We start from the raw sequence: 230,686 nt of genomic DNA, 5'->3' as shown, positions 1-230,686 counted from the left end.
CAAAGGGATTTTCCTCTGCCTTTCTCATGACTTTTAAAAGAAGTTAAATTTTCCTTTTTTAAGCAAGAGTCCTGGCCCTCCTTCAAGGAATAGCGCTCTATTATCAACGACTTTTTTCATTGCTGAAGCACTTGTTCCAAATAACTTACGCCCAAACACAACTCCAATAGCATCATCGTGACCTAAAGAGCATACTGTACCTTTTAAGTCAGGCTTAAAAGGTTGAAGGTCTGTACCCCCTTTGATAAGAGTCGTAATATTTTTCGCAGCAACAGGTCCTTGCTGCATAGCAACTTGAGCTGTTGGTGGGTACGGTTTGTCTGTTTCATCATTAATAACAAGTGAGCAATCTCCAACAATAAATACACCCTCAGCTCCTGGAGCACGTAAATCTGGACCAACTTTCACACGACATCGATTATTTTCAATGCCTGTTTTTTCAATAACATGGCTGCCACGTACCCCAGCTGCCCATACAACTGTTTGTGATTTGATTTCTTCTGTTTGATCATCTTTAGAAACAATGATTCCCTCTGGTGTACATTCTTTAATCATCGTTCCAATCTTAAACTCAACACCTTTACGCTCTAGCTGTGTTACGGCATATTCGACAAGCTGTGGATCAAAACCTGGAAGAGCAGTTGGAGCTGCTTCTACGCAGATAATGCGAACAGTATCACGAGGAATGTCAAACTCTTTACAGAGCTTTGGCACCCTATTTACTATCTCTGCTACAAACTCAATGCCTGTGAATCCTGCTCCTCCTACAATGATAGTCATCATACCTTCTGGTCTTTCTTCCAAATTATTGTATGTTGCAAAAGTATAGTCAAGATGCTCACGGATTTGACGAGCAGTATTAATATTAGAAATAGAAAAGGCATGTTCTTTTAACCCTTTAATACCAAATGTTTCAGACTCATATCCAAGCGCAATTACAAGATAGTCATATTCTATTTCTTGATTGTTTTTGAGCATAACCTTCTTTTGTTCGATATTAATATCTGTAACCGTATTTTTCATAAATGTTACTTTGTTTTTATTAATTAAGTCTGTCACGCTAACACGAGCACGATCGTGATGAAGCGTCCCAGCTGAAACTTCGTGTAGCCATGTTGTTTCATAATGATAGTCATTTTTATTAATTAAAGTGATTTCAGCTTCATTGACGCCTAGCTGTTTTTGTAAGTGAATCGTCGTCATAATGCCGCCATATCCAGCACCTAGAACAACAACTTTAGGCTTCTTCATTTTAATCACATCCACCTTTTTGTTAGAATTTTATTCATGTATTTATGCTTCACACATGTATTTTCCCTTATTGTAAGCATTTGAATATATTCCTATCCCTGTCAAAACGTTAAGGTAAATAATTGTTGTGAATTTATTCACGAACCTAACTATAAAAGAATGAGCTACCATTAAATATTTTCAAAAATTAGATAATAATGTTTGTAAAACATGATATGATGTTTCTTAAACTTTTTCAAGGACATTTTAGTATGGACAGAGCATTTTAGACTACTCTATGCTTGCTCTCTTGCTATCCATCTTAGGATAGCACTACCGTTGCATAAGGCTTTCATTCTGTAAGCATTTTCAATTTACCTAGCTTTAAAAAATTTATGTTTTTTTAAAATCCTTGTATAGTATGATAATGAATCATTTAATGATAATTATTATCATTTCTATTATGATTGCTAAACTTCTTTCTAACCTATGCTATGGTGAGGAAAGGTTTAACTAATTTTATAAATTTAATACATGTTTTTTCACATGTGTATCTACATATTTTCACTTTTAGTAAAGGAGAACTCATCTTGAAAGAAGATCAACAAGTCTTTGATATTACGGTTATTGGCCCAATTAAAGACTGGGGATTAGAAATTGAAAAGAACTCTATTGTTGTAAATACAAAACAAGAAACAAATATTGAAGGCATCTATGAATCAGGAGATGTTTGTACATATGAAGGAAAAGTTAAGCTTATTGCTTCAGGTTTTGGTGAAGCTCCAACAGCTGTAAGCAATGCTAAAGCTTACATGGATCCAAAAGCGCGCGTACAACCTGCACATAGTACATCTCTTTTTTAGCATTCTTCAGGCGTTCCCGTATTTGTTGCCGTACGGAATGAAGAACCACAGCCACATGAAGCAATAGCATTTGGATTTTCAATCGTAAATCCTCCGCCAAGCATGGACTCTTTAAAATCTATTGTTGTGCCGTTTAAGATAGCTGCATCTTCTTTTGCGACAATCACTTTAATTCCATGTTGCTCTAGCTGTTCATCTGCTTCTGTTGGAGCTTCTTCAAACCCCATTCCATAAGACAAACCGCTACAGCCTCCGCCTTTTACACCAACGCGCAAGTAAGAGCCTTCTTCACCATGCTCTTTCATCATATCTTTAATTTGATGACTTGCTGCTTCGGTAATGATTACAACGTCTTTCATTTCTAGCCCTCCTTTTTACACATAAAAGGTGTTCTCTTTATAGTATACTATTCCTTCGATAGTGGAACAAACGATACCTCTTAATAATAGTACTCACCTTTGCAAATGGTTTTCGCTTCACCTTTCATGAAAACGTCTCCATCACTTTTCCACTCAATTGTTAAATCGCCCCCAGCTAGATGAACAACAACAGGAACATCCCGCTCTACTTTATCATTTAAAACAGATGACACAACAGCGGCACATGCTCCAGTACCACACGCTTGCGTAATACCTGATCCTCTTTCCCATACGCGGAAATGAACTTCCTTCTCGTTTACAACTTCTACAAATTCTACATTTACTCCCTCTGGAAAGCGTTCATCTTTTTCAACGATAGGTCCAAGTGTTGTAAGTGGTGCTTCTTCAATATGATCCACATAGAAAATAACATGAGGGTTTCCCATTGAAACAGCCGTAATATTGTACTCTTGCCCGGCAAAGGTAGCCTTTTCATTCACAATGCTTTCTGCTCTTTCACCTTTCATCGGGATTTGTTCTCTTGATAAACGTGGTTGCCCCATATTTATCGTTACTTCTTCAACTATCCCTCTATCAATGTGAACATACGCTTGAACAATTCCTGACAACGTCTCTATTGCAAATTGTTCAGCCTCTACAATTCCATTTTCATAGGCATATTTAGCAACACAGCGCAGACCGTTCCCACAGTTTTTTCCTTCTGAACCATCGTTATTAAAAATACGCATTTTTACAGGAGCTACCTCTGAAGGACAAATTAAAATCATTCCATCAGATCCAATGCCTTTATAAATATCAGATACGCTTACTGCAAGTGATGCTAATCTTTCTTCTTCAATTTGTTCTTTGAACATATCAACATAAATATAGTTATTTCCTAGTGCATGCATTTTTGTGAAGTTAAACTTTTTCATCATTTCCTCCAAGTTTTCCGTTTTTTCTAGTATAAAAAAAACCAGTTCGGAGCACAATAAGGATATCCCCCGTTTTTAGCTCCTTGGATTTGATCAGGGAGTTTTTTTTATGAAAAAAAGCAAAAGACCTAAAAAGCCTTTTGCCTTAAAACATTGGATTTTCTTCTATAAACGTATACACATTTTTCACAAGTTCCTCTGGAGATTCAGCTTCAACTACTTCTCCATTCACCATCGCATATAAAGAATGTGCACATTGTCCACAGTACCCTAAACAGCCATATTCAATAACATCGAAGTCTGGATCTTTTTCAAGTTCTTCTAATGCCTTTTGAGAACCGTTTGCTAAATTACTAATGCAAAATTCTACAATTGGTTTAATCATTTTTTCACCTCTTCTCATTATACCCGCTTCTCATTCATACTATAGTAAAAAAATAAAATTTCATCTATACGTTAAAATCCTAACACTTCTTTAAGTAGGTGTTAATTGTTCACTCATTTTAGTTTGTTCTCTCTTTCACGTCAAATATTATCTACTAAATCATATCAATATACAAATCTATTAACAAAGCTTGTGATTTTTTTTCAATTTGGCTATACTTTTAATGTGTTTTTGATTTAAAATGTTATCAAGAAACCTTTTTACACCGAATTATGTTACTCCATTTACAATATACATAAAACTTTAAAGGGGAAATTTCTATGAAAAAGTTTGTTATTCTCGGTGGCGGTTACGGTGGTATGCGCATGCTTCAGCGCCTTCTTCCAAACGCATTGCCAAATGATGTTGAAATTACGCTTGTTGATCGAGCGCCTTATCATTCTTTAAAAACTGAGTTTTACGCGCTTGCAGCAGGGACAATTTCAGACCAGCATGTTCGCGTTTCCTTTCCTGATGAACCTCGTTTAAACATTAAATATGGAACAATTGTAAGCATTGATCTTCAGAACAATCTCGTCCATTTTGAAGATGGAAGTACCCTTTCTTATGATGATCTTGTAATTGGCTTAGGCTGTGAAGACAAGTATCATAACGTGCCTGGAGCACCGGAACACACATATAGTATCCAATCCATTGATCAATCTCGAGCAACATATCAAACACTAAACAACCTTCCTCCACATGGCGTTGTATCTATTGTTGGTGCTGGTTTAAGCGGAGTTGAGCTTGCAAGTGAGCTAAGTGAAAGCAGACCAGATTTAACAATTAAACTTTTCGACCGTGGTGCCCTTATTTTATCCGCATTTCCTGAGCGTTTAAGTAACTATGTACAAAAATGGTTTGTAGAAAACGGAGTCGAAATTGTAAGTAAGGCAAATATTACAAGAGTAGAAGAAAACAAACTTTACAATCATGATGAAGAGATTTATAGTGATGCAATCGTCTGGACTGCAGGAATTCAGCCAAGTAAAGTTGTTCGTAACTTGGATGTAGAAAAAGACCCTCAAGGTCGTGTTATCCTCACTCCTCATCATAATATTCCAAACAATGAACATGTATATGTATTAGGTGACTGTGCAAGCCTTCCGCATGCCCCAAGTGCACAGCTTGCGGAAGGCCAAGCCGAACAGATTGTTCAAGTTCTTCTTTCTCGCTGGAAAGGTGAACAGCCTCCTGAACTTTCAACAATTAAGCTTAAAGGAGTGCTCGGCTCTCTTGGAAAGAAACACGGCTTTGGCTTACTTGCAGAGCGTCCTATTACAGGTCGTGTTGCTCGGCTCTTAAAGTCTGGTCTTCTTTGGATGTACAAACACCATAATGGATAAAAAAAGGCGGTTAGCTTATACTAGCCGCCTCTTATACTAACTGCTGAAGCTTTTGATGCAAATGCGAAAGCTGAATATGTCCTTCTCCAGCAATTTCTCCGTTTATTGTAACAAGCGGATAAAAAAACTCTTCTTCTAGAATTCTCTTGCACATATCCGTTTTCTCTCTATCTGATTGTTGTTCATTTATGTCAACATATATAAAATCAAAACAATGCTGACCATATTTACGCGATAGAGCTGCTTTTAGCCATTCAAATGTATCTTTTGAAGAGGGAGCATTTACACAACTTGCACAAATCACTTCTGCCCCATACACACAAATATTAACGACCGCTTTTTGAGACATTTCTCAATTCCCCTCTCTTTTTCTCTTTTACTTTATATATTCTCTTCGTTTGCAGATTTTCTTTCTTTTTTATTCCTAATAAAAAAACTTGATACTATGCGCTTCTGGAAGCTAAAAACAAATTTTCCTTTCTTAAGTTCTGTTCCTCAGATAGATTTTTTTCTTTATAACCTTTATAATGTAGTTAGGTTAGCAAAACCGTTAAGCTTCACATATAAAATTATAAGTATTCATGAGTTCCAAAGTCTTTTTTAGACAAGACTATAAACTCTTTTTAATATTGAAACAGAAAGGGGTTTTCAGGAATGGAAACTGTAGAAATGAAAGGCCAAGTACAAGAGGTTCTTGATAAACTTCGTCCGTTTTTACTACGTGACGGTGGAGACTGTGAGCTTGTTGATGTAGAAGATGGTATTGTAAAACTTCGTCTTCTTGGAGCTTGTGGAAGCTGCCCAAGTTCAACAATCACTTTAAAAGCTGGTATTGAGCGTGCACTTCTTGAGGAAGTACCTGGCGTTATAGAAGTAGAACAAGTATTTTAATAATAATAACAGCCCTTTTGCCTCAGGCAGAAGGGCTGTTTTTTTATGCATGTTCATTTGTAACAGTTTCTACTGAAACACCTTTTACATCAATTTGAATTGCTTCTACAAGGCAATGAGTGAGCAATGGAGCTAAAGCAGCCGCAAGCTCTTCTCCACGACCTTTTTCAACTAAACAAAGCACTGTTGGCCCTGCACCACTTAAAGCTGTACCAAAGGCTCCAAATTCTTTTGCTTTACGACGAACAAAAGAGAGCTCTGGAACAAACTGTTCTCGATATGGCTCATGAAAAGAATCTTGCTCCATCATCTCTCCAACTGTTTTCCAGTCTTCAATAAGCAATGCTCCTGTTAATACATTACTTACAGCGCTTGCTTCGACAGCTCCCTTAAATGAAAACTGAGAAGGAAGCGCATTTCTAGCATCATCTGTTTTAAGCTCATAATTCGGGATGACCACAACAACATCCACATCTTTTGGCACAATAGAAACAGTATATGTCTTAGCTTCCGTATGGCAGCCTACGACAATTCCTCCATTAACTGTTGGCGCCACATTGTCAGGATGTCCTTCCAAAAGGCTTGCAATCCGGATTTTTTCTTCATTAGATAAATTCAGCTCGCACAGCTGATTAGCAAGTTCAATCCCTGCAATAATAGCTGAAGCACTACTTCCAAGGCCTCGTGCAAGGGGAATATTGCTTTTCACCTCAACACGTGCACTCGGAAGCGAGACATCAAATTTGTCTGCTACATGCTTAGCTACTTCATACATCATGTTATCTGTTCCTTGAGGAATAAGCGCTACCTCTTGAGTAAGAGGAACAAATGACCATCTTTCAGCAGGCTCAACTGTTAGCTCAAGGTATTTTCCAAGGGCCATTCCAACTGAATCAAACCCTGGACCAAGGTTTGCCGTGCTTGCTGGAACGGTAATATGAAACCGTTCCATGGCTAGCATGAAGCGACAACTCCTTGGATATATTGAAATACCTCTTCTTCATCATTTGGAAGAACAGTTGGTGTAAAGTTGTTAGACTCAATGGCAACGTTAGGATCTTTCAAACCGTTACCTGTCAGCACTGCAACAACTGTCTCACCTTTTTTAATTTTACCTGCTTTTAAATCTTTAATAACACCTGCTACAGAAGCTGCTGAAGCTGGCTCTGCAAACACACCTTCTCTTTTAGCAATAAGATGATAAGCTTCTAAAATCTCTTCATCTGTTACATAGTCAATTTTTCCATTCGAGTTTTCTGCCGCTTCCACTGCAAAATTCCAGCTTGCTGGATTTCCAATTCGAATAGCTGTTGCAACTGTTTCAGGTTGTTCAATTACTTTATTCTGAACAATAGCTGCTGCTCCCTCTGCTTCAAAACCGTGCATACGAGGTAACCCTGTATTTTTCTTATCGTTATACTCGTTGAAACCTTTCCAATATGCTGTAATATTACCTGCATTCCCAACTGGGATAGCTAGTACATCAGGCGCTACTCCTAAAGCGTCACAAACCTCAAAAGCAGCTGTTTTTTGTCCTTCAATACGATATGGATTTACAGAGTTTACGAGCGTTAATGGAGTTGTTTCGCTAAGTTTACGCACCATTTTAAGCGCTTCGTCAAAGTTTCCATCAATTGCGATAATCTCTGCTCCATACATTACAGCTTGCGCAAGTTTCCCCATAGCAATCTTGCCATTTGGAATAACAACAATACAACGGAGTCCAGCGCGAGCTGCATATGCAGCTGCAGCTGCTGATGTGTTCCCTGTTGAAGCACACACAACTGTTTTACTTCCTTCTTCTTTCGCCTTCGCAACAGCCATAACCATTCCACGATCTTTAAAAGAACCTGTTGGGTTAGCTCCGTCAAATTTCACATGTAAATTAATGCCAAGTTCTTCTGAAAGAGAAGCTAGATGAACAAGTGGCGTATTTCCTTCATGAAGTGTTAATAATGGCGTATTCTCATTTACGGGTAGAAACTCTCTATACTCACTTAACAAACCTTTCCATGTCATAGCGATCCATCTCCTTCAACTCTATAGCTGCTTTTGATTTCTTGAACAATTGGCAGTGCTTCAATAGCATGTAATACTTTTTCATATTTTCCTAGCGATGCTTCATGCGTAACAAGAACAATTTCAGCTAGATCACTGTCTTTAACAGGAAGCTGAATAATTCTTTCAAGACTTACTCCTTGATCTGAAAACAAGTTTGTCAGCTCTGAAAATGCTCCAACTTGATCATGGACATGAAGACGAAGGAAATATTTCGAAAGTACTTTTTCGTCTGCTTTAAGCTGTTTCGGGAATTGCGGAGCAACTGCACTGCTTCCGTTCACACCAAGTCTCATGTTCTTCATTACTCCAACAAGATCTGATACAACTGCTGTTGCTGTTGGCAAACTACCTGCTCCGGGTCCATAAAACATTGTTTCCCCGACAGCTTCCCCATACACATAGACAGCGTTATACTCATCATTTACTCCTGCTAATGGATGATTGTTCGCAATTAATGTTGGTTGAACACTAACTTCAATTTCTTCTTCATCTCGATGAGCATAACCAATGAGCTTCATTGTATAACCTAGTTGTTTACTATACTGTAAATCTTCCTCTGTAACTCTAGTAATTCCTTCTACCTTTACATCATCAAGATCGACTTTCATAGAAAAACCAAGCGTTGCCAAAATAGTCATTTTACGGGCTGCATCTAGTCCTTCTACATCTGCAGTTGGGTCTGCTTCTGCATAGCCAAGCTTTTGGGCTTCAGCTAGAACGTCATCATATGCTTTTCCTTCATTGCTCATTTTCGTTAGAATGAAGTTTGTTGTACCGTTCACAATTCCCATCATCTTCGTAATTCTATCCGAAGAAAGACCATCAACTAATCCTCTTAAAATTGGGATTCCTCCTGCAACACTTGCTTCGTAAAATAAATCACATTTGTTATCAGCTGCTACTGTCAACAATTCTGAACCGTATAAAGCCATTAAATCTTTATTTGCTGTTACAACATGCTTTTTATTTTGAAGTGCTGTTAGTAGATAATCACGCGTTTCTTCGACTCCGCCCATTACTTCAATTACAACATCGATTTCTGGGTCATGTAAAATATCGCTTACGTTCTCTGTGAATTTTTCCTTCGTTAAATTCGTATCACGGCTTTTATCAAGGTCACGTACTAATGCCTTTTTTATCTCAACGGGACATCCAATTTGATGCTGCAGCTTATCCTGATGTTCTTCAACAATTTTCACAACACCTGATCCAACTGTTCCAAGTCCTAGTAAACCGACCGATATTTTTTTTGTCATAGCTGTGCCACGCTCCTTCGAATGTTTATCTTGAAAATACATATGTACTCGTATAAAAGACATTATAAAGCTTTTTAAGGATTTTACAACCCATTTTGCTAACAAATATAAATTTTCTAATTATTTTAAAGGAAAGAATGATCTTTCACAATAGCTTTTCATGATTAAAAAGAAAAAGTCGCAACGTTCTTTTATTTTAAAGAATATTGCGACTTCTTTTATTATATCATATCCTACTTCTATATATTAAGAAGATAGCCAAGGAATTTCCGGTATATAATAGCGCTTTGTAGAAATTCCTAGTAAGCGATAAAATTCTCCCAAAAAAGATTCATAGTTTCCTGATGTATGAAGCATATCTTCTAGTTCTTTTCTGTACTGTTCTTTTAAATCTTCGTTATTCGTGCTATAAAAGCCTTCAACTATCTCAAAATAATGCAGTGGACATAGAAGTCTCGCGTAAAGAAGACGCCAAGCAAAGGATGAGAGAGGTGTTTTACGCTCATACTTTTCTAAAAAAGCGTACATGCTGGCTTGGAACGTTTCTGGTTCTTGAAAATAAATAGTGCGAATGTATTCACTGAGATCTCTACTTGGATGGTCATAAACCCAGTCCATTGGGAATTTCACAAATTTCTCTGCGCTCCATATCTCTTTTGTAAAACGATGATGACAAACAGTTGCTGTGTCAAATGCTCGTGGAAGATCATCGATCTCTGTATCCACTAAATATTGAATTGCATTTTCAGTAAGACCTGAATAATAAGGAAAAGATTCAATTAATCTTTTATCCATTTCATCATTTGGATGATCGCGCACCTTTAAAATCCAAAATTTCTCCATCTGATCGTGTCTTGTTGCCCAGAGCTCTTTCCAATTTCCAAACCTGCTGCGATGAATTTTTTCTTGTCCACCATACATCATCTTTCCTCGCTCATGAAACAAAGCAAGTTCTTCTCCTAAAGTGGAAAAGGCTTTGTTTGAATGAGCCATATGACGGCAAAGCATAAATTTTTCATCTTGCCATTCAGAAATAAGCTTTCCTTCTTTATTCTGAAGAAATAAGCCTGCTTCTTTGTCTCCTTTAGCAATTAAATGCTGACCCATTTCAAAAAGTTCCCTTGCTTCTTCTTCACTAAATGAGGAAGCCTGAATAATTGTATATAAAAGATGTCCTTGCGAAAAACCGTCATATCCAAATATATCCGAGAAAGAAGTTGGTTGAATTCCATACATTTCATAAATTGCTTGTTGCAATGCTATCGCTCCTTCTCTATTCATTTCTCTTTATAATTATATGAAGAGATTCCTGTAAAATGGTTACTTTTCTCTTCATCAAAAAAGAGTAGCTGTTAGCTACTCTTTTCTTTTTAAATGATTGGATAGTACTCCATATAACTTGCAGTACAATATTATGGCAATCTTGCCCGTATTTTGTGTTTTTAAAAGGATACGGGTTATCTCATTCTTTTTAGTTGACTCTCTTTCTATATAGAAGGCTGCTGAGAAAAGAAAGGGGATTGAGGGTTGTATTGCATAACATCCCCCCTAGATGCTCTTCTGTTTTCTATCTTACTTCAAACAAATACTGTCTTATACAGCGTTTCATCAGGTTGCTTACTCAACAGACATTACACTAGATTAATTTGCATAGTGTATAAAGAATTTGATCTTTTTTAGAAAAGGAAAATGAAACCAAAGTATCCATTAATTCCCTACTATGAAAAGGTCACAAAAAATATGAGGATGTCCCAAGTAGCTTTCCATCTCAATGAGAAACAAAACACCCGGGTCTTGAAAAACTTATGAACCTAAGATCAATTATTGAGAAGTTGGAAGTGGAAAACTAACTGGAAGGGGAGCCTTAATTACTTGTGACGATAGCGGGATTGGAGCAGATGTTGCTATCTCCTACATTGACAAACATGAAGACGCCAAATGAACGAAAACATGCGTTGAGGAACTTAGAAGACGCTGCTTGCTTCTTCCTATTGACTTGCGTGACAAACATCGTTTTCAAGGCATTGTAGAGGCTACAATAGACACATTCGGACATCTTGAAAACATTCGCAACCACGTAGGCATACAGGTTCAACAACTAAGCTTGTTAGATATCACAGATAAACAGTTTGATGATATCTTCAAAGTAAACATCTATTTTCCTTTCTATACAACAAGAGCTTTAGCAAATAGCATGATTGATATTGGAATAAGAGTAAATACTATCACTCCTATCCCTGTGTACCCCCGCTCATTCCAGCTAGTTTCTCAGCTGATTCTGTAAGTATGCATGGTTCAGATGTACCAATTAGACGGTCAGAACAGACGCTTCATGTTAACGGTATGATGATTATACCGTAACCTTTAGAGCGCTTTATCTTCCTTAGCATATTGTTTAATAAGAGTTGGCACTTGAGTAAGGGAGTTTAAAGTAATAAGCTCACCTGTTGGATCGATATCAAGCTTAATTTGGTTATAACTCCATTCAAGTTCAGAAGGAATATGAATAGCGTGAATTCCAAGCTCAACAGCTGGCTTAATATCTGTTTTTAGGGAATTGCCTATCATCCACGTTTGTTTAGGGTTAGAGCGGATAGTTTGTAAAACAGTTTGAAGAGCCTCTGTATTTTTGTGTTCAAAAATAAAAACACGATTCCCAAAATACGTTTCAAGCTCAAGCTGCACAACTTTCCTGCTCTGGTTCTCTTCATCACCGCCTGTAAAAAGATAAAGCTCGTGTCCTTCATTTTGCAGTGTTGACAACACTTCATACATATATGGAAAAGGCTGTACTTCAATTTCAAAAACGCTCACACCAATTTTTCTTATTTCTTCTATCTCTGTTTCTTTTATCTCTTTCTTTTGCTTCTCACAAAAAAATCTATAAGTTGAAACAAGAGATTCAGGGAACCTTGAGGAATGAAGTCCATGTTGTTCAATGCTTTCTAAATCAATCTCGAGCTGCTTTTCTTTAATTTCATCAGCAGTAAGAATAGAAAACCATTGTTGCATTGTTGATACAAAAGTATTAATTGTTGCTCGAAAGTATTTATTACAATGAATAAGTGTGTCATCTAAATCAAAAATCAATGTTTGTTTTTCCATCTGTTCAATCCCCTTTTTTTAGTGTGTATAAATAGTATATGTAGAAGAAGCATATCAGTGTTCACAGAATTGTCAAATTATATCTTTGTAATATAAGTGAACTGTTAGTTTTTATTAAAGAAAAGTCTTTTATTCGATAAAAAAAGAGAGGAACAAAAGTTCCTCTCTTCATTAAATAGATTCCATCCATTCTAAAAGTGAGTGTGCAACATGGGTAGGCTGCTGTTCAAATGTTGTTAAATGTTCTGGAGTTGTAACTCCTGTATGAACAAGAAGCGTGTCAATTCCTGCATTCATCCCAGCCATAATATCTGTGTGATAATTATCACCAATCATAAGCGTTTCAGATCTTGGTGTCCCAATTACTTCAAGCGCTTGTTCCATAATAATTTTTTCTGGTTTTCCTATAAAAATTGGCTGTGTTTCTGTTGACACTGTAACAACAGATGTAAGAGAACCATTTCCAGGTAAAAGTCCTCTCTCAGTCGGAATCGCAATGTCACCATTAGTAGATACGAACGTTGCTCCATTTCTTACTCCTAAGCAAGCCTTCGTAAGTTTCTCATAACTTATGCTTCTGTCAATCCCAACAACAACAAAGTCTGGATTCTCGTCTTGAAGCGTAAATCCTTTTTCAATCAGTGCTTGTTGAATTCCTTCTTCACCAATAACATATGCTGTTGCATTCTCTTTTTTCTCCGCTAAAAAGTTTGCTGTTGCTTGGCTTGTTGTAAAAACTTGTGGTCCCTCTGCTGGGATACCAAAATCTCTTAATTTTGCAGCTACTTGCTCAGGTGTTCTTGAAGAATTGTTCGTTACAAAAAGATATGGGAGATTCTTTTCTTTAAGCTTTACAACAAAGTCTCTTGCTTCTGCGATAAGCTCTGTTCCTTTATACATTGTTCCATCTAAATCAAATAAATAGCCTTTATACTTTTTCAAACCGTAAATCCTCCTTATGTCACTCGTTCTTGTTAGTTTTTAAATGCTGAAACAGGACCAAGTTCATTTTCCAAATATGTACGGATTCGTGTTGGGAATGCTTCAAGCACCGGTGCATTTCTTTTTAAAGCCTCAATAAGTTCTTCATGGTTAATATCTATATACTGCTGCACAAGCTCTTTACGATAGCGAATAAAGTCTTTTAGTAACCCTTCGTCTTCGCTTGTAATAACTTTCTCATCATGCAAAATATCTACAATATCATCATAGCTTCCCGGATCTCTCATAATAAAGCCGTCAATCATATCGTTCCCAACATCTAGAATGCCTTCGATGAGAATGTGACCAATTCGCTCAAGAGCTCGTAGCTCCAGTTCGCTTTCCCATTTTTCATGATGTAAAAAAAGCGCATACTGCTCCTCAAAGTGAACCAATATCTTTTCAATACGACCTCGATCAACAAAATACATGCTTACTCATCCCCTTATGTTGCATAAGCTAATTTTTGTTTTAGTATTTTCCATCTATAGTTTACCATACAAGGGCAAGCTCTTATACTAAATAACCTAGGAGAAAGCTCAGTAAAACTTCATCAAAAAAATAAAAGCCAAAGCCTTTAATAAAGTGCCTTGGCTTTTATTTTTTTATCTTACGAAGCACAAAATAAGCGCATCCAAAGTTACAGTATTCAAATAAATACTCCTGCAGCGTGCTAATTTTCGTGTCATATGTTGAACGATTGTTTTGATCTTCGAAAAATCCTTTTAGGCGAAGCTGATTATATCCCCAGTCACCTACAATATAATCATATTTATTTAAAATTTCACTGTAGCGTGCTTTGAAAGCCTCCTCTTGAAATCCCTCTTTAACATCTTCAATTAATTCATACGTATTATTTTGAACTTGTACCAAAAACTTCACCTCATTTCTCTCATTTTAACATACCATAACAACACCCATGAAACCATCATTTGACAGAAAAAAACGCTCGTATTTGTCGCATTCTAATAGGAAAGGAGGTGCTTAAATGAAACGTCTTATTTTCCCTTTTTCTTGTTTGCTTCTCTTCACAGCAGCATGCCAGCAAAACGCCGCTGAAAATGATTCTTTAACAGATGAAGGAACGACTCCCATTACCGTTTCAGATCGAGATACTGAAAATGATACAAACTCTAACTATGGCTATGTTAGACGTCAAAGAAATGATGGAGAAAATCAAGAACAACGACAAGAAGGTGTTCCATACTTAGACCGAGAAGCATTAGCTGACTCTATTAGCCGAATGGCCTCATCGCTTCCAAATGTAGAAGATACGGCAACGCTTGTTACAGATAAAGAAGTGCTCATTTCATACAAGACTAGTGCACAAAATCGCTCTGCTACAGCAGATAGCGTTAAGCGAACAGCTTTATCTGTTGTGCCTCGTTACTACCACGTATACGTTTCTGATAACGAGGAACATCTAGACCTTATTGAACGTTTAAGCAACGGAAACTCTGCTACAGCTTCAGACGAGTTTCGAGACACGTTGAATAAGACGATAGAAAAGATGAAAACTTCACCACAAGGGAAAGAAGTTAACAATAATGAAAACGCAAATGGCGAATAAAAAACAACACGCGTTTTATTAACGCGTGTTGTTTTTATTTATGCTTTTTCTTGACGTGCTTTTGAAGCTGCATTTACTTGCTCATCAGCATGATAAGAAGAACGAACAAGAGGACCTGCTTCAACGTGGCTGAAGCCTTTTGTTAAAGCAATATTTTTTAACTCTTCAAACTCATCTGGATGATAATATTTCTGTACTTTAAGATGTTTTTTAGATGGTTGTAGATATTGACCAATTGTCATGATATCTACGTTATTTGCACGTAAGTCATCCATTGTTTCAATAATCTCTTCTTTTGTTTCTCCAAGACCAACCATAAGACTTGATTTCGTTGGAATATCAGGCTGCATCTCTTTTGCACGGCGTAAAAACTCTAATGAGCGGTCATATGTAGCACGAGCACGAACTCTCTTAGTAAGATTTCGAACAGTTTCAATGTTGTGATTTAAGATGTCGGGACGAGCGTCCATTAACATTTTTAAGTTTTCTTCCACTCCACCCATATCTGAAGGAAGAACCTCAATTGTTGTAAATGGATTTTTTCTACGTACAGCGCGAACTGTTTCCGCAAATACTTGGGCGCCGCCGTCTTTTAAATCATCACGAGCTACAGCTGTGATAACTGCGTGTTTTAGGTTCATAAGTTGAACGGAATCTGCTACGCGTTCCGGCTCTTGTAAATCTAGCTCTGTCGGTAAACCTGTTTTTACCGCACAGAAACGACAGGCACGTGTACATACAGCACCTAGAATCATGAACGTAGCTGTACGACGTACTGCCCAGCATTCATGAATATTCGGACATTTTGCTTCCTCACACACTGTATGAAGATTGTTTTCTCTCATCATCTTCTTTAAGCCTGTATAGTTCTCATTTGTGTTTAGCTTAATTTTTAACCAATCTGGTTTACGAATATGATCTTCTTTCGTTGCCATATCCCATCATCTCCATCATATAAAAGTTGTTATTTTTTAAAAAATTTTTAAGTAAATAATAAGTCAATCCTATGCCACTTTATCATATTTACCATTAAATAGACAAGCTTGCTTGCTTATTCTTCCATGAGTTCTGTGCCCCATAAAAAGGCTTTTCCATAATTTTAAGTTTATGAAAAAAAAACTTTTTCACACACTAATGAATAGCAGTTTGAAGAAAGGAGGACTTTTCGTTGCGAACCTTATTTATTGGTTTATTTATAGTTAGTTTTTTCTTTAGTAATGTGCAAGCTGCTTTTAGCGCGGAGAATGAAAAAGATGAAAAAACGCTTCGTGAAGAACGTATGAGCTTGTATAAAAAAGCAGAAGCAACAACACATATTCCTTGGTATTACTTTGCTGGAATTGATCAATATGAGCGCCAAGTCCGACGCACTCATAAAGATATTCCGCATGAAAAAGGAGCACTTGGGATTTATATCGAGCCAAGCCGTTGGGTTGGACTAATGAATCCTCATAAAGAGGCTCAGAATGAAACAGTTATCTCCTTGTTTGGAGGAATAGGGAAAGATGGAAATGGTGATGGAAAAGCGGATCAGTATGACGACGAAGACATTTTATATACAATTGGTTCGTATTTGCAGTCATATGGAATTACCCCTTCTCAAATTAAGATTGGCCTTTGGCAATATTATCATCGTGACCGAACTGTAAGTATCATTCTAGGACATGCAAAGCTCTTTAAAACTTTTGGCACTCTAGATTTAGATCATCATGCTTTCCCGCTCCCGCTCAACGCTAATTTCAGCTACAAAAACACATGGGGAGATGCACGTGGATGGGGCGGACGTCGCATCCATGAAGGAACAGACATCTTTGCCAACTACAGCGTTCCTGTGCGTTCTACTTGCTATGGAATTATTGAAATGAAAGGTTGGAATAGATATGGCGGATGGCGGCTTGGCATACGCGATGTAAATAATACTTATCACTACTTTGCTCACTTAAGCGGATTTACGAAAGATCTTGAAGTTGGGCAGGTTGTGGAGCCAGGAATGGTTGTCGGCGGTGTTGGAAGCACTGGTTATGGCCCGCCTGGAACATCAGGAAAATTCCCACCTCATCTTCATTATGGGATGTATAAAGACAATGGGCGAACTGAGTGGTCTTTTGACCCTTACTCACATTTAAAAATGTGGGAACGAGCAGATCGTCAAAAAGCAGCCAAAAAATAAATTAAAAGAGAGTCTTTAAAAAAGGCTCTCTTTTTTTACTGTTGTTTTTTCGCTTTAATGATAACATTAGAAATACTTGCGATTAGCCCACCCCAAATAATTGTCATTCCAAGAACCATCATTACAACTGCACTTGTTCCCATTACTTTGAAACCTCCTTCTTGTCGGTCGGAACTGATAAAGATATTTTACTCCATCCTTTTAAAGAGAATAAGATACCTAGCAGGATGACTCCTCCAGCTACAATCCATCCGTATGAAACAACGAATGATGTAGCATAACCTTCATAATTTTCTAGTAAATTTTGACGAATATTCTCAAACATCATATATCCTAGAACAAGAGGTGTAATAAATAGTAAACATAGCTTCCACCACCCACCAAGCATGATATCTGATACACCGTTTGCATGGTTCTGAAGAGAGTGAAGCTGACGGAATATCCATCCAATAGCAATTACTTCTACAAGACCTGCTAATGCTACCCCTAAGTTATTAATGAAATAATCTATAACATCAAGGAAGTAAAGACCACCTTTTGTTGCATATAAAAGAGAAAAAACAGCTGCTAATCCCCCACCAACAGCTACAGCTTTTGTACGTGAAACATGAAACTTATCCTGAATTCCAGCTACAAATGTCTCCACAATAGAGATGAGAGATGTTAAGCCCGCAAGTACAAGTGATAAGAAGAAAAGAACACCAAAGAATTGATTAAAAGCAGGAAATTCATTAATAATTTGCGGAAAAACTACAAATGCAAGTCCAACTCCACCTTTTACTACCTCACTAATGTCCACTCCTTGTTGCATAGCCATAAATCCAAGTACCGAGAATACTCCAATACCTGCTAAAAGTTCAAATCCTGAATTAAAAAATGCTGTAATAAACGCATTGTTTGTTATATCAGACTTCTTTGGAAGATAGCTTGAATAAGTAACCATGATTGCAAAACCAATTGATAAACTAAAGAAGATTTGTCCGTATGCAGCTACCCATACTTTTCCACTTGTGATTGTTTCCCAGTTTGGTGTAAAAAAGGCATTAAGACCTTCGATTGCCCCATCAAGTGTTAGAGCTCGAATAACAATAATTAAAAACAAAACAACTAATGTAGGAAGGAATATCTTATTAGCTATTTCAATGCCCTTTTTAATTCCCTTAATTAAAATACCTAATACAACAATCCAAACGATGGCTAACGGAATAAGTACACTATAGTTCATCCCTCCGAACTGTCCCTCTTGCTCAGTCAGCTGTAAATGAGTTCCATAAAGAAACGATTCGGGATCAGAACCCCAGCTTAAGTCAAATGAGAACACTGTATAAGACATAGCCCATGCAATGATAATGGCATAATATGTTGCAATAACAAATGAAATCCCAACTTGCCACCATCCAAGCCATTCGACTTTCTTATTCAACCTAGCAAAAGAAAGTGGTGATGAACCACGATATTTGTGACCAATAGTAAACTCCATTACGAGTAATGGAATACCAGCTGTTAATAATGCAAAAAGATAAGGAATAAGAAAAGCTCCACCCCCATTTTCATATGCTACAGCTGGAAACCTCCAAATATTCCCTAACCCTACTGCTGAGCCAGCTGCAGCTAAAATGAAACCTGTTCTTGTTCCCCACTGAGGACGATTGTCCATTTTTCTCTCTCCTTTGTGTAAATTTCTAATTTTTCTGACTATTTAGGACATTAGATGTATTTTTCTTAAAACATTATAACCATACTATTCTCTTTTGTCAAAATAGTTTTTCTTTTCAGAATAAAAAAGAGAAAGATTACTTCTTTCCCTTTTTTATTCTTTCTTATTAGGAAGCTCTATAGCTGCTCCATTCCCGTCTCCGCCTCTATTGTAATAGTCTGGTACACTTCCTTCATGAATTCTCATTGCAACAGGAACTTTCGTTGTTACCCTAGCTACGTCTGTTGCAAACGGAAGCACTACTTGCACATCAACTTGAACTTTCACATAAACAGTAATCATAGCATTATTAATACCGTACTCCTCAATACTTGTGTCTACATCTGTATGGGCCGCTCCAATTGTGCTAAACTCTACTGGAATGTTTGGACCTAGATTTGCAAGCAACGCATTATCTGTAGCACGCCCAAGTGGAATATGATACAAAATTCCCTCTTCACGGAGTTTTTTATTTTCTTCTATTTCTACTCCACTAGGGGGATCTGTAATTTGTCCTTCTCCTTTTTCAATATCGCGCAGGCTTTTTTGTACAAGTGTTGTTGTCTCTTTTAAAACATTTGTTACAACAGCTGTATTAAGATTTACTGCTGTGCCATCTCCTGCTTCTCCAGTTGTACTAAATACTGATTCAGGATCAAGCTGGTTTGTAATTTCTTTATCAATTGCTTCATTAATGACATACTGAGCAATTTTTTTCGTTTGCATATTTGCATAAGCCATAAGTGTCGGTTCTACCGCTTTGTTAATAAGCCAAATTCCAAGCGACGTCGAGAAAATAAAGAAAACAAAGCTTAACAATAATACATACCGAAATGGCAAAGGACCTTTGCGATGGGGTCTTCTTCTTAATCTATACACGGCTTATCCCCCCTACAAACTATATATATGCAAGAAAAGATAAGCTCATTTCTAAATTCACAAAAAAGAAGACGGCATCTTCCGTCTTCCTACACCATTTTCAATAAAGCATCTTTTCCCTTCATGCCAGCCACAATCCCTTTTTGTTCTGCATAAAGTGTCACAGATTCAAGAGGAGCCTCTAAGAGTTGGTCAATCGTTTTAACCCCTGTTGCCCGTCCTGCTAGAATATTGCGATCTTTTAACTTATCGTTTAATAATCCAACATCAAGGGCACCACACATAATGTATCCTTTATCGTTAGAGACAACAAGCAACGTTGTTTTTGGCAAAGCAACTGTTGTAGCATTGAATGTTTTTCCTTCAATTACAATCGGTTCTAACGTTATCATTTTGACTACACACCCCTTCTATAGTCAATGTATGATAGCCATTTAGAAAGGTGATTAACGGCAGTTATAAATCAAAGAAATCTAGCTGCTTTGGAGCAAGCCCTTCATACTCTAGATCAAGAAGGTCAATCATCTGCTTAGCATTATCTGCAGCATCTCCTGCTGAATTGTTGTTAAAAAGAAGACAAATTTCTTTTGTTTCCTTTTTCATCTCTTCAAGTCGATTTTTCCACTCTACTAATTCCTTTTCATTATAGCGATACAAGCAGCGTACTTTTCGCCACTCTGCATTTGAGCGATTCCCTCTCGTCCATCCTGCACTATTACGACCGTGAAAACGAATAATTGTTAACTCTTTGGATGTTGCCTTTGGCACAATTGGAACGTATCCTTCTCCACTTTGAAGCTGTGGTTCATCACATACAGTGTGAATCCATCCGTTTTCTTTCAGATAAGATATTGTACGCTCTCTCATATCTCCTTCAAACCATGTTTTATTGCGAAATTCAATTGCAATAGGAATAGGTCCCATCATTTTCTTTGTATAGTTCAGTAAGTTGACTGAAGCTTTTTCACATCTGAACCAAGGCGGATATTGAAAGAGAACAGCCTTTAGCTTACCTGATTTTATGAGAGGAGAAATGGATAGCTTAAACTTCTCAAACATTTCCTCTTTCGATTCAAAAGGAATTTCTTCTTTCAAATGCCCTGTCATTCCTTGATATGCCTTTACAATAAATCCAAATGATTTTGGTGTTTGTGCTACCCATTTCTCAAATGTTGAAGAATGTTGAACAGCATAAAATGAGGAATCCACTTCAACAATCGGAAAATGGCCGCTGTATACTTCTAATTTTTCATTACTTCTTGTTCCAGCTGGATAAAGGGAATCATGATCACCCCAGCCTGTTACACCTATTTGAATCATATCAAAACCCCACACCATTTTATTTTCTTCTATTATATCCTATTCTTTTCGATTTCTCGATTGAGCAGTGTTAATAATAAAAAAAAGCCGGAAATCGGCTTTTTTTTAGCTTGAAATGTAGGCTCCTCCATTAATGTGGATGAACTGACCTGTCATATATGATGATTCATCACTTGCAAGCAGTACATAACTTCCTACGTGCTCTACAGGCTGTCCTGGTCTATTCATTAAAGTGTCTAAGCCAAACTCTTCTACTTGTTCTTTTGGGAATGTCGCCGGAATAAGCGGTGTCCAAATTGGACCGGGTGCTACACCATTCACTCGAATCCCTTTATCTGCAAGAGACTGTGCCATTGAACGTGTGAAGGCCACAATTGCTCCTTTTGTTGAAGAGTAATCAATAAGAGTTGCATGCCCTCTATATGCATTAATAGAAGCTGTATTGATAATTGTGCTTCCTTCTTTCATATACGGAAGAGTACCTTTTGTTAGATAAAACATAGAGAAGAAGTTTGTTTGGAACGTTTTATGCAATTGTTCTGTTGAAATGTTTTCAATTCCGTCTTGCGGGTGCTGTTCACCTGCATTGTTTACTAGAATATCAATACGGCCATGCTCAGCTACAACATCTTTAATAAGACGTTTACAGAAGTCTTCATCTCCTACGTCACCTGCATGAAGCGTACACTTTACTCCTTCTTTCTCTACTGCTTCTTTAACAAGTTCTGCATCTCCTTCTTCATCTAAGTAAGAAACAGCAACATGTGCACCTTCTTTTGCATAAGCAATTGCTACAGCTCTACCGATTCCGCTATCTCCACCTGTAATAAGAGCTACTTTGTTTTTTAATTTGTCCGCACCTTTATATTTATAGTCCTTCTCTTCATATACAGGTCTAGGATCCATTTCACTTTCAATTCCTGGCTGACGATCTTGAGTTTGTCCTTTTGTTCCGCCAACTTGTCGATTTGTGTCCTTCATTCTCAATTCCTCCTTGCTATTATCTTTAATTATTTTTTATTGTTGTATTTATCAGTACCACGTTTAATTTTTCTTTAAACAGGGCGATAGGTTACGATTCCAATAATATTTATTCTAAAAAAAATGGGGAAAAGGATAGATGAATGCTTTTTAAGAGGAGGAAGATATGGTAGAAGCTTAATTTCTAGAACAATCTAATGGACAGTACGTAAGCTGCTTTGATTACAAATTTTAAAAAAGGAATGATCAACAAGTGGAAATCCCTCATTCTAACAATGAGACAGAAAAGATTGAAGAAAAAGCGAAAAGAGACCATATTGAAGACCAAAAAGCAAAAAAAATGGTAGAAGAAACCAAACAAAAAAGCCTTAACGCTCTACGATAAAGAAAAAGGGTGAACCTCTTTGAAAGAGGTTCACCCTTTTTTCTGTTTATTAACCAATAGAACCTTCCATTTCGAACTTGATAAGACGGTTCATTTCAACCGCATATTCCATTGGAAGTTCTTTTGTAAACGGCTCGATGAAGCCCATTACGATCATTTCTGTTGCTTCTTCTTCTGAGATACCACGGCTCATTAGATAGAAAAGCTGTTCTTCAGATACTTTTGAAACTTTTGCTTCGTGTTCAAGCGAGATGTTATCGTTTAAAATCTCGTTGTACGGAATTGTATCTGATGTTGATTTGTTATCCATGATAAGCGTATCGCACTCAATATTAGAACGAGCACCTTCTGCACGACGACCAAAGTGAACAATACCACGGTATGTTACCTTTCCGCCATGTTTAGAAATCGATTTAGAAACGATTGTAGAAGACGTATTTGGTGCTAAGTGAATCATTTTAGCTCCTGCATCTTGGTGCTGACCTTTACCAGCTAGAGCGATAGAAAGTGTCATACCACGAGCACCTTCACCCTTTAAGATAACTGCTGGATATTTCATTGTAAGTTTTGAACCAATGTTACCATCAATCCATTCCATTGTCGCGTTTTCTTCACAAACTGCGCGTTTTGTTACAAGGTTGTATACGTTGTTCGCCCAGTTTTGAATTGTTGTATAACGACAATAAGCATCTTTTTTGATGATGATTTCTACAACAGCACTATGAAGTGAGTTTGTTGTATAAACAGGTGCTGTACAGCCTTCAACATAGTGTACATGTGCGCCTTCATCAACAATGATAAGCGTACGTTCAAACTGTCCCATATTTTCTGAGTTAATACGGAAATAAGCTTGAAGAGGTGTTTCTACTTTTACACCTTTTGGTACGTAAATGAATGATCCACCAGACCAAACTGCTGAGTTTAGCGCTGCAAACTTATTGTCTGTTGGCGGGATTACTTTCGCCCAGTGTTCACGGAAAAGCTCTTCGTTTTCTTTTAGTGCTGAATCTGTATCCTTGAAGACAATCCCTTTTGCTTCAAGATCTTCTTGCATGTTATGGTAAACAACTTCTGACTCATACTGAGCAGACACTCCTGCAAGATATTTTTGTTCAGCTTCTGGAATTCCTAATTTATCAAACGTTTGTTTAATTTCTTCAGGTACTTCATCCCAAGAACGCTCTGAACGCTCTGATGGTTTTACATAATACGTAATCTCATCAAAGTTTAAGCTATTTAAGTCTCCGCCCCATTGAGGCATTGGCATGTTATAAAAATGTTCAAGCGACTTTAAACGGAAATCAAGCATCCATTGTGGCTCTTCCTTCATACGTGAAATTTCTTCTACGATTTCTTTCGTTAAACCACGTTCTGAACGGAAAATGGATACGTCTTTATCAGAAAAACCGTACTTGTAATCGCCGATTTCTGGCATCTTCTTCGCCATTTTTTACTACCCCCTACATATTGGTTTGAAACGATCATAAAGCTACTTATGCGTCGCTATCCTTCTCGTGCAAACCTTTTTCCATTGCTTTCCAAGCTAATGTTGCACATTTAATGCGGGCTGGAAACTGGGATACACCTTGTAATGCTTCGATATCTTCTAATTCAAGGCTACTATCTTCATATTCTTTTCCCTGCATCATATCTGAAAAAACTTTTGACATTTTAAGAGCATCTTCAACTTTTAAGCCTTTAATAGCTTGTGTCATCATAGAAGCACTTGATAATGAAATTGAACAACCTTCACCATCAAACTTCGCATCGACGACTTTATCATCCTCAACTTTTAAAGAAAGTTGAATTCGATCACCACAAGTTGGGTTGTTCATATTAATTGTCACTGTTTCGTCATCAAGGTTACCCTTGTTACGAGGATTTTTATAATGATCCATAATCACTTGACGGTACAGTGTATCAAGGTTACTAAAAGACATTTGTGAAATACTCCTTCGTTTTAATTAATGAAGAAACAAAACGGTCAATTTCTTCTTCTGTATTGTATAGATAGAAACTTGCACGAGCTGTTGCAGATACGTTCAAGTACTTCATAAGAGGCTGTGCACAGTGATGACCAGCACGAACAGCAATTCCATCTGCATCAAGTACTGTTGCTACATCGTGTGGATGTACCTCATCTAGATTGAACGTTACAACTCCTGCGCGTTCTTTCGGTCCATAAATCGTAATGCCTTCAACTGTTGACAACTTTTCTAACGCATATTGTGCAAGCTTATGCTCATGTGCAGCGATGTTATCAAGACCTACATCTTCTAGAAAATCAATTGCAGCGCCTAATCCAATAGCTCCTGCAATGATTGGTGTTCCACCTTCAAATTTCCAAGGAAGCTCTTTCCACGTTGAATCATAAAGGTTAACAAAATCAATCATTTCTCCTCCAAATTCAACAGGCTCCATTTTTTCTAGAAGTGCTTTCTTTCCATAAAGAACACCGATACCAGTCGGACCACCCATTTTGTGTCCTGAAAAAGCATAAAAATCACAGTCAAGATCTTGTACGTCCACTTTCATATGTGGCGCACTTTGTGCTCCGTCTACAACCATAACTGCTTCATTTTCATGAGCAATGCGAGCAATTTCTTTAACAGGGTTGATTGTTCCAAGAACGTTAGAAACGTGCATAACAGCTACAATCTTTGTGTTTGATGTAACTGTATTGCGCACTTCTTCTAAATCTAAAGAACCATCATCTGTTAATGGTATATATTTTAACGTAGCTCCTGTTGCTTTGGCAACTTGCTGCCATGGAATGATGTTACTATGGTGCTCCATATAAGTGATAACAATTTCATCGCCTTCCCCTACATTTGCACGCCCATAGCTTGCAGCAATCGTATTAAGAGCCGTTGTTGTACCTCTTGTAAAAATAACTTCCTCTGTTGATGAAGCATTAATAAATTTACGTACTTTTTCACGAGCCCCTTCATATCCATCTGTTGCTCTTGTACCAAGTGTATGAACACCGCGGTGCACGTTTGAGTTATACTCACGGTAATATTTATCAACTGCTTCAATCACTTTTAGAGGTTTCTGTGATGTTGCAGCACTATCTAGATAAACAAGCAGATTTCCATTGACCTCTTGATGTAGAATTGGAAACTGTTCACGAATATCGTGGATATTCATTACTTAACTTTCCTTTCGATTACCTCAACAAGCTGTTTTTTAACTTCTTCAATTGGTAATTCGCGAACAACTGGGTCAAGGAAACCATAAACAATTAGACGTTCTGCTTCAGCTTTTGAAATACCGCGGCTCATTAGATAGTAAAGTTGAATCGGATCAACGCGACCAACAGAAGCTGCGTGTCCTGCTGTTACATCATCTTCATCAATAAGAAGAATTGGATTTGCATCTCCACGTGCTTTTTCACTTAACATAAGAACGCGAGATTCTTGTTCAGCATTTGATTTTGATGCACCATGCTCAATTTTACCGATACCGTTAAAAATTGAAGATGCACTATCCTTCATAACGCCGTGCTTTAAGATATATCCTTCAGAGTTTTTACCGAAGTGTGTAATGTTCGTTGTTAAGTTTTGTGTTTGATGACCACGGCCAACTGTTACTGTTTTAATATCGCCATATGAACCATCGCCGATTAGATGTGTAATGTTTTCAGCAACCGTATTGCCTTCATTCATTAATCCAAGTGCCCATTCAATACGGCCATCGCGTTCTGCAATACCACGACGGTTCACATATGTTGTTGTACCTTCTTCAAGGTAGTCTACAGCACCAAATGTTACTTTCGCATTATTGTTTGCGAAAACTTCCGTCACGATGTTTGCGATACTTTCATCTGCATTTGTTGTTGAAACGTAGTTCTCAACATATGTTACAGAACTATTATCATCAGCAACAACAATAACATGGTTGAATAACGGTGTTTTAGCATTTTCATGAACAAAAACAGCTTGCAATGGTTCTTTTACTTCAACGTTCTTTGGAACATAAACGAACACGCCGCCATTCATTAGAGCTGCGTGAAGAGCTGTCAGACGGTTTTCGTCTACTTTTGCTCCTTGCATGAAGTATTTCTGTACAAGGTCACTATGCTCTTTTGCTGCTTTTTGAATGTCTGTAAAAATAACACCTTGCTCTTTAAGCTCTGCTGTTAACTCTGAGTAAACAGCCGTTTGATTTTGCTGAACGTATAGGTTATTTGCATTCTCTTTATTAATTAAAGACTGTACAACTTCAGGTAGCTCATCAATAGAAGAAATTGCAGAACCTTCTACTGTATGCTCCTTAAAGCTTGTAAAATTCCAATTTGTAATCTTTGTTTTTTCTGCTTTTGGCAGTGGAAGAGATTCCGCTTGTTCAAGAGCTTGTAAGCGGATGTCTGTTAGCCATGTTGGCTCTTCTGACTGCTGTGAGTAATTACGGACGTACTCTTTATCAAATGGTAATGTTGTCTCAATCGTCATGACATTTCCTCCTAACGCTTACTTTATGCTTCTTGTCCTACTGTTTCATCTTCAATGCCAAGTTCTTTTTTAATCCAGTCGTAGCCTTCTGATTCTAGACGTTGTGCTAGTTCTGGACCACCAGATTTAACAACGCGTCCTTGCATCATAACGTGAACATGATCAGGTGTGATGTAGTTAAGTAAACGTTGATAGTGAGTAATCATTAAGCAGCCGAAGTCTTCTCCGCGCATTTCATTGATTCCTTTAGAAACAACCTTTAATGCATCAATATCAAGACCAGAGTCAATTTCATCAAGGATTGCTAGTTTTGGTTCAAGCATCATAAGTTGAAGAATTTCATTACGTTTCTTCTCCCCACCAGAGAAACCTTCGTTTAGGTAACGCTGTGCCATGTCTTGATCCATTTCAAGTAATTCCATTTTTGAATCTAATTTACGGATGAATTTCATTAGAGAAATTTCATCACCTTCTTCACGACGAGCATTAATTGCTGAACGTAGGAAATCTGCGTTTGTTACACCGCTGATTTCACTTGGGTATTGCATCGCAAGGAAAAGACCTGCTTGTGCACGTTCGTCAACTTCCATCTCAAGAACATCTTTTCCATCAAGCGTGATGCTACCTTTTGTTACCTCATACTTAGGGTGTCCCATAATTGCAGATGATAACGTTGATTTACCAGTACCGTTCGGTCCCATAACAGCGTGGATTTCGCCGCCTTTAATTTCTAAGTTAACACCTTTTAAAATCTCTTTTCCTTCAATCTCAACATGAAGGTCTGTAATCTTTAATGTTGAACCTGCCATTCGTAAACCCTCCAATTATTAGCTTATATATGCCAATATTTATTATTAATTTTATTACTAATCATTCTCATTTTATTCTCATTATAATTTTATAACAAATAAAATCCTATGGCAACCCAGAAAGGCTAATCTCCCTATTAGGCTTAGCTCTTAATCTCTTCTCATTCTATCCTATTTTCTACTATAGAAACAGGGAAAAGCTTTAACTAAATTTAAGGAATAGGCTGTTATTGGTTTCTTTCCCTACTTATGTAAAAGACCCCTTTTAAAAAAGGGGCATTGTAAAGCTTGAACACTAATCTCGAAACCTTAATCAAACGTTTGTTTAATGTGTTCGCTGATCTAGTTCTCCAATGCATTCTTGCACGAGCGTAACAGCTTGACTCATTGCTGCTCCTCCGCCAAATGCTGCGCCAACACCACATGCTTCAAGAATTTCCTTCTCACTTGCGCCTTCATCTAAACATCCTTTTGTATGGTAAATAATACAGTATTCGTCTTGTGCTACAAGACTGATTCCAAGAGCAATCAGCTGTTTCTGTTTTGCTGAAAGTTCTCCTTCTTTAAAACATGTTTCTGTAAATGCGTTAAATGCTTCAGCAACATCTGGAAGCCTCTGTGTAAATTCACCGATACCTACTTTATACGCATGCAACGCCTGGTCTGTTGAATTTTGACCTGTATCCATCCCTATCAACTCCACTTCTTTAAACTTTTCAACATTAGTATGGTCTTCTAGAAAAAAATGTATGCTTTCTGCACCTTTCATAAAAATAAAAAAGGGAGCGCAAATGCGCCCCCTTTCCAAATTATTTTGAAACTGGAATGATAGAACCTTTATATTTCTCTTTAATAAAGTCTTGAATCTCTTTTGAATGAAGAACTTTCATAAGTTCTTTAATTTCTTCACGATCTTCGTCACCTTTTTTAACTGCAACGATATTCACGTATGGTGAATCTTCTCCTTCTAACTCAATCGCATCTTTTGTTGGCGTTAAGTCAGCTCCGATTGCATAGTTAGTGTTAATAATAACTGCGGCTGCTTCTTCATTTTCATATGCTTTTGGCATTAAAGCAGCATCTCCACCAACTTTAATGTTGATATTTTTCTTATTTTCTACAATATCTTTCTTCGTTGCTGAAACAGGGTCAACGCCTTCTTTTAGTTTAATAAGACCGCCTTGTTGTAAAAGAGAAAGCATGCGTCCTTCTTCTGCTACGTTATTACTAATCATAATTGTTCCGTTTTTAGGAATTTCATCAAGGTTTTTATATTTTTTAGAGTATACACCCATTGGCTCAAGGTGTACGCCACCTGCACTTACAAGATCAAAGCTTTTGTCTTCCTTCATTGCATTTTTAAGGTATGGTGTATGTTGGAAAAAGTTTGCATCAACTTCACCACTAGCTAGCATTTTGTTTTGTAAACTGTAATCATCGTTCACTTCAACATCAAGCTTGATGTCTTTCTTCTCTAAAATTGAGGCTGCTTCTTCTAAAATCTCAGCGTGTGGAGTACTTGTTGCTACAATTTTAATTTCTTTTTCTTTAGAGCTGTCGCTACCACCGCTTGAACCACAAGCTGCAAGGCTTGTCACAGATAAAGCTAGGACAGCTGATGCAAATAACTTTTTCATGTAATGACTCTCCTTTTATTTCAAAATTAGTTTATAGCACATTAGCGTTTGTCGATTTTCTTTGTCGCTAAGTCGCCAATAAATTGAAGAATAAATACAATAACTAAAATTAATGCTGTTGCTAAAAATGTTACATCATTCTCATTACGTTTAAATCCTTGGTCATATGCTAGAGCGCCAAGTCCTCCTGCCCCAATTGCTGCCGCTACTGCTGTGTATCCAATAAGAGCAATAGCTGTTACAGTAATACCTGAAATAAGGGCTGGCAATGACTCTGGTAACAATACTTTGAAAATGATAGTTCTTGTTTTCGCTCCCATTGCTTGAGCTGCTTCAATAACGCCACGATCAATTTCACGAAGCGCAATTTCTACAAGTCGCGCATAGAAAGGGGCTGCTCCAATAATTAATGCTGGAAGAGCTGCTTTTGGACCAAACATAGAACCAATTATAAAGTTTGTAAAAGGAAGCAATAGAATGATTAAAATGATAAAGGGAATGGAACGAAATACGTTCACAATAACAGCAATAATCGTGTTAAAGAACTTGTTTTCCCATAGACTTCCCTTAGATGTTAAAAATAATAAGAGTCCAAGTAAAATCCCTAAAATAAACGTTGCAATAACTGAGATAGATGTCATATAGAGCGTCTCAACTGTTGCTTGTTGAAAAGACTCTAAGTCAACGTTTGGAAACCATTCACTAAACATGATTGATCACCTCTACTTCGATGTTCTCTTGTTGTAAAAAGGCTAATGCCTTGTTTAGTTCTTCTTCATTTCCATCAAGATGAATAAATAATGTACCGTACGCACCATCTTGGAGCTGAGACACTTTCCCTTGTACAATGTTTACCGCAATATCAAACTTTCGGATAAGTTGAGTAATAAGCGGCTGCTCTGCATCATCTCCGATAAATGTGAGCTGTACAATCCGTCCGCTCTTATAGCGTTCTACTAAAGTAGAGATTGTTTCAGAAGCATCTTCTGCTTCTGCTATTTGCTTCACGAAACGTTTTGTTACGTTCTGCTGTGGATTGCGGAAGACTTCTAATACTTCCCCATGCTCCACAATATTCCCGCTCTCCATCACTGCTACACGATGGCAAATTTTGCGAATAACATGCATTTCATGCGTAATAAGGACAATTGTTAGTCCTAATTTTTTATTAATGTCTACAAGTAAATCTAAAATCGAATCTGTTGTTTGAGGATCAAGTGCTGAAGTTGCTTCATCACAAAGAAGGACTTTTGGATTGTTAGCAAGTGCTCTCGCAATTCCAACCCTTTGTTTTTGCCCTCCACTTAATTGAGAAGGGTAAGCTTTCTCGCGCCCTTCAAGCCCAACAAGCTTAATAAGCTCCTCTGCTCTTTTTTGTCTCTCTTTCTTTGGTACTCCAGCAATTTCAAGAGGAAACGAAATATTATCACGTACAGTTCGAGACCATAATAAATTGAAATGTTGAAAGATCATTCCTATTTCTTGACGAGCTTTTCGAAGCTGTTCGCCCTTTATATGACCAATGTTGTTATCTGCTACTACGACATCCCCACTTGTAGGTTTCTCAAGGCCGTTAAAAAGCCGAACCATCGTACTTTTCCCGGCTCCGCTGTAACCAATAATCCCAAAGATTTCTCCCTTCCCAACTTCGAGATTGACGTCTTTGACTGCTACAACTTCACCTGATTTTGTTTTGTATGTCTTGTTGACGTTCTTCAATGTAATCATTGCGTATTCACCTTCTTCGATCTGTCAGTTATTCTTGTTTATCGTTTAAAAAGTCAGTTTTTTCCGATAAAGAGGCCTAGTAATGAAGAATAGTATCCCCAAACAAAATCTTTTCAGCATAATAAAAAAACCTTTCTGCACGACGAGCAGAAAGGTTGTGTATGTTCAAGCCTCTCTCTCATCTCTCAAAGTCGTATTACACAACTTTGCAGGAATTGGCACCTTTTCAGATTATCTGACGGTTGCCGGGCTTCATCGGGCACAGTCCCTCCACCTCTCTTGATAAGAGTTGCAATATTTAATTAAACGATTAGAAGTTACGAGAGTGATTGTAGCACCTATCATAAACAATGTCAAATAATTTTCAACAGTGATAACATTTCTATTTTTTGCTATGAGGCTAACTGTACAACTTTTCCTTTTTGCTCTTTCGTAGCCAGTTTAATCAACATTTCAGCTTTCAGAACGTCTGCAAAACTACCTTCTATAACCACTTGGTGCTGTTTACTTAGCTTCTGCAGAGCTTCTAAACTTAGTAGTAAATCATAATAACTTTTATTATCACCCTGAATCCGAACGTTCGCTTGTTGAACTAATCCAGACACAACAATTTGCTCGTCTTTTGAAATAAGCAAGGAATAGGAATCTGTTTCATCTTGAAGAGAAATAACAAAATATTCTTCTCCCATTAACGGCAGTAAGTGAGCGCTTTTAGTAAGGCGTTTCATAAAACTGTGAACTAATGTTTTTAGTTTCATCCGCTTACACTCCTTTTTTCTCGTATTGTTAAAGTTCTCTCTTTTTTTTCCTGTTCCTTGTTCTTTTTCTCGACAATCTCTTTTCTTAAACTTCAAACAATGTCGTAACACCTTTATTTCCTAAGAAATATGTCAAAAAGTGCTTTACATTAGCGTAAAGCACTTTCATAAGCACCTAATTTTCCAATAATGTTTTCAACTGAATGAAAAGCATATACTTTTTCTTCTAATTTCCCATCTTTCAAAATGAGCAAACACGGCACACTTTCTATCTTAAATTCACTTGCCTTATCTGGCATATAGTTTAAATTAGCTGCTCCAATATTTACATCTGGTAGCACTTTCTCACTTACTTCAAGCATCTTCTTTGCAAGCTGACATGTTCCACAAAGTGGTGTGTAAAAATAGAGAAAGCGATATCCGTCTTTGTTTATATTTTCATTTACAATCTCTTCTGTCCATTCCTGCATCATTAACCAAATCCTTTAAACTAAAAATTCTGTGTTGATATCAATATTAGCACTCAACAACACGGTTGCAATATGGTTTCTTGGTGCAGCAGCTACTTCTCGATAAGCTCGATCAATATAAAGATGTTCTGCTTCAGGAAATTCACGACGAAATTGTTTTCTAAGTTTATCACCAGCATCGTCTGAATCGACTAATATATAGACGTCTCTGTCGAATGTGGCATCAATAATTTCATCAAGTTTGGCAACGCTAAGCGTGCCATTTGTACAAATGATCTCAATCGGTTCTCTAATAATGTTTTCAATTCTTTTTTTATCCGATCTTCCCTCAACAATAATTACCTTATCCATACCTTCTACCATTGTCATCACCTGTTTGTTAGAATGTACACCAATATCCATTTATCCTTTAGTATACAGTATTCGCTTTCTCACGTCTTTTCCCCTGTTTCTTCATATTTAATTTTGTAAAATGCTTTCTTTAAGAGAAAAAGCAGCGGAATCCCGCTGCTTTTTAGCACCAACCTTCTTCATTGTCACAATCGGTGTACTTCATGTCTTTACCTGTTGTAACATCTGTATGTTGGTAAAATTTATTATCGCGATATTGATATCCGTTATTTAACTGATACTCTGATTTTCCTTGCTCGTTAACAGTCATCTTCCCAATCGGTTCATTTTCAACGTATAAATTCAATTCATCATTTACATACTTTCCGACAACTCGGTCCGTTACATCAATATGACGCTTTTCTAACATTAAGCTTCACTCCTTCTAGACGAATCTAACTATAGATTCTCCTGAAAGCAAAGGGTTCATAAATGAAATTTTTCCCTTTCCAAAAGAAAAAAGGAATGTTTCCCATTTGGAAACATTCCTTTTTTTTATTCTGAAATCATTTTTTGATATTCTTCTGCTGTCATTAATTTCTCAATATCTCCCTTATTATCAGGCTCCAAAACAATCATCCATGCATTTTCGTATGGAGATTCATTAACAAACTCTGGGCTGTCATCTAGGTTTTCGTTGATTTCAACTACTTTTCCACTAATTGGTGCGTACAACTCAGATACTGTTTTAACAGACTCAACGCTTCCAAAAGGCTCGTCCGCTTCAATTGTTGCTCCTACTTCAGGAAGCTCAACAAATACGATATCGCCTAGTTCTGATTGCGCAAAGTCAGTAATTCCGATTGTTACTTTGTCACCCTCAACTTTTACCCACTCGTGTTCTTCTGAATAACGTAAATCTTTTGGTAAATTCATTCTAGTTCCCTCCATACATCGTTCATTTTCTTATCATTTTTATTCGTTATCAAAGGGAGCACATAAACGCTCGCATATTATCTTAATTGTAACGTAAAAATAGAATATTTTCTATTTGAAAGCATTCTAAAATAAGAAAAACTTTTAATAAGCATTATCCTTCTATTTCCATTCTTTCTGAAACATCTCATCTTTAAACCCAACCGTTACTTTCTCCCCATCTGTCACAATCGGTCGTTTTAAAAGCATGCCATCTGAAGCTAAAATTTCAAAAAGTTCTTCATTTGAAGCAGAAGCTACTTTATCTTTTAATCCAAGCTCACGATACTTTTTACCACTTGTATTAAAGAATTTCTTTAGCTCTAAACCGCTCTTTTCATAAAGTTCCTTAATTTCTTCTTTTGAAGGAGGATTTTCTACAATATGTATTGCGTTATATTCCACATTATGTTCATCAAGCCATTTCTTTGCATTTCGACATGTACTACATTTTGGATATTCATATATTGTTATACTCATTTATTACACCACCATAATTCCATATATTTTCTTTCTCATTTTATCGTGAATCTTCATTAAAAAACAAGGAAAGCTCGAACGCTCTCCCTGTTTTTTATAGTCATTACACAGCAAACTCCTCTTGTTCGATTAGCACTTCAGCTACTTCTCTTTTCTTAGTAATTATATTTTTTGGGATGTATTTCGTAAATTTACGCAAAGCAGAAAGCATCATTCGGAGGCTATCCCCATCTTCAACATATGAAAGAGTTTCTTTTGCATGATGCTCAATTTTTTGAAATGCTTCTTGGCAAAAGATTTCGGTATAACGTACTTTTAATTGATTTTTCTCTTCCCCAGTAGCGCTCACTGCCTTTTGCGTTCGAAGTAAAACAGATTCCATTGCATATACTTCGCTAATAATATCAGCAGCATTTGCCAAAATTTCCTGTTCTTCCGCTGCTTTTTTTCCATACTTTTGAGCAATAAGACCAAGAATTAATAAAGCCATTTTTTTACCGTTCTTCACTAAGTTCTCTTCCTGGTCAAGAAGCCCTTCCCCTGCTTCTACAGCTCTTGTCATCATCATTTCTTCTTGAAGAGCTTGCGCTTTCTCAAATAGAGGTAGCTCTCCTTTTACTCCTTTACGCAAATAAGTTGCCGGGACAAGCAATCGATTAATTTCATTCGTGCCTTCAAATATCCGATTAATGCGTGAATCTTGATAAAGCCGTGAAATTTCATATTCTTCCATAAATCCGTAGCCGCCATGAAGCTGCACCCCTTCATCAACAACATAATCAAGCACTTCTGTACCAAAGAATTTATTTAGTGAACATTCAATAGCGTATTCAGCAATTGAAGCCGCTACTTTTCCACCATCTTTTCTTTCCGCTTCGTTTAAGGATCCCATTCTCTCTTCAAAAAGCCCCACTGTTCGATAAACAGAGCTTTCTGTTGCATAAATCTTAGCTGCCATTGTTGCTAACTTTTCTTTTGTTAAAGAGAACTGTGAAATCTTTGTTTTAAATTGCTTTCGCTCATTTGTATATTTTACAGCAAGTTCAAAGGCATGTTTTGAAGCTCCAATTGCTCCAACTCCCAATTTATAACGGCCAATATTTAAAATATTAAAAGCAATGATATGCCCTCTGCCAATTTCCCCTAACACATTTTCTTTAGGAACTCTAGCATCTTCTAAAATAAGGGTTCTTGTTGATGAACTTTTAATTCCCATTTTCTTTTCTTCTGGGCCTGTTGAAACTCCCTCTGCTGTTCGTTCCACAATAAATGCGCTAAAATGCTCTCCATCTACTTTCGCATATACAATAAAGAGATCCGCAAATCCTGCATTTGTAATCCACTGCTTTTCACCATTTAAAAGATAATGTGTTCCTTCTTCATTTAGACGTGCCGTTGTTTTAGCACCAAGGGCATCAGAACCAGATCCAGGTTCTGTTAAAGCATATGCTGCAATCTTATCCCCGCTTGCAAGCTCAGGTAAGTATGTTTGCTTTTGCTGTTCTGTACCGAAAAGAACAATTGGCAAAGAACCAATTCCAACGTGCGCTCCGTGAGTAATAGAGAATCCGCCTGCTTTTGAAAACTTTTCCGCTACAAGGGCTGAGCTGATTTTATCAAGATCAAGTCCCCCATACTCCTCTGGAATATCTCCGCCAAGCAATCCAAGATCCCCTGCTTTTTTCAACAGCTTCACAGATCGGTCAAACTCATGATTCTCAAGATGCTCTACTTCTTTTAATACTTCTTTGTCAATATAGTCAGCTGCTGTTTTAGCAATCATTTTGTGTTCATCTGTAAAGTCTTCTGGGGTGTATACCATAGCAGGATCAATATCTTCCAAAATGAAGCTTCCACCTTTTACCACTTTCTCCCCTTTGCTTTTCATAACTCTTCCTCCCTTTTATGCTAAAAGTTCGAAAACCCCAGCTGCTCCCATGCCGCCGCCAACGCACATTGTCACAATGCCAAATTGTTCTCCTCTTCGCTTCATCTCATGCAAAAGCGATAGAGTTAGTTTGGTTCCTGTACATCCAAGTGGATGACCAAGCGCAATTGCTCCTCCATTTACGTTTACTTTTTCCTCGTCTATCCCTAGCTCTCTAATAATCTGGATGGCTTGTGATGCAAATGCTTCATTTAATTCAAACAGCCCAATATCACTCAACGACAGGCCAGCTTGCTTCAAAGCCTTTGGAATAGCAACAACAGGACCGACTCCCATTATTTCAGGCGGAACTCCCCCAACAGCAAATGAACGGAATTTGGCCATTGGTTTAAGACCTTCTGCTTTCGCCTTTTCATGATCCATCAAAAAGACAGCTGCTCCTCCGTCACTTGTTTGAGAAGCATTTCCTGCTGTCACTGAACCATTCAGAGCGAAAGCTGGGCGAAGATGCCTAAGAGCTTCCATTGTTGTGCCAGGACGTACTCCCTCATCTTTGCTAAACAACACTTTCTTCTCTTGCCATTTATGATGTTCATCCACCGTTCTTATCGGTACTTCAACAGGTACTATTTCATCTTTAAATTTACCTTCCTGTATTGCTTTTGCTGCTTTTTGGTGACTTCTTACAGCAAAGGCATCTTGATCTTCCCTGCTAATGCCATACTTATCGGCAACTCGTTCAGCTGTATGCCCCATTGCCATATAATACTCCGGTTTTTCTTCCGCCAGGCGAACATTTAATCGTGTCACATGCCCTATCATCGGCACAAGGCTCATTGATTCTACGCCTCCTGCTAATACTGCATTTGCTTTTCCAAGCATAATACTCTCTGCACCATACGCAATCGTTTGTAATCCAGATGAGCAGTACCGATTGATCGTAACCGCTGGAACTGTGTACGGTAACCCTACTAAAGCCCCAATGTTTCGCGCTAAGTTTAACCCTTGCTCTGCTTCTGGAATCGAACATCCGATAATGAGATCATCAATTTCACCACTATACCCGCCTGCTCTTTTCAACGTTTCTTGCACAGCAAGGGCCCCTAAGTCATCAGGTCTTACGTTTGCTAATGATCCTTTTTTCGCTTTTCCAACAGGTGTTCTTGCTCCGGCTACAATAACTGCTTCTCTCACAGTCCTACTCCCCCTTCTAATTACGCAATGGTTTGCCTTTCAAAAGCATATGCTGCATTCTCTCCTGTGACTTTAGCTCCCCAATCAGGCTTAAAAAAGCTTCACGCTCTAAATCTAATAAGTATTGTTCATCAACTTTTGTACCAAAAGGTAGTCTCCCACCAGCGATCACAAAAGCAAGCTTTTTAGCAATTTTCAAATCATGATCAGAAATATATCCAGAGTATTTCATGCTTTGCGCTCCAAGCAAAAGCGTCGCATAACCGCTCTCTCCAACAACCGGAATCTTTTGCTGTACAGGCGCACGATAATCAGAAGAAAGATGAATGACTGCTTGCTTTGCATCATAGAGTAGGAATTCTTCATTTTGCGTGATTTTATCTTGTGGATTTAAAAAACCAAGCTCCCCTGCTTCACGAGCAGAAGTCGAAACTTTTGCCATCGCAATCGTTTCGAAAACGTGTGAAGCTACTTTTAAAAGATCTGTCCCGCTCCCACTTTGAGAAAGAACTTTTTGATAAAGGTTTTGACTTCCTCCTCCGCCAGGAATAAGACCAACTCCGCCTTCTACAAGTCCCATATATGTTTCACTTGCAGCTTGAATATGGGCAGAAGGCAAACAAACTTCCGCTCCTCCACCAAGTGTCATGGAAAATGGAGCAGTTACAACAGGTACAAGGCTATATTTGATATGCTGCATTGCTCCTTGAAATTTGGAGATAACAAAATCAATTTCTTCATAGTTATCGTCCTGTGCTTCCATTAGCATCATGGCAAGATTGGCGCCAACACAGAAGTTTTTCCCTTGATTTCCAATAATGAGCCCTTTATAATTTCGCTCTGCTTCATTAATACCTTTGTGGATCATGTCGATAATATCAAGACCAATTGCATTGTTCGGTGATGTAAATTGTAAACAAAGCACATCGTCCCCCATATCGAGTAAAGAAGCACCGCTATTTTTTTGAAGTACGTTTGTTTTTTCAAGACTCGCTAGATGAATCCTTTTTTCCTCTCTTTCTTTTACTTTGTACTCACTCTCTTTAAAATAGAATAGAGCTTCAGGGGTTTGCTTATAGAAGGTAGTGAATCCACTTTCAAGCATTTCTTCAACCCAGCTTGGAACCGTTTTTTCTTCGTTTTTCATTTTGGTGACGGTCTCTTCTACACCAAGCTCATCCCATAGCTCAAATGGTCCTTTCTTCCATCCAAACCCAGCTCGCATTGCTTCATCAATATCAATAATATTGTCAGCAATCTGTGACACAAGATGGGCAGAGTAAAGTAATACAGGGCTAATGATGTTCCATAGAAATTGATCTTCTCTGTTCGACGAGTATAAAAGCGCTTTCATATCTTTCTTCTTGCCTTTACTTTTATCTGTCAGCAGGAACTTTTGACGTGGTTCATATTGAAGTGTATCAGTATTTAATTGAAGAATTTCTTTTCCTTCCTTTTTATAAAAACCCTTTCCTGCTTTGCTTCCATACAAGCCCTTTTCTAACATCGCTTCCATAAAAGGTGGAATGGTAAAAAGCTCTCTTTCTTCTCCCTCTACATGCTGAAATACATTATGTGCAACGTGAGCAAATGTATCTAATCCAACAACATCGAGCGTTCGAAATGTTGCGCTTTTTGGTCTTCCAATAAGAGGCCCTGTTAGAGAATCGACTTCTCCAACATTTAACTGACTTTTGTTCATCTCTCTTACTGTTACAAGCAATCCATATGTGCCAATTCTATTGGCAATAAAGTTTGGCGTGTCTTTGGCAAACACTACTTTCTTACCTAATACTTCTTCACCAAAGTTTTTCATATATTGAGCAATAGCTGATTTTGTCTCTTTTGTTGGGATAATTTCTAGTAGTTTGAGGTAGCGAGGTGGGTTAAAAAAATGAGTGCCTAGAAAATGCTCTTTAAAATCTTGTGAGCATTCCTCCGACATGGCATGAACAGAGATTCCTGATGTGTTAGAACTTACAATGCTTCCTTTCTTTCTCACTCTATCAATGTTTTGAAGCACTTGTTTCTTCACTTGTAAATTCTCTACGACAACTTCAACAATCCAATCACATGTTTTTAATTCATTCCAATGGTCTTCAGTATTTCCAATCGTTATAAAGTCGATGTTTTTCTTTGACGTAAGAGGAGCTGGCTTTCTTTTTAAAGATTGCTCTAACGATGTTTTCGCTAGTCTGTTTCGCACTTCATCATCATCTTTAGATAATCCTTTCTTCTTTTCAGCTTCTGTGAGCTCGTTTGGCACGACGTCTAAGAGGAGTGTTTGAATACCTACGTTTGCAAGTAAAGCAGCAATCCCTGAACCCATTACACCTGAACCAATGACAGCTGCTTTTCGGATCGTTTTCACCATATAAATTCCCTCCAAACTCTATTGAATGAATAACCATTCATTTTATGGCTAAAAAACGCCTTATTTACCCTTCTTTTAATATATATTATTTTTAGAATTTTCTCAATACTAATCATTTGGTTATTTTGCTTTTTTCAGGTTATGTTAAAAAAGGGAGGTGGTTATGCGATGGCACGTTTGCAAAAAAATCCGTCTCGAAATGGCGTAAGCGCTGCAAGTGTGAAAGGAAATGCAGGTCCTCATGGAAGAGATAATACGGGAAAACAAAAATCACAAAATCAACAGTACAAACAAGAAAATACCCAAGGACATTAACGATAAAAAGACTTGCTAAAATAGTAGCAAGTCTTTTTCTACTTTTTGCTCATTCCTTTTAAAACAAAAGCTACGTTTGCAGGACGCTCTGCTAGTCTTCTCATAAAATAGCCATACCAATCTGTCCCATAAGGAACATACACCCTCATTCTGTACCCATCTTTCACAAGCTCTTCCTGCTTTTCAGTTCGAATCCCATACAGCATTTGAAACTCAAACTGTTCCTTTGGGATGTTATGTTTTAAAACTAGATTTTTTGTGTATTCGATGATCTTGTCATCATGTGTTGCAACAGCTGTATAATGACCATTAAGCATATGCATTTCAATAATCTTCTTAAAATTCTCATCAACATCCTGCTTTTTTGGGAAAACTACTTCTTTTGGTTCCTTGTATGCCCCTTTAACAAGACGCAAATTTGGCTCGTATGCATCAAGTTCTTTCATATCATTTTCTGTCCGGCGCAAATATGCTTGAATCACTGTTCCAATATTATCATACTTTGTTTTAAGTTCTTTGAAGATTCTAAGCGTTTTCTCACAGCGTGAATAATCTTCCATATCAATTGTTACAAACACACCGTTTGCCTCTGCTTCATCTAAAATACGCTTCATATTTTGTATTGCTATATCTGAAGACAAATCAAGTCCAAGTGATGTGAGCTTAAGAGAGAGCTGTGACTCTATACTTTCACGTCCGATTGCTTGTATTGCTTCAATGCACTGATTTGTCATTTCCATTGCTTCTTCTTCACTTTCGATAAACTCACCAAGATAATCAATCGTAACGTCCAATCCTTTATTATTTAACCCTCTAATAACATCCACTGCTAAATTAATTGTATCCCCTGCTACAAATCGTTTAGCTCCAAATTGTAAACCATACTTTTTAGCTACTTTTGTAAGCGTTTTATTCCTGGATAAATATAGAAAAAAACCTCGCATTGCTTGTTCCATTTCTTTCTCCCCCTTGATTAAATAACATTTAATGCTACTTAAATGATTTCATTCCTTTAAAACAGCAGTAGACCATCAGAGCTAGATTGAATATCTTTAAATGTTTCTATGTGTAAAGGGTAACGTACTGGAAATTTACCCTCCCTAAAAAAAAAGACAAACATTTTTTCAAAAAGTAGGCTCATTTACTCAGGTCTTTTTTCCTTTTCATTCAAACATATATTTATGCTATATAATATGAAATTTCCGGTGAATAGGAACATCCTAAAGAAGCCAAAATAAAGGAGAATTTTTTGGTCTTAAGGAGGGGTTTTTATGCAAAATGAAATGAATGAACAAAGTACAAATCAATCACAACCAATGTTTATGGAACCACCAAAAGTCATTTCTACAAAAGACGCTCTTTATATTGCAGATATGTTAACGTGGAACTTAGTAGCAATGAAAAAAGCACATTTCTTTGCTTCTCAATGTCAAGATGCAGAGATTGCACAAGAAATAGAAAAAGTATGTAAAATGCATCAGCGCCATTATGAAAGAATCTTACCTCATCTCGAAAATACACAATCACAGCAAACTTTACAGTAAAGGAGAAATAAACGATGGTTGATCAGAAAATCAAAAATCCAGAATTACCAATTAACAAAACGTCTGCAATGAATGATCTTGATTTTATTACAGACATCCTTTCAACTGAGAAATATATGACAGTTTCATATTGCACGGCTCTTAATGAATTTAGTCATGATGAACTATATCAAGAGATTTCAGCAATCTTTAACGAATCACAAGACTGTCAGCGTGAGATTTATAATCTTATGTTTAAAAAGGGATTTTACGGTATTGAGGCTCAGGATTCAAATAAACTTCAGCAAAGCTATGAACAATTCCAAGGATATATGAATCAATTTCCAACTCATTAAAAAAAGCTTGATACTAAAGTATCAAGCCTTTTTTTGATTTTCCCGATATCTCTCGTTCAGTTCTTTAATATCTCGCACAAGATCAATCATTTCTTTCTTTGCGTCTGGATACTGACTGTTCCAATGTTTAGCAAGAGGTGGCATCGTTTTAGAGATATGGGTATACAGAGCCCACATTTTGATTTTTTCTTGAAGTTCTTCTGATGTATCTCCAAGCATAAGCTCTGTATATTTTTCAATTAATGCTGAAAATTGACCTTGGAACTCTTCTTTCATTATTATCCCTCCAAGCTTTTAAAGGTTTCCCTTTACCGCTTGCTTGTTATCCAACGTCTGCATTTTGATTTTTTGTTACTTGCTGAACAATACATCTTCCTTTTCCATGTGGAATACAAAGAGGCGTTCCAAAGAGCGGGTCAACCGTTACTTGACAGCTCATTTCAAAAACGTTCTTTACAAGTTCACAGCTTACAATATCTTCTGGACGCCCTTGTGCGTATACTTTTTTATCACGAATAGCTACAATATGGTGTGCATAACGACAGGCAAGGTTCAGATCATGAAGTACCATTACAATCGTGCGCTGTTCTTTCTCATTTAAATCAAATAGCAAATCTAAAATTTCAATTTGGTGTGTCATATCTAGATATGTTGTTGGTTCATCAAGCAAAATAATTTCTGTATCTTGAGCAAGCGTCATAGCAATCCATGCTCTTTGACGTTGACCACCTGAAAGGGAATCAACGTGGCGATCCGCAAGAGCGCTCATCCCTGTTGATTCAAGCGCATTCTGAACTTTTCTCTCATCTTCTTCAGACCACTGTTTCAACCAGTTTTGGTAAGGATAACGACCTTGTTTTACAAGTTGTAACACAGTAAGTCCTTCTGGAGCTACAGGGCCCTGTGGTAAAATCGCAAGCTTTTTAGCTACTTCTTTTGTAGCAATTTTGCTCATCATTTCTCCCTCAAGTACAACAGAGCCTTGCTGCGGTTTTAGCAAACGTGCCATTGAACGAAGCAACGTTGATTTTCCACAACCATTTCCCCCAATAAAAACGGTTATCTCTCCTTTAGGAATTTCCAAGTTCAGTTCGTCAATAATAACCGTTTCTCCATATCCTAATGTTAAATCTTTTGTTTCCATTGCCTTCATATGTGCTAACGCTCCTTCAACAGAAATTTTCTTTTCTCATTTATACACTCCATAAACTTCTGTTTCCCTATCCTACATTGCGCTGTTTGTAGAGTAAAAAAATAAAATAAGGAGCTCCGACAGCTGCCGTAAAGACTCCGGCTGGTATCTCTAATGGAAGAAATACAACTCTTCCAATCGTATCTGAAATCAAAACTAAAATTGCTCCAATAAAAGCACTTAGTGGAAGTAATGCCCCAAATGATGATCCTACAAGTCTTCTTGCAATATGTGGAGCTAATAAACCGACAAAACTAATCCCCCCACCAAAAGCAACGGCGCTTCCTGTTAACGCTGTGCTTACAAGCAGTAGGAAAAAGCGGGAGAGTTGAACACGATTTCCAACTGAAGTTGCTACGTCTTCTCCAAACTCTTGAATATTAATCATTCTAATCATCACTATTGTAACAAAAAATAAAATAAGCGTAATAGGAAAAAGAATCCGAACTCCTTCCCATGAAGCTCCATATACTGATCCTGTAATCCAAATATTTGCCTGACTTTGTTGATGGATCGGTCCCATAATAAGAAGAAGTGTTGTTGCAGCTTTCGTAAAAGCCCACATTCCAATACCTACAAGAACCATTCGAACGGGTGAGACTCCACCTTGCCATGCAAAAAGGTAAAGAAGAATAGAAATGATACAGGCCCCAGTAAATGCTGCAAGCGGAAGCCACTCAATACTCACAGTTAGTGTCCCACTATCTGTACTAAAAAGATTCAAAAATAGCACAACGGCAGCAGCAGCTCCTCCTGTAATCCCAATGATATCAGGAGATGCTATAGGGTTTTTTACCACTCCTTGTAAAATTGCCCCTGCGATTGCTAAACAAATGCCAACAAGCATCGCAATAATAATTCGAGGTAGACGAAAGGAGTTCACAATAAGCGTTGAAAAAGGATCGCCATTCCCGAACAAGACAGCAACAACTTTTAAAGGGGAAATAAACTGCTCTCCAAGCCCTATTACAACAATCGAGCTCCCCAACAATAAGACAAAAAAGACAATATTAATATTTAATGATTTCCGATCTATTAAGAATGAAAAGCTATTACGCATTCGAAAAGGTGTATATTTGTTCATAAAATCTCTCCTTTTCTACGCGCAATGTATATGAAAAAAGGAGTTCCCAAAATAGCTGTCATAATTCCCACAGGCACTTCTTCTGGCATGATTACATATCGTGCTCCAATATCTGCTAGAAGTAGTAGCACAGCTCCTAGCACTCCGCTGTAAGGAATGAGCCATCGATAATCATTTCCAATCACAAAACGAGCAAGCTGTGGAATAATAATGCCAACAAAGCCAATTGGCCCTGCTACAGCAACTGCTCCTCCCGCTAACAGAATGGTCACAACTGCTGTTATTAGTTTGACAGTTCCTGTTCGTTGACCAAGTCCAAGAGCTACCTCTTCACCCATTGCTAGTGTATTTAATTTTCCTCCTAGAAATAAGGAGACAGCTGTTGCTCCTACAAGATAAGGTAAAACAGCTTGTAAAAGTGATACATCACGGCCTTGTACAGAACCAGCCAACCAGAAGAGCATCTGTTCAAGAGCCTGTTCATCCAAAACAAGTAAACCTTGTGTTAATGAAGCAAACATTGCTGCGATTGCTGCCCCTGCTAATGTAAGCTTCATTGGCGTAAGACCATCTCGCCCAGCTGAAGCAAGCAAGTAAACGACAACGCCTGAAAAAGCAGCTCCTAAAAAAGCAAGCCAAGTAAATCCTTGTAAGGAATTGATAGAAAAAAGCATAAGTCCTATCACAATGAAAAAACTTGCTCCTGCATTAAAACCAATAATATCTGGAGAAGCGAGCGGGTTTTTAGTTAAGGCTTGCAAGAGCAAACCAGAGATAGCTAAGCTGCTCCCTATTGCCGTTGCAATTAAAGCTCTTGGGATTCGCACAGTCCTTACGACAATTTGCTCATTAGAACCGTTAAAATGCGATACGGCATTTATAACAGTATGTATTCCTGTATTCGTATAACCCATTAAAACACTTAAACACATACAAAGTATTAACAAGAGAATGAGCAAAAAAAGGCCAAGACTTCTTTGAAGAGGTGTGCTCAGATTCATGACGGTGACCCCTATTCTATCTTAAGTATAAAATTTTCTGTTTTTTTTCTCTCTTTAGTGTATGAGATGATAAAAATACTGTCAATGACTTTGAAAATCATTTTCAATTATTATTGACTTTCCATTTTCTTTCTCCTATTATCTAATTGATAATAAGTTTCATATGTTGAGGGGGATGAAGATATGCTTAGGGGTACAAAAAATCGTTTTCTTGCTCTTTTTACTGTCCTAACATTGCTATTTGTATTAGCAGGATGCGGAAACAGTGAAAGTTCAGGAAAGGAAACAAGCAATGAAAAAGAAACAATAACAATTAAACATGCAATGGGAGAATCCAAAGTTCCACAGAATCCGAAACGGGTTGTTGTGCTAACAAATGAGGGAACAGAAGCCCTTCTTGCACTTGGTATTAAACCTGTTGGTGCTGTTCAATCATGGACAGGCAACCCATGGTATAACCATATTAAAGATGATATGAAAGACGTTGAAGTTGTCGGAACAGAAATGGAACCAAGTCTTGAAACAATTGCGTCTCTTAAACCGGATTTAATCATCGGAAATAAAGTACGACAAGAGAAAGTATATGATAAGTTAAATGCTATTGCTCCAACTGTTTTCACTGAAGAACTTCGCGGAGATTGGAAGGAAAACTTCAAGGTATACGCAAAAACGGTTAATAAAGAAAAAGAAGGAAATAAAGTATTAAGTGATTTTGATAATCGTGTTGCCGGACTAAAAGAAGAGCTTGGGGATGAAACAAATAAAAAAGTCTCACTTGTTCGCTTTATGGCTGGTGAAACAAGAATTTATCATAAAGATACATTTGCAGGAATTATTTTAGATCAACTAGGTTTTAAGCGTCCTGAAGAACAGAATAAAGCAGACTTTGCTGAGATGGGTGTAACGGACGAGCGCATTCCTGCAATGGATGGAGATGTTCTCTTCTATTTCACGTATGATACAGGCGATAAAAAAGGAAATGAAGTAGAAAAAGAGTGGACAAACAAAGAGCTTTTCAAAAACCTTTCCGTTTCTAAAAACGGGCAAGTTTATAAAGTTGATGATGCCATTTGGAACACTGCAGGTGGTGTAATTGCAGCAGATAAAATGCTTGATGATATTGAAAAATACTTTTTGAATAAGAAATAACATGAAGGAGGCTAATAATAGCCTCCTTTTTATACTGTTCTCCGTTCAATTAATTTTAAAGGAAGTTGAGATTGAGAAGGAGCTTCTGATTCATGCAGAACTGAATGAATTTTTGCAAGAGCTCTTGAACCAAGCTCTACAATCGGATGTTCAATTGTCGTAATATGAAGTGCTTCTGCTAATGGGTGATTATCAAAACCTATGAATGCTAAATCTGTTGGAACTTTTACCCCGTATTCATCACAGCTCGTCATGATGCCTGCTGCAACATAATCACTTGCAACAAGCAAAGCAGTTGGAGACTCAGGCATCTTCTTTAATTGCTCTATCACTCTTCTCCCGTCTTCAATAAATAAACATCCCTTAAAAATCCACTGTTCTCTAACATCCATTTCAAACTTTTCCCCGAAGTCATAGTAAGCTTGTATCCTCTTTTTACTATTTGATCCTTCTAAACGATTAAGACAGCAGCCAACTCTCTTGTGTCCCTTTTCTCTCAAATAGTTCATTCCAATGGCAAAGCCTTCGTAATGGTTAATTGAGATCGTAGAGATTTTTTTACTTTCTCGGTCTTCACAAATAAGGATAGGACCGTACTCACTATAAGATTCGATAAGACTCCATTCTACTTTCCGAGAAATAATAATAAGGCCATCAACTTGCTTTTTCTTTAACATTTCTAGGGCTTCAATTTCCTTTTCTCTTTCATATTTTGTTTGATAGATCATTAATTTATAATCATGTTCCATCGCTTTATTTGAAATTCCATCTACAACAGCGCTGAAATAAGGAAGAGTCATATTAGGAATGACAACACCAACAATACCTGTGTGGCCTTTTGCAAGATGAATCGCATTAATATTAGGAGTATAATTTAATTGTTTGATGATATCTAATACTGCTTTTCGTTTTTCTTCAGCCACATATGGATGATTATTTAACACTCTAGAAACTGTTGTAATGGAAACATTTGCAAGCTCTGCAATCTTACGAATGTTACTCATCTCTTCCCTCCTTCTTTTATAAAGCAAAAAAGCATAGGAGAATACTCTTATGCATAAATCCAACTAGTCCACAAGTTTGTTTCGGTGAGCATAAATGGCTGCTTGTGTCCGATCTTCTACTTCTAGTTTTGAAAATATATTTGTTGTATGAGTTTTAACTGTCTTCACAGCAATAAAGAGAGCTTCTGCAATCTCTCCATTTGTTTTTCCTTCTGCAATAAGACGAAGAATTTCAAGCTCGCGCGCTGTTAAAAGATCATGTGGAAAAGACTGTGAAGGCGTTCGCATTCTTGATAGCACTTTTCCGGTTACCTTTGCTTCAAGGACAGACTCACCTTTAGCAGCAGCTCTAATTGCAGAAGCAATTTCATGAGCTTTCGAAGTTTTAAGCAAATAGCTTAATGCTCCAGCTTCAATAACTGGATACACTTTATCATCATCAATAAAGCTTGTTAGAACGATAACTTTAGCATCTGACATAGATGAACAGATTCGTTTTGTTGCTTCAACACCATCCATGCCTTCCATCACAAGATCCATTAAGATAACGTCTGGTTTATGCTCTAAAGCAAGTTTAATTCCTTCCTCCCCGTTTGATGCTTCCCCAACAACTTCAATATCAGGCTGTGCTTCTAAATAAGCAGCCATTCCAAGTCTAACCATTTCATGGTCGTCTACTAGCAGTACCCGAATCATTATTCTCTCTCCTTACTCTCATCTACAATCGGTATTTTTACTGTTATTTGTGTTCCTTTATCAGGAAGCGATATAATCTCGGCTACTCCTCCAACCTCACTTGCTCGCTCTGTAATAGACTGCAAACCGTATGAAGAAGCTTTTGTATCTCCCTGATCAAACCCTACACCATTATCAATAATCTTTAAATATACTCCATTATGTACTTTATGAAGCTTCACAACGACAGCACTTGCCTTTGAATGTCTAAAGACGTTTGAAAGTGCTTCTTGTACAATACGAAACAAGTGATCTTCAATGCCTTTTGAAAGGAGAATATCTTCAAAATCCCAATGAATGTCCATTGTTTGTTTGCTATTTAATTCTTGCAAAAGTTCCTGTAGTCCTTCATTGAGCGATTTATTTTCAAGCGTTGCTGGACGCAAATGTAATAAAAGGGCTCTCATTTCATTCTGAGCATCTCCTGCCATTTTCTCGATTAATGTAAGTTGTTTTAAATGCTTGCTGTCCTGCTGCGTCATTTCCTTTACAGCAGAAGACATCATCGAGATAGCAAAAAGTTGCTGACTTACTGCGTCATGAAGCTCTCGTGCCAAACGCTGACGCTCTTCAACAACAGCTGAACGTCTTAGCTGATCACGCCACTCTACTTTCTCTGCTGAAAGTTTTTGAAGAGAAGCTACTTGCTTTTCAATTTGACTAGCCATCTGATTAAGCTGTTCTCCAATTAAACCAACCTCATCTTCCCCAAGGTTAGATAATCTATAAGAAAAGTTTCCTTTTTCATACCGTAAAATAGATTCAAATAAGACTTCCAGCCGTTCTTTAAGAGGATTTCCATATGAGTAGCCTGCTACAACACCAATTCCGATCACAGCAAAGAGAAGAAAGAAAATAAAGGGGATATTAAACCAATTCAAGCTCAAAAAATCGAGGGGATTAAGTTTGAAATAAGACATTACAATTGTTAAAACAAAAAGAAGGGTAATAATGTTCATGACTACGAAAATATTAATAAAGCGCCACTGAATATTTAATCGTTTCCTTTTCATAAATGCCTCACATCAATATCCCCAACAAGTGTTGTAATAGCAATCTTCACTTTCGCATCAGCCCCTTCATATCCGTTTGTAGCAATAGAGGCTTGTCGATTGAATCCGCTTTGTTCATAGTGGAAAACTTTTGTTTTCCCAAATAGATTTGTTGTTGTTACCGAAACTTCCAAGTCATATGGTACATAAATATCAACATCTCCAATAAGTCCACTAATAACAATGGCATTTTCACCGACTGGAACAATTGCTTTAGATAGATCAATTTTCACATCTCCAATAAGATGAGAAAGATTTAAATCTTTTAAATCAAACTGATGATTAATCAAACGAAAATCACCAAGAAGCGAATTTTGGTATGGTATTCCTCGCACATTGATATCTTCTTTGTATACTTGTTCCTCTTTTTGAAATGAAATAGGTTCCTTGCCTTTCTTAGAAAAGAACCCTTTCTTTTTACGATTCTCTTGCTTTTCTCGTGTTTTCCACATCTTTTTCCCTGAAAGAAGACGATAGCCAACATATATAAAAGCTGCTGCAACTGCTAAGCCTGCTAGATTTATATTGAAAATATTTTGAAAAGCAACAACTGCTGAAAGACCTAAAAACCCTATGCCAATCATTCGATTGCTGTATCGTAAAAAGAAGGCGCCAACCATAAATAAAAAGAGAGGACCTGCTAATATACCAGCTAAATGAATAATGTTTAGTAAAATACTAATTCCGATAAAAACAATTAGAAGTCCGAGTAGTTTGTTTTTAGGCAGGCGCACATCCTCCCCTCCTTTTCCCATTATTGAATATCAATATCACCGCTTGTAGCCTTGATGTTGAAAGCATATTTTCCATTTCCTTCTTTAGCCTCTAAATCTTCTTCCATTTGTGTTTTCACTTTAAACCTTTGATCTACGTTAATATCACCTGAGGAAACATGGGCTTTGAGGTGCGTATTGCTCTTATGTGGAAGTTTGACGTCAATATCGCCTGACGTTGCTTTCACATTTCCGTTACCTTTAACCTCATCCATTACAATAGAGATATTACCTGATGCTGCTTTTGCATCAATTTCTCCTTCAAATCCGTTAAGCGTCAAATTTCCTGATGTTAAATGAGCAAATGTGGTCTCTGTACTAAGATTTTCACCCTTCACATTTCCAGAAGACTTTTCAATGTGAAGCTGTTTGGCACCTATATCAAAAAGCTGCGTATCTCCTGAGGTAGCTTGAACGATAAGACGATCTAATTCCAATGGTTTCTCTCCATTATTCTTAATGGAAACATTACCAGAGCTTGATGCAATATTTACATCTCTTTCATAGCTACTTGGTACCTCTATTGTAACCTTTGTAGATTGAAACATATTAAACGTAGCACCTTTTTGTTTAATATTTAACACATCTCCAACTTGATTCATGCTTATACTCTTTTTAAATGCCCGCTTATCTTCTACGATTACTTTAATATCTCGGCGGTCTTTTGCAATAAAGTTAACATCAGCACTTTTAATGTTTAACTTAATATTATGAATCTCATCTTCTGCAAACGTCTCACTTTTCGTTCTCTTGTCTCCAAATGCAAAAGAACTTTGATTAATAAGAAAACTAGACAGCACGGTTATTCCTATAATAACAAATAAAAGCCCTATTAATTTTTTCATATTCGTTTCTCCTTAGCCTAAAGTAAAATTCCCATCGGTGCAGAAAAAACACCGATGGTTTGTTTACTTTTCATAGTTAAGCCTTTTGTACTTCTTTCAATTTTTGAAGCTCTTTTTCTACATCTTCCTCATGCTCAAGCTTTGTAAATGATGTTTGTTCTCCACCAAAGTTGTAGGAAGTATATACATTTGCTTTTGTTTCCATGTCCATAATACGCGCTTCAAGACGCTGAAATTCTCTGTATGAACTATTCGAATCAATTCGATTAATAGATGCATTCATATGTTCTTTTGCTTTTACAACATTTGCACGTGCAACAAGCGTATGTCTCTTATCTCTTAAAGCTTGAATTCTTTCTTCTAGTTTTCCTAATTGTTCTTTTAATTCAACAAGCTGGGCTACAGATTGCTCATATATCTCTTCGTATTGTAACACTTTTTCTTCATATTGTTTCATCTCCATGAGTGCTTTTCGAGCTAAATCTTCCTCACCAGAATTAACAGCAATCTGAGCTTGATCATAGCGTTTCTTTTTCATTTTTTGAGAGTATGTTAAACGACGTTCAAAATCTGCTTTAATAGCTTCTTGCTGAGCGACAGCATGCCTTGCTTTTGAAAGCTCTTCTTCCATATCGCGTAAATATTGATTAATCATCACTAGCGGATTTTCCATCTTGTCTAAGTTATCGTTTACTGTTGCAACAACCATATTTCTAATTCTTCTTAATACCATTTTTATTTCCTCCTCAGGGGTTTTAAATTATTTATCTTTTTTCAAGAAATCTTCCCATTCTGTATCAAATGAACTTTTTGTTACAGGGTCTGAAACAACTGGGCTACTGTAATGATATTCTTCTGATGAAGTTTCTTTTTGGCTTGTTAGCATCTTCCAGCCAACATAGATAAAGAAAGCAGCGAAAGCAACTCCCGCTAGAAACGGTACTGCGTTTGCAATTAAGATGATTCCAAAGAAAATAGCAATGATGCCTAATACTTTTTTTCCTTTTGAATCCCCTTTATTTACCGTTAGCCATCCATAGTATAAAAGGACGCATGCTACAAGGAATGATAGAATCCCTCCTAAAAAGCCGTGTCCTAGCAAAATGCTTCCTCCAATAAGTACGAAGACAATTCCAAGCAATGCTTTTACATTCAATGTTTTGTCCCCTCCTTTCGTTTCGTTACTTTTACTATAGGTAATTTTTATTGTTCTCATAACGTCTTAGCGGTGCATTTTGCGCTAAGACTCTAGTCTTATTTTTATGTCAGTCCACCAAAAAAAGAGGATTCCCCTTAGCGGAGAACCCTCTTTTTCAGGCTAATCAAACGTTTGTTTAAACGTCATTCGCCTACTCTTACAAATAGTTCTTAACAAGTGAACGATTCTTTTCATTAAAGTGATAAAGATAAACAGGTCTTCCTACTGTACCATATGTCATCTTTTCCTCTAATACATGAATGTCTGTTAAAAAACGTAAATATTTTCGAACAGAAACCCTTGAAATTCCTACATCTTCAGCAACATCGTCTGTTGAAAATGGATCTTTGTCCATATTCTCGATTGCTGCTAGTAAAATTTTAAGAGTGCTTTTAGTTAATCCTTTTGGCAATGATTCTGTAACTGTTTTTTGTGTTCTATTTAGAATATTTTGATCCAAATCTTCTTGCTTAACATTTGTTTGCATGTCAAAAAATGCTCGTTTCTCTCGATATGATACAAGTGCACGATTAAAACGATCAAATTCAAATGGTTTAATTAAATAATCTACAGCTCCATAACGCAATGCTGTTTGGACCTTGTCCACTTCAGAAGCTGCCGTAATTAAGATAACATCAATTTTCTTGTGCTGTTTACGAATTTCATCTAACAGCTCTAGGCCTGTACGTTCAGGCATAAAAACGTCTAAAAGTATCAAATCAACAACTGTGTCTTGCAACTTCCCGAGTGCCTCATCGACAGAATAAGCTACCCCAGCAAGCTCAAATCCTTCTATTTCTTCAAGGTAGCGTTTATTAAATTCAGCTACCATTGGATCGTCTTCAACAATTAAGACTCTAATCACGCTTCTTCACCTCTAGGTTCATAAAATAGTTCTACAACAAACGTTGTTCCTTCGCTAGGCATTGACTCTACGTCAATATAGCCACCAAGCTCTCTTACACTTCTCTCTACCAAATAAAGTCCTATTCCTCTATTGTCTCCTTTTGTGGAGAAGCCTTTAACAAATAAATTTTTCTGGACTTCTTCTGAAATGCCAGCCCCTGTATCATTTACTTCAATCGTTAGACGATTGTTTTTATAGTGTAAATTAACCGTAACTTCTTTTCTTTCCCCTTTTGCTACAGCATCAATTGCATTATCAATTAAGTTTCCGATGATTGTAATAAGCTCGTGAGTTACTTCTGGTGATTTAGGTTCAGGGATAGGTGTTTCACTATCAATTTGCAAGCTTGTTCTTTCTTCTCTCGCATAGCTTAATTTCCCGATAATAAAACCAGCAAGCGCAGGGCTCTTAATATGTTTCATCACAAGCCCAACTTCTTGATTTTGATGATTTACAAGCTGGTTAATGTAATCAGATAGCTCATCATAATATCCCATTTGGGTCATCCCTAAAATTACGTGAAGTTTATTTTTAAACTCATGTGATTGTGCTCTCAACGCTTCTGCATAAAGTCGTACTCCTGTTAACTGCTCTGCTAGCTGGTTCACTTCTGTCTTATCGCGAAGTGTTGAGATAGCTCCAACAACTTTATCTTCCAAAATAAGCGGAACTCTGTTCACAAGCATTGAAACCCCATTAATATTAATCTCTTCATCTAACTGAACCTGTCTTTTTTTCAAAATAGTGCTTAGTTTTGATACGGGCAGATATTCGTCTACAGCCTTCCCAATTGGCTCATTTGATAAGCCTGCTCTTTGAAAAAGACGCAGAGCAGAGCGGTTAACAAGCGTAATCTTACCATCTCGGTCAACAGCAACAATACCTTCATGAGCAGACTGAAGCATTGTATTTCGCTCTTCTAATATTTTAGCAATTGCATATGGTTCAAGCCCAAAAAGAGTCTTTTTAATATAACGAGCAAGCAAAATGGCTCCAAGAACTCCAATGATAAGACCAACAATAGACCCGACTAAAATGCTATCATGAGCTTTTTGCAAAGCTTGTTCAATCTTATTCAGAGAAGTTCCTACAGCAACAGCCCCAATTTGTTTTCCGTTCTCATCCATTACAGGTGTGAAAGAGCGGGAAGACATGCCAAGTGTTCCTTCTGAAATAGAGATAGTTTCTTTTCCTTCTAGAACTTCTTTTTCATCTCCCCCTGAAAACTTCTTGCCAATATTTTTTGGATTTGGATGTGATTTACGAATGCCTTTCATATCAATAACAACGACAAATTCCACTTTTGTGGCTTTTTGAATATCTTTTGTATACTCCTGAATCTCCTTGCTTTCTTCTTTATGTAAGAGCTCTTCTCGAATAACAGGAGAAAGCGCAACAGTTCGGGCTACGTTCATTGCTTTTTCTTCTTGATCTGTTCGAATCGTTTTAGTAATGGTTCGACTAATTAAAGTGTCTGTTAAAAATAGAGACAAAATAACAACAACACAAACAAAGATGATAATACTAGAGCTTAACTTTAGGCGATGCTTGAACATCGACCTTCACCCCCGCCTCTTGTCAATTGGGCTGTTTTAATCACACTATATTCTATCACTATTTTGATCTTAAAAGAAAACGTTTAGCGGGAATTTCTATTCTCCTCCGTAAGAAAGCGCATCGTTTTAATATATAAAAAAGACTGCCAAATAAGGCAGCCTTTCTTTCTTAGTTTTTCATTCCTGTATTTGCTTTAATCAGAATTTCGTCAAATTTTTTCTGATCTGCTTTTTTACTAGAGAAGATTGTGCCAAGGTAGGCACCTAAGAACCCGAGTGGAATAGACACAATCCCAGGGTTTGCTAATGAAAAGAGTGGATCTCCTACAAGAATAGCTCCCCCAACCTCAGGAGACCAAACATTAGGTCCTACAACGACGAGAACAAGAGAACTAATTAATCCAACAAGCATACCTGTGACAGCACCTGTTGTATTGAAACGTTTCCAAAAAATCGTAAATAAAATAATAGGTAAGTTAGCACTTGCTGCAACCGCAAAAGCAAGCGCTACAAGAAATGCCACATTAAGCTTTTGAGCGAATAGAGCTAATATGATGGAAAGGACAGCAACTCCAATTGACGCCCAGCGTGCAGCAACAATTTGTTCACCTTCTGTTGCTTTTCCTTTTCTTACAATATGACTATAAAAATCATGTGCAAAAGCGGAAGCTGCTGAAAGAACGAGCCCTGCAACAACTGCTAAAATCGTCGCAAAAGCTACAGCAGAAACGAAAGCAAATAAAAAGTCTCCTCCTAATACTTGAGCTAGAAGTGGAGCAGCCATATTTCCAGCTGCATCTGCTGCTGTAATATTATCAAATCCTACAAATGCCGCAGCTCCAAACCCTAAGAAAATCGTCAAAATATAGAAAATACCAATAATCCAAGTTGCATAAACAACTGATTTTCGAGCTGTAATAGCATCCTTTACAGTAAAGAAGCGAATTAGAATATGTGGAAGTCCTGCTGTACCAAGTACTAAAGCTAAGTTAAGAGAAATCATATCAAGAGGATTTGTAAACTTATTACCTGGATGAAGAAAACTTTCTCCGAGCGGTGTAGCACTTTTCATCTCACTGAACATCTTAGCAATGCTAAAATCAAATCTTGAAAATACAATAATAGAAATGACAAACGTTCCAATCATAAGTAAAACAGCTTTTGTAATTTGAACCCAGCTTGTAGCAGTCATTCCGCCAAATACAACATAAATAGTCATTAGAACCCCTACGATAAGAACAGAATATACATAATCAATTCCGAGAAGAAGTTTAATGAGACCACCAGCTCCTACAAGCTGAGCAATCATATAAAAAATAGAGATTGTAATTGTGTTTAAAGCAGCAACTCCACGTACCTTTTTTTCGTTAAAACGGGCAGCAATCATATCTGCCATTGTATATTTCCCAAGGTTTCTTAGAGGTTCTGCTACAATGTATAGAACAACAAGGTAAGCAACAAGAAAGCCAATGCTGTAGAAAAAACCATCAAAACCTGAAATCGCTATCATTCCAGCAATTCCTAAGAACGAAGCTGCCGACATATAGTCTCCTGCAATAGCTAATCCATTTTGCCATCCTGTTAAACTTCCATCTGCTGTATAAAAGTCGCTGGTTGTTTTTGTTCGTTTTGAGGCATAATACGTAATAATAAGTGTAAGAGCTACAATTGCTAGAAATAATGAAAAAGCAAGTACGTTCATCCTAAACTTCCCCCTTTAACGGCCAGCTTCTTTTTTTAGGTCTTCTACAAGCACATCAAACTTTTGAGCTCGCTTTGTGTAAATCATACAGAGGGCCCAAGTCATAACGAATTGCGCAAATGCAAAAAACCATGCCCATGTTAAAGACCAAAAAGCCGTCTCATTTAAGAATGTAAAATAGGCAGTTAAAACAGGTAGTGTGAAATAAAAAGCTAAAAAGAATAGTGAAAAAGGTAAAATAAAACGACGTTTTTCACGCATAAGCCGTTGAAATGTTGGAGATTGGACAAGCTCCGTGTAATCTAATTCTTGTTCTTCCCTCTCTAACTTCACTTTTTTCCCTTCCACAACAACTCCCCCTTATTGTTCATTCCTCCTCCAAATTTCCCTCCTTCCACAGAGATACATCTATTATATATTTTTCTAAATAATTAGTAAATTCTGTTTTTTATTATTTTCGAACTATCTAGTGACAAAGTGTAAAGACACATGTAAACTATTAATCAGCATATGTATCTACATTAATCTATACAGGAGATGAAAAGAATATGAAGGCACAAAAATCCCTATCTGAGCGAAAACTGCTTGGAGTTGCTGGGCTTGGGTGGATGTTCGATGCCCTAGACGTCGGAATTCTTTCCTTTATTATTGCTGCTTTACAAATTGAATGGAAACTTACACCTGAAGAGATGAGCTGGATTGGAAGCGTTAATTCAATTGGTATGGCTGTTGGGGCCCTGCTTTTTGGACTTTTAGCTGATCGAATTGGTCGAAAACCTGTCTTTATTATAACGCTCTTACTTTTTTCAATTGGAAGTGGCTTATCAGCACTTGCTCCAACATTGTTTGTATTTTTATTATTACGCTTCTTTATCGGTATGGGGCTTGGCGGGGAACTTCCTGTTGCTTCTACACTTGTTTCTGAAACCGTTGCTCCAGAAAAAAGAGGGAAAACAGTTGTGTTGCTTGAAAGCTTCTGGGCTTTCGGCTGGTTGCTTGCTGCTCTTATCTCCTACTTTATTATTCCAAAGTATGGCTGGCAAATTGCACTTTTAATTACAGCTCTTCCTGCTTTTTATGCGTTGTATCTACGCATTGGTTTACCAGATTCACCACGCTATTTGGCACTTGAGAAGAAACCTTCATTTTCTCAAAACATTGCAAAGGTATGGTCGAAAGAGGTTCGCAAACAAACGATTGTCCTTTGGGTGCTTTGGTTTACAGTTGTATTCTCTTATTATGGTATGTTTTTATGGCTGCCAAGCGTTATGGTGTTGAAAGGTTTTAGCCTTATTAAAAGCTTTGAATATGTGCTTATTATGACCCTTGCCCAGCTTCCAGGTTACTTTACAGCTGCATGGCTCATTGAACGAGCTGGACGCAAGTTTGTACTTGTAACATTTCTACTCGGAACTGCCGCAAGTGCTCTTTTATTCGGTACAGCCGAAACATTACCGCTTTTACTCGCATCAGGTATGTTTCTTTCATTTTTTAATCTCGGAGCATGGGGAGCTCTTTATGCTTATACGCCTGAGCAATATCCGACTGAAGTTCGTGGAACAGGCGCAGGAATGGCCGCTTCATTCGGTAGAGTTGGTGGGATTTTAGGTCCACTTGCTGTTGGCTATTTAATGAGCAGCGGATCTTCTGTTGCCACGATCTTCACCGTCTTCTGTCTGTCTATTATCGTTGGGGTTGTTGCTGTTGCCTTTTTTGGAACAGAAACCAAACAACGTAAACTTGCTTAATAAGCAAAAGCTCATCTTCCTAGAAGATGAGCTTTTGCTCTTAAATCAGATTTATTGTAAAGAATTCTTATAATAAAATTCAAAAGTTGTGCCATTTTTATTTGAGTCTACTTTCCACTTAATATTCATCGCTTCAGCCATAAGAGCAATAATCGACATCCCAATTCCTCGACCATGTTTGCTTCCACTTGTGTTCGCAAATCCTGGACCGTGATCTACAACTGATATTTTATACTCTTCACCTTTTCCTTCCATATAAAATCCAATAAACTGACCGTCTTTTGCATGACGAATCACATTTTGAATGACATTATCAATCATACGCTGGAACCAGTTCACATCAATATTGCTTTTAATGTCATCTCCTTGAATCTCTATGTCCACTTCAAAGCCTTCCTCTTCCAAGCGGTCATACCAGCAGGCAACTGTTGTACGAACAAGCCTCACCATATCTGTTTTCTCCGGCTTATATGGATATTTGTTTGAGGTGAGCAATGAATAAGAAAGAAGATTTTCAATAAGCTCTCCTAAATAATGAATTTTTTCATCAGCAAGAGCAATTGTTTCTTCACCTTTCTGAGAGTGTACTTCCTTCTTTAAAGAGTAAATTTGCGCTTTTAGGGCGGTGAGCGGTGTGCGCAAATCGTGAGAAAGGTCGGCAATAAGCTTGCGGCGTGCACTTTCTTCTTCACGCTCATTTTGCTGACTTTCTTCTAATGCCGTAAGCATATTATTAAACGATTGCTCAAGAGCTCCAATTTCATCTTTTCTTGATATTTGTATTTTAGGAGGAACATTTCGAGCATTTGGCATTTCCATTGCATCTTGAAGGCGTAGAAGCCTTTTACGAATGCTTCGGAAGAAAAACCATGAAATCACTAAAAAGACAAGGAAAATACATAAAGCAACCGCCCCTGTTACGCTTTCATAATTACTTCTAAATTCATCTTTGATAAGCGTAATATAACTTCGAGGAATTTGAAAAATAACAAGTCCATTTTCCTTGTTCCCACCAATATATGAAACAACTGTAAATGGATCTCCATCAATACTTGTTTTCATAAATTCTACTGTGTTCAGCATATTCCATTCAGAAGGGATGTTTTCTAGTTTCCCTTCTCGTACTACTTCTTGTCCTTTTCCGTCTACATATAATAAAGCTGAATCTTTATATTTACTTTTCATTTTATTAAAAGATTCACGAATTCCTTCAATATCATTTGCATTTAACTTTTTTGCTACCTTATTCCACTCACTAACGATTTTATGACTATCATAATATGGTCTCTTCTTCTCGTCATACCATGGCCCAAAATAGATACTAGAACTTACAATGGAAGCAAGAGGTAGCATAATTAATGCAATAAAAATAATGAGCACATACCGTACTGTTAACGAATTTAACTTTCTCATGCTTTCATCCGATACCCAATACCACGAATAGTTTCAATCACCTTTGGTTTGCTTGGATCTTCCTCTATTTTTTCACGAAGATGACGGATATGAACGGTAAGTGTCTTGTCTCCTTCAATATAAGGATCCTTCCACACGCTTTCAAAAATTTGCTCCTTTGTTAAAGTTTGATTAAAATGACGCGTAAAAAAGAAGAAGAGCTGATGTTGTTTTCCTGTAAGAATAATCTCTTCTCCATCAATTCTACGAATGACGCGCTGTTGCTTGGTATAAACGTCTAAGTGCCCAACTGTTCTACGATCTTCTTCCTGACGATTATAACGCCTGAGCAACACTTCCATACGAGCCATTAGCTCTTTTGGATGAAAAGGTTTTGTTAAATAATCATCTGCAAATGTTAGCCCTTGCACTTTGTCATCAAGAGCCGTTCTTGCGGTCAGCATAATGATTGGCACATCATTGTAGTTGTTTTTAAAGCGCTGACCGAGCGTAAACCCATCAAGCCCTGGAAGCATCACGTCTAGAATGACTAAGTCAGCATTTTTCATTCCCTCTTCACTGCCCTCGTCTGAAAGATACCATGACACATGATACCCGTTGTCTTCAAGCTCTTCCTTTAGCCAACTCCCAATTGTTTCATCATCTTCTATATAAACGATGTTTTTCATAAAACCACCCTTAACCTAATAGTTTCTAATCTTATGATAGAACTAAAAAAGGAAGTTGGAAACTATTTTTCTACATTTAACCAAAACTTAACCTTCCCCTTCTCTGTTATTAACCTTTGCTGTCTACACTGATTTATGAGGTGATGAAAATGGAAAATATTTTAACGGCAAATGATTTAACGAAAAAATATAAAAGTGACGCGGTTGTAAATCGTATTAATTTACAAATTCCACGTGGAGCAGTTTATGGATTTTTGGGACCTAATGGAGCTGGAAAAACAACAACAATCCGAATGCTCCTAGGTTTAATCAAACCTTCTCATGGTTCTATTTCAGTTTTTGGCAAAGATTTGCGCCAAAATCGTATTGAAGCATTAAAAGAAATTGGTGCACTTGTTGAAAATCCATCCTACTATGGACATTTAAATGCTATTGAGAATTTAGAAGTTTACCGTGTTCTCCGTAAAGCACCAAAATCTAAAATTAAAGAAGTTTTAGAGATTGTAGGACTTGAAAAAGCAGCCAAAAAGAAAGTTAAAGAATATTCATTAGGAATGAAACAGCGACTGGGAATTGCGATTGCGCTTCTTGGAGATCCTAAATTACTTATTTTAGATGAACCAACAAACGGACTTGACCCACAAGGCATTTTAGAGATTCGTACACTCATTAAATCTCTTGCAAAAGAACGCGGTATTACGATTATTGTTTCAAGTCACCTTTTAAGTGAGATTGACCAAATGGCTACATATGTTGGAATCATTTCAAAAGGACGACTCATCTTCCAAGACCGGATTGAAGAACTGCGACGATTCTCTTCTACCTCTGTTTCTTTTACAACAAGTTCTCCTGAAGAAACGTTTAAACATATTGTTTCATATGGAATTCAAGCTTATCGAGAGGAAGAAAAAATTATGGTAGAAGCGGAGGATGAATCCATTGCGCAAGTTATTAGTCTCCTTGTTCGTCACGGCATTAGCATTTATCGGGTGGAAGAAAATAAAAAATCGCTAGAAGATATTTTCCTTGACCTTATAAAGGAGGAAGGCACAAATGTACAAAGCACTTTTAAAAGCCGAATTTCTTAAAATTAAGCGAAAGTGGATATGGGGGTTAGTTTTTCTTGGACCTTTTGGGGTAATCGCTCTTGAAGCTTTAAACTTTGGGCTGAGATATGACTATTTAACAGATGTCTATAAAGATGATTTATGGAAAGGGTTAATCGGTGAAGCCAATATGCTCTCTGTGTTTGCTTTAATGCTTGGCACTACGCTTGTTGCTTCACTAATTTCATCTCTCGAACATCAATCAACATCGTGGAAGCATTTATTGTCACTTCCTCTTTCAAAAACAAAAATTTTTATGGGGAAGTTCTCTCTGGCTTTTATTTTATTAACAACATCGTGCGTTCTACTCACAATGGGCATTGTTATTCTTGGAATTAGCTTAGGGTTTGGAACTGATATTCCGATTGCCTTGTTATTAAAAACATGCTTTTACCCTTTCTTAGCCTCACTTCCGGTTGTAGCACTACAATTATGGCTTTCAGTTGTGCTAAATAACCAAGCTCTTCCACTTGCTATTGGAATTGTTGGCTCTATTTTTGGAGGAGCTTTACCGCGATGGACCATTTGGAGCTGGCCTTCTTTAAGTAATCAGTGGGATAAACCCATTATTAACGTTTGCCTTGGCATTGTTGTTGGTCTAATTTTATTATGGATTAGCACCATTCATTTCACAAAAAAGGATGTGAATAGTTAATGATACCTCTTATGCGAGCAGAATTATTGAAGTTAAAACGGACAAAAATTTGGCTATTATTGCTTATTAGTCCTCTTATCATTCTTACTGATGGTTTGGCATTTCCTGATGAGCTAAAAGCAGAGGGTGGAAAAATTATACTTGCGCACCTATATCAATTTGGAGCTGTCTCACATACCATTTTACTTTTCCCCCTTCTTATTGGGATATTTGCGGCTTTTCTTTGTCGTTATGAACATCTTAATGACGGATGGAAACAACTGCTTGTCCAGCCCGTTCGCAAAGGGAATGTGTTTCTTGCCAAACTCCTTTTCACTGTTATGATTTGTGCTCTCATTCAGCTACTTTTTCTAGGAAGCTTATTGCTTGCTTCAGCCATTAATGGAGGATCTGTTGTACCCGAGGACTATATGCTTAAAGGTGTTTTAAGTGGGTTTATTGCTTCTATCCCGCTTGCAACGTTACAAATTTGGGCTTCTTCTCTTTGGGCAAGCTTTGGTGCATCGCTTGCTTTAAACGTGATTTTTACAGTACCAAATATACTTATTGTAAATTCAGAAACGTACGGTCCTTTTTATCCATGGGTTCAGCCAGCTCTTGCGATGATTTCAGAAGATGCTAATAATATATATTCACTTTCTATTTCAACTGAAACGCTCATTTTCGTTATCGGCGGAAGCTTTCTCGTCTTCTTTATTTGCGGCTTCTTCTCTTTCAAACGTAAAGCCTACTAACAACGCTTGTTGGTCTCTGCTGTTCTTAGTGATATAATGAACCGAACGAAAAATATCTTTTCTTGGAGGCCACATGCTAACTTTTGAACAAAAACTAGCTATTATTGAATCTTTTCCGCAGCTTCAGCGTAAAAATGTCTCGCTTAAGCGCGTTAATTTCCACTATGAAGAAAGTGTGACAGATAAAAAGAACGTTGTATATCATCTTCACCCGAACGGAAATGGGTTTGTTTACGGTGAATATCTTGACGAATACGAGATTGATGAAAGAGGTATGGTCAATATTCGCGATTTTACAGAAGAAGAGCTTCGCACAATCGTTAAGAAAGCCATTGCATCTCTTGCTCCACCATCACATGAGGAACAAGCTATTGCTGGAGATGAAGAAGTAGAACATTGGATTGATGATGACGGTCATTCTCTTATTCTTATGTATGAGCACGATATGTGGAACACATACGCAGGATTAAACCTTGACGGATCATTTCTAACATATGATGAAGCATTGGAATATTTAGATGAAGAAGGATTTAAGCCAAAAGCATAACAAAAAAGCGAGATGAGCACTCATCTCGCTTTTTTTATTTAAACCAGCCTTTTTCTTTAAAACGTGTAATGGCTTCAATTCTATTTTTCACTTCAAGTTTGTCTAGGATTGTTGAAATATAGTTTCGAACCGTTCCATTTTTAATAGAAAGAGCGTCTGCGATTTCTCTTGTGTTCTTTCCATCTGCAATAAGACTTAACACTTCTTTTTCACGGTCTGTAAGCGGATTTTCTTCTGCATATGCATCATCAATAAGCTCTGGAGCATAAATGCGTCGCCCACTCATAATACTTCGAATAGAGCTTGCGAGCTCTTCACTTGGACTATCTTTTAATAAATAGCCGCTTACTCCTGCTTTTAATGCCCGCTGAAAATAGCCCGAACGTGCAAAGGTAGTTAAAATAATCACTTTACAGTTTGACTCTTTTAATTCTTCAGCTGCTTCAAGACCTGTTTTTATAGGCATTTCAATATCCATAATACAAACATCTGGCTGCTGCTCGTGAGCTAAGGAAACGGCTTCTTCTCCGTTTGAGGCTTTCCCGACTATTTCCATATCATCTTCTAAACTAAGAAGTGAACCTAATGCTCCTAAAAGCATACGTTGATCTTCGGCAATGACTATACGAATCATTTCACTCGTCCCTTCTCTTCTTGTTTTACAATATTCGGCACTTTAATTCTAATGGTTGCTCCACTCTCCACATCCATTTCAAGCTGACCATTCACAAACTCTAACCGCTCTTCCATCCCAATAAGCCCGTGTCCTTTTACAGCCCTTTTGTGCGTATCAAAGCCTTTTCCATTATCTCTTATTGTAATGCCGCTCTCATCAATAGTTTTCCATGTCTCAATAATACAAAGCGATGCACCGCTATGTTTTACAACGTTCGTTACCGCTTCTTTCAAACACATACTTAAGATATTTTCAAGAAGCGGAGAAATCGTAGTCACATCAAGGCGCTCCTCTACAACAAGATCAATGTCTGCTGCCGTTAAAATCTGTTCAACACGAACAAGCTCTTCTTTCAGCTTAATCCCTCTCATTTGGGACACCATCTTCCGGACTTCATTAAGAGCTGTTCTTGCCGTCTGCTGAACATCTTTTATTTCTGTTTTAGCTTGCTCTGGGTCTTTTTGAATTAATTTTCGTGCTAAATCACTTTTCAGTCCAATAAGTGAAAGTTTTTGGCCAAGCGTATCATGAAGATCTCTTGCAATCCGCTGCCTTTCTTCTTGTTTGCTTAGTTCTGCAATTCGTTTGTTAGCATCTTCAAGTTTTTCTTCAAGACGATCACGCTGTCTTCTGTTATAAATGCTAAATGGAAGCACCACAACGCTTAATGTAATGATAAAGATAAAAGGAAGCTGTCTTAAGTACACTTCTTCGGTCATGATTGTGTTGTAATTAACAGATATAAATGTACTGATGAGATGAACACCATAAAGAGTAAAAAAGATTAGCCTATTTTGAACATGACCAATAAAATAAGCAAGGAAAAAGGCAAAGTAAAAAGCAAAATAAATGTAGGTGAAAATGCTTGTTAGTGCAATCGAAATGCTAATAAGTAAAAATGCCCACAAGTAAACAGGCCATCCTTTTGAAATAAAAGCAAAACGATAAAATAAAAAAAACAAAATGTTGAGCACTACCCCTGCTATCACTTCATTAGTAGAGGAAGATTGAAATACAAAGTAAAAAGGTAAAATAGCAAAAACACTCCAAATATACGGAGATAAACCCGTGACCTTTTGGAATATTCTATATCGTCTTTTCATTAATACCCCTCTTTAAACGTAGTATTCTTTTATTATACCCCATAAAAAAGGGGCTCGTTTAACACAGTGGAAAACCTGTATTAAACGAGCCTTCTTATAGCTCTACTTTAGATTGAGCCACAATCTTTCTTTTTTTCTCTTTTACTGAACGTCTTTTCAGCTCATGAAAACTAATAAATGTTTTCTGTTCCTCGTCCCATAGTCGAAACTTAAGGGACTGTAAACTTGTTTTTAACGTAATTGTTGGGACGTTTTGAAGAGGAACTGTTTTGTTATGCACTTCTTCTAATTTATAGTTCGGCACTCGTGGACTTAAGTGATGAACATGGTGAAAGCCAATATTTCCTGTTAACCACTGCAAAGGCTTTGGAAGCTTATAAAACGAGCTCCCTTCAACAGCAGCTTGAACATAGTTCCAATGCTCATCTTCTTCAAAATAAGAATCTTCAAATTGATGCTGCACGTAAAAAAGCCAAACACCAATTGTTCCTGAAATCAAGAAAATGGGGCCTTGCACTAGCAAGAAGTTCTGCCATCCGAGTGTAACACAACAAAGTGTCACAATAAGGGCAATCGCAACGTTTGTAATATATGTGTTCCATCTTTCTTTCTTCTTTGCTCCTTTTTTATTGAAGCGGTTTGTTAAAAGGAACACGTATGTTGGTCCAAGTCCAAACATGATAAGTGGATTTCGATATAAACGATACGCTACTTTTGTCCAAAAAGAAGCTTCCTTATATTCATTCACTGTAAGCACCCACATATCCCCAACGCCACGTTTATCTAAATTTCCGCTTGTAGCATGGTGAATAGCGTGGCTATGTGCCCACTGGTTGTAAGGAAAAAGCGTCATAATTCCAGTTATAGTTCCTACAATTTTATTGTAACGTCGATTTTTAAAGAACGAATGGTGACAACAGTCATGGAAAATAATAAAAATTCGTGTAAGAAACCCCGCCGCAATAACAGTGAAAGCAAGCGTAAGTAGATAAGAAACGTCTAAAGATTGATAAGCAAGAAACCATAAAGCAAAAAACGGAACAAGTGTATTTACTAATTGTCTAACACTCGCCTTTGTGTCCGCTTTCTCATAAGGAGATACATCTTTTCTTAATTGCTTTTGTTTATTCATATTTTTAATTCCTTCCCTCATCGTTATCTTTCATTATAGAGAAGAAAAAAATTAGCTTGTAGTAGCACATGTCATATATAGAGTATGACAAATGTCATATTCCCTATATTTCTTGTATATAGAACGCCCTTTCTTCACAAAATAACGTTACTACTTAGATAGCAAGGAGGTAAAAACATGAACATAAGGGGCGTTTTACAAGACATAGAGTTTTTAAATCAACCTCAAATCCCTCATTTAGAGATTCACTCTATTTCTTTTAATTCAAAGAAGGTACAAAACGACTCTCTTTTCGTAGCCATCTCAGGCGGACAGTTTGATGGTCATCATTACATTGAGGATGCAATCAATAGAGGAGCAGTGGCTATTGTTGGGGAAAAAGAGATGAAGTCCCCCCTTCCCGTTCCTTATTTTCGTGTTAGAAATAGCCGTGAATCACTTGCTAAACTTTCTTCGAATTTTTATCATAACCCTTCCAAAAAACATATGATGATTGGTGTAACAGGTACAAATGGAAAAACGACAACAACATTTATATTAAAGCACCTTTTTGAAGAACAAGGGTTAAGCTGTACAATGATTGGCTCTGTTATGAACATCATTAATGGGGAAAATCGCCCTTCAATAGCAACAACACCAGATAGTTTAGAACTAAACCGTATTCTTTCTGAAAGTAATGATGATGTCGTGATTATGGAAGTTTCATCACACGCCCTAGCGCAAGCCCGCGTAGAAGGACTTGCATTTGATGCTTGCTTGTTTACGAACTTAAGTCATGATCATCTTGATTATCATGGTAGTCTTGAAGAATACTTTTTAACAAAAGCACGCCTTTTTCAACAGCTTAAAGAAAGTGGAAAAGCCATTATAAATATTGATACTGAATGGGGCGAAAGGCTTTTTTCAATGCTACAGCAAAAAAAAGTAAACTCGCTCTCTCTCAGTCGTCTTCATGATGCAGATTATAAGATTCTTCATGTGCTTTCTAATCAATGCTCTTCAGCGTTGCTTGTTCATCAACATCATAAGGAAGTGTATATTCATCTTAATATGCCTGGTGAACATAACATTTACAATGCTGCAATGGCTTATATTACAGGGATTGAACTTGGTTTGGATAATCAGAAACTGCTCTCTAGCTTAAAAACGTTTAAAGGGGTACCAGGACGTTTTGAGATGTTTGATTATCGTGGAGCAACAATTGTTGTAGACTATGCCCATACAGCAGACTCTTTTTCTTATTGTCTAAATGCAGCGAAAACATGTGGAGCAAAAACTATTCGCCACGTCTTTGGATTTCGGGATGGACGTGACCAATCAAAACGTGCAGAAATGGTTCAAGTATCAAGCTCACTTTCAGACGAATATACGCTAACGCTTGACGATTTAATAGCAGTCTCTCCTACAGATATGCTCCTTGAGCTAACAAAACTGCAAAAAGAGGCTGGTAATAGGAAAGGAATTGTAACAAAAGACCGTACAATCGCCATTAAAGAAGCTATTGAAAAAAGCACTAAAGGTGACTGGGTGTTTGTAACAGGCAAAGGAAATGAACAATACAAAAACACCTATGCGCTTCCGTATTCTTCAGATATTGAAACTGTTCAATACGTAATAAAGAAAAATACTCGTTGTGAAGAAACACCACAATCTTTTCACGAAGATGATCAACAGTCATTTCTATAAGAACTCCTTTGACGTTTTATAAACTAATCATCCGGGTACACCTGTTGATAGAAGGAAATGAAACGTTCAGGGAGGTTTTTGGTTTATGAGTCGATTACAATCTAAAACAGCCATTATTACTGGAGCAAGCTCTGGTATTGGAAAGGCAACAGCAGAACGATTCTCTAAAGAAGGAGCAGTCATTATTTGTGCTGATATTAAAAAAGATGCGGTAAAAGATGTTGCGGATCACATTAATGAGCAAGATGGTAAGCATATGCTTACCATCTAGATATTTCAAATCAAGATGAAGTAATGAAGTTTGCTGATGAGATAAAAGAAAAGTTTGGAACAATCGATATTTTATTCAATAATGCTGGTACAGATACAGAAGGCGGAAGACTTCATGAGTATCCTGTTGAATTGTGGGATAAATTAATGTCTGTTGACTTACGAGGTACGTTCCATGTTAGTAAATATTTTATTCCACTTATGCTTGAAGAAGGCGGTTCAATTATTAATAACTCCTCTGTCTCAGGCCTTGCAGCAGACCTTGATCGCTCAGGTTATAATGCAGCGAAAGGCGGTATTACGAACTTAACAAGAGCGATGGTCATTGACTATGCAAGAGATGGAATTCGCGTTAACGCCATTGCCCCAGGAACAATTGAAACCCCTCTTCTTGATGATTTAATGGGATCAAAAGCAGGAAAGAAATTTCGCGAAGCATATAAATGGGTGGATCCAATGGGCAGACTTGGCACCCCTGAAGAAGTTGCAGGCGTTGTTCTTTTCCTAGCTTCTGATGATAGCTCATATGTTACAGGTGAATATGTTACAGTAGACGGCGGTCATATGGCATACACTTGGCCAGGCAAAATGCTAAACGAAAAGCTCTAAAAGCGTTATAATAAAATTGAAAAGGAGATGAATATAATGACTAAAAAAGTACAAATTGGAAAAACAGATTTATATGCAAACCCAATTGGATTTGGTGCTAATGCTGTTGGAGGACATAACCTTTATCCAAACCTTGATGAAGAAGTCGGCAAAGACCTTGTTCGCACAGCATTAGACAAAGGAATTACACTGCTAGATACAGCTTTCATTTATGGTCCAAAACGTTCAGAAGAATTGATTGGCGAAGTATTACAAGAAAGAGGAAATCGTAGCGACGTTATCATCGCAACAAAAGGCGCTCATAAATTTGTTGGTGATGACACTGTTTTAGATAATTCACCAAGCTTTTTAAAACAATGTGTAGAAGATAGCTTACAACGCTTGCAAACAGACTACATTGACTTATTTTATATTCATTTTCCAGATGAAGATACGCCAAAAGATGAAGCTGTTGGCGCACTAAAAGAACTAAAAGACCAAGGTAAAATCCGCTCTATTGGTGTTTCAAACTTCTCTCTAGAACAGTTAAAAGAAGCAAACAAAGATGGCTATGTTGATGTTTACCAAGGTGAATACAACCTTTTCCAACGTGATGCAGAAAAAGAACTGCTTCCATATGCAGCAGAGAACGGCATTTCTTTCGTTCCATACTTCCCGCTTGCAGCAGGACTTTTAGCTGGTAAGTATAACAAAAACACAAAGTTTAATGACTTACGTGCAGATATGCCTTTATTCCAAGGTGAGAAGTTCCAAGAAAGCCTTGCAAAAGTAGAAAAACTTCGTGAAATCGTTGATAAAAAGCCGCAAGACATGGCAAATGTTGTGCTTGCATGGTACTTAACACGCGATGCGATTGACTTAGTTATTCCTGGTGCGAAAAAGCCAGCACAAATTGAATCAAACCTACAAACATTAGATGTTGAACTATCACCACAAGAAATTAAAGCAATTGATGAGATTTTCAGCTAATAAACAAAAACCTGCTTAGAGGACAAGCTCTAAGCAGGTTTTTTTAGTCAAAGCGGCGTTTTTTGTATGTGATAATAGTAGCCACAACGGCAACAATAGCCCATACTCCTAATACAGCTATATTTTTGGTAATATCACCTAGTTCGGCCCCTTTGCTAAGTTCAATCAACGCCGATGAAAATTGCTCACTTGGCAAGTATTCTATAATGTTTAAGATCGTTTCATTTTCCATCATTGCCTTTATTGTTGAGGCCATTCCAAAAACAATTAATATAGGCATACCAATGATAGAAGTTTCCATAACGGTTTTTGACACCAAACCAAGCATTGTCCCTATTCCAATAAACGTAATAATGTTAATAAGAGAAAGAAGAATAAAAAGTCCTAGAGAAGGAATCTCATAGTTTGATAAAAGGATACAACCGACAATAATGAATATGGTAGCAAATGCTGACAAAAGACTTTTTCCAATAAATACTTCTATTATACTCGCAGGAGAAAGCAGTAGTCCTCTTAACGTATTTTTCTCTTTTTCTTCCGCAACCATTGCCGACTGAATAAAGGCTCCAGCAATAACAAAAGCAAAGTTGATGGCAAACAAAGCCCCAACTTCTCCAGCTCCCATTCTGTCATACATGATAGCAAAAACAAGTGGAAGAGCCAATGTAACAAGAACATAGCTGTTTCGCATTAAGTCTTTCCAATCTTTCATAAAAATAGCTTGAATGCGTTTATACGATAAAATCATCACAGTTCCCTCCCCGTTAGTTTCACAAATAGGTCTCCTAGTGTTGGTTCATTTGAATGAATTGTTAATAGCTCTCCTTGTTTCATATAGTTATAAATTTCTTTTGCCCCTTCTTCATTTGTTTCCACAACAACCTTTCGCTGTCCTTTTAAAAGCAGAGAAACGGTTGAGTCACTATGTTGACTGCGCAGTTTTTCAGGAGCATCAAAAAGTCTAACTTCTCCATTATGAAGAAAAGCAACCCTGTCACAAAGCTCTTCCGCTTCAAGCATATCGTGCGTTGTTAAAAAAATTGTCGTCCCTTCTGCATTTAACCTTTTCAATCCTTTATGAATATGCTTAGTATTTACAGGGTCTAGAGCTGACGTTGGTTCGTCGAGAAACAATAATTGAGGCTTGTGCAAAATAGCCCTCGCCAATGTAACACGCTGTTTCATTCCTTTTGACAATTTTTGAATACGCGTTTTCTTTTCTTCTACTAAATTGACATCAACAAGAACTTCATGAATACGACGTTTATCTATTTCATATAAGTCACAATAAAGAGCTAGGTTATCATAGACAGTAAGACGATCATATAAACCACTGTTATCTGTTAATACACCAATTCTTTTCATATATTGAGGATCTTTTAATTTCTTAAGAGATGTACCAAACACTTTCACATCTCCACCTGTTGGTTGAAGCTGTGCTGTAAGGATTTTAATTGTCGTTGTTTTCCCTGATCCACTCGGCCCTAAAAATCCGATTGTTTCTCCTTTTTTCACACTAAATGATACGTCTTTTAAAGCTGTCTTATTTCCAAAAGACTTTACTAGGTTTTTCACTTCGATTACGTTTTCCACCAATTTCGCTCCCTTTCACCAAACCAACTTAAAATGTGGCTTGTTGCATTTGTTACTTTAAGTTTAGAGAGAGATGAGCTTACCTGCATTAAAATAAAGGTGAAAAGAGTATAGAACATCTTAAAAGGAGTCATTTTGAAGGTGAATCAACACCTTTTCAAGGTAAAACTTACATGTTGAGGAGTAAAAATTAGATTTTAAGAATTTGTTTTAGTTCTGCTAAATTTCCTTTTGAAAGAGGAATCGAACTTTTTTTGGTATCTTCTAATACAAGACTATAACTATTTCTTGTCCATGTAATAACTTCTCGTACCTTTTGTAAATTGACAATATACGAACGATGACATCTAAAAAAGCCAAATGGTTGAAGACGATTGAACAGTTCATTTAACGTATATGTACAAGGAAACGCTTCTTCCTTTACATGAAGATATGTTGTCCCTTCATTGCTTTCAACATAAGAAATTTCCGTAGGATCAAAAAGAATAATTTTATCATCCACTTTTGCTGGAATCTTCTCAAAGTTAATCGGCTGGATCTCTTCTACTGTTTTCTCTTCTTCCTTTACTTCAGAGTCAGAAGCTGTACCCATTACTTCTATTTCCTCCACAACTTTAATTTTCTTCATTCCATCTTCGTTTAGCTTGTAGACATGATTTGTAAGAAGCACAGCACTTTCAAAATTACTTGTTGTAATTAGAAAAGAGGTACCTTGTGCTGCAAGCTCTTTAATGACCTGTTGGATAATAAACTTGCTCTCAATATCTAAATTTTGATCAGGTTCCTCCATTAAGATTAACTGCGGATGATGTAAAATGGTTTTAGCAAGCTGAAGTCTTTTTTTCTCTGAATAAGAAAGTTTACCAACCTTACTTTGCCGAAGCTCCGTTAATCCTGCCTTATGTATATATTCTTCAACGTCTACTGCAACATCATACAATCGTTTAAATAGCTGCAAGTATTCTTTGACTGTTAAGCGTTCGTACATTCCTTCATTTAATGAAAAGATTCCTATCTTGTTCGCTATCTTATGAAATGGGCAAGGGTATTTTTCATCTAAAAGGGTTATTTCTCCGTTCAATACTGCTATTTCTCCACTAAGCATGCCTAATAGGTTCTTTCCCACTTCACTATTGCATTGAATAGCAACAATTTCCCCTTTATCAATATGTAGATTCATTTTTGGAATCGTAATGGTATTTCCCTTTCGTTCTTCAACATTTTTCATACTTAAGATAGCCATGTTTCATATACACCTTCCTCTCTTCTGCTTAGAAATGCGTTCTCTTTACATAACAAGGTCCACTTTAAAATAAAGTGAACCTTGTTATGATCTATTCTTCTTTTCGATGAAAGAAATTAGTTATTAATATACTTCTCGTAAATCTCTCCATAATCTTTTAAATGATATTGCTCGCGAGCAGATGTTAACCATTTGAATCCAAAGTCTGTTAAATCATGGTATGTTTTAGAAAGATTATTATCATCTGTTCTTGAATTTTGCAGTACTTGAACTGCCTTATCTAAACTTTGCGAAGCCATGTTTATATAAAGATCATTCTCATACGTAATTTCAGAAATGCGAAGAAGTGCTTTATATAAATCTTTTAATTGATCAATCTGACTCTTTTGGACATCAATATCAAATCTTTCATTTCCAAGCGTGAATTTAATTTCAACGTCCATATCAATTTTACCTGCGGTTTCTAACACCACATTGCCAATTTTATGTTGGGTATATGGATAGCGCTTCAATGTTCTCTTTGACGAAACAGCATTTGCTCCATCAACATGGATGATTGCTAAATTTGTGAAGCAATATTCATCCGCTTTTGTTTTAATTAAAAAATAGATTTTTTCATCATCTTCATGCATTACATAGTCGTCTGCATCTGTTTTATCATAGTCAGCAGGGCTGATAATCTTCCCAACGTCTGATAATCCTAATGCATCTGAAGCCATCTTTTTAAACATATTTTCGCATCCTTTCTCCTAAAGAGATTGTCGTTGCCTCCCTAATTTTAACAAGTCTCTCCCTGAATGAAAACTGATTTTTCACATATTTTATATAAAAAAAGCTACGAAGTTGTTCGCAGCCTTTTTCCTATTTCCCTTCATTTGTCCTCTTCTTTTTTCTTTCACAAGTCCAATGTCACGCATTTTCTTTAAATGTTGACTTATAGCAGGCTGACTTATGTCATATAATTCAACAAGCTCACATACGCACCGTTCCCCTCCTTCGAGAACTTTCATTATAGACAAGCGCATTTTATCGCCCAAAATTTTAAGAACTGCTGCCGCACCTTCAATGCTCAGCTCTTGATTTACCATCCTTCTCCCTCCTTTATATAAGCATTTTCTTATATAAAACATCATATAACCATATTATATAATCAACCCGATTTCATAAAAAAACGACGCAGAAAAGATTGGACTCTGCGTCGTTTTTTCGCTTATTTATACGCCTACATAAACGCGGCGTGCTACACGTTCTACTTCTTCTGCCACTTTCTCATGTACTTCCGGTTGAAGCGGATCTGGTACAAGATCTCCATGTTTTGTACAAGAAGCAATTGCTTCTGCTGCAGTAACAAGCATCTCGTGGTTCACTACTTTACTTTTAGCATTAAGAGCTCCTCTAAAAATTCCTGGGAAACCAAGCACATTATTAACAGAGCGTCCGTCTGCAGCATATGCAGCGCCAGCTTCTAATGCTACTTCAGGCTCAATTTCTGGTCTTGGGTTTGATAAAGCTAGAATAACTTGTCCACTTCTAACAAACTCTTTTTTAATAAGACCAGGAACCCCTGTTGTTGCAATAACAATATCACACGTTTCCATTAACTCTTCAATGTTTGATGAAGTTTGTCCACCATATTCTTTTAAGCGATTCGTTGCCATTTCTGATTTGTCTGTTCCATAAACAGCTTGAACCCCATATGCCATAAACATACGACAAATCGCAACGCCTGCAGCGCCAAGGCCAATTTGTCCTACTTTTGCTTCTTTCAAGTCAATGCCTGCGCTCTTACAAGCAGAAATAGCTGCTGCAAGTGTAACAACTGCTGTACCATGTTGATCATCATGCATAACAGGGATGTTTAATTCTTCTTTTAAACGATCTTCCACTTCAAAACAATGTGGTGAACCAATATCTTCAAGAAGAATTCCACCAAAACCAGGTGCGATATTTTTTACTGTACGAATAATTTCTTCCGGATCTGTTGTATCAAGTAAAATAGGCACACCACTAATTCCTGCTAGCTGATCAAAAAGAGCAGCCTTCCCTTCCATAACAGGCATTCCTGCAACAGGACCGATATTTCCAAGCCCAAGAATTGCTGTTCCATCGGTTACAATTGCTACAGAATTATTAATTGTTGTGTAGATTTCAGCTTTATCTGGTTCTCTTTCAATAAGGCTACAAACATCAGCAACGCCCGGTGTGTACACACGGCGCAGTTCTGCTAGAGACTTGATTGGCATCTTACTCTTCATCGCAATCTTCCCGCCTTCATGTGCTGAAAGAACTTCGTCTGAAACGGTATGAAGCTTAATGCCCTCTTCTAACCCTTCGATTGCTGTAATAATTTCATTTAACTGTTCTTCTGTTTCTACTTGTACAGTAATATTACGCATCGTATAAGTTGGACCAACTTTTACGGTTTCAACTTCACCGATGTCTGCTCCTACAAGACCAATGGCCGTTGCAACTTTGCCTAGATTTCCAGGAACAGTAGGTGTTTCAATCATAAGCGTGCGAATCATATGTTTAGTAATCATTTACTGCTTTCTCCCCTTTATACTCTGTCTCATCTGAAGGTAAATTTTCATCAACATACCAAATGAATTTTCCTGTATATCCATAAATAAGTGCAAGTCCTAATGCTACAAAGCTAAGCCACATAAATGGTAAATATGCAAATGTCGAAACTCCAAGGATACCTGCCATATATATACCATTATCAGACCATGGAACCATACCAGACGTCAATGTTCCGCCAACTTCTGTGTTACGTGACAGGATTCGGCGATCTAGCTTCAGCTTATCGTAACTTTTCTCCATAATTTTTGGAGTCAAGATTAACGATACATACATTGCACAACCTAATACATTTCCTAGAAATGCTACAATTAAAGTTGACAAAGTCACGTTTCCTGCAGATGTCAGTTTCTTTTCGAAAGTTGCTACAATAACTTTTAATACTCCTAGCTTTTCTAAGAGTCCACCAAATCCTAGACCAAATATAATAACAACAAGTGTATCAAGCATACCAACAATACCACCGCGATTTAGGATACCGTCCATAAACTCTACACCAGTATCAATTGAAAAACCTTTGTAAGCTGTATTGATTGCATCCGCAAAATCCATACCTTGAAATACAGATGCCCAAATAGCCCCTAATAGAGCACCAATAACAATAACAGGCATTGATGGTTTCTTTAACGCTAATAGTACAACAACAATAATAGCCGGAATAAGCATCCAAATCTCAATATCAAAATGTTTTTGTAATGAAGATTTTAAAAACTCTACTTTCTCTGTATCAATGTTTCTTCCACCATACACAAATCCAGTAATTGTAAATAAGATAGCTGTAATAATATATGCAGGAATTGACAAGACCATCATTGCTCTCACATGGCGTAAAATATCTACCTTTGAAAGAGATGAGGCAAGTACTGTACTATCAGATAGTGGTGATAACTTGTCTCCAAAATATGCACCAGACAATACAGCTCCCGCTACAAGCGGAAGTGGCATCCCTAGTCCTTCTCCAATTGCAATCATTGCGATACCTGCTGTTCCAACTGTTCCCCATGATGTTCCTGTTGCAACAGACATAATAGAACAAATGATAAGAGTTGCTAATAAGAAGATACTTGGATGAATGAATTCTAATCCATAATAAATAAGAGTTGGTACAACCCCACCTGCAATCCATGTACCAATTAAAGCTCCTACAGATACAAGAATTAAGACAGCTTCTAATCCATTTGAGATTCCATCCATAATTGATTTTTGTAAATCTTGATACTTATGACCGAGTCGAACACCTAGAATAATAACGAGAAACCACGATATGAATAATGCCATTTGAATCGGTAAATCAAGAAACACCGTAAATGACAACACAAGCGCAAGAAATGCTCCTAATATAATCACAATTTCAGGTATTGTTGGTAATCTTACTTCCTTCATGCATAATCCCCCTAGTTGAAAATAATAGTAAAACGCTTACATTTAATACTGTTATAACGTATATTACTATACTTCCTCATCCCCAAGCTTGCAACATTTAGTCCATACTTCCTGTATAGACTAAATATTACAATGTTCCTTTTATTGTTTATCAAAAAGCTCTTCCCCAGCAATTCCTGGTTTCGTCATTTCAAAAGGATTTAAAATAACATCGAGCTCTTCTTCTGTTAATACATCATTTTGCAAGCAAAGTTCTCGAACAGACTTACCTGTTAAAATGGCTTCTCTCGCAATACGTGCCGCTGGTTCATAGCCAAGATGTGGGTTTACTGCTGTAATAATACCAACGCTTTTTTCCACATACTCTGTCATACGAGCTTCGTTTGCTTGGATTCCTTTCAAGCAATGATCTGTAAATGAACGGAATCCATTGTTCATAATGCTAATGGATTGAAGTAAATTAAAGACAAGCACTGGCTCCATAACATTTAATTCAAGCTGACCTGCTTCAGAAGCTAAGCATATGGTATTGTCGTTTCCAATCACTTGGAACGCAATTTGGTTGATAAGTTCTGGCATAACAGGATTTACTTTGCCTGGCATGATTGATGAACCAGGTTGGCGGGCAGGAAGGTTAATCTCATTTAAACCTGCTCTTGGACCTGAGGCCATTAGACGAAGGTCATTCGCAATTTTAGACATGTTCATCATACATACTTTAAGAGCTGCTGATACTTCTGTATAAGCATCAGTATTCTGTGTTGCATCAACAAGATGATCTGCTGTCACAAGAGGTAAATCACTAATACGTGCTAAATGTTTCACAACAGATTTAATGTATTTCGGATTTGCGTTTAATCCTGTTCCAACGGCTGTTGCTCCCATATTTACTTCATAAAGGTGCTGACGAGATTGCTTAATTCGCTTCATATCGCGCTCTAAAACGCGGCTATATGCTTCAAACTCTTGACCAAGTCGAATTGGCACAGCATCTTGAAGGTGTGTTCGACCCATTTTAATCACAGAATCAAACTCTACCGCTTTTTTCTTAAATTCTCCTTGCATGTACTCCATCGTTTCAAGGAGCTTTTGGAGCATTTTTAATGTAGAAATATGAATAGCTGTTGGAAAAACATCATTTGTTGACTGTGACATATTCACATGAGAGTTCGGGCTTAAATGATTGTACTCTCCTTTATTGTGAGCTAAAATTTCGAGTGCTCTATTTCCAATTACTTCATTAGTATTCATATTCATAGATGTCCCTGCTCCGCCTTGAATAGGGTCAACAATAAACTGATCATGCCACTTGCCTTCTAGAATTTCATCTGCTGCTTGAACAATAGCATTGCCAAGTCCTTCATAGAGACGTTTCACATCCATGTTCGCAAGAGCTGCAGATTTTTTCACAACGGCTAATGCTTTAATCATTTCTTCATGAATGCGGTATCCTGTAATTGGAAAGTTTTCTGATGCACGAAGCGTTTGAATGCCGTAATATGCATCTTTTTTAATTCTCTTTTCACCAAGAAAGTCTTTTTCTATACGATGTTTTTCTTGAATTTCTACCATGTGTAAAACCCTCTTTCTCCCCTATTAGCTTAAAAATTTTTATAAAACAACATCATCAGCAACAGGTGTTTCCATAATCCGCTTAACTTCATGTAAATCCGGAGATTGTCCTAATGCCCACATAAGTTTTGGTACAATAGCTTCTGTATTCATATTTCGAGAACGAATGATAAGATCTTGATTAACACGTCTACCAACTTCGTAGATGCTCATATCTTCCCCTTCTTCTAAACATTGAGTTGTAATAACAACAACTATACCACTCTCAACAAGCTCATTAATTTTTTCTAAAATATTGCGTTCTTCAAACGGAATGCCACCGCTTCCATAACTTTCAATCACAATACCTTTGTAAAGGCCTTTTAAAGCATCAAACATTTCAGGTTTTAGTCCTGGATGCAGTCTTAACAGAAGAACATCTGTACAAAGAGACGTATCAACTGTAAATTTATGCTGTTCTTCCTTTATTTTTTTGTTGTATTCAATCCCATCTTCATTTATAAACGCTATATAAGGATAATTAATACTTTCAAAAGCATCATAGCTTTTTGTTCTTAACTTAATCGCTCTTGTTCCTTGAATAACGCGGCCATCAAAGACAACATAAACTCCTCCAACGCCTTCACAAGCAAAACGAATAGCATCTGTGATGTTCTTCTTGGCATCTGTTTTCTTAAATGTAATAGGAATTTGTGAACCGGTAATAACGATTGGCTTTCTTGCATGCTGAAGCATATAAGAAAGAGCTGCAGATGTATAAGCCATTGTGTCTGTTCCGTGCGTAATGACAAATCCATCATATTCATCGTAATCTTCCTTCACAGCGTTCGCCATCTTCACCCAATCTTCAGGCTGCATGTTTGTACTATCAAGATTCATGAGTGATTTTGTTTCCATTGTGTAATCATTATCAAGCTCTGATACATAACTCAACAGCTCATCTGCTTTTACAGCTGGCGAAAGTCCATTTTCTCCTTCAACTGAAGCAATGGTTCCCCCTGTTGTTAATAATAATAGCTTTTTCATTCCCCACACCTCTTCACCTGTAAATGACTTAATCTTAAGATGATTCACAAAAAGCATTCGCTTTCTGCATACTTTTAACTCAATTATAGACAAGGATTTCAGAATTAGCAAGGTAATATTATTCAATTCGCGTACACCTTAAATATCCTTTATGATATAATACTTTATAAGCAAAAGGAGCGGAAAAGAGATGAACTTAGATCGTTTAACAGAATTACGAAAAAAGAAGAAGTGGTCTCTTCAATACACAGCAGACCGCCTTGGCATCGCAAAAAGTACATATGCTGGCTATGAATCTGGCTATAGACGCCCTTCATTTGAAGCGCTTGCTTTATTAGCTGACCTTTTTGAAACAACGTGTGATGATCTACTTGGGCGCACACCCCATCATGAACAACTCTCTCTTGAAGTCACAGAACCAAATAAATTAACTGTTGATGGTAAAACGCTGACAGAAGAAGAAGCCATAGGGGTTGTGGCTTTTGTTCGGGCTAGGAGGGCCATTGAGGAGAGAAGATAATCTATCCTTTACTATGATTGATTTAGTATCACTCTAATAAAGAAAGGGATTTTCCTTTTGTGGAGCATCCCTTTCTTTTTTTATAGATACTTCCTTCTCTAAAATAAATAATATTTTATGCATAAATCCCCCTCTCTTTGGGGAATACCTTATATGTATGATTGATTATTTTTCCAAGGAGGGATTAGGATGGAAGATAAGAAAAAACCAACAGAGAATGGAACTTCTGTAAATGGTGAAGGTGATGCACTAGATAAGCGTATGACAGAAGGTGAACATGAAGATACACTCACAACTCGTCAAGGTCATCCTGTTCAAGACAATCAAAACATCCGAACAGTCGGAAATAGAGGACCTGCAACGCTAGAGAACTATCATTTCATCGAGAAAATTTCACATTTTGATCGCGAACGAATTCCAGAGCGCGTGGTGCATGCGCGTGGTGCAGGTGCACACGGATATTTTGAAACATACGGGAAAGTAGGAGATGAACCTGTTTCTAAGTATACGCGTGCTAAAGTGTTTGAAGGAGCTGGTAAACAAACGCCTGTCTTTGTGCGCTTCTCGTCTGTTATTCATGGCGGTCACTCTCCAGAAACGCTTCGGGATCCACGAGGTTTTGCGGTTAAGTTTTATACGGAAGACGGAAACTGGGATCTAGTTGGAAACAACTTGAAAATTTTCTTTATTCGGGATGCCATCAAATTCCCAGATATGATTCACGCTTTTAAACCAGATCCTGTCACAAATAGACAAGACAGCGAACGCTTTTTCGATTTCTGTAGCAATTCACCTGAAGCAACACATATGGTAACGTTTGTTTATTCTCCATGGGGAATTCCAGCAAACTACCGCCAAATGCAAGGCTCTGGCGTTAATACATACAAATGGGTAAACAAAGAAGGAAAAGCTGTTCTTGTTAAATATCATTGGGAACCAAAGCAAGGGATCAAAAATTTAACACAGCAAGAAGCAGAAGAAATCCAAGCAAAGAACTTTAATCATGCAACACAAGATTTATATGAAGCAATTGAAAGTGGCGACTATCCAGAATGGGAGCTTTTCGTTCAAATTTTAAGTGATGATGATCATCCTGAGCTTGATTTTGATCCGCTTGATGATACGAAAATTTGGCCAAAAGATCAAATCCCTTGGCTTTCTGTTGGAAAAATGGTTTTAAATAAGAACCCAGAAAACTATTTTGCAGAAGTAGAGCAAGCAGCATTTGGGACAGGCGTGTTAGTTGATGGTCTTGATTTCTCTGATGATAAAATGCTTCAAGGAAGAACATTCTCTTATTCAGATACGCAGCGCTATCGTGTTGGACCAAACTATTTACAGCTGCCGATCAATGCACCGAAAAAGCATGTTGCAACAAACCAGCGTGATGGACAAATGGCTTACTACGTTGATAAAGCACCTGGTCAAAATCCACATATCAATTATGAACCATCTTCGCTAGGAGGATTAAAAGAAGCTCCTCCTTCTGGAAAAGAGCATACGCCACACATTGAAGGAAACCTTGTTCATGAAAAGATTGATAGAACAAATGACTTCAAACAAGCTGGCGAAACATACCGTGCATTTGATGATGTTGAACGAGATGATTTAATTCGTAACCTTGTCGATGGTTTAGCTCCTTGTAAGCCTATCATTCAAGAAAAAATGATTGAGTATTTTACAAAAGCAGATGAAGATTACGGCCGCCGTGTTGCAGAAGGATTGAAAAAACGCGGAAATGCTGATCATCATGGTCCACTAGGCGCAACGGAAACAAAAGAAACAGTGGAGAAAGCAAAAAACATGGGACATGATACAGACTCTTATTAAAAAAAACGTGAGCTTTTACAGCTCACGTTTTTTACTCTCTTATTGATTATCTATCTTTATATGTACGCAGATAGCATCACATCATGATAGACAATACTTTAAAGACAAGCGCCCCTAATAATGCTGTCAATGGCAATGTAATTACCCACGTCAGCACAATACGTTTTGCTGTGCCCCACTTTACAGATTTAAACTGCTGAGCAGATCCAACTCCCATGATAGAAGAGGAAATAACATGGGTTGTACTTACAGGAAGTTTTAATGCTGTAAATCCGAAAATAATAAGTGCTGATGATATATCAGCTGCTGCTCCACTTGCTGGTGTCAGCTTCGTAATTTTCCCACCAACGGTCTTAATAATCTTCCATCCTCCAACAGATGTTCCAAGAGCCATTGCAGCTGCAACTAAAATTTTAATCCAAAAAGGCACCGCTGTTGAGCTTTGATAGCCTGATGTAATCAGTGCCATTGTCATAATGCCCATTGTCTTTTGTGCATCATTTGTTCCATGTGAAAACGACTGCAGCCCTGCCGTTACCATTTGCAGTGAGCGCATTCTTCTATTTGTTTTATACAGAGGCAAGTTTTTAAGTGTACGTTGAAAAACTTTCATAATCAGGAATCCAATAATAATTGCAATAATCGGCGAAATAATCAACCCTTGTACAATTCCAAAAAAACCTTTGTAGTTCAAAATATGAACACCGCCAGCTGCAATAGCTGCACCTGAAATAGAACCAACAAGAGCATGTGAGGAACTACTTGGGATGCCAAAATACCATGTGATTAGATTCCAAAAGATAGCGGAAATTAGCGCTCCTAAAATAACGGCTGATCCGTTTTCCAATGAAAATGGATTAACAATGTCTTTTGTAATCGTTTCAGCAACGCCTGAAAATAATAGGGCTCCGCCAAAGTTGGCACAGGCAGCAATTAGGATTGCTGTCCGAGGTGATAGAGCTCTTGTTGTCACAGACGTAGCAATGGTATTAGCCGTATCATGAAATCCATTAATAAAATCAAATACTAATCCTAATATAATAATAAGAATTAGGAATAAAGGTAGATGTTCGATAGCAAATCTACCTCCTTACTTTTTTATTGTTGTTTGTTGAGGTTGATATCTATATCTTTCCTCTTCTACCGTCAGCAATTCAATCTGGAACATTTTCTTTCTTCAATACGGAAAGAACAACTAACACTCATCGTGTGCCACTCTAATGATGTTCCAACCTTAAAATTATTTCAGCAGACGTATAAAACCCTTTAATAACTTTTTCGAAAAGATATTAACAAAGTTAAGTATAATCTCAACAAACCCTACTTCTTATTTTAACATTATTAAACCTACTATCCTATTTTACTTTTGCAATTTTTTGCTTACTATATTTACTTATTTATTTTTCATCTCGAATCATAAAAAAGAAGAGCTTTCTTACAAAAACTCTTCCCTTTCTTGACCTTATTTTGTTTTTTCAAAAATTAGTTCAAAATTGTCAGCACTTCCTACAGTTCCTGTTCCAGGGGCAAAGATTTGAATGAAACGCCATCCTTCTTCTGCATGCTGTTGAATAATCTCTCGGTAATCCTCTTTTGATGTACTTTTTAATAATCCATGTTTTAACTCTATTTGTACAAACTTGTATTCATACATTAAATTTTCCTACTCTCTCTATTTTTATAAGTATTGTACCATTTATAGATATATTTTACATTCCATAAGCATTAAAAAAGCATATGCTCTGATCAGAGCATATGCTTTACTTTTATATAATAAAAAACCACCAAAATATGTATTTGGTGGAGACGGTGGGAGTCGAACCCACGTCCAAAGATATTGATACTTAAGCATCTACGAGCGTAGTCGGCATATTCGCAATTCGCTCTCTCTTATGCCTACCGACAGGCGTCCGAGGAGCTAGTCTGATTAGTCTCTTCTTAAGACCTCAGACGGTGGCCTTAAGCGTAGCCCACTTCATAGTGAACCCTCTACACTTCCACATGGGCGATGGAAGGAAAGGGCCTCTAGCATTATGCTGCTAAAGCGAAATTGTTTTGTTTGCCAGTTATAATTAACTCGACGTTAGTAACGAGGACGATCCCCCCGGCTCGCAACTCAAGCTCAAACCATCCCTGTCGAATCCGTAACGTCCCCATATAAAAGGTTATCGAAACGGGACAACTATAAGTTTAAGCTTAGCTGTCGCTAGTTACTGGCTGTGTTACATTTCTTATTATAGCACATACGTTCTTGAAGTCAAATGTAAAATTTTAGGAAGTTACATTTTCTGACGTTCGCGGAACGCACGTTCAACATCGCGTTTTGCTTCTTTACGCTTCAAGTCTTCACGCTTGTCATATTTCTTTTTACCCCTTGCAAGCCCAATTAAAACTTTTGCGTATCCATTTTTCAAATACAGTTTTAATGGAACAAGAGAATAACCTTCTTGCTTCGTATCACCAATTAATTTATTAATTTGTTTACGATGTAAAAGTAGCTTTCGTGTGCGCAATGGTTCATGATTGTGGCGATTTCCTTGCTCATACGGACTGATGTGCATGTTATGAAGAAACACTTCTCCATTTTGCACGCGTGCGAACGAATCTTTTAAGTTAACGCGCCCACCACGAATAGCCTTAATTTCTGTTCCTTTTAATACTAAGCCCGCTTCATATGTTTCTTCAACAGCAAAATCATGACGAGCTTTTTTATTTTGGGCAATGAGTTTCCCTTCTCCTTTTGGCATAAAACACGTTCTCCCTTCAAACAACGAACATCTAGCGTATTATCTATTGTAACAGATTTTATAATCTGCTCTCAACTTATGAGAGGCTGCCAAAGGCAGCCACCCTGTTATTTACGCTTACGTCTCTTTTTCTTTAATCCTGGTGCTCCTTCATAGAAAGCTTTACGCTTTCTCTTCTTTTTGTCAGAAGGCGGATTTGTTGACCATTCTTCTTTTTTCTTACCTTTTGTAGTTGGTCTTGTGCGCTTATTATCGTTTTTAATGACTTTCGGACGATCCATGCGGGCACGCTTTTTGCTGCCTTTCATGCCAACAATTACGAAGTCAATTGAACGCTCGTCTTTGTTTACACTAGCAACTTGGACCTTCACTTCATCGCCAATGCGAAGCACATTTCCTGTTCGCTCTCCGATCATAGCAAAGTTACGCTCGTCATAATGATAGTAATCATCAGACAAGTCACTTACATGAACAAGCCCTTCAATTGTGTTAGAAAGCTCAACAAAGATACCAAATTTGGTTACTGAGCTAATAATTCCTTCGAATTCTTCTCCAACCTTGTCTGCCATGAATTCTGCTTTTTTGAGGTCATCTGTTTCACGCTCTGCATCAACTGCACGACGCTCACGATCTGATGTATGTTTCGCAATCTCTGGCAGACGCTCTTGCCACTTCTCTTGTGTTGCACTATCTACTTGATTTTGAACTAAATACGTTCGAATAAGACGATGAACAATCAAGTCTGGATAACGACGGATTGGTGACGTAAAGTGTGTATAAAATTCTGTTGAAAGTCCGAAATGGCCTAGGCTCTCATGAGAGTAGCGTGCTTGTTGCATAGAACGAAGCATTACAGTTGAAATAACCATTTCTTCTGGGCTTCCTTGTACAGCCTCTAACACTTCTTGAAGTGCGCGTGGATGGATTGAGTTTCCCGTTCCTTTAACGGCATACCCAAAGTTTGTAATAAACTCTAAGAAACGGTTGAGCTTATCTTCTTTCGGATCTTCATGAACTCGGTACATGAATGGGATATTCATCCAATGGAAGTGCTCTGCTACTGTCTCGTTTGCTAGAAGCATAAACTCTTCAATCAGTTTTTCTCCTACTGAACGCTCATACAATCGAACATCGCTTGGATGCCCTTCTTCATCTACAAGAACTTTTGCTTCTTTAAAGTCAAAATCAATTGCCCCACGGTCCATTCGTTTTTGTCGTAGGATAGCAGCCAGCTTTTCCATATCTTCAAACATCGGAACAAGTGGCTCATATTTAGTACGAAGTTCTTCATCTTTATCTACAAGAATCTTGTTCACATCTGAGTAAGTCATTCGTTCCGTTGTCTTGATCACACTTTGGAAAATTTCATGCTTTACAACTTCTCCCTTTGCGTTTACTTCCATTTCACATGAAAGCGTAAGACGATCAACTTTCGGATTTAAGGAACAAATTCCGTTTGAAAGGCGGTGTGGAATCATTGGAATTACGCGATCTACTAAATAAACGCTTGTCCCGCGGTCAGCTGCTTCCACATCAATTGGCGAACCTTCTGTAACATAGTGACTAACGTCTGCGATATGAACTCCTAACTTATAGTTTCCGTTCTCAAGTTCTGTAACGGTAACTGCATCATCTAAGTCCTTAGCATCTGCACCGTCAATTGTTACAATTGTTTCGTTACGAAGATCACGACGGTCTTTTAAATCACTTTCAGCAATTGTATCTGGAACATCATTCGCTTGGTCAATAACCTCATCAGGGAATTCAACAACAATACCATATTTATGAATAATGGAAAGAATATCAACCCCAGGGTCGTTTTTATGACCAAGAATCTCTTTGACTTCTCCTTCTGCATTCATGCGGTTATCAGGATAACTTGTCAGCTTTACGATAACTTTATGGCCGTCAATTGCTCCATTTTGAGCATTTTTTGGAATGAAAATATCACTCTTAAACTTTTTGTCATCTGGTACTACAAAACCGAATCCTTTGCTCTGTTCATATGTACCAACGATTTCTTGAACCCCTCGCTCAAGAACCTTCATAACGGCTCCTTCACGCCTTGCTCCTGATTTTTCCACAGTAATACGAACAAGAACCGTATCGCCATGTAGAGCGTTCCCTGAATCACCTGGTGGAATAAACACATCTTGTTCAATTGTGGCATCTTCAGGACGGACAAATGCAAATCCTTTTGCATGACCGATTAATTTACCTCTTACTAAATTCATTCGCTCAGGTAAACCGTAGCGGTTTGTTCTTGAACGAACGATAAGCCCCTTCTCTTCCATTTCTACAAGAGCACGGACAAATGTTTTGAATTCAGATGAATCTTCAATGCCGAATACTTCTTCAAGCTCTTTCGTTGTTAATGGTTTATAGCTTTCTTCTCGCATATAGGCAAGAAGACGATCAATATGATTTTGAATGTTTTGATCCATTGTCAACCTCCTTGTTTTCAATATTTGGTCTACCAGTCTAATGACTCCAAGAAGTTATATACATCTTCATGAAGTACATCACGTTCTTTATCTAATGTGATAACATGGCCTGACTCTTCATACCATTTAATATCTTTCTTTGTTGATTCTACTTCGTTATAAATAATATTGGCACTGTCCGTATTAATCATATGATCATGACGCGCTTGTGCAACAAACGTTGGAGCATATACCATATCCACATTATGACGAACATCTGAAATCAATTCTTGTAATGCTTTTAGGGTTTCCATTGGTGCCTTCTTAAATTCCTGCATTTCATTCTCAATTTCTTCTTCTGTTTTTCCTTGGCGTTTCTTAAATTCACGAGCATATTCTAGAACACCATTGTACATTACTTCTTCACTTTTAATATACATTGGAGCACACATGGGCACTATACCCTTTACAGGTACAGTGTAACCTAATTTCAGCGAAAATACGCCGCCAAGTGAAAGACCTGCTACTGCAATATCATCAAAGCCTTTTTCCTTTAGGAAGTTATATCCTTCCATCACGTCTTTCCACCAATCATCAGGACCTGTGTGAACTAGTTCTTCAGGAGGCACACCGTGTCCTTTATATTGAGGAGCATGGCATGTATAACCACGCTTTTCTAAGTAACGACCAAGCATCCGAACATCTGCTGAATTGCCTGTAAATCCATGCAGTAAGAGAACTGCTTTATCTCCACCTTCAAATGTAAATGGTTTTGGTAACGTAATCTTCATTATGTATCTGCTCTCCTTTTTCTTTCGATAGTGATTTTCTGCCTGTCTATTTAAAAATTCCCTTATATGGTCTTTCTTAATCATAATCTAAACAAGCGTTTATTTAAACAAAAAAGGGCCAGCTTATAATAAGCTCGCCCATTTAAAACTTACCGTACGACACTAAAAGTGTAAGAACAAAGAATAAAACAGAAAGAACAACTGTAATGCGGTGTAGAACAGCATCAATACCACGGGCTTTCTGTTTCCCAAAAAGTTGCTCTGCTCCTCCTGAAATTGCACCTGAAAGTCCAGTACTTTTACTTGACTGAAGAAGTACAACAATAATTAGCGCGATAGCTACGATAATGAGTAATGTCATAAGAACTGTATGAAGCATTTATAAAACACCTCCCGGTTAAACACACGTTTCCAATATTTTAAATTTATCATAAAAACAATAGGGTTACAAGGATAGAGAAAACATGTTAACAATACGTTAACAAAAGTGCTTATAACTATAAAAAAGCTCCGCTCAAGCACTGAGCGGAGCTTCCTATTCATTCACCTTATTTTTTAAGGTTGTAGAATGATTTAATTCCATCGTATTTCGCAACTTCACCAAGTTGGTCTTCGATGCGAAGTAATTGGTTGTATTTTGCAACACGGTCTGTACGAGATGGTGCACCAGTTTTGATTTGACCTGCGTTTAATGCAACAGCAATGTCAGCGATTGTGCTATCTTCAGTTTCACCACTGCGGTGAGAGATAACAGCTGTGTAACCAGCGCGTTTAGCCATTTCGATTGCGTCGAAAGTTTCTGTTAACGTACCGATTTGGTTAACTTTGATAAGGATTGAGTTTCCAACACCTTGTTCAATACCTTGAGCAAGTTTGTTTGTATTTGTTACGAATAGGTCGTCCCCTACTAATTGAACTTTGTTACCGATACGCTCAGTTAGTAATTTATGACCTTCCCAGTCGTTTTCGTCAAGACCATCTTCGATTGAGATGATTGGGTATTTAGAAGCTAATTCTTCATACCAGCTTACCATTTCTTCAGAAGACTTTACAACGCCCTCGCCAGAAAGATGGTATTTGCCGTCTTCTTTGTTGTAAAGCTCAGAAGATGCTACGTCCATTGCTAACATAACTTGTTCGCCTGGTTTGTAGCCAGCTTTTTCGATTGCTTCAATAATTGTTTGTAGTGCTTCTTCGTTAGAGCTTAAGTTTGGTGCGAAACCACCTTCGTCACCTACAGCTGTGTTGTAACCTTTTCCTTTAAGAACTGATTTTAAGTTATGGAAAATTTCAGCGCCCATGCGAAGAGCTTCTTTGAAGTTTTCAGCACCTACAGGCATAACCATGAATTCTTGGATATCAACGTTGTTATCCGCATGCTCTCCACCGTTTACAATGTTCATCATTGGAACTGGAAGAGTTTTTCCGTTTACTCCACCAAGGTATTGGTAAAGTGGCATATCGTAGAAGTCTGCAGCTGCACGAGCAACAGCCATAGATACACCAAGGATTGCGTTTGCACCTAGTTTACCTTTGTTATCTGTACCATCAAGCTCAATCATAGATTTATCGATTGCAACTTGGTCAAATACGTCATAACCAATGATTGCTGGAGCGATGATTTCATTTACGTTTTCTACTGCTTTAAGAACACCTTTACCAAGGTAACGTTCTTTGTCACCGTCACGTAATTCTACTGCTTCATATTCACCAGTAGATGCACCACTTGGAACTAGAGCGCGTCCCATAGCACCTGTTTCTGTGTAAACTTCTACTTCAACTGTTGGATTCCCACGAGAATCTAGTACTTCACGAGCATAAACATCAACAATAATAGACATATAAATGTCTCCTCTCTTATTTGATTAAAGTTTTTCCTGTCATTTCTTTTGGTTGTTCTACATCTAACAATGTAAGCATTGTTGGAGCTAAGTCAGCTAAAATTCCGTCTTCGCGTAACTCTACACCATCTCGTGTTACGATAACCGGTACCGGGTTAGTCGTATGTGCCGTATGCGGAGTTCCTTCTTCAGTGATAATAATGTCAGAATTACCATGATCAGCAGTAATAATGGCATCTCCACCTTTTGCAAGAATAGCATCAACAACTTTGCCTAAGCACTCATCAACAGCTTCGATTGCCTTGATTGTTGGCTCAAGTTTCCCAGAGTGACCTACCATATCTGGGTTAGCAAAGTTTAAGATAATAGCGTCTTGCTTGTCCCCTTCAATTTCTGCCAGTAACGCGTCCGTCACTTCATAAACAGACATTTCAGGTTTTAAGTCATACGTAGCTACTTTTGGTGAATCAATTAGAATACGTGTTTCACCTGGGAATTCCGCTTCACGTCCACCACTCATAAAGAACGTCACGTGCGGATATTTTTCAGTTTCGGCAATGCGAAGCTGTTTTAAGTTGTTTTGTGAAAGAACTTCACCAATTGTGTTGTCTAAGTTTACAGGCTTAAACGCCACAAATCCGTTAACTGTTTCACTAAAACGTGTTAAGCAAACAAAGTGTAAGTTTTTCGGATAATTTTCGCCACGCTCAAACGAACGGAAATCTTCGTTTGCGAACGTATTTGAAATCTGGATTGCGCGGTCAGGACGGAAGTTATAGAAGATGATTGCATCTTCGTCTTCAACTTTCCCAACAGGTGATCCATCTTCATCAACGATAACAGATGGTAAAACGAATTCATCATAGATACCGTTTTTGTAAGAGTCTTCAATCACTTCAAGCGGATCTGTGTATGTTGGGCCTTCACCGTAAGCCATAGCACGGTAAGCTTTTTCAACACGATCCCAACGCTTGTCGCGGTCCATTGAATAGTATCGACCAGAAAGAGTAGCAATCTTACCGATACCAACCTCTTTAATTTGTTCTTGAAGAGCTTCAATATACTTACGAGCTGTTTGTGGACCTACATCACGGCCATCAAGGAATCCGTGAATGTAAACTTCATCAAGGCCTTGTTTCTTCGCTAAACGTAAAATAGCGTATAAGTGTTCAATATGACTATGAACACCGCCATCAGAAAGCAAACCAAAAGCGTGAAGCTTTTTGTTGTTTTCTTTTGCATGCGCGATTGCGCCTACAATCGTTGCGTTTTCTTCAAACTCACCTTCACGAATTGCCAAGTTTACACGTGTTAAACTTTGGTAAACAATTCGTCCAGCTCCGATATTTAAGTGCCCTACTTCAGAGTTCCCCATTTGGCCCTCTGGTAGTCCTACTGCTTCACCACTCGCTGTTAGCGTTGCGTGAGCATGCTCATTCCAATAACGATCGAAGTTAGGTTTTTTCGCTTGAGCAACGGCATTTCCGTACTCTTCATTACGCAAAGCAAACCCGTCTAGGATGATTAATGCTACTGGTTTTTTAGCCATTGTTACTTCGCCTCCACTAGCTGTAAGAAAGACTGAGCTTCAAGGCTAGCTCCACCAACTAAAGCACCATCGATGTCAGATTGTGCCATGTATTCTTTAATGTTAGCTGGTTTTACACTGCCGCCATATTGAATGCGAACAGCTTCTGCAACGTCTGTTGAGAAAACATTTTCTACAACTTTACGGATTGCTGCACAAACTTCGTTAGCATCTTCTGCTGTTGAAGATTTGCCAGTTCCGATTGCCCAGATTGGTTCATAAGCAATAACAACTTGTTTTGCTTGCTCTTCTGATAAACCTTTAAGAGCTGCTTTTACTTGTGTTTCTACAACTTCTTTTGTTTTATCACTTTCGCGCTCTTCAAGTGTTTCACCACAACAAACGATTGGTGTTAAGTTATGCTTGAATGCTGCAAGCGTCTTTTTGTTTACTGTTTCGTCTGTTTCAGCAAACATTTCACGACGCTCAGAGTGACCTAGGATTACGTAATCAACGCCAAGATCTGCAAGAGCTACTGGGCTTACTTCACCTGTGTATGCTCCGTTTTCTTCAAAGTGCATATTTTGAGCGCCAACTTTAAGGTCTGTTCCTTTTGTTGCTTCAACAAGCTTGTCTAGGAATAGTGCAGGTGAACAAACTACTGCATCTACCTCGCTTGCTGCGGGAACACTATTTTTTACTTCTTCCACGAAGCTTACTGCTTCTGAAAGAGTTTTATTCATTTTCCAGTTACCAGCGATAATCGGTTTTCTCATCGTTACACCGTCCTCTTTTATTGTTTCACTAAACGTGAAGTGTTTCTTTATAAGTGCTGTGTAAACGTTGATTTTACTTGTCGTTAAGTGCTACAACGCCTGGAAGTTCTTTACCTTCCATAAATTCAAGCGAAGCTCCGCCACCTGTTGAAATATGGCTCATTTTATCTGCTAAACCAAATTTCTCAGCAGCTGCTGCAGAGTCTCCACCACCGATTACAGAGTATGTATCAGTCGCTTCTGCTAACGCTTCTGCTACAGCTTTTGTTCCGTTTGCAAATGTATCAAGCTCAAATACGCCTAGTGGACCGTTCCAAATGACAAGCTTAGAGTTTTTAATAACATCTGCATAGATTTCACGCGTTTTTGGACCAGCATCTAGGCCTTCCCAATCGCTTGGAATGCTATCGATGTCAACAACTTGTGTGTTAGCGTCATTTGAGAAATCATCTGCTACAACAACATCAACAGGCACGTAGAAGTTTACGCCTTTTTCTTTTGCTTTGTCCATGAATGTTTTTGCTAGATCAATTTTATCTTCTTCTAGAAGAGACTTACCAACATCATGGCCTAATGCTTTGATGAATGTGTAAGAAAGACCTCCACCGATGATTAAGTTATCTACTTTATCAAGAAGATGGTCAATTACACCGATTTTGTCTTTAACTTTTGCTCCGCCAATGATAGCAGTGAACGGACGCTCTGGATTTGAAAGAGCTTTACCAAGTACTTCAAGTTCTTTCTCCATTAAGAAACCTGCAACCGCAGGAATATGCTCAGCAATTCCTGCTGTTGATGCATGTGCACGGTGGGCAGCGCCAAATGCATCGTTTACATATACGTCTGCAAGCTCAGAGAATGCTTTTGCAAGCTCTGAATCGTTCTTCTCTTCTCCAGCATAGAAACGAACGTTCTCAAGAACAAGAACATCTCCTTCGTTCATGTTGCTGATCATTTGCTTTACGTTTTCTCCATAAGCTTCGTCTGCTTTTGCAACAGGCTTGCCTAATAGATCTTGAAGGCGTTCAACAACTGGCGTTAAACGAAGTTCTTCAACAACTTCTCCTTTTGGACGACCAAGATGGCTTGCAAGAATAACTTTAGCACCTTGTTCAATTAAGTAGTTAATTGTTGGTAAAGCTGCTTTGATACGTGTTTCGTCTGTAACTTTTCCGTCTTTCATTGGGACGTTGAAATCTACACGACAAAAAACGCGTTTTCCTTTAAGATCGATATCTTTAACAGTTTTTTTGTTCACCGTAAAGACCTCCTTTGCATGATGAGTTTTTGGGTGCTCTCATTGTAAAACGAACGAAGAAAACAAAAACAGGGAAAACGGGGGACAAATCCCCGCTCCCCCTGTTTCACATTTACATTATAGTTGTTATAAAGCATGTAAGCCAACTACAAATTGTTCGAAATTTGTAGTTTGAGGTGATTTATAACTTATAGACCTTGTTTTGCGATGTAAGCAGCAAGATCTACTACGCGGTTAGAGTAACCACTTTCGTTATCATACCAAGAGATAACTTTAACCATGCTGTCTTCCATAACCATTGTAGAAAGAGCATCGATTGTAGAAGAGTTTGCGTTACCGTTGTAGTCACCAGATACTAGTGGCTCTTCGCTGTAACCAAGGATACCTTTAAGATCTCCTTCAGCTGCTTCTTTGAATGCTGCGTTTACTTCTTCAACTGTTACGTCTTTGTCAAGCTCAGCTACAAGGTCAACTAAAGAAACGTTTGGAGTTGGAACACGCATTGCTCCACCGTTTAATTTACCTTTTAATTCAGGTAATACTAATGATACAGCTTTTGCAGCACCAGTAGTTGTTGGGATGATGTTTTCAGCAGCTGCACGAGCACGACGGTAATCTTTATGTGGTAAGTCTAAGATTTGTTGGTCGTTAGTGTAAGAGTGAACTGTTGTCATCATACCGCGTTTGATACCGAACTTTTCGTTAAGTACTTTAGCGAATGGTGCTAAGCAGTTAGTAGTACAAGAAGCGTTAGAAATTACATGGTGGCTTCCTGCATCATATTTATCTTCGTTAACACCCATAACGATTGTGATGTCTTCTTCAGAAGCTGGAGCAGAGATGATAACTTTTTTAGCGCCTGCTTCTAAGTGTTTAGCAGCATCTGCACGTTTTGTGAAGAATCCAGTAGATTCAACAACGATATCAACACCAAGGTCACCCCAAGTTAATTTCGCTGGGTCACGCTCAGATAATACTTTGATTTCTTGGTCACCAACAACTAGGTTGCTGCCATTTACTTTTACTTCTTGATCTAATTTACCATGTACAGAGTCATATTGAAGAAGATGAGCTAACATGTTAGCGTCTGTTAAATCGTTAACAGCAACAACTTCAACCTCTGGATTATTTAGAGCTGCACGGAATACGTTACGGCCGATACGACCAAAACCATTAATACCAACTTTTACTGCCATGAGTAAAATCCTCCTTAAGAATGGTGAAATTTAAATTTATATGAAGAAATCTAAAATATTAGATCTCTCGCTAACTCTTTTGCTGCGCCTTCATCCGTTATAAGGATAGAATTGCGCGCTTGATTAAGAAAAGCCTTAATCGCTTTTGCCTTCGTTGAACCTCCTGCGACTGCAATAACATATTTATTGTGGTTCAAATCGTCAAGCTGTATGCCTATTGTTTTTACTTTGTGTACAATTTTTCCGTTTTGGTCAAAATAGTACCCGAAAGCTTCTCCAACAGCATGTCCATTTTTGATCTTATTTAAATCACTTTCTGATGTTTGGCGTCTTTTTGCCATTGTCATTGCTTCTCCAATACCATGGAGAATAATGTTAGATGATCGAATAAGATGAAGCATGTCTTGAATTAAAGGCTCTTCAATCATCGAGCGATACGTATCATCACTAAGCTGATCTGGAACATGCAAGAGACGGTAATCTTGAGAAGAACGCTCCGCCATCTTGGCACAAATTGTATTTGCTTGGTTTTTCACATTTTCACCAAGCCCACCTCGTGCAGGAACGAAAGTGATTTTATGGTTTTTTACATGAGGCGTCATCATCTCTGCTACGGAAGCAAGAGTTGTCCCCCCTGTAACAGCGACAATGTTTTCTTCGGGTGCAAGGTATTTTTTCAAACAAGCAACGCTTGCTCTTCCCATCTCTTTTTTCACCCATGGGGAGAGATCACTATCGCCAGAAACGACAATTACTTCTGATAAAGAAAAGGCTTCTTTAATTGTTCTTTCCAATAAGGAAGCACCTGAAACTTCTTTCATACTATCTTCTAATTGCGTGAGTAACGTTTCCCCTTCATGTGTAAGCGTCATGCCTGTTGCTTGAACATGAATCAAATTTTGTTCTTTTAAAAAGGTCACTTCTCCCCGTAATACTCGCTCTGTAATGTTAAGGCTTACAGCTAGGTTACGGCGACCAATTGGTTGCATTAAACGTATGTACAACAAAATTTGGTAACGCCTTTCAAGCAAAGGTAGAAGATCTGGTATTAATTTTTTCTGTAATTGAATAATCGAATACATGAACCTTCCCCTTACAGCCAATTACATGGTCATTTTATGTCCCACGTAGACATATTATGTCCCGCATTAGCTAAAAAAAATCACCCCTGCTACAAAATTCATTTTATCAGGAGTATTGAGCTTATTCAACAAAAGAAAATCGCATATTTTATAGTAAGCGGTTCCATCGTTGAATATTCTACTTAAAAAAATTTCAAAACTCTTCTCTCTATCTAGAGAAAAAGGGCATGAGGTCGTCTTTTGTTACTTTACCATATGCCACAACATCTCCATTAATTTCTACTACTGGAATCATTAATCCATATTTTTCAACTAAAAAGTCTTCTTCATATATGTCTTTTTCTTCAAATTCATACTTAATTTTTTTCTGAAAAACCATCAAAAGATCTTTTGTCATATCACATAAGTGACATCCTTTTTTCGAATATAGAATAATTTTCATTTTTTCACCTCTAATACGTTTTCCGTAATGAGGAAGCCAAAATATTAAGCTGTTCACGATATTTTGCAACTGTACGGCGTGAAATGGAAACATCATATTGTTCTTTTAATTGTGAAACAATCTTCTTATCTGACAAAGGTTTACTTTTATCTTCATTCTGTACAATATGCTTAATAGCAGTCTTTACAGAGGTCGAAGATGTTTCTTCAAGCCCTTTTGCGATGCTTGTAGTGAAAAAATATTGCATTGGATAGGTTCCAAAAGGTGTTTGCACATATTTATTTTTTACCGCTCTGCTTACTGTTGATTCATGCACATCAATAAAATCTGCAAGTTCTCTTAATGTTAGCGGTTTCATATTTGTTGGTCCATCTAAGAAAAATGATTTTTGTAATACTAATAAACTCTCCATGATTTTACCTAATGTTTCTCTTCTTGTTTCAATTCCTTTGCTAAGCCAGCTAAATTCTTTGTAGTGCTCTTTTAAATAAGCTTGAACTTCTTTATTAGTAGACGAAGCTGCGCCTCTTTTATACATTTTATCCATTTGGATATCATAGTTATAATCATTGTTTCGCAGTACTATAAGTTTCCCACTCGCCTTCTGCTTAACAATAAAATCTGGTGTAACATATGCATCACTCACTCGTTCATACGCAGCACCTGGTCTCGGGTTTAGCTTCAACACTTTTTTTTGCAATTCCTGAATGGCAAAAAGGTTAATACTAGTCTCTTTTTCAATAGCTTTCCATTTCTTAAAAGCAAATTGATCAAAATACTCCGTAAGGATAATATAATCCTCTTCTGTTCCTTCTCCAACATAGTCAAGCTGAATCCATAAACATTGCGCTAAACTGTGTGCACCTACCCCTATTGGTTCGAACTGCTGTAGTACTCTTACCATTTCCTCTACTTTTTCAACGTCAATAGCAAGCAAACTAGCTAGCTCATCAGTAGTTTCCTGCAGATACCCATTGCTATTTAAGCTATAAATAAGGTGTTGTAGAATCCTAGCTTCTTCTCCTGTGATTTTCATGTCACGCATTTGAGCTATCAAATAATCTTCTAACGTGCCTTTGCGTTCTTTAACAGGCAATTGCTCAGAGCTTGAAGAGTAGTGTTTTCTCTTAGAAAAAGCTCCATGAAAATCATTAATTTGAATAAGGGGATTCTGCAACGCTTTCTCCTGCAGAAACTCAAAAAGATCAGCTGTTGAAAACTGAAGAAGTGAAATTGCCTGTGACAATTCTGTTGACATATGAAGTTTTAGCGTTTGTTGTTGCCATAAAGAAGGCTCCATTGTTTTCCCCTCCCTTTTTCTATACTACTATAAAGTCTGAAAAATCAAAATCCTTTTCAGAAATTTTTCTTTATGTTTTCAACAAAATACTCCTATTTTTAAAAAAAGAATCCCCCGCTTAACATCGCGAAGGATTCTCACTTACTTATTTTGCCAATGAAATTGTTTTAGCCATTGCTAAATATGGTGCTATTGCAGGGTTTCCATCTTTTTTCGTAAAGATCGATAGCTTCATTGGTGTGTTTCCTTTAACAAGAATAAATCTTGTTTCATCTTCTCCAAGTACAGCTGTATATGAAACAGCATTTGCTAATCCAATATTTTCGTCTTTTTTGAAATTATCAGGGTTAACAGCCTGAGCTAATGCCTTCACATTTTCCTCTTCCGCTGCCATATCCGCATTCTCATCTAACATTTCAATACGCATAAATGAATCTGAATTTTGCTTACTTGTAATAACATCTTTTTTAGGTTCTTCTGCTGAGAAAGTAAACCCATCTAAAAGATAAACATTATAGCCTTGATTATCGCTAGATGTTAATGTTGCTTTCTCGCTTATAGATTGGCCATTATTTTCATAAGTAAGAGTCTTTTGTGTTCCATTACTCTCTTCTTCAGCCTGTTTTTCTTCCTGTACTTCCTGAGCTTGTTTTTCATCTTGAGTTTGTTTAGCTATTTCTTCTGTATTCTCTTCCTCTACAGAACCTTTGCTTTCTTCTTCTGTATTCTCTTCCTCTACAGAACCTTTGCTTTCTTCTTCTATATTCTCTTCCTCTACAGAACCTTTGCTTTCTTCTTCTGTATTCTCTTCCTCTACAGAACCTTTGCTTTCTTCTTCTACATTTTCCTCTTCTGTTGAAGCTTTTTCTTTATCCGAAACCGTTGACTCTGCCTGCGAATCATCGTTTACTTCTTGCTTAGCACTTTCTTCATTGTTTGTGCTCTCTTCATCGCTTGTTTGTTGCTTATTCTCTTCTTTTGTTACGTCATCTTGAGCGTCTTCATTATTTTGTTTTGCTGTTTCTGTACTTTGATTTTCGTCTGTTGTGTTTTCATCTGAGCTTGATGAGTTGCTTGATGTTCCACAGCCTGCTAGTACGAGCATTAAGGCAAATACAACTGGAAGCAACTTATGTAGCATTTTCAATTTTATTCCTCCTTTGTTTTTCCTTTCATATATAGTTTTAAAGCAAATTCTCTCAATTGACAAGCTTGGCCCATCTAAAAAAAGACAATTTTCTACATTTTAGCCAATAAAAAAAGACAAGTTGGTAACCAACTTGTCTTTTTTGACACCCTCGATAGGATTCGAACCTACCCTAAGAGAACCGGAATCTCTCGTGCTATCCACTACACTACGAGGGCATGTGCATTCTTTATTATATGAAAATATGAAGATGATTTCAAGTAATTCTGAATTGAACCTCTTTCTATCGTTTCATTTTTATATAAAATATTTATTTAGATTTAGAGGATAAAATAAGACTTGCAAAAAAATTATAAAAAGGTGTCAGTATTTTTTTGTAGAAATAAACGTAGAGGGGTAGAAAATCAGTCTTTTAAAAACGGAATGACTAATTTCTTTGAGGTTTAGACGTAGAAGTTTCGGGTAAAAATATAAGTGTTAGTTTTACTTTATAAGCAAGGTCGAAATAACTCGATTGTTTTTGTTTGACCTTTATTGACCTTAGCTGTATGATATTAAGTAAGATACATATTAAAATTTAGATTAAGAGGAGGAATTTTCATGAATCTAATTCCTACAGTTATTGAACAAACGAACCGTGGTGAGCGCGCATACGATATCTACTCTCGTCTTTTAAAAGACCGTATCATTATGCTTGGTAGTGCTATCGATGATAATGTAGCAAACTCTATCGTATCACAGCTGCTTTTCTTAACAGCAGAAGATCCTGAAAAAGATATCTCTCTTTATATTAACAGTCCTGGTGGATCAATTACAGCAGGTATGGCTATTTACGATACAATGCAGTTTATTCAACCAAAAGTATCAACAATCTGCATTGGCATGGCTGCTTCTATGGGAGCGTTCTTACTTGCTGCAGGTGAAAAGGGTAAACGTTTTGCTCTTCCAAACAGTGAAGTTATGATTCACCAACCATTAGGTGGAGCTCAAGGACAAGCAACAGAAATTGAAATTGCTGCTAAACGTATTCTTTTCTTGCGTGACAAACTAAACCACATTTTAGCTGATCGCACTGGTCAACCACTTGAAGTTATCGAGCGTGACACAGACCGTGATAACTTTATGACTGCTGATCGTGCAATGGAATATGGATTAATTGATAAAGTGTTAACAAAAGATCCATCAGCTAAGTAATATAAAAAACCTGTTTTCCTTTTTAGGAAAACAGGTTTTTGTATATAGAAAGGCTAATCTTTTTTTTGAACAAAGTTTGCTAGAGCTTCAACTGCTTCTTCTTCATCATCTCCAGAAGCAATAAGATTAACAACAGCCCCTGAATTTAGGGCCAAACTCATTAACCCCATAATACTTTTAGCATTAATCTTTCTTCCCTCTTTCTCAAGAAAGACATCCGACTTGAATCGATTTGCTTCCTGAACAAAAAGTGCTGCAGGTCTTGCTTGTAAGCCCGTTTTTAAACGTATATCAATTTCTCTTTCCACCATATCTTCATCTCTCCCCTTTTAAGTTTGCACCTCTTCTAATGACTCTCCTAATCGTAACCTGTTGGCAATTTCATCAATTTTACGCAATCGATGGTTAATGCCGGATTTACTGATTTTTGAACCTGAAACCATTTCCCCTAACTCTTTTAGCGTTACATCTTGGTAAGCCACTCGTAGCTGGGCAATTTCTTTCAGTTTTTCCGGCAAAACATCAAGCCCAACTGTCTCTTCAATGTAACGAATGTTCTCTACTTGTCGAAGAGCTGCTCCAATTGTTTTATTCAAATTGGCTGTTTCACAATTTACAAGCCTATTAACAGAGTTACGCATGTCTCGGACAATTCGAACATCCTCAAATCGAAGCAGTGCATTATGAGCTCCAATTATATTCAAGAACTCAGTAATCTTCTCAGCTTCTTTCAAGTACGTAATAAATCCTTTTTTTCGCTCTAATGTTTTACTATTTAAGTCAAAAACGTTCATAAGCTCACAAAGAGAATCATTGTGTTCTTTATAAAGAGATGAAATCTCTAAATGATAGGAAGAAGTTTCTGGATTGTTAACAGAACCTCCTGCTAAAAATGCGCCTCTTAAATACGCTCGTTTGCAGCACTTTTTCTTTACTAACTCTTGTGAGATGGTCCGGACAAATGTAAATCCTTCTTCAATAATATGCAAATCTTGAAGAATGAAGCGGGCTTTCTCTTTCATTCGTACAATATAAACATTGTTCTTTTTCAATCGCATTTTTTTCCGAACAAGCAGTTCTACTGCAATGTCATAACTTTGTTTCAACAAAACATAAATTCTTCTTGCGATGGCTGCATTTTCAGTTTGAATATCTACAACAACTTTGCGATTTGCAAATGACATGGACCCATTCATTCGAATCAGTGCAGATAACTGTGCTTTTGCACAACATTCTTTTACTTCAATATTTGTTAGCTCTTTTTTAGTAACTGAAGCAAATGACATGCTCTCACCCCCTCTTTTCTATTTTCAAAGAGCATATTTCCCCGTTATTCTTGATGAAGTAGCGAGAAAATGGTTTGTGCTACTTTTCTTGTATTATGTCGAATAACGTCTCCATCATATTGAATAAAATCGTCTGCAATAACATGTAGACCTAGTTTTTCCAACATTCTTCGATCATAGTCAACGGGAATAGCTTTTTCTTCTTTATATTTAGTCTGAATTTCTTTAGGAATTTCTCCATTATGAACAATAATTGTATTTAAAAAAGGACTTGGAACATGTTTATACATAGCTAATACATGATCACTAGCTTTATAATCATGCGTTTCTCCAAGTTGTGTCATTACATTACAAACATAGATTTTTTTAGCGGCTGATTTACAAAGCTCTTCAGCAATCTGTGGAACAAGTAAATTAGGAATAATGCTTGTAAATAAACTCCCTGGACCTAATACAACAATATCTGCTTCTCGAATAGCTTCGATAGTTTCTTCAACAGGTTCTATTGTTTCTGGGGTTAAGAAAACACGATCAATCGTTTTCTCTGCTTGGGGAATCATAGATTCTCCTGAGACAACAGTACCATCTTCCATCTTTGCATGTAGCATAACGCTCTTATTAGCTGAAGGAAGCACATTTCCACTCACATTAAGTACTTTACTCATTTCTTGGATTGCGTGCACAAAATTTCCAGTTATAGATGTCATCGCTGCTAGAATCAGGTTACCTAGCGCATGACCTGTTAACTGGTCCCCACTTGAAAATCGATGTTGAAAAAGGTCTTCTACAAGAGGTTCTACGCGTGAAAGCGCTACAAGAACATTGCGAATATCACCAGGTGCGGGAATACCTAGCTCTTCCCGCAGCCTACCTGAACTTCCTCCATCATCTGCGACAGTAACGATTGCTGTAATATCAATTGGATAATATTTCAATCCTCTTAGTAAAACAGGTAGCCCTGTTCCCCCTCCAATTACAACAACCTTTGGATGTGCTGTAGTCATTTACTTCTGTTTTCTCCTCTCAATATCTCGATGCAGTGGATTTGTTTTGAAATCTCCTTCAAAAACTTTGGCAAGATACTCAGCTAAAGTAACAGAACGATGCTGACCTCCTGTACATCCGATTGCAACAATAAGCTGACTTTTTCCTTCGCGTTTATACTGTGGAAGCATAAGCTTTAAAAGATCGATAAGCTTTTCAAGAAACTTTTGAGTATCATTCCATTTTAGTACGTAAGAAGACACTTCTTCTTGAAGTCCTGTTTTAGGACGAAGCGAATCAATATAATGCGGGTTTGGTAAAAAACGAACATCAAAAACTAAGTCAGCATCAATAGGAAGACCATATTTGAAACCAAATGAAACAAAATTCACGCTAAATACTTGAGAATTATTTGTGGAGAACTGCGTTATTACTTTTTCTCGAAGCTCGCGTGGCTTTAAATCCGATGTATCTAAAATGATCTGAGCTCTTCCCTTTAGGTCATCTAATAGCTCTCGTTCAAGCTGAATACCATCAAGCGGCATGCCTGTTTTGGCAAGAGGATGAGAACGTCTTGTCTCCTTATAGCGTTGAACAAGAACATTATCTTTTGCATCTAAGAATAAAATTTGAGGCGTAATCCAAGATGTTTCATCAAGGTGATCAAGTGCCTGAAATAAACTATCAAAGAACTCGCGCCCTCTTAAGTCCATGACAACCGCTACTTTATTCATTTTTCCGTTAGACTCCTTCATAAGCTCCAAGAACTTAGGAATAAGCGTTGGCGGAAGGTTGTCAACACAAAAGAACCCTAAATCTTCAAAGCTTTGCACAACAACTGTCTTCCCCGCACCAGACATTCCTGTAATAATTACTAACTGAACTTCTTGTGAAGAATTAATGCTCATGTTTCTCCCCCTACCTAGTAAGATTATCCCTACTATTTATTGCAGACTATGAAGGATCGATTCTATAAGAAAGAAGCTCAAAGTCTTTTGTATATGTGAAATTTCCGTAGATCATGCCAGATCCTTTTGCAACATAGTCAATAATATGATGGTCTCCAGGAGCCATTGGAAGCTCATTAACTACATCAAGCTTATGCCAAGATAGCTTGCCTTCCTCAGATTCAAGGACATTTGTTCCATCAAATTCAGTTGCTAAAAAGGTAAACATCATCCATTCTGACACAACTTCATTTCCCTCTTTAATAACAAACGTAAAAATCCCTTTTACTGTTGGATTTTTTAAATAAACACCTGTTTCTTCTCTAAATTCACGAACAACAGAATCCTTTACAGATTCCCCCTGTTCCATCTTCCCTCCAGGAGCAACCCACCAGTTGCGGCGTGGTTTTTGGAGAAGAAGAATTTTATCATCTTTTAATAAGACACAGTTTGTTACACGCTGCATTTTTTCACCTCTGTTGTTTACGACTATTGTTTTTCTTATTATACAATGAAGGAGCAATAGACAACAATATATCGGCATCATTCACAAATGTTTAACAACTTCAATTCGACCTCTAAATTTACAAAAAAAGAGCACAGCTTGAACTCGCTGTGCTCAACGTAACGTATTTATAAAAGGGGGTCAATTACTTATCTACACTATAACGAACCAATGTAACATAGGTGTTACAGCACAGTTAAAAGGCAATTACGGTTCTGTTAAACTCCCCTTTTCGTCTTTTTCGCCTATTATTTAGCAGATTGTAGCTCTTCTTGTAACTCTTCTACATAATGTTGGATGCTTTGAGCAGCAATACTTCCATCACCTGTTGCTGTTACAATTTGGCGAAGTGACTTTTCACGTACGTCTCCGGCAGCAAAAATTCCCGGTACTTTCGTTTCCATACGTTCGTTTGTTTCGATATAGCCTTCTTCATTTGTAATACCTAAGTTCTCAAATGGTTTAGATAAAGGAACCATGCCGATGTAGATGAAGACACCATCAGTGTCTTTTTCAGATTCCTCACCTGTCACGGTATTAATAAGCGTAACTTTGCCTACTTTACCTTCACCTTCATGAATTTCTTTTACAGTATGGTTCCAAATAAAGTCTACTTTTTCGTTGTCAAACGCACGTTTTTGAAGAATTTTTTGAGCACGTAACTCATCACGGCGGTGAATGATTGTCACTTTAGAAGCAAAGCGTGTTAAGTATACGCCTTCCTCAACAGCAGAGTCTCCTCCACCAACAACAATAAGCTCTTTATTTTTAAAGAATGCTCCATCACAAACTGCGCAATACGAAACGCCGCGTCCGCTAAGCTCTTTTTCACCAGGAACGCCAATTTTCTTATACTCTGCCCCTGTACCAATAATGATTGCACGAGCTTTGTATTCTTTGCTTCCAGCTACAACAGTTTTGTACTCTTTTCCATCAATAACTTCTTTGATGTCGCCATAAGCATATTCTGCTCCAAACTTTTTAGCATGTTCGAACATTTTATTTGAAAGGTCTGGACCTAAAATATTTTCATATCCTGGGTAGTTTTCAACATCTTCTGTGTTTGCCATTTGACCACCAGGTACCCCGCGTTCAATCATTAAAGTTGAAAGATTAGCACGAGATGTATATACAGCAGCAGTCATACCTGCAGGACCTGCTCCAATAATAATGACATCATAAATTTTTTCTTCTGACATTTCTTCCACTCCTTCTTCACTTATGCATTTACTTATTCTTATCGTATAAGGTATTAGAAACATCGTCTATCTTTTTGCTCAAAAATTACAGTTTATTTCACAATCTTTCTCTAGACAGAAACAATGCTTACCGAACGGATTTTCTTTATATATTTTGACATTGTTGTAAGAGATATTCCATACTCTTGTGCAATTTTTTTCTGAGGTACTGGCCTTTTTAAATTTTGATAAAACATATATACAACACTTGCAGCAAAAGCAGAGATATTTTTCATTTCAATCTCAGTAAATCGCGCTTTGTTGTAAAGAGTATACCAATATACAATTCCTTTTTCCTCTTCTTCGCTTTGCAAGCTTTTTCTCATTGTTAAAGCAATTTGCAAACAGCGGGGAAGTTCCTCACCCTTTAGCATATCCTGAGAAAGAGTTTTCAAAAACGGGGAATACAGAAAGTGTTCTGTTTCTTTTGTTAGAAGTGTTTTTCTTTCTTCATTCTCCATTTGAGCTAAGAGATAAAGACCAAAGAACTGCTCTTCCTCACCTTGTTTTATATAGTGAAGCACCTCTTGTATACCATCCGTTGAGGCTGCAATGTTCCATGGTTCTTCTCCCTTTTTTTCAGGAGAAGATACAAGCAGCTTTTCCCATGCCTGTTTTGCTAGGTTTTCATGTCCAATATAATAAGCGGAATAAGACAACCAATATAAAAATGTTGTATCTCGTGCAGCTCCCTTTTTATAAAGGCTATAGAGCCAACGATATGCTCCGCTATATTCCCCAATGACAGCAAATGTTACGCCTAATTTATATCGATGATCAAATGAGATAGGATAAACAACACGTAGTTTTGTAAGCTGTCTCTCTAGTAAGTCTTGCTTTCCTGTCTTAAAGTAGAAAACTGCTTCATTACAAAGAGCATGCAGATTTCCTGGATTACTTTCAAGGACTTTGCGTACATAAATCATAGCTTGTTCATATTCGTCTGTATAAAAATGAGCAAGAGCTAAGTTATTATAGGCAGCCCAAAACTCTGGATGTTCCTCAATGATCTCATGGAGAAGCTCTTTTGCTTCTTCAAATTGAGCCATTTCAAGCAATAGTTTTGCTTTCTCTTGCTGCATAATAAGACGATCTTCATTTTCATTCTCTTCTTCGTCTATATCATCCATTTCAATTGATAAAATTTCTAATAAATCTTCAACCGCTTGAGAAAATCGACCATTTTTTTCATTATTTATATATTGAAGTGCATGTTTCTTTGCTTCTTGAAAAAAACCAAGATAAGCATAATTATTTGCCATAAAATAATGGCATTCATACACTGATTCTTGATTTGCATTCTGCAAAGCAGATTGTAGCAATTCGTTTGACTGCTGATAATCCCCTAAGTCTGTTAAAATTACAGCTAGCTGACAGAGCACAACCGTATTTTCCGGTTCAAGTTGCAATACTCTTTCTATATATCGTTTTGCTTTCTTTACGTTTCCTCTTTTGTAGGCTTTAATGCCTCTATCGAAAAAGTACTCGCTTGTTTGAACCAACGGAATAACTTTAGCCGCTTCTGAGCGTGTGTTTTTCTCCATTCCGTCCTCCATGTCCACTGTTTATTTCACCTGAACTTTTTGTGTAGTATAGTTATTTCTTCAGCATGCTGAAAAATGCTGCTCATCAAAAGCTTATAAAAAAAGCGCTTTGACAGGCAACAAAAGAAACCATATTTTCATGCCGAATGACTTTATTTATATCGTTCGTAGTATATCACACTTAATAGCTTCGAGAGTAGAGGAGACCGTTAACTTTTTACTGGGAGCGACAAAAAAGACGCTCACTATACGTGAACGTCTTTTCTTTGTTATGATCCGTGTCTTTCTTCTAAAACGCTAAGCACTTCATCAAGCGGGAGCTTCTGTTCACGAAGAAGAACGAGCAAGTGATAAAGTAGGTCAGCTGCTTCCCATTTTAACTCTTCAGGATCACGGTTCTTTGCAGCGATGATCACTTCTGAAGCTTCTTCTCCGACTTTTTTCAAAATTTTATCCACACCTTTTTCGAATAAATACGTTGTATAAGCTCCTTCTGGACGTTCCTGTTCACGAGCTGCAATAACTTGTTCAAGTTGATTAATAATAGCAAAGCGGTTGTCAGATGAGGCAAATTTCTTCTCTACAAGCTCCTTATTAAAACAAGAATATTTTCCAGTATGACAAGCAGGTCCATTAATTTCAACTTCTATAACAAGAGCATCTCCGTCACAATCATAACGCATCCCTACAATTTTTTGAGTATTACCAGATGTTTCTCCTTTATGCCAAAGCTCTTGTCTTGAGCGACTATAGAACCAAGTTTCTTTTGTCTCTAAAGATTTCTCCAATGATTCCTTGTTCATATAAGCTAATGTAAGGACTTCTTTACTTATCGCATCTTGGACAATAGCTGGAACAAGTCCTTTTTCATCAAATACAACATCTTCTAGGTTCATCGTACGTTCACTCCTCGTTGTCTTAACGCTGCTTTAATTTCCCTTACTGACGTTTCTTTATAGTGAAAAATAGAAGCTGCTAAACCAGCGTCTGCTTTTCCTTCTTCAAACCCTGTATAGAAGTGCTCTGCATTTCCAGCCCCCCCTGATGCAATCACAGGTACAGACACAGCTTCACTTACAGCCTTTGTTAGTTCTAAATTAAATCCTTGTTTCTCGCCATCACAATCCATACTTGTTAAAAGAATTTCACCTGCTCCTGCTAACACAGCCTCTTTCGCCCATGAAACTACATCCCACTTGGTCTCGTTACGTCCTCCGTGCGTATATACACGCCACGACCCTAGCCCTTCATCCCATTTGGCATCAATTGCAACGACAATGCATTGAGAACCAAAGAAGTTGGCTCCTTCTGTAATAAGTGAGGGATTTAATAAAGCAGCTGTATTTAACGATACTTTGTCAGCACCTGCTCTAAGCATTCTTTTCATATCCTCAAGCGAATTAATCCCTCCCCCAACAGTAAAGGGAATCGCTAATTGTGAGGCAACTTCTCTTACAACATCAACCATTGTTTTACGACCTTCATGAGAAGCAGAGATATCTAAAAAAACTAGTTCGTCTGCGCCTTCCTCATCATAAAACTTTGCAAGCTCAACAGGATCTCCCGCATCGCGAAGTTCTACAAATTGAACGCCTTTTACAACACGCCCATCTTTTACATCAAGGCAAGGAATAATTCGTTTTGTAATCATCTCTCCACCTCTTTAAGTGCTTCTTTTACGGTAAACTGCTCTGTATAAAGAGCCTTGCCGACAATAGCCCCTTCAATCCCACTTTCTCCATACGCGAAAAGATTCTTAAGATCAGCAAGAGAACTGACACCACCTGAAGCAATCACATTTGCTTTTGTAACTTCAGCAAGTTCTCTGACTGCCTCCACATTTGGACCAGACAGCATACCGTCTGTAGCGATATCTGTAAAAATAAAAGTTTTAGCTCCTTCAGCTGCGAGCTTCTGACCAAGCTCTGTCGCTTTAATTGTTGAAGTTTCAATCCATCCTTCTGTTGCAACATATCCGTCTCTTGCATCAATTCCAATAGCAATTTTCTCTCCATATTTGTGAAGCATATCCTTCACAAACTGAGGGTTTGAGATAGCAGCACTTCCTAAAATAACGCGGTCTATTCCATTCTCTAGATAAAACGCTACATCTTCCTCTGTTCGAATCCCACCGCCGATTTGAACAGACACGTTCAATTCCTTTTTAACACGTAAAACATGATTATCATTCACTCGAGCTCCTTTTTTAGCTCCATCAAGGTCTACCATATGAATCCACTGGGCTCCATCGTTTGCAAATACTTTTGCCATATCAAGCGGTGAATCTCCATAGACCGTTTCTTTACTGTAGTCCCCTTGGACAAGGCGGACACATTTTCCCCCACGCATATCAATAGCTGGATAAATCGTAAAATTACTCACTGCTTTCTCCTCGCTTCTCCACATAGTTTGCAAAATTTCTTAGCATCTTTACCCCGATATCGCTGCTTTTTTCTGGATGAAACTGAGTTCCAAACACATTGGCCCTGCCAACAACAGCGGGTACTTTAACATCATAATCAGCTGTTGCAATAATCGCTTCTTTATCGTCTGTATCTACATAATAAGAATGAACAAAATAAACATGCTCTTCTTCCACATTTGTTAATAGCTCTGAGTCTCGGTTAAATGTTAGCTTATTCCATCCCATATGAGGAACTTTATATAACTCACCCTCTGCTGTAGTGCCTTTAAATTTAATAACGCGCCCTTTTAAAAGACCAAGACCATCAGATATTCCATTTTCTTCGCTTTGTTCAAATAGAAGCTGCATCCCTAGACAAATACCAAGAAGAGGTTTTCCTCTATCTGCTTCCTCTTTTATAAAAGAAGCAAGGTTTTGACGGTTAAGCTCCTCCATAGCATCTCCAAATGCTCCTACGCCTGGTAGAATGTAACCTTTTGTTTTCTTAAGCTCTTTGGGATCATTTGAAACAATATAGTCATAATCCAAACGCTCAAGTGCTTTGCTGACGCTATAAAGATTTCCCATTCCATAATCAATAATGCCAATCATACTACAACATTCCTTTCGTTGAGGGAACGCCTTTAACACGAGGATCAATCATTGTTGCTTCATCTAATGCACGGCCGAGCGCTTTAAACACAGCTTCAATAATGTGGTGTGTATTGCGACCATAGTGAATAATAACGTGTAGATTCATACGAGCCTCTAGCGCAAACTTCCACAGAAACTCATCAACAAGTTCTGTATCAAATGTTCCAACTTGGCTTGCTGGAATATCTCCTTTTAATTCAAAATGAGGACGATTGCTCAGATCTACAACAACTTGAGCAAGTGCATCATCCATCGGCACCATAGCTTGGCCATAACGCTTAATTCCTTTTTTATCTCCTAACGCATCTTTAAAAACCGAACCAAGACAAATTCCGATGTCTTCTGTTGTGTGGTGGTCATCAATTTCTGTATCTCCATTTGCTTTAATATCAAGGTCAAACTGCCCGTGTTTTGTAAACAAATCAAGCATATGTTCCAGAAACGGCACGCCTGTTTTGATCGAAGACTTTCCTTCTCCATCAATGTTCATACTTAGAGCAATATCTGTTTCGTTTGTTTTACGTTCAATTGAAGCTTCTCTCACTTTAATTTTCTCCCTTCGCTTTAAACCTTGATTCAACAGCACGTGCATGTGCTTCTAACCCTTCTAAGCGGGCAAATGCAGCAATTTTGCTAGCATTTTCGATTAATGCCTTCTCACTATAAGAAATAATGCTTGATTTCTTAACAAAAGACTCCACAGAAAGCGGACTAGAAAATGCCGCTGTTCCATTTGTCGGCAAAACATGGTTTGGACCTGCAAAATAATCTCCAACAGGTTCTGAACTATATCTTCCCAAAAAGATTGCTCCTGCATGTCGAATTTGACCAAGTAGATTATGAGGATCTTTTGTGACAACTTCTAAGTGCTCTGGCGCCAATTTATTCACAACAGTAACAGACTCTTCTAATGACTCTGTTACATAAATAGCTCCATGATCTTCTATGGAAGCTAAAGCAATGTCTCTTCTAGGCAGTGTTTTTAATTGTTGCTCTACTTCCTTCTGTACACGATAGGCAAGTTCTTCTGAATGCGTAACGAGAATACTTGAAGCAAGCCGATCATGCTCTGCTTGAGAAAGAAGATCTGCTGCAACTTCATCCGGATGTGCTGACTCATCTGCTAAGATGACAATTTCACTCGGACCTGCAATAGCGTCAATATCAACAAGGCCAAAGACTTCACGTTTTGCAAGTGCAACAAAAATATTCCCAGGACCTACGATTTTATCAACAGGTGCAATTGTCTCTGTTCCATAAGCAAGAGCACCGACAGCTTGTGCTCCTCCTACTTTGTAAATTTCATCAACTCCAAGCTCGTTCGCCGCAACGAGAACACCAGCTGGAAGTTCGCCTTTTTCGTTTGGAGGAGACGTCATGACAATTCGTCCTACTCCAGCAACTTGAGCTGGAATAACATTCATTAATACTGATGAAGGATATGCTGCTGTCCCACCTGGCACATATACACCAACAGCATCAAGCGGTGTAACCTGCTGACCGAGCATTGTCCCATCCGGTTTTGTTACAATCCAAGATTGACTTTTCATTCGCTCGTGGTAATCACGGATATTTTCCGCGGCTTCTGTGATGATATTCACTATGCTATCGTCAATTTGTTCATATGCGCTTTTAATCTCTTCTTCTGAGACGCGGAAATCTTTCAACAATGCGCCATCAAACTTCTTTGTATAAGCTTGAAGAGCTTGATCTCCACGCTTCTCAATGTCTGCTAATATACTAATAACAGCTTCACGCTGTTCCCCTGTCCCATTATTAATTTTCCGTTTTAAACTTAGCTCACTCGTTACTTTCCGAATGTCCATCTTTTCTCACCCTTCTAAAACTGAAGCTAATTTTGTTACAATTTCATCAATTCGCTCGTCTTTTAAACGGTAGCTTACAGGATTTACGATTAACCGAGATGTAATATCTTCAATATGCTCGAGCTCTACGAGTCCGTTCTCTTTTAATGTTTGCCCTGTTGACACAATATCAACAATTCGATCGGCTAATCCCACAATAGGAGCAAGTTCAATTGATCCATTTAAGCGAATAATCTCCACTTGTTCTCCTTGTTCTCTAAAATATGAGGAAGCAACGTTTGGGTATTTTGTTGCTACCTTTGGTGCAACTTCATCACGAATGGCATTAGGTAAACCAGCTACAGAAAGATGACATTTGCTAATCTTTAAGTCTAGAAGTTCATAAACGTCTCGTTCTTCTTCAAGCATGACATCTTTCCCAGCAATTCCGAGGTCTGCAACTCCATATTCTACATATGTTGTGACATCCATTGGCTTAGCCAAAATAAAGCGCATGTTCTCAGCTTCTACGTCCACAATAAGCTTTCTTGAGTCATCAAATTCTGCTGGAAGAGCAAATCCAGCTGTTCGTAGCAAGTCTGCTGCTTCTTCAAAGATACGACCTTTCGGCATAGCAATTGTTAAAGGGCTGCTCATTTATTTTCACCTCGTGCTTTTCCAATTAAATATGTGACGTCGTCAAATTTTTGTGTAAAAGAGTCAACATCTTGGACTCCTGCAATGTTCTGAATAACTACTTTTTCCTGAACCTTTCTTTTCTCTTCCGCAAGAACAAAAGCTTCAGCAAGTCTTTCGGTACTATATAGGATACAATCTATTTTTTCCTCTTCTTCAGGAGCATTCAACGCTTCTAATAGCCGATTAAGCTGAATACCAAATCCTGTTGCAGGTGTGTTTTGATTAAACTTTTCCAAAAGTTCATTATATCTTCCACCATTTCCGATTTGAGATCCGACGTTTTCAGCATAAACTTCAAATAAAATGCTGCTGTAATAACTCATATGACTTACAAGATTAAAATCAATCTTAATTTCATTTGTAACACCATATACTTCAAGAAGCTTCCAAAGGTCGCGAAGCTGTCTTCCTGCCTTCTTCCCTTCTTCACTTTCAGCAAGGTCAATTGCGTCCACAATTTTCGTTTCATCTCCACGTAGCTCAAGAAGCTTCAATAAGCGATCTCGATCAATGGAAGAAAGACCTAAGTTTTGGACATGGTTACGATAGCCAACATAATTTTTTTCATAAAGATAACGACGCAGGACATTCGCTCGTTCTTCATTTCCGACAATTTCTAAGAAAAGCGAATTAATGTAGCCAACGTGCCCAATTGCAACCTTAAATGATTGTAATCCTGCTTTTTTAAGGGCACTAATCATGAGAGAAATGACTTCTGCATCACTTGTAATTGTTCCGTCCCCAATAAGTTCAATCCCTACCTGTTCAAATTCTGACGGTCTTCCTCCCTCATCCTGCTGGGTTCGATATACGTTTGCTTCATAGGCAAGACGAAGTGGAATATCATTAGCTAATTTGGATGAAGCAACCCGTGCAATTGGCGTTGTCATATCTGGTCTTAAGACAAGTGTCCGCCCTTGTCGATCAAGAAGTTTAAAAAGTTGCTGATCTAGAATAGCTGAAGCATTTCCGACCGTTTCGTAATATTCTAAAGTTGGAGTTTCCATATATTGATATCCCCAATTTTTAATCTCCCCAGCAAGCTGATCACGAACTGCTTTTTTTCGATTATAAAGCTGTGGCAATGTATCTCGCATTCCAAGTGGCTTTTCAAACATAAATAACTTCGACATCGTAACCATCCTTTGATTTATAATAAAAATACTTTATCACACTAATGAATTAGAGAAATAATGAATTAAAGTTATTAGTAGTTTACATCTTTCATTTCGCCTCGTCAACAGTTCACGTTCAAATAATATATGAAATAATCAAATTTTCTGTTTATTGATCCTATCTTTATAATACCTATTATTTCCATAATTAGCGAACAAAAAAACCTTGGCCGAAGCCAAGGTTTTTTTTAATGTTCAAGTTCAATACTTCTATTGTTATACATTGCTGTATTAATTTCTTTTGTTGCTTTACTTGTGACAACTCCTGCTGTCATACTTCCGCTTACGTTCAATGCTGTACGTCCCATATCAATAAGAGGTTCAACTGAAATAAGCAGACCTGCAAGTGCTACAGGAAGGTTCATTGTAGAAAGAACGATTAAAGCGGCAAACGTTGCTCCACCGCCGACACCAGCTACTCCAAATGAGCTAATAGCAACAACAACAATTAATGTTGCAATAAATGAAGGCGAAAATGGATTAATGCCAACTGTTGGTGCAATCATTACAGCAAGCATTGTAGGGTAAATACCCGCACATCCGTTTTGCCCAATAGACAAGCCAAATGAACCAGCAAAGTTTGCAATTGCATCAGGGACACCAAGCTTCTTCGTTTGTGTATCAATGTTAATTGGCAATGTTCCAGCGCTTGAACGTGATGTGAAAGCAAAAAGTAAAACTGGAATAATTTTCTTCACATACGTAATTGGGTTCAAGCCGAACACAGATAAAAGAATAAGGTGAACTAAGAACATTACAATTAACGCAACGTATGATGCAATTACAAAGACACCAAGATTTGCAATTGATTTTAAGTCACTTGTTGCTGCTGTTCTCGTCATGATTGCTAACACTCCAAATGGAGTAAGACGAATAACAAGCGTTACAATACGCATTACAATTGTACGGATAGATTCAATAATCTTTTCAAACATTTCTGCTTGTTCAGGCTGCTTTCGTTTTACACCTAAGAAAGCTATCCCAATAAACGCAGCAAAAATAACAACTGCAATTGTTGACGTTGGACGAGCTCCTGTGAAATCAAGGAATGGGTTAGCTGGTAGTAGTTCAACAATTTGTTGTGGTAACGTTAAGTCTTTGACACCTGTAAGCTTATCTTCAAGCTCAAGACCTCTACTTTGTTCAGCAGAACCGCCATCAATCTGATTTGCATCTAAATTAAACAAAGCTGTTGTTCCAATACTAACTGCTGATGCAATAGCCGTTGTTCCAAGTAAGATACCGATAATAAGGACACTAATTTTCCCGATATTCTTTGTCATTTTCAAACGTGTAAAAGCTGAAACGATTGAAATGAATACAAGTGGGACAACAAGCATTTGTAGAAACTTAACATAGCCGTTTCCGACAATATTAAACCAATCAGATGACGTTACAACAACGTCTGATGTTGCTCCATAAATAAACTGTAAAATAAGACCGTATACAATCCCTAAACCTAAACCTGTGAAAACACGTTTTGAAAACGAAACATGTTTTCTCTGCATATAGACAAGCAGTCCGATGAACACTGCCATAATTAAAATATTAATAATGATATACAAAGTATCCACAGCTGTTAAACCTCCTAATGTAGTAAATATGTTATTCCTTCTAGCATTATAATACAACAATCCCAATAAGGAAAGTAAGAATTACTAACAACTAAAAAGACCTTTCTTATAGAATTAAGAAAGGTCTTTACTTTTATCCCTATTTTTCATTTCTTCTTTTGAATAAATTACGTTCATGGGGTTTCCACCAACAAATGTTCCTGGGGCTACGTTACGATGTACAACAGTTCCTGCTGCTACAATGGCTCCATCACCAATTGTTACCCCAGGCAAGATTGTTGTATTTGCTCCAATCATTACTTCGCTACCAATTTCTACATCTCCAAGACGGTACTCTTTAATTAAATATTCATGAGTCAAAATCGTTGTGTTGTAGCCAATAATAGAGTTACGACCAACGGAAATTCGTTCAGGAAACATGACATCAACCATTGCCATTAATGCAAAAGATGTTTTTTCTCCAATGTTCATGCGAAGAAAAGTCCGATAAAGCCAATTTTTCACTTTTAAAAATGGCATATAGCGCGCAAGTTGAATTACGATAAAGTTTTTGACAACTTTCCAAAATGAAACTGTTTTGTACATGTTCCACAATGCATTCTCATCATTTACTTCATAACACTCTAATTTTCGCACTTTTACTTTCCTCCAAGTATGGCTTTTAAATCTCCCATCTCATCGAGAATGTAGTCTGGCTCATATGAAGCAACATGTGCTTTTCCTTTGGCACTCCAAGCTACCCCAACCGTCTTTGTGCCAGCATTTTTACCAGCCAGAATATCGTGCGAATTATCACCAATCATCATTGCTTCCTCTGGTTTAGCATTCAGCTTAGCTAATGCTTTATCAATTGGTTCACGATGTGGTTTAGCATGCTGAACATCATCAAGCGTAATGACAACATCGAAAAAAGGATCTAATCCTGTTAGCTTCAGTCCCATTTCAACTGTCTGACGAATTTTGGTTGTTACAATACCAAGCTTGTAGCCTTGCTCTTTTAACCATTTTACCGTTTCAAAAACAGTTGGAAATTCTGTCACTAAGCGGTCATGATGCTCATGGTTGTATGCTCTATAACAGTCCACCATTTCCTCTATATTTTCTGGATTTAATTGAGCAAATGAATCATAAAGAGGCGGCCCCATAAATGAAAGCACATCTTCCCTTTTATATTTGCTTGGATAATATGTGTCAAGCGTATGTAAAAAAGAAGAAATGATTAACTCATTTGTATCAATTAATGTTCCATCTAAGTCAAAAAGCAGAGTATTAACGTTCATAGGTAACTTCCTTTCTTTGAGATAATCCCTTTTGGCGACTCCAAATTTTAGCGATAACAATCGTCAAAAGAAGGGCCGTAATAACGCGAATAAGTAGCAATGGAAGAACAGGAATACCGAGTGGAATAAACACAAGAGTGTCTTCTACAACTGCATGACAAGCAACTAAGAAAATAAAGGCAAGCGTTGCATCTTTTTTAGATACTCCTTCTTCTTGAACTGCTTGAATCATTACCCCTGCTCCATACGCCAAACCAATTAATAGTCCTGTTACAAGCGTTGTAGAGGTATTTCCATTCATACCTAATAATTTTGTAAAAGGAACCATCTTATTTGAAAACTTACTTAACCATCCTAAATCTTTTAAAATTTGAAGTGCGATCATGACAGGGATAACAATAATCGCCAGCTGTAAAATCCCCATAGCAGCTGTTTCAATCCCTTTTAGTATAATGGCTCCCCATCCTGATACAACTTCATCCTTCTGAGAAATAAAGCCGTACTGAGCTTGCTCTCCTCCACCTTTCCAAACAAGATTGATAATAAAAGCAGACAAGAGAGCAAGCCCAATACGAACAGACAAAATAACAGAAAGTCTAACTCCCACTTTCAACGCTACTGTTGACTCGATAAGCAAGTTATGGCTAAATGACAGCATAACAGCTAGAATAAAAACTTCTTTTACAGACAAGTCAAGCGTTAAGATTCCTGCAATCCCAGCATACAAATTAAGCAAGTTTCCTAAAACAAGTGGAACAGCTGCATCCCCTGGAAGTCCAATGACTTTCATTACAGGTGTTAGCCACGAAGCAATAAGATCAATGACTGGCGTATACTGAAGAAGATAAACAATAAGTGTAACAGGAAAAATGATTTTCCCGAGTGTCCATGTTGTTTTTAAACCTGAGATTATTCCCCTTTGAAGCGACTTTTTCATGAAGTATATCCCCCTATCCCTAGATTATCGAACATTACTGATCAAGATAGTGCTTCTTGCTCCATCCTTTCCAGCGACGAACTATAATAAAAACAAGAGAAAGGAGAATCAATACAATAGAAATAACTTGAGCAATACGAAGTGAACTTGTCAGCATCAGACTATCTGTTCTCATTCCTTCAATAAAGAAGCGCCCAATCGAATACCAAATAACGTATGTAAAGAAAAGCTCTCCTCGACGTAAGTTTGCTCTTCTTAACAAGATTAAAACAACAACACCAACTATGCTCCACAGGGATTCATATAAAAATGTTGGGTGATAATAAGTCCCATTAATATACATTTGATCTATAATGAATTTTGGCAAATGTAAATTTTCTAAGAAGACTCTTGAAACAGGCCCGCCATGTGCTTCTTGGTTCATGAAATTTCCCCATCGACCAATCGCCTGACCTAGTAAAATACTTGGGGCCGCAATATCAGCAAGTTTCCAAAATGAGTATCCTCTTACTTTAGAATAGATAACGGCTGTTAATACAGCTCCAATGAGTCCGCCATGAATTGCAATCCCCCCATGCCAAATCTGCGGGATTTGAACTAAGTTCTCAGAATAATAGTCCCATTTAAATGCTACATAATAAACACGAGCAAAGATAATAGCAATCGGTACTGCAAATAGAACTAGATCAACAAAGACTTCTTTTGGAATACCTCGACGCTCACATTCTTTTGTCGCTAAATAAAGACCAAGAATTACGCCAATCCCGATAATCACCCCATACCAATAAACCGTTAGTGGACCAATTTCAAGGAACACACGATCAAGTGGCTGAATGTCTTCCATCTCTCTCACTTCCTTTATGGTTTAGTCTTTTCTCAATATGTTTCGTCATGGTCTTCAAGCGTTGTATCTTCAATTGCCCCTGTTAGGCGATTCGAAAATTGTTCAGCTGCGTTAATACCCATTTTCTTAAGACGATAGTTCATTGCAGCTACCTCAATGATAACGGCTAAGTTTCGACCTGGACGTACAGGAACTGTTAGTTTCGTAATCTGTGTATCAATAATTTTCATTTTTTCTTCTTCAAGACCAAGACGATCATAATGCTTTGTTTGATCCCATGTCTCCAAGTTAATAACGAGAGTGATGCGCTTAAAGTTTCTCACAGCACCTGCTCCAAAGAGTGTCATAACATTAATAATACCTAGCCCGCGAATCTCTAGAAGATGTTCAATTAATCCAGGAGCGTTTCCAATTAAAGTATCCTGGTCTTCCTGGCGAATTTCAACACAGTCATCAGCAACTAAACGATGGCCTCGTTTTACAAGCTCAAGTGCTGTTTCACTTTTCCCAACTCCGCTTTTTCCGATGATTAAAACACCAACACCGTAAATATCAACTAATACACCGTGTACCGCTGTCGTAGGAGCAAGTTTACTTTCTAAGTAGTTTGTCAATCGACTTGATAACCGTGTTGTTTTCATGTCAGAGCGCAAAACAGGCACAGACTCGCGCTCAGACGCTTCAATAAGCTCTTGTGGGACTTCCATCTCTCTTGATACAACAATAGCTGGAGTAATATCTGTACAAAGCTTTTCCATTCTAATTTGCTTTTGTTCAACATCAAGTTGATTAAAAAAAGAAATCTCTGTTTTTCCAAGAAGCTGAAGACGCTCTGCAGGATAATATGTAAAATAGCCTGCCATCTCAATGCCAGGTCGTGAAATATCACTCACTGTAATCGGGCGGTTCACCCCTTCTTCTCCACTGATTAGTTCTAGATTAAATTTCTCTATTATGTCTTTTGTTCTCACTTTTGCCAAGGGTGGTTCCTCCCTGTTTTCTCGTATTTGATGTAAAGATATTTTCTTATTCTAATTACAAATGCTGTTATCCTGTTTATTGTATCATTAAATGATTTTAGAAGAAAAATTTCTTAAAAAAACTAAAAAAAAGAGCAGGTTCCTTCACCTGCTCTTCTAACGTTGCATTGGCTCAATAAATGCTTTTTGAGCGATTAAATTTAATAGTGCCATAATAATTGCTGCAAACAAAGCTGTACTAAACCCATCAATAATAAAGGCATCTCCAATGATTCCTTGTGTAATCATCAATGTAATTGCATTGATAACAAATAGGAACAATCCCAATGTTAAGATTGTTGCTGGTAACGTAAATAAAATAAGGATTGGCTTAATGATGATGTTAATAATAGAGAGCACAATAGCAGCAATTACAGCTGCACTGACTGAACTCAAATAAAAATCGTCAAAAATGGTTGATACAATCATGAGGCTTAATGCATTCACAACAATGCTAATAACCCATCTTTTCCACATACGTTATTCTCCTTCATTTGGAACGATGAAAATCCATATTAGGTAAATCCACCCAATCGATCCTACTCCGCCAATAAATGCAACAATAAAAATAATACGAAGAAGGCTGCTGTCCATATTTAAATAGTCAGCAAGTCCACCGAGTACTCCACCTAACTTACGGTCCTTTACAGAACGATACAGCTTTGTCTTCAATTGCTACACTTCCCTTTCATACAGTCCGATAGCTCCTGTTCTAGATTCAGCCACTATTTTCGTGACGCTTTCCCCACTATTAATAGAGCGGAACTTTAAAACCTTTTGGATTTTCTCATTCTTTTCTTCTAATATATGAACATTTGGAAGGTTACATGTAAGGTTGCCAAAGTTTGAGCGAATACTTCCATCAATAAAAGCTCCAGGTGCAAAGAAAGTTTTGATGCTTCCTGCTGTTGATTTTAGAAATAAGTATTGAGAAGGCTGTATTAAATACTGTTCAATACTTCCATTGAACGTCTGCAAATCAACATGTCTTGCTTCTCCCCTTAGATTAATAGCTCCATTGATTGTCTCTCCTTCACACTTATTGAGTGAAATATTTTGTAGTGAAAGAGCTCCGTGTACTGTCTCAAACTCCCCTTTTTCTCCGCGTATATTCTCAAATGATAAGCTGCCGTTCGCCGTTTTAGCTTTTAAATTTCCTATTTTTAAATCTTTCCCAACGATAGGACCGTTAAACGTGCGCAATATGATTTCATTATACTCTACATTTGGAATGAACAGGTGCGCTTTGACTTTAATCCCTTTATTTTGAACATTGAAACGAATCTTGCCTTCTTCAGTAGAAAATATTGTTTCTTGAGAGAAAAGCTTTTTGGCTTCTTCTTGGCTATTTACTTTATAAACTTTTGCTGAACATTCAATACGGACCTCATTTTGTGACCAAGGCTCAATTGTTACATTTCCGTTTGCAATATCAAGGTCAAGGCTACGAACTTCCACATCACTATGTTGGAAAATTTGATTAACATCGTAAGAAATACCAAAATTAAAATCTAAATCTGTATCTTTAATCTTCTTTACAGTTTGATCTAAAAATGAAAACACTTTTTTCTTTAAATCACGTTCACGAGGAGGCTCTTCCTTTTGAAAAGCTTTCTCGTCTAAAAAAGGAGAAACTTCTACTGCTTTTTCTTCCTTCTGTTTTGCTTCTTTTTCTTCTCTTTCCATTGTTTCAAGTAATTTAAATGCTTCATCAGCAGAAATTCGACCTTCTTCAATCATTCTCAGAAGCTGTTTACGTTGGTTTTCCATTATATTTCCTCCTTATTAACGATCAATGATGACTTTAATTCCTTTGACAACATTCCAAATTGCAACTCCAAACGAGAGAACAAGACACAGGATAGCAACAAAAATAATCCATGCGGCTGATAAGCCATAGTGACCTGAGAAATATGGGATAAGGTAAAGGAAGAATAAAGGTATTGATAACACTGGTAATATATGAGAGAACAATGCCCATTTTGCATCATCCTTAACTCTTTTATCTTGGGTAACAAAGTAGATGATAATTGGTAAGAGAAAGGGAGCAAAGAAAAGACTAAAATAAGAAAGGGCTGACAAGACTTTATTAGACTCCATGTTTGTTTTTTCATCTCCTTTATCTGTATTACGTTTTTATGTTGAAGTAAGTTTCAACATTCGAAAAACTTTCCTTAGCTCTATAAAAAAAGGATAAGTCACTTTTTAGTAGACTTACCCTTTTCACATTATGATTTAACCGTTTCTGCTCCTTTTAAACGAGCTTCCATTCTTTTACGATCTCGCTCAAGAATAGGCGCAAGATAGCGGCCTGTATAAGATCCTTCAACATTTGCAACTTCTTCTGGTACTCCTGTTGCTACAATTTGTCCACCTTTATCCCCACCATCAGGACCAAGATCAATAATATAATCAGCAGTCTTAATAACATCTAAGTTATGTTCAATAACAAGCACAGTGTCTCCATTGCCAACTAAGCGCTGAAGAACTTTTAGTAAACGAGCAATATCATCAACATGCAACCCTGTTGTTGGTTCATCTAAAATATACATTGTACGGCCTGTTGAACGACGATGAAGTTCTGATGCAAGCTTCACACGCTGTGCTTCGCCTCCTGAGAGAGTTGTAGCAGGTTGACCAAGTGTAATGTAACCTAGGCCAACATCTTCAATTGTTTGAAGCTTACGCTTGATTTTAGGAATATTTTCAAAGAATTCAATTGCATCTTCAACAGTCATTTCTAAAACATCTGCAATGTTCTTTCCTTTATATTTCACTTCAAGTGTTTCACGATTATATCGCTTCCCATGGCAAACCTCGCATGGAACATACACATCTGGAAGGAAGTGCATTTCGATTTTGATAATTCCATCTCCTCGGCATGCTTCACAACGTCCTCCCTTTACATTAAAGCTAAAACGTCCTTTCTGATATCCGCGTGTTTTTGCTTCATTTGTTTGAGCAAATAAGTCACGAATATGATCAAACACACCTGTATATGTTGCCGGATTTGAGCGAGGCGTTCTACCAATAGGTGATTGATCAATATCAACAATTTTATCAAGGTGATTAATTCCCTTAATTTCTTTATGCTCCCCTGGTTTCTGTTTCGCATTATTCAACTTTTGTGACAGTGATTTCCTTAGCACCTCATTGATAAGCGTACTCTTCCCTGAACCTGATACGCCTGTTACAGCAAGAAATAAACCTAGTGGAAGCTTTACTTTTACATTTTTTAAGTTATTTTCTTTTGCCCCTACAATTTCAAGCATTCGCTCTTTATCAACAGCTCTTCGCTCTGTCGGAAGTGGGATAAATTTCTTTCCTGATAAATATTGACCTGTTAAAGAGTTTTCGTCATGCATTACTTCCTCAGGCGTGCCTGCTGAAACAACTTTTCCTCCATGAATCCCTGCTCCAGGTCCAATATCAATAAGATAATCAGCCGCCATCATGGTATCTTCATCATGTTCAACAACAATAAGTGTATTTCCTAAGTCGCGCATGCTCTGCATTGTTTCGATAAGACGATCGTTGTCACGTTGATGAAGTCCGATTGATGGTTCATCTAAAATATACAAAACGCCTGATAAACGAGAACCAATCTGGGTTGCCAAACGGATGCGCTGTGCCTCGCCTCCTGAAAGCGTTCCTGCAGCTCTGTTCAACGTTAAATAATCAAGACCAACGTTGTTTAAAAATCCTAGACGCTCTGTAATTTCTCTTAAAATCATTTGAGCAATTTGCATCTCTTTTTCAGAAAGACTAAGGGTTGCAAAAAACTCATATGCTTCTTGTACAGAAAAACTCGTTACCTTCCCAATATGCTTACCATCAATTAAAACAGCAAGCGTTTCTTTCTTAAGACGGTTTCCTTTACATTTTGGGCAAGGCTGTTCTCCCATATATTTTTCCATCTGCTCCCGAATGTAGTCTGAGCTTGTTTCACGATAACGACGCTCAATGTTTGGGATAACCCCTTCGAACTCAATATCGTTTTCACGAATTTGTCCAAAATCATTTTCATAGCGAAAATGAATGCGTTCTTTATCACTCCCATAGAGCACTTTGTCTAACAAATGCTTAGGAATATCGCGAACAGGAATGTCCATATCGATTCCATAATGCACACAAACAGCTTTTAAAAGCTGTGGATAATACTGTGAACTTGTTGGCTCCCAAGGTGCAATTGCATGTTCTTTGAGCGATAAATCATAGTTTGGAATCACAAGATCTAAATCAACTTCAAGCCGAACCCCTAATCCATCACAGCTTGTACAAGCTCCAAATGGGCTGTTAAATGAAAACATTCTTGGCTCAAGTTCACCGATTGAGAAACCACAATATGGACATGCGTGATGTTCACTGAAAAGAAGCTCTTCTTCTCCGATAACATCAATAACGACTTTTCCTTCCCCTAACCGAAGTGCCGTTTCAAGAGAGTCTGCTAACCTTGTTTCTACCCCTTCTTTTACAACAATACGGTCCACAACTACTTGGATAGTATGTTTTTTATTTTTTTCAAGGTTAATGTCATCGCCAAGATCATACATTTCGCCATCAATTCGAACGCGTACGAAGCCTTGCTTTTTAATATCTTCAAGCACTTTTACATGCATACCTTTACGTCCATCAACAACAGGAGCGAGCACCTGAAGCTTCGTGCGCTCTGGATATTCTAAAATGCGGTCAACCATCTGTTCAATTGTTTGAGATGTAATTTCAATACCGTGATTTGGACACGTTGGACGTCCAACGCGCGCAAACAGCAAGCGTAGATAATCATAAATTTCTGTGACTGTCCCAACTGTTGAGCGCGGATTACGGCTTGTTGTTTTTTGGTCAATTGAAATTGCTGGTGAAAGACCTTCAATAGAATCCACATCAGGCTTATCCATCTGTCCTAAAAACTGACGAGCGTACGCTGATAAAGACTCAACGTAACGACGCTGTCCTTCCGCGTAAATCGTATCAAAAGCTAATGAAGATTTCCCCGAACCAGATAAACCCGTCATTACGACGAGTTTATCTCTGGGAATTGTAACATCAAGATTATTTAAATTATTGGCTCTAGCCCCTTTTACAACAATGCGATCTGTTGCCATAAGACAATCATCCCTCCGCTTTCAACTCTAAAATAGTATCACGAAGCTGTGCGGCACGTTCGAAATCAAGCGCTTTTGCAGCTTCTTTCATTTCTCTTTCCATGTTCTCAATAACTTCTGCACGCTCTCGTTTCGTCATCTTCTTCAAGTCTGGACGATTTTCATACTGTTCTTCATCTTCTGCAACCATTGTTGCTCGAATAGAATCACGTACTTTTTTCTGAATCGTCTGCGGAGTTATACCATGTTCTTCGTTGTAAGCTATTTGTGTTTCACGACGACGTTTTGTCTCGTTAATAGCAATATCCATTGATTTTGTAATTTTGTCAGCATACATGATAACATGACCATTTTCGTTCCTTGCAGCACGACCAATCGTTTGAATAAGAGAACGTTCTGAACGTAAAAACCCTTCTTTATCCGCATCAAGGATAGCTACAAGAGAAACTTCTGGAATATCTAGCCCTTCTCTTAATAAGTTGATTCCAACAAGCACATCATATGTGCCAATGCGAAGCTCACGAATTGTTTCAATACGTTCTAATGTTTTTATTTCTGAATGAAGATAGTTGACTTTAATGCCAAGCTCTTTTAAGTAGTCTGTTAAATCTTCCGACATTTTTTTCGTTAACGTTGTTATAAGTACCCGCTCATTTCGTTCAGTACGCTGACGAATTTCGTCTACGAGATCATCAATTTGTCCTTTAATTGGACGCACGTCAATTGTTGGATCAAGCAATCCTGTCGGTCTAATAATCTGCTCAATGAATTCTGGTGCTTTTTCCATTTCATAAGGTCCTGGCGTTGCTGAAACATAAACCATTTGAGAAATATGTTTCTCGTATTCTTCAAAGCGAAGCGGACGGTTGTCAAGAGCAGAAGGCAACCGAAACCCGTGATCAACGAGAACCTGTTTACGTGCTTGGTCACCGTTGTACATGCCTCGTATTTGTGGCATTGTTACATGTGACTCATCCACAATCATTAAAAAGTCATCTGGAAAGAAATCTAAAAGCGTATACGGAGTTGATCCTGGTGGACGAAGCGTTAAATGACGAGAGTAGTTTTCAATCCCTGAACAAAATCCCATTTCGCGCATCATTTCGAGATCGTAGCGCGTACGTTGTTCTAGTCGCTGCGCTTCTAGCAGCTTGCCGTTATCCTTTAATACTTTAAGACGATCTTCCAACTCTTTTTCGATATTTTGAATAGCAACACGCATTTTTTCTTCACGAGTAACAAAGTGGGAAGCAGGATAAATTGCTACATGGTTACGGTCACCGATAATTTCCCCTGTTAAAGCATCCACTTCTCGGATACGATCAATTTCATCTCCAAAAAATTCAACGCGTATACAATGTTCATCCCTTGAAACTGGGAAAATTTCAACTACATCACCACGAACGCGAAACGTACCGCGTTTAAAATCAATATCATTTCGTTCATACTGAATATCCACGAGATTGCGCAAAAGCTCATTTCGTTCTCTTTCCATGCCTACTCTTAATGATAGAACCATTTCTTTATATTCTTCAGGCGAACCTAGACCATAAATACAAGAAACGCTGGCAATGATAATAACGTCATTTCTTTCAAACAAAGAAGACGTTGCCGAGTGACGAAGCTTATCAATTTCATCATTAATACTCGCATCTTTCTCAATAAATGTATCAGTTTGAGGAACATACGCCTCTGGTTGATAGTAATCATAATAACTAACAAAATACTCCACAGCATTGTTTGGGAAGAATTCCTTAAACTCGCTGTAGAGCTGTCCAGCTAGTGTTTTGTTATGAGCAATAACAAGCGTTGGCTTGTTAATTTCTTTAATTACATTTGAAACAGTGAACGTTTTGCCTGTGCCTGTTGCTCCAAGCAATACTTGATGCTGTTTACCTTCTTTAATCCCTTGGACAAGCTTATCAATAGCCTTAGGCTGATCACCTTGAGGTTGATAAGAAGAAACAAGTTCAAACTGATTGTCCACACTAAACACCCCGCTCTTACACAAATTATAGAAATATCTTATCACAATAAATGAAGAAAAACCAAAAATATGTTCGTATTTTCTTGTAATTTTTTACCGAACTTTTTTCTGTTTGTAGTACACACTTTTCCCTTTTTCCCTTTAAAACATGCAAAAAAACGAAGGGGCTGTTTCCCTTCGTCCTCAAAATATACAAATTTTAAAATCCATTTACTAATTTTTTGTAGAATAAGGCCTCTTCTTGCAAAAATACTTTTGTTTCTTCATGATTTTTATAGAAAGATTCCCACTCGTTCTCTTTCAGAATTTGTTGCCATTCCTCTGTCTCTACCATTTCTTTAATCTTCTCATCCCAATATTTTATCTGCTCATCTGTCATACCCTTTGGTCCCATTACTCCTCTCCAATGTGAAAAAACAACATTAAGACCTTGTTCTTTCCATGTTGGAACTTCTTTAAAGTTTTCAATCCGTTTCTCAGCTGAAATAGCAAGCATTTTTATTTTTCCTTCTCTATAATACGGCTTTGCTTCAGAAAGAGGCATAATTGTCACATCAAGCTTCCTCTTAAGTAATGCTGAGAGAAGTGACGAACGATCTTCATACACACTGAAATCAAGCTTTGCGCCATTGATTCCATACTGATTGATGCCTTGAATAAAGGATAGATGATCGTCATTTCCGATGCCAGGGGAAATACCCAATTTTAATGATGCAGGATCTTCCTGTAGCTTTTTAATAATATCTTTCATTTCTTTAATATCACTGTTTTTGCTTACAACAATAACTTCCCATTCCGTGGAAAGCATTGCAATTGGTGTAAAATCACGATAAGTTAGAGCACTTTGCCCAATAAGGTTATTTGTTAAAAGAAGACTTGAATTCATTGCGACAGAATGACCATCTTGTGATTGAAGATACTTCCATCCCTTCTCCCCGTTTCCACCTAAAAGAGAAGTAAGCACAACAGATTGATCTGTAATGCTTTCGTTTGTTAGAATGGACTGCATCCCTTTAGCTGTCTGTCCCCATCCTCCCGTAGAGGCGCCTGGTATGACAATTTCTAACTCACGCGTTGGAAAAGCTTCTTTGTCGTTTTCTTTCTCAGCACAGCCTGATATATAAACGAGCATAAACAAACTGATAAACAGCATTATTTTTCTCATTTAATACCTCCACTCATTCTTCACTCACAATCAAGTAATATTTCCGCTCCGGTCTTCCTACAATGCCGTATTCTAACTCTGCTCTTAGCCGTTGAATGGATACAAGGTATTCTAAATAACGCCGAGCTGTTGTACGAGAAGCCCCCATTGCTTCACTTACTTCTTCAATTGAAGCCCCCTTATGAAATTGATTCATAACTTTAGTGATTTTCTCTAGCGTCAGTGGATCAATTCCAGAAGGAAGCTGCTTCTCAGCTGCTGAAGCTTCGTGGATGCCTTGGAAGAAAAGTTCTACAAACGTTTGATCAATCTCTTCAGCAGATTGAAGCATTTCTTTCTTCTTTTTATATTTTTTAATTGCCTCTGTAAACTTTTCAGCACTTACAGGTTTGATTAAATAGTTCTCAACCCCTATTTTTAAAGCTCTTTCTAATAGCTCTTTTTCCCTTGCTGCTGTGATCAAGATCACATCTAAGTCTCTAAACTCCTGCTTTAAATTAGGCAGAAGATCAATTCCTGTTTGATCTGGAAGGTAGATATCAAGTAAAAGCAAATCAGCTTGATTCTCTCTCAAAAGCTCTATTGTTTGTTCTGCATTAAATGCTTTTCCTACAACCTCTGTTTCTTCTATTTTTAAAAGAAATTTCTCTTGAATATCAGCGATTCGGAAATCGTCTTCTGCAATTGCTACTCGTAACATGTTTGACTCCCCTTTTATGCCCCTTTAATTTCTTTTGGTAGATAGACTGTAAAAATAGTCCTCTTTCCTTTCTCACTTTGAACTTCAACTTCCCCATGAAGGTGAGCAACAGCTCTCTTCACATTTGTTAATCCATATCCCCTATCTTTTCCTTTCGTTGAGAAAGTTGATTGAAAAATAACTGAAATCTGTTCATCAGATATTCCTTCTCCATTATCCTCTACTTCAATAATAATGTCCTGTCCAAGGTCAGTGATAAAAAAACTCACCTTTTTTTCTCTATCCATGCTTCTAACAGCTTCAAAAGCATTATCAATTAGGTTCCCAATAATCACCGTCAGCTCAGAAGTTTCAATATGTTCTGGAATCTGATGCAATGAACTGTTTTCATCAATTGTAAAGTGAATTTTTTTCTCAGATGCCTTACCAATTTTCCCAAGTAACATACCTTGGACTTTGTGATCCACTATTTTTTGAAAAAGAGCCTCATTTTGAGATTTTTGAAACCCATATTCCTCCTCAATAAAAGCAATTGCTTCATCATAGTAGCCTAACTGAAGCAATCCGAGGAGAAGGTGAAGCTTGTTTGCAAACTCATGGGTTTGAGCTCTTAGATCTTCAGAGTACTTTTTCACTTCAGAAAGCTTATCAACTAGTTTCTTAAGCTCTGTTTTGTCTCGAAAACTAGCAACTCCTCCGATGATTTTCTCTTTTCGCATAATTGGCGTTACATTTATAATAAGAAGCTTATCATTTATTAAGCACTCTTCATTGCTTTTACTTTCTCCTGTCATAAGCACATCCTTCATCCCAATTTGAGGGTAGATATGCTCTAGTAGCTGACCTGAATCCGCTTCTTCCAGTCCAAGTAATTCTTTTGCTGATTGATTAAACGTTGTAATATAGCCCTCTCTATCGATTGACACAATTCCTTCTTTAATGGATTGAATAACAGCCTGCCTTTCTCTATATAAAGAAGAGATTTCAGCTGGTTCTAAACCTAATGTGTCTTTTCGAATGCTTTTGGTTAAGAGGATACCTCCCCAAATGCCCAATAGCACAACAACTAGAGAAGAAAATAATACAACATGAAGTTTATTCCAAATTTCTTTGTATATAGATTTCTTTGAAAACTCCGCTGTAACAACACCAATGATTTTTTCACTATCCTCATTTTCTTGTACAATTGGTGCCTTTGCGATATAAGACGGGCCATTAACGCCTTTTCCTTCTTTTAAATAGTAACCTCCAAAAGTTAGAGCTTTATAATTTATAGGATCATAAACATTAGATATCGTAGAACCTCTTGTAGGGTATGAATAAGACTTTCCTTCTTTACTTGTAATCCTCAGCGCATCTGCTCCAACTTGAGTTCTCATCTGCTGAAGAATGATTTTTGCATCTTCAGGTGAATGTTCGAATGCATGTTGAATAGGAGGTAAAAAAGAAAGCGTTTTCACAACTTGCAATGAGAGCTTTTCAACCTTATCGCGTTCATCTTGAATTTCATTGTAAATATAGATTGTTGTTAAAAGAAGAACAATCCCTAAAATAAGCCCAATAATAAGAGTTAGAATTTTAGTTTTTAGCGATATAAACGATTTCTGTTTCATTATTAACTCCTCATTCACTTCCACTTATATTCTAATCTAGACGTATTAAACCTATTTTTCAATACTAAATGTTTGGAATTGATAGAATAATGAAAAGTTAATGGCTTGTTGGAGAATGTTCACTTTTTAACTTTTACGATTGTTAATAGAAGGGTATACATATAGTAGCTGAATAAATAACCGTTCCTTTTCACTAATTATAGCTATATACGAAAGGAGAAAAAAACTTGAATTCATTATATCGATCTAAAAGAAGAAAAGTATTGCTTGGTGTTTGTGGAGGACTATCAGAAAAGTTCGGTATTAGCGCTTCACTCATCCGAATTTTAGTTGTCATTCTATGTTTTGTTACAGCTTTTCTACCTGTTGCGCTCGTATACGGTGTTTTAGGAGCTGTTCTTCCAAAGCAGTAAAAAAAAGCCCTCATATAAAATGAGGGCTTTTTTTTAGGCGACAAATTCTCTGCAAGCTGCTGCATGAACCTTCAAGCTCAATTGTTTTCATTGTTAGAGAGACAACCATTGCACATTGGCGGTCTATTTTAATACATTCTCGCATATGATTGATGTCTTCTTCTTTTAAACACTTTGTATAACAGGTATTACACGCTGCTAAACATTGCCCGAGTGCTTTTAAGCATTCTTGCTTTGTCATTTGATTCCCCTCCTAATTTATAGAGAGTTTTTCTCCAACGTCTTTAAGGTCCATGTTTATATCTCTTCTGTCAGATTAATTTTCTTAATATCACCAAGCACAAAGAGATAGAAAAGAAGCCCAATAAGCAACACAGCACCTGCTACAAGAAAACTGGAGTCAAATGAGCCTGTTAGATCAAAAAGATAACCTGTTAGAGCTGCTGCTATAATACCACCAAATAAGTTGTTCGCGAGGTTGACAATTGAACTCAACAGTGCGGTTGTACCTGGAGGAGCTATTTCAGCAGAAATGGACCAGCCAACAGGAGCTGTAGCTGATATACCTGCTAATCCAATTGAAATACACACGATAGAAACAATTGCACTGCTTGTAAAAATAGAGCCTAGAAACACAAAACCAAGCAGCATCCCGCACAAAATAATTCGACGGTACACTTTTGCTGGTTCATGCCCTTTCTTCACAAAGTAATCCACAAGCCATCCACCTACTAATATTCCCGAAACGGTTGAAATCAGCCATGGAATGGCTGTATAAAGTCCAGAAGACATCAGATCTAAATTAAACTCCTCTTTAAAAAAAGTAGGCATCCATGTTAAAAGCAAGTTGAACGTATAACCATATCCAGTGAAGCCAATCATCAGCCCCCATACTTTGCGATGACGAAACAGCTTACTTAATACCTTCCTTGTACCATAGGGCATTTTATCTTCAGTAATTGCATTGTACTTTTGAATATAGTTAAGCTCTTCCGAAGAGATTCGTTTATGGCGATTAGGCTGCTCATAGTACCACCAAAAAACTAAGGTAAATAGAACGTTAATAATTCCAATTGTAAGAAACGTTATTCGCCAATCAAATCTTGTAATCATAAAAGCTACAAAAGGAGCTCCAAGTACATTGGCGAACTTAGCTGCAGAGTCAAAAAAGGAATTGGCTAAGCTTCGCTCACTTGGTGGAAACCACATTGCCGTTGCTTTCGATGCAGCTGGAAAAGCAGAGGCTCCTGTTAGTCCGATTAGAAATCGTACTGTATACAATAAAAGTTTCCCTTGTAAGAAAGCCATCGTAATGGTTAACAAACTCCAAAGTACCATTCCAATTCTTGCCACCCAAGAGACACCGAACCGATCAAGAAGGCTTCCAACTGGAATCTGCATCATGGTATATGAATACGTATAAATAGAGAATACAAGCCCAATCTCTGTAGCGCTTAAATGGAACGACTCTTGAATAGCTGGTGCTGCAACAGAAATGGCTACACGATCAAAATAGTTTAAAATAATTAAGCTGCTTAAAAGTGAAGAAATTAGCCAGCGTGTACGACCAGGTCGTTCAATCTTATCGACTCCCATATTAACGTTCACCTCCTTCTTATTAGAATGTTCTTTTTTAAAACACATGATTCTTTAAAATAATTATGAAAACATTCACTCATGTGTAAAAAGGAGCGTAACATAAAAAAGCCTGTTCAAAAAAATTTGAACAGGCTCTCAATATGCTATATTTTATTTTCTTCTTCTTCTCGTTAATTTCATTAATGCTTCATAAACGATTGGAACAATTAGAAGAGTGATAAGTGTTGAACTTGTTAATCCTCCAATAACTGTAACAGCTAATCCTTTTGAAATAAGACCACTGCTTTCCATTCCAAATGCCATTGGAATAAGAGCTCCAATTGTGGCAATAGCCGTCATTAAAATTGGACGAAGGCGGGTTGAAGCTGCTTCTAAAAGGGCTTCTCTTGTTGTAATGCCTTCTTTCTCTTTCTCAATAACTCGGTCAATTAACACAATTGCATTTGTTACAACAATTCCAATTAGCATGAGCATTCCAATCATCGCTGATACGCTAATTGTTTCTCCTGCGATAAAGAGACCAAGCAGACCACCAATAATAGTGAAAGGTAGAGAGAATAGAATAGCAAATGGCGCTAATCCTCCTCCAAATGTTAAGACGAGCACAAAATAAACAATCCCAATTGCAGCAAGCATAGCTAGCCCTAATTGTGTAAATGAATCGTTAATTTGCTCAGTAACACCACCCATTTCAACACTTACGTTTTTCGGAAGATCTAACTTATCAACTTCTTTTTGGATAGCTGTAGACTCTGCTCCAACATCCTGACCTTTAAACTCTCCACTTACTGTTGCATACATTTTTCCGTCAAGCTTCGAAATAGTTGCTGGCGCTTTGCCTTCTTCAACTTCCACAACATCGCTTAGTGGAACTTCCTGACCTAATGGAGACGTGATAGTCTCTTCTTCAAGCTCATTTATTGAACTATAGTCTTGTTTATCTGTTTGAATATAAACATTAAGATCTTTTCCATCCTTATTAAGGGTTGTTAAGACTGGACGTTCCCCAAGCTGACTAAGCTTCATTCCAATTTGACCTGCGCTAAGTCCGCGCTTTGCTAGTTCTTCTTGGTTAGCTACAAGCGTATATTGGTCGTTCTGTTCCGAAAGACTTGATTCTACTTTATCTAAATCTTTGCGGTCATCCATAATATTTTGGACTTTTTCTGTGGCAGCTTGTAAATCTTCGGTATTGTCTCCATAAACACGAAGTTCAATTGAGTTATTTCCCATCCCTGAAATATCAAGGGAATTCCACTCACCAATCGACTGCCCTTTATTTAAGTCTTTAACAATCTGCTCTTTTTCATCATTGAAATTTGGTGTATCCTCTTTATACTCCACATAGAAAAGTGCTTGATTTTGAGCACCTGGATCAAAAGGATTTCCACCGCCAATAGAGTATTGAACAGTTTTAACATTCTTTTTATCTAAGAAATATTTCTCAGCATCTGCTGCCTCTTCTTTTACATCTTCTTCAAGCTCGCCTGGATTTGGGTTAAAGGTTACGTTAACCGTTTTAATTTCCTGCTCAGGCAAAAAGCTTGTGCCAACAAGTGGTGCTAAAAATAAGCTGGCAATGAGAATGATGATAGAAAGACCTGAAACAATCCATTTGTGGTTAAGAGACCATTGAAGAACGCTCTTATAGAATGAAGATAAGCGTCCAGCATTCTCTTCATGGTTTTTGCTTTTAACTCCTTTTTTAAATAGAGAATGAGCAAGCATCGGAACAATTGTAATCGCAATAATTAGTGAAGATAAAAGGGCGAATACAATTGTTAAAGCAAATGGTAAAAATAGCTCTCCAACAGGTCCTGTTACAGTGCCTAATGGTAAGAAAACGGCGATTGTAACAATTGTGGAAGAAAGAATTGGCTTAAACATCTCTTTTGTTGCTTCACAAATTAAATCTTTTCCTCTTAACTTCTCTTCTTTTAAAGCCATTCGTCTGTAGATATTTTCAATAACAACGATAGAATCATCCACAACACGCCCGATAGCAACAGTCATAGCCCCAAGCGTCATGATGTTAAGTGAAATATCCATCTGTTTTAAGAAAATCATGGCCATTAAAAGTGACAGCGGAATGGAGATAATTGAAATAATTGTTGAACGAATATCACGTAAAAACAGTAAGATAATGATTACAGCGAATAAGGCTCCAAATAACGCTTTCTCAATCATTGTTGAAACAGACTTATTAATCTCAACAGATTGATCAAGGGTTGTTGCAATCTTCAAACCGCTGTTATCTTCCTTAATATCTTTTAAAGCATCCATTACGGCATTTGTTACATCAACTGTATTTCCTTCAGACGTTTTTACAACTTGCACACCAATAGAACGCTCACCGTTTGTTTTAGATAATGATTCGGTAATTTCAGCTACTTTAATGTCTGCTATATCACTTAACTTAACTGTTGGAATTTCTGATGGAACTGACCCAGCAGTCATTTGACCTGAAGGAGCTGATTGAGATGGAGTAACGGGAATCTCAAGGTTCTTTAAATCTTCAACAGTTTCAATATTCCCGTCTAGTACAATTGTTTTCTCCTTCTCTTCCATATTGAAAGTGCCTAATGGATAAGAAACTTTTGCTCCTTTAATAAGGTTTTCGACAGTTTCCTTATCTAAACCATATTCCTTTAGTTTATCTTCTTTATAAGTAAACTGAACTTCTTGCTTTTGCTCTCCAGCAGTTTCAATAGAGGAGACTCCTTCAACTCCTTCGAGTACAGGAACAATCTCTTCTTCTGTTAATGTTGTTAACTCTTCTACTGATTTCTTATCATCTGAAATACTTAAACTTAAAATCGGAAAATCATCAATACTTTGCTGAGCAATTGATGGCTCTTCAATATTCTCGCCAAGATCAAGGGTGTTAACAGCTTCCTTCGCCTCATCAAGAGCTTTGTCCATATCTTTATCAAATGCATATTGAACTTGAATGATAGACATGTTTTCCCTTGAAGAAGAACTTACTGTATCAACCCCAGATAAATTTGATACTGCTTGCTCAACAGGATCTGTTACTTTCTTTGAGACTTCTTCTGGTGAGGCTCCTGGGTATGTAGTTGTAATAGACAAAACAGGATTTGTAATACTTGGTATTGTCTCAAGCTTCATACTTGTGCCCGCATATAAGCCTGCAATTGTTACAAGAATGGTTAAAATCCATAAAGCAAACTTATTTTTTAACGAAAAGTTAATAATGTGCTTCATTTAAGGCGCTCATTCCTTCCCTTTTTCATTATACAAATGATTCTCTCTCTAATGACTACATGGTCATTCCTTCAAAAGTATATAATTTACTGACCTGCGAGTCAATTATAATCCTCTTAACTCTTTCTTAATTCATAAACCTTACTTATCAAGAATAAGATGTTGTCCTCTTTACATCACTATTAACGTAACGTAATATAATAGGAAGGAAAATTGCTTGGCCATTGACTCTTTGGTCAAAACAGGGAGTTGTATACATGAACGAGAAAAAACTAAAAATTATTCAAGAAGCAAGCATGCTTTTTGCGGAAAAAGGATTTCATTCAACTTCCGTCCAGGAAATTGCAGAGAAGAGTGGAATCTCTAAAGGTGCTTTTTATTTATATTTTCAATCAAAAGAAGAACTTGTTACTTCTCTTATTGACTACTATATAAACCAGTTAGAACAGTCTTTAGAATCTCTTGAATCAGGAGATCTCTCCCCTAAGGACAAGCTTATTAGTCAAATTAAATTTCAATATGAGTTTGTCCATCAAAATAAACAACTCATTATAGGTCAATTCGATCAATTGATGATGTTTGGTGAGGGTATGAAAGACCGTATTTACTCTTTTAAAACACGCCTCTTTCACTGGGTGGAGAGCCTTTTATATGAGATTTATGGTGAGAGCATCCATCTTCTTGTTTATGACATTTATTACTTACTAGAAGGTATCCAAAGCTCCTACTATCGCTTAATTTTCATTGAAGATTTTTCAATAGACTCAGACCGGTTATCAACCTTTATATTCCATAGAATTGACGACATTGTTCAAGCTATGATGGAGAAAAACATCGACCCACTCATTGAGGAAGATACTCTTCATCAAGTTTTTGATCGTATACGTGCTCGAAAAAAGGAACGAATCTTTCCACTTTTGTCAGCAATTGAACATAAAATCAAAGCACTAGATGCCTCTCCTAAAACTAAGAGTCATCTATTAGAGATTGTGAACTACCTTACTGAAGAAGCTAAAAATGATGAAATCAAAGGAGTTATCTTCAAAGGAATGCTTGCAAACTTCACAGATTATGATTCCCTTCGCCCTTACTGTGAGAAGCTTGCGAGAGAACTTGATATTGAGCTTTTAATGTAAAAAAGACCAATCATAATTGATTGGTCTTTTATTTATCCTACAGATGTTTCGTGGTCTTCAACAAACAGGATACCTAGCTCATGATGCTCTCCATCATACAAAGCTCGCTGAACAAGGCGGATTTCATTATTGAGATCAAGCACTTCTAATTTACAGAGCGCTCGATTTTTTTGCAACGCTTGATAAAAGTCTTGTTCTCCTGCAATGACTTCTCCATTCACCCTTACAATAACCTCGCCAACTTTAATTCCCATTGCTTCTGCAGGTGATTTCGGTAGCACCCCAAGAACAATGCTTCCATTTTTCCGCTGTGTAAAAAAGAACGGAAGACGTGCATCTTCCAAGCGTTGAGAAATACTAATCCACTCTCGACCAATAATAGCAACGAGAACAATGAAAACAGTGAAGACTGGAAAGAAGCTAGCAGGAATAGCAAGGACGGTTGTCACAACTCCTAGGCCTAGTACTCGCTTTCCTGTAAACTCTACTGATTGCTTTGGATGCATTGCTTTCACTCGTTGGAAGAATCCAATGCTAAATGGAACAAAGAAAAAGTAGAATTCCTGTCCGTTAATATTAAGAAGCGGCCACCAAGAAAATGGGGCACTAAATCCTTCACTAGGGATAAGCAAAAATAAAGGCACAAGCCAAAGACGCTGGGATATATGAGACCCAACTGGAAGACCTCGTTTGCTTTTAAAAATTTCGGGCGACGTTGCCCGACTTCCATATTTCCAAATCAGATAACCTTCTGCAAGCACAAGAAGGGCAAGCAAGATTGCAAGAGAAGAAAGGTTTGTCTCTCCCGCTTCACGCATCCATCTTGTAAACGTATTATTCCCAGCTTCTTTTGGTAAAAATAAAGAAACGATAACAGCTAGTCCAATAATAGATGAAGGAGTAAGCCATCTAAACGTCCACGGTCCGCTCAGTATAAATGTTAGCACTCCGATAAGTACAATCATCCCAATAGGAACGACTACACCGACCGCTATTGTAATAATAGAAAGAAGCAATCCAATTGCAAGCCCTGGCCAAAATAAGAAACGCAGTTCATAAATAAAATCAAAAACTCGAATACGAAAATGCTTCCGTTCTCTTTTCACACGAGCTAACCCGATAAAATATGTTACTAAAATCGCAATATATGTAAGTGGATGAAGAAACAGACGACAAAGCCCAAGCAAAATCTCTTGAAGTATTTCCACGTTCTTTCCCCCCTTTTCTTTTTCTTTTTTAACTAACTAGCACACTTTCTTTTATTTTAGCAAAAATCCACTCTCCTGACATAGCAAGAGCCGTTTTTTATGTGACAAAATAAAAAAAACCTCTGTTTTATAAAACAGAGGGTTTTGCTTATTCAGCTACTTCTTTTAACGCAGCTTGAAGCTGTTTGTCACTCTGATGAGAATCAATCTTTTCAAGAAGTCTTGTTTGAATGAGAGAAGCTGTGTTTTCATCAACTTCACCTGTTTGTTTCACATCATTTTCCCCTTGAAATTCTTTGACTGCTTTCTCTGTTTGTTCACTAAAGTAACCATCTTCACGACCTGGATCAAATCCAAGTCCTTTTAACATCACTTGTGTATTTTTCACTTGAGCACCGTTAGAATCCTTTTTTAACGTTTCTTCAATTTGAATTGGATTTGCATAATAATACTCTGGTTGCTCTACTTTAATTGTTGGCTGAATTCCTTTCTCGTGAATCCAGTTACCATCTGGTGTTAGCCACTTGTGTGTTGTCATCTTTAAGTTACTTCCATCTTCAAGCGGCAATGCCTGTTGAACGGTTCCTTTACCAAAGGACTTCTCACCAACAAGTGGATATCCTCCAGCTTCTTTTAATGCCCCTGCTAAAATTTCAGAAGCTGAAGCACTTCCTCTATCAATAAGCACGGAGATTGGGTAATCTTTTTTCTCTCCATTTTTGGAGTAGACTCCTTCTTTTTCTCCATCCCGTTGTTCAATTTGAACGTATGGCTTATCTTTTGTAACAAGTCCATCTAGAATCTTTTCGACGCTTTCTAAGTAACCACCAGGGTTACCTCTTACATCAATTACAAGCCCCTCAATTCCTTTTTTCTCAAGTTTCTTTAGATTGCTATTAAATTCATCTGCTGTATTTTCAGAGAATGAGGTAATTTCCAAGTATCCAATTTTCTTTCCATTTTCTTCTTTCAATGAAGAATATACTGTTTCAATTGGAATGTCGTCACGAACTACTTTGAATGTTAGCGGCTCTTTCACACCTGGGCGCTGCACTTGAATGTTGACTGTTGAGCCTTTTTTGCCCCGAATTTTCAAAACAGCTTGTGAAAGATCAAGCCCCTCAACGCTTTTTCCGTTGATTTGCAAAATCTGATCGTTTGCTTTAATTCCAGCCTTTTCAGCTGGTGAACCTTTAAATGGAGAAATAATCGTCACTTTTTCGTTTACCATACTCACTTCTGCCCCAATTCCTTGGAAAGACGAATCAAGTGATTGTGTAAACTGCTCTGCCGTTTTTTTATCCATATAAGTAGAATATGGATCATCAAGAGACTTCACCATACCGTCGATAGCCCCTTCAAGCAGCTTGTCTTCATCAACGTCTTTATAATACTTCTCAGAAAGCGTGTTATACACTTTCTCAATCTTTTCAAATTCTGCTTTTGTTGAAGCTGATTCTTGTCCACTATCTGATATGCTAGCTACTGATAAGCTACTGTTTCCATCATTGAAAAGCTGAAGGCCTGCATAAGTACCAGCTCCTCCTGCTATCAAACACAAAATCATTAGGAAGACAATGAATATGCGATTGTTTTTCAAAACTTATTCCTCCTCAAAACATACATCTTCTTTTAGTATGCCATATTTTATGGAAACTATGTACCTTTTCATATGTAAGAAAAGACATCACACCGTCAATTCGTGTGATGTCTTTTAAAAAGTATATGAAAATAAAATAAGCTTTATACTTCTTCTTAGAAATTAATATATTTACGTGGATCAACAGCATTTGTTTTCTCTAAATTCCACGGTCCTTCATGCATTTCAAAATGCAGATGGGCTCCATAAGAGCGTCCCGTATTCCCCATATAGCCGATAACTTGTCCTTTTTTCACCGTTTCATTTCCACTAACGTTACGAGATTCCATATGAGCATAAACTGTTGTATATACTTTTCCGTTTACATTATGAGTAATGAATATAGCATTCCCATACGTAGAAGAATAGTAAGAGCGGAAAACCTGTCCATCAGCTGCTGCAACAATCGGCACGCTTGCACCTCGTTTTCCAATATCTATTCCTTTATGATCTCCTAAGCTTCTTATCCCGAACTCAGACGTTACAGGACCTGCAGCTGGTCTTGTAAATGTTCCGCTTGCTACAGGAGGTGTCTCTCCCCCACCTGTTGATGTATCTCCACCACTTGTTGACGTAGACTTCACTGGTTGTGCTGAAGATACTTGCTTCTCAGCCTCTTCTTTTTGCTTTTTCATCTGTTCTTGAATTGCTTTTTCTTGCTCTGAAAGAAGCTCATCTTCATTTTCTAATTTTGAAGATTTATCTTCTGCGGTTTGTTGGCTTTCTTTAAGTTTTGCCATAAATGCATCTTTCTCGGCTGCTTGCTTTTCTTGGTCTGCTTTCAATGTCTCTAATTCTTTTAAACTCGTTTCTAGAGAGCCTAAATCTTCTTTCACTTTATCTTCTTTTTCTTTTTTGACTTTTTTATCTTCTTCATGTGCTTCTAAAATATCACGGTCAGCACTTGAAATTGTGCTTACTGCATTAACACGATTTAATAGATCACTAAAATCTTGTGACCCTAGTAAAACTTCGATATAATCAACAGAACCTCCACTCGTTTGCATCGCACGAGCACGTTCTTTTAAAATCTCATTTCGCTTTTTAATACGCTTATCTAGCTTCTTAATATCTTTTTTCAGATTTTCAATCTGCTGACGCGTTTTGTCAATTTCATCGTTTTTATCGCGAATTTTCTCACTTGTTTTTGTTACTGCTTCATCCAATTGTTTAATTTCTTCATCTATCTTCTTCTGCTCTGCTTCTAAGCTCTCAATCTCTTTCTTGCTTTCACTAAGAGACTTAGAGACATCTGAACGCTTTTCTTTAACCGTATCCATGCGCTCTTCTAGACTCTCGGCTTCTGCAGTACCTTGTTGAAAAGAGAACCCTATAAAGGATATACCAAGCATTGCGGCAGTTGACCATGATAGTACTTTTTTCTTCACTTCCATTTCCTCCTCTATTCTCCTAAACATTTAACTTATGTAAGACAGGGAACAGGTTCTACGAGCAGTCTATTTCCCTTTTGTTCTAAAAAAAATCCAAAGAGACGTAGGAAAAAGCCCCTTTGGACGAGAAAAACTATTTTTTAAGAAACTTGCGCATTGAAATCATACTTCCCCAAACCCCAATACAAGCCCCAATCAAGACAAGTAGAAGTGAAAGTTGTAATGTGAATGGGAATACTGGTAGCAATTCAAACGTTTTATACGTTTTTGCTAAATCTGGCTGTACGGAATCAAACAGTAAAGCATACGTGCTTACAACGATAGCAATCGGGATAATAGAACCAAGTACGCCAAGGAACAATCCTTCTAAGAAGAATGGCCATCGAATAAATGAGTTGGTAGCTCCTACAAGTCTCATAATCTCTATTTCAGATCTTCGAGCGATAATTGTAATTTTAATTGTATTTGAGATAAGGAACATTGCTGTAAATACAAGCCCAACAATAAGGACAATTCCAATGTTACGTGCTACGCTCACAACATCGAACAATTTATCAACGTATTCTTGTCCATATTCTACTTTCTCAATGTAATCTAACTTTTCAACTTTTTTGGCAACAGATTCTACATCTTTAGGCGAGTTAGGCTTAATAATATAAGCGGCATTTAATGGATTTTGCTGTTCAAAAGGTTCAAAAACCTTACCTTCTTCTCCCAATCCATCAATAAGCTTTCGCAACTCTTCTTCCTTAGAAGAAAATTCGACAGTACCAACCTTCGGCACATTATTAAGCTGTTTTTCTAGGTCTTTAATGTTATCTGCTGTTGCTGTACGTTCGATATATGCGTTAATCTCCACATCGTTTTCGACTGATTTCGCAAAATGGTTAAGGTTTAACATTACAACTAAAAACACACCAACAAGCAGTAACGTAACCGTTACAGCACTTACAGATGCAAATGTCATCCACCCGTTTCGCCCAATATTGCGGAATCCTTCACGAAAATGACGGGAAAGTGTCCTACCCTTCATAACCGTATTCCCCCCGCACTTCATCACGAATAATCTTACCGTCTTCAACTGCAATTACTCGTTTTTTCCTAGTGTTTACAATGTCTCTATTATGTGTAGCCATGACAATGGTTGTTCCGTTCTTATTAATTTTCTCAAGAACGTCCATAATTCCCCAAGATGTCTCAGGGTCAAGATTTCCTGTCGGTTCATCCGCAATTAAGACTTTTGGATTGTTTATAATTGCGCGCGCAATTGAAAGTCGCTGTTGTTCTCCTCCTGATAGCTCAGCTGGAAGAGCGTCTTCACGACCTTGGATTCCTACTAATTCAAGTACTTCTTTTACACGTTGTTTAATAACATCTTTCTCTGCTTCAATTACTTCTAACGCAAATGCTACATTTTCAAATGCTGTTAGCTTGGGAAGAAGCTTAAAGTCTTGGAACACAACGCCGATATTACGTCTAAAAACAGGAACTTCCCTATTTTTTAGCTCTCCTACGTTCTGTCCATTCACCATAATGTATCCTGATGATGCTTTTTCTTCTCTATACATCATCTTAATAAAAGTGGATTTTCCTGCACCACTTGGGCCGACAACGTATACAAATTCACCTTTATTAACCTTAACTGTTAACCCATCAATAGCTTTAACACCATTAGGGTATGTTTTATATACATCCTTCATTTCGATCATATATTTATACCACCTGCATTCCGTATTTTGTCGAAAGCCTATATAAATCTACAAAATATGAGGAGTTTTGTCAAAATACAAGGGATTTCAACATAAATTCGCTCTAGACACGTGCCCCCTCATTATAACACCAAAAATTCATCTGATAAGACTCAAAAATATTACATTTTCTTTTCAAATATGTCAAAGGTACGATAAAATTATGTAAAAAATAGTAATTAAACAAATTCTTTAGACCTATTTTTTTCTCTTATTTCGACATAAAAAAACTATCTGAATTCATATCAGATAGTTTGGAAAGTATATTTATTTCATTGTCGAAAGCCATTCGACTACTTTATCTGCCTCTTCTTTCTCAAGAAGCCCTTTTGGCATCGATCCTCTACCATTCACAATAATCTCACTAAGTTCCTCTTTGGAATATTTCTTCCCTACCTGCTGTAAGTTCGGGCCATTGTTTCCTTGAAGGTTATCGCCATGACAGCCAAGACAACTTTGCTTATAAAGCTTTCCTGCTTCTCCTGCTTCATCAACGTTAATCTTCTCTTCCTTTGAAGAAGATTTCTCTTCACTGTTCCCACATCCGCTCATAATAAGAGTTGCTCCAATGATAAGTGCCCATGCTGCTTTTTTCACTGTCTTCACCTCTTCGCCTTTATATATTCTCTACTATTATACTCGTTCTGTTTGCTATTAAATCATATATTTATGACGATTTATGCAGAAACTTGTTTCTTCTCCACATAATAGCAAAAATAACCTCGAAGATAAAATGGTTCTTTCTTCAGGCTTTTACACAAGATCGTTTTGTTACAGGGTTGTTATTCCTATGTAATATTTCACCTTTCCTTTACGTTTCTATACAAAATACCCGCATTCTTCAAAAAAGAAAGCGGGCATTTTCATTTTTAATTCATAAGCGAGCGAAGATATGAATCAATAAACGGATCAAGATCTCCATCCATGACGCCTTGGACATTTCCAATTTCCGTATTTGTACGATGATCTTTTACCATTGAATATGGATGGAACACATATGAGCGAATTTGGCTTCCCCATCCAATGTCTTTTTGCTCTCCGCGAATTTCATCTAACTCTGCTTGCTGTTCTTCGATTTTACGCTGCAAAAGTTTCGATTTTAGCATTTTCATAGCACGCTCGCGGTTTTTAATTTGAGAACGTTCTGTTTGACATGTAACAACAATATTTGTTGGAATATGAGTGATCCGTATAGCTGAATCTGTTGTGTTAACGTGCTGACCACCAGCTCCACTTGCTCGATACGTATCTACTTTTAAATCTTCAGTGCGGATATCAATTTCAATATCATCACTAAGTTCCGGCATAATTTCGCATGATACAAATGAGGTATGACGACGACCTGATGAGTCGAAAGGTGAAATACGCACTAAACGATGTACACCTTTTTCTGCTCTTAAGTAACCATATGCGTTATGACCTTTAATTGAAAGTGTTACGCTTTTAATCCCAGCTTCATCCCCTGGAAGGTAGTCTAGTGTTTCTACTTTAAATCCTTTAGCTTCTGCCCAGCGTGTATACATGCGAAGAAGCATTGAGCCCCAGTCTTGTGACTCTGTTCCTCCGGCACCTGGATGAAGTTCTAAGATAGCATTGTTTTTGTCATAAGGTCCATTTAAAAGAAGCTGCAGTTCAAACTTGTTTAGAGAATCTGTCAACTCTTTCAATTCTGGTTCTACTTCGCCTGCTAAATCTTCATCAAACTCTTCTTTTAACAGTTCATAAGATACTTGTAAGTTTTCATATGATTCATTTAAGTTATTAAACGTTGTGACTGTCTCTTTTAATGAATTTGCTTCATTGATGACCGTTTGGGCACTTTGCTGATCATTCCAAAAGTCTGGGTCTGCCATGATTTCATCTAGCTCAGCAATGCGCGCTTCCTTTTGATCAAGGTCAAAGAGACCCCCTAAAGTCCGCCAAGCGATTGGCTGTTTTATCTAACTCTTGTTTCATTTCTACTAATTCCATTATTCTACACCTCATCATTTATATTGTTACATAAGAGTGCTTGGTGACAAAGCCACCAAGCACTCTTTATTTTATCTTCCACAACATTGCTTATACTTTTTACCGCTTCCGCACGGACAAGGTGCATTACGACCAATATCAACAACGTTTGTTTTTGGTTTTTTCTTTACAGCTTTCTCATCAGATTCCTCTTTTGGATGAACAGCACTTTGACCTTGAGCTACTTCTTGACGTTCAAGATTGTTACGGATTTCTGCTTTCATGATGTATTTTGTTACATCTTCTTCAATTGCAGCAATCATACTTTCAAACATTGAGAAACCTTCCATTTGATACTCACGAAGCGGATCATTCTGACCATATGCACGTAGATGAATACCTTGACGAAGCTGATCCATCGCATCAATATGGTCCATCCATTTAGAATCTACTGCACGAAGAACGATAACTTTCTCGAACTCACGCATTTGTTCTTCGGCTAATTGTGCTTCTTTTTCATTGTAAAGCATTTTTACTTTTTCAAAGATAAGGTCAATCATCTCTTCTGGGTCTTTCATTTTCAACTCTTTCACATCAAGCTGACCTTCTGATAAAACATTGCTGTTCATATAATCAACAATTGCTTTTAAGTCCCAATCTTCTTCAAGCTCTGCTTTTGGTGTATGTGTTGCTACAACTCGTTCAATTGTAGAACGAATCATACCTTCTACAATATCACGTAAACTTTCAGAGTCTAACACTTCGTTTCTTTGCTTATAAATAACTTCACGTTGCTGACGAAGAACATCATCATATTGAAGAAGTTGTTTACGTGAATCAAAGTTATTTCCTTCTACTCGTTTTTGAGCTGATTCAACTGCTCGAGTAACCATCTTACTTTGAATTGGCTGTGAGTCATCCATTCCAAGACGATCCATCATACTGCGCATTCCTTCAGAACCGAAACGACGCATAAGTTCATCTTCCATTGAAAGATAAAATTGAGTTACCCCTGGATCACCTTGACGTCCAGAACGACCACGCAGCTGGTTATCAATCCGACGTGACTCGTGACGCTCTGTTCCAATTACTGCAAGGCCACCAAGTTCTCGTACACCTTCACCAAGTTTAATATCTGTACCACGACCAGCCATGTTTGTTGCAATTGTCACAGCACCCTGTTCACCAGCATGTTTAATAATGTCTGCTTCGCGCTCATGCTGTTTTGCATTTAAGACGTTATGTGGTACATTTCGTTTTGTTAGAAGCTGACTTAAATGCTCAGATGTTTCAATGGCAACTGTTCCAACTAGAACTGGCTGTTTCTTTTTATAACGCTCTGCAATATCGTCTGCAACAGCACGGAATTTTCCTTCAATTGATTTATAAATCAAATCAGCACGGTCATCACGAGCTACCGGTTTGTTCGTTGGAATCACAACTACTTGCATGTTATAAATATTGCGGAATTCTTCTTCCTCTGTTTTCGCTGTACCTGTCATACCTGAAAGTTTTTCATACATACGGAAATAGTTTTGGAACGTAATCGTTGCAAGTGTCATGCTTTCATTTTGAATTTCAACGCCTTCTTTTGCTTCAATTGCTTGGTGAAGGCCATCACTGAAGCGGCGCCCTTTCATAAGACGTCCAGTAAATTGGTCAACAATCACAATTTTACCGTCATCTACAACATAATCCACATCATTTTGCATCGCAACATGGGCTTTTAATGCTTGATTAATATGGTGATTTAATGCTACGTGTTGAATATCAAATAAGTTTTCAATATGGAAAGCACGCTCAGCTTTGCTCATTCCTTCTTCTGTGAGCTGCACTCCTTTTGTTTTCACATCATACGTATAATCTCTTTCTTGTTCCAGCGTACGCACAAAAGCGTTTGTTTGTACATAAAGAGACGTTGATTTTTGAGCCGTCCCTGAGATGATAAGCGGTGTACGTGCTTCATCAACAAGAATGGAATCGACTTCATCGATAATGGCATAGTTAAGCGGACGCTGTACTCGTTGATTGCGATAAAGCACCATGTTATCACGCAAGTAGTCAAATCCAAGCTCATTATTTGTACTATAGGTGATATCCGCATTGTATGCTTCAATTTTCTCTTCACGAGAAAGACTATTTACGTTTAAACCAACGGTTAAGTCTAGAAATCGATAAAGTTCACCCATTTCCTCAGCATCACGACTTGCTAAGTATTCATTGACCGTTACAACATGAACACCCTTTCCAGAAAGAGAGTTAAGGTAAACAGGCATTGTTGCTGTTAATGTTTTACCTTCCCCTGTCTTCATTTCCGAAATGTTTCCCTCATGAAGTGAGATTGCCCCCATAATTTGTACTTTATAAGGGTAAAGACCAAGTACACGCTTAGCTGCTTCACGTACAACAGCAAATGCTTCTACAAGCAAATCATCAAGCGTTTCTCCCTTGCTGTAGCGTGTTCTGAATTCAGCTGTTTTAGCTCGCAATTTTTCATCACTTAAGGCAGCCATCTCGTCTGCAAGCTGCTCTACTTGATTCGCTACTTTTTCTAACTTACTAACTTGGCGCCCACTTCCATCAAATACTTTTTTAAACAGTCCAAGCATGTAAAACGCTCCTCTATATTAAAATATAATCGAATGTTAAAAGTTTTATTTCTTCTATTATAAAATCGTGCTTGTCCTTTCCATTCTAGGAAAACAAGTCCCATACTTCTTCATTATTATAAACGATTCTACCTCAAATTGTAACATTCAGTACTGAAAAGTGCCAATGAACCGCAAATAGATTGTTTTTACTCTTTATTAACGTAAAAAGACAGCTCCATACGCTAAAGCTAATATAATCACATAAGGAGCACTCACTTTAAATTTTTCTAAAAGCAAGAAACTTACAACTGCAAGGCCTATTGTTTGAAATGAACCACTTGCTTCATATGAAGAAAAGAAAAAGTCGTATGCCATCACTCCAAGAAGAACCGCAATTGTAGGACGTACATAACTTGTTAAACGTTTCACTTTTGGTGATTCCTTATATTTCATTAAAATCTTTAAAAGAATAAGCATAAGCAATAAGGAAGGTGCAACTGTTGCAAAAAGACCAACAACAGATCCCAAAACGCCTCCAACTTCATAGCCAATATATCCTGCTATTTTAGTAGCAATTGGTCCTGGAAGCGCATTTCCAAATGCTAGTGCTTCACTAAACTCTTGATTTGTAACCCATTTATAGCGATCAACAACTTCATTTTGGATGAGAGGAATTGATGCAGGACCACCACCATAACCAAGAATACCTGGAATAAAAAAAGCTAAAAAAAGCTTAACATAAATCATCTTGAACGCTCCTTCTCTTCACCTTCTTTTTTACCACCTTTCTTAGTAAAAGCAGCTATTAGTAGGATTACAATAACGATAGCCGGATGAATATGAAGAAGTTCTGTTGCAATAAAACTTGCAATAATAAGAAAACCACCGCCTAATAAACCTAGCGATTCTTTTGATTTTTTCCAAAAGCTCCATGTTAAAGTTAACATCATAACTCCTACAACAGGAAGCACCGCATTTGATAATCCTTTTACCCATGGCTGGTCTTTATAAGCATATAAAAGATTAAGAAAAAGTATCATTAAAATAATAGTTGGGACTGAAGTAGCAATTACTGCGTTCATCATCCCGAAGATGCCGCCAATTCGATATCCAATATATCCTGCCATCTTTGTATTGATCGGCCCAGGAAGCGCATTTCCAAGTGCTAATACATCTGAGAATTCTTCGTCAGACATCCATTTATATTTTTTCACTACTTCATCATGAACAAGAGGAATTGACGATGGTCCACCACCATACCCTAAAATGCTTGAGCGAAAGAAAGCGATGAAAATATCTCGCTGCTTCATAATTCTCTCTCCTTTCTGGCTAAAACCTTATGTTTATCACAGCTTATTAACGAACTTAGAAGGCTGCTTGTTTCATTTTATAAAGTAAGAAACGCTTTGAACATACACTATCCTATCAACTTTCTCAAACTCTTTTTATGTTCCCCTTCTTTTTATAATACTTTTACAAAATAAGAAGGAACTTTCCCTCTATGCTCTCGTATATAACAATAAAGAACAATTTGTCAGGAAGAAGGGATGTAATATGAATTTAAAAAAAGAAGAGGATGTTCAAGCAGAACTAGAAGAACTTAGAGGAAAAGTAAAAGAACTAGAAAATGTTACCCAAACACTTTATGAAGAAATTCAAACTCTCCAAACGTCAGTACCTGCAAATACTCCCCGCGCCTCATCTCCATTAGTTGGACAAATTGGCGGGCTTGTATTAGGAGCCATCGCGCTTATCGGACTATTTTGGTTTTAAGAACAAAAAAAGCTAGGGAAATCCTAGCTTTTTAGGCTGATGCATGTGAACTTTTTGCTTTTCTTGCATCCCAATGATTTAGAAGTCTAAAGATAGGCGGCAGCATAATACAAACAATAATGATACGAAACACTTGAACAGCTACAACAAGGGTAGAATCAGCATGGAGGACAACAGATGTTGTAGCCATTTCTGCAATTCCTCCTGGAGCAAAAGCAAGTGCAGCAGTCACAAGGGAAATGCCTGTTAGTTCAGAAACAAAAAAGGCACAAACAAGCATTGCTACAATCAGTCCAATAGTGCTTACAAAAGCAACAAATATCGTTCTTTTTAGTCCTTGGAACATTCTTTTATGAAAACGAGAGCCAATACTTCCTGCTATAGCGAGTTGAGACAAAATCATCATGCTATGCGGCCAATAAGCAACAAGATCATAGCCAGCATACATAGAGGAAAGAGCTTGAACAAGAGCTACCGTTACCATTCCACCAACGAGCCATGGAGCCGGAAATCTAAGAATTTTACCAATGTAGTATCCTCCCCACGCTGCTAAAACAAGCACTAAAGACCAAATGATATGTGGAAATGCAAAACTTCCTCCGGCTGAAGCTGTTTCGGTTAAATGTGAAACAGGCTCTGAATAAGAAGAAAACCAAGAGGAAACAATCATTGGTATAGTCAAGACAACAAGAAAAACCCGCATTGTTTGAATGATACTTACAACGCCAGTATTTGCTCCAACTTCTTCCGCAATCCCAGGCATTGCACTCAATCCACCAGGTGCCGTCCCAAAAAAGCTTGTTAACATATCTGTGCTGCTACATTTCCATAATATAAATCCAGAAAGAAGAGCAAAGAAGATTGATAAAACAAGCACAACAATAATAGTGAACCAATTCTCGGCGAAAATTTCAATGATGGATAAATTGATTTTTTGACCAAGCTCAATAGCTAAAATACATTGGCCAATTCTAAGCCAGTATGGAGCAATCCCTTTCCCTTCTTGTAATTTCAAAAATTTCGGTCGAAAGAGAGAAAGTACAGCTGCTAAAATAAGCGTACCAAGCATCCAACCGATAGAAAGACCCGTTAATGAAAGGAGCAGTCCCCCTACTCCACTTATCAGAATAAATACTATGCTATAAAAGAATCTCTCATTTCTCATAGCTACTCCTTCTTTCTACACATCACTACCCCTTATAAATTACAAGAGCACCGTACATTTAATAAGAGATGTTATATCAAACTATAGTATAATAAGAGATATAAATAAAATATTATATTTTTATACTTAACCATAACTAATATCTATGACTTATATCGAGGTGATGACATGGATGAAAGAGATTGGCTTATTTTACGTACGCTTTACATCCAAAAAAATATTACCAAAGCGGCTAAGAGTTTATACATCTCACAACCTGCACTGACAAATCGCCTCCAGCAAATTGAAAAAGAATTTGGAGTTCAGGTTGTTATAAGAGGAAGACGAGGCGTCCAATTCACGCCACAAGGGGAATATTTAGCTCATTGCAGTGAAGACATGCTGTTACGCATTCAAAGCATAAAGGAAAATGTGCTCAATATGGAAGATGACTTCACAGGAACACTTAAGCTTGGGGTTTCAAACCTTTTTGCACAGTATTTGCTTCCTGATTTACTCAAAATGTTCAAAGATCAATATCCTAAAATTGAATTTAAAGTAACAACAGATCAAAGCAGTTCTATAACAAATCTTGTTCATAATGGCAGTGTACATGTTGGATTTGTTAAAGGGGATTATAGCTGGAATGATAGAAAACATCTGTTATTTCAAGAAGAAGTATGTATTGCATCAAAAGAGAAAATAGAGTTGGAAAATTTACCAAGGATGCCTCGGATTGATTACAGAGCAGACCCATTATTAAGAACACTTGTCGAAAACTGGTGGGTTGAAAATTATCCTCAGCCTCCTAATGTAAGCATTGAAGTTGATAAGGCAGATACGGCAAAGAAAATGATTATAAATGGCCTTGGTTATGCAATTTTACCTACAATGACGCTTAACGATGTTCCAACGCTTCATAAAATCCCTCTTCAAAACAAACGAGGAGAACTTATCTTAAGAAACACGTGGATGTTTTATCATGAGGAGTCTATGCAACTTAATATGGTTAAAGCTTTCGTGAATTTTGTAGAAAAAATGACATTTAAAGCTTCATAAATTTAAAAAGGACATAGCCTACTAGGCTATGTCCTTTCTTATTTTAAGCTTGCGGCTCAATTAATCCATATCTTCCATCTTTTCTTCGATAAACTACATTTGTCGCATCTGTTTCAGCATTCGTATAAACGAAGAAACTATGTCCTAGCATATTCATTTGTAAAATGGCTTCTTCACTATCCATTGGTTTAAGATCAAAACTCTTTGTGCGGACAACTTCGAATTCATCATCATCTTCTTGTTCGTCGAGAATCGTTGTGGAAGTTGTTCCTTCCATTTCAGCGAAAGCATATTTTGCTCCGCCCTTCTCACGTGATTTTCGATTCACTCTTGTTTTATGCTTGCGAATTTGACGCTCAAGCTTACTTACAACAAGATCGATAGCTGCATACATATCATCGTTTGTTTCCTCGGCTCTTAAGACAAGAGAATGAAGCGGAATAGTAACCTCTATTCTTTGGCCATCGCTGTAAACTTTTAAGTTCACACTAGCTTCGGAATTTGGCACTTCTTCAAAATAGCGCTCAAGTTTGCTAATTTTCTTTTCCACATATTCTCGTAGTGCTGGAGTGACTTCAATGTTTTCCCCTCTAATGTTGTAAATCATGGGAATTCCTCCTTTTGATCCAAGGTATGCCTCTACTATTTCTTTTCCCGACAAATTGTTTCTTAAACCTACGAAATAGTTAGAAAATTTAATTTTCTTGTTATATAGATTATCATACCTCTTCTCCCTTTGCAAAAGAAATAAATGGGAGACACAAAAAATTCATAAAGAAAATGTACCATCATGGCTTGTTGTACCATATGGATTAACATAGCGATTCTGTCCACGTTCCCGGTTTTTCAATGCTTTAATATCCTTTGAAATATTAAAGCGAATCTCACGCAGTTTTTCATCAATAGAGTCATTAAGCTTGATCATCGCTCTTCCAAGATCCTTCTCTTCTTCTGAAAAAGGCGGTTTAATAAGCTTTATAGCAATATCTCTATCGTTTAACAGCTGTTCAATATTCTGAATATGCTTATCCCGATCATGCTCTTTTTGTGAAAGTTCTTGCTGCAGTTTTAATGTTAACTTATATGCTTCTTTTACAGCATTCATTCATGATCATATCCTTTTGATGATCTTGTCTTTTGAATAACTTCTTTCCATGTATCTCTAAATTCCATAACATAAGATTCAACTTCTTCTAAAATGTCTACACTGCTTTCAATATTAGCCTTCATTAGACGTTGATTTATATAATCATACATCGTTCTCATCTGATCTGATAATTCACTTCCTGTTCGTAATGTAACCATCAGTTCTGTAATAATATTTTGAGCTTTAATTAAGTTCTTGTTTTTTTCCTCTACTTCTCCATTTTCAATTGCTGTCTTTGCTCTACGAATAAACTTTAAGCAACCATTATAGAGCATAAGTGTCAACTCTCCAGGGGTTGCTGTATTAACAGAGCCTTGCTGATAAGCTTGATAAGCATTGTTCATGGTTATTTCTCCTTTACTGCATGAAGTATTGTGATAAATAAGAAGACTGAGAGTTCGCTTTTTGGATAGCTTGCTCCATTGCTGTAAACTGACTCCAATAGCGATTTTCAATCATTTTCAAACGGTCGTTAAAATTATTAATACGCTCATCAAGATCATTAAGGCTTTTCCCAATTGTATATTGAGTATCAGACTGTCCTGTATTTCCTGCTCGTTTTTCAATTGTTGTAATGGTATCCTTTATTGTATTACGAAGACGCACTGCAATTCCTTGTGTATCATATGTATTCCCATTTTTTGAGAAAAACTCTGAAATGGCTTGTGGGTTCTCCTCAATTTGTTTCTTGAGCTTTGCTTCATCAATTTCTAAGATACCACCAAGACGATACTGCTTTGTTGTTGTGATTCCAATCTCAGATAAGTGATCAATGCCAAAAGATCCACCTTGTACTGATGTATAAAAATCAGACCTCATACTATTTAAAGCACTCGACAATGTACTATCACTACGAAGAAGTCCACTTTTTGCTTTTTCTTCCCACAGTTCAACCTCTTTATCAGACATCTCTTTCTTTTGATCACTTGTAAGTGGTGCATAGTCACGATAACGAGTTTCTCCCACTTTTTCATTAATCTTAGTAATTGTTTCATTGTACTTCGTAACAAATTCTTTAATTTTATCACAAATACCAGCAACATCTGTAGATGTGGAAATGGTAACAGGAGTGTTAGTCACTCCTGTTAAAGTGTACTTCATTCCATTCATTTCGAAAGTATTTGTTGTTTTTTGCATTTCAAATCCATCTATGATAACGGTTGCATCCTTACCTTTTTCACTTTCTTGAAGTACTGTACCGTTTAGTTGAAACCCTAGATTATCAGACATATATGAACTTGTGGAACTATCTGCAGCCCTAATTTCCCCGCCAGTTCCTGTCTTATTGTTTACAAACACAAGTGTTTCAACGTACTGACCACTTGTTGTATCCAGAATCCGTTCATTCATAGCTCTTACGCCCAAACTTGAACTATTAATTGCTTTTACAACATCATCAGCTGTTGCTTCTGCTTTAATAGAAAGTGAAACCTCTCGGGATTCTATACTTCCTGGATCTTTTACTGTGAATTTTAATTCTTGGGCAGCTGATGAAGAAGTGAAACCACTTGATTTGAATCGACTAGAAGTCGCAAGCTGTTTAACTTCTATTTGAGTAGAGATATTTTGGCTAGTGTTTACTGCTGTTGCTGTAACCTTTCCTTCCTCAGAAGAAGTAACTATTTTCTTGTTAAATGTACTACTTAGGATCATATTATCAAAAGTATAGTTACTTAATTCATTTAATAAGGTATTAATCTCTCTGTACTGATCACGTTGCCATTCTAAAGTTTGCTTCTGACCTGTTAATTTATTAAGTGGAACACGCTCAGCCGTCATTAATTTCTCAATCATGCTCTCCGTATCAATCCCACTTGCTAATCCACTGATCCTCATTCCAGTCATCTTCTCACCGCCTAGGTATTTTTATTTATATCGGCTTTTCTTTTTTCTTTTTAATAGGAAGTTAGCTCGAATTATAATCCGTATTTTCCCAAAAAAAATAAAAACCAAGACCACTCTTATGGCCTTGGTTTTCATTCATTCACAGCATCCTGAATAAGTTCAGTTAATGCCTCTGATCCTTTTTGGGTAAGATGAACTCCATCTCCCCCAAAATACTCGGGGTGCTCTAGGGATTCTTTATGCCAATTTATTAATTTTACGTTCTTATACTCCTTGGCTTTTTTAGCTAGTGTTTTATTAACTTGATCTTCCCATGAACGTGGAACACGTGTATTTACAAGATAAACATTTGCTTCATCGAAATATGATAGTAATTTATCAATCTGTTCATCTGTAAAATAACCATTTGTTCCAAGCTCAATAACAACAACGGAATCTTTATTATTAAATGATGCATATGAAGGAGCTATTTCAATTGCCTCATAAAGCTGTCTTCCAACCTTCCCATCAATTGTGATATTTGGGTATTTTTCATGGAGATTTCCTGCAATATCAAGCATAACAGAGTCTCCAATTGCAAATATCTTCTCAGGGGGATTTGATGACTTCTCTTGTTCATCCGCTGTAGAGGATTCTGATTCCTTCTCTTTTGAATCTGTGTCTTTTGATTGCTGAGATTCTTCTTTCTCTTTTACAGCGTGTTCCTCTTCATTTTGATTTGGAGAAACCTTAACGCTCGTTTTCTCTGGAGTTTCATGTCTTACTTCTCCCTTGGCTAGACCCGTTACACCAGCTGTAAATACAAGTACAATGAGAAAAATAGCTACTGTTGATAGTTTGCGAGTAATAGAAAGCTTTTTCCACGTTAGTGTTGTTGTTGGAATATAGCGTTTAAAAAATTGTCTAAACCCGTTTTTACGAATCGGCATCTCAATCATTCGATATGACCACTCTGCTACAACAAAAGTCACGAATAGCTGCAAAGCAATACGCCAATAATCTTGTGTACCAATCTCTTCTACAGGCGTTGTAAGTACAATAACTGGATAATGCCAGAGATAGATTCCATATGAACGTGAACCAATCCATCTTAATGGCTTCCAAGATAGCAATTTACCAAGAAGGCTGCTTGGATGGCAAATACATGCAATAAGAATTGCCGTATTTAAACAAAACAGTAGCATTCCACCTTGATATACAAAAGTTTGATATTCACTAACAAAGAAGAAGCAAAGTATAATAATAAGGAAAGAAACAATACTTACTCCGTTAAATATTTTTCTTACTTTCACAGGAAGTTCTTTTGTTGAGAGCCTTTTTAATGGCCAAACAAGCGCTAACCAACAGCCAACCAAAAGCTCAAATGAACGTGTATCTGTACCATAGTAAACACGACTAGGATCCATGCCTGGTTCGTAAAGCATTCCCATTGACATTGCTGAGATCAGAATCCCAACGAGAACAACGCATGATACTACACTTCTTCTTTTAAAAATATAGAAGCCAACTGCTAACAATATTGGCCATAGTAAATAAAATTGTTCTTCAATCGCTAAAGACCATAAATTCTTTAATGGTGAAGGAGATCCAAAGCTATCAAAGTATGAAAGCTTATGGAAAATAAACCACCAGTTGCTCGTATAAAATAAAGATGATACAGCATCTCCGCGTACAGTTGCTAACAGTTCTTCTTTAAATAAGACAACCCATACAACGGTTGCAATAATCATTACATATGCTGCAGGAAGTAATCGGCGAATTCGTCTTATCCAAAAGTCCCGAAAATCAAATGTTAGTCTGCTTCCATGTGAAGGTAAAATAATAGAAGTGATCAAGTACCCGGACAGCACGAAGAAAACATCAACTCCGAGAAATCCTCCCTTGGCCCAACTAAAATTCAGATGATAAGCAATAACTGATAACACGGCAAACGCTCGAAGTCCATCTAGTCCATAGACATATCGATGATGCGTTTTGTTGCTCAATATAAATTCCTCCAATAACCCTTTCTGTTTCTCCCTGTTGTGTACAAAAATTGTTCACATTAATGTAATAAAAAAAGAATTTTCATTTTAGCGTAAGTTATTTTAAGGAACGGAGATAAGGTCTGATGTGATTTTTAAATATATTCTGACTGACAATTATGTATACCTTTTACCCTTCTTCTACAAACTATATCAACAAAAAAGAGGTCTCAAAAAGACTCCTTTTCCATTATATATTTTCTGTAATTAAACTTCATCCCATTTTCAATAATAAGTCTTAAGCCCCACTCTTATTTACCATAATATAGGTAAAATTAACATTTGTCACTAATCAATTCACATAACAAAAAGGCTTTTTTCTCCATAAAAAAAGCAGCTAGAAAATGTTCTAGCTGCTCTCTTACTGAACCTTAATTGCTTGTCTCTTCTTTATAGTAACTTTTAGATACAAGCAGGCTTACAATATATCCAATTACCCCTCCAACAATTGCTGGAACAATCCATCCTAAACCAATTGAGTATAACGGTAAAATACTTCCGAAAAGATTGTCGATAAATGTAATATGAACACCCGCATCTCCTAGCCCATCAAAAAGACTAACAATAAATGTTAAAATCAAACTACCTTGATAAATTTCTGTTCTCCCTTTGAATAAAGGATGTAAAAATGTTAAGAAAATAAGCACAATAGCTAGTGGATAAATAATCGTTAATACTGGAACTGAAATAGCAATAAGCTGAGTAAGACCAATATTAGCAATGATTGCACTGAATACAGATAAAGTAATTGCAATAGCTTTATATGAAACAGACGGAAATAACTTATGGAAGAAAGCTGAACAAGCTGTAATTAAGCCAACGCTTGTTGTTAAGCAAGCTACAGTAATCATAAGTCCTAAAAGAATAGCGCCATAAGAACCGAAATAGTAATCTGAAACACGTGCTAATACTGTTCCACCATTATCTAAGTGACCAAGCTCTGAAACGCTTGATGCCCCCATATAAGAAAGCGCGGTATAAATTACAGCTAAAATCACGGCTGCAATAACAGTCGCCTGCACGCAAATTTTCATGATTTGCCCTTTTGTTTTAGCTCCCTTTTGTTTAATTGCATTAATAATGATGATCCCAAATACAAAAGATGCTAACGTATCCATTGTTAAGTACCCTTCTTGGAATCCCTTAGAAAAAGCATGTGTCATATATTCAGGACGCGGCGCTTGGAAAGGTCCAATAGGATTAATAAAAGCTACAAGAACCAAAATTCCAATAAAGGTTAACTTCAGTGGAGTCAATATTTTTCCTACTAAATCGACAATTTTCGCAGGATTTAGTGAAAAAAAGCACGCAATGCTAAAGAAAATAATCGTAAAAACAAGAAGTGGCCAGAACCCTGCATCTTCACCTAAATATTGAAGTACAAATGGATGAACTCCAATCTCATATGACACTGTTCCTGCTCTTGGCATTGCAAATAGGGGCCCAATTGCTAAATAAAGAACAACCGTAAAAACAAGTCCAAAAACAGGATTTACGCGGCTTGCTAGTGACTGCAAATCATCCTTACCAGAAAAGCCAAGAGCAAGTACACCAAGTAACGGCAAACCGACGCCTGTTACAAGGAATCCAGCGTTTGCAGACCAAATATGTTCTCCCGCTGTTTGGCCTAACATGGCTGGGAATATTAAATTTCCTGCTCCAAAGAAAAGAGCAAAAAGCATAAGACCGATAACAACAACAAAGGAAGTCGGTACTCTAGTTGACATATTCAAAACCTCCGTGAGAATTAAAATTAACTATTGTAGAAAACAATTAAAATTTTCCGAAAATTATAATCGAACACAATTTTAAGAACTATTAACGTATTATATACGTATAATTTCGGTATTTCAATATATAATTTTAGTTTTATTTTTCCTTTTCCAAAAGAAAACGCTTTAAATCTAACAAACAAAAGGACTAAAGAACCAGAATTTTTCATATATTTCTTTACAGTTACTGAAAAAGAACCTCTCTTGTATTAAAACAAGCTCGCCTCTTTTCCCTTTCTATCTCATTTTATCATCCCCAATAATTCTTTATTTAGTAAAAAGATTCTTGGTAAAACCTATTTTTTCAACTACAAATTAATACTTGTATGATTTTTTCAATTAATTTCTGATTCATAAAATGCTTTGTGTTGGAACGTCTTTCATTCTAAGAGATATTCTGTTTTTCATGCACTGAGATGTTTATCCCAAAAGCCATTCCAGTTTGAAATATGTAATAAGAACCGAAAGTAAGCAAGGGTCTTGTGAATACATAAATTTTACTTCTTTACCTTTTTATCCTTAATTCTCCCTTCCTCTTCATGTAATATAAAAGTATAGATAAAAAGGAGGTTATTCACATTATGTTATATATATGTACAACATGTGGTGTTCAATATGACAATATTCAACAACCTAAAAAGTGTATAATCTGCAACGATGAAAGACAGTATGTGAATCCTAATGGACAATCGTGGACAACACTTGAAGAGCTAAAGGACTCTTCATACCGAAATATCTTCTCTCAAGCTGAAGAAGGCCTTTATAGTATTAAAACAAGTCCCACGTTTGCCATTGGCCAAACCGCTTATCTTCTTCAAGGAAAAGAAGTGAATATTTTGTGGGACTGTATTTCCTATCTTGATGAAAAAACTATAGAGCACGTTAAGAGCCTAGGAGGAATTCATGCTATTGCCTTGTCCCATCCTCATTATTATTCAACTCAAGTAGAGTGGGCAGAGGCATTTAATGTTCCCCTTTATATTCATGGTGATGACAAACAGTGGGTTATGAGGGATAGTGAACATATCGTTTTTTGGGAAGGTTCGATGTTAAAGATTAGTCAGGATATTACGCTTTACCGCTTAGGAGGACATTTTAAAGGAGGCGCTGTACTGCATTGGGAAAATGAAGATGGTGTCTTACTTACAGGAGATATTATTCAAGTTGTAGCAGATCAACGCTGGGTTAGCTTTATGTATAGCTACCCAAATCTAATCCCTCTACCAGCCTCTAAAGTGAGCGAAATGGTAGAACAATTAAAGCCTTTACATTTCGATCGACTTTACAATGCTTTCCACCGTAGTGTAAAGGAAGATGCCAATAGAGCTGTGCAACGATCAGCCGAGCGCTACATTAAGGCTTTAGATGGCTCACTACTAAATATATAAATAAAAAAGAGTCTCCCTTAAAGGGAAACTCTTTTTTATTATGATGCGTGTCGCATCTTTCTCATAACAAAGCTAACAATTAGAACTAGGATGACGGCACCGATAATTGCAGGGATAAGGGCAAAACCGCCAACAGTCGGGCCAAAGCTACCAAAGATAAGTGAACCTAACCAGGCTCCAATAAAACCAGCAATAATATTTCCAATAATTCCACCTGGGACATCACGACCTGTTAAAATTCCTGCAAGCCAACCGATAATGCCACCAACAATAATTGTCCATAACCACGACATGTCTTATCTCCTCCTTTATCAAGATTGTTTTCGTTGCTTAGTTAAAGTATACCCAGAAGGAAAATTTAAAAACATCATTGAGCACATAGGAATTAAACCTATAGTAAAATTGAAAGTTGTCTTTTTCTTCAACTTTAATTCTATTTAAACTTCTTTGTAATGAGAACTTTTTTTACATTCATCGTGACTCTCTTTGACATTCTTTTTACTATAAATATAATGACCAAAATGAATTTATGAACTTTTATAGAAAGATTGTTTTTATGGTTTACATTAATTACTAAAGGGCGTATGATAGCATCAAAAGGTAAACAATTTATCTTTTAAATTCAAAAAAGGGAGGAAAACAAAACGTGTGGGTAATTACTGTTTATGCAGACCAAGACGTAAAAATGTACGAGTTTGACGATGAACATGAGGCAAAGGAAGCGCTAGGAAAGTTAGAGAACTGCTCTTGCAAGATTCTCTCTCAAGTTATTTATTATAATGACGAATTCATCGTTGAAAAGGCGGCTGTTTAATTTTAGGACATGGGCCCCTTTAAAGGTATAAACTTTACATTACCCTTATGGAGTTCCATCAATTGAAACTTTTGAAAATTTAAAAATGTAATTTTGAAATGAATTGTAGAGATAGTAGATTATTAACGCTATTTACTCTTAATAATATATTTCGCTCACGCCAAAGTTTAGCACCGCTCAATGAACGGTGCCTTTTTTATTGAATATCTTCAGGCCACGTTTCTCCGCGATAAGCCATATCCCAAAAAAGAAATTCAAATCGACTTGTATTTAGAAAAATCTCCTCTAGTTTCTTTCTTTCTTCCTCTGATTTTCCTATTGCTAATTTGTTCATTAAGTCTTTTAACCAATTTGAAAGTTCACCAAATTCCTTTGAACTGTACATCTCTACCCATTCTCCATAAAACTCATGTTCAAGAGCTCCTGGAATTTTAGCCAATTCCCTTCCAATTTCGTTATAGCTCCACATGCAAGGAAGAAGAGCTGCTACAAGTTCGGCAAGTGTACCATTTTGAGCAACTTGCAGCATATAATGCGTGTAGGCAAGTGTTGAGGAAGCAGGCTGAGCATTTTCAAGCTCTTCCTCTGAAATAGCAAATTTTTTCGCATATTGCCGATGAAGATCCATTTCGACATTTAACGTAGAATGCAAAATTTCTCCAAATTTACCCATTGTTTCAACATCAGTCGCTTTCACACTTCCAAGCGCAAAAAGTTTTGCATAGTCAATGAGATAGAGATAGTCCTGAATCATATAATGACGAAAACTTTCTTTTGGAAGAGTGCCATGACCGATCCCTTGAACAAATGGATGCTTATGATTTGCGTCCCAAATGTGTTTGGCTTTTGCATAAAGTTCTTTACAGAATGTCATTTATTTTCCCCCTTTTTTGTATGACACCAGTTATAAATAAATTCAATTAATACTTTTGTGAAATCTACTAAACTCTCAATTGATACTCGCTCATTTATGGCATGTGCATACTTTGTTTCCCCTGGTCCATAAATAACGGTTGGAATTCCTGCTTCCCCTAACCATCCTCCGTCTGTGACAGAGGTAGACATTTCTATTTCAACTTGTTTTTTCAAAACCTCTTTGTGGATATGCTGAAGCATTTTCACTCCATCATGAGTTTCATCAATTTCAAGTGCAGGAAATATTTCTCCTCTTTCCTCGATCATTGATGCTCCCCCCCACCTAAAGCTTGGAGGATGATTTCTTAACCATAGGTCACCATGAGACATTCTTAAAATATAATCTTCAATTTCTTTTGTTACACTCTCGTAAGTTTCATTTGGATAGAAATGCACTGTAATCCACAGGCGACACTCATCAGCTACAAAAGCAGGATGTCTACCTCCTTCAATAACAGCAGGATTAATTGTTGTTGTTCCAGGGAGAAAACCATCATAAGTTTTTGTAACCATCCAATGTCTTTCGAGTTCATTGAGCCAGTTAATAATTTTCATCATTTTCTCAATTGCGCTCGCTCCGACCGTTTCTCCTCCCGCTGCAATCATATGTCGTCTTGTTCCATCATGAAACGTTTGATCACTTTTTACCGTAATCCAGCCTGTAATTACACCGCCCTGACCACGAATAACCATTTCACTTGTATCTACAACAAGTGCAAAATCAGCACTATACCCTCTTTCACAGCACTGTTTTGTTCCTGCTTCTCCTACTTCCTCCCCAATCACAGATTGAAAAATTACATCACCGGGAAGTTCTACGCCATACTCTTCCAATAATTCTAATGCAAAAAGAGCGCACCCTAATCCACCTTTCATATCGGAAGTTCCTCTGCCGAAGAGATATCCATCTCGTACAAAAGGAAGGAATGGATCACGTTCCCACTGCTCGTTTTCATCCACTTGGGCCACATCTATATGACCGTTAATAATTAAGCTTTTATACTCTTCACTATTCTTCCCCTTTTTAACCCCCACAACATTTGGATCGTTTTCATAAACATCCCACATTTCAACTGCGAATTTATTTTGTTTAAGCTTGTTTGCCACAAATTCTTGTGCTTCCTTTGTATTGCGGGCGGGAGGGGCAGGTGTTTTAAATTTTACGAGTTTCTCAATAAGTGAGATTAGCTCTTCTTTTCTTAACTCTACTTCCCCTAAAATCCTTTCTATATGTTCCATACTTTCACTCCTTATTAGAGCGAAGGAAACGAAAAAACCCCTTCACAATGTGAAGGGGTGTGATTATGTACGAATGCTAAATAAAACAATTCGACAACCACTTCCCTTCGCTAGCATTACCTAGATCAGGTGTAAGGGTCAAGACACTTGTCTCTCTCAGCCTTTCACGGCACCCCTAGTAGTCTTACTTCTCTATTATTATCATAATACTTTTTTTATTGCAAACGTTCATGACAACAGCTTAATCATAAGAAAGATAAAAATAGATCCTCCAATTAAAATGCGTCTAAGTCCTTTTCCCTTTGAACTTTGCAGTTTATGTAAACCCCAAATGATAAGAGAAATTCCTAGTGTCACACCCATCAAGTCTAAAAAAAGTTCCCTCGACGTTATAAGCGCAAGGAGGGGAAACAAAACGGTCAAGAAAGCAAAAAATAAACCTATAACGAAAAGTGATAGATTTCGTTCGTAATTTCCATAAGACATTGCGTTCCTCCTTTACAGAAATACTAACAAAAAGCGGTTTAGGATGATATAGGAACGTCGCCTCGTTTTATTAAAAAAAGCCCTTTAAGGAGTGTTCATATTCCTAAATATATTCATAAGATTTTCTTTAAGACTTGCAGCTTGCTCATTTTCCATTTGGATTGCTTCGTACACTTCTTGTCTATGAACTTCAATATGTTTGGGAGCATTGATCCCTAGCTTAATTTGTTCTCCATCAATATCTACAATTTTCAGTTCAATATCTTCTCCAATTCGAATACTTTCGCCAATTTTCCGTGTTAAGACAAGCAAAAAGATTCCCCCTACTTCATCATCTTCTGAAAGAGTGGATGTTTAGTTTTATAATCCGTGCCTGTTAAAATAATTTGTCTTCCTCTTTTTTGTTCACGATTTAAAATAAGCGGTGCTTGTAAATTAATAGTAGACTCCAAAAATGGGTCCATCATTGTCACAAAAGCATAGACCATTACATTTTTCTCTGAGGTAATATCGAGTTCTGTCATATAGTGGGAAGCTAGGTTGAAGTCATATTCTTTATAAAAAGCAAACGGATCTGCAATCACAAAAGCTAAATCTGGTGTTTTTAAAGACTGAAGTAAAAAGAAGACGTCTTCATCATTGAGAGGTAAAAGAATAAATTTCTTTTCTTCTAAGAAACCAGGAATACCTTTCGAAAAAGTAATCACCTCTTCACGATTCACTTCTATTTCCCCATGATATTTCGTTGCTATTTTCATCTTTTCACCACTTTATAGTATTGTTATTTTTAACGTTTTTAAACAGAAAGCTCGGCAAATGCCGAGCCTTTTGCTGTCTATTATGCTAGAAAATCTACTAAACTTGGCTGCATAATTTTAGCTCCCACAGCTAATGCTGCCCGCTGAACAGTCTCCTGCATTTGTAGGTCCATAATTGCTTTTTCAAAATCTATATCTTCTACATCTGAAAGTTTCTTTTCAAGAAGTTCTCCTTGCTCGTTTAAACGTGCTTCCATAATTTCTAGACGATTTGTACGAGCTCCGATGAGAGTTCTAGCACTTATAATAGCGTTAATATTTTCATCCATTGCAGAAAGCTGATCACCAATTTCCTCTCCTGATGAACCTTCTGCTAAACTTTGTTCAAGCTTTGTGAGATTATCAAAGAAAGCTTGACTAAAAACGCCCGTTCCATCAGTACTAACATCAATCGAAAGACCTTTAGAAAGTTCAATTGATATGGGTTTCTCACTAGCTCCTACAACAATTGTTCCACTCTTGTTGTTTACTGGCGCTTGTCCAGTATTTATTCCGTTAAAAAGAAACTTTCCTTCAATGTTTTTATTCGCAATTGAAACAAGATGTTCTTTTAGTCCGCTCACTTCGAGTCTAATAGCTTCTCGCTCATCTTCAAGTTTTGTTCCATTTGAAGCGCTCACTATAAGTTCTCGAATTCGTTGCATCGCTTTATTTGCTTCTTCCAGAGAACCATCGCTGTTATCAAGCCACTTGTAGGCTTCTGTAAAATTCTCTTTATATTGGTTATTCTCGTTTAAATTTGTTCGGTAGTTTAAGCTTTTAACAGCACCAATTGGGTCATCAGATGGACGGTTCAACTTCTTACCACTTGTTGCTTGTTCTTGTAAATTCATTAGTTTCTCATAGCTGTTGCTCATATTATGCAACGTATGTTGAGAAATCATGGACTGTGTTACTCTCATCGTTTTCCCTCCACTAGCGGCCAACAACGCCCATATTGTTAATGATTCGGTCAAGCATCTCATCCATGACCGTCATGCTTCTTGCTGCTGCATTATATGCATGTTGAAACTTAATCATATTTGTCATTTCCTCATCTAAAGAAACCGAGCTAACACTGTCTCGCTTTGTTGAAAGAAGATCTCTGACATTTTCACTATTTTCCCTTAGTCTATTAGCATTTTGGACTTTTACACCAATCTCCCCAATCATTTCACTATAGGCAGACCTAATTGCTCCATTTCCAACATTGGGATTTAAAAGTTCAGCAAGTTTTGCTGCATTTCCTCCATCACTTTTCTTATTTCCGTCAGCTCCAACTGCTATATTATCCGTACTCTTCATAATGTCATCTGAAAGTGTGATTGTGCTTGAAGCATTTTCTGATGAAAACGTAAAAAAGTCGCTCCCTTTTTCTTCATCTTGCTTGTAGCCATTTCCATGAATATTATTAAATTCTGTTGCAAGAGTTAGTGCAAGCTGATCAAGCTGATCAATTGTTGTTTTATAGATACTTTGGTCTGTGCCAAGGTTACGAATTAAATTTTGAAAACTTCCTGTTGGAGACACAGTTGTACCATTAACCTGGATTTCCAGCTCACTTCCGTTAGAAACTGTCTCAACCTTGTTCACTATATTCCCTTGTACGAGTGCTTCACTGCTTCCAGCTACCTTAATCGTATAGATACCTGCAGCGGTTCTGTTAGCTCCGCTGCCTGATGAAGTGCGCTCGATTTTAATATCCATATAACTTGAAAGCTTATCAACAAGCAAATCACGTTGATCATAAAGATCATTTGGCAAGTAACCAGATGGCTCAAGTTCACCAATTTTCTGATTTAAATCTGCAATCTGAGATACAATAGAGTTAATATCATCTTTTGCTGCATTTACTTCTGTTTGAAGGTCTTTTTGTGCAGTTGTTAGGGTACTATTTAAATAATGGAGTGTATCTGTTAAAGAAACGGCTTTTTCACGGACAACTGTTTTAATTCCTTCATCATTTGGGTTAATACTAAGATCTTGAAGAGAGCTCCAAAATTCATCCATCGCTCCGGAAAGCCCTGTACCTTCTTGATCGTTCATAATTGCTTCAACAGTCTTAAGGATACTACTTTCCATGTCAGCATAGCCAACTTGTGCCTCGCCACTACGATATTGAGCATCAAGATACTGATCACGAATTCGCTCAATTGAGCTTGCTTCTACCCCTGTTCCTATCGTTCCTGCTATTTGCGGCGAGTTCATCCCACCAGAAGGATATGGGGAAGTCGCTTGCAAATTTGCTCGTTGCCTTGTATAGCCAGCTGTATTGGCATTCGCAACATTCTGTCCAGTTGTTTGAAGTGCTGCTTGCTGAGCATGAAGAGCCCGCAGTGATGTTTCAAGTCCTTGAAATGTAGAACGCATCAGTCTTTCCTCCGTTTCTTTTATGCTTTACTATCAAACATAGAACGACTAGGAGCTGAAGGACGCTCTTTCTGCGAACTATGATAATTTAAGTTTTTAGGTTGCTTCCCGAACATATCTAAAGTCATATTCACAACTTGTAGGGAATGATACAGAAGCTGCTGATTTAGTTCATTACGCTCTTTTAATGCTAAAAGACAAATGCTCAACTCTTCCTTCAGTACCTCATATTTGGCTCTTTGAGGAAGCGGAAGCTTCTCGATAATCTCACTTAGTGTAAGGGGTTCTTCCCATATTAATAACACTTCTCGCTGGCGAGCTTCTTCTAGTTTTTTTATAGCTTTTATATGAGACTGCTCCTCATTCATTAGCTTTGAGAGCATTGTTTCGTTCTCTTCCTTCAAGCATTCTGTTTTTTGTTGAGCTAAATGTAATAAACTTTTATGAAGTGACAAAAGCTTTTCTAATAATGCCTCTAACCGGTCTATGTTCATTACTTATTCACCTTTTGAAAGTTTCTTATAATAGTCAACAAGTGAAGACGCTACTTTATGCGCATCAACCTTATACGTTCCATTCTGGACCTGATCCTTTAATTGTTCAATCTTCTCTGATCGTTCGCTTTGAAAATTATTTGTTTTCTGAAGTTCCTTTGCCTGAGTTGATATCTGAACTTCATCACGTCTTGTAACAGAATTTCTTTCCACCTGTCTCTGTTTTTCAGTTTGGTTTTGATATGGATTCATTCCTGATGAATGAAAAGGATTAATCTTCATTTTCCTCACCTCACGAAATAATTACCGCTATATCTTATCTTTCTTTTATTATCGGTAAAAAAACAGAGGATTTAAAGGAATTTAAGACAAATGATAAAAATAGTAATAATAACATATTTTTCTTCTTTTTTCTACATTTTATTTGGTTTTTCATGACAAAAGAACTAGAACTTTATCCCCTTTTCAAAGTTTGTTCTCGTTCATAAATCTCTAAATCTTTTCTAAAATCATAGCGACAAGAATTACAGATCCTTCCTTCACGCGTTTCTTGATGACAGACTTCACATTGGTAGTATACATTTGGTAAATATGAAAGCTGAAGCCACCCTTTACGAACAAACTTATAGAATAGCGGTATAGGCACCCCAGTAGCTTCTGTTATTTCTTCAAGCGTTAAGAGTCGATTGTTTCTATTACGGATAAACTCTCCTATTCTTTCATAGTGAGCAATCTCTTCCTTATAGCAATCGTTACAAACACTAATAAAGCTATTCTGAATAAACAAACTTCCACACGTCGGACAGTTTAATAGTTGTGACATTCTTACCCTTTCGCTCCTTCATTCCGCTCTTCTCCTAAAAAGGCAGTCGCGCCCCGTTACCTTTCTTATCGGATAGTTCTTACAATTGTTTATCTTAGCTTCTTGCTAATGTCATTGCTGAAATAAGACCCGCTCCGTTTTGTTTTAACACCTTACTTGCTTTATAAAGAGTCGCTCCTGTTGTATAAATATCGTCAATGAGGAGAACCTCTTCATTATTGAGTTTCCGAGAGGAAGAGAAGCTAAAAAGCTCTTCTTGTAGACGCTCTTGTTTATTCTTTTTGGACTGTTTTTCTGTATGAATGCGAGAAAGGGGCGAGACGATCTGACGAGGTAAAAGAGAAGCTAAAGCTTCAGATTGATTGAACCCTCTTTCACAATGGCGTTCTTCTGAGAGAGGAATAGGAATGATAAGGGAGCAAGTCTTAAAGTGTTTGTAGAAAAGGGAAAGCCATTCCTTTTTAAAAGATGGCAAAAGCGCATAGTCTCCTTGGAACTTAAAACGATTCATCCATTCTTTCATAAAATCATTATAGTGAAGTAAAGAGCGATTCTTTGTCATCATTCCCCTATATGAAGAAGTTTTCCAGACAGCACAATCCTTACAAATATCATGATCAATAAACTGTGAAGAAAGATGAAGAAGGCTACGTCCGCATAGCAAACAATACGGTTCTTTAATAAATAAGCATTTCTTAAGACAAAGCTCACAAAGGCCAGTTTCTCCCCCTCCTAAAAAGTGAGAGAATGTAAACTGTGACGTATGTACTCCTTCACAATATAGACAGACATTCATTCAACAAGCCCCATCTTACGCGCTTTCTCGTTTAGAGAAATAATCTGTTTTCTTGCTCGAACCATCTCTCGAGTGCGGCCAAAGTGGAAAAAGGTAACATCACCATTCGGATAATTAGCACTTCTACCCACTCTTCCTCCAATTTGCACGAGCGCACTTTCTGTAAAAATATCCTCCTCCGCGCCTAAAACAGCCACATCTGTATTAGGGACTGTTACTCCCCTTTCTAGAATAGTAGTTGTTACTAAAATGCGTGTTTCACCATTTCGGAACTGTAGCACCTTTTTCTCTCGCTCATGATCTTCTGCATGAACTCCTTCTGTCCGCTTTTCTTCTTTTTTTATAATTTCCACAATTTTAGGAATCACTTCAATCGATGGTACAAACAAAAAGACTTGTTTTTCTCTTCTTTCCTTCAACCATCTTTTAAGTTTCCATGGAAGCTCGTTTTTTAAGAGCTGTTTTTTCCAGTTTCCACACCAAATCATATGTGGTACAGGTATCTCTCTTCGATGATAGCGCGCAGGTAGAACAAAGGCATCTCTCCTTCCTCTTCTTATTTCCCGCTGCCACTGACGATTCGGTGTTGCAGTGAGGAGGATTGTTGCACAACTCTGTTTTTTCACCTTTTCTACCGCTTGTTGAAGCATTTTGTCATATGAGAATGGAAAAGCGTCTACCTCGTCTACAATTACTACATCAAATGCTTTTTCATACCGAAGCATTTGATGAGTTGTAGAAATCGTAATAGCTCCACTTTTTCCTTTGTCTTCACTGCCTCCATATAAAGCGATAACAGAAGAGTAAGGAAATGCTTGCGCTATACGAAGTTTTAATTCACGTACAACATCTGCTCTCGGTGTAGCAATAAGAACATTCTCTCCTTGTGAGAGAGCATAATTAATTCCTTCAAAAAGCATTTCTGTTTTCCCTGCTCCGCAAACGGCCCAAACTAAGAGTTCTCCTTTTCCTCTGATTGTCTCTTTAATGGCCTCTGCTCCTTTTTGCTGCATCTCGGACAGTTTACCGTTCCATGCTAAGAAAGCTGAACGTTCCTTTTTCTTATAGATAGGGCCACTCCAAATAAAAAGTGGTGTGCACATGCTGATTCTCCCCATTCCAATGCAAGCACGACAATAGAAACACATCTCTTTACAGGTATAACAAGGAGATTCACCAAAATTTTGTAATGCAGTATTTCCACAACGATTACATTGACATCTATCATTTTTTTTATTAATTCCTTTTATAATCTGAACATATCCTTCTCTATAGTGCTCATAAAGTGTGATAAATGGAACTGAAAGTTCGGTAAGAAGCAACTTTCGTTGTGATAACTCTTCCTGAAGCTTCGGTGAAAAAGGGTAGGCATCATTTATGGGATAAAAAGTGTAGTTAGAGTGATAGGAAATCGGTTGACCCTTTTGAGGAGAGAAGACAAGCTTATTATCTTCAACAGTAAAAAGCATAAAACACCTCTTTTCTTTTTACTATATCAACTTCTCTTAACTTGTTATCAACGTCTTCATAGGGAAAATAAAAAAAGAACGAGCCAAAAGCTCGTTCTCTTTATTTACGGTACCATCCAAGCCCTAAAGCACCTTCACCTAAATGTGTACCTATTACAGGCCCAAAATAAGAAATATTAACATTTACATTAGGATATTTATTTTCAATCTCTTTACAAAGTTCTTCCGCCTCTTGAGGACGATTAGCGTGAATAACTGTTGCTTCAATTGGTACCCCCTGAAAAGCATCTTCATGAAAAAGCTCTAACACTCGTTTTAAAGCTTTTTTTCTTGTGCGAATTTTTTCAAATGGAACAATTTTTGTATCTTCAAAATGAAGGATTGGCTTGACTTGAAGAACACTGCCAATTAGAGCTTGGGCAGCACTCAATCTTCCTCCTCTTTGAAGGTGTGATAAGTCGTCCACAATAAAGTAAGCCCTAATAAACGGTTTCATCTCATCAAAACGTTTAACAATTTCCGTTGCACTTTTGCCACGAACAGCCATATCTGCTCCTTCTAGAGCATAAAACCCTTCTACCATGCAGCTTATCTCTGAATCATACGGATAAACAGTCAGTCCTTCTACCATTCTGCCTGCAGACTGAACAGTTTGATAAGTACCGCTAATACCACTTGAGAGCGTAATAAATACTGCTTCATCATAATTAACTGCTATTTCTTTCAATAACTCTACAATCTCACCAATTGGTGGCTGTGATGTTGTAGGAAAAATTTTTTCTTGTTTTACTTTCTCGTAAAACTCTTCTGCAGTTATATTCTCTTCTTCTCTATAGTACTTGTCATCAAAGATAATGCTTAATGGAATACTATATATATTCTTTTCTTCTCTCAATGATTTTAGAATATATGCTGTACTATCAACAATAATTGCCGTTTTCACTCATGCTCCTCCTCAGGTTTTTCCTATGTATAAAATCTTTCTAAAGAAAGAATACCCATTATTATGTATTTTTACTCTATGTGAAAGAAAAGGTGAGACAATTTGCCTCACCCTTTTGACTATTCTTCCTTTACAGAACGCTTACCCAGCCATTTTTAATAGCTACAACAACAGCTTGAGTTCGATCATTAACATTCATTTTTTGTAGAATATTACTTACATGGTTCTTAACTGTTTTTTCACTAATATATAATGTTTCACCAATTCCGCGGTTGCTTTTACCATCAGCTAAAAGCTGTAATACTTCACACTCACGACGAGTTAAAAGGTGAAGCGGACGGCGAATTTCAATTTCTCTTGCCGCGTATTTACGTTCATTTTGAGCTTGTGAAGCTAGACGACGATACTCATTCACAAGGCTGTTTGTTACTTTTGGATGAAGATATGAACCACCTTCTGCTACAACGCGCACAGCTTGTACAAGAGCATCTGCATCCATCTCTTTTAATAGATATCCAAGAGCACCTGTTTGCAAAGCATGTGTTACATATGTTTCATCATCATGAATAGATAAAATGATAACTTTTGTATCTGGATATTCTTCAATTAGCTGTTTTGTTGCTTCAACACCGTTCAATCCAGGCATATTAATGTCCATAATCACAACATCTGGATTATACTCTTCAACAAGCTTTACAGCTTCTTCTCCATCATCACCTTCTGCCACAACATCAAAGTCTTGCTCAAAGTCTAAAATTCGTTTTACCCCTTCACGGAACAATTGATGGTCATCTATAATTACTATTTTCGTTTCCATATCTTCTTACCTCCTAAAATCTATGTGCCTACGTTTTATGATTGAAACAGCTGAGACTGAGGAACAATAATCATCACTTTTGTACCTTTGCCTATAGCTGAATTGATTTCTAGTTTTCCATCTAAAATTTCCACTCGTTCCTTCATTCCCATAATCCCGAATGATTGCTCTTTTTTCTCTGCTACTTCAAAACCTTTTCCATCGTCTTTTACAACAAGAGCGACTTGGCTATCACACACTTCAATTTTGACAGTCACATAGTTTGCATCGGCGTGTTTAATAGCATTTGTAATCGATTCTTGAGCGAGACGGAATAAAGCAACCTCAAGTTTTGGCGGCATCCTTTTATCAGATCCAAGTGACGTGAATGAAATCTGTGGTTTACCATCATTGTAATCTTCAACAGTACTAATATATTTTCTTAAAGTGGGAATGAGCCCTAAATCATCTAGTGCCATCGGTCTTAAATCATAAATAATTCGCCTTACTTCATAGAGAGCTGAGCGAACCATCTTCCGTAAGTCTCTAATTTCCTTCATTGCCTCATCAGGGCTTCTTTCACGATAGACTCGCTCAATTAGTTCTGAACGCATCATAACGTTAGCAAGCATTTGAGCAGGACCATCGTGAATTTCGCGGGACAAACGTTTCCTCTCTTCTTCTTGAGCCTCAATAATTCGGAAACCAAAATACTCTTTTTGAATGGCATCCTCAACAATCTCTCCAACCTGTTGGAGATCGTCTGTTAAGTACGATAAAATTACCGAGATTTGCGACACAAGATGTTCAGCTCGTTCAATCGTCTCTGTTAACGTAAGAAGGCGTCTTTCAACTTCATCACGTCTTTGTTTAAGCTGATTTTCAAGCTGACGATTGACCATAAGCTTTGTTTGGAAATTATGTGCTTTCTCATAGGCTTCCTTTACTTCCACTTCGTCATAAATTTTAAAATGGCGGCTCACATCAGAGAGTCTTGCTCTTGCAGCACGCACGTTTATTTCAAGACGATCACCTTCTGCAATAGTTTCAAGCACTTTTCTTTTTAACTGTTCAAGTTCCTGGTGCAATTGCTCGAATTCTTTGCGAGAATCTTCAGCAATACGGTGAATCTCACCTTTGCTGTTGTCAACTGTATAAATAATTCGTTCAAAAATTTCATCTAATACTCGGCTTGTCAATTTCTGTTTCGACATCTTTTCACCTCAAGACAAGCTTTTTTGGACAAATGTAACATGCAAATGTCACATTGTTTCATATAGTTAGGCAACACGCTTCTATCCTTCTAAACTTTTCACAACGTGAACTTCACGTTATAGTACGGAATGGGGATTCCGTCAGTTGTAGAGTTTCTTTATTAGTAAAATTATTACTAACTTAATAGGCACCTGTCAAAGTCCTGCTCTCTTACCACTACGCTTATGACATTTCGTGTTCCTTTTAATTTGCCGAGTACAATTTTTGTCATTATAATGAGAAAGTGAACATAGTGAAGTTGTTCAAATACGACACTATTTTCACACATCTTTCCCTATTTTTTTTTAAAAACATCAAAATGTAACATAGATTTAATAAAACGATAATACATAAAACATGACTATAGTTTTGGTGAATATGTATAGATTTCAAGCTAACCTATGATTTTAAAGGAGGGACTTTTCTCAGTGCTTACCAAATATTATACAGCAAAAGGGCAAGGAGAACATGAGATTATCATCCAAAAGTCACGCTTTATCTGTCATGTACAGCGCGTGAAAACAGAAGAAGAAGCACAAAACTTTATCCAAGACATAAAAAAAACGCATTGGAATGCTACCCATAACTGCTCTGCTTATCTTGTAGGAGAGCGCGATCAATTTCAAAAAGCTAACGATGATGGTGAACCAAGTGGAACAGCAGGTGTACCAATGCTTGAAGTATTAAAAAAACGTAGTTTAAAAGATACTGTTGTTGTTGTTACACGCTACTTTGGAGGTATCAAACTAGGTGCTGGCGGTTTAGTACGAGCATACAGCAAATCAACATCAGAAGGTCTCAACGCTGTAGGAATTGTTAAGCGAATCCTAATGAAAGTCATGCATATAAAAGTAGACTATACTTGGCTTGGCAAACTTGAAAATGAACTGCGCACATCTACTTATAAGCTTAAAAATATGAACTATGCGGAAAATGTTGAATTCGAGGTTTATGTTGAAGAGCCTCGTATTGATTCCTTTGTCGAATGGATGACAGAATTAACAAATGCACAGGCAATAATTGAAGAAGGAGAAAATACCTACCTAGAAGAAGACGTTCTCTAAAGGCTTGTTTACGAATATGAAGAAACATTGTAAAATGAAATCTAACGCTTTGAGTGAACACAGTGATTTTCTCAAAACAAACCAAAAAACTATTTAATGTTTTTCATGCGGGAAGACATTAAACTATTCTGTCTTAAAATTTTATTAATTTTGTTAAAAGGAGTCAAAGGATGTCTCAATACAGACGTTTTCAAAAGAAAGTAAACAAGCGCAAGCGAAGAAGACGACTATTCATCTTCCTTGTTTTACCTATTTTACTTGTTGTCGGAAGCGCCACTGCTTATGGATTTAACTTATTTGCTAAAGCAAAAACTGCAATGGATGAATCATTTGAAAAGATTGATCGTGCTCATTCTCCACTACGAGAAGGCGCAATTGATCCAGACGATGATAACATCTCTATTTTATTTATGGGAATTGATGAAACAGAACAGAGAAACTATGGAAATAACACAAGAACAGATGGTCTTATCCTTGCTACATTTAATAAAAAACAAAAGTCCGTTAAGCTTGTGAGTATCCCTCGTGACTCTTACGTGTACGTTCCTGAAGAAGGTAAGAAAAATAAGATTAACCATGCTCATGCCTCTGGTGGTTCAAAAGCTACAATGGAAACTGTTGAAGAACTATTTGATGTTCCTGTAGATTATTATGTGAAATTAAACTTCAAAGCATTCATGGAAGTTGTGGATTCTCTTGATGGGGTAAAAGTAAACGTCCCTTATGAAATGTATGAGAAAAATTCAAAAGATGAGCATAATGCTATCCATCTTGAAAAAGGTGTTCAAACATTAAATGGTGAAGAAGCATTAGCCTTTGCAAGAACACGTAAGCAAGATAGTGATATTTACCGAGGACAGCGTCAGCAAGAAGTGATGAAAGCCATTGTTAATAAAGCTTCTTCTGTTGGATCAATCAACAAATATGAAGGTGTAATTAAAGCAATTGGTGACAACATGAAAACAAACTTGACTTTTAATGATATGCTTTCGTTTTATGATTATGCAACAAAAGGAACAAAGCTTGATATTGAAACATTAACGCTTGAAGGTGAAGATTACCAACCTGGAGGCACATATTATTACAAGCTCAATGATGATTCTGTTGAAAAGATATCTAAAAAGTTGAAGAAACATCTGGAGATTGACTCTTCAAGCAACTAACTAAAAGAACGCCTTGTAGAAGGCGTTCTTTTTATACAAAAAAGCACTGACTATCTAGTCAGTGCTTTTTCTTTACGCGTTTTTTCGCATTCCGCGTACCATATTTAAAATTGGACGGTAACTTTGATGTACAAGACCAATTTTTTCAACGATAATTTCAATCGTAATAAGCAAAATTCCTATAACAAGAACAGAGGCCCACATATCCACTTTTGATAAGATAATGGCTGCTAGACCAAAAACGGCGCTCATTGCATAAATAATGAGTACTGTTTGACGATGGCTATAGCCTACTCTTATTAAACAGTGGTGAAGATGGGATTTATCCGGTGCTGATAACGGCTGCTTTTTCACAATACGACGCACAATTGCGAAAAATGTATCAGAAATTGGTACACCGAGAACAATAATTGGAAGGATAAAAGATATTACCGTTACTCCTTTAAAACCAAGAAGCGATAAAACGGAAATAATATATCCTAAAAATAAGGCTCCTGTATCCCCCATAAAAATCTTAGCTGGGTGGAAATTGTACAGTAAAAAGCCTAATGTACTTCCAAGGGTAATAACACCCATTGTTACAACAAATGGATCATTCATCATAATAGCCACACCAGAGACAGTAATTAAACAAATAGATGAGACACCTGCAGCCAGCCCATCTAGTCCGTCAATCAAGTTTATGGCGTTTGTAATTCCTACAATCCATAAGATTGTGATTGGAATACTTAGAAACCCAAAGTGGAGCATTCCATCAAACGGGAGGTTTATGGATACAACTTTTACATCTCCATAAATAACAACAACAGCTGCTGCTAAAAGCTGGCCCGCTAACTTATATTTTGCAGATAGCTCAATAATATCATCTAAAACCCCTGTGATAATGATGATGATACTTCCTAAAACAATCGGCCAAGCAAATTTATTATCTGGTTGCATAATCAAAAAGCCGATGATAAAGCTAAAGAATATTGCTAATCCTCCCAAACGAGGCATAATGCGCTGATGAACTTTTCGTTTATTTGGTTTATCTGTAGCCCCTACGACGAAAGCTAACTTCTTTACAAGAGGTGTTAGTAAAATCGAAGAGATAAAACAGATAAACAAGGTCAAGTACAACATGTAGACCCTCCTCAGGCTTATCTTAACCAAATCAATTCTTAATCAATACTTAACATCTTCAATTGGTTAGTATTACAAGACACTTTTTTGTCTTTTTATACAGGTTTTGTAACTTCTTTGTAGCTACAGAGCATTTTTGACCAATAAAAAGGTCTAACAATGAAGATTTTCAGTTACCAAAAGGATTATACCACATAGAATCTATGACTTAAATAAGATTTTTAGCTCTAAAAATTTAAAAATTCTATGACATTATAAAACTAACGTAACTAAAATCCTTTTTAATTAGACTTTTGGATCTTACCGCTGTTTTTATAGGAATTTATTCTCTCTACAAAACTATAATCTTTTTCTCTTAATCTGTCAAAATTCTATCTTTTTTTTCTGAATAATAGAATCATAATAAAGCTCACTTAGATCATCATTTTTACAGCTATTCTGACCGAAGATATTTTTCCATAAAAAATAGCCGCAGAAAATCTCCGGCTATTTTATCACTTTGCGCTTCATTTTATTGAAGAAAAAAGAAATCTCAGGGATTTTAGTAACTGCACCAGCTAACAACACAGTGATGACAAAAAGGATTCCTCCTATAATGAGACGTCCTATGCTGTTTTCAATAGGTAATCCCCACCCTATAAGAACTGTAACAACTGTGAGCAACAGAAGAAAAATCCAAATAGAACCGCTTAATAGAGAGCTGCGTATACTAAGCCCTAGTTTCCCTTTTCCAACAATAATAAGAGCCATAAATTGAACAAATGCACTGATGGTTGTTGCTAAAGCAACACCACTAGCTCCCATGCTTTCCATAAACAGATAGATAAGGCTAACGTTGATTACAAAAACAGCAATAACCCCACTTACTACCGGGAAGAATGGACGCTCTAAAGCATAGAAAAAGCGCGTCACATAAACATTTGCTCCATGTGCGAACATTCCAATAACAAACCATTTCAAAAGCGTTGCTGTAAGCATTGTAGAATCTTCTGTGAAAGAACCATATTGAAATACAGCTTCAATAATTTCATGGGCATATACATAAACAAAAATTGTAGCCCCTCCAATGCATAAAAGAAGCGCTTTTAACCCTTTTTCATACATCAGATTGACACCTTCACTATTTCCTTTAGATGCTTCACCTGCAAGTTTTGGATAAATAACGGTTGTAACAGCTGTCATTAGAACTACTTGTGGTAGCTGAACAAGCTTTGAAGCATAGTTTAAAGCTGCAATGACCCCTTCGCTTAAATCAGAAGCAAACATACGCTGAATTAAAAAATAAAACTGTAGTGTTGCTCCTCCTAACAAAATGGGAATCATCATTCTAAAAAACCGTTGGACATACGCTCCTTCTTTCATACTTAAGCGAAAACGGAATGTCATGATATTATACTTTTTAATTTCAATAGCTAACAAAATACACATTACAATTGCGCCTGCAAGAGCTCCTACATTGTAAGCATCGATTCCAAGGAAAGGGTACAGAATAAGTACGAGTACAACAAAACCAGCATTGTTAGCTAATGTTGAACATGCTGGCATAAAGAACCGATTATAAATATTTAGAATTCCTGTTAGCCACATTGACAACACAAGAAAAAGAGATGACGGAGCCATCCATCTAAATAGGTAAACAGTTGTCTCTTCCGTTTTTGCAGAAAGACCTGGAAAAAGAACCTGTACAATTGAGCCTGCAAAAACAACAAGTAAAAGAGACAAAAAAGCCATACCAATACATGTATAAGTAAACAGCACTTCTTGAAATTGACGCTTTTCGTCTTCTTTAGTCATCTTTTTATAAATGCTAATAAAAGCCGTTGTAATAGCTCCTCCTAATACAGTATAAAGGAACATTGGAATCGTGTAGGCTAATATAATAGAATCAGCCTTATCTGATGTTCCAAATTGATATCCAATAACTGCTTCCCTAAAAAAACCAAAAAAACGGGAAAGAATATTGAGTAGAGCCACAACGCCTATTACAGCTAAAAGCGATTTTTTTGACATACCCTTAGTTCTTTCCCTTCACATTCTCATCTATAAATGATTCGATCAATGAGAGAATGTTATTTTTCCCACTATAAAAAGGCTGTGGTGTAAAGTGAGCAGCTCTTTGAAGGACCTCTTCAAAATTATCTTCATCTGTCCAAGGAATAAGGTGACCTGTTCTTGAAAATTGATTAACAATCTCAAGCTGATGATCATCATTATGCTCACCATATTTAATAAGCCGAGGAGCTGCAATTAATGTCTTTCCTTTTTTAAGACCTGATGTAATTGATCCTGTGCCACCATGAGTAATAATGACTCTTGCTTCATCGTACAAGCGATCCATTTCATCATAGCTTGTAAAATCGATAAGCTTCATATGTTTTGAATTAAATGGTGTATGTCCGACTTGAACAATAACATCCTCTTGAATTAATCCTGCTTCTATTGCTTCTTCAACAGCTTCTAGAAGCCTTGTGAAAGGGAGCTCATGAGTTCCTAAGACAACTAAAATCAATAGATTGAACCTCCATGCACTGCTTTTGGATAATGTACTTTCATCGTTTCCCACTGCACGATAAACAAGTCAGCAATCGGATAAACAAGACGTCCTGATATTGTTGGAGTCGTTGTTTTTGCGAAGCTTTCTATAAAGATAACTTTCTTTCCGAATAGCTTTGCGATATAGCACATTGGAACAGCTGTATGAGCTCCTGTTGTTACGATAACATCAGGCTTTTCTCTTAAGAATAGATACAGCGATTTGAAGCAGTTATAAGTGAACTTAAATAAGTATCGAAACAAATAGTTACGAGCCCCATATACAAGAAAGGACATTTTATATTCCTTTTGAAGGGCTTCTGTAATAACAGAGCGTTCTGTAATAATATGATAATCGTATTTTTGAAACAGTGGTTTTAACTGTAAGAGCTGTGTTAAGTGTCCACCAACAGAAGCAATAAATAAGACTTTCTTTTGTTTGTTTTTCTTTCTTCCCATTTTCTACCCTCCAAGAGGAGAATAAACGTTGATTACTTTCCGTATTAACGTTTGTTGATCATTCTCTTGTGCTCTTTTCTCGCCATTTGAAATCAATTGTTCTCTAGAAGAAACATCAGTCAACACTTTATTCATTCCTTCAAAAAGCGATGAAACATTTTGCGGCTCTACTAATATACCGCTGTCTTCATTTAATAAATAACGCAGACCACCTACATTTGTGCCCACAACAGGCGTATGACAGCTCATTGCTTCTAACGCAACAAGACCAAACCCTTCAATATGAGATGGCAATACAAAGGCATCTGCAGCACTCATCCATAATGCAACCTCTTGTTGTGCTCGAGGTTCCAAGATATCTACATTCCCTACATTATGATCTTTAATGTAAGCTTCCAATTCTTCTCTAAAACGAACATCTTTTGTTGCTCCCATTAAAATGAGACGTTTATTATCCTTTGGAAGTTTCTCATAAGCTTGAACAAGATCCATTAGTCCCTTTTGCTTAATCAAATTGCCCACAAACAAGAAAATATGCTCATTCTGCAACAAATCTAACTTCTCTCGAGCTACTGCTTGGTCTGTAGGTTTGAACACTTCTCGATTCACGCCCATATTAATAATAGAGAGCTTTTCTTTTGGAACATGAAAGCTTTCATGAATCTCTTCATAAAGCTCATTTCCAACTGCAATAACATGATCTGCTTCTCTTAATATCTTTGCCGTCCACTTACGAATACGCGGAGATTTTTTCGCCATTTTATCAATATCTCCACCATGAGCTGTTATAATCATTCTACATTTAAATAATTTCTTATATAAAAGGGCTAACACCCCTGTTGGAAATACGTAATGAGCATGAACAGCATCATAAGAACGCCCTTTTGTAAGCAAGTTACCTGCTGTTTGGAGCGCCCATTTTCCATACTTTTTCAATACATTTGCTTTTCCCATATTTGGGTTTTGAACTGCTACTACATCTACTTCTAGTCCCTGTTCTCTTAATGCATTCACTTGATTTTTAACAAAAATGCCAAATGTTAAAGCCTCTTTACTTGGGTACATATTACTTAATACTAGTAATTTTTTCGGTTTCATTTTCGTATCACCGCACTGTATTATTTTCTCGCTAACTTTTCTAACCCTTTTGCAGCACGCTGTGCGAAAGTTTCAGAAAGATCTTCATAAGCACACTGTGTCTCATCCCACTGTCTTGTCATTGCTTGCACTTTTTGCAGGAAAGTATCTTTTTCTTGTAAAGCCCCAATCTCTACAAAATATTCTTCCTTGCCAAGCGCTTGAAGAAAGTGCTCCACCTTATGATGATAACCAACGCCAAGCACAGGTGTACTTGCCACAACTGACAAAATTAAAGAATGAAGTCTAGTCCCGATAATTAAGTCTTGCTCTGCACAAAGCTTAACAATTTCGTCTGGGTGCAAGTTTTCATCTTCAAGATGGACAAACTGTTTATATGTCATCATATCATAAATCTCTCTTGTAACCTCAACATCTTGAGGGTACTTCGTTGAGAAAAATGTGACAATGGCGCCCTTTTTTTCAATAAGTTCATCTAGATTTTGAGCCATACCTTTTACATAGGACTCATATTTACTGTCATCTCGCTGTGGCCAATATTGTTTACTAAAGTAAGGAACAGCTGTAACAGCTACTTTTTTAAGCTCATTTGTTTTACTTCTTTTGCGAACTGGTTCAATAGCAAAGGCAGGGTCTCCGATAATGTCAATCTCTTTTCGGATTCCAATGTCCTTTAATAACTCTTTAGACTTTACATCTCTTACTGAGATAGAGTCTGCTTTATTTGCTAATGTTTTAATAAAAAACTTTCCTGCCTTTGTTGTAATAGGGCCAGCTCCTACTCCATAAATCACTACCTTACACTTAGCATAGTATCCGAGTAAACCGAGCGTACTATAAAGAGGCGCATCTCTCTTATACATATCCATTAAGAGACCACCGCCGCCAATAATAAGTAAGTCAAGGTCTTTCATAATTTTAAAACTTTGCTTGACAGTATGAAGGACAGAGAGAATAAAGTTACCTTTCTTATGTAAAAGAGGAACTGCCTTGATGTTGTAACGAGACTCTGTATTGCTTGGATTGTTACTAAAAATGACAATTTCACCTTTACGAATACCTAATGTATTTAACTGTGTTAAGATGCCTGACAAAATGGCCTCATCTCCATTGTTGTCATGCCCGTAATTTCCAATAATACCTACTCTCATCATGTGTGCACCTATTATCCGACTTTCTGTTGTATTTATAATAAAATGTTGTTTTTAGCTGAAATTCGTCAACTTTTTTATTATACTACTCTTACTAAAAGGATTAAACCTTTGATACCATAATTTTTGTCGAAACTCGGACAATGAAATGGTCTTATTAAAATACGAAAAAAGAGAAGGATTCCTCCTTCTCTTTTTCTATTATAAGCTGTAGTTATAAGCTGTAGTAATTCTTAATTCCTAAGTAGATTGCTTCTGCAAAAAGATTGCGATAGTAATCAGATTTAAACTTAGCGGCATCTCCTGAATTTGTAAGAAAACCTAATTCAACAAGAACACTCGTCATATCTGTATTACGCACAACATAAAAATCGTTATCTTTTGTTCCTCTATCGTTCATTCCAACTAAAGAAACAAACTGTTCTTGAATTTCTTTTGCTAGAACTGCACTTTCCGATCCATTAGTATTTTGAGATGTATCATAGTACACTTCAGAGCCATTTGCAGAAGGTGCTGAAGGCGCTGAGTTTGCATGAACACTAACAAACATATCTGCATACTTGCTTTGTGCAAGATCTGTGCGGTCTTTAAGCTCTGGATATGTTGCTGCATCAGTTCTTGTCATAATAACTGTTGCTCCAGCAGCTTCCAGCTTTTTCTGAACACGTTGTGCCACATCTAACACAAGTTCTTTTTCAACAACTCCATTACCGCTAGCACCTGGATCTTTTCCACCATGACCTGCATCAAGCACAATCACTCGGTTTGCTACAGAGCTTCCTTGCTCATTTTTAAGTTTTAAGTAGAGCTTATGTACATATCCAGTTTGTCCATTATAACGTACTTTTACCCAATAACCCTGTTGGTCCCCAAGATAGTCTACTTTTATCCCTCTCTTTAAAGAAGCAACAACACCACTGCTTGTAGATGGACCACTACGCATATTGAGAGAATCAGTTTTTACAATTCCGTATGTACTTGTTGTTGCTGGAGGAGTTGTGGACGAATCACCGTTCTCTGCGTTGCCAATGCGATAGCTTGGTTCAATTGTTCTACTTAAGAATACAGAAAACTGAGCACGATTCACGCTGTTATACGGGCTATAGTGGGTACTATCAGTTCCTGTTGTAATTCCGTGTTGATAAAGTTTACTTACATACGGACGAAATTCTTGATTAATCCATACATCGCTAAACGGTTCAACTGTATCATCTTTAACAGAGAGATCATATTCTTGCTCAAAGGTTCTAACGAGAAGTTTACTCATCTGCGCTCTTGTTAATGTTTCTTCCGGTTTAAATGTACCATCATCGTATCCACTGATAATCCCTTTTTGTTTCGCTAAACTGATCCATCCCGCTGCCCAATGGTCTTTTTTAACATCGGAAAATACATCGTTTGAAACAGTTGGTTCTTTTTCCCCTAAAGCACTTAAAATCATTTTAGCTGCCTGAGCTCTTGTAACTTTGTTATTAGGTAAAAACGAACCATTGTTATACCCCTCAATAATTCCTTTTGAATGTAAGAAATTAATTTCCTTACTCGCCCAAAAACCACTTGAAACATCGTTAAAATTTGCTGCTGCATGTGCCTCTCTTGCATTGCCTCCAAGCACAGACGGAAGCGGCGCAGAAGCTAGTAAAAAACCTGCTGCTGCACAAGAAACAACTTTCTTCCACATAAAAAAATAGCTCCTTTCATTTTTGGTATAGCAGCGCAAAACAACAGCTGCCCCGCTTACCTAAAGATACTAATATTTACTCATTTTTATAGGTTATAACTCATTTGCCAATTATATCAAATTTTGTCGTAAATTCAATGTATGATAATAGATTGATAACTTAATAATCCCTTGACTAGCAAGGGATTAAGCTATATAAACATCCAAATATTTTATTTTCTTTACAAATCAAAAACCACTTCTACACTCCTATTTCTTTATACCTAAGTTAAGGAATAATAAGGGAACAAGAAGGAAAATAGGCACACCCCTTCCCTAGACAAATTTCTGCAATATTCGACAATCTTTATTTTATCATTTTATGGTTTAATTTCCATTTGCTCTTATACCTAACTTTTTGCATTTTTCAGGAAGTTCTTCTAGCTATTTGTGGGGAGTTTTGGTGAAAAAGGGAGATTTGACGCATACTAAAAGGTGGAATGAATTGATTTTACGGTATGTAAAAATTCATTCCACCTTTTTTCTTTTATCATTAATGTGTCCATATGTTCATTCCTTTGACAAGTGAGCCTATGCTATTTTAAACGCTTGCAAGTTGCTCTTGTTTTTCTAATAGTTTTGATACTTTATCTGCCACAGCTGAAATGTCTTCTCCTTCAACAACAACGTAAGTTTCTTGTGTTTTCTTAGCTGTTAATATAAAAGGAACAAGTTTTGTTAACTCTGCAACATTACAAATCTCTAAATCTTTGTAGAAGAAAATTTTGCACCCATGTGTTTTCGTAAGCTTGTACAAATACGTCATTTCCTTAAGAGTTAACCGACTTCCCGCTAGATTAAATGAAACGATGTTTGACATTTTAACTGCACTCCTTATTTAAATAGTTAATTTTTGTAATTCTATTGTTTCATATATATACTGGTTTTGAAACCGGGTTATTTTGTCATAGAGGCACTTTTATTGTTGAATAAGGGTTTATCTTTCTACTTATTAAGTACCCTTATTTTTTTTTGTAAACGTTAGCATTCACTCTTTTTGCGAGCGTACATTTTATGGATAACAAACCCAATAATAGCAATGCCTGCAATCACAAAAATATACGTCTGAGCCTGTGAGGTAATGGAATTAGCCATTTTTAGATTACCTGCTCCCCCTACTAGAATCATTGCTAGTACCCATGGAAAGATACCTAAGAATGTTAGCAATAAAAATGGAAGAATGCGTATTTTTGAAATTCCAGCTAGATATGAAACATAGTTGCCAACTCCAATTGGTCTTGCAAGAGCAATTGTCCATTGACCACATTTTTGGAACCAGTGCTGACTTTTCTTAAATACTTTTTTATCTTTCCATTTTTGAGATAGCTTATCTTCTAGCTTATAGCCAATTCCATAAGGGATAAGGCTGAATAGTGTATAGCAGATGCTTCCTATAGTTGAGATCCAAAACGCATAGAGAAAAGAACTATTTAGTAGATAACCATAAATAAGTGTGATGAGAGCACCTGGGAACGGTAGAGAAGAAGCCTCAACAGCAAGGCCAGCTAAAAGACCCCATATTCCAAAATCTTTAAGCGTTTCTGTAATAAAATCCATCATACATTCCGACTCCTTCCCCTTTTGGAAAGAATATAGCCTTTATGATTGATTATTAAACAAGTTAATTAATGGAAAAGAAAAAAGCGCATCGTGAAGACGCGCTAGGTCATAATTATAAGCGTACTGTTTCATTGTTTGTAATGATAACTAAAACTTTACCTTGATCAAGCTTTTCTTCATACATCTCAGCTTCAGTTTTAGAAAGACCAACCTCGCTTAATTTATGACGAAGCTCGTCCCCTTTTTTGTTAAACAAGTTGCTTGCAGCAGTACCTAAACCCATTTCTTTAATGCCGATTGTGTTTGCATCTGCATTATTAGCAACACGGTTTGTTCGTTCATCATCATGGGATAATACGTAGATTCCTTGGACTTGAAGTTTCTTCACATCTTCTTTTAATAACTCATCATTTGTATACTCGCGTACTACTGGTTTCATAATCTTAAATTCCTCCTTTATGAAATGTATAAATACTACTCCACAGAAGAAAAGATTTAAAACATAAAGAGCACATTTCAAAGGAGAAATTTAATAGGTTTATATATTAGGGACTTTGATGAAGTCGTTTGTTCCTTAACGTACGCCCTCCATAATAAAGAACTCCTCCTAGTATGAATGAAAGGATTAGGCCCAGGTTTGTAGCTTTTGATAAAAATTCTTGATCTGCAATATTTAGTACATAAAGCGCGTGTCCGAACAGCTCTGGGCTAGAAGTAAAAGCCGAGCTTCCTGTCATCATTAAAAACATCGGTGTCACAAACATTATAAATATATAAAGTAAAGATGCCGAAACACTTACTAATAAAGCATTTAGAAATATTTTCATGATCTTCCTCCTTATAAAAGATTAATAATATCATTTTAACGCAAGTCGCTACATAAATGTAAATTAATTACTTTTATAAGATATCTTTATAATTGCTTTTAGCAGTATTTTACACAATGAAGGAAAATTAAATGCTCTACAAACATAAAATAAAAGCACTTTTTCAGTGCTTTTATTTTATTTTACCTTTATAGTGACATTTGATAATAGTTCACCACTATCACTGCTAATAGTGCCTACAATATCTACTGTGTCAGCCTTCTTATTATTTGTGGAAGAACCCAAAGTTAAAATCACTTTATTCCCCTCACCCTCTACTTTTACAGGATGACTTCCTTCAACAGAAAAATCCTCCTCTGTAATGGACGTTTTTTCAACAGATTTTGAGAAAGTTAATAAAACTTGTTCTTCATTTTCTGTTGCTTCATTAACTTCAAAATCTTCCTCTCCGCTCTCTCCTACTTCAAGAGCTCGATATACAAAAGAAGCAAACTGTGCTCGTGTAACTGCTTCACTTGGACGATACAAGCCATCATCAACTCGCGTTACTCCATTTTGAACAAGTGTTAGCACATATTTACGCATATTGCTTGGTATATAATCAAGATCTTGAAGATTATTAGGGTACGCAGTGTTCGGTTGTAAACTTAGTGCTTCAACTAATACTTTCGCCATTTGCTGTCTTGTAATTGGCTTATTAGGCATCATTTTACCGTTAGATCCTGTCATAATTCCTTTATGATAAAGCTCGCTTGCAGCTAAAACAAGTTCTTGATCTTTATAGTCAGCTGGAACATCGCTGAATACAGATTCTTTCTTGCCTTCTCCATCAAGAAGACGAGAGAATATTTTCGCTACTTGCCCTCTTGTAATCTCTTGATATGGTCGATATGTTCCATCAGAAAATCCTTTAATAATGCCTCTCTCTGTTAAAGAAGTAATAGCTTCAGTATGATCAGAATCTTCTGAAATATCTTTAAATGAAGACGCATGTGCAACAGGAGCAACAATGCTTGCTACTACAGCTGCTGAAAGAGTTCCAACCAGAATTTTACGCGAAGTCTTTCCCATTAAAAAACCTCCATCTCTTTTTCTAGTTTCTAAAAAAATTGTCATATTATTGAATATACTCTCTTATCCTATCATAATTTGTTTCTTTCCTACATCCTCTTTTCTAACTAGAAAACAAAAAGTCGCCAAAAGGCGACTTTTATTAGAGAGTAAAGTAATTTTCCGTAAAGTATGGGACTCCTTCATTATTTATTGAAACACCAACTCCTAAATACGTCCAACGTTGATCAAGAATATTTGTACGATGACTTTTAGAATTCATTAATGCTTCATGGGCAAAGATGCTGTTTTGCTGTCCCATAGCTATATTTTCTCCTGCAATAGAATAGTCTATATGATCTTCTGCGATTCGATCAAAAGGTGTTTTGCCACTTTGGTTTTTATGACCAAAATAATCATTGTCAGCCATATCTAAACTATGATGCTGAGCTGTTTTAGCTATTTGGTCATTCCATACAAGAGGAAGAAGGCCATGTTTTACTCTTGTAGCATTAATAAGATCGAACATTTGCCATTTGAATCCTTCCTCTAACATTTGAGATGGATTACCATAGTAGCCTTCCTTTTCTTCTTCAGCACGTTTTGTAATGACTTGAACAGCCGTTACTTTTTGGCCATCTAGATTATCATAGAAAAATGTTACATAATATCCATCTAGCTCATACGTATCATATTCTTCATCTTCAACAGAATAGTTACTTCCATTTTTCTGGATAGTTTCAAGTGGAGAACCATATGCCTCTCGCACTTCATCAACAGTAGAGCCTGACTTTATCCCTTTGGTTGTTTTGAATACATCTTGGTTTGTATAAAGGGCAGCGACTTTTTCATCTTGATAACCAACCATAAAGAAATGATTGTAATTTTGATGATATGTGTTCCACTCTATTCCATAATCATTTGACGATTTTCTAATGGGGTCTCCGAGTTTTTGAAGAACAGATTCTTTGTTTTCTCCAATGAATATAGAATGAATTGTCACTAATGGCTTATTGTCTTGTTTTTCTACCTTCATGTCTTTATTAGAAGAAACTGTATTTACTTTCCCATTATCTATTTTATTTTTATCTTGCTGTACTTCTGTTGTCCCTTTATCTATTACCTTATCTTCGTTCGAAATACTTTCTTTCTTTTCGTTAACCTCTCCCACACCATCTACTCTGTTATTAGTAGTTGCTGCTTCTGTTTGGGGTCCAATTATATTGTCAACGGCTGCTGCATACTCTGTTAACTTCATATTTGAAAGATCATTCTCTGAAAAAGGAGTCATATTGAATAAAAAGAAAAGGGCAACACTTGCACCAAATAATTTATTCATACTCTAGACACTTCCTTTATTAAAGGGAAATATCCCTATCCCTTAAAAAACTTCTCTATGTGTTAACGTACAACACATACAAAAAGTTACACTGTATTAAACATTCTCCTTATTTCATCACAAAACAGTCTTTCTACTGTCATACAATATAAAAAAGCTGCTAGAAAGATCTAGCAGCTTTTTATGACTACTGAAACAGTAGCTTTAGGTTGTGAAAACCTCGATTGGTAGACTTAATAGTAGTATGAAAAGAAAAAGATATCAACCAGTAATTTAAACCATATATACACAAATATAAGTCATTAGACCCTGTATAATCTCGCAATACAGTCTTAATTAATTATTTTAATTCCAAATATAAACTTTAAGATTATAAAAAGGTTCTTTATACTCACATATTTTCCAATATAATATTTTAAAGGTATAATAATACATAAATTCTAAAATATATGAAATGAATTACAGATAAAAATTGAGTATAATAAAAATTGATAAGATTTTGGTTGGTAAACCATACTTTTGCTCATCTACTCGTATAGATGGGCCTTTTTTATGTCCAAAAACTCACATTCTTTCATTTACTTCATTTTATTCCTCTCCTATTATTAAGAAGTACCTCTATATTAAAGGAGCAACAACATGAAAACTAAATATATATGTTCGCTAATTGTATTGTTTTCTTTTATTTTTTCCTTTTCTACCACTATTAATGCTTCCTCTCTTCTCTACTTTCAAACTGAGCGGGAAGCTAAAGCTTTTCTTGTTAAATATCCTGATGCGAAACAAAGTAACAATGTTGTCAAAACAAATCTCTCCAAATCAGAGATTCAAATGCTAAAAAAACAAGGGACTATCTTATTTTATGAAAGTGAAAAAAAGAAAGAAGTAAGTGCTGAAACTCCTTCTCTTGTTGATGAACAATGGGGGCTAAAGCTTATTCATGTACCATCAAACTTACGGAAAAACAATAATCTCCTTTTAGACAAAGAAATCCAAGATGTTAATGAAGGAACATCTATAAAATATACAGGACAAACCTTTAAGACAGCTAACAAAGAAACGAAGCTAAAGATAGCATGGGAAAATCAAAAATTATCCCGCTTAAGCATCACACTTGATCATGTTGAGAAAGATTGGTCTGTTAAAGTATATAATGATGGCTCTCTGATTAGTGAACAAAAAGCAGGGCTAAAAAGGGCTGATGTGCTTCTTCCGAAAAAGATAACATATGGAAACATGGTTGTAGTGCTTTCCTCATTTGCAGGATGGAATAAGACTCCATCTATAGAGAACATAACAGCTGTGAACAATGCAAGAATTGCAGTTATTGATTCGGGTATAAATCAACACGAGGATTTCTGCGATAATATCTTAACAAGCCAAGGAAGGAACTATATCTCTCCTTATGTTTGGCCTTCAGATAATCTTGGTCATGGCACTCATATTGTAGGAATCATTGGAGCTTGTGCTTACAATAATAAGGGAATAGATGGGGCTATATTAAATGGAGCTGTAGATATTATTCCATTTAAAGTTCTTGATGATTTCGGGAATGGAAGTGACTTTGAAATTAGTCAAGCTATTGAAGATGCCATAAAGAAAGATGTTGATGTTATTAACCTTAGTCTTGCTGGTAGTGGTGAAACTACTATATTACGTGAATCGATTCAAAATGCTCTTTCTCATGATATTGCTGTTGTAGCTGCAGCTGGAAATCAAAACAAAGATATTAGCACCATTTTCCCCGCTTCGTATCCTGGGGTAATTGCTGTTACAGGAATCACAAAAACTGGAGCACCAATAGAAAACAGCAATAAAGGATGGGAAATTGATATAAGTGCTCCAGGAGAGAATATTTACAGTACATATGGCTTGAACGAGTACAAATCATACAGCGGTACTTCTGTTGCAACTCCCTTTGTAAGCAGTGCTGCTGCATTAATTAGAACAGTAAACCCAGACCTAGACTGGCTTTTAGTAAGAGACAAGCTTCTCTCATCAGCAGAGAATTTTTCAACAACCTACGGACTTCTAAATGTTGAAAAGGCTATTAATATGCCAACTTCGTCAGAAAAAGCGGAATTTCTTAATATAAAGAACGGACAATCTCTAACAGAATCTAAAAGTATCGCTATAGCTTTTACTTCTAATCTTATAAACAAAAAACTTCTTATCACGAAAAATGGAGACATTATAAAGCAACAAAACATCACATCGCAGCTTCTTGATATTACTCTTCCCTTCTTAGATGACGGACTTCCTAACAGCGTAGGGTTATTCGTTGTAGACGAAGAAGGTACAATCTTAACTAAAAATAAACGAACATTAACTTCTCGAGAAAAAAAGATGATTCCACAAGATTTAGATGGAGCAGTATGGGCGAAAAAGGAAATTCAAACAGGTCTTGAACAAGGATGGATTAGAGGATATGATAATGGATTTTTCAAGCCAAATGATTCTCTCACAAGAAGGCATGGTGTTATGATGATCTCTCGTTTTCTTTCATTAGAACCTAAATCAATCGACACCCCGTTTAATGATGTCGTTCTAGAACAAAGCGGAGGACTCGCTGTTCTAAGCGCCTATCAGCATGGTGTTGTAAGAGGTTATGGTCATGAATTCAAGCCAGAAAACACCCTTACAAGAGCCCAGATGGCCCTTATTCTAGATCGCTCGCTGTCTTTGTCAGAGAAAAGCACATTTACCTTTGAAGATGTCCCTTCTTCAAGTTTTTGCTTTGATGCAGTGAGTCGTTTAACAGAAGCTGGCATCATTACGAAACAAGACAAATTTAGACCATATGAACCGATTACACGTGCCCAATTTTCGGCTATGTTATATCGTGTTTCAAAACTGTAAAAGAGAAGACTTCATCGTCTTCTCTTTTCCTTATATTTTTTTAGTAATATCATTCATCTTTTTAATAGGAAAGAGAAAGATTTTACCAAAAATATGTATTTTTATGCTAATATATTGAATTAAGAGAATATTCTTTTATATCATTTTTAAGGTTCTTCTAAAGATTAATACCTCCTTTATGAAAGGTGTGATCACCAATGGATAAAGTATTAATTATTGTTCCTGCTTATAACGAGGAAGAAGCAATTTCAAATACGCTCTATTCATTACTCCATCTTAAGAACGAGCATCCCAGCTTAGACATTTGTGTTATTAATGACGGTTCCAAAGATCAAACTTCAAAGATTGTAAAACGCTTCAAAGACGTTATACTCATTGATCTTCCCTACAATCTTGGAATTGGAGGAGCTGTTCAAACTGGTTATCAATATGCATATCGTCATAACTACGATATTGCGATTCAGTTTGATGCAGATGGACAACACGATGCAGATTCACTTCAAAGACTTATCCATCCCCTTCAAAAAGATGAAGCAGATATGGTTGTAGGCTCAAGATTTCTGAAAAAGACGGACTATAAAGGCGCTTTTTCAAGAAGAGTTGGGATTTATTACTTTACTTTGTTGCTTCGGTCACTAGCTGGACAAACATTCACAGACCCTACTTCAGGCTATCGAGCTATTAACCACAAGGTCATCAAAATATTTGCTAATACGTACCCAAAGGACTATCCAGAACCAGAGGTATTAATCCACCTCTCTCGTAAAGGACTTCGCATTCAAGAAATTACGGTTAATATGACGAATCGTCAAGGAGGACAATCCTCTATTACTCCTTTTAAATCTATTTATTACATGTTCAAAGTAACGCTATCTATTGTTATTCAACGAATTGTAAAGGAGTGACATCATGAAAATCACCATTATCTCTCTCATTATTGTAATTGGAATTTTTATATTTGTTATTGAGTCTGTAAGAAGAGGGATTCTTGAAACAAAGTACTCAATCATTTGGATTTTAACATGCTTAGGAATTGGTATTTTGAGTGCCAACTCTTCCCTTATCAATAAGATTGCTGATGTGCTTAACGTATACTATGCTCCATCAATCCTTTTTTTGTTTGGAATGCTTTTTCTTATTATTGTGATCTTTGACTTAACCCGAAGAATTTCTAAAATGAATCAGCAGCTTGTTACATTAACACAAGAATATGCCATCTTAAAACAAAAATATGAAGAAAAAGGACAACACCAACAGTGATTTATATTCTAATACTCTTAAATATTCTAATGCTCGTAACAGGACAAATTCTCTGGAAAGTAGCTGTAGCTAACGTTGATGCTTGGACTTTGCAAAAAGTTATTTCCGTTCTTCTTTCTCCATTCTTTATTGGTGGAGGGATTCTTTACGTTTTAGCTACTGGCTTATGGCTTGTTATCTTATCAAAGCTCCCTTTAAGCATAGCTTATCCCTTTCAAAGCATAAGCTATGTACTTGGAGCTATCGCTGCTTTTCTTATTTTCAAAGAAACCGTTACACCTCAACAATGGTTTGGTATTTTTGTCATTATTATAGGCGTTTATTTCATAGCCCGATAATATTATCCAGTGAAACTTTGGAGGAAAATTTAACATGATGAAACTTGTAAAATTTCACACAGCTTTTCTACTACTACTTCTTCTCTATTTAGTTTTTAACCTTTTCCTTCTGTTCACACATCCAGGCCTTGTGTTTAACAGGCCTGATATTTTTGGAGAACCGATTTCTACGTACGGTTCACGAGATGCTTCCCTGTACGCAAAAATGGCTTGGCAACTTATTCATGAAGGATTTTACGGATACAACGCAACTGTTTCAAATGCTTATGTAACATATGGGCAACCTCTTTATCTTGTAGCTATCTTTAAAGTTGCAGAACTTTTTAATACAAATCATATTATGCTCTATCGATTATCCAATATGATATTAAACATTGGTGCCTTCATCCTTATTTATGTAATTGCTCAAAAACTTTTTCACCGTCGTGTCGTTAGCTTTATTGCGGCTTTCTTATTTGCAATACATCCAGCTCCAACTCACTACTTTCAAACAGCGCTAACAGAAACACCAACAATCTTTTTATTTCTACTAACAACCTTTATCTTTATTATTGCCCTTCAAAAAGGAGAATACCGCTATCATATTTTATTTGGAATTGTGGCTTCTATTCTTCTGATGTTTAGAGCTTCACCAGCCCTCCTACTTTGGCTCGCATGGGGTATTGTTGTATATCGAAATGGATTTAAAAAAGGGGTTAGGATTGGTTTAATATGGTGTATTGGGCCTATTCTAGTTATGGCCCCATGGGCGATTCGAAACTATCTAATGTTTGATCATATGTATCTTTTTTCATCACATGGTTCAAACCCACTCATTGCTGGAACTAATCCTTTTTATCTTGATGATTTTTCCCTATACGTACAGCAAGCAAAAGAGCTTGGAATGAGCACTGAAGAATTTTCCTTACATAAAATTCTAACTGGTCTACGAGATAATTTTCCACTTTACTTCTCATGGCTTACAATTGGAAAAACAACGTGGCTTTTTGTCGATCAAGCAGGGAACCCTGATGGACTCGGTGCATATGCTCACCTTTTACCAAACTGGATTGAAAAGCTTTCTAAATATCAAAACTTGCTCACAGTTGCAGCCGGCTTTCTTTTTGCACTCATTTACTGTAAAAGAAAACCTGTCTTGTGCTTAGTTCTCTCTATTGTTATTTATATTTGTTTCTCTAATGTCTTCCTTACTCTTCCACGATATGGATTACTTATTTATCCTTTTCTCTGTATGCTAACTGGCTATGGACTCGTAGACATGGGAACGAAAGTGATTAAACATCTAAAAGAGCGAAAAGTAAAAATGAAAGAAACATCTGCTAAATATTAAAAAAAACGTGTAGAGAAGCTTCTCTACACGTTTTTTGCTACATCTTGTGGAGGCGATGATTTTTCTTTTTGACTTTTAGCTTTCTTACTTTCAACAAACAAACTAAATCCATAACTTCCTATAATAATGAAAGATGGGATAATGAAGAAACGGTAACGTGTTTGAATTTCAATAAGAAAGTGAATAAAAACATATCCAATAACAAGCAATAAAAATAGGGATTGATTCATATTACTCTTTCGAATAAGACTGTATAATAAGCCAAGAATACTACCAATAGCAATTGTCATGTACATGATTCGTTCACCAACATAAAAAATGTTATGAATAAATGATTGCCCTTGATAGCCAACACTCCACTTGATTGATGCATCTAAATCTCCCCACATTTTTTCGGATTTATTCCACATCAAATCAACCACAGCATCTTTATCTTCTAATCTTTCTTTAATAAGCTCTTTTTCAGCTTCTGTTCGCTCTTTTCCTAGCGTATATTGAGTCATAAAATTACTGTCTTCTGTTGAATACTGGCCAACTGTCTCATGGTTAAATCCAAGCACAAACTTCCACATTGGGTTGCGGTTTGATAACGGATAATCTGTTACGCCAGCTGTCATAAAGGCAAAACTTACGCCATAATGAAGAAGATAAAAAACAGCAACGATCCCTATAAGTTTCTTAGCCACTGTCTTTTTTCGATCTTTCTTACTGCTTATAAACTGTAAGAACATATAGCAAAATAATGCAACTAAAATAAATGCTCCAAGCGGACGCATAATATCTCCAAGTGAAAGAAGAATCCCAATAAAGAACCAACTGCCTTTGTGGTCTACTCCATTTTTCACAAGTAAATAAAATCCAGCATAAAATAAGATAATTGCAATATATTGATTTGTTAATACAGAGGTCATAAAGATACTTGGCAAGTATAATGAATAAAAGACACCTGCTACTCTACCTGCAGCCTCATTAAAAACATGCGTACCAATTTTATAAACCAAAAAGACGGTTCCAACTCCATATACGACATTTAGAAGTTTAAGTACAAATGCTCCTCCATCAAAAATGGATAAAACAAGAGCTTGATACATTGTAAAACCAATTTGGTATACCCATGATAAGAAGTATGGCGTTTGACTAAATGAGAAGTCTCCCTTACTCGCATCCACAGCAGCTGTATACAACACATTAAAATCAGATTGAATTGGTGTGTCTACAACAAGAATCCATATAAAGCGCAGTAAAAAAGCAACGCTTAACATTACAATTAAAAATGTCTTCTGACTTAACTTTTTTACATAGGAAGAAATTAAAAAGATAATCAACCCATAGATAATAATGCCCATTGCTATCACTAGAGTAGCTGTACTACTTGAAAAATTTAACTGTCCTACTTTTAGAAATTGAGATGTTGCTTCCCATGAAAAAACAAAGATGGCTCCAAAAATAACTAAAGTAAGTAGAACGAGAAATTTGTTAAAAAGACCACTAACAGCATTCATATTGAAATTCGACATATCGTATATACTCCTTACTTAATTGCTTGAAGCGCTATACACTTCATAAATAAAAAAGTTCACTTTCAACGCTTGTACTGTCTTAAGTGAACTTTTTAATTCTACTTTTCAATATGGTTAATTATACTGTATTCCGTTTTTGAAAACTAGATAGAAAAGGCTTAGTCTTCTCTAATGTCCGTACACTTTACAGGAGAAAAAGCCCTCTTCTTTCTATCGGCTTCTTCTTCCTCTACTCTACTGCTCTCTCTTCTTTATTCTTAAAAATAAAGTACTTACTTGCTATATAATTAACAAAAATAACAACAATGTTTGCTAAAATTTTAGCAATAATATCATCGATGGAAAGCCAGCTAACACATATAATCATAATAGAAAGATCTAATACGTATGAAAGTCCTCTAAAAAAGAAAAATGAGAGAAGTTCTCTAAACATAATACTAGTAGTAAGAGTTTTGCTCTTAAATACATAAAGCTTGTTTGTGACAAAAGCAAATAGAACAGATACAATCCAAGCAACCGTTGTGGCCCATCTATAGTCTACAGAGAAGCCCTTTGTAAGTAAAATATATAAAGCAATGTTCACTACTGTTGTGAGCACTCCAAAAACAAGATAACTAATCATCTCTTTTGTTCGGCTGTTCATCCTTAAATCCCCTTAGATTCATAATGACGTTCTTTTTTCTCAAACATCACTTTCTCATTGTTATATTCATCAACAAAATAAAGTGGACGACGTTTCATCTCAGTGAATATTTTTCCTAAATACTCTCCAATAATCCCTAAAGAAATAAGCTGAATTCCTCCTAGGAATAACATGACTGTCATAAGGGACGGATAGCCTTGAACCATTTCCCCAACAACCAAGGTCTTTATAATAATAAAAATCATGTATATAAATGCACAAAGTGAAATAGTAAAGCCAAAGTAAGTTGATAAGCGAAGCGGAGCTGTTGTAAAAGACGTAATACCTTCAATGGCTAGATCCATAAGCTTTTTATAATTCCATTTTGTCTCACCAGCCGCTCTTGGATTACGGTCAAATAAAATTTCCTTCTTATTATAACCGATCCAGCTGAACATCCCTTTTGTATAACGCTGTGTTTCACGTAGTGTACGAAGAGCCTCGATACAACGACGATCAAGCAAACGAAAATCTCCTGTGTTTTCTTGAACAGGAATCTTGGTGATTTTTTGAAGCACGCGGTAGAATGTTTTAGCTGTCCACTTTTTCATCCACGTTTCTCCTGCTCTGCTTCTTCGTTTTGCAAAAACGTCATCATAACCTTGCTCCCAATATTTAATCATCTCAGGAATAAGTTCTGGCGGATCTTGAAGGTCAGCATCAATAATAATAACCGCATCCCCTTTAGCATAATCAAATCCTGCCATCATACCAATTTCTTTTCCGAAGTTTCTCGATAAATCAACATATGAAATGCGATGATCTGTTTCACGCATTTCTTTAATAATTTCTAACGTTCTATCTTTACTTCCATCATTGATAAACAAAAGTTCAAAATCATAGTTTGGAATAGCTTCAATCACAAACGTCAACTTCTCATATAGCTGCTCCAACACATCTTCTTCATTATAAGCTGGAATCATAATTGAAATAGTCTTCAATGATTTTTCTCCTTTCTATTAAACCTATTTTGGTGCCTCTCTATACAAAAATAGTCTATCCAACAAAAAAGTTCACTTGCGTCTAAAAATAGAGCGAAAGTGAACTGAATTCTAAATTTTCTGTCACTTAATTATAACTTATCTTGTTTTTTTTCACTAGTAAGACAGTGAAAGTCATTCATAGTTTAAGATTGCTTCTTATCCTCCCTTTCTCTCCCTATCACTTAACAATTTAGTATGATAAAAGAGTGTAACGAATCCTAATGAAGCGATGATAGCTAGTGTTGGGTTGATAAAAAAACGATACTTAGTTTGTACTTCAACGAGAAGATGAACAAGAACATAGCCAAGAATAAGAATAAGAAAAAAAGCTTTCTTTTTGTCTATCTCTGCTCGAAGGGAAAGGAGTAAATAGGCTATCCCTCCAAAGAGTAAAAGAAGGAACATCATTCGTTCTGAGGCATAGAGTACTTTATGAATGTCTTGAGCAGATTCCTTTTGATGACCCATGCTCCAGAAAATAGACTCATCTCGTATTCCCCACATGTTGTTAAACTTCTTCCAAAGTAAAACAGCCACCTCACTCTTATCTTCTAAGCGCTCTTTAATAAGCTCCTTTTCCACCTCATTACGTTCTGTACCTAATGAATAACGAGCAACATATTCTGCATCCTCTACTGAATATTGACCTTCTGTTTCGTGATTAAATCCAAGAACAAATTTCCAGAGTGGATTGCGGTTAGAAAGCGGATATTCTGTAATTCCCCATGCAATGAAAGAAGCACTTATAAGGTAGTGAACAAAGTAAAATACCACAAATATCCCAATAAACTTTTTTACTACTCTTTCTTTATGTATCCTACCCTTCTTGAGAAAAGCTAAAAACATGTAGCAAGAAACAGCAAGTAAAATAAATGTCCCGAGCGGCCTCATGATATCTCCTAAAGCTAATAAAGCACCAATAAAGATCCAGCTCCATTTATGATTAATGCCGTTCTTAATAAGAAGATAGAAAGCCCAGTAAAAGAAAAAGATAGCAATGTACTGATTTGTTAAAACAGAGGTCATTACAATAGCTGGGACGTAAAAGGCATAAAAGATTCCCGCTATTCTCCCTGCAAGTTTATTAAATAGAAGCGAGGCAATCTTATAGGTAAAGAAAACTGTGCCTACTCCATATAACACATTAAAAAACTTGATACTAGATGTTCCTTCACCAAATAAGGAAAGCAAAAACGATTCATATGCCGTAAACCCAAGTTGATATGGCCAAGAATAGAAATATTCTCGCTGAATTGGTGACCAATCACCATAAAAAATTCCAACTGCGCCATTATACATAGCTCTAAAGTCTGTTGCAGGTGGTGTATTAATAGTTAAGATCCATACAAGACGTACTGAAAAAGCTAAAGCTATAAGCAAAAATAAAAAAGTACGATTCTCTAGCTTCCTGATATAGTAACTTACTAAAAATACCAGTCCTCCTAATATAATAAGAAGAAACAATACAAGAACAAAGGCGCCTAAATTTGAAAATTTCAATTGTTCCTCAATATATTGTTGTTCTGTTCTCCACGAAAAATAAAACATAAGTCCCAAAAAAGAAAGTGTCATTATTATTAAAAGCTTATGTAATACCTTATTTAATCCATTAATCAATGCTACCTTCACCTTCATCCACTAGTCCTTTTGTTATAAATAATTAACTTCTATATATCAATTATACCTTATTTTGGAACAAAAACAGATCTAAGAATGCTCTTATTTATAAAAAAAAAAAAAAAAAAACCAACCACAGATGTGGTTGGCTTTTATGATTAGCTCCTATTATTTAGGAACGTTTACGCTAGTTGCTTTAATTGCATTACCAGCAAGATCTTGTACAGATGTGATGCTGATTGTTTGCGCGTCTGTTGGAGCTTGAGCAAAAGTAACTTTGAATTGCTTGTCAGATACTTTAGTAACAGAAGCTGCAGCGTTTTGAACTACTTGACCACCTTGGTTTACAGTGTAGTTGTCTTTATCAAAAGCAAACTTAGAAGCTACTTCGTTAGCTGCTTCTTCTGTTCCAGCTTGAACATCTTCACTGAAAGTAACAATAAAGTCGTTTTTATCTGACGTTTCTGTATCAGCAGCAATTGTTACAGTAGGTGATACTGTATCAAGAACTATATCTACATTTTCAACTCTTTCATTACCAGAAGTATCAGTTGTGCGAACTAGGATGCGGTATTTACCGTCAACTGATGGTAAATCGTAGTTGATTGTGTAAGCTTCTGAATCTGAGTTGATGCTTCCATCATTAATTGTAACACCAGTTTTTCCGTAAGCTTGAACTTGAGTTTCGTAGCTTCCGTCTTTGTCTGCATCACGGTATACTGCGTACTCAATGCTAGCTACTTCAACGTTGTCATTAGCTACGCCTGTAATCTTAACGTCTTTCTTGTTTGTAACGTCTCCAACATTAGATTTTGGTGTACTTTCACCTGGGATCGTTGTGTCACCAGAGTTTGCTGGAGTTTTGAAAGTTCCTTCTTTTGCATTACCGCCAGCTGCTTCTACACCACTTACAGTAACGTTTTGAGCTTTGCTAGTATTACCAGCTGCATCTTCACTTCTTACTTCAATTAGGTAAGTTGTTGATGCATTAAGTTGTGGTGTTGCAAATTTGTAATCTTCTTGTTTTTCATTGAATGAACCATCTGTTGCTGTTGCGTTTGTCCACTCAGTAGAAGTTGTATAAGCGTTTGTTGATGCATTGTAAGTAGATACGCGATATTGCACGTTCCTAACATCGCTATCTGCATCTGTTACTGAACCTTTAACTTCTACAGTGCGAGTTGCAGGTTTATAAGTCGCTTCACTGTTTACAGTTACTGGAGCTGTAATATCTTTCTTAGTGATTTCTAGAGTAGCTGCTACTGCAGAATCACTAACTTTTCCAGCTGCATCTACAGTTTGAACGTATACTTTATAATCTCCACCAGCAAAACCAGTAGTATTGATTGAACCTACAGCCGTTTCTGAAGTTTCATCAAAAGCACCACCTTCTGCATCTAGGGTTGTCCAGCTTGTGAATGTGTTATCTGGGTTTTGGATACGGTAACGAGCTGCAACGATATTGCTAGCGTCGTCGTAAGCTTTAACATTTAATTTCACAGTAGTACCTGCATTAGCTGATACTTTTGTAGAAGTTTGAGCACCGTTAGTAAGTGTAGCACTTGCTTCTGGGTTTGCTCCATCAGCTACAGGAGTTACGTTAACTGTTTTAGAAGCAATAATAATTCCTTTATCAGATTTAACATTTTGGATGTTTAGAGAACCTTTATCTTCAGTTGATAAAGCACTATCATTGAAAGTTAATGTTACAACTTGACCAGCTGCATAAGGACCTACTGCTTCAGTGTTTATAGATGCACTTGTTGGATGAACAGGTACATTTGTGGTACTGTTACGGTCATTGTCATAAGTGTAGTTAATAACATTTTGAGCTGTTGCTGTATCAACAGGGCTATTGAAAATTACTGTTGCTTGGTTACCTGCTGCACCTACAGAAAGAATAGAAGCTGCTGGAAGAGCGTCTACAGTAAAGCTTCCAGATTTAGCGTCAGTTTCTTTGTAAGCTACAGAGTAGGATACAGTTTGCTTAGCAGTTGCTGCTTCTACTTTTTCTACGTTGAACGTAGCTGTTTTAGAGCTAGCATCATATTTGAAATCTGTCGGAGCTACAGAAGTGGCTTTACCACCGTTTACAGATTTAGTGATTGTGAAATCGTTAGCTGTTGGAGCTGTTTCAGGTGCTTTGTTAAACTCAACAGTTACTTTTCCATTAACAGCTGTTACATCTTGAACGCTTGGTTTAGCAGTTCTTGATTCTTTAACGTCGTAAGCACGAACAATGAATGAAGCAAATTGAGCACGAGTTAGGTTTGTTTCTGGGTTGAATGTTTCAACATCAGTAACACCTAATTTGGAAAGAGTTTGGATATCTTCACGATACTCACTGTATGCTTTGTCAAGATCTTTTACTTTCGAAGTATCATCACTATCAACAAGCGCTTCTAATCCTAAGCCATTAACAAGTACTTTCGCCATTTGTTGACGTGTAATGTTTTGGTCTGGAAGAAGTTTTCCACCGTTACCAGTGAAAACGCCAGCTGCGCGTACTTTTAAAGAAGCTTCTACTAGCTCTTTATCAGAATAGTTGCTTGGTACATCTGAAAAGTTCTCAGTTTTAGAAGTGTCTACATCGTCCCCCAGTGTACGAGCAAGGATTTTAACAACTTGTCCACGAGTTATTGTGTTATAAGGTTTGAAAGTTCCATCACCATAACCTTTGATGTATCCTTTTTCAGATGCAGTTGCGATGTTTTGGTAGTGGTCTTTAACTGTTTCTTTTGTTACATCAGAGAAAGATGCAGCACTTGCAGCAGGAACGATTGCGCTTGCTACTACAGCAGCAGAAACAGTACCTACTAGGAATTTGCGATAAGATTTTGGTTGGTAAGCCATTGAGTTATTTCCTCCTTAGAATTGTTTTCTAGTAAAATAAGACTAACATCAAGAGTTTGTTATATATGTATATCTCTTAACATTAGTTACTAAACAATTACAGATATTAGTATAGGTTTTCATAGATTTAATGTCAATATTTTTAATTAATGTAAAAAAGAGTTATTTATAATGGATAATATATGAATTTCAACCAAAATAACTATATTAGTGAAAACCCTACCTATCATTCTACAATATTTCCTATAATTTTCAATAGTTTTTACATAACTTTGTATTTTTTTAGGTCTTTATCTCCCCTTTTAACCTGTTTTTCAAAGAGAATAAAGACCTATATTTAAATAAGAAAGGAGGTGATTATAAAGGTGATATTAACTTTTTTAAGGTTTTATAAATTGCTTACTAAATTCTAAACACCTAAAATATATTGTAATATAATCGTAATATAAAAGGTCAAAACAGGAAAAATAGAATTAATTATTCATATTATTCAAAATTTTCACATTACTAACACGCGTCTTTATCCCTATCTTTCTTCCACTATTGTAAAGTCCCCAACTTCATCATAACAAACTGTAGTTCTTTTGTTACATAACTGTAAAATAGAAGCCTGTTTTTCTATGATAAACTGTTATCATCTGTTGAAAAAGGTAGAATAATGAAATTTTAACATAGAAAATTTAGGAGAATTCGGAGGATACATATGATTAGACGAGTCACACTGACGTTGATTTCATGCTTTGCGTTACTATTATCGAGTCTACTGCTAGAACCATCTTCATCAGCCAAAGCGGCTAATCTCACAAATTATGATAAGTTATTGCCTGCTGCTTATAAGTATATGGGTGTTCCTTATCGTTATGGGGGAACAACGGCTTCTGGATTTGATTGCTCTGGGTATGTACGCCAAGTGTACAGTGAAGTGGGTATTTCCCTTCCTAGAACAGCTGCTCAAATGTATGGACAAGGTACAGCTGTTTCAAAAAGCAATCTACGTGTTGGCGATCTTGTTTTCTTCAACACATCTGGCAGAGGGGTTTCACATGTTGGAATCTACGTTGGAAATAATGAATTTATCAACGCTGCAAGCTCAAAAGGTGTAAGTATTGCAAAAGTTAACGATCCATACTATTGGGGTTCTCGCTATGTTGGAGCAAAACGTATTTTCTCAACTGGAAACGCAAAAGGCAACTTCCGCGATACTCAAAACAGCTGGGTAGCTAAAGATGTAAATGCACTAGCAAATAAAGACATTGTAATAGGGTATTCAAATAACTACTACCGTCCGAACGAAAGTATTTCTCGTGCACAAACAGCAACAATTCTTGCTAATACACTTGACTTAAAAATGACAAACCGCAAACAGCCTTTTAAAGATGTAACATCATCAGCTTGGTCTGTTGGAGCTGTAAATGCAGTAAAATCTGCTGGAATTTTTGAAGGGAACAACGGTTACTTCATGCCTGACAAAGCTTTAACACGTGCTCAAATGGCAGCTGTATTAACAGATGCTTTTGATTTAAAAGCTAACTCTTCTTATACATTTAAAGACGTGCCTAAAGACAATTGGGCTGCTGCAGATATTTCCGCTCTTGCTGCTGCGGGTATTACAACGGGATATGATGATGGAACATTTAAACCCAATGAGCCTGTTACACGTGCTCAAATGGCAGCATTCGTAAATCGTGCTGTAAGCCGATAATAATATGTAAAGAAAAGAGCTCCCTTTCTCTAAAAGAAAGGGAGCTCTTTTTTATTTCAATGCTGCAGATCTCTGGAGAAAAAGAGCAAATTGACCTCTTGTTACATTTTCATAAGGGCGATAATACTCGTTTAATATTGTAATTTTGTTCTCTGCTAATATATTAATATCGTTATAACTCCAAGAGGTTCTTTTTACATCTTTAAAAACTCTCTCTTGTTCTGCTTTCTTATATACTTTGCTGTAAGCTCTCGCTAGAACAGCTGCCATTTGTTCTCTTGTTAATGGTTCTTTCGGACGAAGTTTTCCTCCCCACCCCATGATGTCATATTGTTCTAAAATAGCAAGTTGTGTGTAGTAGAGATTATCTTTATTAACATCAGTTGCCTTCAGTTTATATGTAGGATCTTTCGTTAACTGCAGTTCCTGAACAAGCATCTTTGCTGCATGTTCACGGCTTAATGGTTGATATGGACGAAATGTTCCATCTCCATAACCTTCAATAACTCTTCTTAGTTGCAGATAGCCTACTGCTGAAACAACTTCATTTTGAACAATATCACTGAATATTGTTACATCTCCACCTTTGATATGTTCTGCTCGTATATATCCGTTCTGCCCGTTAAATGTATTAACTTTATAAAAAAGATGACCATCTTTCAGCAGAGCATTTTCCCTAATTAAAACTGGAGTATATTTCAGGAGACTTGTAAGCCCTTTTCCCCCTGGTTGATTATATAAAACCCCTTTATCAGTATAAACATAGCCTTTTTGATTATTTGTATATAAACTTGTTGCTTCTGTTGCCTCTTCTAAAGGATAAACTTTCTTTGTTAACTTAACTACCCCATTATCTTGGCTAGCTTCTACATATAAGAGTTCTTTTAGATCTCTATCTACTATATCCTCAATATATTTGTATACAGAATGCTGAAAGCTACCTTTTTTTGCGGATTTGTATCTTCTGTAAAACCCCTGTATGCTATAAGGGCAAAATACCAATGTTCTAACATTTTCTGATTTTTGTTCTTCATAGAGGGCAGCGTATTATCATCAAATTGCTCTTTTAATAATCTTACTCCAACTTCAATATTGTAAAGTGGGCTATATTTTAAGGATTCGAAATCAATATTCTGAGCTGTAGCCTGTTCAGCTGTTAGTTTTACTCCCATAATGCCTATTCTACCGTTCTCATCTATTTTAGGCTGCTCATTTTGAAACTGTTCATAATTGGAGCTTTGTGCTGCAACTGCTGTAATCAATTCGTAGGGAACGCCCTGTCTTATTCCCTCTTGGAGCATTTTCTCTTCTATTTCCTCTTTAGTTAGATTTAAGTGTTCGATAAGCTTAGCATTGCTTGTTTTACTCTCCTCTATATTTTGAAGATTGATCTTTAACCGCTCTGATCCCCTATTAAAACCATTTTCACTATGCTGAATAAGTTTGAATACTATGCCGCTATTTTGGTCTCTTGAGAAAAGCCAGCTTGATTTACTTCCAAGCTTCTCACCTTCATACCATTTACGTACTTGCATCACACCTTTAAAAGTATCTAAAAGGATTGGTAAATATTTATCTTTATCATCTTGGGCCATTAGATAAGTGTCATGTGTTCCAAGTTTTAAAGCGGTTAATTGTAAGCTAAGTAAATTGGAGGATTTATAATCTGTAAGATAAAGCGGGATAGCTTCTTCTGGCTTATATCCTTTTTCTTGTATAGCGTCTGTCCAATATTGTTGGATGCTCTTGTTTTCAAACGGTGACTGAATTTCACTATTCAGTGGCATATGGGTAGCGATAGCTTTGCTGGAACCAAATAACTCAACATAGTCTTCAGCTAATATCTCTGATAAATCCCATTTGTATGGAACAGGGTTTTGATTGAATGGCTTGTACTGTGTCATATGACGAATTTGTGCATATTGAGAGTCTTTCCATTTGCTAGGAACTAAATGTTCTTTTTTAAAAAGATGATAAAACGTAAAATGATGTCCATACTCATGGGCCATAGTTGGAGCAATACTTTCTACTGTTGAATATTTATCGCCTCCATAAAGATGAATTTTTCGATTTGGGGAAAGCGAGACTGATTTACTTCCATACGTATATTCAGCAAAATATTGTCCAAGAACATCTTGTCCAGCTGGGTAGTCTGGAAAAATATTAATGGTTGATAAAAGCTTGAGTTCTTCCCCATGCTTATTTTTAAGCAATTCTGTTTCAAGCGCTTTTAGTTTTTCTATCGTATTCCATTTTGTACTATAGCTTATAAAAGTAACACCAGAATCTCCCCTGTACGTCATTACTTTATTTTGATAATAATCTTCATAATCAAACTGAGCTGTTTTTAGTTTTGTTTCATCCACAACTTGTGCAGAAGTATTTAAAGGGTGGATAATAAAAAACAAACTGACAACAAAAAACATAGGTAACAGCAGTTTTTTCATCATTTACTCTCCTTACATATTCATCCTTTTTTAGATTAATATTCTCCTATTACCTTATTATTCTAGACCACAGAAAAACAAAAAGCTAGCTTTCTTATATACTAGAAAGCTAGCTTACATCATTCTTATCTATTGTTTTGCGATTGTTAATTTGTAAGGCTTGGCACTAGAACGCATTTGCTTATCCTTAATTTCCACAAAATATTTTCCTTTGCTAAGATCTGCGAATCCAACTTCATTATCACCAATATAATAGTTGTTTAACTGTTTTACGAGTGTACCTTTTTCATTATAAACATTAATTACACCGTCAATCTCTTTTGGGGCATCCATATTTAGCTTGTATGTGCCCTTTTCCGAAACGTTAAGAGCATAGAAATCTCGATCACCAAAATCAATTCCAGCATTTAAGTATCCTGCTGCTTCCCATGCATTCTTGCCTTTTGCTTTAAGAGAGATTGATTTTGAAGGTACATTATTTTTAACAGTTGAACCCTCATCCTCATCTTTCTTTGTTAACGTGTTTAGCAACATCTCGTACTCACCAATGTTTGAGCCACCGTAGTTTTCGGCAACAATGAAGTATCCTGTTCCTTTTTTCGCTTTGAACGATCCTGATTCAATTCCTCCATCAGTTTTGTCAAAGAGGATAACTTTAGAGGCTTCATTGTTATCTATTTCCATATTTCCATTTGTATCTTCTACGATGGTGATCATAAGATCAAGTGGCAATCCCATTTCAAGCGGGAGGCCTTTCTTTTGGTTTTCACTAACAGGTAACGGATTTGCATAGAACCCATACAATCCATCTTCTGTGCGATGCTTGTAATAGAATGTATCAATGTCACCTAATGGAGCAAAGTTTCCTTTTACAGGTTGATCCGGTTTTAAAACAGTTGCTTCAATTGGCTCATCGTTTGCTTCATTTTGATCAACTGGAGCGTCTTTTACTTTTACTGATGTTAATTCATATTTATCCAGTGATAGTGGTGTACCATTTTGAAGATGAATGTAGTACTCTTGACCCTTTTGAAGCATGATTGTTGTTTCAGAGGTTCCTTCACTCCCCCCTGTTAACAAGTCCATTAAAGGGTCTCCTGAGCCACTTAGTTGGTTTAGCATGCCTGATTCTTTATCATACTGGAATAAACCAATCATAGGTTTAAGTGTATTTGTTCCATTAGTTGATAGTTTATAGAAACCATCTTCCTTTACTTTTACTTTAAACCAATCTTCATCTTCTAGCTCTTGGAAATAGCCTGTCCCAACGGAACCTATTTCATAATTTCTAGCATCTTTAAGAATAGCTTCTGTTGTCTCTTCATCAAATTCCATATACTCGCCTGTTAGTAAATCAGTAAGAGCATCATATTTTTCCTTATATGTTGTTGGTTCTGGTAAGCTTTCTTCCTCTTCAGGCTCTTCTACAGGAGTTGCAATAGCAAGTGGTAGACTATCTTCATCTTCTGGTAGATCTTTTACATTTGCTTTCAAGTCATAAGGAATTAGAGAACCAAGAACTTCTTGTATTTCTTCGTCAGAAGAGCCTCCCATCATTAACGCCATCATCATATCTAACATTTGTGACGAACTTACAGGACTTGATGTAACTTCTATAATATAAGAGGTCTCTGGTAATGCTTCAAAAGCAAGTCCTTCCCCTTCACTCATTCCATTATTATTTGCCGCATATTCCGCAATTGGCCATTCTTCTCCTTCAGGAAGATCTGCTGGAGGCTCTTCTTTAAAAGCTGCTTCATCGTATACTTTTATTTCTGTATCCACTCCTGGGAGTGCTGAAAGATCTAGATTCACTTTTTTGCCCTCTTTAAAGGACATACGGAAATAATCACTATCTGCTCCTTCTTCACTATTAATAAGAGTTAAATCTCCTTCTGATTTTTTACTGCTATAAGGAAAGCTTTTAATTTTAGCTGGTTTCTCTTTTGATGCTTTACTATCATTAATATTCGTTCCTTTAGTTAACTGAAGTGCATATGTTGAAGCTCCTGATGTACTGTAATTTTCATTTCGGTCTTTAACACCGATTAACAGTTCTCCCTTTTGTTCTGCTTTATAAAGGTAACCTTCTGTTTTTCCTTGGGTAACACTATCTACATCTACCTCTTGTTCTGTTCCATCTTCACCTCTAAATTTAAGTTCTAGCTTATAGTCATAGTTTTTAGAAGCATCTAGAACGGTTTGTAGAAATTCACCTTTTTCTACATTGACTTTATACCAATCTTGCTGAGCTGGTTTAATTAATGAGCCTGTCTTCTTAACGGTTCCTTTTCCAACCTTAACAGCAGTTGCTTTTTTCACAATCTCATCCATTGTTAGCTTCTTAAATGAAGGAAGCTTATTTATATCAAAATCAAGTGCCTTAGATGGATCAACAAGTCCATATCCATAATCCATATCAAACCCTTTATTCCCTAAATCCTGAGCTGTTTGTTCTAAAATATATTCTACTTGATAGGAGTTCAAGTCAGGATACTTTGATTTAATAAGGGAAGCCACTCCTGCTACTGCCGGTGAGGCCATTGATGTTCCACTCATTTTAACAAAGGATGATCCTGATTCTGGCGTATAAACAGTACTATAAATATCTTCACCTGGTGCTACAACATCAATGTTTGGACCATATGTTGTAAAGTAAGCCTTTTTATTTTGATCATTTGTTGCTCCAACAGTAATCACTCCATCATATGAACCTGGATAGTTATAGACCATATCTCCATCATTTCCTGCTGCAGCTACTACAACGACACCATTATCTAAAGCTTTTTTAATAGCTTCTTCAACAAGCGGAATTTCAAATGAGGCTCCAAGACTCATATTAATAACGTCAGCCCCATTGTCAACTGCGTGCATAATGCCATCAGCAAGTACATAGTCAAAGCTACCATTTTGATCAAAGATATTTACAGGCATAATATTGGCGTTTGGATTAACCCCATATCCACCAACTCCATTTCCTTTCTTACCGCCAATAATACCTGCAACATGTGTCCCATGGTCCCCTGCATCTCCAGGGTTTGCTGGATCTGTTACGCTATAAGGAGCAAGCAAATTTCCTTTTAACTCCTCATGGTTTGTATCTATGCCTGTATCAATAACAGCCACATTCACTTCGTTTTTCCCTGCTTTTTTTAGAGCTTCATCCACTTTTAATGTTTTTAAATGATACATACTGCTTACTTTTGGATCACCCGTTTTTGAATTACTTTCTGTTGCAAATGTTTTAAGTTTCACACTTGGCGATACACTTTTAACGCCAGCTACTTTCTCATATTTTGAAATGGCTGTCTCAATTTTTTGCCCCTTACCTATTCTAACAACTTCATATTGAAATTCTGGGTATGAACGAATAACCTTTCCACCTAGCTTCTTATGTACTGAAGAAGAAAGTTTTTTGCTGTACTTTATAATGATTGTATTATTACTTAGGTTTTCCTTTTCTGCTTTTTTCTGTTGATAAAGTTTTTTGCTTTTTTCACTTTGAGACAAATTAAACTTCTCCATTACTTTGCTTTTCTTCTCTTTTACCTGCGATGCATTACTCTCTACTGCAGCTGAGGCAAAGGAGGGTACTAACAGGGTTAATCCTAATACTAGTGCAGTTAGAGTACGAATCCCTTTCTTCATATAAAATCCCCTTTCAAATCAAGAAAAATTTTCATCAGTATAGTTAGACGATTCAAAATCAAATAGGTTACAAAAATAATAGAATTTTCTCAATTTTTATTGTTTTAATAGAATTAAAATAAAAAAGCAGATGCGAAATCTTTCATCTGCTTTTTATCTATCAATTTGTTATATGTTTTACAAAACGCTTTGCTTTGTTTTTAAAAGAATTTACTTCTGAAATATTTTCAAAATCCTTTATTGTTACTTTAGGGCCAATTCCTTGTCTTGCCAATTGGTACGGATCATCATTTGGGCTGACATATCCTGTTTTTGTTGTAAAGGCATACTTAAAACCAGCTTCTTTTACAAGATCAGCTGTATGTGGAGTATAATAACCAAATGGGTAAACAAATAGTTCTGTTTGATTAAGAAGATTTCTGTTTAACTTTAAGTCCTTTAGAATTTCTTCATCCGATTTCCTAAGCATATCCCCTTTTCCATCTTCACCTAGGTTATGTAAATTATCTGTATGTGCTCCTAACTCAAATACACCTAAAGTATCTTTAATTTCATTCATTTTCATAAACTGATGCTTGTCTGGATTCCACGGACCATCGTTTCGATTTGTACGACTTGTAATAATATTTTCAATAGCATGTAAATCATACTTCTTTAAAATAGAATATGCGTAACGCTTCACATCCCTGCGTCCATCATCAAACTGAATCATTACAGTTTTAGTTGGAAACTCTCTTTTTCCATTTAGGAATTGATCTAACTCATCGATTGTCATTGTATGGTAGCCGTTGTCATGAAGCCATTTCATCTGTTTCTCAAATGCCTCCACTGACAGAACATCTGGTTGATTTTTATAAAGTTTGTTTTCATCTTCTAACAATAAGCGATGATATGTTAAAACAGGAATCATATCTGCTTTTTTAGTAAAACTTATAATAAATAAGGACGAAACTGCTGCAGCAATTAGAACAAATAAAGCTACGACTATTATTATCTTTTTCTTCACATCATGTCATTCCTTTCAAAAGATTAGACATTGATGAGTATAACATCTTTTTAACTTAATTTTCTAATTAATGAACATTTTTTCATAGGTTAATTGTCCTCTATTCTCTTTTTATCTCCAAAATTTATATTTATTGGTTTCCAAACGCTACTTTATACCTTTAAAACTACTATTATTCCAATGTTATGAGGATTGTCCCTTCTCTTTTTATGTTTATATTTCTATTTATGCATTATTACCTTCTATTGTAATTGCCTAAATCTTCCAATATACTTGGTTGTGGAAATCAAAATTAGGAGTTTTAGCATGAATAAAAGGAAATTACTGTACATGTTATTGTTTTTATCCGTATTCGTTACTGTATTCGGGATTTATGCCTCATTCCAAAAAACTATGACTAGAGCAGACGTATCTCAAGCACTAGTTGCCCAAGAGGAATCAGTAGCCATTTATGAAAAAGCCTCACATAGCAAAGGCACTAAAATTAAAGGCTATCTAGTGAAGGGAAATGCTTATATCAATTATGTTTCGTTTAATACGGATTGGTGGAGAATTCCTATTGGCAATTCATTTGGATATGTTTCTAAAAAAGAGGCTAAAATAGAGGAAACTGAGGCACCTCGTCCTAAACAAGTTTCTTCTACTTTTCATGGAGATGCTATTTTAACAGAAGAAAAAACCCTGTTTATAGCTCTACTTCTACAAGCTCTAAAAAAATGGGCCAGTTTGATACACATATTCAAATAGAAGTGATAAATCAAAATGAGAATTGATCAAAGGTTAATCTAGGAGGACTTGTAGGATACGTTCAAAAAGAAGATTTGCAGATTGATAACGGCATTCCGGCCTTAATGTATCATAATCTTTTTAGAGAAGAAGAAAACCATAAATTTAAAGGTACATTTGTAACGATTACCCCAGAATTTTTTGAAAGCCAGATGAAATGGCTTCATGATAACGGTTATCACACTATTTCCCTTGAAGATTTACAAAAATATGTTGAAAAGGAAAAGGCATTACCGGATAAATCATTTGTGATTACATTTGATGATGGATTTGTCTCGACCCGTCAATATGCTTACCCTATCCTTAAGAAATATGGTTTTAAAGCTGAAAATTTCATTATTACATCTCGTACACCTAATCAAAGCCAGCCTTTTGATCCTAATCAGCTTACTACACAAGCTTTAAGTATGCAGGATATGGAGAAGATGAAGGATGTTTTTTCTTTTGGGGCCCACACCCATGCTCTACATGATCGCAAAGATGCTCATACAAGTGGATTATTAACACAGCTTCCATATGCTGAAGTTGTGGCAGATTTAAAATTAAATAGAAATAAACTTCCTACTCCTTCTCCTTACTTTGCCTATCCTTATGGAAACTTAAATGAAACGGGTATAAGAGCTGTAAGGGATGCTGGATTTAAATTAGCCTTCACAACACAGGAAGGGAGAGTCTTTCTAGGGGATAATCCATTAATTCTAGATCGCAAAGGGGTTTATCCAAATATGGATATGGGGGACTTCAAAAATATTTTTGCAACTTCGAATTAAAAAGGTGAGGAATTCCCCTCACCTTTTTATATAAATTTCTAAGTAGGAAATTATATATAATCTTTACCATATAACGGTGAAACAGTAAATAAAGAGTGCTATACTAGTTTTGTAGAAAGTCTAATATGCTAGGAGAGTTGTCGCATGGTGTTATCGTACATCAAAAAAGCAATGGGCGATAAGCAAGAAAAAGGGTTAAAAAAGCACTATAAAATTATAGAAGAAATTAACAATCTCGAAGGACAATTTACACAGTTGTCAGATCAAGAGTTAAAACATAAAACAGTTCAATTTAAAGAAGCCTTAGCCGAAGGGAAAACGATATTTGATATCCAAGCAGAAGCATTTGCAACCGTTCGAGAAGCATCGAGACGGGTGCTTGGTATGCGTCATTACGATGTGCAGATGATTGGCGGGCTTGTTCTGACAGAAGGGAATATTGCTGAGATGCCAACAGGAGAAGGAAAGACGCTTGTTGCTTCGCTTCCAAGTTATTTACGAGCTCTTGAAGGAAAAGGTGTCCATGTTATTACAGTAAATGACTACCTCGCAAAACGTGACTGTGAACTTGTTGGTCCAGTTCACACCTTTCTTGGTCTGACAATTGGACTTAACATAGCTGGCATGGATTATGAAAAAAAGAAAGAGGCTTATAACGCCGATATTACATACGGAGTTGGGACAGAATTTGGCTTTGATCACCTTCGTGATAATACAGTTATTGATCTAGCTCAGCGTGTTCAGCGACCATATCATTTTGCTATTATCGATGAAATTGATAGTGTTTTGATTGATGAAGCAAAAACCCCCCTCATCATTGCTGGCAAATCCGGTGTAAGTTATAATCTTCATCAGCTTTGTGCTCAAATTGTGAAAGGCTTTTTGAAAGATGAAGATTATCACTTTGATGAAGAAACGAAAGCAACAGGATTTACAGAACAAGGGATCGAGAAGATTGAAAAAGGCTTTGGAATCGATAATTTATACGATGTAGAACATCAAACTCTATATCACTATATGATTCAAGCCCTTAGAGCCCATGTCATGTTTCAGAAAGACGTAGATTATATTGTAAAAGATGATGAAATTGTTCTTGTTGATGCATTTACAGGACGCACAATGGAAGGTCGTACATTAAGCAATGGTCTTCATCAGGCTCTGGAAGCTAAGGAATCTGTAACAATTACAGAAGAAAATAAAACACAAGCTTCTATTACAATCCAAAATTACTTCCGTCTTTATCCAACACTTAGTGGAATGACAGGAACAGCTAAAACGGAAGAAAAAGAGTTTCAACAAGTGTATGCAATGGACGTTATTCAAATCCCAACGAATCGTCCAATCCTAAGAATTGATGAAAGTGATCAAATTTATGAAACAGTGAACGAAAAATATAAAGCAGTAACAAAAGAAGTTATCCGTGTGCATCAAACAGGACAGCCTATTCTAATTGGCACAACTTCTATTCGTCAATCTGAAACAATTGCTCAATCTCTACAAGATGCGGGCCTCTCTTTCCAGCTTTTAAATGCTAAAAGTGTTGAACAAGAGGTTGAACTTATCTCCAAAGCAGGCACAAAAGGTCAGATTACGATTGCCACAAATATGGCAGGACGCGGAACAGATATTAAGCTTGAAGATGGTGTTGAGGACCTTGGGGGCTTGTTTGTTCTTGGAACAGAACGACACGAATCAAGACGGATTGATAACCAGTTGAAAGGACGAGCTGGACGTCAAGGTGATAAAGGAAAATCACAGTTTTTCATTTCTCTTGAAGATGAGATGTTTGTACGCTTCGCCTATGAAGAAGTAAATAAACTGCGTAAAAATCTTCATAAAGATAGCACAGGTCTTATTCAATCAAAGAAAATTGCTGATTTTGCCGATAAGGTTCAGCGTATTTGTGAAGGAAGCAATTATGGAATTAGAGAGTATAATTTAAAACTTGATAACGTTATTAATGAGCAGCGCGGCGTTATTTATGAATTAAGAAATCGAATTTTAACAGATGAAAGTATTCTTACCCTCTTAACACCTATGATTTCCTCAACTGTTCATTATTATATAGAAGGATACTGCTCACCTGAAGTCCTTCCAGAAGACTGGGATCTGAATTCTCTAGCAACTGATTTAACTAAGGTGATTGGGGAAAGTATTTCACTAGATATGAAAGGAATTGCAGAAATTCAGGATGTGCAAGAGAAAGTAGAAGATGCTACCCAAAACTATTTGAACTTAATTAAGGAAGTCATGGAAGAGGAAAAACCATTAGATGGTTTCCTAAGAACTACTGTGCTGCAAATTACTGACAGAGAGTGGATTAAACATATTGAAAATATGGAGCGTTTAAAAGAAGGAATTGGTATGCGAAGCTATAGCCAAGAAGACCCTATGCGTCAATACCAGCGTGAAGGTCTTGAGCTCTTCTCAACTTCATATCAAGAGCTTGAATACTATATGGCAGAAGCACTTTGTCAGACAACAGCATCATTAAGAGCAGAGAAATAATCTACAAATAAGGGTGCTCCATTCATTTTTGAGTGACACCCTTTTATATTGAAAGGATGAGAAATTTGTTTCGCTTTTTTAAACGTGGAGAACAGAATATTAAGAAACAAGGTCTTGATAGTACAATTGAACCTGAAGAAAGAGTAACAACAGAAAATCAAGAAGCTAGCATCTCCCCTAAACTTTCCTTACACCCTGATTGGGAAGCACCAGAAGAGGATCGCTATGTTTATCAGTTTTTGAATAATAGCTGTGCCCCACTGAAGCCTAATCAAGTTTCTTTATCAGGTGCAAATCTCGCAAAAGATGAAAATGGAAATGCTGTTGTAACAGCTCTTGTCCGCACAAGCTTATCAACCCCATTAACGCTAGATGTCATGAAACTTGTGTTAATGGATAGTGAGAAAAATATTATTGCTAAAAAATCTTTTAACTTTAAAGAGCTTGGCGAGATTCCTCCTGCTTCAAGCAGACCTTGGCAGTTTACTTTTGAAAAAGAAAGCTTAAAAATAAAAGATCTTCCAAAGGAAAATTGGACATTAGCTTTTCAAGTAGCCCCTCCTCATAAGTTAGACTTAGATGAGACTTGGGAAAACAATTTATCAGAAAATGAAAAAGAGGGCCTAAAAAATCTTGTTGAAAAAGAAATGACTCCTCCTAAAGATGGAGAAGTAAATTTTCAAAGTCTACAAGCAGATCAGGCCAAGAACGGAAATCTACATATTTCCCTACTAATAAGAAATGGAACAGATCAAGACGTAACATTTGAACAGATTCCTCTCATTGTAGAAGATGCTATGGGAGATCAAGTAGCAGAAGGTGTCTTCCAAACAAAAGATCTACTAATTAAGGCATATACAACAAAACCATGGACATTTATTTTTCCAGCAAGCTTAATTCAAAAAGAAAATGCTGATTTCAGGCGATGGAGAGCATATCCAAATCAACAATAAGTAAGATAAAAACGATCAAAAATCTAGCATAAACGCTAGTTCTTTTGATCGTTTTTTCTTTCTACATTTCTTGTAAAAAACTTTTCATTTTTGTTACAAATACCCTTATGATAGGACAATATAATCTACATGTGGTAATATCTAACTTGTTATGAAACTTTAGACTCATTTATATTTATATTTTTATAGGTCTTAATATCTTTTATTTTATAACAAACTAAATCTATTAATCGTACAGAAAGGAGCTTTTGGTTTGAACCGTTTATCTTTGTGTTTGACGATTTCATTTGCTGTTTTCATGCTTGTTTCTCCCTTCTCTACACAACGTGCGGAAGCTAGTAGCAATGTAAACAAAAACATTATGGGCGATTCAGTGTTGACAGCTTCACAAATGGCAGCATTTGTACATAGTAAAAACCCAAGCAATATTCGCCTTTATGGCATTACGGTAGAGGAACTTGCTCAACTTTTTCTTATCGCTGGAAAACATGAAGGAGTACGAGGAGATGTAGCTTTTGTACAAGCTCTAAAGGAAACTGGGTATTTTAAATATGGCGGTGACGTTGTTCCAGAACAAAATAATTACGCTGGAATTGGGACAACTGGCGGTGGTGTAAAAGGACATTACTTTGATACCCTAGCTACTGGTGTTTACGCACAAATTCAACATCTAAAAGCATACGCTTCTAAAGAACCTCTAAATACTCCACTTGTTGATCCACGATATAAATATGTAACAAAAGGAATTGCTCCAACTTGGCCAGATTTACAAGGTCGATGGGCAATGCAACCAAGAGGAAATTACGGGGATGACATTCTTTCGATTTATAAAGAAATGCAAGACTTTGCTTCTAAAATGAAGCCACCAGTTGAAAATGAAGGTTCTATTACTCTTCCAAGTAAAGATCCAAATCCATTCCCTGCAGACGTTTCTAAAAACAATGAAGCATATGAAGCTGTACAATTTTTCTTAAAGAACGACGTTATTGATGGCTACGATATTGATGGAAAGGTTTATGTAAAACCTTACGATAATATCACGAGATATCAATTTGTAAAGATTCTTGTTCAAGCTCTTGGCCTTGAGAAAGACGGAGATGCTCCAACATTTATAGACGTAAATCCTCACGATGAAGATTATGTGTACCTTGAAACTGCAGCAAGTTTAGGGATTGTAAAAGGAAGCAATGGGAAATTCATGCCTTATGAAAAAATTAAACGTGAACATATTGCAGCTATGGTCTATCGGGCAACAGAGCAGCTTTTAGACTATAACCAATATAGCGGACAAGAAAAAGCATTTAAAGATGTGAACACTTCTTCAGAGTTTTATGAAGCTATTTCTAAATCTTCTGCAGCTGGCGTTATTAATGGTTTCTCTGAAACAGAATTTGGTCCCACTAAGTATGCAACACGTGCACAAGGAATCATGATGATTTATAGAGTAATGGAAAAGATTAATGAACAAGCAAATTCATAATAACAAAAAATCCCACTTCAGATGAAGTGGGATTTTTTGTTACCACGCGTGACTTTTAGCCTATAGTAAACTCGTTTTCATGCATAAGAAAAGACGCTGTATATATAGCGTCTTTTCTTACCGGGCTACCAACCGAGGTTATTATTTCAAAAGAAGGAAATATTTATCTCCGCCTCTATTTTATCATCTATACAACAAATCGACAATTTGTTTTTCTACTTTTATGAAGGTTTTTAGGAAATTTATGATAGTCGATTAAACTGACCATCTCTGCGCTTATCTTGCTCAATAGATGTTGCAATAACGGCAAAACCAATCATAAGTAGGAAAATCAGATCAAGCAATCCTGTATGAATGGAAATCATAAAAATCGTTGTAACAAAACCATACGCAATTGTTTGATATGACTTTGTTGTTGTTTGTCTCATTCTGTTGTAAAGAAGAGATAGAATAATACCGAAGATACCCATTCCAATAACGATTCCGACGTATCCTCCGTCCATATACAACTGACCAATAACAGTTGGCGTTGTTGTTCTTCCAGGTCTTGTAACATACTCTCCAACCTGTTTTACTGCATAATCGTTAGCTGCTTCTGTTACAATCATACGTGGTGATTTTTGCTCACCTGGAAGCACTGTACCAAGAATACTTTTATGAAGTTCTCCGTTCAGGTAACCATGATCTTCTGTATAATCTTCAATTTTACTGATAACAATACGTCCTGTTACCATTGTTTCAGTTAAAGCTCGAACCCATTTTGGAGTTTCATTTACCTTACGAATAGCTTCTTGCTTTTCTGTGATTGCTTCTTCCTGCTGATGTTCCTCTTCAACTTGAGGTCCTTGACGTGTATTAAATTCTTTCGATGTATCTTCTGTTAATACACGGAAGAGTCCGAAGAGAGAAAATGAAATACCAATAACCGCTACCATTAAGATAATCCACGATGTTTTTACTCTCTTTACTAAGTAGTGGAAAGCAATGAGTGATGTAAAAAACATAATAGCAATTGGTGTACGATATCCCATAAGGATAAACGCAACAAGGATTAAGGCAATAATAACACCGTAAGAGATCTTCTGTTTCTTCGATAAACGGCCACCGCTTCCTACAACACCGTAGAAGACAATAAGAAGACCACCAAACCATAATAGGGAACTTAGGAAGTTAAGTTTTGGATCTAGATTACGACGTACAGATTCATCCGTAATTCCGATTTGACCTGTAAAAAGCATAGCTAAGTAGCTCACTAATCCTACAAGAGTTAGGAGATAAACAAAATAAATTGTTTTTCCTTTCAAGAAGGAAAGTCCAAATTTCGGGAATTTCCAACCAAGTTTTTGGATTAAAAATACCGCTATATAATAAGCAATAAGACCAACAATGACCGGTAGGAAAATATTGTTATAGGCCTTAAAGTACTGAATGCGACCAAAATCAAACAAACTCATAAAAAAGTAAATAGCAAAGATCGCTGGAAAGAAGATATAAGGTGAAAAAACGTCACCTTTATTAATAAATTGAATAAGTCGATTATTTTTAAACATAAATAAGGTTGTTACTACAAATATAGTAACGTTTACCTCCCCTCAGATGCTTCTCGTTTTAGTTGTTTAATGTTCATAAGTTCTTTCATCGAACGTGATCTTGTTAGGAACAGAACAATAAAGTACGAAATAGCTCCTATAATAATCATAACCATTAAATATACATATTCATTCGGGCTGTATGTTTCTACAGTCCCCTTCATCAACATCAGCAATCCAAACATTGCACATGTAGCGATAAGTACTTTTCCATATTCCATTCCAACATAAGATAGAGAGAAACCATTTATCAATTTATACAAAGTTGTAAATGTAATAGCAGAATATATTAAGGCAACAAGTGAAAACGAAAGAGCAAGTCCTGATGCACCTAGAGTATTAACAAGAATAGCATTTAGAATAACGTTACATATGATAGAGACAATTCCTACCCGTAACATATAATGTCCTTTTTCTAACGTATAAAACCCTTTTGCAATAACAGCTTGAATACTGTAGAAAAGTGCTGAGCCAACGTAGAATATTGCGTAATGGCTCGTGGCAGCAGTTGCTTCAGCCGTAAATTTCCCACGTTCATAGACTACTTTTACAACCTCAGGCATAAGAATAAGCATCCCTGCGAGAGTTGGTGCTAGGAATAAAAACATGAGCGAAAGTCCCTTTTCAATCCCTCTTTTAAAGAGCACCTTATCATCTTGTGATTTTGCACGGGCAAGCATAGGAAAGATAATTGTTGCAATTGTTACACCAAACACAGCCTGCGGAATATTAATAAGCCTGAAGGCAAGATTTAAATTTGTTGCCGCTCCGTCCCCAAGCTGAGCTGAGAAAATAGAGTTTACAAGCAAGTTAACTTGTCCAACTGCAATTGTTAAACCTACAGGAACAAAAATATAGTAGAAGGCTTTGATTTCGCTCCAATCCGACTTTTGCTTCCAATCAATAAAATTGGTTGGCTTAAGATACACGAGTTTGATTAGAAATGAAATTAGCGTCCCAACTAAATAGCCAAGCGGTACTGAATAAATACCAAGCTGCGCATGGAAGAAAATTGCTCCTCCAATTGTACAAAAGACAACAATAGTTTGGGAAAATACAGAGAAGGAAAATTTTCTTTGAGCGTCAAAATAGCCTTCAAAAACAGCGTTGACTCCAACAAGAAGAATGGAAGCAAAATAAATGACAGATGTCCAAATTGCTACATCTTTTGCTTCGCCTTGAAAATCATTATAAATGAGGGGCACTATAAAAGGTGACAACATCATTCCGATTAAAGCAATCAATGTCGCAATAACGGTTGTCCCCTTCACAACGTTTGTTAAGTGAGAAAATCCTTTTCCTTTTGCATCATATTTATAATAACTCGGTAAAAAAGCTTCTTTCATTCCCGTTAGCATAAATAAAACAATAGCATTTGGAATGACCATTGAAACTGTGTATGCATCTGTGATTCTAGTACTTCCAAAATAGTTTGTAATGGCTACATCCCTAAGCATACTAGAGAACTTTAATACAAACGTTGATACGAAAAATAGCAGTGTAACAAATTTAAGTTTTGACATTATACCACGTCTATCCTTTGAGTACTTTGATCAAAAATTTTGGTAAGATTAACTGTCTTTTAAAGCGCCAAGGTTCTTTGATAAGGCGGTAAAACCATTCAAGTCCAAGACGTTGGAAGAAAGCTGGGGCCCGATTTAATCGCCCAGAGATTACATCAAATGAGCCACCGACTCCTTGATAAACATATGGAGCTAATTTCTCCTTATGATTGATAATCCAATTTTCTTGGGTTGGACTACCTAATGCTACAAAGATGATTTCTGCACCAGAACTATTGATAGTTTCTTCAATGACTTTCTCATCTTTTTCGTAGCCATTCAATGTACCGACGATGTGAATTCCTGGATACATTTCTTCAAGCTTTGCTTTAGCTTCATCTGCAATTCCAGGTTTTGCTCCGTAGAGGAAGACTTTTTTTCCATGAAGATGAGCTTGTTCACAAAGTTTCATCATCATATCAATTCCTGTTACTCGCTCTTTGATATTGCCTTTTTTTAACTTTGAAGCAATAAGTACACCAACGCCGTCTGGAATTTGGTATGTAGCAGCATTTAGCAGGTTCCTAAGAGATTCATCTTCCTGTGCCTTCATAATCTTTTCTGGATTAATGGCTACGATAAACGACTTACGCTTGTTCTCAATATCACTTAATAAATGGGACGCAAGCTGATCATACGTTTGGTCGCAAACATCTACTCCTAAGATGTTTTCCTTCATCTAATCACCTAATTTAGAAAATAGTAATAGTTTCGTAAACATAATGTTTCAAGCGGCACTCTTAATAAGCGCCGCTTTTAATTGTTCATCATACTTCTGAATGTTTAGAATCACCTAGTAAGAAAACATCAAACTGATTATCTTCCCAAAGCGTACGATCAATACAGTTCTTAGTATCAAAGATTATCTTCGTACGCATATTACCCTCTACTACTTGTGGATCAAGGGTTTTAAACTCATTATGATCAGTTAAAATGACAATTAAGTCTGCATGATTAACTGCTTCTTCTAAGCTCTGTGTTTGTTTTGCTAAGTTATTTTGTTTAATATGAGGGTCATATGCTGTGTAGTCTACACCTAGTTTTTCTAAGTGTTCAACAACTTCAACAGATGGACTTTCTCTCATATCATCAATATTACCTTTAAATGCTAGACCAAGCACTGCAACACGTCCGTTGTTAATTCCCTTTTCTTCCATAATCTGTTTTGCTTTTAGTGCCGTGTATTCTGGCATAGAATCATTTGTTTGACGAGAAAGAGAAATGATTTTGGCTAGTTCTGGTTGAAGCTCAACAAGGAACCATGGATCAACAGCGATACAATGTCCTCCAACACCAGGACCTGGTAAATGGATATTTACACGAGGATGGTAATTAGCCAACTTAATTGCTTCCCATGCATTCACACCAATTTTCTCACTAACCTTAGCTAATTCATTCGCAAAAGCGATATTTACGTCACGGTAGGTGTTTTCAATTACTTTTACCATTTCTGCTGTTGTAGCATCTGTTACATGAATGTTTCCTTTTACAAATGTTTTATAAAGATCAACAGTAAGCTGGCTTGATTTCTCATTAATTCCACCAACAATACGGTCATTTTCAACAAGCTCTTCAAAAACTCGACCAGGAATTACTCGCTCTGGTGAATGAGAAACGAACAGCTGTGTACCAATTTCTAATGGAGATGTTTTAAGTACTGGCATCATCACATCTTCAACAGTACGAGGAGGCACTGTTGATTCAAGGATCACCAAGTTACCTTCTTTTAAAAATGGGACAATTGATTCTGTTGCTTCACGTACATAATCTAGATTTGCTGTCTTATCAGCTTTAATTGGAGAAGGAACAGCAATAATAAATACGTCTGCTTCTACAGGTTCTGTTGAAGCGGTAAAATGGCCGCTTTCAATCGCTGATACAAGACGATCTTGTAAGCCGTTTTCTTCTATATGAAGTTGCTTATTATTAATTAATTGTACTGCTTTCTCATTAATATCTACTCCATGCACTTTTAGTCCATGGTTTGCAAACATAACAGCCGTTGGCAATCCAATGTATCCAAGGCCGACTACGCATAACTTCTTTGACATTTCAAAAGGTCTCCTTTACATGACTTGCTTTGAAATTTAAACCTAACTGATATTATATCGAAAAATACAAATTCATGATAGCATTATTCGAAAAACATGAAAAGATTTTCTCGTTTTTTATAATTTTTTGCCATTTTATTAAGAATCATTTTCTACATTGTAGGATTCAATTGCCTTATAATATACAGGTTCCCTGCCAATTGACAGATACGTCACTTCCTCTTTTTTAGCTTCTTCAATATCATGACAGTTACGGCCATCTAAGATAACTGGCTCTTTCATAAGCTGTTTATACGTTGAAAAAGGAATCTCCTTAATTTCATCCCATTCTGTTACAATGAATGCTATATCAGCTTGTGCTAATGCATCTTCTGGTACTTCCATATAATTTAAAGTATCTCCATAAATATGTTGAATATGTCTAGTTGCAATTGGGTCATATACAGCGATTTGGGCCTCTTCTTGTTTGAGAGCATCGATTAAAAGTAGACTTGCCGCTTCACGAATATCATCTGTATTTGGTTTAAAAGCAAGCCCTAGCACTGCTACCTTCTTCCCTTTTAAAGAGCCATAAAGTTCCTTCGCTTTTTCATAAAGCAGTACTCGCTGATCATTGTTCACTTCAATCACAGATTTTAACAGATGAAAATCATAGTTAATATGATTAGCAAGCTGAGCTAAGGCTTTTGTATCCTTTGGAAAACAAGAACCTCCATAGCCAATTCCAGCACGTAAAAATTGATGCCCAATTCGTTGATCTGATCCAATTCCATTAGCTACATCATCGACATCTGCTCCAACTTTTTCACAAATGTTCGCAATTTCATTAATAAAGCTGATTTTTGTAGCCAAAAATGCGTTTGCTGCATATTTAATCATTTCTGCACTTCTAATATTTGTACTGATAATAGGAATGTTTAACGGTGCGTACAGTTTTTCTAATGTTTCAATTACATAAGGATCTTCTGCACCAATCACAATTCGGTCTCCATTAAACGTATCATAAATAGCTGTGCCTTCTCGTAAAAACTCTGGATTTGAGGCAATACGAATTTTCACGTCATGCTTCTTGTGCTTTTCGATAATATCTTTGAGCCTGTCGTTTGTCCCAACAGGAACCGTACTTTTTGTGACAACGATTGTATCTTTTACAACATTTTCAGCAATTGCTTTTGCAACGCTTTCTACATATTGAAGATTTGCTGAACCATCTTTTTGCTCAGGAGTTCCAACCGCAATAAAAATGATGTCTGCATCTTTATATGCTTCTTTTGGCTCGTGAGTGAAAAAGAGGCGGTTTTGTTTGCTATTTTTTTTCATAAGTTCACTTAAACCAGGTTCATAAATAGGAGAGAATCCATCTTTCATAAGCTGTACTTTATTCTCATCAATATCAAAACATGTTACTTTATAACCCACTTCAGCTAAACAAACACCTGTCACTAATCCTACATATCCTGTCCCAGCAATGGAAATATTCACAATCTTCCCTCCACCATCTTTACTTGTATAGTAAAATAATTTCTAAATTGCTAAGATGTCTTTCACATAAAAAGAGGAAGAATATCCTCCTATAAAGCTAAGAGGCTATTCTTCGCAGATTTTTATTGCTGAAGTTCATTTAGCTTCTTTTTCATATAATCTAAAAGAGCAGGCTTTAGCGCTTGACGCTCTAATGCAAAATCAATTGTTGCTTTTACAAATCCTAGCTTATCTCCCACATCGTAACGACAGCCTTCAAAATGGTACGCTCCTATGCTTTGAAAAGCGCTAAGTCTACTAATTGCATCTGTAAGCTGAATTTCATTTCCAGCTCCTGCTGGCAAATTCTCTAAAATGTGAAAAATTTCAGGTGTTAATATATATCGTCCCATAATCGCATAATTTGAAGGCGCTTCTTCTCTTCTTGGTTTCTCTACGAGAGACTTTACCCTAAAGTAGTCTTCTGTTAGTGTCTCTCCAAGTTCAACAATCCCGTACTTTGAAACATTTTTCCATTCTACTTCTTGAACGCCAATGACTGTATGATTTTCTTTTTCATACGCTTTTATAAGTTGCAGTAGGCAAGGTACCTTAGATTGAACAAGATCATCTCCAAGCATGACGGCAAAAGGCTCATTTCCAATGAAGGTACGCGCACAGTTTACAGCATCCCCCAGTCCCCTTGGCTCCTTTTGACGAATATAGTGGATGTTTGCAAGGCGTGAAATTTGTTGAATCTCTTCTAATGGGGCCCATTTTTGTCGCTTTGCTAACGTTTCTTCAAGCTCATACGATTTATCAAAATGATCTTCAATTGCTCGTTTCCCTCGACCGCTAACAATTAGAATATCTTCAATTCCTGAAGCTACTGCTTCTTCTACAATATATTGAATCGTTGGTTTATCTACAATTGGAAGCATTTCTTTCGGCTGCGCTTTCGTTGCAGGTAAAAAGCGGGTCCCAAGCCCTGCTGCTGGAATAATGGCTTTGCGAATTTTCCCCATACTCTTCACAACCCCTTTGAAAGTAGCTTTTATCGCTCATTTATGTTTTAAAGTAATAAAAGAATGTTTCCAATATATAGTAGCCTTAATTTATCACATTCATATAATACCAAAATGAAAAAAAGGTCGCCAATTTTTACATTAAAGGTTAAAGTTTTACATCTTAATCCGATATGAGATATATTACGTGTTTTTATACTAATAGACGATAAATGTTAGCTCAAGTTTCAAAAACCATAGTATAATAAATTCAAGTATGATTGTTAAAAAATAACATATAGGAGGAATATATGTGAGGAAACGAGTACCATTTTTAACATCGTTAGCAGTTCTAGGCAGTGCTTATCTTTTTCAAACGTCCGCAGATGCAGCAAGTGTCGAAGTAAAGAAAGGCGATACCCTTTTTAAACTTTCAAAACAGTTTAATACAAGTGTCTCTGATTTGAAGAAGGTCAATAACTTAAGCAGCGACCTTTTACGTATTGGACAAGTTCTTCAATTACCAAATGGACAATCTGCAAATGAACAAAGCTCACAAGCCCAACCACCTACTTCAACAAGTAATCATACATCAACATATCAAGTAAAAAGTGGGGACACTCTTTACAAAATTTCATCCCAAACAGGGACATCTGTAACAGAGCTCAGAGCGTTAAATAATCTTAGCTCCAACTTAATTTACGTTGGCCAAACACTAAAAGTTTCAGGTGAAAGTACATCATCACCAACTACTGGCTCTTCACCTTCACCAACAGGGGGACAAAACGAGCAAAGCAATGGTTCTTATACTGTTAAACGAGGGGATTCCTTATGGAAAATTGCCTCTCAATACGGTATAAGCGTTTCTCAACTACAGAGCCTAAATGGATTAACAACCAATACAATATATGAAAATCAAGTATTGAAAATAACTGGTTCTCCTAAAACGGACAATAACACTTCAAAACCAGCACCACCAGAATCACCTGCTACACCTACACCAAATGGTTCGATTAATAAACAAAAATTTATTAATGATGCCCTATCTCTTCAAGGTATTCCTTATAAATGGGGAGGCACAACAACAAGCGGATTTGATTGCAGCGGATTTATTTATTATTTATTAAAAGATCAAACAGGCGGACAACGCTTAACAACGGCAGGATATTGGAGCACAACAACAAAAGTCTCTTCTCCACAGCCTGGAGACTTAGTTTTCTTCACTACATACCGTTCTGGTCCTTCTCATATGGGTATTTATTTAGGCAACAATCAATTTGTACATGCTAGCTCCTCAAATGGTGTAACCGTTTCATCACTTACAAATTCATATTGGAATCAACGTTATTTAGGAGCTCGAGCTCTTTAATGAAAAAAGACCAGCTACATCTTGTAGCTGGTTTATTTTTGGAGAGGTAATAGAGGATAAGTTTATATTGTCTTTTTAGAAGGTATAAGAAGTGAGGTAATGTAAAACGACTTCCCACCCCCTTTCAAGTTGTGATCTACCTAGGATGGTGCTCCTATTTGACGTTGCAAAAAGCGAATCCGGTCAGCTATGATTTCCGTTAGAAATACTTTTTCACCTCCATCACGTTCATACTGACGGGTTTGTACTCGACCTGTGATTCCAACTAAAGTTCCTTTTTCACAGTACTGAACTGTATTTTCTGCATTTTTTCTCCATACAGTAACAGAAACAAAGTCAGCGTCAAACTCTCCGTGTTGGTTGCGAAAAGAGCGCTGAACCGCTAATACTAAATGAGTATAAGCAACTCCGTCTGTTGTGTAACGAAGGTCCGGTACTCTTGCAAGACGACCAACTAACGTAACTTGATTAAACAATTAGTGTAACCTCCTTTCTCATTACTAGGGAGGATTAGAGTAGTTAAGGCTATAAAGGGTTTAAGTATGCTATACTAAATAATAATTTCTAATTTTGTGATGGAGGGATGTTATCTTGAAAACGTTTAAACTTGTCCACTTAGATATTGTAAGTCCGGACAAACGGAAGGATCTCTTACTAAAGGACGGGTTAATCATTAATAAAGAAGATGAGCAAAACCTTTGGACAATTGAAGCATTGCTTCCCAAAACTGAATTAGACTACTTCCAAGAGCTTTGCAGATCAGAAGGAAAGCTAGCTGTAAAAGCAACTATTTCTAAAAAAAATAATTTACCAGCTACTTTTCAAACAAAAGTAATTGCTACAACAGAGATGAAGAACTATGTTAGCGTGCTTATGAACGGCTATTTGAAAAACACACGCCCAAATATCGCAGAAGGAATTCTTGCTCAACTACTGCAAGAGGGTCTTGAAGGTGAAGCCCTGTTGAAAGAATTCAAAACAAAAGTTAATAAATCATATCAACGATAGTGCTTTTCGGGAAATGCCATAACATCATTTTCATATATAGGAGATAGAAAATTGTTTTTATAGGCTTTCCCAAGTACTATCGGCCTTCTTGCCTCCCGCTCTATGCTACTACACCATTTTGGTTTACTTAGATAGAACTTTCTCATCTCTTTCATACCTCCTTTCACATTTCTATCGTCATCATAATATATTCTCTCCCCTTTGCAACCTTCTTTTGTTATTAACATACTCCTCCTTTCTTTTTTTAGAAGGTTTTCACTGTAGATGTAAGGAAAACCCTTCGATAAGTTGACATAATTATACATATTTTATACAACAAGAGTAGACCTACTTTTTAGTAGAAGATTTCTAGTTTTTCTTATTCAAAGATTTGGGTCTTTATACAATTAAAATTTTTCAAAAACTTTTCTACTTTTTATGATCTATTTAAGAACCGACAGGGCTATGTTCTCAAATAGCACTATGTTTTATTATTCTATTTAAAAGGAGATTATTTATGGATTCTCTCTGTATGAACATTCGTCACTATCGTAAACAAAGAGGTTGGACACAAGCAGATCTTGCTGGAGAAATGGATATCTCACGTTCTACCGTTGCTAAATGGGAAAACGCTCAGCTCTACCCTTCCCTTCAAGACTTCGTTAAACTCTGTGAAGTCTATCAAGTTTCCATGGACAAGCTATATGGAAAAGCAGAACAAAATACACCTTTCCTCAAAGAGTTTCAGCACACTTACAAAAACCATTATTCTAATGAAATTGAGCAGCTTGTTAAAGTCTTAAAAAAATATCCTAAGCTTCAAGAGAATCTCTACACTTTTATTTTTAAAAATGATAATGGGTCTAGAAGTCGTGTTCATTTCCTTACAAAGGTCCTTAAAACAATTATTGAAGAATAATAAAATAAAAAGACTGTTGATTTTATATCAACAGTCTTTTATTTAAGTTTATTAGTTAACAAATTTACGAATCCAGAATCTTGCTTCAGCTTTACAAGAGTAATCTACGTTAATATTCCCTTGCTCTTTCGTCAAGCGCTCTAACTGTGCCACTTGTTCTTCCGTCGGCGGCTCTGTCACCACTTTTTGAATTGTCTCGTTAATCTTAACAGCGAGTTCTTGATGAAATTCAGGACTCTCTTTCATCGCCTCATCAATTTTTTTAAACCAAGAAGCATTATTTCTAATATAGGTCTTCCATTGATCGATAAATGCATTAGAACTATATTGACTTTCATTCCACTTAATTTCACTCATATAGTCTTCAAAAGCTTTTGTAATAGAACGCGTAATACTGACTTTTACTCCTTGTGGCAAATCCTTTAACATTTAACGAAAGTACCTCCAAACTGTAAACTTTCTTTTAACTCATCATAACATAATCAGTTAACTTCTAGCATATTACCCTATTATATCCAAAGAAAAAAAGCCGTGCTGCTGCAACGGCTTTTATTCTTCTTGCTTGTCCCCAAGTGCGAACATAATATCTGTCTCACATACAAGTTCTCCGTCAACAGTTGCTACCGCTTTTCCTTTACCAACAGCACCACGGAAACGCACCATTTCTACTTCTAAACGAAGCTGATCACCAGGACGAACTTGACGTTTAAAGCGACAGTTATCAATGCCAGCAAAGAAAGCCAAACGGCCACGATTTTCTTCTTTCATTAGCATCGCTACTGCTCCTACTTGTGCAAGTGCTTCCACAATTAAAACTCCTGGCATTACAGGGTATGTAGGAAAGTGTCCGTTGAAGAAATCTTCATTCGCAGATACATTTTTAATACCAATTGCTTTCTTTCCTTCTTCAACCTCCAAAACACGATCAACAAGCAAAAATGGATAGCGATGTGGAATAATTTCTTTAATTTGTTCAATATCAAGCATACTTTCTGCACTCCTTACTCTTTCACAATGAATTCCATAATGTGATTCCATGTAGACGGTTTTAAAGCATCGAAAACAGAGCCGTCCCCAATAAAGGCATAGCCAACGACAACCCCAATAAGAGCACTAACCGTCATTAGAACACTGACAATCATAACACGTAACCAAAGGGGAAACAATTTAACCCGATTTTTTCTCGCCTGCTGTAAATCATTCCATGCCGCTTTTAGAAATCCTTCTTTTTTCTTATGTTGGTGTCTTACCTCACTTGTTGGAGCTGTCATTGTCTTCCTCATCCCCCGTTCTTTTATAGTTTTATCTCATTGTATTAATTAAACCAAGCATTTGGTCTGAGAGGGTAATAGACTTAGCATTGAATTGATAAGCTCGCTGAGCATTCAACATATTTACTAATTCATTACCTATATTGACGTTTGATTGTTCTAGCACGCCTTTTTCTAATCCAATTTGAGATCTCTCTTGCCCTCTAATGTTAAGTATAGGGTTCTCTATTCCTTGTTCCGCTGGGGCAGAAAAGAGATTGCCCCCATCCCTCATTAGAAGCGCAGGGTTCTGTGCATAAGCAATGCCGAGATCATATACGTTTAAAGGTACTGTTTCATCTTCTCCATAAACAGCCAGTTCTCCTTGCGATGTAAAAGAGATTTTTTGATAGTTTGAAGGGATAACAATGGTTTCCCCATTTTCATCAAGAACAGGATTACCGTCTCCTGTTACAAGCACAACAGAGTTTTCATCTAGCTGTGAAAGATTGAATGCTCCGTCTCTTGTATACTTTATTCCATCTTTTGTAGCAATAGTAAAGAAATAACCTTTTTTAGAGAGAGCCACATCTAAATCTCGCTTAGTTGTTGTAAGAGAACCTAATTCATTATTTGTACTCGTGTAGCCAAGCATCGCTCCTACTCCTTCTCTAATACCGCTCGGAGTTTTTCTTCCTTTGTTCCCTCTAGTATCATCAACAGGGATAGCAAATTGCTGATATAAAAGAGAGTTAAAATTCGCTTCCTGACTTTTATATCCTACAGTAGAGCTGTTTGAAACATTGTGCGAGATAAGATCAAGTTGCTGTTGCAACCCATTCATCGTATTTGCTGCATTGATCATCGAACGGTTCATAATAAGGCCCCCTTCTTAACTAATCCGTCCTACTTCATTTGCTGCTTTTTCCATACTTTTATCATAAGCCTGCATAACTTTCTGGTTTGCTTCAAATGAACGATAGGCAGACATCATTTCTGTCATTGTTTGTGAGCTATCAACATTTGAATTTTCCAGCATACCTTGATTTATCTTATAAGAAACCTCTGCATTTCCAATAGCGCTTGAAAGAGGAGTTTCAACGGAATAAAGACCGTTTCCTTCTTGATTCAAATCTTCAACATTATTTGAAAAAGCAATATCAATGGTACCGACCACTTCTTCGTTTTGAGTGACTACACCTTGTTCACTAATCTCAAAATCGTCATCAGTTAACGAAATTCTTGTCCCATTTTGCCCTAAAACATAGTGGCCGTCGTTTGTTGTTAAGTAACCGTCATTGCTTAATGCAAAGTTACCGTTCCTTGTATAACGTACCTCATCACCTTGCTCTACTATAAAAAAGAACGAGCCTTCTTGTCCTGCTTCACCTTCTGGAACCTTTCCATCAATAAGGGCTACATCTGTAGAGCGGTCTGTACTCTGAAGACCACCTTGAGTGAAGTTAGGGGTTAATTCTTGCATATAAGCTCCTGTGTTCAGTGAACCTATTCTCTTACGAACCGGAATTTGATGATTATCGATTCCCTTTTCACACTGCACCCTATCAAGCAGCATCTCAGGAAAAGATCGAATTGAAGCCTGATCCTGCTTAAATCCAACTGTATTAACGTTTGCCATATTGTTTGTCAGCCGTTCAACATTACGCTGCTGCGTCATCATCCCGCTTGCCGCTGAGTAAAAGCCTTTGAACATATATAGACCTCCATTACTAAAATAAAGGGAAATTTCTATGTTACCGAAACTTCCCTTCCTTATGATAGAAACAATATAGAGTAGACTTCTTTTAAATAAATTGACGACGTGGCAGTTTATCCATATTCTCAAGCATAATACCTGTTCCAATAGCCACACAGTCCATCGGGTGCTCAGCTACGAAAACAGGAACTTTTAGTTCTTCTGCTAATAGTTGATCCATTCCGTGTAAAAGTGCTCCACCGCCAGTTAAAATAATCCCTCTATCAATTATATCGGCAGAAAGCTCTGGAGGTGTTTGCTCTAGAACGCTTTTCGAAGCTTGCACAATAACGGCTACAGATTCTCGTAACGCTCCTTCAATCTCTTCAGACTTAATAGTAATAACACGTGGTAAACCACTCACCATATCTCGTCCTCTAATGTCCATTTCTTCTTGACGATATTGATTAAAGACCGTTCCGATATTGATTTTAATCTCTTCTGCTGTTCTCTCTCCGATAAGCAGTTTATAGCGACGTTTAATGTAGTTAAGGATTTCCTGATCGAACTTGTCTCCAGCCATTTTAATGGATGCAGAAGTTACGATATCTCCCATTGATAAAACAGCTACATCTGTTGTTCCACCGCCAATATCAACAACCATGTTTCCGCTCGGTTGGAAGATTTCCATTCCTGCTCCTAAAGCTGCTACTTTTGGTTCTTCTTCTAAATACACTTTCTTTCCGCCACTTTTTTCAGCCGCTTCTCTAATTGCTTTCTTCTCAACAAGCGTAATGTCCGTTGGGCAACAGATTAGGATACGCGGTTTTGATAACACGCCTTTTACATTTAATTTATCCATAAAGTATTTCAACATAGCCTCTGTTATATCAAAGTCTGCAATAACGCCGTCTTTTAATGGGCGAATAGCAATGATATTTGATGGAGTTCTTCCGACCATTTGGCGAGCTTCCTCTCCGACCGCAAGAACTTTTCCTATATTTTTATCGATAGCTACAACAGAGGGTTCATTCAAAACAATCCCTCTTCCTCTTACATGAATCAAAACATTTGCCGTACCTAAATCTATCCCAATATCTTTTGCTAACATTACTGCTTTTTCCTCCTTCAAAATCTTCCTCTTAAAAACACGTTCTTTTGTCCTAATATAGTATTTTATCACAAAAGAGGATATATGTATGATTAATTTTAATATTTTCCCCATATACCAATATGAGTTATTTTTTTGATACTTTAGAACTTCTAAATCCTTATAAGTAGGGATTTAGAACTTAAGAAGCGAGCGCTCTAAAAAACAGACGATACCCTTTTAAAAATTAGAGTAATCGCCTGTTTTTTATCTTCTTAGACCTAACAAAACAACCATCTCTACAAATTATTTAACAGGTTCTTGAAGTTCTTCTTTCCTGTATTTTAACTTAGTGGCTTCTCCACCTCGTAAGTGACGAATTGATTTATGATAATCTAAAATCTCCTTCACTTCGTTAGCTAAATCAGGATTGATCTCTGGAAGTCGCTCAGTTAAATCTTTATGGACTGTACTTTTGGAAACTCCAAATTCTCTTGCAATCACTCTAACTGTTTTCTTTGTTTCCACAATATACTTGCCAATCTTGATTGTTCGCTCTTTGATGTAATCGTGCACACCACTCGCCCTCCCCAAATTGGATGTGAGAAGCGTAAGATGAGAGTTGTATACAAAGTTCTGTTTCAGCTTGTTCATGATTTAAAAAGAAGATAATAGAGGATAAGGTAGGATATATAGTTTCTCACCTCAAACATTCTCTTTGTTAGGTTTGTAACAGTGTATTAGCTTGGATGAAGATATATGCAACAAAAAGTCAATAGGGACAACAATTTATGAATATTTTTCTACTTTTTATTTTGGGGAATGAGCTTTTTGACAGAGTCAGTGACTTTTCAACAGAAATTGAGTCAATTTTCATTATTCGAGAATTTTGTCATAAAAAAAGAAAGAGCTAGAAGTCTAGCCCTTTCTTTCACTTGTTATGCATTTAATTTTGCACTTGCTTGATCTGAAGAAGATTCTTCCTGCTTGTCTTGCTCATCTGAAGAGTTTTCTTGCTTCTCATCTTCTTTCTGATCATCAGCTTGCTCTTCTTCTACAGGATCTTCTTCACTTGCTTTTACAGAACCAACTGTTTTTCCAAAATACTCATTTGGATTTACAACGTTATTATCTTTGCGCACTTCAAAATGTACATGTGTTTCAGCTTCTTTATTAAATAGACTTTGTCCTGCTTTTGCAAGTGCCTGTCCTTGCTTTACAGTGTCTCCAGCTTCCACTTTCACATCTTGTAGTGATTGATAATGTGTTACAACACCATCAGCATGCTCAACTTCAACAACATAGCCTAAAAGAGGATCTTTTTCTGCTCTTGTTACCGTACCACTTGCTGCTGCTGTTACTTTAAAACTTTTTCCATCTTCGCGTGCATAATCAACACCTGTATTCTGATGGTACTGATTGTTGTAGAAAACAATTGC

The 230,686-nt window shown here is 36.9% G+C and carries 228 protein-coding genes, 1 tRNA gene, 1 other RNA gene, 3 pseudogenes and 2 riboswitches (1 of these 235 cut by a window edge); of the genes and pseudogenes, 44 read left to right on the top strand and 189 right to left on the bottom strand.

Annotated features, from left to right (window positions below):
- Nucleotides 1-33: 33 nt before the first annotated feature.
- Nucleotides 34-1,251, bottom strand: coding sequence for an NAD(P)/FAD-dependent oxidoreductase (locus MOC86_RS06235; RefSeq protein WP_268583287.1), 1,218 nt, complete (start codon nucleotides 1,249-1,251; stop codon nucleotides 34-36).
- Between the two features lie 596 nt (nucleotides 1,252-1,847).
- On the opposite strand from MOC86_RS06235, the pseudogene MOC86_RS06230 reads away from it, so the two are divergent.
- Nucleotides 1,848-2,093 (top strand): annotated as a pseudogene (locus tag MOC86_RS06230) (ferredoxin--NADP(+) reductase); the annotation flags it as partial.
- On the opposite strand, the gene MOC86_RS06225 reads toward MOC86_RS06230, so the two are convergent.
- The 3 genes from MOC86_RS06225 to MOC86_RS06215 all read right to left on the bottom strand — a co-directional run bounded on the left by MOC86_RS06225 (nucleotide 2,090) and on the right by MOC86_RS06215 (nucleotide 3,772).
- Entirely contained in the window at nucleotides 2,090-2,452 is a 363-nt protein-coding gene (locus MOC86_RS06225; protein WP_124051172.1) for a HesB/IscA family protein, read from the bottom strand. The pseudogene MOC86_RS06230 and the gene MOC86_RS06225 sit on opposite strands and share 4 nt — an antisense overlap.
- An 80-nt stretch (nucleotides 2,453-2,532) precedes the next feature.
- Nucleotides 2,533-3,387: a diaminopimelate epimerase gene (dapF, locus tag MOC86_RS06220; RefSeq protein WP_268583286.1), complete on the bottom strand. Its 855-nt coding sequence runs from the start codon at nucleotides 3,385-3,387 to the stop codon at nucleotides 2,533-2,535.
- Nucleotides 3,388-3,532: 145 nt separating this feature from the next.
- Nucleotides 3,533-3,772, bottom strand: coding sequence for a YuzB family protein (locus tag MOC86_RS06215; protein WP_019395042.1), 240 nt, complete (start codon nucleotides 3,770-3,772; stop codon nucleotides 3,533-3,535).
- Between the two features lie 320 nt (nucleotides 3,773-4,092).
- On the opposite strand from MOC86_RS06215, the gene MOC86_RS06210 reads away from it, so the two are divergent.
- Nucleotides 4,093-5,157 (top strand): NAD(P)/FAD-dependent oxidoreductase, encoded by a 1,065-nt coding sequence (locus MOC86_RS06210; RefSeq protein ID WP_243516766.1) that lies wholly within the window; start codon nucleotides 4,093-4,095, stop codon nucleotides 5,155-5,157.
- Between the two features lie 31 nt (nucleotides 5,158-5,188).
- On the opposite strand, the gene MOC86_RS06205 is transcribed toward MOC86_RS06210, so the two are convergent.
- The gene (locus tag MOC86_RS06205) at nucleotides 5,189-5,506 is read right to left on the bottom strand and encodes a YuzD family protein (RefSeq protein ID WP_268583284.1); all 318 of its coding nucleotides are present in this window, start codon (nucleotides 5,504-5,506) and stop codon (nucleotides 5,189-5,191) included.
- A gap of 305 nt (nucleotides 5,507-5,811) precedes the next feature.
- On the opposite strand from MOC86_RS06205, the gene MOC86_RS06200 reads away from it, so the two are divergent.
- Complete coding sequence (locus tag MOC86_RS06200) at nucleotides 5,812-6,048, top strand: NifU family protein (RefSeq protein ID WP_243516755.1); 237 nt, start codon at nucleotides 5,812-5,814, stop codon at nucleotides 6,046-6,048.
- Between the two features lie 43 nt (nucleotides 6,049-6,091).
- Here the strand turns inward: MOC86_RS06200 and thrB are convergent, their stop codons facing one another.
- The 4 genes from thrB to yutH form a co-directional block, all read right to left on the bottom strand.
- Nucleotides 6,092-7,009 carry a homoserine kinase gene (thrB, locus tag MOC86_RS06195; protein ID WP_268583283.1) on the bottom strand — a complete coding sequence of 306 codons (918 nt, stop codon included), beginning with the start codon at nucleotides 7,007-7,009 and terminating at the stop codon, nucleotides 6,092-6,094.
- The gene (gene thrC / locus MOC86_RS06190) at nucleotides 7,003-8,067 is read right to left on the bottom strand and encodes a threonine synthase (RefSeq protein ID WP_243516751.1); all 1,065 of its coding nucleotides are present in this window, start codon (nucleotides 8,065-8,067) and stop codon (nucleotides 7,003-7,005) included. Before thrC ends, thrB begins: the two co-directional genes overlap by 7 nt.
- Nucleotides 8,064-9,365 carry a homoserine dehydrogenase gene (locus MOC86_RS06185; RefSeq protein WP_019395036.1) on the bottom strand — a complete coding sequence of 434 codons (1,302 nt, stop codon included), beginning with the start codon at nucleotides 9,363-9,365 and terminating at the stop codon, nucleotides 8,064-8,066. The genes thrC and MOC86_RS06185 overlap by 4 nt, the downstream gene beginning before the upstream one ends.
- A 246-nt stretch (nucleotides 9,366-9,611) precedes the next feature.
- Nucleotides 9,612-10,622, bottom strand: a complete 1,011-nt coding sequence (gene yutH / locus MOC86_RS06180) for a spore coat putative kinase YutH (protein WP_268583282.1) — start codon at nucleotides 10,620-10,622, stop codon at nucleotides 9,612-9,614.
- A gap of 721 nt (nucleotides 10,623-11,343) precedes the next feature.
- Between yutH and MOC86_RS27445 the strand changes: the two genes are divergently transcribed.
- The gene (locus MOC86_RS27445) at nucleotides 11,344-11,649 is read left to right on the top strand and encodes an SDR family NAD(P)-dependent oxidoreductase (RefSeq protein WP_419146604.1); all 306 of its coding nucleotides are present in this window, start codon (nucleotides 11,344-11,346) and stop codon (nucleotides 11,647-11,649) included.
- Between the two features lie 80 nt (nucleotides 11,650-11,729).
- Here MOC86_RS27445 and MOC86_RS06170 read toward each other — a convergent pair whose 3' ends face one another.
- The 4 genes from MOC86_RS06170 to MOC86_RS06155 form a co-directional block, all read right to left on the bottom strand.
- Entirely contained in the window at nucleotides 11,730-12,470 is a 741-nt protein-coding gene (locus tag MOC86_RS06170) for an HAD family hydrolase (RefSeq protein ID WP_268583280.1), read from the bottom strand.
- A 171-nt stretch (nucleotides 12,471-12,641) separates the two neighbouring features.
- Nucleotides 12,642-13,412 (bottom strand): TIGR01457 family HAD-type hydrolase, encoded by a 771-nt coding sequence (locus MOC86_RS06165; RefSeq protein ID WP_019395033.1) that lies wholly within the window; start codon nucleotides 13,410-13,412, stop codon nucleotides 12,642-12,644.
- Nucleotides 13,413-13,444: 32 nt separating this feature from the next.
- Nucleotides 13,445-13,882: a DUF86 domain-containing protein gene (locus MOC86_RS06160; RefSeq protein WP_268583278.1), complete on the bottom strand. Its 438-nt coding sequence runs from the start codon at nucleotides 13,880-13,882 to the stop codon at nucleotides 13,445-13,447.
- 166 nt (nucleotides 13,883-14,048) lie between these two features.
- Nucleotides 14,049-14,324, bottom strand: a complete 276-nt coding sequence (locus MOC86_RS06155; RefSeq protein WP_019395031.1) for a YutD family protein — start codon at nucleotides 14,322-14,324, stop codon at nucleotides 14,049-14,051.
- Nucleotides 14,325-14,439: 115 nt separating this feature from the next.
- On the opposite strand from MOC86_RS06155, the gene MOC86_RS06150 reads away from it, so the two are divergent.
- Nucleotides 14,440-15,021, top strand: coding sequence for a YhcN/YlaJ family sporulation lipoprotein (locus MOC86_RS06150; protein ID WP_268583277.1), 582 nt, complete (start codon nucleotides 14,440-14,442; stop codon nucleotides 15,019-15,021).
- Nucleotides 15,022-15,059: 38 nt separating this feature from the next.
- Here the strand turns inward: MOC86_RS06150 and lipA are convergent, their stop codons facing one another.
- Nucleotides 15,060-15,956, bottom strand: coding sequence for a lipoyl synthase (gene lipA / locus MOC86_RS06145; protein WP_019395029.1), 897 nt, complete (start codon nucleotides 15,954-15,956; stop codon nucleotides 15,060-15,062).
- A 233-nt stretch (nucleotides 15,957-16,189) separates the two neighbouring features.
- Here lipA and MOC86_RS06140 point away from each other — a divergent pair, with 233 nt between their 5' ends.
- Nucleotides 16,190-17,191, top strand: coding sequence for a M23 family metallopeptidase (locus MOC86_RS06140; protein WP_419146603.1), 1,002 nt, complete (start codon nucleotides 16,190-16,192; stop codon nucleotides 17,189-17,191).
- 35 nt (nucleotides 17,192-17,226) lie between these two features.
- On the opposite strand, the gene MOC86_RS06135 is transcribed toward MOC86_RS06140, so the two are convergent.
- The 6 genes from MOC86_RS06135 to MOC86_RS06110 form a co-directional block, all read right to left on the bottom strand.
- Entirely contained in the window at nucleotides 17,227-17,334 is a 108-nt protein-coding gene (locus MOC86_RS06135) for a methionine/alanine import family NSS transporter small subunit (RefSeq protein WP_268583276.1), read from the bottom strand.
- Nucleotides 17,334-18,848: a sodium-dependent transporter gene (locus tag MOC86_RS06130; protein WP_268583275.1), complete on the bottom strand. Its 1,515-nt coding sequence runs from the start codon at nucleotides 18,846-18,848 to the stop codon at nucleotides 17,334-17,336. The genes MOC86_RS06135 and MOC86_RS06130 overlap by 1 nt, the downstream gene beginning before the upstream one ends.
- A gap of 153 nt (nucleotides 18,849-19,001) precedes the next feature.
- The gene (gene yunB / locus MOC86_RS06125) at nucleotides 19,002-19,766 is read right to left on the bottom strand and encodes a sporulation protein YunB (RefSeq protein WP_268583274.1); all 765 of its coding nucleotides are present in this window, start codon (nucleotides 19,764-19,766) and stop codon (nucleotides 19,002-19,004) included.
- An 89-nt stretch (nucleotides 19,767-19,855) separates the two neighbouring features.
- Nucleotides 19,856-20,158 carry a YunC family protein gene (locus MOC86_RS06120; RefSeq protein WP_019395024.1) on the bottom strand — a complete coding sequence of 101 codons (303 nt, stop codon included), beginning with the start codon at nucleotides 20,156-20,158 and terminating at the stop codon, nucleotides 19,856-19,858.
- Nucleotides 20,159-20,222: 64 nt separating this feature from the next.
- Entirely contained in the window at nucleotides 20,223-21,086 is an 864-nt protein-coding gene (locus tag MOC86_RS06115; protein WP_268583345.1) for a DUF72 domain-containing protein, read from the bottom strand.
- Nucleotides 21,087-21,191: 105 nt separating this feature from the next.
- Nucleotides 21,192-22,067 carry an SDR family oxidoreductase gene (locus MOC86_RS06110; RefSeq protein ID WP_268583273.1) on the bottom strand — a complete coding sequence of 292 codons (876 nt, stop codon included), beginning with the start codon at nucleotides 22,065-22,067 and terminating at the stop codon, nucleotides 21,192-21,194.
- A gap of 253 nt (nucleotides 22,068-22,320) precedes the next feature.
- Here MOC86_RS06110 and MOC86_RS06105 point away from each other — a divergent pair, with 253 nt between their 5' ends.
- A complete protein-coding gene (locus tag MOC86_RS06105; protein ID WP_268583270.1) occupies nucleotides 22,321-22,452 on the top strand; it encodes a hypothetical protein in 132 nt (43 codons plus the stop codon).
- A 49-nt stretch (nucleotides 22,453-22,501) separates the two neighbouring features.
- Here the strand turns inward: MOC86_RS06105 and sufB are convergent, their stop codons facing one another.
- The 18 genes from sufB to MOC86_RS06015 all read right to left on the bottom strand — a co-directional run bounded on the left by sufB (nucleotide 22,502) and on the right by MOC86_RS06015 (nucleotide 39,549).
- Nucleotides 22,502-23,899 (bottom strand): Fe-S cluster assembly protein SufB, encoded by a 1,398-nt coding sequence (gene sufB / locus MOC86_RS06100; protein WP_243516730.1) that lies wholly within the window; start codon nucleotides 23,897-23,899, stop codon nucleotides 22,502-22,504.
- A gap of 46 nt (nucleotides 23,900-23,945) precedes the next feature.
- The gene (gene sufU / locus MOC86_RS06095; protein WP_268583268.1) at nucleotides 23,946-24,392 is read right to left on the bottom strand and encodes a Fe-S cluster assembly sulfur transfer protein SufU; all 447 of its coding nucleotides are present in this window, start codon (nucleotides 24,390-24,392) and stop codon (nucleotides 23,946-23,948) included.
- A complete protein-coding gene (locus MOC86_RS06090; RefSeq protein WP_268583267.1) occupies nucleotides 24,382-25,602 on the bottom strand; it encodes a cysteine desulfurase in 1,221 nt (406 codons plus the stop codon). Before MOC86_RS06090 ends, sufU begins: the two co-directional genes overlap by 11 nt.
- Nucleotides 25,602-26,906: a Fe-S cluster assembly protein SufD gene (sufD, locus tag MOC86_RS06085; RefSeq protein WP_268583266.1), complete on the bottom strand. Its 1,305-nt coding sequence runs from the start codon at nucleotides 26,904-26,906 to the stop codon at nucleotides 25,602-25,604. Before sufD ends, MOC86_RS06090 begins: the two co-directional genes overlap by 1 nt.
- 23 nt (nucleotides 26,907-26,929) lie before the next feature.
- Nucleotides 26,930-27,715: a Fe-S cluster assembly ATPase SufC gene (gene sufC, locus MOC86_RS06080; protein ID WP_040060177.1), complete on the bottom strand. Its 786-nt coding sequence runs from the start codon at nucleotides 27,713-27,715 to the stop codon at nucleotides 26,930-26,932.
- Nucleotides 27,716-28,040: 325 nt separating this feature from the next.
- Nucleotides 28,041-28,403: a carboxymuconolactone decarboxylase family protein gene (locus MOC86_RS06075; protein ID WP_268583265.1), complete on the bottom strand. Its 363-nt coding sequence runs from the start codon at nucleotides 28,401-28,403 to the stop codon at nucleotides 28,041-28,043.
- A gap of 121 nt (nucleotides 28,404-28,524) precedes the next feature.
- A complete protein-coding gene (locus MOC86_RS06070; RefSeq protein ID WP_268583264.1) occupies nucleotides 28,525-29,352 on the bottom strand; it encodes a MetQ/NlpA family ABC transporter substrate-binding protein in 828 nt (275 codons plus the stop codon).
- Between the two features lie 41 nt (nucleotides 29,353-29,393).
- A complete protein-coding gene (locus MOC86_RS06065; protein ID WP_243516721.1) occupies nucleotides 29,394-30,062 on the bottom strand; it encodes a methionine ABC transporter permease in 669 nt (222 codons plus the stop codon).
- On the bottom strand, nucleotides 30,055-31,080 hold the full coding sequence (locus tag MOC86_RS06060; RefSeq protein ID WP_243516710.1) for a methionine ABC transporter ATP-binding protein: 1,026 nt from the start codon (nucleotides 31,078-31,080) through the stop codon (nucleotides 30,055-30,057). The genes MOC86_RS06065 and MOC86_RS06060 overlap by 8 nt, the downstream gene beginning before the upstream one ends.
- Nucleotides 31,081-31,255: 175 nt before the next feature.
- A riboswitch (SAM riboswitch) is annotated at nucleotides 31,256-31,369 on the bottom strand.
- A 103-nt stretch (nucleotides 31,370-31,472) separates the two neighbouring features.
- Nucleotides 31,473-31,838, bottom strand: a complete 366-nt coding sequence (locus MOC86_RS06055) for an SCP2 sterol-binding domain-containing protein (RefSeq protein WP_268583262.1) — start codon at nucleotides 31,836-31,838, stop codon at nucleotides 31,473-31,475.
- Nucleotides 31,839-31,987: 149 nt separating this feature from the next.
- Entirely contained in the window at nucleotides 31,988-32,308 is a 321-nt protein-coding gene (locus MOC86_RS06050; RefSeq protein WP_268583343.1) for a thioredoxin family protein, read from the bottom strand.
- Between the two features lie 15 nt (nucleotides 32,309-32,323).
- A complete protein-coding gene (locus MOC86_RS06045; RefSeq protein ID WP_019395008.1) occupies nucleotides 32,324-32,671 on the bottom strand; it encodes a toprim domain-containing protein in 348 nt (115 codons plus the stop codon).
- 151 nt (nucleotides 32,672-32,822) lie between these two features.
- Complete coding sequence (locus MOC86_RS06040; RefSeq protein ID WP_040060178.1) at nucleotides 32,823-33,068, bottom strand: YusG family protein; 246 nt, start codon at nucleotides 33,066-33,068, stop codon at nucleotides 32,823-32,825.
- A gap of 125 nt (nucleotides 33,069-33,193) precedes the next feature.
- Nucleotides 33,194-33,574 (bottom strand): glycine cleavage system protein GcvH, encoded by a 381-nt coding sequence (gcvH, locus tag MOC86_RS06035; protein WP_268583261.1) that lies wholly within the window; start codon nucleotides 33,572-33,574, stop codon nucleotides 33,194-33,196.
- Nucleotides 33,575-33,736: 162 nt separating this feature from the next.
- A complete protein-coding gene (locus MOC86_RS06030; protein ID WP_268583260.1) occupies nucleotides 33,737-34,093 on the bottom strand; it encodes an arsenate reductase family protein in 357 nt (118 codons plus the stop codon).
- 103 nt (nucleotides 34,094-34,196) lie between these two features.
- On the bottom strand, nucleotides 34,197-35,981 hold the full coding sequence (locus MOC86_RS06025) for an acyl-CoA dehydrogenase family protein (RefSeq protein ID WP_268583259.1): 1,785 nt from the start codon (nucleotides 35,979-35,981) through the stop codon (nucleotides 34,197-34,199).
- 15 nt (nucleotides 35,982-35,996) lie between these two features.
- On the bottom strand, nucleotides 35,997-37,175 hold the full coding sequence (locus MOC86_RS06020) for an acetyl-CoA C-acetyltransferase (protein ID WP_268583258.1): 1,179 nt from the start codon (nucleotides 37,173-37,175) through the stop codon (nucleotides 35,997-35,999).
- 16 nt (nucleotides 37,176-37,191) lie between these two features.
- Nucleotides 37,192-39,549: a 3-hydroxyacyl-CoA dehydrogenase/enoyl-CoA hydratase family protein gene (locus tag MOC86_RS06015; protein WP_268583257.1), complete on the bottom strand. Its 2,358-nt coding sequence runs from the start codon at nucleotides 39,547-39,549 to the stop codon at nucleotides 37,192-37,194.
- A gap of 168 nt (nucleotides 39,550-39,717) precedes the next feature.
- On the opposite strand from MOC86_RS06015, the gene MOC86_RS06010 reads away from it, so the two are divergent.
- Nucleotides 39,718-39,864 (top strand): YuzL family protein, encoded by a 147-nt coding sequence (locus MOC86_RS06010; protein ID WP_019394999.1) that lies wholly within the window; start codon nucleotides 39,718-39,720, stop codon nucleotides 39,862-39,864.
- Between the two features lie 38 nt (nucleotides 39,865-39,902).
- On the opposite strand, the gene MOC86_RS06005 is transcribed toward MOC86_RS06010, so the two are convergent.
- Nucleotides 39,903-40,820: a proline dehydrogenase gene (locus MOC86_RS06005; protein WP_268583256.1), complete on the bottom strand. Its 918-nt coding sequence runs from the start codon at nucleotides 40,818-40,820 to the stop codon at nucleotides 39,903-39,905.
- 315 nt (nucleotides 40,821-41,135) lie between these two features.
- On the opposite strand from MOC86_RS06005, the gene MOC86_RS06000 reads away from it, so the two are divergent.
- Both MOC86_RS06000 and MOC86_RS05995 read left to right on the top strand, forming a co-directional pair.
- Complete coding sequence (locus MOC86_RS06000; RefSeq protein WP_040060185.1) at nucleotides 41,136-41,408, top strand: hypothetical protein; 273 nt, start codon at nucleotides 41,136-41,138, stop codon at nucleotides 41,406-41,408.
- Nucleotides 41,409-41,422: 14 nt separating this feature from the next.
- Complete coding sequence (locus MOC86_RS05995) at nucleotides 41,423-41,743, top strand: spore coat protein (protein ID WP_268583254.1); 321 nt, start codon at nucleotides 41,423-41,425, stop codon at nucleotides 41,741-41,743.
- Between the two features lie 21 nt (nucleotides 41,744-41,764).
- Here MOC86_RS05995 and MOC86_RS05990 read toward each other — a convergent pair whose 3' ends face one another.
- From MOC86_RS05990 to MOC86_RS05975, 4 genes are all read right to left on the bottom strand, one after another.
- Entirely contained in the window at nucleotides 41,765-42,019 is a 255-nt protein-coding gene (locus tag MOC86_RS05990) for a DUF2573 family protein (protein ID WP_268583253.1), read from the bottom strand.
- A 46-nt stretch (nucleotides 42,020-42,065) separates the two neighbouring features.
- A complete protein-coding gene (locus tag MOC86_RS05985) occupies nucleotides 42,066-42,896 on the bottom strand; it encodes an ABC transporter ATP-binding protein (protein ID WP_061804630.1) in 831 nt (276 codons plus the stop codon).
- A 67-nt stretch (nucleotides 42,897-42,963) separates the two neighbouring features.
- Entirely contained in the window at nucleotides 42,964-44,019 is a 1,056-nt protein-coding gene (locus MOC86_RS05980; RefSeq protein ID WP_268583251.1) for a FecCD family ABC transporter permease, read from the bottom strand.
- Nucleotides 44,016-45,020 carry a FecCD family ABC transporter permease gene (locus MOC86_RS05975; protein ID WP_268583250.1) on the bottom strand — a complete coding sequence of 335 codons (1,005 nt, stop codon included), beginning with the start codon at nucleotides 45,018-45,020 and terminating at the stop codon, nucleotides 44,016-44,018. The genes MOC86_RS05980 and MOC86_RS05975 overlap by 4 nt, the downstream gene beginning before the upstream one ends.
- 183 nt (nucleotides 45,021-45,203) lie before the next feature.
- On the opposite strand from MOC86_RS05975, the gene MOC86_RS05970 reads away from it, so the two are divergent.
- Complete coding sequence (locus tag MOC86_RS05970; protein WP_268583249.1) at nucleotides 45,204-46,169, top strand: ABC transporter substrate-binding protein; 966 nt, start codon at nucleotides 45,204-45,206, stop codon at nucleotides 46,167-46,169.
- Between the two features lie 29 nt (nucleotides 46,170-46,198).
- Here the strand turns inward: MOC86_RS05970 and MOC86_RS05965 are convergent, their stop codons facing one another.
- The 11 genes from MOC86_RS05965 to MOC86_RS05915 form a co-directional block, all read right to left on the bottom strand.
- On the bottom strand, nucleotides 46,199-47,173 hold the full coding sequence (locus tag MOC86_RS05965) for a LacI family DNA-binding transcriptional regulator (RefSeq protein ID WP_268583248.1): 975 nt from the start codon (nucleotides 47,171-47,173) through the stop codon (nucleotides 46,199-46,201).
- A gap of 63 nt (nucleotides 47,174-47,236) precedes the next feature.
- A complete protein-coding gene (locus MOC86_RS05960) occupies nucleotides 47,237-47,869 on the bottom strand; it encodes a response regulator (protein ID WP_268583246.1) in 633 nt (210 codons plus the stop codon).
- Nucleotides 47,869-48,921, bottom strand: a complete 1,053-nt coding sequence (locus MOC86_RS05955; protein WP_019394988.1) for a sensor histidine kinase — start codon at nucleotides 48,919-48,921, stop codon at nucleotides 47,869-47,871. The genes MOC86_RS05960 and MOC86_RS05955 overlap by 1 nt, the downstream gene beginning before the upstream one ends.
- On the bottom strand, nucleotides 48,918-49,694 hold the full coding sequence (gene liaF / locus MOC86_RS05950; protein WP_268583244.1) for a cell wall-active antibiotics response protein LiaF: 777 nt from the start codon (nucleotides 49,692-49,694) through the stop codon (nucleotides 48,918-48,920). Before liaF ends, MOC86_RS05955 begins: the two co-directional genes overlap by 4 nt.
- 20 nt (nucleotides 49,695-49,714) lie before the next feature.
- Nucleotides 49,715-50,578, bottom strand: coding sequence for a DUF4097 family beta strand repeat-containing protein (locus MOC86_RS05945; protein WP_268583243.1), 864 nt, complete (start codon nucleotides 50,576-50,578; stop codon nucleotides 49,715-49,717).
- Between the two features lie 76 nt (nucleotides 50,579-50,654).
- Nucleotides 50,655-51,311, bottom strand: a complete 657-nt coding sequence (locus tag MOC86_RS05940) for a PspA/IM30 family protein (RefSeq protein ID WP_243516674.1) — start codon at nucleotides 51,309-51,311, stop codon at nucleotides 50,655-50,657.
- Between the two features lie 27 nt (nucleotides 51,312-51,338).
- Complete coding sequence (locus MOC86_RS05935; protein ID WP_268583240.1) at nucleotides 51,339-51,734, bottom strand: hypothetical protein; 396 nt, start codon at nucleotides 51,732-51,734, stop codon at nucleotides 51,339-51,341.
- Nucleotides 51,735-51,933: 199 nt separating this feature from the next.
- Nucleotides 51,934-52,641 (bottom strand): response regulator, encoded by a 708-nt coding sequence (locus tag MOC86_RS05930; protein WP_268583239.1) that lies wholly within the window; start codon nucleotides 52,639-52,641, stop codon nucleotides 51,934-51,936.
- On the bottom strand, nucleotides 52,638-54,239 hold the full coding sequence (gene dcuS / locus MOC86_RS05925) for a DcuS/MalK family sensor histidine kinase (RefSeq protein ID WP_268583238.1): 1,602 nt from the start codon (nucleotides 54,237-54,239) through the stop codon (nucleotides 52,638-52,640). Before dcuS ends, MOC86_RS05930 begins: the two co-directional genes overlap by 4 nt.
- Before the next feature lie 169 nt (nucleotides 54,240-54,408).
- A complete protein-coding gene (locus tag MOC86_RS05920) occupies nucleotides 54,409-55,941 on the bottom strand; it encodes a cation acetate symporter (RefSeq protein ID WP_268583237.1) in 1,533 nt (510 codons plus the stop codon).
- Nucleotides 55,942-55,956: 15 nt separating this feature from the next.
- Complete coding sequence (locus MOC86_RS05915) at nucleotides 55,957-56,289, bottom strand: DUF485 domain-containing protein (RefSeq protein ID WP_268583236.1); 333 nt, start codon at nucleotides 56,287-56,289, stop codon at nucleotides 55,957-55,959.
- Between the two features lie 200 nt (nucleotides 56,290-56,489).
- Between MOC86_RS05915 and MOC86_RS05910 the strand changes: the two genes are divergently transcribed.
- The gene (locus tag MOC86_RS05910; RefSeq protein ID WP_268583234.1) at nucleotides 56,490-57,689 is read left to right on the top strand and encodes an MFS transporter; all 1,200 of its coding nucleotides are present in this window, start codon (nucleotides 56,490-56,492) and stop codon (nucleotides 57,687-57,689) included.
- A gap of 51 nt (nucleotides 57,690-57,740) precedes the next feature.
- Here the strand turns inward: MOC86_RS05910 and MOC86_RS05905 are convergent, their stop codons facing one another.
- Together MOC86_RS05905 and MOC86_RS05900 are read right to left on the bottom strand one after the other, a co-directional pair.
- Complete coding sequence (locus tag MOC86_RS05905) at nucleotides 57,741-59,102, bottom strand: HAMP domain-containing sensor histidine kinase (RefSeq protein WP_268583233.1); 1,362 nt, start codon at nucleotides 59,100-59,102, stop codon at nucleotides 57,741-57,743.
- Nucleotides 59,099-59,770, bottom strand: a complete 672-nt coding sequence (locus MOC86_RS05900; protein WP_268583232.1) for a response regulator transcription factor — start codon at nucleotides 59,768-59,770, stop codon at nucleotides 59,099-59,101. Before MOC86_RS05900 ends, MOC86_RS05905 begins: the two co-directional genes overlap by 4 nt.
- A 149-nt stretch (nucleotides 59,771-59,919) precedes the next feature.
- Between MOC86_RS05900 and MOC86_RS05895 the strand changes: the two genes are divergently transcribed.
- From MOC86_RS05895 to MOC86_RS05880, 4 genes are all read left to right on the top strand, one after another.
- Nucleotides 59,920-60,858, top strand: coding sequence for an ABC transporter ATP-binding protein (locus MOC86_RS05895; protein WP_268583231.1), 939 nt, complete (start codon nucleotides 59,920-59,922; stop codon nucleotides 60,856-60,858).
- Nucleotides 60,824-61,531, top strand: coding sequence for an ABC transporter permease (locus MOC86_RS05890; RefSeq protein ID WP_268583230.1), 708 nt, complete (start codon nucleotides 60,824-60,826; stop codon nucleotides 61,529-61,531). Before MOC86_RS05895 ends, MOC86_RS05890 begins: the two co-directional genes overlap by 35 nt.
- Nucleotides 61,531-62,265 (top strand): ABC transporter permease, encoded by a 735-nt coding sequence (locus MOC86_RS05885; RefSeq protein WP_268583229.1) that lies wholly within the window; start codon nucleotides 61,531-61,533, stop codon nucleotides 62,263-62,265. The genes MOC86_RS05890 and MOC86_RS05885 overlap by 1 nt, the downstream gene beginning before the upstream one ends.
- Before the next feature lie 73 nt (nucleotides 62,266-62,338).
- Nucleotides 62,339-62,812: a hypothetical protein gene (locus MOC86_RS05880; protein ID WP_268583228.1), complete on the top strand. Its 474-nt coding sequence runs from the start codon at nucleotides 62,339-62,341 to the stop codon at nucleotides 62,810-62,812.
- A gap of 34 nt (nucleotides 62,813-62,846) precedes the next feature.
- On the opposite strand, the gene MOC86_RS05875 is transcribed toward MOC86_RS05880, so the two are convergent.
- The 3 genes from MOC86_RS05875 to MOC86_RS05865 all read right to left on the bottom strand — a co-directional run bounded on the left by MOC86_RS05875 (nucleotide 62,847) and on the right by MOC86_RS05865 (nucleotide 65,723).
- Nucleotides 62,847-63,446: a response regulator transcription factor gene (locus tag MOC86_RS05875; protein WP_268583227.1), complete on the bottom strand. Its 600-nt coding sequence runs from the start codon at nucleotides 63,444-63,446 to the stop codon at nucleotides 62,847-62,849.
- Nucleotides 63,443-64,591: a sensor histidine kinase gene (locus MOC86_RS05870; RefSeq protein ID WP_268583225.1), complete on the bottom strand. Its 1,149-nt coding sequence runs from the start codon at nucleotides 64,589-64,591 to the stop codon at nucleotides 63,443-63,445. Before MOC86_RS05870 ends, MOC86_RS05875 begins: the two co-directional genes overlap by 4 nt.
- Nucleotides 64,592-64,685: 94 nt before the next feature.
- Nucleotides 64,686-65,723, bottom strand: a complete 1,038-nt coding sequence (locus tag MOC86_RS05865; RefSeq protein WP_268583224.1) for a fatty acid desaturase — start codon at nucleotides 65,721-65,723, stop codon at nucleotides 64,686-64,688.
- A gap of 177 nt (nucleotides 65,724-65,900) precedes the next feature.
- Here MOC86_RS05865 and MOC86_RS05860 point away from each other — a divergent pair, with 177 nt between their 5' ends.
- The 3 genes and pseudogenes from MOC86_RS05860 (at nucleotide 65,901) to MOC86_RS05850 (ending at nucleotide 69,257) form a co-directional block, all read left to right on the top strand.
- Nucleotides 65,901-67,409 (top strand): UDP-N-acetylmuramoyl-L-alanyl-D-glutamate--2,6-diaminopimelate ligase, encoded by a 1,509-nt coding sequence (locus MOC86_RS05860; RefSeq protein ID WP_268583222.1) that lies wholly within the window; start codon nucleotides 65,901-65,903, stop codon nucleotides 67,407-67,409.
- Nucleotides 67,410-67,494: 85 nt separating this feature from the next.
- Nucleotides 67,495-68,288: pseudogene (locus MOC86_RS05855) on the top strand (SDR family oxidoreductase).
- A 36-nt stretch (nucleotides 68,289-68,324) separates the two neighbouring features.
- A complete protein-coding gene (locus tag MOC86_RS05850; protein WP_268583220.1) occupies nucleotides 68,325-69,257 on the top strand; it encodes an aldo/keto reductase in 933 nt (310 codons plus the stop codon).
- A gap of 43 nt (nucleotides 69,258-69,300) precedes the next feature.
- Here the strand turns inward: MOC86_RS05850 and MOC86_RS05845 are convergent, their stop codons facing one another.
- The 9 genes and pseudogenes from MOC86_RS05845 to MOC86_RS05805 all read right to left on the bottom strand — a co-directional run bounded on the left by MOC86_RS05845 (nucleotide 69,301) and on the right by MOC86_RS05805 (nucleotide 78,654).
- Nucleotides 69,301-70,005 carry an ABC transporter permease gene (locus MOC86_RS05845; RefSeq protein ID WP_268583218.1) on the bottom strand — a complete coding sequence of 235 codons (705 nt, stop codon included), beginning with the start codon at nucleotides 70,003-70,005 and terminating at the stop codon, nucleotides 69,301-69,303.
- A complete protein-coding gene (locus MOC86_RS05840) occupies nucleotides 70,005-70,850 on the bottom strand; it encodes an ABC transporter ATP-binding protein (protein WP_111924081.1) in 846 nt (281 codons plus the stop codon). The genes MOC86_RS05845 and MOC86_RS05840 overlap by 1 nt, the downstream gene beginning before the upstream one ends.
- A gap of 190 nt (nucleotides 70,851-71,040) precedes the next feature.
- Nucleotides 71,041-72,093, bottom strand: coding sequence for a LytTR family transcriptional regulator DNA-binding domain-containing protein (locus tag MOC86_RS05835; protein ID WP_268583217.1), 1,053 nt, complete (start codon nucleotides 72,091-72,093; stop codon nucleotides 71,041-71,043).
- A 116-nt stretch (nucleotides 72,094-72,209) separates the two neighbouring features.
- Nucleotides 72,210-72,824 carry a PH domain-containing protein gene (locus MOC86_RS05830; RefSeq protein WP_268583216.1) on the bottom strand — a complete coding sequence of 205 codons (615 nt, stop codon included), beginning with the start codon at nucleotides 72,822-72,824 and terminating at the stop codon, nucleotides 72,210-72,212.
- A 144-nt stretch (nucleotides 72,825-72,968) separates the two neighbouring features.
- Nucleotides 72,969-73,181, bottom strand: a pseudogene (locus MOC86_RS05825) (ArsR/SmtB family transcription factor); the annotation flags it as partial.
- 126 nt (nucleotides 73,182-73,307) lie between these two features.
- Complete coding sequence (locus tag MOC86_RS05820; protein ID WP_268583214.1) at nucleotides 73,308-74,633, bottom strand: NAD-dependent malic enzyme; 1,326 nt, start codon at nucleotides 74,631-74,633, stop codon at nucleotides 73,308-73,310.
- Nucleotides 74,623-76,056 (bottom strand): Na+/H+ antiporter NhaC, encoded by a 1,434-nt coding sequence (nhaC, locus tag MOC86_RS05815; RefSeq protein WP_268583213.1) that lies wholly within the window; start codon nucleotides 76,054-76,056, stop codon nucleotides 74,623-74,625. Before nhaC ends, MOC86_RS05820 begins: the two co-directional genes overlap by 11 nt.
- 141 nt (nucleotides 76,057-76,197) lie before the next feature.
- On the bottom strand, nucleotides 76,198-77,628 hold the full coding sequence (aspA, locus tag MOC86_RS05810; protein ID WP_268583212.1) for an aspartate ammonia-lyase: 1,431 nt from the start codon (nucleotides 77,626-77,628) through the stop codon (nucleotides 76,198-76,200).
- 39 nt (nucleotides 77,629-77,667) lie between these two features.
- A complete protein-coding gene (locus tag MOC86_RS05805; RefSeq protein ID WP_268583211.1) occupies nucleotides 77,668-78,654 on the bottom strand; it encodes a type I asparaginase in 987 nt (328 codons plus the stop codon).
- Nucleotides 78,655-78,844: 190 nt separating this feature from the next.
- Here MOC86_RS05805 and MOC86_RS05800 point away from each other — a divergent pair, with 190 nt between their 5' ends.
- The gene (locus MOC86_RS05800) at nucleotides 78,845-79,174 is read left to right on the top strand and encodes a helix-turn-helix domain-containing protein (RefSeq protein WP_268583210.1); all 330 of its coding nucleotides are present in this window, start codon (nucleotides 78,845-78,847) and stop codon (nucleotides 79,172-79,174) included.
- Nucleotides 79,175-79,435: 261 nt separating this feature from the next.
- Entirely contained in the window at nucleotides 79,436-81,004 is a 1,569-nt protein-coding gene (locus MOC86_RS05795) for a catalase (protein WP_419146607.1), read from the top strand.
- Between the two features lie 76 nt (nucleotides 81,005-81,080).
- Here the strand turns inward: MOC86_RS05795 and MOC86_RS05790 are convergent, their stop codons facing one another.
- The 17 genes from MOC86_RS05790 to MOC86_RS05710 form a co-directional block, all read right to left on the bottom strand.
- Entirely contained in the window at nucleotides 81,081-82,079 is a 999-nt protein-coding gene (locus MOC86_RS05790) for an inorganic phosphate transporter (RefSeq protein ID WP_268583342.1), read from the bottom strand.
- A 387-nt stretch (nucleotides 82,080-82,466) separates the two neighbouring features.
- Nucleotides 82,467-82,658 carry a DUF4177 domain-containing protein gene (locus MOC86_RS05785; RefSeq protein WP_268583208.1) on the bottom strand — a complete coding sequence of 64 codons (192 nt, stop codon included), beginning with the start codon at nucleotides 82,656-82,658 and terminating at the stop codon, nucleotides 82,467-82,469.
- 144 nt (nucleotides 82,659-82,802) lie between these two features.
- Nucleotides 82,803-83,159: a transfer-messenger RNA gene (ssrA, locus tag MOC86_RS05780) on the bottom strand.
- Between the two features lie 124 nt (nucleotides 83,160-83,283).
- Entirely contained in the window at nucleotides 83,284-83,751 is a 468-nt protein-coding gene (smpB, locus tag MOC86_RS05775; RefSeq protein ID WP_019394950.1) for an SsrA-binding protein SmpB, read from the bottom strand.
- Between the two features lie 107 nt (nucleotides 83,752-83,858).
- Nucleotides 83,859-86,195, bottom strand: a complete 2,337-nt coding sequence (rnr, locus tag MOC86_RS05770) for a ribonuclease R (protein ID WP_268583206.1) — start codon at nucleotides 86,193-86,195, stop codon at nucleotides 83,859-83,861.
- Between the two features lie 29 nt (nucleotides 86,196-86,224).
- A complete protein-coding gene (locus tag MOC86_RS05765; RefSeq protein ID WP_019394948.1) occupies nucleotides 86,225-86,965 on the bottom strand; it encodes an alpha/beta hydrolase in 741 nt (246 codons plus the stop codon).
- 142 nt (nucleotides 86,966-87,107) lie between these two features.
- The gene (gene secG / locus MOC86_RS05760) at nucleotides 87,108-87,344 is read right to left on the bottom strand and encodes a preprotein translocase subunit SecG (protein WP_019394947.1); all 237 of its coding nucleotides are present in this window, start codon (nucleotides 87,342-87,344) and stop codon (nucleotides 87,108-87,110) included.
- Between the two features lie 169 nt (nucleotides 87,345-87,513).
- A complete protein-coding gene (gene eno / locus MOC86_RS05755; RefSeq protein ID WP_019394946.1) occupies nucleotides 87,514-88,806 on the bottom strand; it encodes a phosphopyruvate hydratase in 1,293 nt (430 codons plus the stop codon).
- A 16-nt stretch (nucleotides 88,807-88,822) separates the two neighbouring features.
- The gene (gene gpmI, locus MOC86_RS05750; RefSeq protein WP_268583205.1) at nucleotides 88,823-90,355 is read right to left on the bottom strand and encodes a 2,3-bisphosphoglycerate-independent phosphoglycerate mutase; all 1,533 of its coding nucleotides are present in this window, start codon (nucleotides 90,353-90,355) and stop codon (nucleotides 88,823-88,825) included.
- A gap of 2 nt (nucleotides 90,356-90,357) precedes the next feature.
- A complete protein-coding gene (tpiA, locus tag MOC86_RS05745; protein ID WP_019394944.1) occupies nucleotides 90,358-91,110 on the bottom strand; it encodes a triose-phosphate isomerase in 753 nt (250 codons plus the stop codon).
- 73 nt (nucleotides 91,111-91,183) lie between these two features.
- Entirely contained in the window at nucleotides 91,184-92,368 is a 1,185-nt protein-coding gene (locus MOC86_RS05740) for a phosphoglycerate kinase (RefSeq protein WP_243516614.1), read from the bottom strand.
- Between the two features lie 188 nt (nucleotides 92,369-92,556).
- Nucleotides 92,557-93,564 carry a type I glyceraldehyde-3-phosphate dehydrogenase gene (gene gap / locus MOC86_RS05735; RefSeq protein WP_019394942.1) on the bottom strand — a complete coding sequence of 336 codons (1,008 nt, stop codon included), beginning with the start codon at nucleotides 93,562-93,564 and terminating at the stop codon, nucleotides 92,557-92,559.
- A 50-nt stretch (nucleotides 93,565-93,614) separates the two neighbouring features.
- Nucleotides 93,615-94,646 (bottom strand): sugar-binding transcriptional regulator, encoded by a 1,032-nt coding sequence (locus tag MOC86_RS05730; protein WP_019394941.1) that lies wholly within the window; start codon nucleotides 94,644-94,646, stop codon nucleotides 93,615-93,617.
- Between the two features lie 208 nt (nucleotides 94,647-94,854).
- A complete protein-coding gene (locus MOC86_RS05725; protein WP_268583203.1) occupies nucleotides 94,855-95,088 on the bottom strand; it encodes a glutaredoxin family protein in 234 nt (77 codons plus the stop codon).
- A gap of 10 nt (nucleotides 95,089-95,098) precedes the next feature.
- The gene (gene rpoN / locus MOC86_RS05720; protein ID WP_268583202.1) at nucleotides 95,099-96,388 is read right to left on the bottom strand and encodes an RNA polymerase factor sigma-54; all 1,290 of its coding nucleotides are present in this window, start codon (nucleotides 96,386-96,388) and stop codon (nucleotides 95,099-95,101) included.
- Nucleotides 96,389-96,533: 145 nt separating this feature from the next.
- Nucleotides 96,534-97,535 carry a hypothetical protein gene (locus MOC86_RS05715; protein WP_268583201.1) on the bottom strand — a complete coding sequence of 334 codons (1,002 nt, stop codon included), beginning with the start codon at nucleotides 97,533-97,535 and terminating at the stop codon, nucleotides 96,534-96,536.
- Nucleotides 97,536-97,681: 146 nt separating this feature from the next.
- Nucleotides 97,682-97,753 (bottom strand) — tRNA-Arg (locus MOC86_RS05710).
- Between the two features lie 382 nt (nucleotides 97,754-98,135).
- On the opposite strand from MOC86_RS05710, the gene clpP reads away from it, so the two are divergent.
- Nucleotides 98,136-98,729 (top strand): ATP-dependent Clp endopeptidase proteolytic subunit ClpP, encoded by a 594-nt coding sequence (gene clpP / locus MOC86_RS05705; RefSeq protein ID WP_019394937.1) that lies wholly within the window; start codon nucleotides 98,136-98,138, stop codon nucleotides 98,727-98,729.
- Between the two features lie 53 nt (nucleotides 98,730-98,782).
- Here the strand turns inward: clpP and MOC86_RS05700 are convergent, their stop codons facing one another.
- From MOC86_RS05700 to MOC86_RS05555, 30 genes are all read right to left on the bottom strand, one after another.
- Entirely contained in the window at nucleotides 98,783-99,040 is a 258-nt protein-coding gene (locus MOC86_RS05700) for an HPr family phosphocarrier protein (protein ID WP_019394936.1), read from the bottom strand.
- 18 nt (nucleotides 99,041-99,058) lie between these two features.
- Complete coding sequence (gene whiA, locus MOC86_RS05695) at nucleotides 99,059-100,015, bottom strand: DNA-binding protein WhiA (protein ID WP_040060227.1); 957 nt, start codon at nucleotides 100,013-100,015, stop codon at nucleotides 99,059-99,061.
- Between the two features lie 44 nt (nucleotides 100,016-100,059).
- Nucleotides 100,060-101,019: a gluconeogenesis factor YvcK family protein gene (locus MOC86_RS05690; protein WP_268583199.1), complete on the bottom strand. Its 960-nt coding sequence runs from the start codon at nucleotides 101,017-101,019 to the stop codon at nucleotides 100,060-100,062.
- Entirely contained in the window at nucleotides 101,020-101,907 is an 888-nt protein-coding gene (gene rapZ / locus MOC86_RS05685) for an RNase adapter RapZ (protein WP_019394933.1), read from the bottom strand. It lies immediately after the preceding gene.
- Between the two features lie 46 nt (nucleotides 101,908-101,953).
- Complete coding sequence (locus MOC86_RS05680) at nucleotides 101,954-102,412, bottom strand: NUDIX domain-containing protein (RefSeq protein WP_019394932.1); 459 nt, start codon at nucleotides 102,410-102,412, stop codon at nucleotides 101,954-101,956.
- A 287-nt stretch (nucleotides 102,413-102,699) separates the two neighbouring features.
- Nucleotides 102,700-103,713, bottom strand: a complete 1,014-nt coding sequence (gene trxB / locus MOC86_RS05675) for a thioredoxin-disulfide reductase (protein WP_268583198.1) — start codon at nucleotides 103,711-103,713, stop codon at nucleotides 102,700-102,702.
- Nucleotides 103,714-103,760: 47 nt separating this feature from the next.
- On the bottom strand, nucleotides 103,761-105,233 hold the full coding sequence (locus MOC86_RS05670; protein WP_268583197.1) for a tetratricopeptide repeat protein: 1,473 nt from the start codon (nucleotides 105,231-105,233) through the stop codon (nucleotides 103,761-103,763).
- Nucleotides 105,234-105,502: 269 nt separating this feature from the next.
- A complete protein-coding gene (hisIE, locus tag MOC86_RS05665; protein ID WP_268583196.1) occupies nucleotides 105,503-106,129 on the bottom strand; it encodes a bifunctional phosphoribosyl-AMP cyclohydrolase/phosphoribosyl-ATP diphosphatase HisIE in 627 nt (208 codons plus the stop codon).
- Entirely contained in the window at nucleotides 106,126-106,884 is a 759-nt protein-coding gene (gene hisF / locus MOC86_RS05660; RefSeq protein ID WP_268583195.1) for an imidazole glycerol phosphate synthase subunit HisF, read from the bottom strand. Before hisF ends, hisIE begins: the two co-directional genes overlap by 4 nt.
- Entirely contained in the window at nucleotides 106,881-107,615 is a 735-nt protein-coding gene (gene hisA / locus MOC86_RS05655; protein WP_268583194.1) for a 1-(5-phosphoribosyl)-5-[(5-phosphoribosylamino)methylideneamino]imidazole-4-carboxamide isomerase, read from the bottom strand. Before hisA ends, hisF begins: the two co-directional genes overlap by 4 nt.
- Entirely contained in the window at nucleotides 107,608-108,249 is a 642-nt protein-coding gene (gene hisH, locus MOC86_RS05650; protein ID WP_268583193.1) for an imidazole glycerol phosphate synthase subunit HisH, read from the bottom strand. Before hisH ends, hisA begins: the two co-directional genes overlap by 8 nt.
- A 1-nt stretch (nucleotide 108,250) precedes the next feature.
- On the bottom strand, nucleotides 108,251-108,883 hold the full coding sequence (hisB, locus tag MOC86_RS05645; protein ID WP_268583192.1) for an imidazoleglycerol-phosphate dehydratase HisB: 633 nt from the start codon (nucleotides 108,881-108,883) through the stop codon (nucleotides 108,251-108,253).
- Nucleotides 108,837-110,117, bottom strand: a complete 1,281-nt coding sequence (hisD, locus tag MOC86_RS05640) for a histidinol dehydrogenase (RefSeq protein WP_268583191.1) — start codon at nucleotides 110,115-110,117, stop codon at nucleotides 108,837-108,839. The genes hisB and hisD overlap by 47 nt, the downstream gene beginning before the upstream one ends.
- 6 nt (nucleotides 110,118-110,123) lie before the next feature.
- The gene (gene hisG / locus MOC86_RS05635) at nucleotides 110,124-110,753 is read right to left on the bottom strand and encodes an ATP phosphoribosyltransferase (protein WP_268583190.1); all 630 of its coding nucleotides are present in this window, start codon (nucleotides 110,751-110,753) and stop codon (nucleotides 110,124-110,126) included.
- Entirely contained in the window at nucleotides 110,750-111,928 is a 1,179-nt protein-coding gene (locus MOC86_RS05630; RefSeq protein ID WP_268583189.1) for an ATP phosphoribosyltransferase regulatory subunit, read from the bottom strand. The genes hisG and MOC86_RS05630 overlap by 4 nt, the downstream gene beginning before the upstream one ends.
- A 230-nt stretch (nucleotides 111,929-112,158) precedes the next feature.
- Nucleotides 112,159-113,508: an L-cystine transporter gene (locus tag MOC86_RS05625; protein WP_326847708.1), complete on the bottom strand. Its 1,350-nt coding sequence runs from the start codon at nucleotides 113,506-113,508 to the stop codon at nucleotides 112,159-112,161.
- A 150-nt stretch (nucleotides 113,509-113,658) separates the two neighbouring features.
- A complete protein-coding gene (locus MOC86_RS05620; protein WP_419146606.1) occupies nucleotides 113,659-114,129 on the bottom strand; it encodes an acyltransferase in 471 nt (156 codons plus the stop codon).
- A 53-nt stretch (nucleotides 114,130-114,182) separates the two neighbouring features.
- Entirely contained in the window at nucleotides 114,183-114,824 is a 642-nt protein-coding gene (gene ppaX / locus MOC86_RS05615; RefSeq protein WP_268583186.1) for a pyrophosphatase PpaX, read from the bottom strand.
- Nucleotides 114,814-115,761: a nucleoside recognition domain-containing protein gene (locus MOC86_RS05610; RefSeq protein WP_268583185.1), complete on the bottom strand. Its 948-nt coding sequence runs from the start codon at nucleotides 115,759-115,761 to the stop codon at nucleotides 114,814-114,816. Before MOC86_RS05610 ends, ppaX begins: the two co-directional genes overlap by 11 nt.
- Before the next feature lie 34 nt (nucleotides 115,762-115,795).
- Nucleotides 115,796-116,605 carry a prolipoprotein diacylglyceryl transferase gene (gene lgt, locus MOC86_RS05605; protein WP_268583184.1) on the bottom strand — a complete coding sequence of 270 codons (810 nt, stop codon included), beginning with the start codon at nucleotides 116,603-116,605 and terminating at the stop codon, nucleotides 115,796-115,798.
- Nucleotides 116,606-116,637: 32 nt separating this feature from the next.
- Complete coding sequence (gene hprK, locus MOC86_RS05600) at nucleotides 116,638-117,585, bottom strand: HPr(Ser) kinase/phosphatase (protein ID WP_019394916.1); 948 nt, start codon at nucleotides 117,583-117,585, stop codon at nucleotides 116,638-116,640.
- A gap of 156 nt (nucleotides 117,586-117,741) precedes the next feature.
- Nucleotides 117,742-118,101, bottom strand: a complete 360-nt coding sequence (locus MOC86_RS05595; RefSeq protein ID WP_019394915.1) for a phage holin family protein — start codon at nucleotides 118,099-118,101, stop codon at nucleotides 117,742-117,744.
- Nucleotides 118,102-118,104: 3 nt separating this feature from the next.
- Complete coding sequence (locus MOC86_RS05590) at nucleotides 118,105-118,296, bottom strand: PspC domain-containing protein (RefSeq protein ID WP_019394914.1); 192 nt, start codon at nucleotides 118,294-118,296, stop codon at nucleotides 118,105-118,107.
- A gap of 3 nt (nucleotides 118,297-118,299) precedes the next feature.
- Nucleotides 118,300-119,394, bottom strand: coding sequence for a DUF4097 family beta strand repeat-containing protein (locus MOC86_RS05585; protein WP_268583182.1), 1,095 nt, complete (start codon nucleotides 119,392-119,394; stop codon nucleotides 118,300-118,302).
- 15 nt (nucleotides 119,395-119,409) lie between these two features.
- The gene (locus MOC86_RS05580) at nucleotides 119,410-119,724 is read right to left on the bottom strand and encodes a DUF4870 domain-containing protein (protein WP_268583181.1); all 315 of its coding nucleotides are present in this window, start codon (nucleotides 119,722-119,724) and stop codon (nucleotides 119,410-119,412) included.
- Nucleotides 119,725-119,852: 128 nt separating this feature from the next.
- Nucleotides 119,853-122,729, bottom strand: coding sequence for an excinuclease ABC subunit UvrA (uvrA, locus tag MOC86_RS05575; protein WP_268583180.1), 2,877 nt, complete (start codon nucleotides 122,727-122,729; stop codon nucleotides 119,853-119,855).
- A 7-nt stretch (nucleotides 122,730-122,736) separates the two neighbouring features.
- On the bottom strand, nucleotides 122,737-124,716 hold the full coding sequence (uvrB, locus tag MOC86_RS05570; protein WP_243516568.1) for an excinuclease ABC subunit UvrB: 1,980 nt from the start codon (nucleotides 124,714-124,716) through the stop codon (nucleotides 122,737-122,739).
- A gap of 199 nt (nucleotides 124,717-124,915) precedes the next feature.
- Nucleotides 124,916-125,881, bottom strand: a complete 966-nt coding sequence (locus tag MOC86_RS05565) for a tripartite tricarboxylate transporter substrate binding protein (protein WP_268583178.1) — start codon at nucleotides 125,879-125,881, stop codon at nucleotides 124,916-124,918.
- A 13-nt stretch (nucleotides 125,882-125,894) separates the two neighbouring features.
- On the bottom strand, nucleotides 125,895-126,581 hold the full coding sequence (locus MOC86_RS05560; RefSeq protein WP_268583176.1) for a response regulator: 687 nt from the start codon (nucleotides 126,579-126,581) through the stop codon (nucleotides 125,895-125,897).
- A 14-nt stretch (nucleotides 126,582-126,595) separates the two neighbouring features.
- A complete protein-coding gene (locus MOC86_RS05555; RefSeq protein WP_268583174.1) occupies nucleotides 126,596-128,194 on the bottom strand; it encodes a sensor histidine kinase in 1,599 nt (532 codons plus the stop codon).
- Nucleotides 128,195-128,421: 227 nt separating this feature from the next.
- Between MOC86_RS05555 and MOC86_RS05550 the strand changes: the two genes are divergently transcribed.
- On the top strand, nucleotides 128,422-128,607 hold the full coding sequence (locus MOC86_RS05550) for a PspC domain-containing protein (protein WP_019394906.1): 186 nt from the start codon (nucleotides 128,422-128,424) through the stop codon (nucleotides 128,605-128,607).
- A gap of 10 nt (nucleotides 128,608-128,617) precedes the next feature.
- On the opposite strand, the gene MOC86_RS05545 is transcribed toward MOC86_RS05550, so the two are convergent.
- From MOC86_RS05545 to MOC86_RS05535, 3 genes are all read right to left on the bottom strand, one after another.
- Nucleotides 128,618-128,848, bottom strand: coding sequence for a four-helix bundle copper-binding protein (locus MOC86_RS05545; protein WP_268583173.1), 231 nt, complete (start codon nucleotides 128,846-128,848; stop codon nucleotides 128,618-128,620).
- 56 nt (nucleotides 128,849-128,904) lie between these two features.
- Complete coding sequence (locus MOC86_RS05540) at nucleotides 128,905-130,203, bottom strand: MFS transporter (RefSeq protein ID WP_419146602.1); 1,299 nt, start codon at nucleotides 130,201-130,203, stop codon at nucleotides 128,905-128,907.
- 153 nt (nucleotides 130,204-130,356) lie between these two features.
- Nucleotides 130,357-133,431 (bottom strand): efflux RND transporter permease subunit, encoded by a 3,075-nt coding sequence (locus tag MOC86_RS05535; RefSeq protein ID WP_268583171.1) that lies wholly within the window; start codon nucleotides 133,429-133,431, stop codon nucleotides 130,357-130,359.
- Nucleotides 133,432-133,688: 257 nt separating this feature from the next.
- On the opposite strand from MOC86_RS05535, the gene MOC86_RS05530 reads away from it, so the two are divergent.
- A complete protein-coding gene (locus tag MOC86_RS05530) occupies nucleotides 133,689-134,567 on the top strand; it encodes a TetR/AcrR family transcriptional regulator (protein ID WP_268583170.1) in 879 nt (292 codons plus the stop codon).
- Between the two features lie 32 nt (nucleotides 134,568-134,599).
- Here MOC86_RS05530 and MOC86_RS05525 read toward each other — a convergent pair whose 3' ends face one another.
- The 10 genes from MOC86_RS05525 to MOC86_RS05480 all read right to left on the bottom strand — a co-directional run bounded on the left by MOC86_RS05525 (nucleotide 134,600) and on the right by MOC86_RS05480 (nucleotide 146,404).
- Complete coding sequence (locus tag MOC86_RS05525) at nucleotides 134,600-135,775, bottom strand: PDZ domain-containing protein (protein WP_268583169.1); 1,176 nt, start codon at nucleotides 135,773-135,775, stop codon at nucleotides 134,600-134,602.
- 148 nt (nucleotides 135,776-135,923) lie between these two features.
- A complete protein-coding gene (locus MOC86_RS05520) occupies nucleotides 135,924-137,342 on the bottom strand; it encodes a S41 family peptidase (RefSeq protein ID WP_268583340.1) in 1,419 nt (472 codons plus the stop codon).
- A gap of 188 nt (nucleotides 137,343-137,530) precedes the next feature.
- The gene (locus tag MOC86_RS05515; protein ID WP_419146601.1) at nucleotides 137,531-138,802 is read right to left on the bottom strand and encodes a murein hydrolase activator EnvC family protein; all 1,272 of its coding nucleotides are present in this window, start codon (nucleotides 138,800-138,802) and stop codon (nucleotides 137,531-137,533) included.
- Nucleotides 138,803-138,938: 136 nt separating this feature from the next.
- Nucleotides 138,939-139,838, bottom strand: coding sequence for a permease-like cell division protein FtsX (gene ftsX / locus MOC86_RS05510; RefSeq protein ID WP_111924039.1), 900 nt, complete (start codon nucleotides 139,836-139,838; stop codon nucleotides 138,939-138,941).
- The gene (ftsE, locus tag MOC86_RS05505; protein ID WP_268583165.1) at nucleotides 139,828-140,514 is read right to left on the bottom strand and encodes a cell division ATP-binding protein FtsE; all 687 of its coding nucleotides are present in this window, start codon (nucleotides 140,512-140,514) and stop codon (nucleotides 139,828-139,830) included. The genes ftsX and ftsE overlap by 11 nt, the downstream gene beginning before the upstream one ends.
- A gap of 306 nt (nucleotides 140,515-140,820) precedes the next feature.
- Complete coding sequence (gene cccB, locus MOC86_RS05500; RefSeq protein WP_268583164.1) at nucleotides 140,821-141,150, bottom strand: cytochrome c551; 330 nt, start codon at nucleotides 141,148-141,150, stop codon at nucleotides 140,821-140,823.
- Nucleotides 141,151-141,422: 272 nt separating this feature from the next.
- Nucleotides 141,423-142,524, bottom strand: a protein-coding gene (gene prfB / locus MOC86_RS05495; protein ID WP_243516543.1) for a peptide chain release factor 2 whose coding sequence is annotated in 2 segments (ribosomal slippage) — nucleotides 141,423-142,451 and nucleotides 142,453-142,524 — 1,101 coding nt in all. Because the reading frame shifts where the segments join, the coding sequence is not laid out codon by codon here.
- A 71-nt stretch (nucleotides 142,525-142,595) separates the two neighbouring features.
- On the bottom strand, nucleotides 142,596-145,112 hold the full coding sequence (gene secA / locus MOC86_RS05490; protein WP_268583163.1) for a preprotein translocase subunit SecA: 2,517 nt from the start codon (nucleotides 145,110-145,112) through the stop codon (nucleotides 142,596-142,598).
- Nucleotides 145,113-145,310: 198 nt separating this feature from the next.
- A complete protein-coding gene (locus tag MOC86_RS05485; protein WP_268583162.1) occupies nucleotides 145,311-145,841 on the bottom strand; it encodes a chromate transporter in 531 nt (176 codons plus the stop codon).
- Entirely contained in the window at nucleotides 145,838-146,404 is a 567-nt protein-coding gene (locus tag MOC86_RS05480) for a chromate transporter (protein ID WP_268583161.1), read from the bottom strand. The genes MOC86_RS05485 and MOC86_RS05480 overlap by 4 nt, the downstream gene beginning before the upstream one ends.
- A gap of 244 nt (nucleotides 146,405-146,648) precedes the next feature.
- Here MOC86_RS05480 and MOC86_RS05475 point away from each other — a divergent pair, with 244 nt between their 5' ends.
- Entirely contained in the window at nucleotides 146,649-146,867 is a 219-nt protein-coding gene (locus MOC86_RS05475; RefSeq protein WP_268583160.1) for a hypothetical protein, read from the top strand.
- A gap of 31 nt (nucleotides 146,868-146,898) precedes the next feature.
- On the opposite strand, the gene MOC86_RS05470 is transcribed toward MOC86_RS05475, so the two are convergent.
- Nucleotides 146,899-148,032, bottom strand: coding sequence for an AbrB family transcriptional regulator (locus tag MOC86_RS05470; protein ID WP_268583159.1), 1,134 nt, complete (start codon nucleotides 148,030-148,032; stop codon nucleotides 146,899-146,901).
- 168 nt (nucleotides 148,033-148,200) lie between these two features.
- Here MOC86_RS05470 and MOC86_RS05465 point away from each other — a divergent pair, with 168 nt between their 5' ends.
- A complete protein-coding gene (locus MOC86_RS05465; RefSeq protein ID WP_268583158.1) occupies nucleotides 148,201-149,070 on the top strand; it encodes a LysR family transcriptional regulator in 870 nt (289 codons plus the stop codon).
- Between the two features lie 43 nt (nucleotides 149,071-149,113).
- On the opposite strand, the gene hpf is transcribed toward MOC86_RS05465, so the two are convergent.
- From hpf to brnQ, 6 genes are all read right to left on the bottom strand, one after another.
- Nucleotides 149,114-149,677: a ribosome hibernation-promoting factor, HPF/YfiA family gene (hpf, locus tag MOC86_RS05460; protein ID WP_243516523.1), complete on the bottom strand. Its 564-nt coding sequence runs from the start codon at nucleotides 149,675-149,677 to the stop codon at nucleotides 149,114-149,116.
- A 162-nt stretch (nucleotides 149,678-149,839) separates the two neighbouring features.
- Nucleotides 149,840-150,175: a flagellar assembly protein FliT gene (locus tag MOC86_RS05455; protein ID WP_268583157.1), complete on the bottom strand. Its 336-nt coding sequence runs from the start codon at nucleotides 150,173-150,175 to the stop codon at nucleotides 149,840-149,842.
- Entirely contained in the window at nucleotides 150,172-150,567 is a 396-nt protein-coding gene (gene fliS, locus MOC86_RS05450; protein WP_268583338.1) for a flagellar export chaperone FliS, read from the bottom strand. Before fliS ends, MOC86_RS05455 begins: the two co-directional genes overlap by 4 nt.
- Before the next feature lie 7 nt (nucleotides 150,568-150,574).
- Complete coding sequence (locus MOC86_RS05445) at nucleotides 150,575-152,062, bottom strand: flagellar hook-associated protein 2 (protein ID WP_268583156.1); 1,488 nt, start codon at nucleotides 152,060-152,062, stop codon at nucleotides 150,575-150,577.
- 131 nt (nucleotides 152,063-152,193) lie between these two features.
- On the bottom strand, nucleotides 152,194-154,047 hold the full coding sequence (locus MOC86_RS05440) for an acyltransferase family protein (protein WP_268583154.1): 1,854 nt from the start codon (nucleotides 154,045-154,047) through the stop codon (nucleotides 152,194-152,196).
- Nucleotides 154,048-154,457: 410 nt separating this feature from the next.
- A complete protein-coding gene (gene brnQ, locus MOC86_RS05435) occupies nucleotides 154,458-155,813 on the bottom strand; it encodes a branched-chain amino acid transport system II carrier protein (protein WP_268583153.1) in 1,356 nt (451 codons plus the stop codon).
- A gap of 626 nt (nucleotides 155,814-156,439) precedes the next feature.
- Here brnQ and MOC86_RS05430 point away from each other — a divergent pair.
- Nucleotides 156,440-157,246, top strand: a complete 807-nt coding sequence (locus MOC86_RS05430) for a hypothetical protein (RefSeq protein WP_268583152.1) — start codon at nucleotides 156,440-156,442, stop codon at nucleotides 157,244-157,246.
- Between the two features lie 38 nt (nucleotides 157,247-157,284).
- On the opposite strand, the gene MOC86_RS05425 is transcribed toward MOC86_RS05430, so the two are convergent.
- On the bottom strand, nucleotides 157,285-157,539 hold the full coding sequence (locus MOC86_RS05425; protein ID WP_019394882.1) for a GlsB/YeaQ/YmgE family stress response membrane protein: 255 nt from the start codon (nucleotides 157,537-157,539) through the stop codon (nucleotides 157,285-157,287).
- A gap of 353 nt (nucleotides 157,540-157,892) precedes the next feature.
- On the opposite strand from MOC86_RS05425, the gene MOC86_RS05420 reads away from it, so the two are divergent.
- The gene (locus MOC86_RS05420; RefSeq protein WP_019394881.1) at nucleotides 157,893-158,060 is read left to right on the top strand and encodes a hypothetical protein; all 168 of its coding nucleotides are present in this window, start codon (nucleotides 157,893-157,895) and stop codon (nucleotides 158,058-158,060) included.
- Between the two features lie 196 nt (nucleotides 158,061-158,256).
- Here the strand turns inward: MOC86_RS05420 and tenA are convergent, their stop codons facing one another.
- From tenA to MOC86_RS05345, 15 genes are all read right to left on the bottom strand, one after another.
- Nucleotides 158,257-158,934: a thiaminase II gene (gene tenA / locus MOC86_RS05415; RefSeq protein ID WP_268583150.1), complete on the bottom strand. Its 678-nt coding sequence runs from the start codon at nucleotides 158,932-158,934 to the stop codon at nucleotides 158,257-158,259.
- Nucleotides 158,931-160,214 (bottom strand): acetylornithine deacetylase, encoded by a 1,284-nt coding sequence (locus MOC86_RS05410; protein WP_268583149.1) that lies wholly within the window; start codon nucleotides 160,212-160,214, stop codon nucleotides 158,931-158,933. Before MOC86_RS05410 ends, tenA begins: the two co-directional genes overlap by 4 nt.
- A gap of 85 nt (nucleotides 160,215-160,299) precedes the next feature.
- A riboswitch (TPP riboswitch) is annotated at nucleotides 160,300-160,401 on the bottom strand.
- A 41-nt stretch (nucleotides 160,402-160,442) separates the two neighbouring features.
- Nucleotides 160,443-160,700 (bottom strand): hypothetical protein, encoded by a 258-nt coding sequence (locus MOC86_RS05405; RefSeq protein ID WP_268583147.1) that lies wholly within the window; start codon nucleotides 160,698-160,700, stop codon nucleotides 160,443-160,445.
- A gap of 84 nt (nucleotides 160,701-160,784) precedes the next feature.
- The gene (gene csrA, locus MOC86_RS05400) at nucleotides 160,785-161,012 is read right to left on the bottom strand and encodes a carbon storage regulator CsrA (protein ID WP_268583146.1); all 228 of its coding nucleotides are present in this window, start codon (nucleotides 161,010-161,012) and stop codon (nucleotides 160,785-160,787) included.
- Nucleotides 161,013-161,023: 11 nt separating this feature from the next.
- Nucleotides 161,024-161,458, bottom strand: a complete 435-nt coding sequence (fliW, locus tag MOC86_RS05395; RefSeq protein WP_268583145.1) for a flagellar assembly protein FliW — start codon at nucleotides 161,456-161,458, stop codon at nucleotides 161,024-161,026.
- A gap of 80 nt (nucleotides 161,459-161,538) precedes the next feature.
- Entirely contained in the window at nucleotides 161,539-162,420 is an 882-nt protein-coding gene (flgL, locus tag MOC86_RS05390; RefSeq protein ID WP_268583144.1) for a flagellar hook-associated protein FlgL, read from the bottom strand.
- A 13-nt stretch (nucleotides 162,421-162,433) separates the two neighbouring features.
- Entirely contained in the window at nucleotides 162,434-163,867 is a 1,434-nt protein-coding gene (flgK, locus tag MOC86_RS05385) for a flagellar hook-associated protein FlgK (protein ID WP_268583143.1), read from the bottom strand.
- 20 nt (nucleotides 163,868-163,887) lie between these two features.
- Nucleotides 163,888-164,361: a flagellar protein FlgN gene (locus MOC86_RS05380; RefSeq protein ID WP_268583142.1), complete on the bottom strand. Its 474-nt coding sequence runs from the start codon at nucleotides 164,359-164,361 to the stop codon at nucleotides 163,888-163,890.
- 3 nt (nucleotides 164,362-164,364) lie between these two features.
- Nucleotides 164,365-164,643 carry a flagellar biosynthesis anti-sigma factor FlgM gene (gene flgM / locus MOC86_RS05375; RefSeq protein ID WP_268583140.1) on the bottom strand — a complete coding sequence of 93 codons (279 nt, stop codon included), beginning with the start codon at nucleotides 164,641-164,643 and terminating at the stop codon, nucleotides 164,365-164,367.
- A 172-nt stretch (nucleotides 164,644-164,815) separates the two neighbouring features.
- Nucleotides 164,816-165,184 carry a hypothetical protein gene (locus MOC86_RS05370; RefSeq protein ID WP_268583139.1) on the bottom strand — a complete coding sequence of 123 codons (369 nt, stop codon included), beginning with the start codon at nucleotides 165,182-165,184 and terminating at the stop codon, nucleotides 164,816-164,818.
- Between the two features lie 94 nt (nucleotides 165,185-165,278).
- A complete protein-coding gene (locus MOC86_RS05365; RefSeq protein WP_268583137.1) occupies nucleotides 165,279-165,980 on the bottom strand; it encodes a ComF family protein in 702 nt (233 codons plus the stop codon).
- Complete coding sequence (locus tag MOC86_RS05360) at nucleotides 165,977-167,449, bottom strand: DEAD/DEAH box helicase (protein ID WP_268583135.1); 1,473 nt, start codon at nucleotides 167,447-167,449, stop codon at nucleotides 165,977-165,979. The genes MOC86_RS05365 and MOC86_RS05360 overlap by 4 nt, the downstream gene beginning before the upstream one ends.
- A gap of 100 nt (nucleotides 167,450-167,549) precedes the next feature.
- Nucleotides 167,550-168,392, bottom strand: coding sequence for a DegV family protein (locus tag MOC86_RS05355; protein ID WP_268583134.1), 843 nt, complete (start codon nucleotides 168,390-168,392; stop codon nucleotides 167,550-167,552).
- A gap of 130 nt (nucleotides 168,393-168,522) precedes the next feature.
- Nucleotides 168,523-169,209: a response regulator gene (locus tag MOC86_RS05350; RefSeq protein ID WP_061804744.1), complete on the bottom strand. Its 687-nt coding sequence runs from the start codon at nucleotides 169,207-169,209 to the stop codon at nucleotides 168,523-168,525.
- A gap of 35 nt (nucleotides 169,210-169,244) precedes the next feature.
- Complete coding sequence (locus tag MOC86_RS05345) at nucleotides 169,245-170,402, bottom strand: sensor histidine kinase (protein WP_268583133.1); 1,158 nt, start codon at nucleotides 170,400-170,402, stop codon at nucleotides 169,245-169,247.
- A 468-nt stretch (nucleotides 170,403-170,870) separates the two neighbouring features.
- Here MOC86_RS05345 and MOC86_RS05340 point away from each other — a divergent pair, with 468 nt between their 5' ends.
- Nucleotides 170,871-171,506, top strand: coding sequence for a YigZ family protein (locus MOC86_RS05340; protein ID WP_268583132.1), 636 nt, complete (start codon nucleotides 170,871-170,873; stop codon nucleotides 171,504-171,506).
- Between the two features lie 170 nt (nucleotides 171,507-171,676).
- Nucleotides 171,677-172,669 carry an LCP family protein gene (locus tag MOC86_RS05335; protein ID WP_019394863.1) on the top strand — a complete coding sequence of 331 codons (993 nt, stop codon included), beginning with the start codon at nucleotides 171,677-171,679 and terminating at the stop codon, nucleotides 172,667-172,669.
- A gap of 72 nt (nucleotides 172,670-172,741) precedes the next feature.
- Here MOC86_RS05335 and MOC86_RS05330 read toward each other — a convergent pair whose 3' ends face one another.
- The 13 genes from MOC86_RS05330 to MOC86_RS05270 form a co-directional block, all read right to left on the bottom strand.
- On the bottom strand, nucleotides 172,742-173,791 hold the full coding sequence (locus tag MOC86_RS05330; protein WP_019394862.1) for a glycosyltransferase family 4 protein: 1,050 nt from the start codon (nucleotides 173,789-173,791) through the stop codon (nucleotides 172,742-172,744).
- Nucleotides 173,792-174,277: 486 nt separating this feature from the next.
- On the bottom strand, nucleotides 174,278-175,801 hold the full coding sequence (murJ, locus tag MOC86_RS05325; RefSeq protein ID WP_268583131.1) for a murein biosynthesis integral membrane protein MurJ: 1,524 nt from the start codon (nucleotides 175,799-175,801) through the stop codon (nucleotides 174,278-174,280).
- Nucleotides 175,802-175,805: 4 nt separating this feature from the next.
- Entirely contained in the window at nucleotides 175,806-176,300 is a 495-nt protein-coding gene (pssE, locus tag MOC86_RS05320; RefSeq protein WP_268583130.1) for a PssE/Cps14G family polysaccharide biosynthesis glycosyltransferase, read from the bottom strand.
- Nucleotides 176,297-176,782 carry a PssD/Cps14F family polysaccharide biosynthesis glycosyltransferase gene (gene pssD / locus MOC86_RS05315; protein ID WP_243516458.1) on the bottom strand — a complete coding sequence of 162 codons (486 nt, stop codon included), beginning with the start codon at nucleotides 176,780-176,782 and terminating at the stop codon, nucleotides 176,297-176,299. Before pssD ends, pssE begins: the two co-directional genes overlap by 4 nt.
- Nucleotides 176,783-176,785: 3 nt before the next feature.
- Nucleotides 176,786-177,880: a glycosyltransferase gene (locus MOC86_RS05310; protein WP_268583129.1), complete on the bottom strand. Its 1,095-nt coding sequence runs from the start codon at nucleotides 177,878-177,880 to the stop codon at nucleotides 176,786-176,788.
- Between the two features lie 20 nt (nucleotides 177,881-177,900).
- On the bottom strand, nucleotides 177,901-179,031 hold the full coding sequence (locus tag MOC86_RS05305) for a polysaccharide pyruvyl transferase family protein (RefSeq protein WP_268583128.1): 1,131 nt from the start codon (nucleotides 179,029-179,031) through the stop codon (nucleotides 177,901-177,903).
- A 214-nt stretch (nucleotides 179,032-179,245) separates the two neighbouring features.
- Nucleotides 179,246-180,712 (bottom strand): N-acetylmuramoyl-L-alanine amidase, encoded by a 1,467-nt coding sequence (locus tag MOC86_RS05300; RefSeq protein WP_268583127.1) that lies wholly within the window; start codon nucleotides 180,710-180,712, stop codon nucleotides 179,246-179,248.
- Between the two features lie 580 nt (nucleotides 180,713-181,292).
- Entirely contained in the window at nucleotides 181,293-181,571 is a 279-nt protein-coding gene (locus tag MOC86_RS05295; RefSeq protein ID WP_268583126.1) for a hypothetical protein, read from the bottom strand.
- A gap of 161 nt (nucleotides 181,572-181,732) precedes the next feature.
- The gene (locus MOC86_RS05290) at nucleotides 181,733-182,311 is read right to left on the bottom strand and encodes a DedA family protein (protein WP_268583125.1); all 579 of its coding nucleotides are present in this window, start codon (nucleotides 182,309-182,311) and stop codon (nucleotides 181,733-181,735) included.
- A gap of 112 nt (nucleotides 182,312-182,423) precedes the next feature.
- The gene (locus MOC86_RS05285; protein ID WP_268583124.1) at nucleotides 182,424-182,750 is read right to left on the bottom strand and encodes a general stress protein; all 327 of its coding nucleotides are present in this window, start codon (nucleotides 182,748-182,750) and stop codon (nucleotides 182,424-182,426) included.
- 106 nt (nucleotides 182,751-182,856) lie between these two features.
- Nucleotides 182,857-183,138: a hypothetical protein gene (locus tag MOC86_RS05280; RefSeq protein WP_268583123.1), complete on the bottom strand. Its 282-nt coding sequence runs from the start codon at nucleotides 183,136-183,138 to the stop codon at nucleotides 182,857-182,859.
- Nucleotides 183,139-183,315: 177 nt separating this feature from the next.
- The gene (locus MOC86_RS05275; RefSeq protein ID WP_268583122.1) at nucleotides 183,316-184,209 is read right to left on the bottom strand and encodes an S-layer homology domain-containing protein; all 894 of its coding nucleotides are present in this window, start codon (nucleotides 184,207-184,209) and stop codon (nucleotides 183,316-183,318) included.
- A gap of 142 nt (nucleotides 184,210-184,351) precedes the next feature.
- Complete coding sequence (locus MOC86_RS05270) at nucleotides 184,352-185,527, bottom strand: CAP domain-containing protein (protein ID WP_268583121.1); 1,176 nt, start codon at nucleotides 185,525-185,527, stop codon at nucleotides 184,352-184,354.
- Between the two features lie 639 nt (nucleotides 185,528-186,166).
- Here MOC86_RS05270 and MOC86_RS05265 point away from each other — a divergent pair.
- The 5 genes from MOC86_RS05265 (at nucleotide 186,167) to MOC86_RS05245 (ending at nucleotide 191,314) form a co-directional block, all read left to right on the top strand.
- Entirely contained in the window at nucleotides 186,167-188,386 is a 2,220-nt protein-coding gene (locus MOC86_RS05265) for a S8 family peptidase (protein WP_268583120.1), read from the top strand.
- A gap of 197 nt (nucleotides 188,387-188,583) precedes the next feature.
- On the top strand, nucleotides 188,584-189,291 hold the full coding sequence (locus tag MOC86_RS05260) for a glycosyltransferase family 2 protein (protein WP_268583119.1): 708 nt from the start codon (nucleotides 188,584-188,586) through the stop codon (nucleotides 189,289-189,291).
- Nucleotides 189,292-189,295: 4 nt separating this feature from the next.
- On the top strand, nucleotides 189,296-189,646 hold the full coding sequence (locus MOC86_RS05255; RefSeq protein WP_019394847.1) for a DUF2304 domain-containing protein: 351 nt from the start codon (nucleotides 189,296-189,298) through the stop codon (nucleotides 189,644-189,646).
- Nucleotides 189,643-189,984, top strand: coding sequence for an EamA family transporter (locus MOC86_RS05250; RefSeq protein ID WP_268583118.1), 342 nt, complete (start codon nucleotides 189,643-189,645; stop codon nucleotides 189,982-189,984). Before MOC86_RS05255 ends, MOC86_RS05250 begins: the two co-directional genes overlap by 4 nt.
- A gap of 34 nt (nucleotides 189,985-190,018) precedes the next feature.
- A complete protein-coding gene (locus tag MOC86_RS05245) occupies nucleotides 190,019-191,314 on the top strand; it encodes an ArnT family glycosyltransferase (protein WP_268583117.1) in 1,296 nt (431 codons plus the stop codon).
- A gap of 23 nt (nucleotides 191,315-191,337) precedes the next feature.
- Here the strand turns inward: MOC86_RS05245 and MOC86_RS05240 are convergent, their stop codons facing one another.
- From MOC86_RS05240 to MOC86_RS05220, 5 genes are all read right to left on the bottom strand, one after another.
- A complete protein-coding gene (locus MOC86_RS05240; RefSeq protein WP_268583116.1) occupies nucleotides 191,338-192,831 on the bottom strand; it encodes an ArnT family glycosyltransferase in 1,494 nt (497 codons plus the stop codon).
- Between the two features lie 232 nt (nucleotides 192,832-193,063).
- Entirely contained in the window at nucleotides 193,064-193,477 is a 414-nt protein-coding gene (locus tag MOC86_RS05235) for a GtrA family protein (protein WP_268583115.1), read from the bottom strand.
- A 2-nt stretch (nucleotides 193,478-193,479) separates the two neighbouring features.
- Nucleotides 193,480-194,457, bottom strand: coding sequence for a glycosyltransferase family 2 protein (locus MOC86_RS05230; RefSeq protein WP_268583114.1), 978 nt, complete (start codon nucleotides 194,455-194,457; stop codon nucleotides 193,480-193,482).
- Nucleotides 194,458-194,655: 198 nt separating this feature from the next.
- Nucleotides 194,656-196,116 carry an ArnT family glycosyltransferase gene (locus tag MOC86_RS05225; protein ID WP_268583112.1) on the bottom strand — a complete coding sequence of 487 codons (1,461 nt, stop codon included), beginning with the start codon at nucleotides 196,114-196,116 and terminating at the stop codon, nucleotides 194,656-194,658.
- A 168-nt stretch (nucleotides 196,117-196,284) separates the two neighbouring features.
- The gene (locus MOC86_RS05220; RefSeq protein ID WP_268583111.1) at nucleotides 196,285-198,969 is read right to left on the bottom strand and encodes an S-layer homology domain-containing protein; all 2,685 of its coding nucleotides are present in this window, start codon (nucleotides 198,967-198,969) and stop codon (nucleotides 196,285-196,287) included.
- A gap of 703 nt (nucleotides 198,970-199,672) precedes the next feature.
- On the opposite strand from MOC86_RS05220, the gene MOC86_RS05215 reads away from it, so the two are divergent.
- Entirely contained in the window at nucleotides 199,673-200,671 is a 999-nt protein-coding gene (locus MOC86_RS05215; RefSeq protein WP_061804767.1) for a C40 family peptidase, read from the top strand.
- A gap of 51 nt (nucleotides 200,672-200,722) precedes the next feature.
- On the opposite strand, the gene MOC86_RS05210 is transcribed toward MOC86_RS05215, so the two are convergent.
- The 4 genes from MOC86_RS05210 to MOC86_RS05195 form a co-directional block, all read right to left on the bottom strand.
- Nucleotides 200,723-201,673 carry an S-layer homology domain-containing protein gene (locus tag MOC86_RS05210; RefSeq protein WP_268583109.1) on the bottom strand — a complete coding sequence of 317 codons (951 nt, stop codon included), beginning with the start codon at nucleotides 201,671-201,673 and terminating at the stop codon, nucleotides 200,723-200,725.
- Nucleotides 201,571-203,118, bottom strand: coding sequence for a transglycosylase SLT domain-containing protein (locus tag MOC86_RS05205; RefSeq protein ID WP_268583108.1), 1,548 nt, complete (start codon nucleotides 203,116-203,118; stop codon nucleotides 201,571-201,573). Before MOC86_RS05205 ends, MOC86_RS05210 begins: the two co-directional genes overlap by 103 nt.
- 129 nt (nucleotides 203,119-203,247) lie before the next feature.
- A complete protein-coding gene (locus MOC86_RS05200; protein WP_268583106.1) occupies nucleotides 203,248-206,766 on the bottom strand; it encodes a S8 family peptidase in 3,519 nt (1,172 codons plus the stop codon).
- 160 nt (nucleotides 206,767-206,926) lie between these two features.
- Nucleotides 206,927-207,772, bottom strand: coding sequence for a polysaccharide deacetylase family protein (locus MOC86_RS05195; protein WP_268583104.1), 846 nt, complete (start codon nucleotides 207,770-207,772; stop codon nucleotides 206,927-206,929).
- A 306-nt stretch (nucleotides 207,773-208,078) separates the two neighbouring features.
- Here MOC86_RS05195 and MOC86_RS05190 point away from each other — a divergent pair, with 306 nt between their 5' ends.
- The 5 genes from MOC86_RS05190 (at nucleotide 208,079) to MOC86_RS05170 (ending at nucleotide 214,269) form a co-directional block, all read left to right on the top strand.
- Nucleotides 208,079-208,519 (top strand): hypothetical protein, encoded by a 441-nt coding sequence (locus MOC86_RS05190; protein WP_268583103.1) that lies wholly within the window; start codon nucleotides 208,079-208,081, stop codon nucleotides 208,517-208,519.
- 74 nt (nucleotides 208,520-208,593) lie between these two features.
- Entirely contained in the window at nucleotides 208,594-209,328 is a 735-nt protein-coding gene (locus MOC86_RS05185; protein ID WP_268583102.1) for a polysaccharide deacetylase family protein, read from the top strand.
- Between the two features lie 144 nt (nucleotides 209,329-209,472).
- A complete protein-coding gene (gene secA2, locus MOC86_RS05180) occupies nucleotides 209,473-211,836 on the top strand; it encodes an accessory Sec system translocase SecA2 (protein WP_419146600.1) in 2,364 nt (787 codons plus the stop codon).
- A 65-nt stretch (nucleotides 211,837-211,901) separates the two neighbouring features.
- Entirely contained in the window at nucleotides 211,902-212,789 is an 888-nt protein-coding gene (locus MOC86_RS05175) for an accessory Sec system S-layer assembly protein (RefSeq protein ID WP_268583101.1), read from the top strand.
- A gap of 253 nt (nucleotides 212,790-213,042) precedes the next feature.
- The gene (locus MOC86_RS05170; RefSeq protein WP_268583100.1) at nucleotides 213,043-214,269 is read left to right on the top strand and encodes an S-layer homology domain-containing protein; all 1,227 of its coding nucleotides are present in this window, start codon (nucleotides 213,043-213,045) and stop codon (nucleotides 214,267-214,269) included.
- Between the two features lie 242 nt (nucleotides 214,270-214,511).
- Here the strand turns inward: MOC86_RS05170 and MOC86_RS05165 are convergent, their stop codons facing one another.
- The 6 genes from MOC86_RS05165 to galU all read right to left on the bottom strand — a co-directional run bounded on the left by MOC86_RS05165 (nucleotide 214,512) and on the right by galU (nucleotide 221,957).
- Nucleotides 214,512-215,819, bottom strand: a complete 1,308-nt coding sequence (locus MOC86_RS05165) for an oligosaccharide repeat unit polymerase (protein WP_243516398.1) — start codon at nucleotides 215,817-215,819, stop codon at nucleotides 214,512-214,514.
- Between the two features lie 32 nt (nucleotides 215,820-215,851).
- On the bottom strand, nucleotides 215,852-217,381 hold the full coding sequence (gene murJ / locus MOC86_RS05160) for a murein biosynthesis integral membrane protein MurJ (protein ID WP_268583099.1): 1,530 nt from the start codon (nucleotides 217,379-217,381) through the stop codon (nucleotides 215,852-215,854).
- Between the two features lie 10 nt (nucleotides 217,382-217,391).
- On the bottom strand, nucleotides 217,392-218,099 hold the full coding sequence (locus MOC86_RS05155; RefSeq protein WP_268583098.1) for a WecB/TagA/CpsF family glycosyltransferase: 708 nt from the start codon (nucleotides 218,097-218,099) through the stop codon (nucleotides 217,392-217,394).
- Between the two features lie 88 nt (nucleotides 218,100-218,187).
- Nucleotides 218,188-219,471, bottom strand: coding sequence for a nucleotide sugar dehydrogenase (locus MOC86_RS05150; RefSeq protein ID WP_268583096.1), 1,284 nt, complete (start codon nucleotides 219,469-219,471; stop codon nucleotides 218,188-218,190).
- Nucleotides 219,472-219,609: 138 nt separating this feature from the next.
- Complete coding sequence (locus MOC86_RS05145) at nucleotides 219,610-220,953, bottom strand: UDP-glucose dehydrogenase family protein (protein WP_268583095.1); 1,344 nt, start codon at nucleotides 220,951-220,953, stop codon at nucleotides 219,610-219,612.
- Between the two features lie 122 nt (nucleotides 220,954-221,075).
- Nucleotides 221,076-221,957, bottom strand: coding sequence for a UTP--glucose-1-phosphate uridylyltransferase GalU (gene galU / locus MOC86_RS05140; protein ID WP_268583094.1), 882 nt, complete (start codon nucleotides 221,955-221,957; stop codon nucleotides 221,076-221,078).
- Between the two features lie 292 nt (nucleotides 221,958-222,249).
- On the opposite strand from galU, the gene MOC86_RS05135 reads away from it, so the two are divergent.
- Nucleotides 222,250-223,305: a LysM peptidoglycan-binding domain-containing protein gene (locus MOC86_RS05135; protein WP_268583093.1), complete on the top strand. Its 1,056-nt coding sequence runs from the start codon at nucleotides 222,250-222,252 to the stop codon at nucleotides 223,303-223,305.
- Nucleotides 223,306-223,445: 140 nt separating this feature from the next.
- On the opposite strand, the gene ssb is transcribed toward MOC86_RS05135, so the two are convergent.
- A complete protein-coding gene (gene ssb / locus MOC86_RS05130) occupies nucleotides 223,446-223,781 on the bottom strand; it encodes a single-stranded DNA-binding protein (protein WP_268583092.1) in 336 nt (111 codons plus the stop codon).
- 115 nt (nucleotides 223,782-223,896) lie between these two features.
- Here ssb and MOC86_RS05125 point away from each other — a divergent pair, with 115 nt between their 5' ends.
- The gene (locus tag MOC86_RS05125; RefSeq protein WP_268583091.1) at nucleotides 223,897-224,313 is read left to right on the top strand and encodes a YwpF family protein; all 417 of its coding nucleotides are present in this window, start codon (nucleotides 223,897-223,899) and stop codon (nucleotides 224,311-224,313) included.
- Here the strand turns inward: MOC86_RS05125 and MOC86_RS05120 are convergent.
- On the bottom strand, nucleotides 224,304-224,540 hold the full coding sequence (locus tag MOC86_RS05120) for a hypothetical protein (protein ID WP_268583090.1): 237 nt from the start codon (nucleotides 224,538-224,540) through the stop codon (nucleotides 224,304-224,306). The two genes, MOC86_RS05125 and MOC86_RS05120, sit on opposite strands and share 10 nt — an antisense overlap.
- Nucleotides 224,541-224,809: 269 nt before the next feature.
- On the opposite strand from MOC86_RS05120, the gene MOC86_RS05115 reads away from it, so the two are divergent.
- On the top strand, nucleotides 224,810-225,211 hold the full coding sequence (locus MOC86_RS05115; RefSeq protein ID WP_268583089.1) for a helix-turn-helix domain-containing protein: 402 nt from the start codon (nucleotides 224,810-224,812) through the stop codon (nucleotides 225,209-225,211).
- Between the two features lie 51 nt (nucleotides 225,212-225,262).
- Here the strand turns inward: MOC86_RS05115 and MOC86_RS05110 are convergent, their stop codons facing one another.
- From MOC86_RS05110 to MOC86_RS05075, 8 genes are all read right to left on the bottom strand, one after another.
- Nucleotides 225,263-225,640, bottom strand: a complete 378-nt coding sequence (locus MOC86_RS05110) for a hypothetical protein (protein WP_268583087.1) — start codon at nucleotides 225,638-225,640, stop codon at nucleotides 225,263-225,265.
- A 120-nt stretch (nucleotides 225,641-225,760) separates the two neighbouring features.
- A complete protein-coding gene (gene fabZ, locus MOC86_RS05105; RefSeq protein ID WP_268583085.1) occupies nucleotides 225,761-226,198 on the bottom strand; it encodes a 3-hydroxyacyl-ACP dehydratase FabZ in 438 nt (145 codons plus the stop codon).
- A 14-nt stretch (nucleotides 226,199-226,212) separates the two neighbouring features.
- Nucleotides 226,213-226,482, bottom strand: a complete 270-nt coding sequence (locus MOC86_RS05100) for a DNA-directed RNA polymerase subunit beta (protein ID WP_019394819.1) — start codon at nucleotides 226,480-226,482, stop codon at nucleotides 226,213-226,215.
- A 31-nt stretch (nucleotides 226,483-226,513) separates the two neighbouring features.
- The gene (locus MOC86_RS05095) at nucleotides 226,514-227,338 is read right to left on the bottom strand and encodes a flagellar hook-basal body protein (protein ID WP_268583084.1); all 825 of its coding nucleotides are present in this window, start codon (nucleotides 227,336-227,338) and stop codon (nucleotides 226,514-226,516) included.
- Between the two features lie 15 nt (nucleotides 227,339-227,353).
- Complete coding sequence (locus MOC86_RS05090; RefSeq protein ID WP_268583083.1) at nucleotides 227,354-228,175, bottom strand: flagellar hook-basal body protein; 822 nt, start codon at nucleotides 228,173-228,175, stop codon at nucleotides 227,354-227,356.
- 91 nt (nucleotides 228,176-228,266) lie between these two features.
- Entirely contained in the window at nucleotides 228,267-229,268 is a 1,002-nt protein-coding gene (locus MOC86_RS05085) for a rod shape-determining protein (protein ID WP_268583082.1), read from the bottom strand.
- Nucleotides 229,269-229,553: 285 nt separating this feature from the next.
- Nucleotides 229,554-229,823 carry a sporulation transcriptional regulator SpoIIID gene (gene spoIIID / locus MOC86_RS05080; RefSeq protein WP_019394815.1) on the bottom strand — a complete coding sequence of 90 codons (270 nt, stop codon included), beginning with the start codon at nucleotides 229,821-229,823 and terminating at the stop codon, nucleotides 229,554-229,556.
- Nucleotides 229,824-230,185: 362 nt separating this feature from the next.
- Nucleotides 230,186-230,686, bottom strand: partial view of a M23 family metallopeptidase gene (locus MOC86_RS05075; protein WP_268583081.1) — the 3' portion only. It continues 315 nt past the right edge of the window; only the last 501 of its 816 coding nucleotides appear in the window; the start codon falls outside the window, past its right edge; its stop codon occupies nucleotides 230,186-230,188.

This window comes from Priestia endophytica, assembly GCF_026790145.1.
In the GTDB taxonomy this organism is placed as follows: domain Bacteria; phylum Bacillota; class Bacilli; order Bacillales; family Bacillaceae_H; genus Bacillus_I; species Bacillus_I endophytica_A.
Note: the sequence above shows the minus strand (reverse complement) of the source record. Positions and strands in the feature narration are given on the sequence as shown.

Excerpts from the sequence above, each read along its gene's own strand:
- MOC86_RS06235 (WP_268583287.1), bottom strand. The coding sequence starts at position 1,251 with ATGAAGAAGCCTAAAGTTGTTGTTCTAGGTGCTGGATATGGCGGCATT.
- MOC86_RS06225 (WP_124051172.1), bottom strand. The coding sequence starts at position 2,452 with ATGAAAGACGTTGTAATCATTACCGAAGCAGCAAGTCATCAAATTAAA.
- dapF (WP_268583286.1), bottom strand. The coding sequence starts at position 3,387 with ATGAAAAAGTTTAACTTCACAAAAATGCATGCACTAGGAAATAACTAT.
- MOC86_RS06215 (WP_019395042.1), bottom strand. The coding sequence starts at position 3,772 with ATGATTAAACCAATTGTAGAATTTTGCATTAGTAATTTAGCAAACGGT.
- MOC86_RS06210 (WP_243516766.1), top strand. The coding sequence starts at position 4,093 with ATGAAAAAGTTTGTTATTCTCGGTGGCGGTTACGGTGGTATGCGCATG.
- MOC86_RS06205 (WP_268583284.1), bottom strand. The coding sequence starts at position 5,506 with ATGTCTCAAAAAGCGGTCGTTAATATTTGTGTGTATGGGGCAGAAGTG.
- MOC86_RS06200 (WP_243516755.1), top strand. The coding sequence starts at position 5,812 with ATGGAAACTGTAGAAATGAAAGGCCAAGTACAAGAGGTTCTTGATAAA.
- thrB (WP_268583283.1), bottom strand. The coding sequence starts at position 7,009 with ATGCTAGCCATGGAACGGTTTCATATTACCGTTCCAGCAAGCACGGCA.
- thrC (WP_243516751.1), bottom strand. The coding sequence starts at position 8,067 with ATGACATGGAAAGGTTTGTTAAGTGAGTATAGAGAGTTTCTACCCGTA.
- MOC86_RS06185 (WP_019395036.1), bottom strand. The coding sequence starts at position 9,365 with ATGACAAAAAAAATATCGGTCGGTTTACTAGGACTTGGAACAGTTGGA.
- MOC86_RS06170 (WP_268583280.1), bottom strand. The coding sequence starts at position 12,470 with ATGGAAAAACAAACATTGATTTTTGATTTAGATGACACACTTATTCAT.
- MOC86_RS06160 (WP_268583278.1), bottom strand. The coding sequence starts at position 13,882 with ATGTATTTTGTTGATCGAGGTCGTATTGAAAAGATATTGGTTCACTTT.
- MOC86_RS06150 (WP_268583277.1), top strand. The coding sequence starts at position 14,440 with ATGAAACGTCTTATTTTCCCTTTTTCTTGTTTGCTTCTCTTCACAGCA.
- lipA (WP_019395029.1), bottom strand. The coding sequence starts at position 15,956 with ATGGCAACGAAAGAAGATCATATTCGTAAACCAGATTGGTTAAAAATT.
- MOC86_RS06135 (WP_268583276.1), bottom strand. The coding sequence starts at position 17,334 with ATGGGAACAAGTGCAGTTGTAATGATGGTTCTTGGAATGACAATTATT.
- MOC86_RS06130 (WP_268583275.1), bottom strand. The coding sequence starts at position 18,848 with ATGGACAATCGTCCTCAGTGGGGAACAAGAACAGGTTTCATTTTAGCT.
- MOC86_RS06120 (WP_019395024.1), bottom strand. The coding sequence starts at position 20,158 with ATGATAACGTTAGAACCGATTGTAATTGAAGGAAAAACATTCAATGCT.
- MOC86_RS06115 (WP_268583345.1), bottom strand. The coding sequence starts at position 21,086 with ATGATTCAAATAGGTGTAACAGGCTGGGGTGATCATGATTCCCTTTAT.
- MOC86_RS06110 (WP_268583273.1), bottom strand. The coding sequence starts at position 22,067 with ATGAAGGACACAAATCGACAAGTTGGCGGAACAAAAGGACAAACTCAA.
- sufB (WP_243516730.1), bottom strand. The coding sequence starts at position 23,899 with ATGGCGAAGAAGATGCCAGAAATCGGCGATTACAAGTACGGTTTTTCT.
- sufU (WP_268583268.1), bottom strand. The coding sequence starts at position 24,392 with ATGTCTTTTAGTAACCTTGATACACTGTACCGTCAAGTGATTATGGAT.
- MOC86_RS06090 (WP_268583267.1), bottom strand. The coding sequence starts at position 25,602 with ATGAATATCCACGATATTCGTGAACAGTTTCCAATTCTACATCAAGAG.
- sufD (WP_268583266.1), bottom strand. The coding sequence starts at position 26,906 with ATGACGATTGAGACAACATTACCATTTGATAAAGAGTACGTCCGTAAT.
- sufC (WP_040060177.1), bottom strand. The coding sequence starts at position 27,715 with ATGGCAGGTTCAACATTAAAGATTACAGACCTTCATGTTGAGATTGAA.
- MOC86_RS06075 (WP_268583265.1), bottom strand. The coding sequence starts at position 28,403 with ATGGATACAGGTCAAAATTCAACAGACCAGGCGTTGCATGCGTATAAA.
- MOC86_RS06070 (WP_268583264.1), bottom strand. The coding sequence starts at position 29,352 with ATGAAAAAGTTATTTGCATCAGCTGTCCTAGCTTTATCTGTGACAAGC.
- MOC86_RS06065 (WP_243516721.1), bottom strand. The coding sequence starts at position 30,062 with ATGTTTAGTGAATGGTTTCCAAACGTTGACTTAGAGTCTTTTCAACAA.
- MOC86_RS06060 (WP_243516710.1), bottom strand. The coding sequence starts at position 31,080 with ATGATTACATTGAAGAACGTCAACAAGACATACAAAACAAAATCAGGT.
- MOC86_RS06055 (WP_268583262.1), bottom strand. The coding sequence starts at position 31,838 with ATGAAACTAAAAACATTAGTTCACAGTTTTATGAAACGCCTTACTAAA.
- MOC86_RS06050 (WP_268583343.1), bottom strand. The coding sequence starts at position 32,308 with ATGCAGGAATGGACAGAAGAGATTGTAAATGAAAATATAAACAAAGAC.
- MOC86_RS06045 (WP_019395008.1), bottom strand. The coding sequence starts at position 32,671 with ATGGTAGAAGGTATGGATAAGGTAATTATTGTTGAGGGAAGATCGGAT.
- MOC86_RS06040 (WP_040060178.1), bottom strand. The coding sequence starts at position 33,068 with ATGTTAGAAAAGCGTCATATTGATGTAACGGACCGAGTTGTCGGAAAG.
- gcvH (WP_268583261.1), bottom strand. The coding sequence starts at position 33,574 with ATGAATTTACCAAAAGATTTACGTTATTCAGAAGAACACGAGTGGGTA.
- MOC86_RS06030 (WP_268583260.1), bottom strand. The coding sequence starts at position 34,093 with ATGAGTATAACAATATATGAATATCCAAAATGTAGTACATGTCGAAAT.
- MOC86_RS06025 (WP_268583259.1), bottom strand. The coding sequence starts at position 35,981 with ATGAAAAGCAAAGGGGAGAAAGTGGTAAAAGGTGGAAGCTTCATTTTG.
- MOC86_RS06015 (WP_268583257.1), bottom strand. The coding sequence starts at position 39,549 with ATGGTGAAAACGATCCGAAAAGCAGCTGTCATTGGTTCAGGTGTAATG.
- MOC86_RS06010 (WP_019394999.1), top strand. The coding sequence starts at position 39,718 with ATGGCACGTTTGCAAAAAAATCCGTCTCGAAATGGCGTAAGCGCTGCA.
- MOC86_RS06005 (WP_268583256.1), bottom strand. The coding sequence starts at position 40,820 with ATGGAACAAGCAATGCGAGGTTTTTTTCTATATTTATCCAGGAATAAA.
- MOC86_RS06000 (WP_040060185.1), top strand. The coding sequence starts at position 41,136 with ATGCAAAATGAAATGAATGAACAAAGTACAAATCAATCACAACCAATG.
- MOC86_RS05995 (WP_268583254.1), top strand. The coding sequence starts at position 41,423 with ATGGTTGATCAGAAAATCAAAAATCCAGAATTACCAATTAACAAAACG.
- MOC86_RS05990 (WP_268583253.1), bottom strand. The coding sequence starts at position 42,019 with ATGAAAGAAGAGTTCCAAGGTCAATTTTCAGCATTAATTGAAAAATAT.
- MOC86_RS05985 (WP_061804630.1), bottom strand. The coding sequence starts at position 42,896 with ATGAAGGCAATGGAAACAAAAGATTTAACATTAGGATATGGAGAAACG.
- MOC86_RS05980 (WP_268583251.1), bottom strand. The coding sequence starts at position 44,019 with ATGAACAAATATACACCTTTTCGAATGCGTAATAGCTTTTCATTCTTA.
- MOC86_RS05975 (WP_268583250.1), bottom strand. The coding sequence starts at position 45,020 with ATGAATCTGAGCACACCTCTTCAAAGAAGTCTTGGCCTTTTTTTGCTC.
- MOC86_RS05970 (WP_268583249.1), top strand. The coding sequence starts at position 45,204 with ATGCTTAGGGGTACAAAAAATCGTTTTCTTGCTCTTTTTACTGTCCTA.
- MOC86_RS05965 (WP_268583248.1), bottom strand. The coding sequence starts at position 47,173 with ATGAGTAACATTCGTAAGATTGCAGAGCTTGCAAATGTTTCCATTACA.
- MOC86_RS05960 (WP_268583246.1), bottom strand. The coding sequence starts at position 47,869 with ATGATTCGGGTACTGCTAGTAGACGACCATGAAATGGTTAGACTTGGA.
- MOC86_RS05955 (WP_019394988.1), bottom strand. The coding sequence starts at position 48,921 with ATGAAAAGGAAACGATTAAATATTCAGTGGCGCTTTATTAATATTTTC.
- MOC86_RS05945 (WP_268583243.1), bottom strand. The coding sequence starts at position 50,578 with ATGAAAAAATTAATAGGGCTTTTATTTGTTATTATAGGAATAACCGTG.
- MOC86_RS05940 (WP_243516674.1), bottom strand. The coding sequence starts at position 51,311 with ATGGTATTAAGAAGAATTAGAAATATGGTTGTTGCAACAGTAAACGAT.
- dcuS (WP_268583238.1), bottom strand. The coding sequence starts at position 54,239 with ATGTTCAAGCATCGCCTAAAGTTAAGCTCTAGTATTATCATCTTTGTT.
- MOC86_RS05920 (WP_268583237.1), bottom strand. The coding sequence starts at position 55,941 with ATGAACGTACTTGCTTTTTCATTATTTCTAGCAATTGTAGCTCTTACA.
- MOC86_RS05910 (WP_268583234.1), top strand. The coding sequence starts at position 56,490 with ATGAAGGCACAAAAATCCCTATCTGAGCGAAAACTGCTTGGAGTTGCT.
- MOC86_RS05905 (WP_268583233.1), bottom strand. The coding sequence starts at position 59,102 with ATGAGAAAGTTAAATTCGTTAACAGTACGGTATGTGCTCATTATTTTT.
- MOC86_RS05900 (WP_268583232.1), bottom strand. The coding sequence starts at position 59,770 with ATGAAAAACATCGTTTATATAGAAGATGATGAAACAATTGGGAGTTGG.
- MOC86_RS05895 (WP_268583231.1), top strand. The coding sequence starts at position 59,920 with ATGGAAAATATTTTAACGGCAAATGATTTAACGAAAAAATATAAAAGT.
- MOC86_RS05890 (WP_268583230.1), top strand. The coding sequence starts at position 60,824 with ATGTACAAAGCACTTTTAAAAGCCGAATTTCTTAAAATTAAGCGAAAG.
- MOC86_RS05885 (WP_268583229.1), top strand. The coding sequence starts at position 61,531 with ATGATACCTCTTATGCGAGCAGAATTATTGAAGTTAAAACGGACAAAA.
- MOC86_RS05880 (WP_268583228.1), top strand. The coding sequence starts at position 62,339 with ATGCTAACTTTTGAACAAAAACTAGCTATTATTGAATCTTTTCCGCAG.
- MOC86_RS05875 (WP_268583227.1), bottom strand. The coding sequence starts at position 63,446 with ATGATTCGTATAGTCATTGCCGAAGATCAACGTATGCTTTTAGGAGCA.
- MOC86_RS05870 (WP_268583225.1), bottom strand. The coding sequence starts at position 64,591 with ATGAAAAGACGATATAGAATATTCCAAAAGGTCACGGGTTTATCTCCG.
- MOC86_RS05865 (WP_268583224.1), bottom strand. The coding sequence starts at position 65,723 with ATGAATAAACAAAAGCAATTAAGAAAAGATGTATCTCCTTATGAGAAA.
- MOC86_RS05860 (WP_268583222.1), top strand. The coding sequence starts at position 65,901 with ATGAACATAAGGGGCGTTTTACAAGACATAGAGTTTTTAAATCAACCT.
- MOC86_RS05850 (WP_268583220.1), top strand. The coding sequence starts at position 68,325 with ATGACTAAAAAAGTACAAATTGGAAAAACAGATTTATATGCAAACCCA.
- MOC86_RS05845 (WP_268583218.1), bottom strand. The coding sequence starts at position 70,005 with ATGATTTTATCGTATAAACGCATTCAAGCTATTTTTATGAAAGATTGG.
- MOC86_RS05835 (WP_268583217.1), bottom strand. The coding sequence starts at position 72,093 with ATGGCTATCTTAAGTATGAAAAATGTTGAAGAACGAAAGGGAAATACC.
- MOC86_RS05830 (WP_268583216.1), bottom strand. The coding sequence starts at position 72,824 with ATGTTTAAAAAGATGGCTTCAGATGCATTAGGATTATCAGACGTTGGG.
- MOC86_RS05820 (WP_268583214.1), bottom strand. The coding sequence starts at position 74,633 with ATGATTACTAAACATATGATTCGCACGCTTATGATTGAAACACCTACT.
- nhaC (WP_268583213.1), bottom strand. The coding sequence starts at position 76,056 with ATGAAGGAAGTAAGATTACCAACAATACCTGAAATTGTGATTATATTA.
- aspA (WP_268583212.1), bottom strand. The coding sequence starts at position 77,628 with ATGGTAGAAATTCAAGAAAAACATCGTATAGAAAAAGACTTTCTTGGT.
- MOC86_RS05805 (WP_268583211.1), bottom strand. The coding sequence starts at position 78,654 with ATGAAAAAGCTATTATTATTAACAACAGGGGGAACCATTGCTTCAGTT.
- MOC86_RS05800 (WP_268583210.1), top strand. The coding sequence starts at position 78,845 with ATGAACTTAGATCGTTTAACAGAATTACGAAAAAAGAAGAAGTGGTCT.
- MOC86_RS05795 (WP_419146607.1), top strand. The coding sequence starts at position 79,436 with ATGACAGAAGGTGAACATGAAGATACACTCACAACTCGTCAAGGTCAT.
- MOC86_RS05785 (WP_268583208.1), bottom strand. The coding sequence starts at position 82,658 with ATGTATGAATACAAGTTTGTACAAATAGAGTTAAAACATGGATTATTA.
- smpB (WP_019394950.1), bottom strand. The coding sequence starts at position 83,751 with ATGCCAAAAGGAGAAGGGAAACTCATTGCCCAAAATAAAAAAGCTCGT.
- rnr (WP_268583206.1), bottom strand. The coding sequence starts at position 86,195 with ATGGATCAAAACATTCAAAATCATATTGATCGTCTTCTTGCCTATATG.
- MOC86_RS05765 (WP_019394948.1), bottom strand. The coding sequence starts at position 86,965 with ATGAAGATTACGTTACCAAAACCATTTACATTTGAAGGTGGAGATAAA.
- secG (WP_019394947.1), bottom strand. The coding sequence starts at position 87,344 with ATGCTTCATACAGTTCTTATGACATTACTCATTATCGTAGCTATCGCG.
- eno (WP_019394946.1), bottom strand. The coding sequence starts at position 88,806 with ATGTCTATTATTGTTGATGTTTATGCTCGTGAAGTACTAGATTCTCGT.
- gpmI (WP_268583205.1), bottom strand. The coding sequence starts at position 90,355 with ATGGCTAAAAAACCAGTAGCATTAATCATCCTAGACGGGTTTGCTTTG.
- tpiA (WP_019394944.1), bottom strand. The coding sequence starts at position 91,110 with ATGAGAAAACCGATTATCGCTGGTAACTGGAAAATGAATAAAACTCTT.
- gap (WP_019394942.1), bottom strand. The coding sequence starts at position 93,564 with ATGGCAGTAAAAGTTGGTATTAATGGTTTTGGTCGTATCGGCCGTAAC.
- MOC86_RS05730 (WP_019394941.1), bottom strand. The coding sequence starts at position 94,646 with ATGTATTCGATTATTCAATTACAGAAAAAATTAATACCAGATCTTCTA.
- MOC86_RS05725 (WP_268583203.1), bottom strand. The coding sequence starts at position 95,088 with ATGAAAATTATTCTATATTCGAAAAAAGGATGTCACTTATGTGATATG.
- rpoN (WP_268583202.1), bottom strand. The coding sequence starts at position 96,388 with ATGGAGCCTTCTTTATGGCAACAACAAACGCTAAAACTTCATATGTCA.
- clpP (WP_019394937.1), top strand. The coding sequence starts at position 98,136 with ATGAATCTAATTCCTACAGTTATTGAACAAACGAACCGTGGTGAGCGC.
- MOC86_RS05700 (WP_019394936.1), bottom strand. The coding sequence starts at position 99,040 with ATGGTGGAAAGAGAAATTGATATACGTTTAAAAACGGGCTTACAAGCA.
- whiA (WP_040060227.1), bottom strand. The coding sequence starts at position 100,015 with ATGTCATTTGCTTCAGTTACTAAAAAAGAGCTAACAAATATTGAAGTA.
- MOC86_RS05690 (WP_268583199.1), bottom strand. The coding sequence starts at position 101,019 with ATGACTACAGCACATCCAAAGGTTGTTGTAATTGGAGGGGGAACAGGG.
- rapZ (WP_019394933.1), bottom strand. The coding sequence starts at position 101,907 with ATGAGCATTAATTCTTCACAAGAAGTTCAGTTAGTAATTATTACAGGA.
- MOC86_RS05680 (WP_019394932.1), bottom strand. The coding sequence starts at position 102,412 with ATGCAGCGTGTAACAAACTGTGTCTTATTAAAAGATGATAAAATTCTT.
- trxB (WP_268583198.1), bottom strand. The coding sequence starts at position 103,713 with ATGTTTCTAATACCTTATACGATAAGAATAAGTAAATGCATAAGTGAA.
- MOC86_RS05670 (WP_268583197.1), bottom strand. The coding sequence starts at position 105,233 with ATGGAGAAAAACACACGCTCAGAAGCGGCTAAAGTTATTCCGTTGGTT.
- hisIE (WP_268583196.1), bottom strand. The coding sequence starts at position 106,129 with ATGAACCTAGAAGATGTTGTATTTGATGAAAAAGGACTTGTTCCAGCT.
- hisF (WP_268583195.1), bottom strand. The coding sequence starts at position 106,884 with ATGATTACAAAACGAATTATTCCTTGCCTTGATGTAAAAGATGGGCGT.
- hisH (WP_268583193.1), bottom strand. The coding sequence starts at position 108,249 with ATGATTGGCATTATTGATTATGGAATGGGAAATCTTTATAGCGTCAGC.
- hisB (WP_268583192.1), bottom strand. The coding sequence starts at position 108,883 with ATGCACGTGCTGTTGAATCAAGGTTTAAAGCGAAGGGAGAAAATTAAA.
- hisD (WP_268583191.1), bottom strand. The coding sequence starts at position 110,117 with ATGGACATTCGGAAAGTAACGAGTGAGCTAAGTTTAAAACGGAAAATT.
- hisG (WP_268583190.1), bottom strand. The coding sequence starts at position 110,753 with ATGAGCAGCCCTTTAACAATTGCTATGCCGAAAGGTCGTATCTTTGAA.
- MOC86_RS05630 (WP_268583189.1), bottom strand. The coding sequence starts at position 111,928 with ATGTCGAAGTTATTTATGTTTGAAAAGCCACTTGGAATGCGAGATACA.
- MOC86_RS05625 (WP_326847708.1), bottom strand. The coding sequence starts at position 113,508 with ATGGCAGTGTTCATCGGACTGCTTGTCTATATGCAGAGAAAACATGTT.
- MOC86_RS05620 (WP_419146606.1), bottom strand. The coding sequence starts at position 114,129 with ATGTACAAAACAGTTTCATTTTGGAAAGTTGTCAAAAACTTTATCGTA.
- ppaX (WP_268583186.1), bottom strand. The coding sequence starts at position 114,824 with ATGAACGTTAATACTCTGCTTTTTGACTTAGATGGAACATTAATTGAT.
- MOC86_RS05610 (WP_268583185.1), bottom strand. The coding sequence starts at position 115,761 with ATGAAAAAGTCGCTTCAAAGGGGAATAATCTCAGGTTTAAAAACAACA.
- lgt (WP_268583184.1), bottom strand. The coding sequence starts at position 116,605 with ATGGAAGACATTCAGCCACTTGATCGTGTGTTCCTTGAAATTGGTCCA.
- MOC86_RS05595 (WP_019394915.1), bottom strand. The coding sequence starts at position 118,101 with ATGTGGAAAAGATGGGTTATTAGCATTGTTGTGAATGCATTAAGCCTC.
- MOC86_RS05585 (WP_268583182.1), bottom strand. The coding sequence starts at position 119,394 with ATGGAAAACCAACGTAAACAGCTTCTGAGAATGATTGAAGAAGGTCGA.
- MOC86_RS05580 (WP_268583181.1), bottom strand. The coding sequence starts at position 119,724 with ATGGAGTCTAATAAAGTCTTGTCAGCCCTTTCTTATTTTAGTCTTTTC.
- uvrA (WP_268583180.1), bottom strand. The coding sequence starts at position 122,729 with ATGGCAACAGATCGCATTGTTGTAAAAGGGGCTAGAGCCAATAATTTA.
- MOC86_RS05565 (WP_268583178.1), bottom strand. The coding sequence starts at position 125,881 with ATGAGAAAAATAATGCTGTTTATCAGTTTGTTTATGCTCGTTTATATA.
- MOC86_RS05560 (WP_268583176.1), bottom strand. The coding sequence starts at position 126,581 with ATGTTACGAGTAGCAATTGCAGAAGACGATTTCCGAATCGCTGATATT.
- MOC86_RS05555 (WP_268583174.1), bottom strand. The coding sequence starts at position 128,194 with ATGAAACAGAAATCGTTTATATCGCTAAAAACTAAAATTCTAACTCTT.
- MOC86_RS05545 (WP_268583173.1), bottom strand. The coding sequence starts at position 128,848 with ATGACAAAGCAAGAATGCTTAAAAGCACTCGGGCAATGTTTAGCAGCG.
- MOC86_RS05540 (WP_419146602.1), bottom strand. The coding sequence starts at position 130,203 with ATGGGAGTCGATAAGATTGAACGACCTGGTCGTACACGCTGGCTAATT.
- MOC86_RS05535 (WP_268583171.1), bottom strand. The coding sequence starts at position 133,431 with ATGAAGCACATTATTAACTTTTCGTTAAAAAATAAGTTTGCTTTATGG.
- MOC86_RS05530 (WP_268583170.1), top strand. The coding sequence starts at position 133,689 with ATGAACGAGAAAAAACTAAAAATTATTCAAGAAGCAAGCATGCTTTTT.
- MOC86_RS05520 (WP_268583340.1), bottom strand. The coding sequence starts at position 137,342 with ATGATTTTGTGTTTGATAGCAGGAGGAGCTGGTACTTATGCAGGCCTT.
- ftsX (WP_111924039.1), bottom strand. The coding sequence starts at position 139,838 with ATGAAGGGTAGGACACTTTCCCGTCATTTTCGTGAAGGATTCCGCAAT.
- ftsE (WP_268583165.1), bottom strand. The coding sequence starts at position 140,514 with ATGATCGAAATGAAGGATGTATATAAAACATACCCTAATGGTGTTAAA.
- secA (WP_268583163.1), bottom strand. The coding sequence starts at position 145,112 with ATGCTTGGACTGTTTAAAAAAGTATTTGATGGAAGTGGGCGCCAAGTT.
- MOC86_RS05485 (WP_268583162.1), bottom strand. The coding sequence starts at position 145,841 with ATGATTTATGTTAAGCTTTTTTTAGCTTTTTTTATTCCAGGTATTCTT.
- MOC86_RS05480 (WP_268583161.1), bottom strand. The coding sequence starts at position 146,404 with ATGAAGCAGCGAGATATTTTCATCGCTTTCTTTCGCTCAAGCATTTTA.
- MOC86_RS05475 (WP_268583160.1), top strand. The coding sequence starts at position 146,649 with ATGAATTTAAAAAAAGAAGAGGATGTTCAAGCAGAACTAGAAGAACTT.
- MOC86_RS05470 (WP_268583159.1), bottom strand. The coding sequence starts at position 148,032 with ATGAGAAATGAGAGATTCTTTTATAGCATAGTATTTATTCTGATAAGT.
- MOC86_RS05465 (WP_268583158.1), top strand. The coding sequence starts at position 148,201 with ATGGATGAAAGAGATTGGCTTATTTTACGTACGCTTTACATCCAAAAA.
- hpf (WP_243516523.1), bottom strand. The coding sequence starts at position 149,677 with ATGATTTACAACATTAGAGGGGAAAACATTGAAGTCACTCCAGCACTA.
- MOC86_RS05455 (WP_268583157.1), bottom strand. The coding sequence starts at position 150,175 with ATGAATGCTGTAAAAGAAGCATATAAGTTAACATTAAAACTGCAGCAA.
- MOC86_RS05445 (WP_268583156.1), bottom strand. The coding sequence starts at position 152,062 with ATGACTGGAATGAGGATCAGTGGATTAGCAAGTGGGATTGATACGGAG.
- brnQ (WP_268583153.1), bottom strand. The coding sequence starts at position 155,813 with ATGTCAACTAGAGTACCGACTTCCTTTGTTGTTGTTATCGGTCTTATG.
- MOC86_RS05430 (WP_268583152.1), top strand. The coding sequence starts at position 156,440 with ATGTTATATATATGTACAACATGTGGTGTTCAATATGACAATATTCAA.
- MOC86_RS05425 (WP_019394882.1), bottom strand. The coding sequence starts at position 157,539 with ATGTCGTGGTTATGGACAATTATTGTTGGTGGCATTATCGGTTGGCTT.
- tenA (WP_268583150.1), bottom strand. The coding sequence starts at position 158,934 with ATGACATTCTGTAAAGAACTTTATGCAAAAGCCAAACACATTTGGGAC.
- MOC86_RS05410 (WP_268583149.1), bottom strand. The coding sequence starts at position 160,214 with ATGGAACATATAGAAAGGATTTTAGGGGAAGTAGAGTTAAGAAAAGAA.
- MOC86_RS05405 (WP_268583147.1), bottom strand. The coding sequence starts at position 160,700 with ATGTCTTATGGAAATTACGAACGAAATCTATCACTTTTCGTTATAGGT.
- fliW (WP_268583145.1), bottom strand. The coding sequence starts at position 161,458 with ATGAAAATAGCAACGAAATATCATGGGGAAATAGAAGTGAATCGTGAA.
- flgL (WP_268583144.1), bottom strand. The coding sequence starts at position 162,420 with ATGAGAGTAACACAGTCCATGATTTCTCAACATACGTTGCATAATATG.
- flgK (WP_268583143.1), bottom strand. The coding sequence starts at position 163,867 with ATGCGTTCTACATTTCAAGGACTTGAAACATCACTGCGGGCTCTTCAT.
- MOC86_RS05380 (WP_268583142.1), bottom strand. The coding sequence starts at position 164,361 with ATGAACATAGACCGGTTAGAGGCATTATTAGAAAAGCTTTTGTCACTT.
- flgM (WP_268583140.1), bottom strand. The coding sequence starts at position 164,643 with ATGAAGATTAATCCTTTTCATTCATCAGGAATGAATCCATATCAAAAC.
- MOC86_RS05370 (WP_268583139.1), bottom strand. The coding sequence starts at position 165,184 with ATGTCACAACTATTAAACTGTCCGACGTGTGGAAGTTTGTTTATTCAG.
- MOC86_RS05365 (WP_268583137.1), bottom strand. The coding sequence starts at position 165,980 with ATGAATGTCTGTCTATATTGTGAAGGAGTACATACGTCACAGTTTACA.
- MOC86_RS05360 (WP_268583135.1), bottom strand. The coding sequence starts at position 167,449 with ATGCTTTTTACTGTTGAAGATAATAAGCTTGTCTTCTCTCCTCAAAAG.
- MOC86_RS05350 (WP_061804744.1), bottom strand. The coding sequence starts at position 169,209 with ATGGAAACGAAAATAGTAATTATAGATGACCATCAATTGTTCCGTGAA.
- MOC86_RS05345 (WP_268583133.1), bottom strand. The coding sequence starts at position 170,402 with ATGTCGAAACAGAAATTGACAAGCCGAGTATTAGATGAAATTTTTGAA.
- MOC86_RS05335 (WP_019394863.1), top strand. The coding sequence starts at position 171,677 with ATGTCTCAATACAGACGTTTTCAAAAGAAAGTAAACAAGCGCAAGCGA.
- MOC86_RS05330 (WP_019394862.1), bottom strand. The coding sequence starts at position 173,791 with ATGTTGTACTTGACCTTGTTTATCTGTTTTATCTCTTCGATTTTACTA.
- murJ (WP_268583131.1), bottom strand. The coding sequence starts at position 175,801 with ATGTCAAAAAAATCGCTTTTAGCTGTAATAGGCGTTGTGGCTCTACTC.
- pssD (WP_243516458.1), bottom strand. The coding sequence starts at position 176,782 with ATGGGAAGAAAGAAAAACAAACAAAAGAAAGTCTTATTTATTGCTTCT.
- MOC86_RS05310 (WP_268583129.1), bottom strand. The coding sequence starts at position 177,880 with ATGAAACCGAAAAAATTACTAGTATTAAGTAATATGTACCCAAGTAAA.
- MOC86_RS05305 (WP_268583128.1), bottom strand. The coding sequence starts at position 179,031 with ATGAGAGTAGGTATTATTGGAAATTACGGGCATGACAACAATGGAGAT.
- MOC86_RS05300 (WP_268583127.1), bottom strand. The coding sequence starts at position 180,712 with ATGTGGAAGAAAGTTGTTTCTTGTGCAGCAGCAGGTTTTTTACTAGCT.
- MOC86_RS05295 (WP_268583126.1), bottom strand. The coding sequence starts at position 181,571 with ATGTCAAACATCGTTTCATTTAATCTAGCGGGAAGTCGGTTAACTCTT.
- MOC86_RS05290 (WP_268583125.1), bottom strand. The coding sequence starts at position 182,311 with ATGATGGATTTTATTACAGAAACGCTTAAAGATTTTGGAATATGGGGT.
- MOC86_RS05285 (WP_268583124.1), bottom strand. The coding sequence starts at position 182,750 with ATGAAACCAGTAGTACGCGAGTATACAAATGATGAGTTATTAAAAGAA.
- MOC86_RS05280 (WP_268583123.1), bottom strand. The coding sequence starts at position 183,138 with ATGAAAATATTTCTAAATGCTTTATTAGTAAGTGTTTCGGCATCTTTA.
- MOC86_RS05275 (WP_268583122.1), bottom strand. The coding sequence starts at position 184,209 with ATGGGAAAGACTTCGCGTAAAATTCTGGTTGGAACTCTTTCAGCAGCT.
- MOC86_RS05270 (WP_268583121.1), bottom strand. The coding sequence starts at position 185,527 with ATGAATAAATTATTTGGTGCAAGTGTTGCCCTTTTCTTTTTATTCAAT.
- MOC86_RS05265 (WP_268583120.1), top strand. The coding sequence starts at position 186,167 with ATGAAAACTAAATATATATGTTCGCTAATTGTATTGTTTTCTTTTATT.
- MOC86_RS05260 (WP_268583119.1), top strand. The coding sequence starts at position 188,584 with ATGGATAAAGTATTAATTATTGTTCCTGCTTATAACGAGGAAGAAGCA.
- MOC86_RS05255 (WP_019394847.1), top strand. The coding sequence starts at position 189,296 with ATGAAAATCACCATTATCTCTCTCATTATTGTAATTGGAATTTTTATA.
- MOC86_RS05245 (WP_268583117.1), top strand. The coding sequence starts at position 190,019 with ATGATGAAACTTGTAAAATTTCACACAGCTTTTCTACTACTACTTCTT.
- MOC86_RS05240 (WP_268583116.1), bottom strand. The coding sequence starts at position 192,831 with ATGTCGAATTTCAATATGAATGCTGTTAGTGGTCTTTTTAACAAATTT.
- MOC86_RS05235 (WP_268583115.1), bottom strand. The coding sequence starts at position 193,477 with ATGAACAGCCGAACAAAAGAGATGATTAGTTATCTTGTTTTTGGAGTG.
- MOC86_RS05220 (WP_268583111.1), bottom strand. The coding sequence starts at position 198,969 with ATGGCTTACCAACCAAAATCTTATCGCAAATTCCTAGTAGGTACTGTT.
- MOC86_RS05215 (WP_061804767.1), top strand. The coding sequence starts at position 199,673 with ATGATTAGACGAGTCACACTGACGTTGATTTCATGCTTTGCGTTACTA.
- MOC86_RS05205 (WP_268583108.1), bottom strand. The coding sequence starts at position 203,118 with ATGAAAAAACTGCTGTTACCTATGTTTTTTGTTGTCAGTTTGTTTTTT.
- MOC86_RS05200 (WP_268583106.1), bottom strand. The coding sequence starts at position 206,766 with ATGAAGAAAGGGATTCGTACTCTAACTGCACTAGTATTAGGATTAACC.
- MOC86_RS05190 (WP_268583103.1), top strand. The coding sequence starts at position 208,079 with ATGAATAAAAGGAAATTACTGTACATGTTATTGTTTTTATCCGTATTC.
- secA2 (WP_419146600.1), top strand. The coding sequence starts at position 209,473 with ATGGTGTTATCGTACATCAAAAAAGCAATGGGCGATAAGCAAGAAAAA.
- MOC86_RS05165 (WP_243516398.1), bottom strand. The coding sequence starts at position 215,819 with ATGTTTAAAAATAATCGACTTATTCAATTTATTAATAAAGGTGACGTT.
- murJ (WP_268583099.1), bottom strand. The coding sequence starts at position 217,381 with ATGTCAAAACTTAAATTTGTTACACTGCTATTTTTCGTATCAACGTTT.
- MOC86_RS05155 (WP_268583098.1), bottom strand. The coding sequence starts at position 218,099 with ATGAAGGAAAACATCTTAGGAGTAGATGTTTGCGACCAAACGTATGAT.
- MOC86_RS05150 (WP_268583096.1), bottom strand. The coding sequence starts at position 219,471 with ATGTCAAAGAAGTTATGCGTAGTCGGCCTTGGATACATTGGATTGCCA.
- galU (WP_268583094.1), bottom strand. The coding sequence starts at position 221,957 with ATGGGGAAAATTCGCAAAGCCATTATTCCAGCAGCAGGGCTTGGGACC.
- MOC86_RS05120 (WP_268583090.1), bottom strand. The coding sequence starts at position 224,540 with ATGTTAATAACAAAAGAAGGTTGCAAAGGGGAGAGAATATATTATGAT.
- MOC86_RS05115 (WP_268583089.1), top strand. The coding sequence starts at position 224,810 with ATGGATTCTCTCTGTATGAACATTCGTCACTATCGTAAACAAAGAGGT.
- MOC86_RS05110 (WP_268583087.1), bottom strand. The coding sequence starts at position 225,640 with ATGTTAAAGGATTTGCCACAAGGAGTAAAAGTCAGTATTACGCGTTCT.
- fabZ (WP_268583085.1), bottom strand. The coding sequence starts at position 226,198 with ATGCTTGATATTGAACAAATTAAAGAAATTATTCCACATCGCTATCCA.
- MOC86_RS05100 (WP_019394819.1), bottom strand. The coding sequence starts at position 226,482 with ATGACAGCTCCAACAAGTGAGGTAAGACACCAACATAAGAAAAAAGAA.
- MOC86_RS05095 (WP_268583084.1), bottom strand. The coding sequence starts at position 227,338 with ATGAACCGTTCGATGATCAATGCAGCAAATACGATGAATGGGTTGCAA.
- MOC86_RS05090 (WP_268583083.1), bottom strand. The coding sequence starts at position 228,175 with ATGTTCAAAGGCTTTTACTCAGCGGCAAGCGGGATGATGACGCAGCAG.
- MOC86_RS05085 (WP_268583082.1), bottom strand. The coding sequence starts at position 229,268 with ATGTTAGCAAAAGATATTGGGATAGATTTAGGTACGGCAAATGTTTTG.